Genomic DNA, 175955 nt, shown 5'->3' with positions numbered 1-175955 from the left:
ACTACCTCAAGTTCATCGCTAACCGTCGCCTGTCGCAGATTGGTTTGAAAGAAGAGTATCCAGGCACCACCAACCCGTTCCCGTGGATGAGCGAGATCATGGACTTGAAGAAAGAGAAGAATTTCTTCGAAACCCGTGTGATCGAGTATCAGACTGGCGGCGCGTTGAGCTGGGACTAATCAACGACACAGACCTAACTGTGGGAGCAAGCCCGCTCCCACAGTTAGGTCTGCGGTGTTTTACAGACTTTGCAAATTGCCACTTATGCCCAATCAAACCATCAAGACACCTTGCGTCGGCCTGTGCTCTACCGTTTACGGTGACCTGGTGTGCCGGGGCTGCAAACGCTATCACCACGAAGTGATCCAGTGGAACGGCTACAACGCCGACGAAAAGCAGGCCGTGTGGCTGCGCCTTGAGCAATTGTTGGTGCAGGTGATGACCAGCAAACTGGAAGTGTTTGATGCGCACCTGCTGCGCCAGCAGCTGGAAAGTCGCACGATCCCCTTTATGCCGCACCAATCGCCGTATTGCTGGGCATACCAACTGATAGCCCGGGGTGCGCGGGTGATTTCCAAGTTGGATGCGTATGGCCTGGCCTTGTTGCCGGAGTTTCGTGAGCGCCATTTGGCGGACCTGCGCGACGCGATTGATCGGGAGTTTTTCCTGCTGTCCGAGGCGCATTACGAACGGTATATCGCGCCAGGGTTTATTCGGGACGTGTTTGGTTCACCCTTGATCGCTGCATTCTAACGACGCAATTGTGTTTAAAATGCCGCCCGCTCAATGACCGACGTTTAACGATGAACCCAGAAGCACTCACCACCCTGCACACTCACTTGCTCACCGCCCTGGCCAGCCCACCGGCTGAAACCCGGCGCCTGTTCCACGGCCGTGGCCGCTGCTGGCCGGGCCTTGAGCAATTGACGGTGGACTGGCTACAAGGCGTGCTGCTGGTGTCGTTGTTCAAGGCGCCTGATGCAGAACACCTGCACGCCCTGAAACAGCTGCTGCAGACGCAGTTCAATGCCTACACCGTCGCGCTGCAACACCGCTACTTGCCGCAAAGCACCACCGAATGGCTGGTGGGCAACCCTATCGACGAGCTGACCATTATTGAAGGCGGGCTGCGTTACCTGATCGACCTGGGTAAAAAACAGAACAGCGGGCTGTTCCTCGACATGCGCTACGGCCGCAACTGGGTTCGCGAACACGCCAAGGGCCAGCGGATACTCAACCTGTTTGCCTACACCTGTGGGTTTTCCGTGGCCGCCATCGAAGGCGGCGCCGACCACGTGGTCAACCTGGACATGGCGCGCGGCGCCCTGAGCCGTGGCCGCGACAACCATCGCCTGAATGGTCATGACCTGAGCAGGGTCAGCTTTCTGGGCCACGACCTGTTCAAGTCCTGGGCCAAGGTCACCAACAGCGGCCCCTACGACCTGGTGATCATCGACCCGCCGTCGTTCCAGAAAGGCAGTTTCCTGCTGACCAAGGATTACCAGCGCGTATTGCGGCGCCTGCCGGACTTGCTGACCCCACAGGGCACCGTGTTGGCGTGCATGAACGACCCCGCCCTCGGCGAGGACTTCCTGATCGACGGTGTGACACAAGAGGCACCCGGGTTACGATTCGTCGAACGGCTGCAAAACCCGCCGGAATTTCCTGATATTGATGCGCAAAGCGGCTTAAAGGCCTTGGTGTTCCGCCAGGGCTGATGCCGAAACGGCTTACGCTTGCTACGCTAAGTGATGCACCCGGTTGGTGAACCTTCTGACCCCCTTCCCGGTCGATACCTGCATTCCCCGGCCAGACTCGACAGCGTCACGTTGTCGGCTGCCCCGTTTCACCTTTTGGAGAACCGCCCGTGATATCGACCCTGCATGTAGCCAGACTCAAAGCCTGGGGCGCCCACGGCTTTACCGCCACCGGTGTGGTATTGGCCTTCCTGGCTACCCTGGCGCTGCTGGAAAACTCACCCAAGGCTTGCCTGCTGTGGCTCGGCCTGGCGCTGGTGGTGGACGGCGTCGACGGTTCACTGGCGCGACGGGTCAACGTGAGCACGGTCTTGCCGAGCTTCGACGGATCGGTACTGGACCTGGTGATTGATTACCTGACGTATGTGTTTATTCCGGCGCTGTTTATCTACCGTTATATCGACCTGCCGGAATTTACCCACCTGTTGACGGTGTCGGTGATCCTGGTCTCGTCGCTGTTCTGCTTCTGCAACGTGAACATGAAAAGCAAGGACAACTACTTCGTCGGCTTCCCCGCGGCATGGAACGTGGTTGCACTGTGTGTCTATATCATCCAGCCGCAAGCCTGGGTCACCTTGCTCACAGTGCTTGGCCTGGCGCTGCTGACCGTAACGCCAATGAAGTTCTTGCACCCGTTCCGGGTTAAGCGATTCATGCCGATCAATATCGCGGTGACCACGATTTGGTTGCTGTGCAGCTTTTTGATGGTGGTGGATTATCCAAACACCAACCCGTGGACGTTTGGATTATGGTCGGTGATGTCGGCTTACTTCCTGGGGATTTGTGTCTGGCGCACCGCCCTGGAGTGGATCGAGGCACGCCGCTAGTAAGTCGGCACGGTTAAAAATCTGTGCGGGCTTGCTCGCGAATGCGCTGTGTCAGTCACTGAATGTGCTAGCTGATGCACCGCATTCGCGAGCAAGCCCGCTCCCACATTTGGATCTGCATACCTCAGACGGGTAAGATGGCGGCCTTTCGCTTAGCGCCCTTCCAAGAATAAGTCCTGCCCATGCCCTTCGAACTCAGCGTAGACCTCACCACCCTCGCCATCCTGGCCGTCGTCGCGTTCATCGCCGGCTTCATCGACGCCATTGCCGGAGGCGGCGGCTTACTCACCACGCCGGCCCTGCTCACCGCCGGCATGCCACCCCATCTGGTACTGGGCACCAACAAGCTCAGCTCCACGTTCGGCTCGGCGACCGCCAGCTTTACCTTTTACCGCCGCAAGCTGTTCCACCCGCGCCAGTGGGTGCACGCCATCGTCGGTACGCTGGTGGGTGCGCTCGCTGGCGCAGTAGTCGCGCACTATCTGCCTGCAGAAACCCTCAACAAAATGCTGCCGGTGATCGTATTTGCCTGTGGTGTGTACCTGCTGTTCGGCGGTACCCCCAAGGCGCCGCTGGACGCAGATGCGCCGATCAAGAAGAAATGGCAAGCCACCCAGGGCTTTGGCCTGGGCTTCTACGATGGCGTAGCGGGCCCCGGCACCGGGGCGTTCTGGACGGTGAGCACGATGCTGCTGTACCCCATCGATCTGGTCAAAGCCAGCGGCGTGGCGCGCAGCATGAATTTCGTCAGCAACGCGGCGGCGCTGTCGGTATTTATCTTCAACGGCTCGGTGGATTGGATCGTCGGCCTGGCGATGGGCATTTCGGTAATGGGTGGCGCGTTCTTCGGCGCACGCAGCGCGATCAGCGGCGGCGCCAAATTCATTCGCCCAGTGTTTATCACCGTGGTACTCGGCCTGACCGTGCGCCTAGCCTGGCAGCACTGGTTCAGCGTGGCCTAGACGACGGGCCAGGTAGAGGTCGATCAGGTAACGCGCAATCGAACGTGACGCCGGCAACGGCGGCAGGTCGTGGATATTGAACCACTGCGCGTCCTCAATCTCGTCAGCCTGAGGCACGATATCGCCACCCGCGTATTCAGCGTGGAAACCCAGCATCATCGAATGCGGGAACGGCCAGCACTGGCTGCCCATGTACTGGATGTTCTTGACCTCCACCTGCACCTCTTCGCGAACCTCGCGGACCAGGCAATCTTCGGCGGACTCGCCCGGTTCGGCAAACCCCGCCAACGTGCTGTACACGCCTGTGACAAAACGCGGCGAACGCGCCAGCAGGATCTCGTCGCCACGGGTCACCAGCACGATCATACTCGGCGAGATTCGCGGGTAGCTGCGCAGGTCACAGGCCTGGCAATACATCGCCCGCTCGCGTGGCACCTGGGCCATGGCCTGGCCGCAACTGCCGCAAAACCGATGCTCCCGTGCCCACGTGCCGATCTGCGCCGCATAGCCCAACACTTTGTACAGGGTGTGATCACCTTGCAGCATGAAGCCGCGCAAGCCCTGCCAGCTGCAGCCCGGCACTTCAGCCGCCGCGTTGAGTTCCAGCAGGTACACCGGCTCGCCGTCGAGGTGGCCGATGCCGTGCTCGGCAAACACCGAAAGGTCCTGGCGCTTTAGCCATTCACGCGGAAACATCGGGCCATTGGTGTCATGCAAAAAGCCCTCACGGCTGCGGGCAACGGCCCAGCCACCCGGGGTGTCGTTGTCCAGCAGCGTTGTGGTAATCCAGCCTGGGGTCATGTCAGTCAATCCACGAATTCGGGTTTCTGCTTACTCATGTGGGCCGCGATGGCCACGCGAAGGTCGTTGGATTGCAACATAGCCGAGTTCCAGGTGGCAACGTATTCCAAGCCATCATTGACGGTGTGATCACGCATGTAGCTAATCATGGCCTTGGTGCCAGTGACCGCAATCGGTGACTTGGCGGCGATTTCATGAGCGATTTCAATGACGCCGGCCAACAGGCTGTCCTGATCGGGATACACACGGTTGACCAGTCCGATGCTGCGCGCTTCCTCGGCGCCAAACTGGCGGCCGGTGTAGGCCAGCTCACGCAGCATGCCGTCGCCAATAATGCGTGGCAGGCGTTGCAGGGTGCCAACGTCAGCGGCCATGCCGATATCGATTTCCTTGATCGAGAATTGCGCGTCTTCGGCGGCGTAGCGCATATCACAAGCGCTGATCAGGTCGATGGCGCCGCCGATGCAGTAACCCTGGATTGCCGCCAGCACTGGCTTGCGGCAGTTGTCGACGGCATTGAACGAGGCCTGCAGTTCGAGGATCTTGCGTCGAAGCAGGCGCGCGTTGCGGCCCACGTCCTTGCCGAGGTCGTTGGCGACCGAGGCCAGCATCATCAGGTCTATCCCTGAGGAGAAGTGCTTGCCGGCGCCACTGAGCACCACGGCGCGCACGGCGTCGGTGTCTTCGACCCATTGGAAGATGTCGATGATTTCGGTCCAGAACGCCGCGTTCATCGCGTTGATCTTTTCCGGGCGGTTTATCTGCACATGGGCAACGTTGCCGGTGAGTTCGACGACGAAAGCTTGGTATTCGGGCATGGCAGTGATCCCTGGCTGGCGAGTAATTAGGCCCGAACTATAACAAGGGTGCGCAAGGACGCATCGGCCAAAAGCGGGACTGTACACCGTGAAGAAAAAGACGCTGGATAAAACCCTGCGTACACGCCATCCTTCGGGCTTTAAGCCGCCCCCTCAGCGGCGCTCGACGTTTAAAGGATATGCCCATGCACGCCCACCCCCTCACCTGCGCCGAATTTGAATCGATCGAAGATGCCCTGCTCAAATACGGCGACGACCATAGCGTATTGAACCTGGCCGAACTCGACGGCTACTTCACCGCGCTCGTGTCCAGCCCGGTCCAAGTGGACGTGGCGGAGTGGTTCCCGGCCATCTGGGGCGGCCAGAACCCGGAATGGGACAACATGGACGAAGCGCAAAGCTTCCTCGAACTGTGCGTTCGCCATCTCAACACCCTGGCCGAACAACTGGCGACTGATGCCAAGGGTTTCAAGGCCCGATTCGATGAAACCGAACACCAGGGCCAAACCGTGACCCTCGCCGAAGAATGGTGCTTTGGCTACATCCGCGGCGCCGCCATCGGCAACTGGCCGGAACTGCCAGCCGCCCAGGCCGCAGAGTTGGAGAAAATCTCCTGGTGCGCCGAACAAGACAATTTCGAATTACCCGCCGACCTGAATGTGCAGGCGCACCAGCAGCGCGTCAGCGAAATCGAACCGGCAGCGTGGGCGCTGCATGATTACTGGCTAACGAAGCGATAATTTGGCTTTTGATCTTGATCTCAGGCGCCCCGTCAAACACGCTGGCCGGACTAAAGGCAGAACCAATACCCGCCGTTACCAAAAAAACGGATATGTACCCCGATAGACCGCCATCGCAGGCAAGCCAACTCCCACAGTTAGATCGATGTACACCCAAAAAATACCTGCGGTCATGACCCCATGGCTCGACAAGCACCGCATCTATACCCGATTATTCAACTCCGCCCGCCGCCCGTGCCTTGAATCAGGAGCCCTGTACCTTGAGTTCGCAGAAAACCGTGACCGTTACACCGCCCAACTTCCCCCTCAATGGCAAGGTCGCGCCCCCCGGCTCCAAATCCATTACCAACCGCGCCCTCCTGCTGGCGGCACTGGCCAAGGGCACCAGCCGCCTCAGCGGCGCGCTCAAAAGCGATGACACCCGCCACATGTCGGTAGCCCTGCGCCAAATGGGCGTGACCATCGACGAGCCGGACGGCACCACCTTCGTCGTCACCGGCCAGGGCAGACTGCAACTGCCGGCCCAACCGCTGTTCCTCGGCAACGCTGGCACCGCCATGCGCTTCCTCACCGCAGCCGTTGCCACCGTCGAAGGCACCGTGGTGCTGGACGGCGATGACTACATGCAAAAACGCCCGATCGGCCCGCTGCTGGCGACCCTCAGCCAGAACGGCATCCAGGTCGACAGCCCCACCGGTTGCCCACCCGTCAGCGTACACGGCGTAGGCAAAATCAAAGCCAAACGCTTCGAGATCGACGGCGGCCTGTCCAGCCAATACGTATCGGCCCTGCTGATGCTCGCCGCCTGCGGTGAAGCGCCGATTGAAGTGGCGCTGACCGGCAAGGACATCGGTGCGCGTGGCTATGTGGACCTGACCCTGGACTGCATGCGTGCCTTTGGTGCCCAGGTTGAAGAAGTCAACGACACCACCTGGCGCGTCGCCTCTACCGGCTACAGCGCCCATGATTATCTGATCGAACCCGACGCCTCCGCCGCCACTTACCTGTGGGCCGCTGAAGTGTTGACCGGTGGCCGCATCGACATCGGCGTAGCCGCGCAAGACTTTACTCAGCCGGACGCCAAGGCCCAGGCGGTGATCGCGCAATTCCCAGACATGCAGGCAACCGTGATCGGCTCGCAGATGCAGGACGCCATCCCGACCCTGGCGGTGCTCGCCGCGTTCAATAACACCCCGGTGCGTTTCACTGAGCTGGCCAACCTGCGGGTCAAGGAATGTGACCGCGTACAGGCGCTGCATGACGGCCTGAACGAGATCCGCCCGGGCCTGGCGACCATCGAAGGCGACGACCTGCTGGTGGCTAGCGATCCAGCGCTGGCCGGCACGTCGTGCAGCGCGCTGATCGACACCCACGCCGACCACCGCATTGCCATGTGCTTTGCCCTGGCCGGGCTGAAAGTGTCGGGCATCCGCATTCAGGACCCGGACTGCGTAGCCAAGACCTATCCTGAGTACTGGAAGGCGTTGGGCAGTCTTGGGGTTGCACTGACCTACTGAGCGATCAGCGTCGGAATGGGGAGGCCGTGCACATGACGATTCGCCAACCCTGCCCACCCGGCGCTTGCGTCTGCGACCGCGAACAACTGCTGCACGCGCCAGCTGCCGATCTGCGCATCCTCAACCTGACGCGCCAGGAAGAGAAGAAACTGCTCGACCGCCTTGAAGACCTCAAGAGCCTGCAAGACCTGGAGCGCCTGCAAGAGCTGATGTACCAGCAATTGGGCATTCGCGTGCATATCGCGCCAGGCCATACCGAAGTCAAGAGCATGCGCGGGATCCAGATCGTGATCGATGAACTGCCGGGCATGTGCCGCAAAACCCGACAATCGATCCCTGCCGCGATCCGCCGAGGCCTGGAGAAACGACCAGAGATCGCCTACCGCCTGCTGGATGCCCACGACCTGTTCCGCGAAGGTTGAGTCAACCGGCGACCGTCTCCCGCTCGAACAAACCCTGGCCCACGGTCTTGGCCTTTTGCAGATGCGCCTGCGCCCCGCCGCTTTCCGATTCCAGCATCAGCGCCGACGTCACCACCTGTGCGCCACAGTAGTCGAAGATCCCGTCGTCGATCTGCGTGCGCATTGCCTTGGCATAGCCGTGTCGGTCGAATGCATCGTCATCGGCGGCGCCCAAGGCCAGCAGGTGCACCTGTAAGTGCCGCAGCTTCTTCACCACCGGCGTATCGGGGCGGTAGTCGATCGCCCACCCATTGATGAAGACGCGGTCGATCCAACCTTTGAGCAGACCTGGCAACGACCACCAGTAAATCGGAAACGCCAGCACCAAGGCGTCGGCGCGGTCGATGCGGGCCTGTTCGGCCAGTACGTCGGCCGGTGGCGTGGCGCGAGTGCGGTGCACCAAGTGGTCGACCGCGGTATAGCGCGGGTCAAAACCCTCGGCGGCGATGTCGGCAATTTCAAAGGTGTGGCCTGATGCAGCCAGGCCAGCAGCCACCTGCGCGGCGACGCTATGGGTGAGGGATTGCGGGTCGTGATGAGCAACAACGATGAGTGCGTGCATGACATTGACTCCCTTTGGGGTTACGCTGGGCTTAAGTTACGATTGGTAAGTTACTTTTGGTATATAAGCATGTCAAGCAGCGAATTCCCTACCCCACGTCGTCGCCTGTCCCGTGAAGATCGCCTGCGCCAATTGCTGGATGTGGCCTGGCAACTGGTGCGCGATGAAGGCACCGAAGCCCTGACCCTCGGCCGCCTGGCAGAACTGGCGGGTGTGACCAAGCCGGTGGTCTACGACCATTTCGTCACCCGTGCCGGGTTGCTGACCGCGCTGTATGAGGATTTTGATGCGCGCCAGGATCGGGTATTTGCCAACGCCATAGCAGCCAGCAGCGCCACCCTTGAAGGGCGGGCCTGGGTGATCGCCGAGTCCTATGTGGATTGTGTGTTATTGCAAGGCCGGGAAATTCCGGGGGTGATTGCGGCACTCAGCAGCTCGCCGGAGCTGGAAGCCCTGAAGCGCCAGTACGAGGCGATCTTCCTCGACAAGTGCCGCGCCGCGCTGTCGCCTTTTGGGCGCTTATCCCAGGCCGGTTTGCGCGCCATGCTGGGGGCGGCGGAAGCGTTGTCCCAGGCGGCGGCCAGTGGCGAGATCAGCCGTGAAGAGGCGCAACAGGAGTTGTTGGCGACCATACTGGCGATGGTTAATCGCGGCCGCCTTTAGATCAGTGTCAGTCGGCGTGTTGTGGGGGTGGGCTTACCTGCGATTGCGGTGGTTCAGTCACCGAAAGGCTGACCACCAAGGCCACATCGCACCTCCTCGTGAGCGGGTCAGTGCGCAGCCACAAACAACTGAACCTTACGCGCCAACTGATCAAGATGCCGATCGCGCTGCTTCTCCGCATCCACCATCGCCCGCTTGCCGTGCTTTTGCAGCAGATACGTATGAATCTGCCGCACTTCCAGCGAGCTGTAGATCGCCGCCACATCCAGTCCCCCCATCAAGCCATCGGTGCCGTAGTCCCGCGTGTTCATCAGCACCTGGGTACCGCGCGCGCCGCGCACTCGAAAGCCCATGCCTTCAAACGCCGGCACCTTTTCCACTGAGCACGCCAGCTCCGCATGGGGATAACGACTCAGCACGTCGCGCATCATCGCGCGTGCCACACCCTGGCGCCGGTAACCGACTTGCACCGCCATGAAAGCGACGCCACACGCCTCGGGGTCATCCTTCACTGGCAGACACAGCACAAAGCCAATGACCTTTTCCGGGTCCTGCGCATCGGTCGCCACAACCAACTCGACGGCAATGCCTTTTGAACCGTTCAGTGCTTCGAGGTACAGGTGCACCTCAAAGCCGGTGGCGTACTGGTAGATGTTGTACAGCAGGTTGCTCGGCGGCAGTCCCACGCTGCTGATGTCGGTGAGGTTGTCCACCACCATCTGCAGGATCTGGCCATTCACAAGCTCGGGGCACGGTGTGGTATAGCGGGTAAGGCTGAACATGCAAATTCCTGGGTTTAGCATCAAGGCAGCGGCGATTGTACCCGTTGCAGCCCGCACACCTCACGCAAAGCGCAATCTCGGCTTGATTGTCGGCACGTTGGCCCTCGGCGCCGTGTTCGCCTGGGCCACGCCGGAGGTGACGCACGCTACTGCACAGTCAGTGGCCAGCGGCCTGCACGCCACTTTCGGCGGGGCGCTCGTATTGATCCTGCTCGCAGGAGCGATACGACACAGATATTGACAAGATAAAATCGTAACGACTATTGCCTGATACCCTGATCAACAAGGTTCTCCCATGCTTGTGCTCCAGCCCCCTATTCGCTTTTCGTACGGGTTCTCAGCGCCATTCGCGCAGAAAATGACGACTTCGCGGCCTTCCATGACTTCCTCAGAAGCCAATTAGCCAGTGCGTGTGCCTGCTGACCATCAACGGCAACGAGTTCCTGTTGGACGGCGATTGGCGCATTCCACTGATGGCGTTCTGATTATTCTCGCCATTTCTGCAGCGCTGGTGGTGGTGTTCGCGTTGTGCGATCAGGGCCGTAAACACTCTGCATGCAAAAACTTAAGGAAAAAGTTCGGACTAACGGGTGCATGGATGCACCCGGATCGCGCATCATGGGCACTTTCAAGCTCAAGGGTAACGTCCATGCGCGTTCTGTCATTGATGATGGGTCTTACGACGCTGGCCGCCACTACGGTGTTCTGCGCCACCGCGATGGCGAATGAAGAAAGTCAGTTAGTCCAACAGATCAACCAATACCGCAGCCATGTGCAACGCTGCGGTGACCAGGGTTCCCAGGAACTCCCACCGCTGGCCAGCGACACGCGATTGGTGCTGCCCGCCAACAATGTGGGCGACTTGCAGCAAGCGCTGGCGCGGGCCGCGTACCCGATGGTCAACGTGCAGGCCATCAGCCTGTCGGGGCCCAAGGACGCGCAGTCAGCCATGAAGGCAGTGCGCGAAAGCTTCTGCCGTGTGGTGCTGGACCCGCAATTTGTCGACATCGGCGTGAGCAACAGCGGCCAGGACTGGCGCATCGTGCTCGCCCGCCCACTGCTGACCAGCGGCCTGGGCGATTGGCAGACCGAAGGTAAGCAATTGCTCAACCTGATCAATACCGCCCGCGCCCAACCGCGCCAATGCGGTACCCAGGCGTTTACCGCGACCACGCCATTGTCCTGGAATGAAAACCTGGCCGGCGCCGCCAACAGCCATACGCGCAACATGGCCAACGGTAACTTCTTCGACCACCTCGACCATGACGGCCGTACCCCCGGCGACCGCGCCGAACTGGCCGGGTACACCGCGAAGGCCATCGGCGAAAATATCGCTGCCGGCCTGGACACGCCACGCAAGGTCGTCGACGGCTGGCTTGCCAGCCCCAGCCATTGCGCCAACCTCATGAACCCGCAATTCCGCGAGCTGGGTGCGGCCTATGCGATGGACCCGAAGAGTGACGCAGGCATCTATTGGACGGGGGTTTTCGGCGCACAATAAACGCGGTATTGGCAGATTGAAGTGCAGGAAGCATCAAATTGCCATCTCATGGATAATCCCGCTGAACTGGCAGCGGCCATCCCGGTCTGTAGCTTGGCAGCCTGACATACGGGGCGGATAAACAGACCGAGGTAAACAAGGTGCTCTTGCAATGATGAAATGGCTGCAAAGCAGCAGCGACATGGCTGAGCGGGTTCGCCAGCATGATTGGGCGAAAACGCCCCTGGGGCCGCCGGGGCAGTGGCCGGACGTGCTCAAGACCACCGTCGCGTTATGCCTTGCCTCGAGTTTCCCCCAATCCATCGTGTGGGGGCCTCACCTGACTATGTTGTATAACGACGCCTTCGTTCCGATCCTGGGCGATAAACCCGATGCATTGGGCCGCCCGTTCAGCGAAGTCTGGGGTGAGGTCTGGGCAGACATCAGCCCTATTGCCAACGCGGCATTCGAAGGCCGTGCCACTTATATCGAGAACTTCCCGCTGCAGATCGAGCGCGGCATGGGTGTCGAACAAGCGTACTTTACCTTTTGCTACAGCCCCATCCGCGATCCCAAGGGCAACGTCGTGGGGATGCTCGATACCGTCACCGAAACCACCGCCACCGTACTCCTGACCCGCCGCCTGGCCGTGTTGGACGCAGTGGGCAGCGCCGTGGCGAATGCTGCCGACGCCGAAAGTATCATGTCGATCACTACGCGACTGCTTGCCAAGCACTTGCAAGTCTCCAATTGCGCCTACGCCGATATGGACGACGATGAGGACGGCTTTACCATTCGTGGCAATTGGGCCGCGCCCGGCTCGCCAAGCACCGTGGGGCGCTACCGCCTGGCCTCGTTCGGCGCAAGGGCGGTGCAACAACTGCGCGGCGGTGAACCGTTGGTGGTCGAAGACAGTCGCATTGAGTTCGCCCCCGAGGTTGCCGCCAGCTATCAGGCCCTGGGGGCGCTGGCGACCGCGTGCTTCCCACTGATCAAGAATGGCCGCCTGACCGCGTTGATGGCCGTGCACCACAAAACCGCCCGGGTCTGGTCGCCTGATGACCTGGCATTGGTCGGCCAAGTCACCGAGCGCTCCTGGGCGCATATCGAGCGGGTGCGTGCCGACGCCGCCGTACGCGAAGGCCTGGCCGCCTTCGCCGAGCTGAACGCGACCCTGGAACAACGCGTGCAAGAGCGCACCGCTGCCCTCACCCAGGCCGAAGCCGCGCTGCGCCAGTCGCAGAAGCTGGAAGCCATCGGCCAATTGACCGGTGGCGTGGCCCATGACTTCAACAACTTGTTGACCATCATTCGTTCGTCCGTGGATTTCCTGCGTCAGCCCGGGCTCTCCGAGGCGCGACGCCAACGCTATATGGGCGCGGTTTCCGACACCGTCGAGCGCGCCAGCAAGCTCACCAGCCAACTGCTCGCCTTCGCTCGGCGCCAACCCCTGAACCCGGAAGTCTTCGATGTCGGGCAACGGGTCAAGAACATCGGCGAAATGCTCGAAAGCGTCACCGGCGCGCGTATCCATGTGCAGGTGCAACTGCCCGAGCGGCCTTGCTATGCACGTGTCGACACCAGCCAGTTCGAGACCGCACTGATCAATATCGCCCTGAATGCCCGGGATGCGATGGAGGGCCAAGGCACCCTGACCTTGCGCGTGGCCGATGTAGACGCAATGCCGCACATCCGCGGCGATGAGCAAGTACGCCAACCTTTTGTAACCGTCTCCTTGGCTGACACTGGCAGCGGCATTCCGGCTGACACCTTCGAGCGCATTTTCGAGCCGTTCTTTACCACCAAGCCGGTAGGCAAAGGCACGGGGCTGGGGTTGTCCCAGGTATTCGGGTTTGCCAAGCAGTCCGGCGGTAACGTTGACGTGGCCAGCCACTCAGACCAGGGCACGGTGTTTACCCTGTACCTGCCAGAAGTGGCGCCGCAGATGACGCACCACACACCGACACCGACAGGCCAGCAACTGCCCCAAGATACGACCCAGCGCCATATCCTGATCGTGGAAGACAACCTGGAAGTGGGCCGCTTTGCCAACCAGATCCTGCAGGACCTGGGTTACCAGACCACCTGGGCCACCGATGCCGAACAGGCACTCGCGCTGTCCGGTACGGATGCCCTGGCATTCGATGGGGTATTTTCGGATGTGGTGATGCCTGGCATGACCGGTGTGGCGATGATCAAAAAGCTGCGTCAATGGCGCCCGGACTTGCCGGTGGTGCTCACCTCCGGCTACAGCGAAGAGCTGGCCGAAAGTGGCTATGAAGGCGTCGAGTTCCTGCCCAAGCCCTATTCCGCCGACCAGGTCGCGCGGGCGCTGACCAAGGCAATGTCCAGGACTGAGCCCTACTGCGCCACCGCCACCTGATTGCGACCTTGCGCCTTGGCGCGGTACAGCGCCTTGTCGGCGGTATTCATCAGGCCGTGCAGGTCTTGGTCCTGGGCATGGGTGGACGCCACACCCAGGCTGGCGGTCAACCCTTGCACGGGTTCAGAGTCCAGGCTGGAAATGGCCTTGATCAGTTGCTCGGCAATACCCCGCGCCGTTTCCAGCGAAGTATTGGGCAGCAATACCGCAAACTCCTCGCCGCCCACGCGCCCATACACGTCCGCCTCGCGAAAGGACGCGCTGATCACCCCTCCGATCTGGCGCAACACCTGGTCCCCGGTCTGGTGGCCGTAGGTGTCGTTGATTTCCTTGAAGTGGTCCATGTCCATCATCAGCGCGCACAGCGGCTGCTGGTTGTGAAGGCATTGTTCATGCAGCCGCTGGGCATGTTCGAAAAACGCGCGGCGATTCATCAGACCGGTGAGCTCATCGGTCTGTGCGGCGCGAGTGGAGATATTGTGGGCACGTTCCATTTGCCGGGTCAGGCGAAACGCCTTTTCCAATGCATCGGACAACTTGCGCGTGGCGCTGACGACAAAGGTGGAGAACACCAATACGGCGATGGCCACACCCACTTGCATCGAAGAAGGCTGGAACAGCAGCCACAGCGTACACGGCAGCAGCACCAGGCCCATGGAGGCCAGGGTCATGTAACGATAAGCCGAGTAACAGGATACCGCGCTGACCGACATGCCCACGGTAAACAACATAACCAGCACCTGGGACAGGCGATCATCCGTCGGCATCACCGCCAAGGCGCCGAAGCCCCAGATCCCGGCGGAAAACACCAGCGTCATCCAATAACGGCGCTCCCACAGATCCGGCGTGCGCTCGGCGTTAGGGCAGCGAAACCACTCTACAAACATCTTGACGCGCAACAGGGATGACCCCGCCAACACCACCAGCCAGACCAGGATGACCTGATGGTCAAACCGGTCCCAGCAGAGCCAGCAGAGCATGACCGCTGCCAAGAAACTGCCGAGAATGGCGGCAAATGACTGCCGAAACAGCTGGTGCAAACGGTCAGCTCGCACCAACTCCTCTATAACGCAATCCTGGTCCTGCCCACGCCCAAGGCCATTCATGAAATCCGCCTGATCTACTGCCCCCGAGAATGGCGCTATTGTGGCACCCTGCCACCAGCATGGACAACAGAATCGAGCACGGTAGCGCCTTTAAAGCGTTTCTGGCCGCAGAATCAGCACCCCAAGTGGCGGCACGTTCAACGACAGCGACACCGGTTGACCATGGAGTGGTTCATCCTGGGTAAACACCTCGCCGCCGTTCCCATAATTGGAACCTGCGTACATGTCGGCGTCGCTGTTGATCACCTCACTCCAACGCCCGCCAAACGGCACACCGACTTGATAGCCCTGACGCGGCACCGGGGTGAAGTTGGCCACCACCAGCACCGGCTTGCCGTCCTTGCTCCAGCGCAGCCAGGCATAGACGCTGTTGATCGCATCGTCGCCAATCAGCCACTGGAAGCCCTGCGGTGCGTCGTCCTGCTCATGCAGGGCCGGCTCCTCCCGATACAAGCGATTCAAATCGCCGACCAGCTTCTGCACGCCCTTGTGTTCCGCGTACTGCAGCAGGTACCAGTCCAGTTGCTGATCATGGTTCCACTCGCGCCACTGGCCGAATTCGCAGCCCATGAACAGCAGTTTCTTACCGGGGTGCATCCACATGAATGCCAGGTAGGCGCGCAAGTTGGCAAACTTCTGCCAGCGGTCGCCGGGCATCTTGTCGATCAACGAGTGCTTGCCGTGCACCACTTCATCGTGGGAGATCGGCAGGATAAACCGCTCGGACCAGGCATACACCAGGCCAAAACTCAGTTCGTTGTGGTGATGGGCGCGGTACACCGGGTCCTGCTGGATGTAATGCAGGGAATCGTGCATCCAGCCCATGTTCCATTTGTAGTTAAAGCCCAGACCGCCCTGTTGGGTCGGCTGGCTCACACCCGGCCAGGCGGTGGATTCCTCGGCAATCACCAAGGCGCCCGGCGCTTCCAGGGCCACCACATCGTTGAGGTGACGCAGGAAGTCGATGGCTTCAAGGTTCTCCCGCCCACCATGGCGGTTAGGCACCCATTCGCCGGCCTTGCGCGAATAATCGCGGTAGAGCATCGACGCTACGGCATCAACGCGCAGGCCGTCGATATGGAAGTGCTTGAGCCAATGCAGCGCCGAGGCCAGCATGAAGCCATGCACTTCGGTGCGACCCAGGTTGTAGATCAGCGTGTCCCAATCCTGGTGGAAGCCTTCCAACGGGTTGGCATATTCGTACAGCGCGGTGCCGTCGAATTGCGCAAGGCCGTGGGTATCCGTCGGGAAATGCGCCGGAACCCAGTCGAGAATCACGCCAATATCGGCCTGATGCAGGGCATTGACGAAATAGGCGAAATCTTCCGGCGAACCGAACCGCGCCGTCGGCGCGAATTGTGACAACGCTTGGTAACCCCAGGAGCCACCGAACGGGTGCTCCATGATCGGCATCAGCTCAATGTGGGTGAAGCCCAGTTGCTGCACGTAAGGAATCAACCGCTCAGCCAGCTCGCGCCAGTTGTATTGGCGGGCTACTTCGCCCGCCTCGTCCAACTCGCACTGCCATGAGCCCACGTGCAGCTCGTAGATCGACAGTGGCGCGGTGGATTTTTGCTTGTCGAGGCGTGACTGCATCCATTCGTGGTCCTGCCAGTCGACCTGCAAGGGTTCGGCAACCTTGGATGCGGTGTCGGGTGGCAGTTGAGTGGCCAGCGCCATCGGGTCGGCCTTGAGCGGCAGGATCCCATTGGCGCCAAGTATTTCATATTTGTACGCTGCGCCCGGTTCCAGGCGTGGGATAAAGATCTCCCACACGCCGGAAGGATGGCGCAGGCGCATCGGGTGACGGCGACCGTCCCAGACATTGAAGTCGCCCACCACCGATACGCGCCGCGCATTCGGTGCCCATACGGCAAAGCGCACACCTTGCACGCCGTCGACCGTGGTCACTTGGGCACCCAGGCAACTGCTGAGGTCACGATGATTGCCTTCGGCAAACAGGTAAAGGTCCATTTCACCGAGCAACAGTTGTTGGAAGCTGTAGGGGTCTTCGGTGATCTGTTCACCACCGGCCCACTGGATTTTCAGCAGGTACGCCTGGCGTGTAGTGAAGTGCCCGACAAACAACCCCGGCACCTGGCTCGCGTCCAGGCTGCCGATCTGCTCGCCACTGTCACGCGCCAGTACCTGGACGCTCAAGGCCTCCGGCAGGAATGCGCGGATAAACTGGCCGCCGTGCTCATCATCGTGTGGCCCGAGAACCGAGAACGGGTCATGGTGTTCGGCGCGTACCAGTGCGTCGACGTCCTTGGACGCCGGCAGTGCAGTCAACTTCGGTTGCAGCGGTTCTTTATGTGTAAAGCTCATGACGATTCCCCACCGCGTGCAGTTTTCGATATTGGTGTTAGCCCACTCAATAGGCCGTGTAACCCTTGCAAGGGCACCGGCAACCAGGTCGGACGGTTTTCCGCTTCGTAAGCCACTTCATACGCGGCCTTCTCCAGGCTGAACAAGGTCAGCGCTGCGTCCTGGCCTTTGGCATCCTGCCAGTCATGCGCCAGTGTAGACGTAGCCGACTGATAAGCCTCGATAAAGGCCTGGCGTGCTTCTTTCAGGTAACGATCGGTCACACGCTTGCGCGATATGCCCGCCTCGGGTGAGTGATCGACCCCTTGCACATTCAGCGCCATGGCCGCCGCGTAATCGAAGGAGCGCAACACGCCGCTCACATCTTTATACGGGCTGTGCTTGCCGCGTCGTTCGTGCAGCGGTCGTGCCGGTTCACCTTCGAAGTCGATCAGGTAGGCATCGCCCTTCACCACCAGCACCTGGCCCAGGTGCAAATCACCATGGACGCGGATGCGCAGCCCGCCTGCCGTGGCTTTCGCCAGGGCTTGAACATGGCTGGCGATGGCCTTTTTCTGCGCCAGCAAATCACTGACCAGCGCTTGCTCCACAGGGTTCAAATGGTTTTGGTGCAGCTGTAGCAACTGCAGCGCGCGGTCGAGCTGCGCGCCGACATCCTTGGCCCAGGCCTGAGTGTCCTTGGCCGTGGTCACTTCGGGCTTGAAGTCTTTGTCTGTGGTTTTTGCACCCAGCACCACGTGCATTTCACCCAGGCGCTGGCCGAGCAATCCGGCAAAGTCGGCCAGTTCGCCCAGGGCGTTGTAGTGCTGTTCCTGCTCCGAGATGGCTTGGGCAAGCTCGTCGCGGATCGCCCGTTCCAGGTTGTTCTGCGTCCAGCTCCATGCGTCGCCCTGGTTGCTCAGGTAACCCTGGGCAATCATCAGCAGGTTGTCATGGCCGTCGGCGTCGCGGCGAATCACCGAACCCAGCAGCGGCGAAATATTCGGGTAGTCGGCTGCGGTGAGGTAGGCGCTCATTTCCAGCTCCGGGTGCACACCGGCGCTGACTTTGCGGATCAGCTTGAGCACCAGGCCCTCGCCCACCACCACTGAGCTGTTGGACTGCTCGGCGGACAAATAGCGCACTTGTGCTTCGTCCGTCAGTTGCAGCGCGTCCAGATGTTTTGTGGCTTCAAACCGCAGGTCGCCTTCGCTGGAATTGAGCACCGTGCCGGCCTGCAGGCCCTGGATCACCGCGCGGATGAAGTGCTCAAGGCTGAACGCGTCGGTCACCAAGCCCACCTCGCGTGCCCGACGCACACGGGCCATCGCGAGTTGCTGCGGCAATGCGCTGGTGAACTGGTCCTCGCCAAGGAAGCCAAACGGCAGTTGATAGCGACTTACCTGACCACCTGCGGTCACCTCCAGCTCGCTGAGCAGTACCGGGTGTTGCGGGTCGCCAAAACGTACCCCATAGGCAATGCGCACGCTGTCGATAGCCGTGTCCTTGCCGGCAAACCAGCGGCGTTTGGGCAGCCAGGCCGGGAGCGCAGTCTGCTCCAGCGAGGTGCGGCAGGGTTCTTCCAACAGTTCTTCCATACGCTTTTTCAGTACCAGTGTGGTGAAGTCCGGCATCCCTTGAACAGGCTCCACATGCCAGCTGGGCATTTGATTCTCGGCCGCCAAGACAAACCAATAGAAACCATAAGGCGCCAGGGTCAGCAGGAAATTCAGCTGGCCGATGGGCGGAAAGGCATTGCCGCCGAGCATCTCCACCGGGACCATGCCAGCAAACGCCGACAGATCCAGCTCGGCCGCCTGGGCACTGCGTGACACGTTGGCCACGCACAGGATGATCTCGTGGCGTCCGTCTTCGCCGGTGAATTCGCGGGTATACGCCAGGATGCGGCGGTTGCTCGGCGAGAGCATTTTCAAGCTGCCACGGCCAAACGCCTTGGACTGCTTGCGCACAGCCAGCATGCGCCGGGTCCAGTTCAGCAACGAATGCGGGTCTTGGGCCTGGGTCTCGACGTTGACCGACTGGTAGCCATATTGCGGGTCCATGATCGGCGGCAGCACCAGGCTGGCCGGGTCGGCGCGGGAAAAGCCGCCGTTGCGGTCGATGGACCATTGCATCGGCGTACGCACGCCATCGCGGTCGCCGAGATAGATGTTGTCGCCCATGCCGATTTCATCGCCGTAATACAGGGTCGGCGTGCCAGGCATCGACAACAACAGGCTGTTGAGCAGTTCGACACGGCGACGGTCTCGCTCCATCAACGGCGCCAGGCGGCGGCGAATGCCCAGGTTGATGCGCGCGCGACGGTCGGCGGCGTAGTAGTTCCACAGGTAATCGCGCTCTTTGTCGGTGACCATTTCCAGGGTCAGCTCATCATGGTTGCGCAGGAAGATCGCCCACTGGCAATTGGCGGGAATCTCCGGCGTCTGCCGCAGGATATCGGTGATCGGGAAGCGATCTTCCTGGGCAAGCGCCATGTACATGCGCGGCATCAACGGGAAGTGAAAGGCCATATGGCATTCATCGCCGTCGTCGCCCTTTTTGTCACCGAAATACAACTGCGTATCTTCCGGCCACTGGTTGGCTTCGGCCAGCAGCATGCGGTCCGGGTAATGCGCATCGATCTCCGCACGGATCTGTTTGAGCACATCGTGGGTTTCGGGAAGGTTTTCGTTGTTGGTGCCGTCGCGTTCGATCAGGTACGGGATGGCGTCCAGGCGCAGGCCGTCAATGCCCATGTCCAGCCAGTAGCGCATGACCGACAGCACGGCTTTCATGACTTGCGGGTTGTCGAAGTTGAGGTCCGGCTGGTGGGAATAGAAGCGGTGCCAGAAGTACTGGCCGGCGACCGGGTCCCAGGTCCAGTTGGATTTCTCGGTGTCGAGAAAGATGATGCGCGTACCGTCGTATTTCTGTTCGTCATCCGACCAGACGTAGAAGTCCCGCGCTGCGGAGCCGGGCTTGGCCTTGCGCGCACGCTGGAACCAAGGGTGCTGGTCGGAGGTGTGGTTGATCACAAGCTCAGTGATCACACGCAGCCCGCGCTTATGCGCCTCGGCGATGAAGCGCTTGGCGTCGGCCATGGTCCCGTAATCGCTGTGCACGCCCCGGTATTCGGCGATGTCGTAACCGTCATCGCGCCGTGGCGAAGGGTAGAACGGCAGCAGCCAGATGGTGTTTACACCCAGGTCGGCGATGTAGTCGAGCTTGGCGATCAGCCCGGGGAAGTCACCGATGCCGTCGTTGTTGGAGTCGAAATAGGATTTGACATGAACTTGGTAAATCACCGCGTCTTTGTACCAGAGCGGGTCTTTGATAAAGGTGGCAGCGTTGGGTTTCTTCGCCATTGGAAACTCCTGGAAATTCTGAAAAAACCGGCTGAATGAACGCGGTTTAATGTGGGAGCGGGCTTGCCTGCGATAAGGGTGTGTCAGCACAGCACGTGTTGACTGATGTACCGCTATCGCCGGCAAGCCAGCTCCCACAGTTGATCTTCACTTGGCTCAGGATGTGGTGATACGCCAGATTCCAAACGGCATCTGCGGTTCAAGGCGCATCCACTGGGTCTTGCCATACCAGGTCCAGCGATGGCCGTTCATCAGGTCTTCGCCTTGGGTCTCGGCGTCATCCGGCAAATCCAATTCCCACAATGGCAACTCGAAACTGGCCTCCTGGGCATTGAACGGGTCAAGGTTGACCGCCACCAGAATGAAGTTGCTGCCATCCTCACTGCGCTTGCCGAAATACAGGATGTTGTCGTTCCACGCGTTGTAAAGCTTCAAGCCCAGGTGCGTTTGCAGCGCCGGGTTTTGCCGGCGGATGCGGTTGAGCTGAGCGATCTCGGCGATGATGTTGCCGGGGGCAGTGAAGTCTCGCGGGCGGATCTCGTACTTCTCTGAATCCAGGTATTCCTCTTTGCCCGGCACCGGCGCCGCTTCGCACAACTCAAAGCCCGAATACATGCCCCACAGGCCCGAACCCATGGTGGCCAGCGCGGCGCGGATCAAAAAGCCCGGGCGGCCTGACTCATGCAAAAACGGCGGATTGATATCCGGCGTATTGACGAAGAAATTCGGCCGGTAGCATTCGCGCCATGGCGACGCGTTCAACTGCGTCAGGTATTCGCTCAGCTCGGCCTTGGTGTTGCGCCAGGTGAAATAGGTGTAGCTCTGGGAATAACCGACCTTGCCCAGGCGCGCCATCATCGCCGGCGTGGTGAACGCCTCCGCGAGGAAAATCACGTCCGGGTGCTTGGCACGGACGTCGCTGATCAACCATTGCCAGAATGGCAGCGGCTTGGTGTGCGGGTTGTCGACACGGAAGGTTTTCACGCCCTCTTCCACCCAACCCACCACCACATCGCGCAGTTCGGTCCACAGGCCTGGAATCGCGTCCGCCGCGTAAAAATCGACGTTAACAATGTCCTGGTACTTTTTCGGCGGGTTTTCCGCGTATTTGATCGTGCCGTCGGGGCGCCAGTTGAACCAACCCGGATGTTCCTTGAGCCAAGGATGGTCCTGGGAACACTGGATGGCGAAGTCCAGGGCGATTTCCAGGCCATGGTCGGCAGCGGCCTGCACCAAGCGACGGAAGTCATCGCGGCTGCCCAGTTGCGGGTGAATGGCCTCGTGGCCGCCCTCTTCACTGCCGATCGCATACGGGCTGCCCGGATCATCAGGGCCAGCAGTGAGGGAGTTGTTCTTGCCTTTGCGGTGGCTGCGCCCGATCGGATGGATGGGCGGGAAGTACAGCACATCAAAACCCATGTCATGGATCATCGACAGCCGCGAGTGCACATCATTAAAGGTGCCATGACGCGCAGGATCGTCAGTGATCGAGCGCGGAAAAAGCTCGTACCAACTGGCGAACAGTGCGGCCTCGCGCTCCACATCAATCGGGTACACGGTGCTGATGCTCAAATAAGCGCGGTGATCGGCCTGGGTCATCAGGTGTGCACTGTCTTCGCGCAGAAACTTCGCGACCTGCTCGGTTTCCAACAGGCCGGAGAGTTCGTGGTGTAGCAGCATCAGGCGGTCGCGCAGTTCATTGTCACTGCGTTCGGCGGCCTGCAGCACTAGGCTGCGGCCTTCCTGCAATTCCAGGCTGACCGGTACGCCGGCTTCATGCTTCTTGCGCAGCTCGTAGCAGAAGCTGGCGAAGGTATCGATCCAGGCTTCAATGCAATATTCGTGGAGGCCTTGCTGGGTGACGGTAAACGCGCCCTCCCAGCCATTGTTGCCCACATCAGTCATCACCACGCTGTGCCAGCTCTCTTCCTGCAGCGGGCGCCAGCGGATCAGTACGGCGAGCTTGTCATGGCCGTCGGCGAACACGTTGCTGGTGACATTGACCCTTTGGCCAACCACGGCCTTGACGGCGAATTCGCCGCCGTCAATCACGGGGGTGGTGCTTTCGATAGCAATCCTGGGCAGCAACAGCGCCTTGGACAGCGGCAATATGGCGTTCTCTGGAACCTGTGCTTCAGCAGTCATCGAGCATCTTCCCCTTACGCCCTATGGACGCTCTTTGCTTGATCCGAATTCTGGTGCGGCCATGCTCTCCCTGAGCAGCGCCGCTTATAGGTCCGAGCCTGCGTCGCTGTTAAAAGTTCAGGTGAATGTGTCGCCACTGGGCGGGAATCAATTCAGCCCGGCGGCTGTCCACCGCTAGAGCCAAGCACAAAGGAGGCCACACCGATGAATATCCCAATCCCGGCTGAAACGCCGGACCCCAATATCGACATCCCGACCCTGCCGCCGACCGAGCCGGCGCCAATTCCGGAAAAGGAGCCGCCAGAAAATGAGCCGCCGCCGGTCGAAGAACCGCCGACGACCATGCCCCCGGTGATCGTCAGTCCTTCTCGAAACGCTTGACGATTTTCGGCATCACGCTGAACACCACCAAGGCCAGGAATGTGCTCAGAACCGCTGTCGATTCCCGGCCCAACCCGGCCGAGACCCCAATCGCAGCGGTCATCCACAAGCCGGCTGCGGTGGTCAGGCCTTTGACATGGCCGTCTTCATCATCCTTGCCCTTGATGATCGTGCCAGCGCCGAGAAAGCCGATCCCGGCGATCACGCCCTGTACCACCCGGCTCATGGCATCCGCCTGCTTGCCAGACATTTGCGGCACCATGACAAACAGCGCAGCGCCCAACCCCACCAGCATATGTGTGCGCACCCCGGCGGCCTTGCCCTTGCTCTCTCGCTCAAAACCGAGAATGCCGCCGAGGATCGAGGCGATCAGCAGCCGCACAGTGATCTGGGTGAGCTGCCTGGCGTCGCCGATGTCGGCAAATTCAGCCTGCAGGGTTTGCCACACTTCATGCCACCAAGCGTCCATCTCAGCTGTCCTTTGTCATTGTTGGTAAAGGATGGACAGCGGCGACCGCCAGTCAGTTGCCTGGAACCCCTGCGCAGCGCCGTCCCCTAACCTTCAATAGCTCACAAAACAGGAGATCAGCATGCCCATACGTATCGAAAACCAACTGTGCTACTTCATGCTCGATGACAACGGCCAGGAACAGAGCGTGCCAGCGACCCGGGTCAATATTGTTACCGACATCGACAAATCCATGTCTTACGTGGAATTGGCGGGCGAGCGGATCTATATCACCGAAGCCGAGGCAGACGCGCTGACGGTCGCGGGCGCCCACGATGAGCGTCAACATGTAAAGGCCGACGGCCCTGGTTCGTTGATTTGATTGATCTGCATCAGCACACCCCAGACAATGCTGCGCCGCTTGTTCCACGGGGTGCAGCGGATTGTCGCAGCGACTCTCTCATAGTCCATCTGATCCGCTTTTTATCGCCCTAGCTGAGTCTGTTATGCAAACAGAGCCACGCGCATAGTTCATCCGCCTGATGGAGGCTGATGAGCGAACGACCATGAGCGAACGAATCCCCACCGTGGAAACCTTTGAGCCCATACACCCAAAGAAGGTGAAGGCCAAATCCAGCGACAACCTGGTTCATACCCGCAGCTTTACCGGCGTGTTCCGCACTTTGCGCGTGTGCGGTGCAGGCTTTCTGTTCCTGGCCTTTTTCGGCACCGTGTGGCTGAACTGGGGTGGCAGGCAGGCGGTGCTGTGGGACCTGGCGGACAGTAAATTCCACATTTTTGGCGCCACGTTCTGGCCGCAGGACTTCATCCTGCTGTCGGCCTTGTTGATCATCTGCGCCTTCGGCCTGTTTGCGATCACCGTATTTGCCGGCCGCGTGTGGTGCGGCTATACCTGCCCGCAAAGCTCGTTTACCTGGCTGTTCATGTGGTGCGAGAAGGTCACCGAAGGTGAACGCAACCAGCGCATCAAGCTGCAAGCCGCGCCCTGGAGCCTGAACAAACTGGCGCGACGCTCGGCCAAACACACGATGTGGCTGGGCATCAGCGTGCTGACCGGGCTGACCTTTGTCGGCTACTTCACACCCATCCGCCCGCTGGCCGCAGAATTGCTGACCTGGCAAATGGGCGGCGTCAGCCTGTTCTGGGTGCTGTTTTTCACCGGTGCCACCTATCTCAACGCGGGCTGGCTGCGTGAAGCGGTGTGTATGCACATGTGCCCGTATGCGCGTTTCCAAAGCGTAATGTTTGATAAGGACACCCTGACCATTTCCTACGACGTGGCCCGCGGCGAACACCGTGGCCCGCGCAAACGTGAGGTCAAACCCGCCGACGTCGGTCTGGGCGATTGCATTGACTGCCAACTGTGCGTGCAGGTCTGCCCGACCGGCATCGACATCCGCGATGGCCTGCAAATGGAATGCATAGGCTGCGCGGCGTGCATCGACGCCTGCGATTCGATCATGGACAAGATGGGCTACGCGCGCGGTTTGGTGAGCTACACCAGTGAACATCAACTGCAAGGCGGCAAGACCCACCTGCTACGGCCGCGCCTGATCGGCTACAGTGCCGTGCTGTTAGTGATGATTGCGGCGTTGGTGGTGGCGCTGGTGGAACGGCCGATGGTGTCACTGGATGTCACCAAGGACCGTGGCATGTTCCGTGAGAACGCCCAGGGCCTGATCGAAAACATCTACAGCCTCAAGGTGATCAACAAGACCCAACAGCACCAGGACTACCGCCTGGAACTGGTGGACGCCGATGGCTTCCAGCTGCAAGGCAAGACCGAGATCAGCCTGGCGCCGGGGGAAATCAGTGATGTACCGGTGTCGGTGGCCTTGCTGGCGGATAAACCGGCGAGCAGTTCGCAGGCCCTGCGCTTCAAGGTGACGGATGTGGATGAACCGTGGATCTACAGCGCGGCCGATAGCCGCTTTGTGGCGCCGCTGAACCGCTGAGGCCTGTCAGGCACTGAAGATCCCATTTAGCCCTGCGTACAATTTAAGAAAGTGATTAGGCCCCATGAAACGCTACGAAAAATTCGCCGACGACATTGCAGAACTGATCCGCTCCGGCGTGCTCGGCTCCGGCCAGCGGGTGCCGTCGGTGCGCTATGCCAGCCAGACCTATGGCGTCAGCCCCTCCACGGTGTTCCAGGCCTATTATCTGTTGGAGCGCCGCGGCCTGATTCGCGCGCGACCGCGCTCTGGCTACTTCGTCAACACCCATGCGCCCAGCCCGTTCTCCGAGCCGGTGGTGAGTGAACAGGTGCACGAATCCACCGAAGTGGACGTCAGCGAACTGGTGTTCTCAGTCCTCGACTCGATCAAGGACCCCAACACCGTGGCTTTCGGCTCGGCCTTCCCCAGCCCGATGCTGTTCCCGCTGCCGCGCTTGGCACGCTCCCTGGCCAGCGCCAGCCGCGAGATGGACCCGCGCCTGGTCGTCACCGACATGTCACCGGGCAACCCGCAACTGCGCCGGCAAATCGCGCTGCGGTATATGGTCGGCGGGCTGATGCTGCCTATGGAAGAGCTGCTGATTACCAATGGCGCGCTGGAAGCACTGAACCTGTGCCTGCAAGCCGTCACCGAACCGGGCGACCTGGTGGCAATCGAAGCCCCGGCGTTCTATGCCTGCCTGCAAGTGCTGGAGCGCTTGAAACTCAAGGCGGTGGAAATCCCCGTGCACCCACGCGATGGCATTGATCTCAACGCACTGGCGCAAAGCCTTGAGCGCTACCCGATCAAGGCCTGCTGGACCATGACCAGCTTCCAGAACCCCATGGGCGCGACCTTGCCGGAAGCCAAGAAACAAGCGCTGGTGGAGCTGTTGCGCGGCCATCAGGTGCCGCTGATCGAAGACGATGTGTACGCCGAACTGTATTACGGTCAACAGGCCCCCAAACCGGCCAAGGCTTTCGATACCGAAGGCCTGGTGATGCATTGCGGTTCCTTCGCCAAAAGCCTGGCGCCTGGCTATCGCGTGGGCTGGGTCGCAGCCGGGCGCTTTGCGCAGAAGGTCGAACGCTTGAAGTTAATGACCTCGCTGTGCCCATCGATGCCCGCCCAGGCAGCGATTGCCGATTACCTGCAACACGGCGGCTATGACCGGCACCTGCGCAAATTGCGCTATGCCCTGGAAGAACAGCAAAGCGCCATGCTGGCTGCCATCGCGCGCTACTTCCCGGCGCAGACGCGCGTCAGTCAACCGGCCGGTGGCTATTTCCTGTGGCTGGAATTGCCGGAGCAGACGGATTCGTTGAAGTTGTTCCAGATGGCGTTGGCGCAAGGTATCAGCATCGCGCCCGGGCCGATTTTCTCGGCGACCCAACGGTTCAGGAACTGTATTCGCTTGAACTACGGCAGCCCGTGGACTGAAGCGTCGGAGAAGGCGATGGAGACGTTGGGACGGATTGTGCGGTCATTTTGAACAGGAACCGAACCTAACAGAGGGCCACACAGGAAAGCGCCTGCCTCACTTCGAGACAGGCGCTTTCGCCAAGTCCAACTGAAGGTTTCTCATGAACACGCCTGCCTCTTCAAGCCACATGCAGTTGCCAATTCCACCCCATTACATGCGTGCAGCCGAACAGAAGCAGGTGCGCAAGATGACGGGCCCCATGGGGCGTCCTAGCGGTGACCTTCGTTCGGCAGACAGGATTATCGAGCAGAGCCCTGTACTTAAGCACTTTTTGGACAACCGCGATAATTACCACCTGCTTGATGACCTGAAGATGCAAGTCGGTGACTGGACCACAGCCAATCCGGGCCCGGAAGCAAGGGCCAATGCGGCCTACGACCTGGACAAAGTGTTGCGGTTCATTGATAACTTGGACGATCGCAGCTTGAACGCCAGCCATAGTCGCAACGGGCAGATCGACGGTTTCTCCAGCAACGGCTACAGCACCCTGGATAACTCGGAAGCCAGCCTACTCAAGGAGTTTTCCCACAAAGGCTATTCAGTGCTGCGCCGTCTACCGACCTGAAGGTGCGCTAGCGGCCGCCGCCTAAATCCAGAAAAGTACCGGTGGTATACGAAGCTTTGTCCGACAGCAGCCAGATAATCGCTTCCGCCACTTCATCCGGGCGCCCGCCCCTGGCCATGGGGATGCCGGACTCGAGTTTGCTGACGCGGTCCGGGTCGCCGCTCAGGGCGTGGAAGTCAGTGAAGATGTAACCAGGGCGCACGGCGTTGACACGAATGCCCTCGCCCGCGACTTCCTTCGACAAGCCCAGGGTGAACGTGTCGAGCGCGCCTTTGGAGGCCGCATAATCGACGTATTCACCCGGCGAGCCCAGTCGGGCCGCCACCGATGAGACGTTGACGATGCTGCCGCCCTGCCCGCCATGCTTGGGCGACATACGCAGCACCGCGTGCTTGGCACACAGGATCGGCCCGAGCACGTTGGTTTTCATGATTTTAAGGATGCGGAACTCGGACATCTCATCAACCCGCGCCTTGTGCCCCACGGTGCCAGCATTGTTGACCAGTGCAGTGACGCGACCCAATTCGGCGTCGACACGGTTGAACAAGGCGATCACTTCATCTTCGCTGCTCACATCGGCGCGCACGGCAATCGCCTGGGCGCCCAGCGCACGGACCAGCTCGAGCACGCGGTGAGCAGCCTCTTCGTCGGACTGGTAGTTGATGCAGATGCGATAGCCCTCGCGAGCGGCCAGCGATGCCGTCTCGGCGCCAATCCCACGGCTGCCCCCGGTGATGATGACGACTTTGTCCATACGTGCGTTCTCCTGATTCAACCTGACAGTTAGGGTCGTATCCGAGAATACCCGTCACGCACGGCTTTTGTCAGGCGCAACGCCTGTATCGGCGCGTTGGATATCGGCCATGAACGCCTCCGCCGGCAACGGGCGCCCCAGCAGATAACCCTGCAGGGAATCACACCCCAACTGAGTCAGGAAACGCTGCTGCACATTGGTTTCCACGCCTTCGGCGACAATGCGCAACCCCAACGCCTGGCCGAGTGCGACGATGGCCGAGACGATGGCGGCGTCATCGCTGTCGTGCTCCAGGTCGCGGACAAACCCACGGTCGATCTTCAGCTCATTGGCGGGCAGGCGCTTGAGGTACATGAGGCTGGAGTAACCCGTACCGAAGTCATCGATGGACAAATCGACCCCCATGTCCGACAGCGCCTGCAACACGGTCATGCTCGCATCGGCATCGCTCATGGCGGTGGTTTCGGTGATTTCCAGGGTCAGGTTGTTGGCGGGCAACTGATGGCGTTCAAGGGCCGCGGCCACGCTCTTGACCAGTCCGGCATGGCAGAACTGCATGGCCGAAAGGTTCACCGCTATGCGCCAGTCTTCGTAGCCTTGGGCGTACCAGATACTCATTTGACGACAGGCTTCATTGAGCACCCACTCGCCGATGGGAATGATCAGCCCGGTCTTTTCCGCCCGTTCAATGAACATCCCCGGCAGCAGCAGCCCCTGTTGCGGATGCGCCCAGCGCAACAGCGCTTCGGCACCCACCGGAATACCGCTCACCGCGTCGAACTTGGGCTGGTAGTAGAGCTGGAACTGCTGCTGTTCCAGGGCATTGCGCAGGTCTTGCAATAACTGCAACTGCTTGCGCGCATTGGTGCTCATCGATGCATCAAAAAAGCTGTAGCCGTTTTTGCCCACGCCCTTGGCGTGGTACATCGCGGCGTCAGCGTTCATCAGCAGTTCCCGGGGGGTGCCACCATTGCCTGGGAACATGGCGATACCAACGCTGGCGGAGATCTTCAGTTCATGTTCGGCTACCTGGAACGCGCGATTAATCAGCATCACCTGGCGTTCGGCAAGGCCGAGCGCGTCATCCGGCTGGGTCAGTTGCACCAGCAATACGAACTCATCCCCGCCGATACGCGCCAAGGTGTCCTGGCTACGCAAATCTTCACGCAGGCGTTGGCCAACTTCACGCAGCAACTGGTCGCCCATGTGGTGGCCGAAGGCATCGTTGACCGGTTTGAAGCCGTCCAGATCGATAAACATCAGTGCAAAGCAACCGCCCTGCTCCTTGACGGCCTGCATGGCTTGTTGAATACGGTCGGCGAGCAAGGTGCGATTGGGCAAGCCGGTGAGCATGTCGTGCAGGGCTAGGTGGGTCAGTTCCTCATTGGCTTGGGTCAGGGAGTCAGCGAGCACCGCCGTGCGGGCTTCCAGCCGCGCGTCGAGCAATGAAGTCAGCAAGGCGATGGCGAGCACCGCCAGGGTCGTGACCAGTACCAGATTGTCCAGGCCATTGCCGCTCAAGCCATCCAGTGCGGCACCGCAGAAACTGTCATCGGCGAACTGCGCCGCCGCCATACCGGTGTAATGCATGCCGACGATGGCAAACCCCATGACGACCGCTGCGCCACCCCGTGCCAGGCGCACGTATGGTGTATTACGACGCAGGTTGAAGGCGATCCACAGCGCTGCGCCGCAGGCTCCGACGGCAATCAACAAAGAAGCGCCAAACAAGGCCGGGTCGTAGTCGATACCCGGCGTCATGCGCATCGCGGCCATGCCGGTGTAGTGCATGCAGGCGATGCCCGTGCCCATGATCAGCGCACCAAATGCCAGTTGCCACGCGGGTAAACGCGGCTGGCTGACCAACCACAATGCAAAGCCGCTGGAGAGCACCGCGATCAACAACGACAACCCGGTGATGCCGCTATCGAAGCCGAGCGCAAACGGTAAACGCAGCGCGAGCATGCCGATGAAATGCATCGACCACACCCCGATCCCCATCGCCATCGCGCCGCCGGCTATCCATAGATAAACCGCGCGACCTTTGGCGGTGGCAAGGCGGCCGGATAGGTCCAACGCGGTGTAGGAAGCAAGGATCGCGACAAACAGTGAGATCGCGACCAGGGAGGGTGAATAACTACCGATGAGCATGGGACTTCTCGTGCGCAGCAGGCCTGAGAGGCCCGTGCAAATTGGCAAAGCGGGCGATTGTAGCGAGAATAATTCTTGTACAGTTGATTAATTATCGCATAGCCATTACTGGCATTTTGACGTCAATCGGCCGGCTCGAAAACCCCTTAATTCTTTTGTTTAGGTTGAGTCCAAATGTCGGAGCGGGCTTGCTCGCGAAGGCGGTGAATCAACCCACTAATCCGGTGACTGACACACTGCCTTCGCGAGCAAGCCCGCGCCCACATTGGACTGAGTTCACACTCACTCTTTCTCGGCAATGGGTGTTTGCCCATCCCAACCACCGCCCAGCGCGGCGATCAGTTGCACACTGGCCACCAGGCGCGTCTGCAGCAAGGTCAATACGGTGCGTTCGTTGCTCAGGGCCGTCGCTTGCACGGTGACCACGTCGAGATAGGCAATCAGCCCGGCCTTGTACTGGTTCTGGGTCAGCCGTAGCGATTCACGCGCGGCCTCAAGCGCTTCATTGCTCACCACCGCCTCGTCTTCCAGCACCTTGAGCTGCACCATGTAGTTTTCCACTTCGCGCAAACCATCCAACACGGTCTGGCGGTACTTGGCGACGGTCTCATCGTAGCTGGCCACGCTGCGGTCAACTTCCGCCGAACGCTGGCCGCCGTCGAACAGGGTCATGGCGAGCTTGGGGCCTACCGACCAGAAGCGGTTGGGCAGGCTGATCCAATCGGAATAGGTGCTGCTCGAATACCCCCCGGCGAGGCTCAGGCTCAGGTCCGGGTAGTAGGCGGCCTCGGCCACGCCGATATTGGCGTTGGCGGCGATCACCGAGCGTTCCGCCGAGGCGATATCCGGGCGACGCTCAAGCAGTTGCGACGGCAGGCTCAGCGGAATCTGCGGCAGTGCCGGAATATCTTTGCTCACTGCCAGGTTGAAGTTGGCCGGCGCCTCGCCGATCAGCACGGCAATTGCGTTCTCCAGCTGGGCACGCTGCCAGATGAGGTCGATCAGGCTGGCCTGGGTGGTCTTGAGCTGGGTTTGCGCCTGGGCTACCGCGTCTTTGCCGGAGACCCCGGCACGGTATTGGTTCTGGGTCATTTGCAGGGAGCGTTGATAGGCCTCCAGCGTGGCTTGCAGCAAACGCGTCTGTTCATCCATCACGCGCAGTTGCAGGTAGCTTTGCACCAGTTCCGACTGTTGGCTCAGGCGCATCGCTGCCAGGTCCGCCGAGCTGGCTTCGGCGCTGGCCTCGTTGGCTTCCAGGCCACGGCGCAATTTGCCCCAGATATCCGCCTCCCAGCTCACGCCCAACTGTGCGTTCAGGGTGTCACGGATACCGCTGCTGGAACTGCTCAGGCTGGCGCTGCTGCTGCCGGTGCCTTGGCTGGCGCGGGTTTTACCGACGCTGAGGTCAACAGCGGGGTAAAACGCACCACGGGAACTGCGCACCAGCGCCTGGGCCTGGCGAAAGCGCGCTTCGGCCTGGGCGACGGTTTGGTTTGAGTGGTTGAGGCGCAGCACCAGGTCATTGAGCTGGCGGTCGCCGTACAGTTCCCACCAGGCGCCACGGGCCAGGTCGTCGCTTGGGGTTGCCTGGCGCCAGCCCTGGGCTTCTTTGAACTGGGCGGGCTCGACGACTTCCGGACGCTTGTAGTCGGGACCAACGGCGCAGGCGCTGAGCAACACGCCACACAGCACCAGGCTCGCCACGCGGCAACCGCGGAACATGGCCAAGCGGGCAAAGGTTGAATCGGTCATAGCGCAGTGTCCAGGGCAGCATCGGTACGCACGCCGCGCCATTTGTTGAAGCGATGGCGCGCGCGGTCCAGATAGAGGTAAACCACCGGGGTGGTGTAAAGGGTCAGGACCTGGCTGAACACCAGGCCGCCGATGATGGTCAGGCCCAGGGGGCGACGCATTTCCGCGCCATCACCACTGCCCAACAGCAAAGGCAACGCACCGAGGATGGCCGCCAGGGTCGTCATCAGGATCGGCCGCAAACGCAGCAGGCAGGCGCTGCGAATCGACTCCATCGGGCCCATGCGGTCGTTACGCTCCAGCTGCAGGGCCAGGTCGATCATCAAGATCGCGTTCTTCTTCACCACACCAATCAGCAGGAACAGGCCCAGCAAGGAGATCAGGCTGAACTCGCCCCCCGTCAGGTAAATAGCGAGCATCGCGCCAACACCGGCCGACGGCAGGGTCGAGAGGATCGTCAAGGGGTGGATGTAGCTTTCATACAGAATGCCCAGCACCAGGTACACCGCCACCAACGCGCCGAGGATCATGAACGGCTGGCCCTTCTGTGTGGCCGCGAAGGCATCGGCGGTGCCGGCCATCTTGGCGATGACATCTTCTGGCAAGCCGACCTTGGCAATCGCCCGCTCGATAGCGGCCGTGCCCTGCTCGACTGTCACTCCGGGCGCCATGTCGAAGGCAATGTTTTCCGAAGCGAACTGGCCTTCGTGGCTGACGCGGTCGTCCGCCAGGCTGTTCTCGTAATGGGCAATGGTCGATAACGGTACCCGCGCGCCGTCAGCGGTGATCACCTGCATCTGGTTCAGGGTGATCGGGTCCTGCGCGTATTTGGGATTGACCTCCATCACCACCTGATACTGGTTGAGGCTGTCGTAGATGGTGGAAATCTGCCGCTGGCTGTAGGCGTTGTTGAGCACCGCCGTGACCATATTCATGTCGATACCCAGGCGTTTGGCCTGGTCGCGGTCGACAATCAGCGTGACCTGCGCCGCACCCCGGCCTTCTCGGGCGTCGATGGCGGTGAGTTCCGGCAGCTCACGCAGGGCCGCGACGACCTTCGGATACCACAGGCGCAGTGCCGCCAGGTCGCCACTTTGCAGGATGTAGGAATACTGCGCACTGGTCTGGTCGCGGCTGCCGCCGAATTGCAGGTCCTGGTCGGCCATCAGGAACAGCCGCCCGCCCGGCACCAACGGCAGGTCCTTGCGCAGGCGCTCGATCACCGCCTGGGCGGAAATCTTGCGTTCGCTGATTGGTTTGAGGCGTACCAGCATCACCGCGTTGTTGGTGCCACTGTTGCCGCCGATAAAGCCGGCCACGCTGAGCACTGCAGGGTCCTTGAGCACGGCTTTGCGGAAGGTTTCCATCTTCGGTTGCATCACGCTGAACGACAGGCCGTCATCGCCTCGCACAAAACCGATCAACTGGCCGGTGTCCTGCTGCGGCATGAAGGTTTTCGGTACCACCACGTACAGCACCACGTTCAAACCAATGGTCAGCAACAGGCTGAGCAGGGTCAGGCGACGATGGCGCAGCACCCAGTCCAGGCTGGTGGCATAGCCGGCGACCATGCGGTCGTTGACCTTCTGGCTCCAGCGCTGCAAACCGGTCATTTCGCCTTTGACATGGGGCTTGAGCCAGCGCGCGCAAAGCATCGGCGTGAGGGTCAGCGAGACAATCAGCGACACAATGATCGCCGCCGACAAGGTGATGGAAAACTCGCGGAACAGGCTGGTGACAATCCCCCCCATGAACAGGATGGACAGGAACACCGCCACCAGCGACACGTTCATCGACAGCAAGGTAAACCCGACTTCCTCGGCCCCCAGGTACGCCGCCTTCATCGGCGGCACGCCTTCGTCGATATGCCGGGAAATGTTCTCCAGCACCACAATGGCATCGTCCACCACCAGGCCGGTGGCCAGGATCAACGCCATCAAGGAAAAATTGTTCAACGAAAAACCGTACAGGTACATCACCGCGAAGGTGCCCACCAGCGAAACCGGCACCGCCAGGGTCGGGATCAGCGAGGCGCGGAAGTTACCGAGGAACAGGTACACCACCAGAATCACCAGGCCCACGGCGATCAGCAGGGTCATCTCGGCTTCGTGCAAGGTGGCCGTGATCACCGGCGAGCGGTCCATCGCCAGGCTCAGCTTGACGCTGGACGGCAGCACCGCTTGCAACGCCGGCAACTGCGCCTTGATCTGCCTGACCGTCTCGATGATGTTGGCACCGGACTGGCGGTTGATCACCAGCAGCACCGCCGGTTCGTTGTTGAAGAAGCCGCTGTTGTAGCGGTCTTCCACGCCGTCGCTGATCTTCGCCACATCACTCAAGCGCAAGGCGGCACCGTTCTGGTAACGGATCAACAGCGGCTCGTAGTCCTTGGCCTTTTCCAGCTGGTCGTTGGCCTGGATCTGCCAGTTGCGCTGGCTGTCTTCCAGGGACCCTTTGGGCCGGCGCTGGTTAGCATTGGCGATGGTGTTGCGCACATCGTCGAGGGCCACGCCGTACTGGTCGAGCGCCTTGGGCTCCAGCTCGATGCGCACCGCCGGCAGGGAGCTGCCGCCGATCTGCACTTCGCCTACGCCCGGCACCTGGGACAGGCTTTGCGAAAGAATGGTCGAGGCCAGGTCGTACAGCTCGCCCTTCTGCAGCACGTCCGAGGTCAGCGACAGCACCATGATCGGCGCCTGGGACGGGTTGATCTTTTTGTAGGTGGGCATGCTGCGCATGCCGCTGGGCAGCAGGTTGCGCGAGGCATTGATTGCCGCCTGCACTTCCCGCGCAGCGCCGTTGATATCACGGTCGGAGTCAAACGCAAGGATCACCCGGGTGGAGCCCTGGCTCGACGAGCTGCTCATGGTGGTAATGCCGGCAATCGAGCCAAACGAGCGCTCCAGCGGTGTGGCCACGGTAGACGCCATCACCTCGGGGCTCGCGCCAGGCAAGCTGGCCGACACCACGATCACCGGAAAATCGATCTGCGGCAGCGGGGATACCGGCAGCAGGTTGAAGCTGACCCCGCCCAGCAACATGATCGCCAGGCTCAGCAGCATGGTCGCTACCGGCCGGCGAATGAAAGGTCCGGACAGGTTCATGGCTCAACCGGCTCCAGGCTTTGCGGCTCTTTGCGCCAGCGACGGCCCAGGCGATCGAAGTACAGGTAAATCACCGGCGTGGTGAACAGCGTCAACACCTGGCTCACCAGCAGACCGCCGACCATCACCAGACCCAAAGGTTGACGCAATTCAGCGCCGGAACCCGTGGCGAGCATCAACGGCACCGCGCCAAACAGCGCCGCCAGGGTGGTCATCAGGATCGGCCGGAAGCGCAGCAGCGCCGCCTGGTAGATCGCGGTCTGTGGGTCGAGGCCCTGGTTGCGTTCGGCATCGAGTGCGAAGTCGATCATCATGATCGCGTTCTTCTTGACGATACCGATCAGCAAAATGATGCCGATGATCGCAATCATGCCCAGGTCATTGCCACTGAGCAGCAACGCCAGCAAGGCGCCGACGGCCGCCGACGGCAAGGTCGAGAGGATGGTGATCGGGTGGATATAACTCTCATAGAGCACACCCAGCACGATGTACATGGTGACCACCGCCGCCAGGATCAGCAGCAAGGTGCTCGACAGCGAGGCTTCGAACGCCTGGGCCGCGCCCTGGAATTGGGTCTGCACGCCCACCGGCATGCCGATGTCTTTCTGGGTCTGGTTGATCAGCTCCACGCCTTTGCCCAACGCGACACCAGGCGCCAGGTTGAACGACATCATCACCGCCGGGAACTGGCCGATGTGCGCAATCGCCAGTTGTGCCTGGCGCTGTTCCACATGGGCCAGGCTGGACAAGCGCACCTGGCCGCCATCGGTGGTTTTCACATGGATCTGGTTCAGCGCATCCGGGCCCAGGGTTTCGCCGGACTGGGCCTGCAATACCACGCGGTACTGGCTGGCCTGGGTATAAATGGTAGAAATCTGCCGTTGGCCGAAGGCATCGTAGAGCGCATCGGTGATGCTCGATACGCTGACACCCAGGCGTGACGCCGCATCGCGGTCGATCATCAGGTACACCTGCAGGCCCTTGTCCTGCAGGTCGCTGGCAACGTCGGTGAGTTCGGGCATCTGGCTCAACGCGTGGACTAGTTTTTCGCTCCACAACGCCAGCAGTTCGGCGTCCGGCGATGACATGCTGAATTGGTACTGGGTGCGGCTGACGCGGTCTTCGATGGTCAAGTCTTGCACCGGCTGCATGAACAGGCGGATGCCCACCAGCTTGTCGATTTGCGGCTGCAGGCGGGTGATCACTTGGGCTGCGCTCAAGTCGCGCAGGCCGTGAGCCTTGAGGTTGATCAGCAAGCGCCCACTGTTGAGGGTAGCGTTGTCACCGTCCACACCAATGTAGGACGACAGGCTTTCCACCGCTGGATCGGCCAGGATGATCTTCGCCAGCGCCTGCTGGCGCTGGCTCATGGCGGCGAAGGAAATCGACTGCGGCGCTTCGGAAACACCCTGGATCACGCCCGTATCCTGCACCGGGAAGAAGCCTTTGGGCACCACCAGGTACAGCACCACGGTCAGGCCCAGGGTCGCGATGGCGACCAGCAGGGTCAGCGGTTGGTGCCGGAGCACCCACTGCAACATGCTTCCATAACGCGCGATCAACCAATCGATCCACGCACCACTGGCTTTGTAGAATCGGCTTTGCTCCTCTTCCTTGGGTTCACGCTTGAGCAGCCGCGCGCACATCATCGGCGTGAGGGTCAGGGACACCACCAGGGAAATCAGGATCGCCACTGCCAGGGTGATGGCGAACTCACGGAACAGGCGCCCCACGACGTCGGCCATGAACAGCAGCGGAATCAATACCGCGATCAGCGACAGGGTCAGGGAAATCAGGGTAAAACCGATTTGCTTGGCGCCCTTGAGCGCGGCGGCAAGCGGCGTTTCGCCCTCCTCGATATAGCGCGAGATGTTCTCCAGCATCACGATGGCATCGTCCACCACGAAACCGGTGGCGATGGTCAAGGCCATCAGCGTGAGGTTGTTGATGGAGAAACCCGCCAGGTACATCACACCAAAGGTACCCACCAGCGACAGCGGCACGGCGATGGACGGAATGAGCGTGGCGCTGACCCTGCGCAGGAACAGGAACGTCACCATCACCACCAGGGCGATGGCGATGAGCAGTTCATGTTGCACGTCTTTCACCGACGCCCGGATGGTTTGGGTGCGGTCTGTGAGCACCGTCACGTCGAGGCCGGCCGGCAGGTTGTCGGTGATGCTTGGCAGCAGCGCCTTGATGCGGTCCACCACCTCGATCACGTTGGCCCCCGGCTGGCGCTGGATATTCAGCAGCACGGCCTGGTTTTCATTGGCCCAGGCGGCGAGGCGCTCGTTTTCGGCGCCGTCGACGATCTGTGCCACGTCTTTTAGACGCAAAGGCGCGCCGTTGTTGTAGGCCAGGATCAACTCGGCGTATTGCGCAGGCGAGACCAACTGATCATTGGCATCGAGCATCGACACGCGGGTGGGGCCGTCGAAGTTACCCTTGGGCTGGTTGACGTTGGACGCAGCGATCAAGGTGCGCACGTCCGACAGGTTCAAGCCGTTGGCCGCCAGGGCCTCGGGGTTGACCTTGATGCGCACGGCCTGGCGCTGGCCACCGGCGATGCTGACCATGCCGACGCCGCTGATCTGCGCGATTTTCTGCGCCATGCGCGTGTCGACCAGGTCATTGAGCTTGGGCAGCAACATGGTTTTTGACGTGATGGCCAGGGTCAGCACCGGGGTGTCCGCCGGGTTGACCTTGTTGTACACCGGCGGCGCCGGCAAATCCTTTGGCAACAGGTTGGTCGCGGCGTTGATCGCGGCCTGCACCTGTTGCTCGGCGACATCCATATTGATGTCGAGGTTGAAACGCAGGGTCAGCACCGACGCGCCGCCGGAACTGGTGGACGCCATTTGCGTGAGGCCGGGCATTTGCCCGAACTGGCGCTCCAACGGCGCGGTGACCGCACTGGTCATCACATCCGGGCTGGCGCCGGGGTACAGGGTCATCACCCGAATGGTCGGGTAGTCCACTTGGGGCAAAGCCGATACCGGCAACAAGCGGTACGAAATGATGCCGGCCAAGACAATGGCCAGCATGCTCAGCGTGGTGGCGACCGGGCGAAGGATAAACAGTCGCGACAGGTTCATGAACCGACCTTTTGCGCCTTGCCGGCAGCAGCGCCGGTCTCCCCTTTCGCGGCGGGCTTGCCTTGCAGGTGTTCGGTCGGCGTAGTCGGCACTTCGCTGCTCTCATTCACCACTTCGACTTCGCTGCCGTCCTTGAGACGGTCAGTGCCTTCCAGCACCACGCGGTCGCCGGCCTTGAGACCTTGCTTGATCACCGTGTTATCGCCATCGGTATCGCCGACCACCAGCGGCTGCACCTTGACCTTCTTGTCGCCGTCGAGCACGTAGACGAAGGTGCCGGTGTTGCCGAACTGGATCGCCGCCGACGGCGCCAGCACTACGTTATGCAGGGTGTCAGCCAACAAGTGCACATTGACGAACTGATTGGGGAACAGCGCCTGGTCCTTGTTATCAAAGCGCGCCTTGAATTTCAGGGTGCCGGTGGTGACGTCGATCTGGTTGTCCAGGCTTTGCAGTACGCCGGTGGCTTGTACTTTCACATCGCCGCGGTCCCAGGCTTCCACAGGAAGTTTGTTGCCGGCGTGGTAGCGAGCAAGCACGGTTTCCAGGGTATTTTCCGGCAGGGTGAAGACGACGCTGATCGGTTGGGTCTGAGTGATCACGGCCAGGGCGGTGGTGTCGTTGGCCGCCACCAAGTTGCCAACGTCCACCTGGCGCAGGCCTAAGCGGCCGCCGATCGGCGCGCGGATCTTGGTGAAGTCGAGGTTGAGCTTGGCGTCATCCACCGCGCCCTGGTTGGTCTTGACCGTGCCCTGGTATTGCAGGACCAGCGCTTCGGCGGTGTCCAGGGTCTGCTTGGCGATACTGTCCTGGGCGAACAGGTCGCGATAACGCTGCACGTCGACCTGGGCGTTTTTCAGTTGGGCCTGGTTCTGCATCAGCGTGCCCTGGGCCTGGAGCAAGGCGTTCTGGTAGCTGCGCGGGTCGATCTCGGCCAGCAGGTCGCCGGCCTTGACCCTCTGCCCTTCTTCAAACGCGATCTTCACCAACTCGCCGCCCACCCGGCTGCGTACATTGATCGTGTTCAGCGCGGTAACCGTGCCCAAGGCCTTGTAGTACACCGGGAACTCGCCAAGCACCGCAGGCGCCACGCGTACCGGCACCGGGCCAGTGGAACCACCAAACCCAGGGCGCGCCATGCCGGTCTTGCTCGCATGGCCGCCCGGCGCGTCTTTATGGGCGGCACCGCTGGGCCAGAATTTCCAGCACAGGCCGGCGATAGCCAGCAGCACAAGCAGGCCGAACAACCAGCGGCGGGAGTTGCGGGGGGGGGATTGCATGGAGTGATCAACCATTGGGCGCGAGAGCTTCTTCTTTGGGAGGCTGAAAGATAAGCACTGGAGCGCGTTAAGAAAAGCGCCTTTACCGGCTATTTACCTTGGGCTTAAAACTGTAAACATCTGCGCTTAGTCCGTTCGCCATTTCGCTAAGCACCTGAGCGACAAATAAAAACGGCCTGGACTAGGCCAGGCCGCAAGCATGCATCATACGTGTTACTGCCAAACGACAGTAACGTACCGAAACAGTTACTTCAAAACAGCCAGGGCTGCCTCGTAGTTTGGCTCCTGGCCGATTTCGCTGACCAGCTCGCTGTGCAGCACATTGTCATGTTCGTCCAGCACGACAACGGCGCGCGCGGTCAGGCCTTTGAGCGGGCCATCGGCAATCGAAACACCGTAGTCCACCGCGAAATCCGAATCACGGAAGTCGGACAGGTTCTTCACGTTTTCCAGGCCTTCGGAGCCGCAAAAACGCGCCTGGGCGAAGGGCAGGTCGGTGGAGATGCACAGCACAACAGCGTTGGTCAGCTCGTTGGCCTGGGCGTTGAATTTACGCACCGACGTGGCGCAGGTCGGGGTGTCGACGCTTGGGAAGATATTCAGCACTTTGCGCTTGCCGGCAAAGGTCGCCAGGGTTGCGTCCGACAGATCGCCGGCAGTCAGGGTGAAATCAGGGGCTTGGGTACCGGTTTTCGGCAATTCGCCTTCAACCTGGACAGGGTTACCACGAAGGGTGACTTGAGCCATGAACGGAATCCTTATGCTGTGTTGGGTTTAACGAATTCGAGAGGCCGAAGTTAACCACAAACTGCTCAGAGGACCTATGGCAAACACATTATTTATAGAAATACGGGCGCCGGCATCTGCGATGCCAGACGCCCACTCGACTGTTAAATATTAAAGCGCTGACTGACTGTCCTGCGGTCATCAGGGCCACCCATGTCAAAAATGAACGTCACGAAGATCTCAATCCAGATGGAGCCTCCCACGGCCATCGTATGGGTGGTATCCCAGACATGCCATTGACCGTCCTGCCGCCTGTTATCAGGGGAATCGACCTTCCACTTTGCATCATTCTCGGCTTTTACCTCGAAATTGATGTTTGCACTGTGGCGATTACCATTGGCGGTGAACATGTACCTGAGCGTTTGTACTGTCAGACTGCTGCCCACTCGATTCCAGCGCATTTCGAGATTGCCGGTGTAGCCGCTGGCACTTCCTGAAAATGTATCGCCTACCCAACTTGCGGGGGCCGAAGTTTTTTTGTCCATTTTAGATGTGCTCCTCGGATGATGGTGAATTCCCCCACGCCAGAGGCCCGGGAGACGCCTCATCAGACTGCCTGCCCCGCCTACGCTGCATAACTGTGATAATTGACAGTCAGTTAGTTCATTTCGCGATCATCGAGCAGTCAATCTCTGACGTTCAGGAAACGCGTAGGTGTCGTCACTCCATGTTTTAATGCTGATTTTTGCCGGCCATGCAGCCGGAACACGTGCAAGGATTCGAGTTAATGAACCACCGCGCCACCAAAGTCCTGGTCATTGGTTATGTCTGGCCGGAGCCCCGTTCTTCAGCCGCAGGCGGGCATATGATGCAGCTTCTTGAGAGTTTTCTTACGCAAGGCTGGGACATTACCTTCAGCAGCCCTGCGACCATTGGCGAGCACAAGGCCGATCTGCCTGCCCTGGGCATAGCCGAATGCGCAATCGAATTGAACAACTGCAGTTTCGACGATTTTATACGCGAACTCGCGCCGCATATCGTGCTGTTTGACCGTTTCATGATGGAAGAGCAATTCGGCTGGCGCGTCGAGAAATGCTGCCCCAACGCTCTGCGCGTACTGGAAACGTCCGACCTGCAAAGCCTGCGCGATGCGCGACATCAGCGCCTCAAGGATCACCTCAAGGCCCACCCCGACAGCGACGACTTCAGCGCGCTGTTTTCCCCGGCATTGCACGAAGAATTCCAGCTGATGGCCGACACTGACCTGGCCAAGCGCGAAATCGCGGCGATCTACCGCTGCGATATCGGCCTGATGATTTCCGACGTGGAAATCCGTCTGCTCACGGAGCACTTCAACGTGCCAGCCGCCCTGCTCCACTGGTGCCCGTTGATGCTGGAATCGCCAACCGAGCTTTTTGCGCCGTTTGAAGACCGCGCGCACTTCCTCAGCATCGGCAACTTCCGCCACGCGCCCAACTGGGATGCGGTGCTCTGGATGAAAAACAGCCTGTGGCCGCTGATACGCCAGCAATTGCCGGGGGCGCAGCTGCATATCTATGGTGCCTACACCCCGCCCAAGGCCACGGCGCTGCACAACCCGGCCCAGGGCTTTCATGTGATGGACTGGGCCGAAGATGCGCTACACGTCATGACCGCTGCACGCATCTGCCTGGCGCCCTTGCGTTTCGGCGCCGGCATCAAGGGCAAGCTGGCGGACGCGATGCTCTGTGGCACGCCGAATATCACCACGCCCATCGGCGCCGAGGCGATGGGTGATGAGCAACCGTGGCCCGGGGTGATTGAACAAAGCGCACCTGCACTGGCCGCCGCCGCCGTGGCGCTCTACCAGGACCGCGAACGCTGGACCCAGGCCCAGGAAAACGGTCGCCAGTTGGTGGCGCGCCGCTACGACCAGAACATTCATGGCCCCGCGCTGGTGGCATGCTTGCAACACTGCCGTAGCCATCTCGCTGCGCATCGCAGGGACAACTTCACCGGCAGCATGCTGCGCCATCATGCCCATAAAAGTACCCAATACATGTCCCAGTGGATCGAGGCAAAAAACCGCAGCGTATAAACACCAGCGCTGGCGAGGTCACGTGCGAGGGGGCATTATCCTACGCGGCAACCACAATAAAGCGACGGCAGCATGACCCGAGCAACGCGAATCACCGACCCTTCCTACGAGTTGATGGACGATCACAACGGTCTGTCCATCATCTATCGCCAGCACGGCTTCCCCTGCCCGCTGGTGCGCTGGCACTTTCACAAGGAATTCGAGCTGCACCTGATCGTCGCGAGTTCCGGCAAGGTGTTTATCGGCGACTATATCGGCAACTTCTACCCGGAAAGCCTGTTTCTCACCGGCCCCAACCTGCCCCACAACTGGATCAGCCAGATCGAGGAAGACGAGGTGGTGCCCAAGCGCGACATGCTGGTGAACTTTACCGATGAGTTGCTGGAGAACGGCAGCCACATTTTCACCGAACTCAAGACGCTGGCACCGCTACTGGAACGGGCGCAGTACGGCATCGAATTTCGCTGCAAACGCACGATTGCCCAGGCGATGACCTTGATGCAACGCATCGAGGATGCCCAGGGCATGGCGCGCCTGGGACACTTCTTTATTTTGCTGGAGGTGCTGAGTGCCTGTGAGGACTACCAACTATTGTCCGGTGCAACCACCCCGCAACTGGCGGACGAGCACAGCATCGACCGCACCAACCGTGCAGTGGATTACATATTTGCTCACTACGCACGCGAGTTGCCGCTGGAAGAAGTCGCGGCCTACCTCGGGATGAAGCCCACGTATTTCTCCCGGGTGTTCAAGCAAGCCACCGGACGCACCTTCATCGAGTTCGTCAATCGGCTGCGTATCAGCAAATCCTGTGAACTGCTCGCCGACGGCGACAAACCGGTGACCGATGTGTGCTTTGAATCGGGCTTCAATAATATTTCCAACTTCAATCGGCGCTTCCAGCAGCTCAAGGGCATGACGCCGTCGCACTACCGTCGGTTGGCGGTGCAGCGCTTGACAGAGCAGAACCTGGCTTGACCGCCCGTCGCTACTGTCAACTTTGACAGCTATACGCGCCACACCCAGGGGTGTGTGATTTCCTTACCCAGCTTTACGCTGCATAAGGAGCGCTCGCTATGAAAAAATTCACGTCCTCCAACTTGCCTTGCCCTGTCTGCAAACCCCATCGCCATGGGCCAAAGCCCCCTGTCATTGTCGACCCGCTGGACCCACCCTTCGTCAGCGACGCAGTACGACCGACTCCAGGCGCTGATAGCGGCTTGAATATTCGACTGGTGGAGCCCTGGCTTACGGTGCGTTTCAGCAAGTGGTTCAACTTCAACGAGGGCGACACGTTCAGGTTATTCATGGGCAGTTTCACCTACGCCATTGCTGCCGATGAGGTCAGGCACGAGGACTTGGATCCGGATAAGAATTTTTTAACGCTGGTGATCCCTGAGGGGTTGGTTCCGAGGGGCTTTGTTTATCCGTGTTTTGGCCAAGTGAAGAGAGTGGGCAGCGACACCCCGAGCACCTCCCCTTATGAAACCTGGCTTGTCAAAACCGACCGTCCCGGCGGCGTCAGCACCAATCCCTACTATCACTCGCGCCTGGTCATCCATCTACCGCCTGATCTGGTGGGGGGTGTACTCGACCCCGAGCGGGCTGAGCAAGGCGTTGACTTGACGGTTGATCCTTACCCGAACATGGCGTTGGGAGACACTGTCGAGGTGTGGTGGAACGGTCACCCAGTGTTCCTAGAGATTGATCAAGACCACCTCGACGGTATCAAGCCGATTGTCGTGCATGTACCGGAAGCAATCATCATCGCCGGAGGCAGCGGCGTGGTGGTGATTTACTTCCGGATCTTCGACATCGTGTTCAACTACTCGGGGGAAGTGCCGCAGTGGTCGAAGCCTGAGAAGGTGGAAGCCGATCTGGACCTATATGCGCTCGAACGGCCACACTTGGTGGTCAACGGGGATTCAGTGACTGAGGTCAATGTAGACCTTGTTGGTGATGGCCCCTATGAAGGGGAGGTCTTCGTTCCCAGAAAGCTACCCGATGGCACGACCACGCCTGTCGGCACGTTGATCCACCTGACGCTCGTCGTGTTCGATGATAATGGCGAAAATACCGTCACCCCATTACCCCCATTTCCCGCTCGAATCGGCCTGTCGGCCACCACCGACATTGACCCCAAATATATTCAACTGGCGGTTAACGGCCGCGCCCAATTGTTCTACACACTGACCACCGCCACTGGCACGCTCCTCGGCACCTCGCGACGCTTGAACGTCCCGGTTTCAGGCACGAAAAAGTCGATGCCGGCAATGACCATCGATAAAAGCGAAGGTGGCTTTATTGATCCATCGATCGAACATTTCCAGGCTTTCTTCCCGAAATTCTCCCCCTATAACGCTGACTGGAGCGTCATCTTCCGCATGGAGGCCCTGGACCCGACAGGCCGGCTGGTCGAGTACGAAGAAGAATTGCTGGCTGGCGCAAAAGAGCCACCCCCGCCCCCTCGCACAGTGCTCCAGGAGCAGTTTTCGCGTTTCATCGGGCTGGGACTGGTCCGCGTGTTCTACCTCGTCAACGACGGCCAAATGCGGATCATGGGGCAAGGCATTCACGCGGTGCGCAAATCCGAGGTTCTGGAAGTAACTTTCGGCGCAGCAGTACGCTCAATGCCCGAACCAAAACTGCAATACGCAGACCTGTTCAAGAACTTGGACATTGATAGCATTATCGGCACCACGCTCAACTTGACCTTGACCGAAACGCGTACGTTCCCTGGCGACATTCTCGAGTGGTTTTGGAGAGGTTCTGCCAGCAACGGCTCCGTCAGTGATGACGTGACACTCAACTCATCGACAGCGGGCAGGCAGGTCGTGATCCCAGTAGAGGCGAAATACGCCATTGCCAATAACGATGGAGAAATTCGTCTCAGCTACACACTCCAACCGGCGGATGGCAGCGCGAAACGCTTTTCGGATGTTCTGCTCATCACAGTGGGAAAAGCACTCGAACTGACACGACCGGAAGTCGCAGAAGCAACCCGCTATCCCGACCAACTGGCGGCAGTTGCCGCTACGCAGGGAGCGACGGTCGTGGTCGATATTGCGCAAATGCGACCCACTGACCAGATCGAGACCTGCTGGAGAGGAATCCCAGAAATTGGTACCTATTGCGAAACCCAGGATGGCAATACATCGAAAGTCCTGCATATCGACATCGCCCCAGATGTAGTGGGTGCCAACATCCAGGAGCAAGGGCGCTTTATCACAGTGCAGTACTTCGTAATCCGGGGCCTGCACAGAACGCCTTCGCCCGTGTTGAACCTGGAGTTGTTACCACCGCCATTCCCCAAACCCTATCTGGAGGGCCATGCGTTGGATGCGGTGCTGGACATCAGCACACTGAAGGGCACCGAACGCGCCTTTGTCGATCGCTGGTTCTTCATCCATCACTTTCAGCGGGCGTGGTTCGAAATGCTCGGTACCTATGCAGACGGCAATCAGTTTTACCATGCCTTCTACTATGGGGACCTGGTGGGACTGGACGGCGAGCAGAACGGTCTTCATCCACTTGCACCCATTGCGCAAATACGCAAGCTCTTGGACGGCACGCAATTGACCATGCGCTGCGCAGTCACTTTCGACCAGAGCCCGGACCTGTCCAATGCTGTAAGGTTTTTGCAACGCGACTACACCGTCAGGGCCTTGCCTGCGCAGTACCCGGTGCCCATCTTGGAAGAGGCAAGCGGGTCCGGCACGTTGGTGACATTGGCGCCGCTGAATGCACAATACGGTGCGAATCTGCGGGTGAGCTATGGTCCGATGAGCACCACCGACAAGATCTATGTGGAAGTTCTAGGCAGTGCCGGCGCCGGCTCGGCTACCATCGGGCCGATCTACGGGGAAACCGATGGCACCGTCATTGTTCCCCTGGACGCCCCATTGATTGCCGCCAATATCCGCAGCACCACGAGCCAATTCACAATCAGGTACACGGTTACCAAAGGTACGGATACCCGGCCCTCTGTCTTGCTCACGGTGAATCTTGAACCGTTGCCTCAATCCGAGTTGAAAAAAACCGTGATCAAGATCGATGAAGCCACACCTGCCGGCGTGATCGATTTGGACACATTGATCGGTAATGCCACCGCCAGGGCGACGACCTGGCCATTTATTGCACGGCACCAACCCGTATGGTTCAAATTGTTCGGTACCGACCGCGACGGTAAGGCGCACAACTTGACCCTGCTGGACGGTACGGTCTATGGCGAGGTTGACGCTGCCTGGATCAGCCAGGGTTATCACCTGGAGACGGTGTTGAGCAGTTACCTGCACGACCTAGGAAGCAACAGCCTGCTGACCCTGCAGTTAAAGGTGGCGTTCAACGGCGTCAGGGATGAGGGGCAAGCGATTGAGTTTCCGCCAACGCGTTACACAGTAAAAAACGTGATGGTTCACGACTGCACGACATTCACCAACAATTACGTGAATTACTGGCTCAGTGAGTGGCCTGATGTGGGCATCCGACGCGAACCCAATGGCAACTTCTTTTGGCAGGCAGGCCCCATGACTGCCAACGGGGTCCGACTGTACAAAACCTTGACGCCTGCCACCGCAGGCTATTACCGGATCAGTTTCAGGTATCGGATCAACAAGTTCGCCGCCATTGGCGCGCCAACGTTCATTGAAATCCGGCTGGGCACACTCAACAGCACGCCTCAGGTCCCCGCTATCAATACCTGGCTGAATGTCGACATTCCGCTCGGCTACTTACCCGGCAACCCGTTTGTCGCCTCGATAGCCTTCAGAAACCCAACCACCGGCGGGATCTATGACCTGGATGATATTTGCATCATCCAGACCCCCTATCCGATATGAGGTAGATGCAAAACAGGGATCAGTACATGTACTGATCCCTGTGCACTTTCTTGTTTATCCTGCTAATAAATAGACCCAGGCAAACATGTCAGGGCTTTACACACGCTTGTAACGGTTCGCTGAACTCCAGTCCGGTGGGGCAAGTGTAGGGATATTGAAGCCACCGATTAATGTTGGCGTTCCAAACACATCGGTAGAACCCGCCCACCCTGTCTTGACTTTTAAAATAGCCCGCTACCCTGCAAGGAAGCTCAAGTGTTTCCGCAGGTTCCGTTAGCTGCGTATTACAGGCGCTGATCGAAACAGCAATGACCAAGCCCACTGCGATTTTATAAAGTGCGTTGTTTTTGAGGATTGCGCGAGAACCGTTCATAAACATCTCCTGGTTGGGTTGTGCCGAACCATTAACCCTCCAGTGCTCATAAGCGTCTACTGTCAGAACTAACAGGTCGGCGCCACTGTAGGTGCCGTTGAACCTTTTGCAGGCCGAGTGCAAAAAAGTATCAGTCCCAGTGCTCCCAAGGATTTGTCACAGCGCCATTTGAGGGCTGTAATCAACGCACACTCTTCCTGCTGTCGTGGAAGACACAACAACAATAACTGTCCTTCTGTAGCCCCTGGGCGCAGAAATGGAGTGCGCGATGAAGTTCACAGCAAAAGCTCTAATTGCCTTTTCTTGCATGACCCTCAGCGCCGTCAGCCTTGGCGCGCAAACCCTGACGATTGCGACCGTCAACAACAGCGACATGATCCGCATGCAAAAGCTATCGAAAACCTTCGAGGCCGAGCATCCGGAAATCAAGTTGAACTGGGTGGTGCTCGAAGAAAACGTACTGCGCCAACGCCTGACCACTGACATTGCCACCCAGGGCGGACAGTTCGATGTGTTAACCATCGGCATGTACGAAGCAGCACTTTGGGGTGCCAAGGGTTGGCTGGAGCCGATGAAGGACTTGCCGGCGTCCTACGACCTCGATGACGTATTCCCTTCGGTGCGTGACGGTCTGTCTGTCAAAGGCTCGCTGTATGCCCTGCCGTTCTACGCCGAAAGTTCGATCACTTATTACCGCACCGACCTGTTCAAAGACGCCGGGCTGAGCATGCCCGAGCACCCGACCTGGACCCAGATCGGCGAATTCGCCAGCAAACTCACCGACAAGACCAAAGAGCAATACGGCCTGTGCCTGCGCGGCAAAGCCGGTTGGGGTGAGAACATGGCGCTGATCACCACCCTGGCCAATGGTTACGGGGCGCGCTGGTTCGACGAGAAGTGGCAACCGGAATTCAACGGCCCTGAATGGAAGGAGGCGCTGAACTTCTACGTCGACAACATGAAGAAATCCGGCCCGCCGGGTGCCTCCAGCAACGGTTTCAACGAAAACCTGGCGCTGTTCAACAGCGGCAAGTGCGCAATCTGGGTCGACGCCAGCGTCGCCGGCTCGTTTGTGACCGACGACACCCAAAGCAAAGTGGCTGACCATGTCGGCTTCACCTTTGCCCCGCACGAAAAAACCGACAAAGGTACGTCGTGGCTGTACTCCTGGAGCCTGGCAATCCCTACCAGCTCCAAGGCCAAGGACGCCGCCAAGGTGTTTACTACCTGGGCCACCTCCAAGGAATATGGCGCATTGGTCGCCAAGACCGACGGCGTTGCCAACGTACCCCCTGGCACGCGCAAGTCGACCTACAGCGACGCGTACATGAAGGCCGCGCCGTTTGCCAAGGTAACCCTGGAATCGCTGAAAGTGGCGGACCCGACCAAACCAACGCTCAAGCCGGTGCCGTATATCGGTATCCAGTTGGTCACCATTCCTGAGTTCCAGGCAATTGGCACCCAGGTCGGCAAGTTCTTCTCGGCCGCTCTGACCGGTCAGCAGACGGTGGATGCTGCACTGACCGCCGCGCAGACCAACACCGAGCGTCAAATGAAGCGGGCGGGTTACCCCAAGTAAGGTGAGCCTTCCACTGTAAATGTGGGAGCAAGCCTGCTCCCACATTTGACCGCACTCCGATTCTTGCTCTGTACCGGTCTCGAATACCATGAATACAACACCCAAAAATCGCCTGGCCAACCCCGGCTGGTTCCTCGTCAGCCCCTCCGTGGCTTTGTTGCTGCTGTGGATGATCGTGCCCCTGAGCATGACCCTGTACTTTTCGCTGATCCGCTACAACCTGCTCTACCCTGGCGAAAACCAATTCGTGGGGCTGGAGAACTTCACCTACTTCATCACCGACTCGGGCTTCCTGCCAGGTGCCACCAATACTCTGTTGCTGGTAGGCAGCGTGCTGCTGATCAGCGTGGTGTTCGGCGTGTTGATCAGTGCCCTGCTGGAGGCCAGTGAGTTCTTCGGTCGCGGCCTGGTGCGGGTGTTGTTGATTTCGCCCTTCTTCATTATGCCCACCGTCGGCGCGCTGATCTGGAAGAACCTGATTTTCCACCCCGTGTCGGGGATTCTCGCCGCCGTGTGGAAGTTTTTCGGTGCCGAGCCGGTGGACTGGCTGGCGCACTACCCGTTGCTGTCGATCATCATCATTGTGTCGTGGCAATGGCTGCCCTTCGCGATCCTGCTGTTGATGACTGCCATGCAATCCCTCGACCAGGAGCAAAAGGAAGCCGCACGCCTCGACGGTGCCGGCGCCATCGCGATCTTCTGGCACCTGACGCTGCCCCACCTGGCCCGCCCGATCGCCGTGGTGGTGATGATCGAAACGATCTTTCTGCTCTCGGTATTCGCCGAAATTTTCACCACCACCAACGGTGGCCCCGGTTACGCCTCGACCAACCTCGCCTACCTGATCTACAACCAGGCGCTGGTGCAGTTCGACGTGGGCATGGCCTCGGCCGGCGGCTTGATTGCCGTGGTCATCGCCAATATCGCGGCGATCATCCTGGTGCGGATGATCGGCAAAAACCTGACTGACAAGCCTTGAGGGCCGCGCCATGACGCTTCAACAATCCCGCCGCCTGCAAAGCCTGCTGCTTGGCACATTGGCCTGGGCCATCGCGATCCTGATCTTCTTCCCGATCTTCTGGATGGTGCTGACCAGCTTCAAGACCGAAATCGACGCGTTCGCCACACCGCCGCAGTTCATCTTCACGCCAACGCTGGAGAACTACCTGCACATCAACGAGCGCAGCAACTACTTCAGTTATGCGTGGAACTCGGTGCTGATTTCCTTCAGCGCCACGGCCCTATGCCTACTGATCTCGGTGCCGGCCGCCTACTCCATGGCGTTCTACGAAACCAAACGCACCAAAGGCACGCTGTTGTGGATGCTCTCTACCAAGATGCTGCCGCCGGTAGGCGTGCTGATGCCGATCTACCTGCTGGCCAAGAGCATGGGCCTGCTGGATACGCGCATTGCGCTGATCATCATCTACACCCTGATCAACCTGCCGATCGTGGTGTGGATGGTTTACACCTACTTCAAGGACATTCCCAAGGACATCCTCGAAGCCGCCCGCCTGGATGGCGCCACTCTGTGGCAGGAAATGGTCCGCGTACTGCTGCCGATCGCCAAGGGCGGCCTGGCGTCCACGGTGTTGCTGTCGTTGATCCTGTGCTGGAACGAGGCGTTCTGGTCGCTGAACCTGACTTCGTCCAGCGCCGCGCCGCTGACCGCGTTGATCGCCTCCTACTCCAGCCCTGAAGGCTTGTTCTGGGCCAAATTGTCCGCCGTCTCGACCCTGGCCTGCGCGCCGATCCTGATCTTCGGCTGGATCAGCCAGAAACAGCTGGTGCGCGGTTTGTCCTTCGGCGCCGTGAAGTAACGGCTGCCTAATAAAAAATTCAAAGCGGAGGCCCATCCCATGGCCAACCTGAAAATCAAGAATCTGCAAAAAGGCTTCGAAGGCTTTTCCATCATCAAGGGCATCGACCTGGAAGTGAACGACAAGGAATTCGTAGTATTCGTCGGCCCCTCGGGCTGCGGTAAGTCCACGCTGCTGCGCCTGATCGCGGGCCTTGAAGAAGTCAGCGAAGGCACCATCGAGCTGGATGGCCGCGACATCACCGAAGTCACCCCGGCCAAGCGTGACCTGGCCATGGTGTTCCAGACCTACGCGTTGTACCCGCACATGAGCGTGCGCAAGAACATGTCGTTTGCGCTGGACCTGGCCGGTATCGACAAGAAGCTGGTGGAGAGCAAGGTCAGCGAAGCGGCGCGCATTCTCGAGCTGGGCCCGTTGCTGGAGCGTAAGCCCAAGCAGCTGTCCGGTGGGCAGCGTCAGCGTGTGGCGATCGGCCGCGCGATTGTGCGTAACCCGAAGATATTCCTGTTCGATGAGCCGCTGTCCAACCTCGACGCCGCCCTGCGCGTGCAGATGCGCCTGGAGCTGGCGCGCCTGCATAAAGAGCTGCAGGCGACCATGATCTACGTGACCCACGACCAGGTTGAAGCCATGACCCTGGCCGACAAGGTCGTGGTGTTGAACAGCGGCCGTATCGAGCAAGTCGGTTCGCCACTGGAGCTGTACCACCAGCCCGCCAACCTGTTTGTCGCGGGTTTCCTCGGCACGCCGAAGATGGGCTTCCTCAAGGGCACGGTCACCCGTATCGAAAGCCAAGGCTGCGATGTGCAGTTGGACGCTGGCACCACCATCAGCCTGCCGTTGAGCGGTGCCAGCTTGAGCGTCGGCAGTGCGGTGACCCTGGGCATCCGCCCTGAGCACCTGGAAATCGCCGCACCGGGGCAAACCACACTGACCGTCACCGCCGATGTCGGCGAACGCCTGGGCAGCGACACCTTCTGCCACGTCATTACCGCCAACGGCGAGCCGCTGACCATGCGGATTCGTGGCGATATGGCCAGCCAGTACGGCGAGACGCTGCACCTGCACCTGGACCCGGCGCACTGCCATCTGTTCGACACCGACGGTGTTGCCGTGGCCCGCCCACTGCGCGCTGCCGCCTGATCTCGCGAGTATTCCGTCATGAAGCTGAATAAACAGAACCTCACCCAGTTGGCACCGCAAGTGAAGCTGCCAACCTATGCGATTGCCAGCACGTCCCAGGGCATTGCGCACATCGGTGTCGGCGGCTTTCACCGCGCGCACCAGGCGTATTACACCGATGCGCTGATGAACACGGGCGAAGGCCTGGACTGGAGCATCTGTGGCGTCGGCCTGCGTAGTGAGGACCGCAAGGCGCGTGACGATCTGGCTGGCCAGGACTACCTGTTCACCCTGTATGAGCTGGGCGACACCGACGACACCGAGGTGCGCGTGATCGGTTCGATCAGCGACATGCTGCTGGCTGAAGACGGCGCCCAGGCGCTGATCGACAAGCTGGCCAGCCCGCAGATTCGCATCGTCTCGCTGACCATCACCGAAGGCGGCTACTGCATCGACGACAGCAATGGCGAGTTCATGGCCCACTTGCCGCAGATCCAGCACGACCTGGCGCACCCCACGTCACCGACAACCGTATTTGGCTTTATCTGCGCCGCCCTGACCAAACGCCGCGCCGCCGGCATCCCGGCGTTTACCGTGATGTCCTGCGATAACCTGCCGCACAATGGCGCTGTCACGCGCAAAGCGCTGCTGGCCTTCGCCGCCCTGCACAATGGCGAGTTGCATGACTGGATCAAGGCCAATGTGAGCTTCCCGAATGCCATGGTCGACCGCATCACGCCCATGACCAGCACCGCCCACCGCCTGCAACTGCACGACGAACACGGCATCGACGATGCCTGGCCCGTGGTGTGCGAACCCTTCGTGCAGTGGGTGCTGGAGGACAAATTCGTCAACGGACGCCCGGCCTGGGAAAAGGTCGGCGTGCAGTTCACCGATGACGTCACGCCTTATGAAGAAATGAAGATCGGCCTGCTCAATGGCAGTCATTTGGCACTGACCTACCTGGGCTTTCTCAAGGGCTATCGGTTTGTTCACGAGACCATGAACGATCCGGTGTTTGTCGCTTACATGCGTGCCTATATGGACCTTGATGTCACGCCGAACCTGGCGCCGGTACCGGGTATTGATCTGACGGACTATAAGCAGACCTTGGTGGATCGCTTCTCCAATCAGGCGATTGCCGATCAATTGGAGCGCGTGTGCTCGGACGGCTCGTCGAAGTTTCCCAAGTTCACCGTCCCAACCATTAACCGGTTGATCGCCGATGGCCGCGAGACCGAGCGCGCCGCGTTGGTGGTGGCGGCCTGGGCGCTGTATTTGAAAGGTGTGGATGAGAACGGGGAGAGCTACAAGATCCCGGATCCGCGGGCTGAGTTTTGCCAGGGACTGGTGAGTGATGACGCGCTGATCAGCAAACGCCTGTTGGGGGTGGAAGAGATTTTTGGTACAGCTATTCCCAACTCGCCTGCGTTTGTGGCAGCTTTCGAGCGGTGCTTTGTCAGCTTGCGTGACAACGGTGTCACCGCAACACTGCAACACCTACTCAAGAAACCGGCTCCCACATTTTGATCGGGTTACCACTCAAACAATAATACTGCTGAGCAAAAATCCTCATGACCCAGCAAAACCTGTTTCTCGGCATCGACTGCGGCACCCAGGGCACCAAAGCCATCGTCCTCGACGCCTCCAGCGGCAGGGTGCTGGGACTCGGCGCAGCGGCGCACACGCTGATCAGCGGCGCCAATGGCCGTCGCGAACAGCACACCCAGGAATGGCTGGACGCTTTCACCGAAGCCACCCACTGCGCCCTGCAACAGGCCGGTGTGGATGGCCAGGACATCCTCGGCATCGGTGTTTCCGGCCAGCAACATGGCCTGGTGCTGCTGGACGAGAAAGGTCAGGTGCTGCGCCCGGCCAAGTTGTGGTGCGACACCGAAACGGCGCCGGAGAACGACCGCCTGCTGCACCACCTCGGTGGCGAAAGTGGTTCGCTGGAACGCCTCGGCGTGGCGGTTGCGCCGGGCTACACCGTGTCCAAGCTGCTGTGGACCCGCGAACAGCATCCGGACATTTTCGCGCGCATCGCGCACATCCTGCTGCCCCACGACTACCTCAACTACTGGCTGACCGGTCGCGCGGTCGCGGAATACGGCGATGCGTCCGGTACGGGGTATTTCAACGTGCGCAGCCGTGAGTGGGATGTGGCGCTGCTCAAGCACATCGACCCGAGCGGTCGCCTGGAACACGCCTTGCCGGAACTGATCGCGGCCGATCGACCCGTCGGCACTCTCTTGCCCGCTATCGCCGAACGCCTGGGCATCAACCCCAACGCCATTGTCTCGAGCGGCGGCGGCGACAATATGATGGGCGCCATCGGCACCGGCAACATTGCCCCAGGCGTGATCACCATGAGCCTGGGTTCGTCGGGCACCGTGTATGCGTTCGCCGACCAGCCTAACGTGAGCCCGCAGGCGTCGGTCGCCACGTTCTGCTCGTCCAGCGGCGGCTGGTTGCCACTGATCTGCACCATGAACCTGACCAATGCCACCGGGGTGATCCGCGAGCTCTTCGACCTCGACCTGGCCGCGTTCAATGCGTTGGTCGAACACGCCCCTGTCGGGGCCGAGGGCGTGAGCATGCTGCCCTTCCTCAACGGCGAACGCGTGCCCGCCCTGCCCCACGCTACGGGGAGCCTGCATGGCCTGACCATGACCAACCTGACCCGCGCCAACCTGTGTCGCGCGGTGGTCGAGGGCACCACCTTCGGCCTGCGCTACGGCCTCGACCTGCTGCGCCAGACCGGCCTGCAAAGCCACAGCATCCGCCTGATCGGCGGCGGTTCGAAAAGCCCTGTGTGGCGGCAGATGGTCGCCGATATCATGAACACTGAAGTGATCTGCACTGAACAAAGCGAAGCCGCCGCCCTGGGCGCGGCGATCCAGGCGGCGTGGAGTCAATCCGGCGAACCCCTGGCCAGCCTGTGCGACAAATGCGTGAGCGTCGACCCGGCCAGCCGGACCCTCCCGGTGGCGGCCAATGTCAGCGCCTATCAACAGGCATACGAGCGCTATCAGCAGCTTGTGGCAACCCTTTAAGAGCGAACGACTATGTATCTGGTGTGTGGCGAAGCGCTGTTTGATTTTTTCAGCGAAGAAGATGCCAGCGGGCAGGCTTCCAAGGTCAATTACAAGGCGATTGCCGGCGGTTCGCCGTTCAACGTCGCCGTCGGGTTGCGTCGCCTGGGTATCGAAGCCGGGCTGTTTGGCGGTTTATCCAGCGACTTCCTGGGGCGCCGCTTGTTGCAGGTGCTCAAGGATGAAGGCGTGAGCGAGCAGTTCCTGGTGGAATTTGCCGCGCCGACGACCTTGTCGATGGTCGCCGTCGGCGCCAATGGCTCACCGCAGTACAACTTCCGCGGCGAAGGCTGTGCCGATCGATTGTTGGAAATCGCCCACCTGCCGGAGTTGGGCGATGACATTCGCGGCCTGCATATCGGCTCCTTCTCGCTGGTGGTGCAGCCGATTGGCGACACCCTGCTGAGCCTGGTCAAACGCGAAAGCGGCAAGCGCCTGATCAGCCTCGACCCCAACGTGCGGCTCAACCCGCAACCGGACCTCCAACTGTGGCGCGACCGTGTCGCCGAGCTGACCAAGCATGCCGACCTGATCAAAGTCAGCGATGAAGACCTGCACCTGCTCTACCCCGACCAGTCGCCCGAGAGCGTGCTGCAGGGCTGGCTGCAACATCGTTGTCAGTTAGTGTTCCTGACACGCGGTGGCGATGGCGCCAGCGTATTCAGCCGTCAGCATGGCACCTGGTCTGCACCCGCAGTCAAGGTTGTGATGGCCGACACGGTGGGCGCCGGCGATACCTTCCAGGCTGCCTTGATTGCCTGGCTGACCGAGCAGCAGCTGGATTCAGTGCAAGGCCTGCAACAGCTCACGCGCGCGCAGATTGATGCCATGCTGGGTTTCGCCATTCGCGCCGCTGCCCTGACCTGTGCCAAGACCGGGCCCGACCTGCCGTATCGCGAGCAGCTCTGATGAAGGTTTTGTCAGCCAAGTAACCATTAATCGATGGTTAATCCCGCAAGTCGACAGGCAAGTCGTACCCACTTGCGCAGAACCCCTATGACACTACGCACTTTAATGCTCGGCAGCGCTTTGGCGCTGGCCGCAGCCTCAGGCCTGGCCCAGGCCGACGATCAACCCGCCACTGCCAAACCCGTGCCTTACCAGTACGGCATGCCGATGAATATCGACAAGGTCCTGGCGATGAACGAAACCCCGACCGACGAATGAAAAGTCATCAAGGCCGATATCAAGTTTTTGGATAAGGCGGGCAAAGTCGAAGACGTGAGCTACCGAAAAATGTCCGATGCCTGCGACGTCCAAAACTGAGACGTTAAGACAACTGGGCGATACCGTGGGAAAGCCACCAGTAAACATGTAGGAAATACCCCAGAAACTCCCATTTAATCAATGATTAAGGTGGAGAGACAACAGTGAGACCAACCGCATTTCCAAGGCTATTGGCTAAAGGGGCGGTCACCGCTTCATCGCGTTGATGGACCGGACCACTGACGGAGAATCCTCATGAACATGCACAGCGTATTCCTGCTCGGCTGCACCTTGGCGCTCACCACCCTGTCGGCAATGGCACAGGCTGAAACAAAACCCGTGCCGTATCACTACGGCATGCCCATGGACATTCAGAAAGTGATTGCCATGACCGAGCCCCAGACCAATGACTGCAAGCTCATCGAAGCCCAGATCAAGTTCTTGGACAAAGCCGGTGAACTGCACTATGTGAGCTACAAAAAAATGTCCGAGGCTTGCCTGTTCCAAAACTGAGCAGGCTGCAGATAAGGGGGGCGTAATGCGTCAACAGGGGATATCCTTGCGCGCTCGTCAAACGGCTGAAAGGATTCGCCATGCAACTGCGCTTTCACACGCTCGCCCTCTGTACCGCCTTGCTCTGCTTCGCCCTGGCCTTGATATGGGGCCTGCGCCCCGAATGGATGTTGTGGCTGTGGAGCGTGGAGTACGCCAGCCCCACTGGCCTGGTTGCCCGACGTAACGCGGCGCTGTTCCTGGCCATCGGCGTGATGTTTTATCTCGCTCGCTATGCACCGCCCTCCCATACGCGACGCGCCATGACCACCGGTTTTATCACCGGATGCCTGATGTTGGCGGCGCTGGGGTTCAGTGAATGGATAAACGGCAATGCCGGACCCGGCATTCTGCTGGCGGTGGGAACGGAAACCGTATTGGGCCTGGCGTTTATCCAGGCCCACAGGTCTGCGGTCGTCCAACCTCAGGCGTCCCGTTAGTTGTAGCTTCGCCCTGCCACTTGTTTCAGGACGGGTGCCTGGGTGTGCTTGAGGTCTTCACGCAAACCGGTGATCAGGTTGCAGATGGCTCGGCTGCTGTCGAGTTTGTCAGCGTTTATGCCTTTGACTTCCAAATCCACCCGATCACGGTCGCGGTCGTCATAGACTTTGATCGTCAGCGAAGCATCTTCGGCTTTGGTGCATTCACACCGTTTGGGCAGGAAACTTCCTTCAATAATGCTGCGAAGTTCTAATTCCGAAAGCATGGTCAACCTCTCCTTTCTTGCGACTGCCAACAGATTGTTGTGAATCCGGCGAGCGCCTGCCCGCCGCGCCTTACCGACCTTGGAAGACGCTTACTGCACCCAAGCCTACTCGGCAAACTCCAACCTCGTTGTAACGATTCCTCATAAGCAGGCGTCGATTTCATATAACTAAAACTTGAACTTATAGAGGCTGTTAAATAATCATCGAACGGCTTCGATTAAACGTTTAACCCGCTACGTTGTGGAAGACAGCGCCGTGCGCGATCACCCTTTCAGCAACATATCGCAAACTATCAAAGTTGATATTGGCTCCAGAATTAATCGCCACCAGCGTCTGCCCGCGCACGCCACGTTCAGCAACGTGCTTGCAAATCCCCGCTACCGCCAAAGCGCCTGAAGGCTCGGTGATAGAGCGCGTATCGTCGTAGATCAGCTTAATTGCGCTGCAGAGTTCGTCATTACTCACGGTGATGACCTCATCCACCCAGTCCCGGCAGATTTCAAACCCATAGGCGCCGACCTGCGCCACTGCCGTGCCGTCGGCGAACCCGTCAACGCTGGGCAGCACCACCCGCTCACCGGCCCGCAGCGCCGCCAACAAGCAACTGGAGCCCTCGGGCTCGACGCCGATGATGCGCACTTCGGGGCGCAGGTATTTGACGTAGGCCGCCACGCCAGCGATCAAGCCACCGCCCCCAACCGGCACGAAGATCGCGCTCAACGAGCCTTGCTGCTGGCGCAGGATTTCCATGGCCACGGTGCCCTGGCCGGCGATCACCTCCGGGTCATCGAAAGGCGAAACGAAGGTGCACCCGGATGAATCGGCCAACTGCAGCGCGTGGGCCAGGGCAAAGGGGAAATTCGCCCCGTGCAGCACCACTTCGGCGCCCCGTGAACGTACACCCACTACTTTCAACTCCGGCGTGGTGCTCGGCATGACGATCCGCGCCTGGATCCCCAACGCCTTTGCTGCGAGCGCTACGCCCTGAGCATGATTGCCCGCGGAGGCCGTGATCACGCCACGCGCCTTTTGCTCAGGCGTGAGCTGCACCAACTTGTTGTAGGCGCCACGGATTTTGAAGGAAAAGGTCGGTTGCAGGTCTTCACGCTTGAGTAGCACCTGGTTACCCAACAACGCTGACAACGCCGGGGCGGCCTGCAAGGGCGTGCGCACCGCCAAGTCATACACCGGGGCGGCGAGAATCTTCTTCACATAATGTTCAAGCAGGCCCGGGTCGGCGGTGTGAGGCGCGGTACAGGTGCTCATAGGTATCTCCTGGCTTCTTGTAAAGGGCCCGGGAGACGGAAAAACAAAACCCGCCTCTAGGGCGGGTATGGGTACAGCCGTGCGCTATCCCGCCAAATGAGGAATGGCGGTAATAATAATGTTCTGCTGGCTGCACACGGTTTGAAAGGTCATGTGACGAAACTAACCGGCGGCCCGTGACTTCGTCAATGATGAAGCACCATTTAGCATCCGGGGCTTTACGATGGATATACGAAACGTATACGATTTGTATATTCATACCGCACAGTGAACATCATGGGCATCGTCAAGATCACCGACCAACTGCACGAACAACTGCGCCTGGCCAGCGCCGCGATGGACCGCTCCATCAACGCCCAGGCCGAGTTCTGGATCAAGATCGGCCTGCTTGCCGAACTCAACCCCAACCTGCCCTACAACGCGTTGATCAACAAATTGTTGCTCGACAAGCCCGACCTGATACGGGGGCGCACTTGATGATCAAGACTGCCCCGCAACTGGCCGTGATGCGTGAAGCCGGACGCCTGCTGGCACAGGTCTTCAGCATGCTCGACGGCTTTGTCGCCGCCGGCCGCTCTACCCTGGAGCTGGACAGCGCCGTCGAAGCCTTCATTCGCAATGAGCTCAAGGCCCGCCCTGCCAGCCTTGGCCAGTATGAGTACCCCTTCTCCATCAACACGTCGATCAACGAGGTGGTGTGCCACGGCATGCCCAGCGCCAAGGAGATTCTCAAGGACGGCGACATCATCAACATCGACATCACCCTGGAAAAAGGCGGTTTTATCGCCGACTCCAGCAAGATGTACATGATCGGCACCGTCGCCCCCAAAGCGCGGCGCCTGGTGGAAATGACCTTTGAGGCCATGTGGGCCGGCATCCGCCAGGTCAAGCCCGGCGCCCGCCTGGGCGATATCGGCCATGCCATCCAGAGCCACGCGCAAGCCAACGGCTACAGCGTGGTCCGCGAGTACTGCGGCCACGGCATTGGTCGGCAGATGCATGAAGAACCGCAGATCCTGCACTTCGGCCGCCCCGGCACCGGGTTGGAACTGCGCGAAGGCATGGTGTTTACCATTGAGCCGATGCTCAACCAGGGCAGCAGTAAAGTGCGCAGCCTGAAGGATGGCTGGACCGTGGTGACCAAGGACAACAGCCTGTCGGCGCAGTGGGAACATACCGTGGCGGTGACAGCGGATGGCTTCGAAGTCCTGACCCTGCAACCCCCCTCCTGAACCAAACGGGCGGCGCTTGCCATCGGTCAGCTCAAAGCGCTGGATCATCGCCGGGTCACCAGCCCTGGCTCTGTATGAACGCAAGGGTTACCGGCGATTTGCGCTGACCAACGACTATTACGAAGACCACACTGCGGCCCAGCGCGCGGCAGCCCGCTCATTACAAAAGCCTGCGTACCCTGAAGGATCCGTTAAGCCACCTGTTTGAGTGCAGCCTTGGCCTCCAGCTCGCGCACCAAAGGCAACACGCGTTTGCCGAAGTACTCGACTTCTTGCTGGAAGTGCAGGAACCCCGCGAGCACCAGGTCCACACCGACCGCCTTGAGCGCAACGATGCGTTCGGCGATCTGCTGCGGGGTGCCGATCAGGTCGGTCTTGAAGCCGTCGTTGTACTGCACAAGGTCTTCAAAGCTGGACTTGGCCCAGTTGCCCTCGCCTTCGGGTGAAGCCTTGCCGGCCTGTTTGGCCGCGTCACCAAAGGCATTCACCGCTTCCGGGTCGGCCTTGTCGATGATCTCCGCCAGCACCGCGCGGGCTTCTTCCTCAGTGTCACGGGCGATCACGAAAGCGTTGACGCCGACCTTGACCGAATGGTTATTCGCCGCTGCCTTGGCGCGGATGTCATCGACCTGGGCCTTGATGCCTTCTGGGGTATTGCCATTGGTGAAGTACCAGTCCGAGACCCGCGCGGCCATGTCCCGCGCCGCCCGTGAACTGCCGCCCTGGAACACCTCCGGCTGACCGATGGGCTTGGGCTTGAGGGTGTAATTGTTGAAGCGGTAAAAGTCGCCCTTGAAGGTGAAATCGTCCTGGGTCCAGATGCCTTTGAGGGCGCGAATGAATTCTTCGGAGCGGCGATAGCGCTCATCGTGCTCCAGCCAGTGCTCGCCGATGGCCTGGAACTCGCCCTTGAACCAACCGCTGACGATATTCACCGCGATACGGCCGTTGGTGAGCTGGTCGATGGTCGCCAGTTGCTTGGCCGCCAGCGCCGGCTGCCACGGGCCGGGCAGGATCGCGGCGATCACTTTGAGTGTGGTGGTCGCGGCCAGCAGCGCATGGCTGAACGCCACGGATTCGTGCTGGTTCTCGGCGCCGTAGCCGGCGGTGAAGCGGATCTGGGTCAGGCCATACTCGAAGCCCGCGCCTTCGGCCAGTTGCGCCAGTTTGCGGTTGTAGTCGATCCCCCAATCGGTACGTTGCTCGATCTTGCTGACCACTAACCCACCACTGACGTTGGGCACCCAATAGGCAAATTTCACGGCTTGCTGACTCATCAATCGGTACCTCGCACAAAAGGATGTACCGAACGCTTGAGCACCAAGCGTGCCAGGCCGGGGAAACGCCCAGGCCAAGGGGGTTGCCGCCAATGCTGGGGGCAGAGGCCAATGTTGCGGATTGCGCAGGTTTGTCGATCAGCTGTTGCCAGGGCAACAGTGCATCAGGGCTTTTTTCAGCAAATACGAGCGCCGGCACCCGGCACGGAGTGTGCAATCACCCCGGTACTGATCACTGCCCAGGAACCTTGCCCATGAGCGACCACCACGTCATCAACCCACTGTCCATTGGCGTCGACTACCCCACGTTAGCCGCGCGATTCCGACCGATCTTCCAGCGCATCGCCGATGGCGCGGTAGAGCGCGAACACACGCGCACCCTGCCCCATGAACCCATCCAGTGGCTCAAAGAGGCCGGTTTTGGCGCGGTACGGGTGCCGGTGGAATACGGCGGTGGTGGTGCTTGCCTGCCGCAGTTGTTCGAATTGCTGATCGAGCTGGCAGAAGCCGACTCCAACGTGCCCCAGGCCCTGCGCGGGCATTTCGCCTTTGCCGAAGACCGCCTGAACGCGCCACCCAGTGCTGGCCGTGACCTGTGGTTCAAGCGCTTTGTGGAAGGCGATATCGTCGGCTGCGCCTGGACCGAAATCGGCGTTGATCCAGCGGGCTACCAGTGAATTGTTCAACGCACTGGGGGCTTCGGATGTGCGTCAGGGTAAAGCGCTGGATCGGCATTGGCGTAATGCGCGGACGGTGTCGTCGCATAATCCGGTGATCTATAAGGCGCGGGTTGTGGGGGACTGGGTGATCAATGGGGCTGAGCCGCCGTTTGTTTGGCAGATTGGGAATGGCCCGGGCCGGGGTTGAGTCCGTGGGTAACCCGGCAGGACGCCGGGTTAGCCGTGACCCAAATAACGGATATACCCCCCCCCAATCAGAACGCGAGCTTGTAACCAATTGCCATCAACATAACCGCCAAGCACGGCCGCAATACCCCGTCCGGCAGCTTGCCCGTCATATGGCTACCCACGTAAATCCCCGGCAACGACCCCATCAACAAAAACCCCAACAAATGCCAGTCCATGTTCCCCATGCTGGCATGCCCCAACCCCGCCACCAGGGTCAGAGGCACGGCGTGGGCGATCTCGGTCCCCACCAGCCGCCGCGTGGCCAGGAACGGGTACAGAATAAACAACGCCACAGTCCCCAGAGCACCCGCGCCGATGGACGTCAGCGCAACCATGGTGCCCAGAACAGCGCCGGTCACCACCGTCAGCATGTTCAGGTTGCGCGGGCTCATGTGATAGTCATCACCGGCATGCCGCTGGGCAAAAGCCAACAGGCTTTTCTTGAACAGAATCGCCAGGGCCGTCAGCAGCAACACCACACCGAGGGCTTGCTTGATCACCGCGTTCATCGCGCTGGGGTCGGTGTGCAGGCTGGCCAGGAACCACAGGGTCAGCAACACCGCAGGCACGCTGCCCAGGGTCAGCCAACCGGTGATGGTCCAGTCGATGTTCTTGTTCTTGCTGTGCACCAGCACCCCACCGGACTTTGTGATGGCGGCGTACAACAAGTCGGTGCCCACGGCCGTCGCCGGGTTGATGCCAAACCACAGCAGGATCGGGGTCATCAACGAGCCCCCACCCACCCCCGTCATGCCCACGATAAAACCTACGATCAGGCCGGCAATCACAAAACCAACATTACCCACTTCCATCAACGCTACCTGCGGCCTTGTAAATTTCTGGCCGCAGGATAGCGATTTTTCTTATAACGACTTATATCAATATGATCTGACTTTATGCCTTTTATGGCAGGCGATGACAGGCATAGGCCTGGGTCTGATACGGGAAGGCGATGGTGTCCCGCCCGCGCAAGTCGGGATGGGTGTCGACCAAGGTGCGCAATTGCGCGGTAACGCTGGCCTTTTCTGCGGCTGGGAGCGCCGCGATAAAGCTCACTGACAGAAAGCGATCCATGACCACTTCCTGAGGGCTGCCGACGTGGCTGTACGAAAAACAGGTGACTTCAGGATCGGAAAAATACTTGCCAGTGAAAGCTTCACGCCAACGCCCGCTATGAAAGCGCGGGGTGTCGCCTTCGTACGGTGTGATTATTTCGGTGATTGCCGCCACCCAGCCCACCGATTCGTCGCGCACATTCCACACCAGCCCCAAGCGCCCTCCGGGCTTGAGTACGCGATGGATCTCCGACAATGCGGCCTCGGTGGAGAACCAATGGAAGGCTTGCGCACAGACCAGTGCATCGGCGCTGGCGGACGCCAGGGGGATGGCTTCGGCAGTGCCGCTCACCAGGCGCACGCCCGGTAGCAGCTTAGCCAGTTGCGCGCCCATCGCCGCCAGCGGCTCGACGGCAATCAGCGCTGGCGCCAGGGTGCTGAGCAAGCGCGTGAATTTGCCGGTGCCGGCACCTAGGTCAATCACTGTCGACTGCGCATCAATGCGCAGGCTTTGAGTGAGCCAGCCAGTGAGTTGCCTGGGGTAATTCGGCCGGCCCTGGGCGTAAGTGACGGCCTGGGTGGAGAAACCTTGTTGAGCAGACACGTGGACGCCAGTCATTGCCAATCTCTCCTCAGGGGTAAAGCGGGGGCACAGTGTGCGCCCTCAAACATTTATTTTCTAATCCGTGCATCCAATCCTGCGCAAGCTGGGTAGTCCTTTCAGTCACCCCGCTGTTTTACTGAAATGGAGAAACACCCATGAACGCTAAAGCACTGTTCTGCCTCACCGCCCTGCTGGCTGCCGCACCCGCTGCCTTCGCCCAGACCGGCTTGCCGGACAGCATCAAGGTACCGGACGGCCACAAGGTAGCGCTGGAAACCACCGGTGTCGGCGAAATCACTTACGAGTGCCGCGACAAAGCCAACGCCGCCGGCCAGACCGAGTGGACCTTCGTCGGCCCCAAGGCCGTGTTGAATGACCGCAGCGGCAAGCAAGTCGGCACCTATTTCGGCCCGCCTGCCACCTGGCAAGCCAAGGACGGTTCAAAAATCACCGGCACTCAGTTGGCCGTGGCGCCGTCGGGTGCGGGCAACCTGCCGTACCAATTGGTCAAGGCCAACCCGGCTGAAGGCAAGGGCGCGATGAGCGGTGTGAGTTACATCCAGCGGGTTGCCCTCCAAGGCGGCGTGGCGCCGAGCAGCGCGTGCACGGCGGCCAACAAGGGCAAGCAGGAAGTGGTGAAGTACCAGGCCGACTACATTTTCTGGGCGGCCAACTGAGCAAAGTCGGCTACGCTGCCCCCAATGCCGATCGTTGGGGGGAGCACCACGTGTTTGATTACGAAGCCTGTCTGCAATCCTGTGCCCGTGGCGATCAACGCGCCTTGCGCCAGCTTTATGAGCAGGACAGCAGCCGTTTGCTCGGCGTGGCGTTGCGCATCGCCAGGGACAAGCCCCTTGCTGAAGACATCGTGCATGACGCGTTTATCAAGATCTGGCGCGGTGCCGGCAGTTTCGACCCCAGTCGCGGTTCGGCGCGTGGCTGGGTGTTCAGCGTGACCCGGCACGTGGCGCTCAACGTCGTGCGTAACCAGTACCGCGAAGTACCGTTGGGCGAAGAACACGAGCAAGTCGCTGCAACCGACACCTTTGAATTCAGCGCACGCACCGGGCAGGTTCACCTCTGCCTGGAGCAGCTCGACCCGGCCCGTCGCACCTGCATCCTGCATGCCTACGTCGACGGTTATTCCCACAGCGAAATCGCCCAGAAACTGGACACCCCACTGGGGACCGTCAAAGCCTGGATCAAACGTAGCCTCGCGGCGCTGCGGGAGTGCATGGCATGAGCAAACCACTGGACGAACTGGCCAGCGAATACGTACTGGGCACCCTGCTCGCCGAACAAAGCGCCGAGGTGGAACAACGGCTCATGCACGACGCCGAATTACGCGCCGCAGTGGACGCCTGGGAACAGCGTCTGTTGCCGCTGACCGCCTTGGCGGAGCCCGTGCCACCCTCCTCTGAGTTGTGGCGGCGTATCGAACGCAACATCGCCAGCGCCCGCACGCACTGGTGGGACCTGCTGGCCGTGTGGCGCGGCCTGGCCGGCGCCGGGTTGCTGACTACGCTGGTCCTCGCCGGACTGCTGCTGACCCGCCCGCCCGCCGCCGAGCCGACTTTTGTGGTGGTGCTGGTGGCGCCGCAAAGCCAGGCCCCGGGCTGGGTGATCCAGGCCAGTGACAATCAGCAGATTCAGTTGATCCCGCTGGGCATGATGGAAGTGCCAACGGACAAGGCCCTGCAGTTCTGGACCAAGGGTGACGGTTGGCAGGGGCCGGTATCCCTGGGGCTGGTCAAACCCGGGCAAACGCTGTCGGTGCCGCTGGACAAGCTGCCGCCGCTTACGCAGAACCAGCTGTTCGAACTGACCCTGGAAGACCCGCGCGGCTCGCCGACCGGCAAACCCACCGGGCCGATCCAGGCGATTGGCCGCGCGGTCAAGGTGCTCTGATCAGGCGACGCTGGGCAACCACACGCGAAAGCGTGCACCGCCCAGCGGCGAAGCCAATGCCGTCAAGGTGCCGCCCTGGGCTTCCAGGGCGCGTCGGCTGATGGCCAGGCCCAGGCCAAAACCACCGGTGGCGCGGTCACGGCTGCGGTCCAAGCGGTAGAACGGCTCGAAGATGCGTTCGCGCTGGTCCGGCGGGATGCCGATGCCGTCGTCGTCCACCCAGATTTCACAGCCCTTGGGGCAGACCTTCACGCCGACCTGAATGCGTTTGTCGCAGTAACGCGTGGCATTGCGCAGCAGGTTCTGCAGCGCGCGGGCGGTGAGGCGCGGGTCGAGGCTGAAGCGCTCCACGGCGCAGTCGAGCGCTACATCGATGACGATCTCGGGGTTTTCCAGTTCGTCATCGACACTGCCCAGCACGCTGTCGATAAACTCGTCGAGCACCACCTCCACCCGCTCCGGCAATTGCGCCGGGTTTTGCAGGCGGCTGTAGGACAGCAGTTCCAGCACCAGTTCATCCAGCTCGCGGATATGCGCCACCAGGCTTTGCAAGCGTTCGCGGCTGGCCTCGGGCAAGTCTTCGGAGAGCGCCAGGGCCAGGCCGAAGTCCAGGCGCGTGAGCGGCGTGCGCAGTTCATGGGAGACGGCGTTGAGCAGGTCGCGTTGCTGATTGAGCAGGTGTTCGATGTCGTCGGCCATGGTGTCGAACACCGAAGCCAGGCTGCCGATGCTGGAGCTGGCCGGAATGCGCGTGCGTTCCGCCATATTGCCCTGGCCCAATTGCCCCGCGGTGCTTTTCAGGCGTTCCAGGTCGCGCCAGTGCGGGCGCAGCCACACCAATAGGCAGGCCAGCAGCGCCGCAACAATCAACACGTTGATCGCCCAATACAGCACGTTCATGTCCATCGGGTCAGGCGGTATCGTCAGCTTGACCACAAATTGCTCATTGATCGGAGTGCTGATTTGCTCCATCCAGCCCCATTCGCCCAGGCGCACTACCGACTTGCCCTGTTCCAATAGCTGTTCCTCAGCCGGGGTGTAGCTGGCGTCCTGGCGCAGCAGCAATTGAACGTTGAGTGGCGCGAATTCGCGGCCCAGTTGGTCGGTGACCTGTGACCAGCGCTCCACAGGTGCGCGCAGGTATTGTTTGACAATCAGCTTTTGCTGGCCGCGGGTCTGCTCGATGTTGTAATTCACGTAGCGGTGCTCGAACAGCTGGATCACCAGCGTGGGCACCAAGTAAATCGCCGCACTGTAGGTGACGATGGTGATCAGATAGAGGCGAAACAGTACGCGAACCATCGATCAGCATTCCCACTCGGAACGGCTGAACAGGTAGCCTTTGCCCCACACCGTCTTGATCTTGCGCGCTTCACCGGCGTTGTCGTCAAACTTGCGGCGCAGCTTGGAAATGGCCACGTCCACCGAACGGTCGGTGCCGTTGAACTCGATACCGCGCAGGCGTTGCAAGATCTGGTCGCGGCTGAGCACCTCGCCGGCATGCCGGGCCAGCACCACCAGCAGGTTGTATTCGCCGCTGGACAACTCCACCGCCTGCTCGCGCCAGGTCACGGTGCGCTCCGACAGGTCGATGCACAGGTTGCCCATGACGATCTGGTCGTTGGCCGCCTGGGGTTCGGACAAGCTGCTGCGCCGCAGCAAAGTGCGGACACGGGCCAGTAGCACGCGCGGTTCACAGGGTTTGGTCACGTAGTCGTCGGCGCCCATTTCCAGGCCCAGCACCTGATCGTGGCTGTCATCGCGCGCCGTGAGCATCAGGATCGGCAAGCCCGCCGAGTCGGCGCGCAGCAAGCGGCATACTTGCAGGCCGTCGAGGCCGGGCAGCATCAGATCGAGGATCACCAGGTCCGGCGGATTCAAGCGTGCGCGCTCACGCACATGGTCGCCACGACTGAGCACGCTGACGTGGTAGCCATTGCGCTCCAGGTAGCTGGCAATCAGCTCGGAGAGTGCGGCGTCGTCTTCCACCAGGAGGATGTTGGGCATGAAGGTGTTTCCAGAAAATACATTTATTGGTCGTACATAAATCCAATGTGGGAGCGGGCTTGCTCGCTCCCACATTGGATCTTCGGCGTATGTAGGGCTGTGCAAGGATATACGCCCAACGCTCACAACGCGCCGCACCTTACATTTCTTCACAGACGCGCTACACAGCTTCACAGCACCACGGCGCGGGTGACTTTAGGATGCGCCAGTCAATATTGGGATAAGAGCATGTCGAAGAATCTGTTTGCGCCGTTTTGCCTGCTGGCCCTCACCCTTGCCCTTAGCGCGTGTGACAACTCCGCCACCGAAGCGCCGCAAATGCCCCTGGCCAAAGTGCGCATCGAAACCCTTGAAGCCAAGCCCCTGTCGATCACCAGCGAACTGAGCGGGCGCATTGCCGCGCCGCGTATCGCTGAAGTGCGCGCACGGGTCGCGGGTGTGGTGACGCAGCGGGTGTTCAAGGAAGGTCGTGACGTGAAACAGGGTGATGTGCTGTTTCGCATTGACCCGGCGCCCTTCAAGGCCGACCTCGACAGCGCCCAGGCCAACCTGAGCAAAGCCTTGGCGAATGCCTTCCAGGCGCGCTTGCAAGAGCAGCGCTACAGCCAGTTAGTGGAAGGCAACGCCATCAGCGGCCAGGACTACGACAATGCTCGCGCCGCCGTGCGCCAGACGAACGCCGACGTCGCCGCCAACAAGGCGGCCGTCGAGCGGGCCAAATTGAACCTGGGCTACGCCACCGTGACCGCGCCAATTTCCGGGCGTATCGGCCGTGCGCTGGTCACCGAGGGTGCCCTGGTCGGCCAGAATGAGGCCACACCGCTGGCGATCATCCAGCAATTGGACCCGATCCACGCCGACCTCACCCAGTCAAACCGCGAGCTGAATGACCTGCGCCGCGCCTTCCGTGCCGGCAGCTTGAAGCAGGTCGGCCAGGACCAGGCCAAGGCCACGTTGATCGAGGACGACGGCAGCCTCTACCCGTTGCCGGGCAAATTGCTGTTTGCCGAGATCAGCGTCGACCCTGGCACCGGCCAGATCATCCTGCGCAGTGAATTCCCCAACCCGGACCTCGACCTGCTGCCCGGCAGCTTTGTGCGGGTGCGCCTGGAGCAAGCCATCGACAAGCAAGGCATCAGCGTGCCGCAACGCGCCATTACCCGTGACAGCGCTGGCATCCCGATGGTGCTGCTGTTGGACGCCGAGCAGACCGTCAGCCAGCAGCCCGTAGAGCTGGGCGCGGTGATCAATGATCGCTGGATTGTCAGCAGTGGCCTCAAGCCCGGTGACCGCATCGTCGTCGAAGGCCTGCAACACGCGCGCCCCGGTGAAAAAGTCGAAGTAGATGACAGCCCGACGCCCGTCGCCCAGGCTCCCGGCCAATAAGGATCATTGACAATGCCGCAGTTTTTTATTGACCGCCCGATCTTCGCCTGGGTGGTCGCTCTGTTTATCCTGCTTGCCGGTTTGCTGGCAATCCCGCAACTGCCGGTGGCGCAGTACCCCAACGTCGCGCCGCCGAAAGTCGAAATCTACGCAGTGTACCCCGGCGCTTCGGCCCAGACCCTGGATGAGAGCGTGGTCAGCCTGATCGAGCAAGAGCTCAACGGCGCCGATCACCTGCTGTATTTCGAGTCCCAGAGCAGCTTGGGTTCGGCGACCATCACCGCGACCTTCCAGCCGGGCACCAACCCGGAAATGGCCCAGGTGGATGTGCAGAACCGCCTGAAAGCGGTCGAGCCGCGCCTGCCGCAAGCGGTGACCCAGCAAGGCTTGCAGGTGGAGAAAGTCTCCGCAGGCTTCCTGTTGCTGGTGACCCTCACCTCCAGCGACGGCAAGCTTGATGATGTAGCGCTCAGCGATTACCTGGCGCGCAACGTGATGAACGAACTCAAGCGCCTCGACGGTGTGGGCAAGGCCCAGCTGTATGGCGCCGAACGTGCCATGCGGATCTGGATCGACCCGCAGAAGCTGATCGGTTTCAACCTGACCCCGGCCGATGTGAACGCCGCGATCAGCGCGCAAAACGCCCAGGTATCCGCGGGCAGCATCGGTGACTTGCCGGGCACCAACACCCAGGAAATCACTGCCGCGATCCTGGTCAAGGGCCAGCTGTCCACGCCGGCCGAGTTCGCCGATATTGTGCTCAAGGCCAATCCCGACGGTTCCACCGTGCGCATCGGCGATGTGGCGCGGGTGGAAGTCGGCAGCCAGGAATACCAGTTCTCCACGCGCCTGAATGGCAAACCGTCGACAGCGGTCAGCGTGCAGCTGGCACCTGGCGCCAATGCGCTGAACACCGCAACCCTGGTGCGCGCAAAGATGGACGAACTGTCGCGCTACTTCCCGGCCAATGTGGAGTACAAGATCCCGTACGACACCTCGCCGTTCGTCAAAGTCTCGATCACCAAAGTGGTCTACACCCTGCTCGAAGCGATGGCGCTGGTGTTCGCGGTGATGTTTTTGTTCCTGCAGAACGTGCGCTACACCCTGATCCCGACGCTGGTGGTGCCGATTGCGCTGATGGGCACCTTCGCCACCATGTTGTTGCTGGGGTTTTCGATCAACGTGCTGACCATGTTCGGCATGGTGTTGGCCATCGGTATCCTGGTGGACGACGCGATTGTGGTGGTGGAGAACGTCGAGCGGATCATGGCCACTGAGGGGTTGTCACCCAAGGAAGCGACGCGCAAGGCCATGGGCCAGATCACCGGCGCCATCATCGGCATCACCCTGGTGCTGGTGGCGGTGTTCCTGCCGATGGCCTTTATGGCGGGTTCGGTGGGGGTGATCTACCAGCAGTTCTCGTTGTCGATGGCGGTATCGATCCTGTTCTCGGCGTTCCTCGCCCTGACCTTGACCCCGGCCTTGTGCGCCACCTTGCTCAAGCCGATCGCCAAGGATGAGCACACTGCCAAAGGCGGTTTCTTCGGCTGGTTCAACCAGCGTTTTGAAAGCCTCACCGACCGCTACGAAGGCTGGGTAGCCTATGCCCTCAAGCGCAGCGGCCGTTACCTGCTGATTTACCTGGTGCTGCTAGTGGGCCTGGGGTGGATGTTCACGCGCCTGCCCTCCTCGTTCCTGCCGGTGGAAGACCAGGGTTACACGATCACTGACATCCAACTGCCACCGGGCGCGAGCAAGAACCGCACGGTGCAGGTTGCCGAACAGATCGAAGCGCACAACGCCGAGGAGCCTGGGGTGGGCGACACCACCATGATCATGGGCTTCAGTTTCTCCGGTTCCGGGCAGAACGCCGCGCTGGCGTTTACCACGCTCAAGGATTGGTCGGAGCGCGGCAGCGATGACTCTGCCGCATCTATTGCCGACCGCGCCAATATGGCCTTTACCGAGCTCAAGGACGCGATTGCCTATGCGGTCCTGCCGCCGCCGGTGGATGGCCTCGGCACATCCAGCGGCTTCGAGTTCCGCTTGCAAGACCGGGGCGGTGTCGGCCATGCCGCGTTGATGGCCGCGAGAACGCAATTGCTGGCCGCCGCCGAGAAAAGCCCGATCCTGGCCAACGTGCGCGAAAGCGCCCTGGCCGAAGCACCGCAAGTGCAGCTGGAAGTGGACCGCAAGCAGGCCAACGCACTCGGCGTGTCCTTTGCAGACGTAGGTAATGTGCTGTCCTCGGCCATCGGCTCGGCTTATGTCAATGACTTCCCCAACCAGGGCCGCATGCAGCGGGTGGTGGTGCAGGCCGAAGGCGACCAGCGCAGCCAGGTGGCGGACTTGATGAAGATCCACGTGCGCAACAACGCCGGCAAGATGGTGCCACTGTCAGCCTTTGTCGAAGCCAAGTGGACCCAGGGCCCGGCGCAGTTGACGCGTTACAACGGCTACCCGGCCATCGCGATTTCCGGCGAAGCCGCACCCGGCCACAGTACCGGTGAGGCGATGAATGAAATCCAGCGCCTGGTCAGCCAATTGCCGGCCGGCCTGGGCCAGGAATGGACCGGTTTGTCGTTGCAGGAACGCCTGTCCGGTTCCCAGGCGCCGATACTGTTGGGCCTGTCGCTGCTGATCGTGTTCCTGTGCCTGGCGGCACTGTATGAAAGCTGGTCGATCCCGACCTCGGTATTGCTGGTGGTGCCGTTGGGCGTACTCGGTGCCGTGTTGGCAGTGAGCTTGCGCGGCATGCCCAACGATGTGTTCTTCAAGGTCGGCTTGATCACCATCATTGGCCTGTCGGCGAAGAACGCGATTCTGATCATCGAGTTCGCCAAGGACCTGTATGACCAGGGTGAAGACCTGATCAGCGCCACGTTGAAAGCCGCGCGGTTGCGCTTGCGCCCGATCATCATGACGTCGCTGGCGTTCATCCTCGGCGTGGTGCCGCTGGCGATTGCAACAGGTGCCAGCTCGGCCAGTCAGCAGGCGATTGGTACGGGCGTGATCGGCGGGATGATCACCGCGACACTGGCGGTGGTGTTTGTGCCGGTGTTTTTTGTGGTGGTGATGAAGCTGGTGCATAAACGCAGCGACTAGATTTAAGCTTCAAGCGGCAAGTAAGAGCAGACTTGCTTCTAACTTGCCGCTTACAGCTTGAAGCTTGCAGCGGCGCAACCTATGGTGCTCTCAATTCCCCCGATTCGTGAGCGCCATGCCCTTCCTCGCCCGTACCCACCCTCGCCTCTCCGCCGCCGCCGTGTTCGGGCTTGCCGTGGGCATCCTGGCGCCGGCCGATACGTGGCTCAGCAAAATCCTCATCGGCTGGAACGCCGGGGGCTGGACATACCTGGTGCTGATGCTGTGGCTGACCCGCCGTGCCAAGGCCGAGGACGTCAAGCGCATCGCCGAGATCGAAGATGAAAACGCCGGCTCGGCCCTGTTCACCGTGTGCATCGCCGCCATCGCCAGCCTGGCGACCATCACTTTCGAACGGGTCGGCCGCAAGGGCCTCGCCACCTCTGAGCGCCTGCTGCACTGGGCTTCACCGGGCTGACGGTGATCGGCTTTGTGTTCAACACGGCGATCCTGGGTTTTTCGATCAATATCGCCGCCGGGCTGTTTGGGTGACGCTGTACAAACCGTCTAGACGCCCATTGATCGCTGGGCGGTAATAACCACCTACTCCGCCTCGGTGTTTTATGGCCGCGCGCAATTGGATCGAGCTGATAGTGGGCTCGGGGGTCTCGGCCAGTCGCTGGCGACGTTACCCGAGGTTCACGTTGCCATGCATTGGATAAGCGTGCTGATCTGAACGCAAAAAAAGGGGGAGCCGCAGCTTCCCCCGTTTCATTGAGCGATTGTCTTAAAAGTCGTAGCGTACGCCGAAGTTGACACCCCACGGCTGATCGATCTTCTTGCCCTGGCTGGTTTCGATGTCCGCATGCAACTTGACGTTCTCCGATACCGACATCGCCAAACCGGCCGCCAACTCGATGCGCGAGCCCGACAGGTCGTTGTTGAAACTCTGGTCGTTGATGAACACCTTGTTGCTCTGGTCGAACTCATGGGCCACTGCGGTACGCAAGTAAGGCTGCAACACACCGCCGCTTTCCAGCTGGATGTTCTTGCCTGCGGTCACGCCAAGCTTGCCCACCACCGAGCTGGAACGATCGCCCTTGGCTTGCAGGCCGTTGGTCAACTCGTAACTCTGCGCCTGAGTGATGGTTGCCGACAACTGCCCGTAGGGTTCCAGATAGAAGTCGTTGTCCAGCTTGATATGACGGCCCAACTCCGCCGAGGCACCCACGGCATTTTGCGCGTAGTTGCCCTTGGCTTTCTTGCCGTCGCTCATGGTCACTTCGTTTTCCGTGTGCAGGCGGTTGAGCTTGGCCACACCGTCGAAGTACAGCCCGCTTTCGGCGTCCAACCAAGTGGCGTAACCACCTACGTAGTAACTCTTCACTTCGCCGCTGCTGCCGCGGGTCAGGCTGAGGTCGGAGACACTGTGACCGGCCATCACACCCGCGATCCACTGGCCGTCGCCACCCGATAATGGCGCATCGGCACCAATGGTGAAGCCCTTCTGGTTTTGCGTGTAGCCCGCACCGTTCTTGTTCGCCGCCACGTCGAATTTGTTGCCGTAGCTGCGCATCCACATCCCGTTGCCCGCACCCTCACTGAAGCGCAATTCGCCCATGCGCGTACGCAGGATGCTCATCTCGCCATACAGCACGGTTGGCGCACTGTTGAACAGGGCCAGTACCGAGTGGGCACTGGTACTGGTGCCCTTACGGTTCGGGTCGAGAAACCAGTCGGTGCCGTCCTGCTGCAAGCCATAAGCGTAGGCACCCACGTCAACCGTACCGCTCGCCAGGCTGAACTGCGCATCACCGCCTTCGGTGTGGACTACCTTGATCGGCTGGCCGTCAGCCAGGTTCGAGCCGCTGGCGGCCAACATCAGGCTATGATTGCCATTGGCCTTGCCTTCCACGTTGAGGAAGTCGGTCTGATGGGTCAGAAAATCGGTGTTCATGATGAACGTACCGTTGCCTTCCAGGCTTTTCACGTCCAACCGATAGAACTCATCCGGCCCACCGAAATGCACGGCGCCGCCGCCCATTTTCAAGGCGGTGACATTGCTGTCGCCCACCAGCACCCAATGGGAGGCGTCGTTCACACTCAGCTCGGCGACGTTTTTCAACTGGCCGGTCAGCCAGGCGCCGTTGTTGAGCTGCGCTTTAGCGGTGCTACCCTCTTCGACCACGATGTCGCCGAACAACTCGCTGTGGTCGACGTTCATGTTGGCAACGGAATTGCCGGTGACTTCCAGGATATTGCCGTTGCCGCCGGTCAGGGTCGAGCCATTGCGCACCTGAATATCAACTTGACCACCGCCCAGCTCATCCCCCTTGACCAGCAACGCAGCACCGTTTCGGCCCTCGGCATGTGTACCGTCCAGTACAAGGCTGCTTGGGTTATTGATATAGTATTCCTTCTCCAACACCACGCCATTCTGGCCGCCGACAATACGGCTGCCAATGGCGGTAGCGTCCGCGCCCACCAGGTAGACGCCCACACCATCCTCTCGGGTTGCTGTGACATCTGAGTAGGTGAAATTCAATTGACTGTACGCCGACGCAACTGCGCCCGTCGTCGAACCCGTGACGGTGCTGCCGAAAACATTCACGGTCGAGCCGTCAGTCGTCAAGAAATCGCGCCCTGCGACAATAGCCGCCCCGTCGGCATTGGTGACCGTGCTGGTGGTGATATCCGCGTCACTGCCAATCAGTTGCAGGGCAAACGGCGAAGAACTGCGCGCTTCGACCGTCGCGCCATTCAAGGTGATTTTCGATCCATTGATGGCCTCAATGTCCTGGGCCAGGGTGCCTGCATTCAAGGTCATCCGTGCGCCAACGACCTGCGACTGACGCAAGGTCGAACCATTGGAGATCAGATGAGAGTCATTTTCGATAACCCAACTGTCGAGGTATTGACCCGACCCGATCGTGTATTCATGACCATCAATCAAGTGCGTGGTTGCTTGGGCGAGTGAAGCGCCAAACAGCAGGAAACCCATTGCAGGGGCCTGAACCGCGATGGCCAATGGATGTTTTTGGAAACATGCGTTGATAGTCATTCTGCGTGTATACCCGTGAAGAACCTTCCCATAGGGAACGAATTGACCGGCACCAAGCGAGATAGGAGCAGGCCTTGAGGGGCCGCAGACTAGAGAGAAAGGAAGAATGAATATGTAGGATTTATCTGAGATGTAATGCGCAATGACGGAGGGGTATTAATGGGGCTTGAAGAGGAGCACCTCTGCTCCTCTTCAAGCCAAGCATCACTAAGGCCAAAGAGAGCCGTCGCAATAAGTCGGTGTCGAGCCGGAAAGATAAGTCCTTACCAACGCAAGCGTTTCGGCAGAGTCCACAGGCGTGGTTCCCACAATGGGTACCGAATACTTGATGCGTACCGACCCCATATCCGTCATGTAGTCGTAGATTGGCTTGATATACATCGCTCCCGTTTGGATGCGAACTTTGAAACCGAACGCGATCTCGCTGGTCGTTGTTATCGTATGATTGAAAATTCCCGAAGCCGCAGCGATTGGCATGTTACCGGCATCATTGCTGTGTGCCTGCCACGACACTGGGATAATCATACCTAAAGCGAAACTCGAGCTCGGCGGAACATTAACCTCCACATAACCACCGGTCTGAGTTACATTTTTGACTGCGTTACAGGCAATGATCGTGACACCGCCGGCTACAGCCGCCCCCTCTACAGTCGGTGCATCGAAGGAGATTACGTTTGCCGCGACATCAATGCCTTGAGCGGGTGAAACATTTCTATTGCTGGTGCCTGTAGTAACAAGTTCATAATGCAATGGAAGAGGGTTGCCGGCCAGGGAATTGCCATATTTGGCAATGCTCGGCCACGGCACCCTCGTATCAATGACACCGGAAGGCGGAAGGTTCAAGTTGTCGACCGGGATAACGGCAACCCTTTCACCCGAGTAATACAGATGAATGGTGAACGCCCTGGCGGAAGGCAATGGTGCAACAGTCCACAAAGGAATCTTGACGGGCGCGTCCAGTCCCTTGTCACGGCCATCCAGTTGATTCGTCAAGCCTGACCCCGCCCCCGTCAATATCGGACGTAGGAGATTCCTATTAGGCCGAGTAGGTCTGTCTGGGTTCACGGGACCCGCATCGGACAAGTCCAGTTCAACAGTGACTTCGTCGGCCGTAGCGATCCAATAGAACACCCCTCCGCGTTCTGCCGCATAGCTGACGCTCATTGCAATGGGCCCAAAACTGGCGGTGCCATACAAAAACTCGAGTACCGGATAGTCGACAGGGAACTCCCCGGGCAATACGGTCGACCCCACTGGCAGCGGGCCGACTTGGCGAGTGCCATGGGCGGTGGTGAGCCTGATGTATATATTGTCCCGCACACGATCCGTATCATAATTAGGGATGATGATCAGCGCTCCCGACCCCGCTTCAGTATCATCCAGGTCGAGCAGATGGTCGCCTGAGCCCACTAAGTTGACGGCAAACTTGACACCTGGAGATTTCAAAATCGGGGCGGGACGAATCGCGATGCTCACGGGCAGCCCGAGGGAGACGCCACTGACATTACCCTCAATAGTCCGCAGTTGGTAATAAATGTCTTTCGCGCCCTCCCACAGCGCGGCCTGAGCCTCGGTCAATAGCACTACTTCATCGGGGAAGACATTACCGGTTGCAACCACTGACCCATTGGGACCGTCCAACAGCTCCCACTTGTCTCCTATATGCGCACCCTGAGCGTCGTAATCTTGAATCCGAAGTTTTGCCACGCCACCATTGGCATCAAAATACGCTTTAGTCAGAGGACCGGAATGCCCTGCGGGCAACAACAAGGGGAACGGTCTAATACCTGCTGAATCAAAGGGTGCAATTCGATTGACGATGAAGGTTGTTGTCGCGGAGCCAGACTTGTTTATCCCACCACCCGGTATACTCCTCAACACTGCATACTTGTAGGTGTGGGTTCCCTGGGTCAACCGGTTCTGGGGAATTTCCGCTACATAAGGGCCCGCCGCAATGAGTTCTTCCGACCGAAAACGCCCGCTTTGAAAATCCCCAATGTCATCAATATGATCATCTCGCGTAGAAGGATTAGTAACGGAGGACGGAGGAAACCATGTGGGCACATCAAGCAGTAACTTAGAAGCGTCGACCGCTTCCCGTGTCAATAAGCCCGGGTACAGAGTGTTATCAACATAACCTCGAGGCACCGCTGCTGCAAGTGTAATAGGCACAGCAGTAATCGTATTTTTATTTTTTATTTGCGCGAATGGACCCAGTTTCTTTTTCATGTCAATTACTCACCATAGTTGAACACACGAGTATCGATAACTCGCCCCGGTGACGAGGCGAACCTATTTAAAGCGTACGACACGGTGAATGCCTGACTACTTAAAACACCCGCACCACTGCCCTTCAGACCACACCCGATCGCGAGCAAGCGTCAGCACCACATCACGTCGCTACTACTTAAACTTCTTAACGTCCTGTAAGAGCTTTATCAACTTATCAATCAACTCATTGAGTTTGCCCAGTTGTCCGCTAGGCGAGCGCTCCGGTGCCTCAAGCCATTGCACATCTGCGCCATCACAAAAGCCGTGATCACCGGGTTGGCAGGGCTCTTCGGAGTTAGGGAACACTCGGTCTATGCGCACCCGCCCGATGGATGAATGACCAATCAGCACGCCGTTCCGGTAGAGGTAATATTCTGCTGTGGCCGAAGCGAACCTGCGCATCGGCTCGATCTTGGTGTCCCATGGCAAGACCACAATCGACATTCCATTGATCAAGTGCTCAGGCGTGATGGGCTCGCGCCCTTCAAACTCTGTACCTAAGATCGGTTGCTCCCAATTAATGGTTTTGTAGCCCTGCCAAAACGATCTGACTTCGTCATCAACCCGCATGCGTGAGTCGATAGGTACGGTCCAGCGGACGCCATGACAAATGGCAGGGCGCGACTCACATGTCAGATTTCGGGCCCCACCGTGCAGCGAATGGGCAATCACCGGCGCGTCAAGATCAAACAACGGATCGACATGCACATTCACCGGGGTTTCAGGCGCTTGCTGCTCATTCACGCCATTGGTGGTGGTATAGAACACCGGCAATGCGGAGTGATTGCCCTCTGCAACAATATCCGTGCCCGAGATGTCGGGTACAAAACGAACCAGTTGATCGAGCGCATCGCCTGTTTGCACGGTGTAGTACGCGAGCGGCCCTCTGCTCCCATAATAGAGGGCAAGTACTTCACCCGGTTTGGGATCGACGTACAAACGCACCCAGACACTGGCACCCAACACCCGGTCCCGCTGATCCAGCTCGTTGATCAACCCCGACCCATTGCCGATGACCTGAACTTTTGCAAGCGTAGGGTTAAGCTTGGCCGGCGCACCGGCATGGTCTTGGCCCGCGAGGGTCCAGTCTTGCCAGAAAAAGTCGATAGGCGAGAGGAATGGAGTGGGTCTTCCCGGCCGGTGTATCTCATATTGCACAGGTACCTGCTCACGGACCAAGGGGCCGGGTTGGCGCAAAATGCTCCAGGGAATCGTTACAGAAAACGGAAAACCGGTGATTTCTAGCGGTGGCAGTACGCGCTGCCCGTTCCAGACCATCACTACCTTATCGTCCTCCATGAATCCGAGGTATTGAGGTGCGGGTATCTGAGCGGCAATACCTGCACGTGCATCGTCTCTCTTGAGCAATAAGTCAAGGTAGGCAGGGGGTCGAATGACCGGCGCCAGCAGGCCGCTAGGGGACGGGATCAAGCTGACGGGAAAGCTCGTGGAGGCCGTCAAAGGGCTGAAGTTTCCTGACCGATCATAGGCCCGGCCGGTCATGTAAACCGTGCCATTAGGCAGGGCTCGGAAATAGTCTCGATCGACACAGATGATCAAAGGTTCATCGGTAAAATCGAGGGTCTTGATAACCGTATGGATCAATGGGAACGGCGGTGTCACCTTCGACAGATAAATAGAAATCTGGTCACCTTTGGCTCGGGCCACAAAGGCGGGGAGCTCAATCTCTATGCACGGATTGTCAGCGAGCACTTGTTCGGTTATGCCTGTGGCGGCGATGCTTGGGTCAACAAATCTAGGGCCATCGGAAGGAAGCAGAAAGGTCGGCGGGTTTCGATCTACCCTCAATGTCCTGAAGGGGGAATTCACATCGGGACTGCCGGGCTCTTTCACTCGATACAGCAGCTCAATGACAGCGTCGAAATACAGCATGAAATTGCGGGGTACGGACAACGAAAATGGGTCAGGTTCCGCTAAGTAATCGGCTTTATTGAACACGCGTGAATCCGCAACCGCCTCGACACCGTTAACACGCCAAATCAACTCCACCGTGTTGTCCCTTAGCAGCGAGGGGCCTGGCACCCATTTCTTGATCCAGCAAACCAAAGGCATCTCGCGATAGGGGATAACGATCAGGCCTTCCGGATCAGATACCGGCACACCGACAATCTCGGCAAAGGGATCCAGCGCCAACACACCGTTGCGCCTCGATAGATTGTTGCCAGGGTTTTCCTTTCCAGACATGGTGTGCGCTCCCTGTAAGAAGCTGATTGGTTGAGCACAATTAAGCGCCCGTTGCCCTTTCCTGACTACTGTCAGAATTAACAGGTTCATCGGCCCATTCGTCGTTTCCCTTCCATCGACGTCCCCAACATTTTTTCTCCATCGCTTGACGCCCCCCTTCACTTGGTGTTTTCTGAAACCGGTTTCAGCTCCTGTCACTCATCCAATAAGAAAGGCCTGACACAGTGACCCCTTTTTCCGCCGCCCAGCGCAGCCGCGTTACCATGCTCGACGTCGCCGAGCGCGCCGGAGTGTCCAAGGCCAGCGTGTCACGCTTTATCGGCGACGACCGCGCCCTGCTCTCCGATGCCATTGCCCTGCGCATCGAGCAAGCCATCGAACACCTCGGCTACCGCCCTAACCAGATGGCCCGTGGTCTCAAGCGTGGCCGCACGCGCCTGATCGGCATGCTGGTCGCCGATATCCGCAACCCCTATTCCATTGCCGTGATGCACGGCGTCGAAACCGCTTGCCGCCAGCACGGCTACAGCCTGGTGGTGTGCAATACCGACCGCGATGACGAACAGGAGCGCCAGCACCTGGCGGCGCTGCGTTCGTACAACATCGAAGGGCTGATCGTGAACACCCTCGGTCATCACCTCGACCAACTGTTGGAACTGCAACGGGAAATGCCGCTGGTATTGGTGGACCGCAAGGTCGAGCCGCTGCACAGCGACCTCGTCGGGCTGGACAACCCGTCGGCGGTGCGTATGGCGATGGAACACCTGGAGCAACAGGGTTACCGCAATGTGCTACTGGTGAGCGAAGCCACCGATGGCACCAGTTCGCGGTTGGAGCGCCTGGAGAGTTTCAACGCACACATTGCCAGCCGTCCGGCGTTGACCGGTGCGGTGCTGGAGCTCGATAGCGAGTTGGAAACCCATCTGCAAACCTTTCTTGCCAAACCCGGCGCCAAAGCGTTGTTCTGCGCCAACGGCGTCGCCGCATTGGCCTGTACCCGTGCGCTCAAGCGCCTGGGCTGCAACCTGTTCGAGGATGTTGGCGTGATCGCCCTGGATGATCTGGACTGGTACCCACTGGTGGGCACTGGCATCACCGCCCTCGCCCAGCCGACCGAGGCGATTGGCGCCACGGCGTTCGACTGTTTGCTCAAGCGCCTGCGCGGCGATACCGAGCCGACGCGCACCGTGGATTTTGTTCCCGAGCTGATCATTCGCGGCTCAACCCAGCCTCAACCAGGAACCACCCCGTAGCAACTGTCGAGCCCGAGCGAGGCTGCGTCGGCGGTACATCAGAGACACCGCTGACGCAGCCTCGCCGGGGCTCGACAGCTGCTACGCCACTCTCATTTCAAGATTTGCATACAAAAATGAAACCGGTTTCAGAGGTAAACAACAATGCACAAATACCCCGTCTCTATCAGCCTTTCCAGCTACGGCGCCGGCCTGGTGCGCCAACAGGGCCAATCGAGTTTTGTCGAGGTACTGGCGGCCGCAGGCGCCCAGCGCATCGAGTGGCGTGAAGAGCTTTTAACCCACGAACAGCCCGCCGAACTGGCCCATGCGGCTGCGCAGCATCGGCTGGAGTCAGTATTCTCATCGCCCTTGGAACTCTGGGTCGCCGGCCGCGCGCAACCGAACGCCGAACTCCCCGCCACCCTGGACCGAGCGCAGGCTTTTGGCTCACGCTGGCTAAAAGTCTCCCTCGGCTACTTCACCGACACTAACGACCTGGAAAGCCTGCACGCCCTGCTCACCCGCCACCCGGTCCAGCTGCTGGTAGAGAACGACCAGACCCTGCACGGCGGCCGAATCGAGCCAATGCAGCGTTTCTTCAGCGAGGTGGAACGCCTCGGCCTGCTGGTGAAAATGACCTTCGATATCGGCAACTGGCAATGGCAGGACCAATCCGCCCTTACCGCCGCACGCCTGCTGGGCCGGCATGTGGATTATCTGCACTGCAAGGCTGTGGCCCGTCGCGCCGATGGCAAGTTGGTCGCCCTGCCGCCTGGCGCCACCGACCTGCATCTGTGGGAACAACTGCTCAAGCACATGACTCCAGGTATTACCCGGGCCGTGGAATTTCCGCTGCAAGGTGATGACTTGATCGAAATCACCGCGCAGCAAGTCGCCGCCCTCACCCTGCTGGGCCAACCTCGTGCGGAGAATGCGCATGTCTGAGATCGATATCCTCTCGTTTGGTGAAACCATGGCGATGTTTGTCGCCGAGCAAACCGGCGACCTGGCCCACGTGGCCCAATTCCATAAACGCATCGCGGGCGCCGACAGCAACGTCGCCATTGGCCTGTCGCGCCTGGGCTTCAACGTGGCCTGGCTGAGCCGTGTGGGCAATGATTCCCTCGGGCGTTTTGTGGTCGACACCCTGAAGAAAGAAGGCCTCGATTGCCAGCATGTGGCGGTCGACACGTTGCACCCCACGGGTTTTCAGCTCAAGTCGCGCGAAGAAGCCGGCGATGATCCGCAGGTGGAGTACTTCCGCAAGGGTTCAGCGGCCAGCTATCTGTCCATCGCGGCCATCAGTCCTGCCTTGCTGCAAGCCCGCCATCTGCATGCCACCGGTATTGCGCCGGCGTTGTCTGAGGCGACGCGCGAGCTGTCCATCGAGTTGATGACACAAATGCGCAAGGCCGGACGTAGCGTGTCGTTCGACCCCAACCTGCGCCCGTCGCTGTGGCCCAACCAACACACGATGATCCGCGAAATAAACGCCCTTGCGGGTCTTGCTGACTGGGTACTGCCGGGGTTGAGTGAAGGCCGCTTGCTCACCGGTTTCGATGACCCGGCCGACATCGCCGCGTTCTACCTCGACCAGGGCGCCGAAGCCGTGGCAATCAAGCTCGGCCCGGACGGCGCCTACTACCGTACCCAGATGGACCAAGGCTTTGTCGCCGCCGTGCGGGTGGAAAAGGTCGTGGACACGGTCGGCGCCGGTGACGGTTTTGCCGTGGGCATGATCAGCGCCCTGCTGGAAAACCTCAGCTTCCCCGAGGCGGTTCGGCGCGGTAACTGGATCGGCAGCCGCGCCGTGCAGAGCCGTGGCGACATGGAGGGTTTGCCCACCCGTTCAGAGTTACCCACCCGATCCGTCGCGTAACCCAATACCTGTTGCCACAACTACAACAAGCTCAGGAGCAACTCCATGGAAACCGTGAAACTCGCCACCCGCCGTTGGTGGTACATCATGCCTATCGTGTTTATCACCTACAGCCTGGCGTACCTGGACCGCGCCAATTATGGCTTCGCCGCCGCCTCCGGCATGGCCGAAGACCTGATGATCACCCCGGGCATGTCGTCGTTGCTGGGTGCGCTGTTTTTCCTCGGCTACTTTTTCTTCCAGGTGCCGGGCGCGATCTACGCGCAAAAACGCAGCGTTAAAAAACTGATTTTCGTCAGCCTGATTCTGTGGGGAGGCCTGGCTACACTGACCGGCGTGGTGTCCAACGCCTACATGCTGATCGTGATCCGTTTCATGCTGGGCGTGGTGGAAGCGGCGGTGATGCCGGCCATGCTGGTGTACCTCTGCCACTGGTTCACGCGTGCCGAACGTTCCCGCGCCAACACCTTCCTGATCCTGGGCAACCCGGTGACCATGCTGTGGATGTCGGTGGTATCGGGTTACCTGGTACAGCATTTCAGCTGGCGCTGGATGTTTATCATCGAGGGTCTGCCGGCGGTGCTATGGGCGTTTATCTGGTGGAAGCTGGCCGATGAGCGTCCAAAGAATGCCAAGTGGCTCAGCGATACTGAGAAACAGGACCTGGAAACCGCGCTGGCCGCTGAACAGGTCGGCATCAAGGCGGTGAAGAACTACGCCGAAGCCTTTCGCTCGCCCAAGGTGATCATCCTCGCGCTGCAATTTTTCTGCTGGAGCATCGGCGTGTACGGTTTTGTGCTGTGGCTGCCGTCGATCCTCAAGGCCGGCTTGCAGATGGACATGGTCGAGGCCGGCTGGCTGTCGGCGCTGCCGTATCTGGCGGCGGTGATCGGCATGCTCGTAGTCTCGTGGGGGTCGGACAAACTGCAAAAACGTAAGCGTTTTGTGTGGCCGCCGCTGCTGATTGCTTCCATCGCTTTCTACGCATCCTACGTACTGGGCGCCGAACACTTCTGGTGGTCGTACACCTTGCTGGTGATTGCCGGCGCCTGCATGTATGCGCCCTACGGTCCTTTTTTCGCCATCGTCCCGGAGATCCTGCCGGCCAACGTCGCCGGGGGCGCCATGGCACTGATCAACAGCATGGGCGCCCTCGGTTCGTTCGGTGGTTCGTACCTGGTGGGTTACCTCAATAGCAGCACCGGTTCACCCGGCGCCTCGTACCTGCTGATGAGCGGCGCGCTGATGTTTGCGGTGGTGCTGACGATTTTACTCAAGCCCGGCGCCAGCGACCGCTCGCCGGCGCCCACCCTGGAGTTGAAGGTAAAGACCTCATGAAAATGTCTGTCGTGTTGTACAAGAAACTGTCCGCGCCGCTGATGGCGCGCCTGCATGAAAAGGCCGACGTCACGCTGATCGAAGCGCTGGATGACGCTGGCCTGGCCAAGCTGCGTGACGCCCTGCCCGGTGCCCATGGCCTGCTGGGAGCCAGCCTGCGCCTGGATGCAAAACTGCTCGATCTGGCGCCGCAGTTGAAAGCGATCGCCAGTGTGTCGGTGGGTGTCGACAACTACGATATCGATTACCTGACGAGGCGCGGCATTCTGCTCAGCAACACCCCGGACGTGCTCACCGAAACCACCGCCGACACGGGTTTTGCACTGATCCTCGCGACGGCCCGGCGTGTGGTCGAACTGGCCGATATGGTGCGCGCCGGCCAGTGGAACAAAAACATTGGCCCGGCGCATTTCGGCAGCGACGTGCATGGCAAGACCCTGGGCATCATCGGCATGGGCCGCATCGGCGAAGCGTTGGCCCAGCGTGGGCATTTTGGTTTTGGCATGCCGGTGATCTACCACAGCCACTCGCCCAAGCCGGCGGTGGACGCACGCTTCGGCGCGCAGTACCGCAGCTTGAACGACTTGCTGCAACAGGCCGACTTTGTCTGCCTGACCTTACCGCTCACCGCTGAAACCGAGAAATTGATTGGCGCCGAGGCGTTTGCACTGATGGGCGCGGAGACGATCTTTATCAATATCTCGCGGGGCAAAGTGGTGGATGAGGCGGCGCTGATCGACGCGTTGCAACAGCGCACGATTCGGGCGGCAGGGTTGGATGTGTTCGAGCACGAGCCGCTGAATAACGATTCGCCGTTATTGCGCTTGAACAATGTGGTGGCCACGCCGCATATCGGCTCAGCGACCCATGAGACACGGGAGGCGATGGCCACGTGTGCGGTGGATAATCTGTTGCAGGCGCTGGCAGGGGAAAAGCCCAAGAACCTGGTGAATGCCACTGCCTGGCAGCAGTAACCCCTGGCACACAAAAACCAATGTGGAAGCGGCGGTGCGAGCAAGTCGAATCGTCGCACCGCCGCTCCCACAGTTTTGACCGTATTCCAAATCAGATAACGAATCTGGCCACCATCCCATTCAAATCCACCGCTAGGCGCGACAGCTCATGGCTGGCCGCGCGGGTCTGGTTGGCACCCGCTGCAGACTGAGTCGCCAGGGCTTCGATCATCACGGCGGTATTTTGCAAGTCCTGGGCCATGGTCTGGATCGCACCGACGATATCCATCAACCGGTCGCGGCCTGGTTGGACTGCCCGGACGCTTCGGAAGGCAGCGGCGTGACGATGCTTCGGGTGAGCGGCGAGCCGCACGGTGAGCAATGCGCAAGCGACCGAAACGGCAATAACGCCGGTAATCGCACCTTCGTAACTCTATAAATATTTTTTTACACTTCTGACGACTGTCAGTTTCTGGCATCCTGCGCCTCCATTTTCTGACCCGAGCCCGCATTTTGTCTGACGCTCAAGCCCCCCGCCCGCGCTATAAATCCGACCTGATCTACGGCTTGGATGATCGCCCACACTTCACCGCGGCGATTTTTGCCGCGTTGCAGCATGTGCTGGCCAGCTTTGTCGGCATCATTACGCCCACGTTGATCGTCGGTGGCGTGCTGGGCCTGGAAAGCGAAGTGCCCTACTTGGTGAGCATGGCGCTGTTTGTGTCGGGGCTCGGCACCTTTGTGCAGGCACGCAAATTCGGCCCGATTGGCTCGGGTTTATTGTGCCTGCAGGGCACCAGTTTTTCCTTTATCAGTGTGATTCTCAGCGCGGGTTTTATGGTCAAGGCCCGGGGCGGCGGTACGGATGAGATCCTCTCGACGATCTTCGGCATCTGCTTTTTCGCGGCATTTATCGAAGTGGTGCTGAGCCAGTTCATCGGCAAGCTGCGCAAGCTGATCACCCCGGTGGTCACCGGCACCATCATTACCTTGATGGGGTTGTCACTGATCAAAGTCGCGGTGACCGACATGGCCGGCGGCTTTGGCGCCAGCGACCTCGGCGCCGCCAGCAATATGGGCCTCGCAGCGCTGGTACTGCTGACCATCGTGGTGCTCAACCGTTTTAACAACCCGTTCCTGCGCCTGGGGTCCATCGTGATCGGCCTGACCCTGGGCTTCGTGGTGGCCTGGCTGATGGGCCGTGTGGACCTGGCGGCACTGCCACAGGTGCCGTTGATCAGCGTGCCGGTACCCTTCAAGTACGGGTTCTCGTTCGACTGGGTGGCGTTTATCCCGGTCGCGGTGATCTTCCTGATTTCGCCCCTGGAAGCGGCGGGCGACCTGACCGCCAATTCGATGATTTCCCAACAACCGGTCAAGGGCCCGCTGTACATCAAGCGCATCAAGTCCGGTCTGTTGGCCGATGGCCTCAACTCGGCGATGGCGGCCACCTTCAACAGCCTGCCGATGGTGACCTTCGCCCAGAACAACGGCGTGATCCAGCTCACGGGCGTGGCGAGCCGCTACGTGGCGTACTTTATCGCCGGCCTGCTGGTGCTGCTGGGGCTGTTCCCGATGATCGGCGCGGTGCTGCAATTGATGCCCAAGCCGGTATTGGGCGGCGCGACCCTGATCATGTTCGGCACCGTGGCGGTGGCGGGTATCAAGATCCTTGCCGAAGCCGGGTTGCACCGACGCAATGTGTTGATCGTGGCGATCTCGCTGGGCATGGGCCTGGGCGTTGCCGCCGTGCCGGAAGTGCTGCGCGAGCTGCCCAAGGCGCTGCACAATATCTTCGAATCGCCGATCACCGTGGGCGCATTCTGTGCAATCCTGCTGAACATTTTCCTGCCGGAAGAGTTCATAGAGCTGGAAGAAGATGAATTTGATCCGGAGTCCTCTACCCTCAAGGTGATGCAGGACCCGGACGTCACGAAATAGGAGCACTGTTATATGCGCAAGCTCATGGTTCTATCGCTACTGCTGCTGACCCTGAGCGCCTGCGCGCTGTTCCCGAATCGCGACCCGGTGAACATCAACGTGGTGGGCATCGAACCGCTGCAAAGCCAGGATCTGGAAGTACGCTTTGCCGTGAAGCTGCGGGTGCAAAACCCCAATGAAACGGCGATTGACTACAACGGCGTGGCCCTGGATCTGGAGGTCAATGGCCGGCCGTTGGCATCTGGGGTGAGTGATCAGAGCGGGTCTATCCCTCGTTTTTCCGAGACGGTACTGATGGTGCCGGTGAGTGTTTCAGCGTTTTCCGTGTTGCGCCAGACCTTGGGCCTGAGCCAGACCCAAAGCTTGAACAACCTGCCCTACGTGCTGCGGGGCAAACTGGCGGGTGGCTTGTTCGGTACGATGCGCTTTGTCGACCGTGGCACGCTGGACCTGCCGAATACGGTCACCTGGTAAACGCCATGCAGCCTGTATTGCTGACAGACCGCCCTGGTGCCGTGGCCTTACCCGGCCAATGGTGCACGCGCCTACCTGGAACAGATCGCCCTGCCCGCCATGGCCCGTGGCGAGGAATGGCACTTTAGTCCGTGATAAAGCGCACGCCGGGTTTTTCGCGTTCATCCACCGTCAGCTCGAACACATCCGGCCGGGCATAGTGCCCCACCACGTCATAGTCATACCGCGCCCGCACCAAGTCAGCCGTATCGATTTGCGCCGTCAACAACCCCGCCTTACCCAGCAAAGGCCCCGCTAAAATGTCGCCCATCGGCCCGACAATCACGCTGCCGCCAGCGATCAACGGGCGATCCGACGGCCAATTGGCAACCGCCACCCCCAGCGCTTCGGGCGAAGCCTGCACCTGACACGCACTGACCACAAAGCAGCGCCCTTCATGAGCCACATGACGCATGCTCACCTGCCACATCTCACGCTCGTCCACTGTCGGTGCGCACCACACCTCCACACCCTTGGCGTACATCGCCGTGCGCAGCAGCGGCATCATGTTTTCCCAGCACACTGCGCCGCCGATGCGCCCGACTGCCGTATCGATTACCGGCAAGGTTGAGCCATCGCCCTTGCCCCAGATCAGTCGTTCGGTGCCGGTAGGCATCAATTTACGGTGCTTGGCGACCAAGCCACCCGCCGGTTCGAAGTACAACACCGTGCAATACAACGTGCTGCCACTGCGCTCGATCACGCCAAGCACCAGGCTGGCACCGGTACGCGCCGACAGGCCGGCCAGCGCTTCGGTCTCGGCGCCCGGCACATCGATGGCATTGGCTAAATATCGGGCAAAGGCTTCCCGCCCCTCGGGCAGGCGATACCCCAGCTGCGTGCCGAAGCCCTCGCCTTTGGGATAGCCACCCAGCAATGCCTCGGGCATCACCACCAATTGCGCGCCGCTGCGCGATATTTCGTCTTCATAGGCCAGGATCTGCGCCAGGGTTTCAGCCTTGCCACCCGGCAAGGAGCCAATTTGCAGGGCCGCCACAGTCGATACAGGCATCACGATCACTCCGAAGTCAGGGGTTGCCCATTCTCCCGCCAGCCTCGATCATGAATAAAGCCCCCTTCACTGCTGAATGATATGAGCCAAATGAATATCGCCCAGGTCGACCTGAACCTGCTGAAAACCTTTGAAGCCCTGCATGATGAGTCCAGCGCCAGCCGCGCGGCATTGCGCCTGGGCGTCACACAATCGGCCATCAGCGCAGGGTTGCGGCGCCTGCGCGAGGTATATGACGATCAATTGTTCGTGCGTACCGGACGCGGCCTGGCGCCGACCTTGCGGGCGAACCAATTGAAGCCGCTGATCAGTGAAGCGCTGGACCGCTGCCGACAGAGCCTGGCCATGGTTAATCCGGACAATCAGCAGTATCAGGGCCGGTCCGTGGTGCTGGGCTTGTCCGATGACTTCGAAATAGCCTACGGCCGACGGCTGATGGATGAAATTACCAGGCGCGCGCCGAGACTGCGGGTGATTTTCCGTCAGACCCACAGCCAGATCGTGGCCGGAGCGCTGCTTGATCGCACGTTGGACCTGGCGATTACCGCAGGCGGCTTCGCGCACAGCAGGCTGAGTCGCCAAGTGCTGGGGGAAGGTGATTATCGCTGCCTGGTGGACGCCGACCAGCCAAGCATGAGCCTGGACGAGTTCGTCACCCGCGAGCATGTGCTGGTGTCATCAGGCGGGTTTATCGGGATCACCGACGAGGGCTTGGCGGCGCAGGGGCTCAGTCGTCAGGTGTGTGCGTCTACCAGCCACTTCGCCGCGCTGCCGTTTTTGCTCAAGGGCAGTCAGGCGGTTGCAACCATCCCCGGCCACGCCGCCGAGGTCATCGGCGCCATGACCGGTTTGCGCGTACTGGCGTGCCCGCTGGCCCTGCCGCGCTACCCGATCGAGCTGGGCTGGCGAACCCAGGCGCAGCTCGATCCACTGTTGCTGAAGGTGCGTGAAGCGATTGTGGCGAGCTTTACTTGGTCGCCGCCATCAACTTGTTAACCTCACTGCGCACCATGCTGGAAAACTCTGGCGGCGACATACCGTCAAGTTCCGCACGTACCCATTCTGCCCACTTGCCTTTGCGCTTGGCGCGCTCGCCGAACAACCGCGCGGCCTCGCCCTTGGCCTTGCCCAGGTTGCTTTGCCACAGGTCATAGAGGCGCGACTTTTCATCTTCCAGCTCGGCACGTTCGGCGAGGGTCTTGTTGGCGAGATTGAAGCTCATGTTGAATTTCCTGCTGCGCAAATAGACGACATCTTACACTGTAGGTCGAAACTTCCTGATTCGGATTTTACGCAGGACAACGCTTCGGAAAAAAACTGCAACTTTTGCCGCAGCCCAATACTCCATTGTTCACTGTCATATTCACTCGCAAGGAGTCACACAATGGCCCGCAAAACCGCCGCCCAAGCTGTCGAAGAGCAAATCAAGGACCAAGCCTTCAGCGAGCTGCAATCGCTGATCGAAGAATCGGACAAGCTGCTCAAGAGCAGTGCCTCACTGGTTGGCGAGGAAGGTGAAACCCTGCGCGAGCAGGTTGCAATCAAGCTCAAGCAAGCGCTGGACTCGGTATCCAACGTGCGTGAACGCAGCAAGCCAGTGGTGGATGCCACCGAAACCTACATCGGTGGCCACCCTTGGCAGACCGTTGCGATTTCCGCAGGCTTTGGCCTGGTGGTGGGCCTGCTGTTGGGTCGTCGCAACTGATGCATTAAAGGCTGCGCCCATGGCGCAGCCTGTTCAGCCGGCGGCCAAAGCCCGCAGGCCTTGCAACTCCTCAGCGTCCAAGACGATCCCTTCCTGCTCGGACCTGAGCCGCGTCTGGTGCCGCCGATCTCCCGGCAGACGCCGCAACCCTGCCGCATGCATCTGTCGCACCAGCTCCTGGCTGCGCTCGGCGAAGCTCTGCCCTGCGGTCTTGCTGGGATCGATCAGGATCAACAACTGCCCTGTCCACGGCGTACGCGCTCCCGGATGATCGGACCAGTTGAATTCAAACGAGAAGTTGCCGCCGGTCAACGCCGCGGCCAGCAGTTCGACCATCATCGAAAGCGCCGACCCCTTATGCCCGCCAAACGGCAACAGGGCGCCCCCTTCAAGAATCGCCCTGGGGTCCTGAGTCGGCTGACCCAGCCCATCAACACCCATGCCCGGAGGCAAACGCTCCCCTTTGCGCGCGGCAATCTGTACGTCACCGTGGGCGATAGCGCTGGTGGCCAGGTCAAATACGATAGGTAAACCATCGGCGCGTGGGGCTGCGAAGGCGATAGGGTTGGTGCCGAACAACGGCCGGTCGGCGCCGTGGGGCACCACGCAGGTCATGCTGTTGACCACGCTCAACGCCACCAGCCCCTGCTCGGCGAACGGTTCGACATCCGGCCACAAGGCCGCGAAATGATGGGAGTTATGGATCGCCATTAAGGCGATCCCGGCACTCCTGGCTTTTTCCACCAGTAGTGCACGGGCAGCTTCCAGGGCTGGCTGGGCAAAGCCGTTGGCGGCGTCCACCCGCACAAACCCCGAGGCCACGTCGGTAACCTGCGGCACCGCACGGCCATCCACCCAGCCACTGGCCAGGGTACTGAGATAACCGGGAATACGAAAAATGCCATGGCTGTGGGCGCCGTCGCGTTCAGCGCTGGCGCAATTGTGGGCGAGGATCGCAGCCACCTCAGGCGAGGTGCCATGGCGCTCAAAGACCTGTTGCAACAAAGCCACCAGCGCACTGAAGCTAATGGAAACATTGGAACTCTCAACGACCTTGGACGGCGTAGACATCTGAAGCTCCGAATTATGATTGGAAGGGGCAACAAGACGGGAGACTCGAGCCTGTGATTAAACAACGCGGCGTGCGCCTGCTGTCAATCAGCGTTTGCGAGACCCGTTGTGTTTGCATCAGCTATCTACCGCTGCAACGGCACCATCGCTATCTAATCTGGCGCTCGAGACACCCCTCTGGTCCTGAGAGAGCAACCCATGGCAAGCGTAACTCCCGCGTATTTTTTCGATGAATTCCTGCGCCCGATCACTCGCAAATACCCTTCAGACAGAGAGCGCGCGCTGGGCTTGACCCTGAAGGATCTCGAATGGCTGATGACGATCTACACCCCCACCGACGCCGTGCGCCAGAGCCGTGAGTCGCCTATGGCCGTTGAAAAACTGGTGATTGAGAGGCTTGGGGAATCTGCAATACCGCTGGCCGGCGTGTTTATGATGAGCCCGTCCCCTGACGAAAAAAAGGCGCTGCTATACAGTCCTTACGGAGGAATCGAGGTATTCGACAACCGCGCCTCCGTAATTGCAGAAATTAGGGAACGCCTCACAAACAATATATTGCGCGTTGATTTAGTCAGTTTTTTGTCTATTGATCAGCGTCAGGATTGTGGCTTCGATGGCACGTTTACCCTGACTGCTGCACCCGTTACGGGCATCGTCTTTGTGGACCAGGAACAAACGATTGAGGCAAGCCAGAAACGTAACGTGCAACGCATGCTCGAGGAGTTACGCAAGCTCCCCACCCTGCCCTCAATGCTCGACAAACTGCTGGGCGTCATGGCGCGCCCTTACTTTCCCAAGCTCGATCAGCAACAGACGTTGGTCAATAGTTTCCTGGTTCCAGCGCAGGACAGCGGTGATGCCGTGACCCGATGGGTGGGCTCGGCGACCCTCAATGAGACCTTGCTGCAGTACTACCTGAAACAGGGGTGGCCGGCCAACCACACGCGCGCGTTCACCCACCCCAAGCACGATACAAGCGCCATGACGGCCAACGCGCTCAAACAGGAACTTGCGCAGTGGGAGCACGTGGTAGAACAAACCGCTGCCGTCTTCTCCACGCTGCTCAGCAGCCTGTTGCAGACGTGGTGGAATGAAGATATCGGCGGCAACCAATCGCGCATGGATTTGTTTGCCCTGGTAATGAGTGACAAATTTCGCGCCGACCTGCTGCTCAAGCACCAGAACGCTATTCTGACGTCCGAGGAAGCCCATCGACTGCGTGCCGTGTTCCTCCCCGACAAGGCGTCACGCAGCGCCTGGCATGCGCCCTTGCGGATCGAAAAGGTCAACATTCATGCGCCCTATCAACATTATGTTGAGCTGGCTGCAACCTTGTTGATCAACGACACGCATGCCTACCTCTACACCCAGACGCGCGGGCTGCAAGTGCTCAAGAACCTTGACGACCTGAAGGACGTCCTGCTGAGCATGCTCAAGGCCGCCGGGCATGAGGACGAGTTGCTGAATTTCCTGTCCCTGGACGAGCGCAGCCTGTACCTGGGCATGGATGCGGTGCAAGTCAGCGGGCTGCCTGTGGCCGAAAGTGTGTTCGGTGGGATGGTCAAGGACATTGCCAGCAAGCAATTGAGCAACATGGACCATGCACTCGCGCTCTTTCGCCGCAACGACGGTGCAGCAGACCTGGCAGCGCTGCTCGATTGCGCCCTGGACCTGCGCCACATGCTCGACCACCGGCTGCTGGCCCTGGAAGCCGAAGGACGTTGGAGCCTTCACCCAGCCACCAGCGGCAACGGCCGGCCCTCGACGGTTCAGGCGGAGCGCGCTAAACAACAGCGGGTAGCACTGCGCGCGGCTCAGGAAGCGTTGATGGCGCAACGCCAGAAGCATCCCACTCTGCGCAGCTTGGCTTTACATGCCCTGAAGACGGCGTTGGCCCTACACCTACTGGACCTGGACCCCACGGATGTATTCGCCAACACCTACGCCACTGAAGCGCAGCAACAGGAGGACCGTGTCCCTGAATCTTCACGAAGCATGGTCGATCATCTCGTCGAGCGTCTGGCAAAGGTTGCCGACCCTGTCGGCGACTCGCCACGCATCGGTCTCTACAGCGCTCGCCGCAGCGGGACCGCCACGCGTTGGAACAACCTGAACAGCCGTGTTTTCAATACGGTCATCGAACAGGCCATGCGCCCTTTTATACAGCACGACATACGCACCCTGCCGCGCCTGTTCCTGGAAGGTCATCGCAACGAAATGAACGCTTCCCTGATGCAGGGACTGCGCAGCGAGGCCGAACTGCGGCTGCTCAACAAGACATTGAGCCCCGACCACCAGGCGATTCTCGACGCGGTCCTGCGGCCCGACAGCATGACTCGCGACAAGCGCCATGGGCTCAAGGGTTTTCTGCCGGATGCCTACAGCTTGACGCTGACCCTAGGCGACGACAAAAGAGCCCACCCCCTGGCCAGCTGTTTTGCACTGACGCAGCGCGGCGGCATCGACCCTGAGCTTTCGGGTAACGTCGTGCTCTGGACACCCCAGCAGGGTCTTGAGCCCTTCGCCTCAGTGCACGCCTTGCGCCAATCCCTTGAACTGCGCCTGACCCAACCCGACCGGCGCTTGCCGCTGTTGCTTAACCTGCCCATGAGCCTTCGCGCGCCCCATCAGGTCTATCGCCTCGGGCCCCTGCAACGCATCGACGAACATTTTTTGAACAACCGCCAGCAGAGCTACCTGGATTACCACCTCGACGCCATCGACTACTGGCTCGCCACGCCACTGGGGCCAACGCCATTGCAAGACCGCCTGGATGAGCAAATGCGACAGCTGGCGCCGTCGAACCTGGAGCGCGCCAGTGCCATCGCCCAGGCAATGGTTCAGCAGCAGGCCTTGCCAGTGTGGCTGGGTATGGCTTCGGCCGAGGATCAATTGCTGCACGCCGAACTGTTGGAGCAATACCGCCTCAGCGCGCCTGACAATCAGGACTACCTGCACAGCGTACCTACCTTGCGTGAACACGTTGCCCGCACCTTGACGGGCCTGCTCAAGGCGCGCTTCCCCGACGCCGCCCTGGACCCGGAAAACATCCAGATACCGGCAAGCGTACTGCTCGACGGGCATGCCCAAAGCCTGACCGACTTTGCTCTGCGCCACCTGCCGGAACCGAACGCCGACAACCTCACCCCCACCGCCCGCGACACCACCACCCTGCCGCTAGCACTGGACGGCACGGCAGTGGTGCAGTTGGTCCGCCAGTTGGATATTGCTAAAACCTACCGCGAATGGCTCACCACCCACCTCGCCGCCGATACCGACGATGCCCGACAGCGTCGCGCCCTGTTTTGCCGTCAATTACCCTGGCAGGTGCTGCGCCACGCCCATGAAGAAAAACTCGAAGAGCGCCTGAGTGCTGCGGCCTGGTGCTTTATCCAGCAAATTTTCGACATGCCGGATGCCGAGGCGCGGGATAAGGTCAACGGGGCAGCAGCAAGGATTCACCCCTTGGAACTGATCGCTACCCCGGGCGCGACGCCGGTGACCGTCCCTTGCGTCTACGTGATCGGCCCGCAGGCGCCGGCGACCGGCCCGCGGGTGCTCTACGCGCCATACGCGCCTTTTCGCGTGCTCACGGAATACACCAACGAAGAAAGCTTGCGCACTCAGATCAACCGCCCCGGCCCTTTACAGGGTTGGATCATCCGGCAGTTGGGCGATCCCGACCAGGCGATATACCGCAACCTGTTCCAGCAACCGGCCGCCCCGGACACACAGGAGGTCAGGCTGGCCTCACACCCGATCAGGCGCAATATTCTGCCGCGGCTATTCGATGACAACACGGCGCAGTTGATCAAAATGCTCGCCTGCCAATTCGAACGCGGGAGTAAAGATCAGTGGGACGGGGTCACCGGCCTGTTACGCAGGGGCATCCCCATGGCAGCGCAGTTTATTGCGGGCAAGCTCCAATTCCCGTTGGTCGTGTGGCGCAGTTTCAAGTTGTTCCAGGCTTCGGCCGAGGCCTTGCAGCAACAGCATTTCGGCGCAGGCTTGCTCAGATTCATCCAGGGATTGGGGACACTCGCTTCATTGCGCGAGGAACTCGATGAGCTACTGGAGCCGTTGCTTTCATCGCCAGCCACGGATCTGCCGGACAGTATCCCTGCCCCTGTGACGACCAGTGCAACACTGGACGTGACAAACCCGGTGCGTACCCGCATGCAGTGCTTTGAAGACGTGACAGTGTCGCTGGCGCAGTTGGAGCAAGATCCGTCGCAGCATGTTTATGTCACACCGAGCGGCAATCATTATGTGCCGGTGGCCGGGCGGGTGTACCCGGTCGAAAGAGCCGGCGCACGCTGGCGGGTGCGCCTGGCGCAGGTGCTGGGCCCGTTTGTCGAGCGCAACGCACAGGGTGGCTGGGTGTTGGACTTTTCTGCACAAGAACCGCGGTTCGGTCCCGCAGTGTCGCGTTTCAAAGGACGGGTCGTCACCTATAGAGTCGAGCGCAGTTCGATGAATATTGAAGCGGTGGGAATGCCGGCGATCCGTGCACTCCATCCTGGAAAAGCCTACTGCATCGACCGCGCGCTCAACGTCGCGATTTACTACGCGGTCATGTGTGAACGCAATCTCGCGCACTTTGCCCAGCAACGTGATCCGGATTCGCGCGTAGGCCGCTTCTTGACCGAAATGTTCGGCATGCCCACTTTCAATACGGCGCACGTCACGAAAATTCAGAAACGTGTCGCCGAGATTACCAAGGGTTTGACCCAGCAAAGCCTGATCAGGCCAGATTCAATCCGACTCGTCACGGGCGCGGCCCGTTGGTCGCCGACCAACACCTATGCTTTTGTAATACCCGCAGACCCAGAGCAGAAAATCTACTTGCTCGACTACTTTTTCAATACGCACATGGACGCTTATCGGGGTCATCTCAACGCGCCGTTCGATCTTGACGATCATGCAAGGGCAGCAACCCTGATCCATGAGATAAGCCATCTGGTTTCGAAGACTGAAGATATCGCCTACCTGGACTCCATGCGCCCGTTTGCCGACTTGATCAGCCGGGGTACGGCGGACGGCCTGCGACAGCATACCGCGCTGTCCAACCTGCAACGCACCGCGCTGTCAGTGCTGACTCCTGCCACCATGCTGTTTAAAACATGGGACGACCTTTCACTTCAATGGGAGGACGTAGGAAGTTTGGGCTCGACCAAACCGCGTGACAAGATTCTGAATCTCACCGGCGCCAGGACGCTGGACGATGCCCGGCAGATCTTTATGAGCGATGCGGACCGAAGGATGGACATCATTCTGGCCAATGCGGACTCGGTGACCTATTTGATTACGCACCTGGGGCGCAAGCTGGTTCCGGGGGCCTGAACAGGCCCCCGAGGGGTGTATCAGTCTTTCTGGTCGCGCAGGATGTTGCCCGAGGCGCCATCAATGCGGGCTTCATATACGGTACCGTCAGACTTGCGGCCTTTGACTTCCCAGTAGCCATTGTCGTCTGCCTCAGCGGCGTACACCTCGACGTATCCGCCTTTGGTCTTGGCAACTTCAATCGCCTTCTCGATCGGGATCCAGCCCGCGCCCGGCTTATCGGCAAAGGCAGCACCGGCGCCGAGCAGCGCGGAGGTTGCACACAGAGCGACTAAGGTTTTCTTCAGCATTTTCGTACTCCATTGTGGGAAATGTCCTGAATTTCTTAGGTGCCTTCAAACGAGAATAAGTTCCAATTGATGTGCAATCGCCATGATGGCTGTTCTCGCGGTCCATCCTGGGAGGTTAGAATGTACGAAATCAGGATGAGTTAATGAGCGAAAAGTCCATTTCAGAAGCCGAATATGACGCCATCACCGACGCCGCCGCGCATTGGTGCATGCGCCTGCACGCGGGTGATTGCACCGCGAGTGAACGTCAAGCTTTTGCCCAATGGCACGATTCGCACCCGCTGCACGCCTTCGAATACGCGGCAATGCTGGAGATCTGGGACGTTGCGGACCATCTGCCACGCCAAAACACCACACCGACAGAGGTGCCGTTCAAGCCCCGCAGCCGGTCGCGCATCTACGCGGTGGCTGCGGCGATCTGCCTGGGCGCCCTGCCCCTGGCCGCCTTCACTGGCTGGGAAGCCGGTTGGTTGCCCAGTTCCTATGAGCGCTTTGATGCCGCTAATGGCCTGCGCCAGGTCATCCTCGACGATGGCAGCCAGGTAGAACTCAACCTGGGCACCGAACTGGTCTACAGCAACTACAAGGACCAGCGTCGGGTCACGCTGAAAAAAGGCGAGGCGTTCTTCAAGGTCAGCCATGACAGCGCCCATCCGTTCATTGTGCACGCAGGCAGTGGTCAGGTACGTGTGACGGGCACCCAGTTCAACGTCTGGAAATATGAAGACCAGGTACGGGTGATGTTGCTTGAAGGCTCGGTTCAGATTGCCAGCGACCAGGTCCACGGGAGCGTGCCCCTGACACCCGGCATGCAAGCCAGCTACCAGCAGGGTGATGCCACGCCACGCGTGCGCACGATCAACCCGAATGACACCGCGCTGGCCTGGCGCCAGGGCAAGCTGGTCCTCGACAACCTGGCCCTGGCCGACGCGTTGCCGCTGATCAACCGCTACCTGAGCAAGCCGGTGATGCTGGCCGACGCCACGACCGGAGCGATACGCATCGGTGGTATCTACAACATCGATGAGGTCAACAACCTCATTCCCTCCCTGCCCAAGGTTTTGCCGGTATACCTGACCCAGAACCAGGACGGCAACCCCGTACTTAATTCTATTCCGCGTAAAACACCTAAAGGCTGACACCCTGCCTCCTTGCACGGGCGATGTCGCGCCACAAGTGTCCATTTTTTTAACACTCCCCGGCCTTGAATCGCCCGTGCTCAGCGCATTCACCGTTTTGTCACGCGTGTTGTTACAGCGCTGATACAGCGAGTGAAGCGTTTGTGCAGTGGCTAAGTCTGTGGGTTTGGGCAGGGTACTGTTTCAGGATTGAAACAGCGATGCCATCACTTTGCCCATCAATGCCCGTAACACATTGAATACCAAGGCCAAATAAAAAGCGGCACGGCTTCTGCTCTATCCCTTACAGCGCTGTTTAGGGTCAGCGCGAAGAATAAGGAATGCCGCCGTGAATACATGCACTCAAGGTTCGATGAACGTGTTGCTGATCAGCTGTGCACTCAGTGTCGGCCTCAGTGTTCCGAGCTATGCGGGTGACGGCGTTATCGTGACTGGCCGAGACGTACAGGGGCACATGTACGGTCGATCTGCATTCGGCAAAGACCCCTACCCCACCACCGCCAATGCCAATCCGAGCCGCGAGATCCTAGGGTCCACCGGCGAACTCAGTGACATGGACATCGCTGGCATCAGCAGCGGCTCAAGCATCACCCGCGCCATCATCCCAAACGGCAACATCCCTGGTTTGACTAACACCCAAGGCAGCGTGTCGACACTCGGTTCCGGCGCAGCCGTCAGCCATGGTGCAGGCGCCTCCATGGGCGGGCAGATCAGCGATTCAATCCAACGTGGCATGGCCCCCCTGAACAACCTCGGCAGCATGATGGGGGGCAAATAATGAAACGTTCCCTGCTGCTTCTCGCCCTGCTGAGCAGCACGGCGGCCATGGCCGACAACACCGCCGTGATTAACAACAGCGGCAAAGACTACGACGGCAACGTGATGATCAATCAGGCGGCCGGCAACCAGCAACAAATGGCCAATAACCGCGCCGTCACGCTCGGTGGGCAGGCCACCACCCGCAATACCCAGAACATGAACGGCAACGTCGATCCCTCTCTCAACGCGAAGGCCTCGATCGAAGGCGCCTCTTTTACCAATGGCAACGGCATGGTGGGCATCAACCAGTCCGCCGGGGCCAATAACCAATCAATCAATGCCGTGCGGATCAGCCTCAACCCTGGCCCGCAAAGCATCGACGACAGCGTCCTGTTGCAACAGAACACGACGACGCTGGCAACCGACTCAGGGCTCACCCCCACCACTGGCAGCCGCCAGGTCGTGACAAGCGACCAGGCCTTCACCGGCAGCCGAGGAGTGATTCAGGTGAACCAGAGTGCAGGGGTGGGGAACCGAGTGGCTAACACCCTGGGCATCACTATCAAGTAACAGCTTGGTAGCACACGTTAGACCGTACCAACACTTAACCCACTAATTAGAAGCAAGGAGAAACACCATGAAACCTCAAATGGCTCTGAAACCAATGGTTTTCGCTCTCGCCGCGCTCATGGCTGCTGCCGCTCAAGCAGGGGGTGGCTGGCACCCTGCGCCTCAACCAACCGGCGTGGTCGCCTCCGTGGTTACGGATGTGCAGAACAGCGCGGGCAACAAGTTCGATGACACCAACACCGAAAACAACGCCTCTGCTGATGGCTCGGTAAACGGCAACAGTGGTAGCACCATTGTTAACAATCAGTCAGGCACCGGAAACCAGGCAGACGGTTCAGGCGCCATCTCCAGCGCCAAGGGCGACTTTGCAACCGTGTTTGCCGTGGCCGATGTGAATCAAAACAGCGTGCTGAACAATTATGTCAACAAAGGTACCCAAAACAACGCATCCCTGGATAACGCGGTTAACGGCAACTCCGGTAGCACGATTTATAACGGTCAAGCCGGTCAAGGCAACCAGGCCAAGGGCAACCTGGCAATCACCACTGCTGACGGTAAAAATATCGCAGCGGCGGCCAACACCGAGCAAAACTCGCTCGGTAACAGCTACCTCAACGCGGCCGCCAGCGGGAATGGCCACTACAGCAAACCTCAATACGTGTCGAACAACTCCAGCCTCGACAACGCAGTTAACCGCAACAGCGGCAGCACAATTGTGAACTTGCAGTCCGGCTCCGGCAACCAAGCCAGCGGCAGCCTGTCGATCAGCCAAGGTTGCAGCGTCTGCGCCAGCGGCGTGCGCTTCTGATCCAACGGGGCCTTGGCAACAAGGCCCTTTTTATTACAGTGCCCAGCAGGTCATACGATCATGCGCCTCGCGACCCTCAGCCTCTTGATGCTGCTTACCGGCCCTACCTGGGCAGGCACCATGGCGATCTCCGCCATGCCTGGTGGTGCAGTCATCTACAAGAAGGTCGAGAGTATCCGTGAACGCCGGTTCGCCAACCTGGTGGAACAGAAAACCGATTTCAGCTGCGGTGCTGCGGCACTGGCCACCATCCTGCGCCAGGGCTACTGGCTCGACGTAGACGAAGACCACGTCATCAAAGGCATGCTGCTCAATGCAGACCAGGACCTGGTACGTACCCAGGGCTTTTCCATGCTGGACATGAAGCGCTACCTCGAAAGCATCGGCATGCGTGCCCGGGGCTACAAAATCGGGCCAGATACCCTGGCGACCGTGAAGATCCCCGTGGTGGTGTTGCTGGAAATTCGTGGCTACAAGCACTTCGTGGTGTTGCAGCGCGCGGACAAGGAGTGGGTCTATGTCGGTGACCCGGTGCTGGGCCACAAGCGCTATTCGCACGACGACTTCGTCAAAGGCTGGAATGGCATCGTCTTCGCCGTGCTGGGTGAAGGCTACGACAAGGCCAACGCCTTGCTTGACCCGCCCACGCCACTGACCGCCAAGAACCAGTTGAATGAGTTCACGCCCGTAGGCGATGCCGAGTTGATGGACTTCGGTTTCATCCAGAGCGACTTCTTCTAAGAAGCGCAAAAAGGAGCAGGACGCTCCAGGAGCAAGAGATGAACACTTCCCGTTGGCTGACGGTCTTGTGCCTGGCAGCCTCAATGCCCGCTTATGCTTCATCGGGGTTCAAGCCGATTGAGCTCAAGGATTCGGAAATGGCCGAACTGCGCGGCCGGTATGTGATGCCGGGGCGGATTATCAGTTTCGGTATTGTCATGAGCAGCACCTGGACCAATGCCATAGGCGACACCATCACCGGCAAGGCCAGCATGCAAGTCGACTCGTCCACCATCACCCCGCAGTTTTACGTGCAGACCACCGGCTCGGCTGGCACGGGCACCCACCAGAATACCGGTACCGGTAACGTGGTCGGGGGCGCAGGCCTGGGCACTGGCACGGGCGTGACCCAAAGCGTACGCACCGCCGGCGATGGCAACACTGCCTACAACAATGTCGGTATCAACGTCACAGAGAATGGCTTCGCCCCCTCCAGCATCGTGCAATCAGGGCATGTGCTGGTGGCGGGTGGCACAGTCAGCGGCGACAGCGCGGCCGGCCGTGTGAGCGTGTCGGCCAACAATGGCGGCTTGCAGATGGCGATCCAAGGCAATCATAACCAGGGCAACAGCCGCCAGCAGATCGGTGGCGGGCAAGTGCTCCAAGGCACGGTATTAACCGGCGATAGAAACGTCGTCACTAACATGACGCAGCTCAATGTGGTGATGAACAACGGCCTGACCAACCCGGCATTGAACTGCAATCTGGACCCACTCAAAGGCCTACGCACGCTAGGTTATTGAACTACGCTGACCCTCGACACTTTCGCATTAGAAAAGGACGGCTTATTTCATGCATCGATCGTTATCGCTACGTGCGGTGGTTTGTTTAAGTACGCTCTTGCCTGCATCCATGTTGTATGCCGCGCCAGACGCCGATATCGAAGCCCTCAAGCAGGAACTTCTGGAACTCAAGCAGCGGTACGAAGTACAACAAAAAGCCTTGGCGGTGTTGGAGCAGCGGGTTCGTCAAGTCGAGGATCAACCGGCCACACCGGCGCCCAAACGCCTGGCCAAATCCCCGGCAGACTTCCAGAAAGCCAGCGGCACAACGGTGGCCGGTACCGGCGCGGCAGCAGCATCAGGCGGTGCGGGAGGCGGTGGCAGTTCCTACGGTCAGTCGCTCAAGGACGATTCAGCGCCTGCGCAAAGCGTAAGCAACCTCTACAACGAGGCCAGCGGCTTTTTTGGCAATGGCAAGTTCAGCTTTGAAACCGGTGTGACCTATGCGCGCTACGACGCTCGCCAACTCACGCTCAACGGCTTCCTGGCGCTGGACTCGATCTTCCTGGGCAATATCAACCTGGACCGGATCAAGTCGGATAACTGGACCCTGGACCTGACTGGCCGCTACAACGTCGACAACCGTTGGCAGTTCGACGTGAACGTGCCGGTGGTGTACCGCGAATCGACCTACCAGTCCGGCGGTGCCGGCAACAACGCCAACGCCACCTCGGAAGAGTCGGTGAGCCGCGACCCAACCATCGGCGACGTCAACTTCGGCGTGGCCTACAAGTTCCTCGATGAAACCCCGACCCTGCCGGATGCGGTAGTGTCGGTGCGCGTCAAAGCGCCTACGGGCAAAGAACCGTTTGGCATCAAGCTGGTGCGGTCTACCGCCAACGACAACCTGTATGTGCCGGAAAACCTGCCGACGGGTAACGGTGTATGGTCGATCACGCCGGGTATCTCGCTGGTCAAGACTTTCGACCCAGCCGTGCTGTTTGGCTCGCTGTCCTATACACATAACTTCGAGGAGTCGTTTGACGATATAAGCAGTGACGTCAACCAGAAGGTCGGCGGCAAGGTCAGCCTGGGCGACAGCTTCCAACTTGGCCTCGGCGTGGCCTTCGCGCTGAACGAGAAGATGAGCATGTCGTTCTCGGTGTCCGACCTGATCCAGCGCAAGAGCAAGCTCAAGCCTAACGGTGGGGACTGGCAGTCGGTGACGTCCAGCGACGCCAACGCGGGTTACTTCAACGTGGGCATGACGATTGCGGCGACGCAAAACCTGACAATCGTGCCTAACCTGGCGATCGGCATGACGGACGATGCGCCAGACTTTACGTTTAGCCTGAAATTCCCGTACTACTTCTGACACCAAGCAGCCCAAGTAAATACGCTGCACGCAGCGCACAAGGAAAAGCCCCGCAACGATAAGGGTCGTTGCGGGGCTTTTCGGTTTACCCGCCCTAGCGGATCTGGTGTTTGTGCAGCAACCGGTAGAACGTGGGCCGGGAAACGCCCAGTACACGGGCCGCCACACTCAAGTTGTCGCTGTGCCGATTGAGCACGTCGCGCAGCGCCTGGCGTTCGGCGCGGTGCTTATAGTCTTCCAGTGTAGCCATGGGCGGCGAAATTGCCTGCAGGCCGTGCAAGCCCAGATCAACGGCTTCGATCTGGCGTCCTTCGGCGAGCACCAGCCCGCGGCGCACGCGGTTGGCCAACTCGCGCACGTTTCCAGGCCAAGCGTGCTCGCCCATCGCGACGAGGGCGTCATCACTGAAACTACGCGGGCGACGACCGGTTTCCTGACTGTAGAAACGTGAAAAGTGGTTGGCCAGCATCGCGACGTCGCCATGGCGGTCGCGCAATGGTGCGGTCACCACTTGCAGGACATTAAGGCGGTAATACAAGTCTTCGCGGAAGGTCCCTTTCTCAACGGCGGCTTCCAGGTCGACGTGGGTGGCGGCCAATACCCGCACATCCACCGGGATCGGCTGGCTGCCGCCAACCCGCTCGATCTGCTTTTCCTGGAGAAATCGCAAAAGATTGGCTTGCAGCTCCATCGGCAGATCACCGATTTCATCCAGGAACAACGTGCCGCCGTTGGCCGCCTCGATTCGCCCGACCTTGCGCTGATGGGCGCCGGTGAACGCACCTTTTTCATGGCCGAACAATTCGGATTGAATCAAGTGTTCAGGGATCGCACCGCAGTTGATCGCCACAAACGGCTTGTCATGCCGCTGCGATTGTCGATGCAACGTCTTGGCCACCAGCTCTTTGCCGGTGCCGCTGTCGCCACGAATCAACACGGGAGATTCGGTGGGCGCCAGCTTCGACAATAATCTGCGCAGTTCGCGAATGGGCCGGCTGTCACCGAGCAATTCGTGCTCGGGCTCATCCACCGAGGTATGGCCCTTGCCCCGCAACCGCGCCATGCCAAAAGCACGGCCCAGGGTCACCTGTACGCGAGCGACGTCGAAAGGCAAGGTATGAAAGTCAAAGAACCATTCGCAGACGAAGTCACCGAAGTTCTGCAGCCGCAGCACATCCTGGTCGAGCACGGCGATCCACTCGGTCCCACTGCGGCCGATCAGCTCTTTGACGGCTTCGGGTCGTTCCAGGTGAGCGGGCTGCAAACGCAGCAGGCCGACGTCGCAGGATCGGTCGCCCACCGCGTCCAAGCTGCAACTGTCGACGTCCCACCCCGCCGCGCGCAAACCGGGCAACAGCCCGTGGCACTCATCACAAGGATCAACTACTAGCAATCGACGTTGAACGGGCGGGCCACCCATGACTGTTCCTTGGCGTCAAAATTGGTAAATTTATTTAGAAACAACAGTTTGGAACATCTGTTGCCAACCCTAGCAAGATCTTGACGCAGTCCTTGTACCGTTTCGCTATAAGCCTGGGCAAAAAGCCATCCCCCAACTTCGCGCCGTTAAAAGTTACGCGACGCTGAAACGTTCAATCCGCTTTCAAAACAGCCGCTTACATGACGTTAATCACTAAATTTTGAAAATAGTTGTTTTAATGTGTGACCCGTACCCGGCCATCGTGCATCAGTACAAATAACCCGCCGCACGGTCAGCCCAACCGCCGGCACTCACTTGAATGGGCAATGAGAGAGAACCCACATGAACGCCCCGCTCCGCATCAACGAAGCTCTTTTGATCGCAGACCGTGCCTTCCAACCCTTTCAGTGCGTGGCCTGGCACGATGGCAACGGCGCCCTGAGCCTGAGCGTCATCGACCGCACCAATACCCGCATCGGCAGCAAACAACTGTCGTCAAGTGCCTATACCGACCCGATGCAGTTGGAAAACTTGCTGTTGCAAGCCCGTGCCGAGCTCGATAAAGATGGCCACCAGTTGCAATCCTGGGCCATGCCGAAGTAATCCAGCGCTGTAACTTGCGCTCATCGTTTTAAATGAGCGCACGTTCAGTGTTAGAGCGAAAACCGCTTATCGCTTCGCGAGAATAAACCGCTCAATCGCTTCGGCAGCGCCGTCTTCGAGATTGCTGCCAGTGACCACACTGGCCTGGCGCTTGACGGTTTCTTCAGCCTGCCCCATGGCAATCGATAACCCGGCCACATGAAACATCGCCGGGTCATTGCCACCATCACCGATGGCCGCCGTCTGCTCCAAGGGGACCCCAAGGTGCGCCGCCAAGGTTTTCAAGGCCTCGCCCTTATTGGCCAACATCGCAGTGACATCCAGGTACACCGGTTGCGAGCGTGACACTTGGGCTGCCCCCTGCACCTTGGGCTGCAGCTGCGCTTCCAGCTCCACCAGCAATTGCGTGTTGTGGCTGGCAGCGACAATCTTGTCGATCCGGTCCAGGTACGGCTCAAAACTCTCCACCACTACCGGCCCGTATCCCAGGCCATCGGTTTCGCGCTGCTGCATCGGCCCTGGCGGGTCACGGCGCAGCCAATCGCCATCGGCGAACACCCACACTTCCACCTCCGGCTCCGCTGAAAACAGCGCCAGGGTCACCAGCGCCGCTTCTGCCGGAAGATGGTGGGCGACCAGGATGCTGCCATCCGGGTTGATCAGCGTGCCACCGTTAAAGCCGGCCACCGGCACATCGATGCCGAAGGTTTCGATCAGGTGCAGCATGGCCTTGGGCGGTCGCCCGCTGGCCAGGCTGAAAAACACCCCACTGTCGCGCAAGGCGCGCACAGCGTCGGCAGTGCGCTGGCTGAGGCTGTGATCAGGATGCAACAACGTGCCGTCCACATCACTGAGGATAAAACGGATGGGATGAATCGCTGCATCACTCATCCGAGGCTGTGCCAGGCACGGCCATCACGGGCCAGCAACGCATCGGCGGCTGCAGGCCCATCCTCACCCGACTTATAGGCCTGGATCCCGTCATCTTCCTGCCATGCATCGAGGAAGGGCTGCACGGCGCGCCAGCCGTTTTCGATGTTATCCGCACGCTGGAACAAAGTCTGGTCGCCGGTCATGCAGTCGTAGATCAGGGTTTCGTACCCGGTCGAGGGCTGCATCTCGAAGAAGTCCTTGTAGGCAAAACCCAGCTGAATTTTGGCCATGTCCAGGGTCGGCCCGGGCTTTTTCGCCAGCAGGTCGAACCACATGCCTTCATTCGGCTGGATCTGGATTTTCAGGTAGGTGGGCTTGATCTCATCGACTTCGGTATCGCGAAACTGTGCATAGGGTGCCGGCTTGAAGCAGATCACGATTTCGGTGTCGCGCACGCTCATGCGCTTGCCAGTGCGAAGGTAGAACGGCACGCCGACCCAGCGCCAGTTGTCGATCATCACCTTGAGGGCGACGAAGGTCTCAGTGCTGCTGTCAGGTGCAACGTTGGCTTCTTCGCGGTAACCCGGCAGTGGCTTCCCGCCGATTTCACCGGCGGTGTACTGCCCGCGTACCGAGTTGGTCCGCGCATCTTCCAGGGACCACGGGCGTACGGCGCCAATCACCTTGGCTTTTTCACCGCGCACGGCGTCGGCACCAAAGGCGGCAGGTGGCTCCATCGCCACCATCGCCAGCAGTTGGAACAAGTGATTGGGCACCATGTCGCGCAGGGTGCCGGTCTTCTCGAAGAAATTGCCACGGGTTTCAACGCCGACAGTTTCGGCGGCGGTGATTTGCACGTGGTCGATGTAATGGTTGTTCCAGAACGCTTCGAACAGCACGTTGGAGAAACGGCTGATCAGGATGTTCTGCACCGTCTCCTTGCCCAGGTAATGGTCGATGCGATAGATCTGCTTCTCGCTCATCACCTTGAGCAGGCTGGCATTCAGCGCTTCGGCGGTGGCCAGGTCGGAACCGAAAGGTTTTTCGATCACCACGCGACGGAAGCTGTCATCGGTTTCCGTCAGCAGGCCAGCACTGCCCAGGCGCTGCACCACGTCGCTGAAAAAGCGCGGTGCGGTGGCCAGGTAAAACACCGCGTTGCCAGTGCCGCTTTCGGCGATCTTCTTGCCAATGTCGGCGTAGGTGCTGTCGTCGAGGAAATCACCTTCGACGTAGCTGATGCCCTTGGCCAACTGCGCCCATAATTGTGGGTCCAGGGCGTTATCCGCATTACCCTTGACCTTGCTCGCCGCTTCGGTGCGAATGAAGTCTTCGAGTTTCTTCGCGAAATCGGCGTCGCTGATGGCGTTGTGATCAACGCCGACGATGCGCAAGCCATCGCCCAGCAGCCCATCACGACTGAGGTTGTACAGCGCCGGCATGAGCAGGCGCTTGACCAGGTCGCCATGGGCGCCAAACAGAAACAAGGTGGTCGGTGGTGCGGGTTCGGCCTTGGTTTTTTTGCCGTTGGCGGTCATTTTTTGGAAGTCTCCACGTGACCACCAAAGCCGAAGCGCATGGCAGAGAGCATTTTGTCACCGTACGTGCTCTGCTGACGCGAGCGGAAGCGGGCGAACAGCGAGGTGGACAGTACGGGCACCGGCACGGCTTGTTCCATGGCGGCTTCGATGGTCCAGCGGCCTTCGCCACTGTCGGCAACGGAACCGGAGTAACCGTCGAGTTTCGGGTCGGTGGCCAAGGCGTCGGCGGTCAGGTCCAGCAGCCAGGACGACACCACACTGCCACGGCGCCAGACTTCGGCAATATCGGCAACGTTCAGGTCGAAACGCTGGTCTTCCGGCAGGTTTTCCGAATTCTTGGTCTTGAGGATGTCAAAACCCTCGGCGAACGCCTGCATCATCCCGTATTCGATGCCGTTGTGGATCATCTTGACGAAATGCCCGGAACCCGCAGGGCCCGCGTGGATATAGCCCTGCTCGGCGCGAGGGTCAGCGCTGGCAGAACGGTCCTTGGTGCGCGCAATGTTGCCCTGGCCCGGGGCCAGGCTCTTGAAGATAGGATCAAGGCGCTGCACGGTCCCGGCATCCCCACCGATCATCATGCAGTAGCCACGTTCCAGGCCCCAGACGCCGCCGGAAGTACCGACGTCGACATAGTGCAGGCCTTTCTCCGCCAGTGCCTTGGCCCGGCGAACGTCGTCCTTATAGTTGGTGTTGCCGCCGTCGATGATTGCATCGCCGTCTTCCAGCAGTGTGCTCAATTCGTTGATGGTGTCTTCGGTCGGCGCGCCTGCCGGTAACATCACCCACACGGTGCGTGGCTTTTGCAGCCCGGCAACCAGGGCCTTGAGGCCGGCAACGCCAGTGGCGCCCTCTTCGCTCAAGCCTTTGACAAATGCTTCGTTACGGTCGTAAACAACGGTGGTATGCCCATTGAGCATCAGGCGCCGTGCAATATTCCCGCCCATGCGGCCTAGTCCAATAATCCCCAGTTGCATGTGCTGATGCTCCTAACTACTAAAAAATGTGTGACATAGTTTATAGCGCAATGAGGCTAATGAGGGTTAGTCCAGCGCGGATACCTGTAGTTTCATGAGAAAAATTTGCCACCACTTCGGCATCACTGCACAAAAAGTCACATGACCTTCAAAAATAAAAAAGTTCCATTGCTCGCAAAAAGAATTCAGAATCGTCCTGACTGCTGCCGAGAACCTCGACTCAAGCGTTCTGGCACACCGCGACACACTGGCTATTTGCGAGGTAAGCAATGAGCACTGCACAGATGAACCGTCCGCCACAGACCCTCTACGTCACCATTCGACGCGACGAGCTGCGCCAGTTGAAAGACGAACGCGAACAACTGCAGCAGGAAGTCATACGCCTGCGTTCGCACATCATCCAGGCCCAGTTGGATCAGCCTTCCGGCGCCCAGCCAGCGCTCTGCTGAGCCCCGTTATCACGTTGTAAGATTACGTCTACAAAAATCTTACAACGTTTTCACACCTCCCTCCCGATACTCCCGCCCGAAGGGCCACCCCATGCAAGGGTGGCCTCTGTTGCGCGCAGCCCTGCGCGTCGACTGAAAAATTATCGGGTTGGAGCGCTGGATGGCGATGTTCGAACGCAGCACGAAGTCTGCGAAAAGCTTTGATTGGGCCGGTCTTGGCTGGCTATTCCTGTTTTTCTGGTACTTCTCGGGTATTACCCAACTGCTGATTCAGCTCAGTGGCACCTCTGGTTTCAGTGGTTTTCGCCAAGCGTTCTTCATGAGTGCGATCTGGCTGGCGCCACTGCTGATATTCCCCCGCCGTACGCGCTTGTTCGCCGCCTTGATCGGCGTAGTCCTGTGGGCCTGCTCCATGGCCAGCCTGGGCTATTTCTTCATCTACCAGCAGGAATTTTCTCAAAGCGTCATCTTCATCATGTTCGAGTCGAACATCTCTGAAGCCGGTGAATACGCCACCCAATATTTCGCCTGGTGGATCGTGCTGGCGTTCATCGCCCACACCGCCGCGGCCATTTTCCTATGGACCCGCGTCCGCCCGGTGTATCTGCCACGTGGCCAGGCGCTGCTCGCAGCGACGGCGATCCTGGTGGGCGTCATTGGTTACCCGCTGGTCAAGCAGATCGCCCGCAGCGACACGATGGACGATGCCATCGACCGCTTTGAATCGCGCATCGAACCTGCGGTGCCGTGGCAGATGATCGTCGCCTACCACCGTTACACCGAGCAGTTGGACAACATGCAAGGCATGCTCGACAGCGCCAGCCAGATCCCGCCTCTGACAAACCTCAAGGACAGCATGGCCGGCCAGCCCTCAACCCTGGTACTGGTGATCGGCGAGTCCACCAACCGTCAGCGCATGAGCCTCTACGGCTACCCGCGTAACACCACGCCGGAGCTGGACAAACTGCGCGACCAACTGGCGGTGTTCGACAACGTCATCACCCCGCGCCCCTACACCATCGAAGCGCTGCAACAGGTATTGACCTTCGCTGACGAAGAGAACCCGGACCTGTACCTCAAGACGCCATCCATTGTCAGCGTGATGAAACAGGCCGGCTACAAGACCTACTGGATCACCAACCAACAGACCATGACGAAGCGCAACACCATGCTCACGACCTTTTCCGAACAGGCCGACGAGCAGGTGTACCTGAACAACAACCGCAACCAGAACGCCCGTCAATACGACGGCGACGTACTGGCGCCGTTTTCCAAGGCCCTGGCCGACCCGGCCGAGCGTAAGTTCATCGTGGTGCACCTGTTGGGCACCCACATGAGCTACCAGTATCGCTACCCGCAGACCTTCGATAAATTCACCGGCCGCCAGGGCGTGCCGGCAGGCGTGAGTGACGATCAATTGCCGACTTACAACAGCTACGACAATGCCGTGCTGTACAACGACTTCGTGGTGTCGAGCCTGATCAAAGACTACGCCAAGACCGATCCAAACGGTTTCCTGCTGTACTTATCGGACCACGGCGAAGACGTGTTCGACTCGGCGGGCCACAGCACGCTGGGACGCAACGAAAGCAAGCCGACGGCGCCGATGTACACCGTTCCGTTCATGGCCTACGCCTCGCCAAAATGGCGTGAAAGCCATGACTGGAGCTTTGCAGGCGACTTGCAACGGCCTTACAGCAGCTCACAGCTGATTCATACGTGGGCCGACCTCGCCGGCCTGAGTTTCAGCGAGTTGGACCTTACGAAAAGCCTGGTGAGCGACCGCTTCACGGCGCGCCCACAGATGATAGGTAACCCATACCTACGCCAACAAAAACCCCTGATCGACTTCAGCCTGATCAAGCCGAAAAAGGTGAGCCCGACTGACGTGGTGCTCCAGGAACAACCGGCGCCGTAACACAAAAATAACAATCATTCTCGCTTAAGCCTAAAGTTCGCCCGCTCTTTTCGTCTTTGAACCATGGCCTTTCCCGACCGGAAAGGCCAAAAAGACGACAAGGAGTCTTCTGCGATGTTTGCGCCTCTAACCCGTTCCATGACCTTCACCCTCGGCCTCTTCAGCGTGGTCGCGAGCCCGGATCTGTTGGCTGAAACCGACCCCGAACAGAAAACGTTCGAACTGGGCGCCACGAGCATCACCGCCGAGAGCCTTGGCGCCACCACTGAACACACGGGCGCCTACACGACCGGTTCGATGAGTACCGCCACCCGCCTTGACCTGTCCGTCAAGGAAACCCCGCAGTCGATCTCGGTGATCACTCGCCAGCAGATGGATGATTTCAATCTCAATACGTTGACAGAGGTGCTGCGCCAGACCACGGGGGTCAACGTTCAGCACAACGATTCCGACCGTGTCTCCTACTCCTCGCGTGGTTATGGCATCAGCAACTACCAGATTGATGGGATGCTCAACACCTTTGGCTACATGAAATCCGATGCCGACACCATCATCTACGACCACATTGAGGTGGTTCGTGGCGCTACCGGCTTGACCACCGGCGCCGGCGACCCCTCCGCCACGGTCAATATGGTGCGCAAGCGCCCTACCGCTCAATGGCAGGCGCAAACCGGGGTAAGAGCCGGCAGCTACGACAACTACTACAGCTACATGGATGTGGGCGGGCCGCTGGCGTTCGACGGCAAGCTGCGCGGGCGCACGGTGCTGGCCTACCGCGACAGCCAATCCTTGCGTGATAACTACGGGCTGCAACGGTCGGTTGGCTACGGCATTCTTGAAGCAGATTTATCAGACGAAACCGTGCTGGCCGTAGGTTTTGATTACCAGAACAAGCAAGTGCAAGGCACGTCCTGGGGCACCGTGCCTTACTGGAATAGCCAGGGTGGCAAGGCCGGGTTGTCGCGCTCGACCAATATGGCGGCGCACTGGAGTTCCTGGCCGCTGACCGACAAGACAACCTTCGCCAGCCTCGATCATCGGCTGGGCGGTGACTGGCATTTAAAGGCCGCCTATACCCATCGCCAGAGCGACACGGATGGCAAGGTGTACTACGGTGGCGCGGGTTTCCCCAATGACGACCGCAGCGGCATGACCGCCTGGGCCAGCCACATGCGTGGCACCTCAAGAATGGAAGCTGTGGACCTCAACCTTGCCGGCAGCTACGCGTTGCTGGGCCGCGAGCATGCACTGATGATGGGTTATGGCGAGGCCACGCAGCGCGACGTGTCCCCTGTGATGCGCAGCAGCATACCGGGTGGCTACTACACGATCGAAGACTGGAAATACATGGGCGGGATTGGCACGTTCGGCGACACCGTTACCGACCTCAAGGGTGAACACAGCAGCAAGCAACAGAAAGCCGGCTACTTGGCCACGCGCTTGAGCCTCACCGAGCGCTTGCACGCCGTACTGGGCAGCCGCTATGGCAGTTGGGCGTTGGAGAGCGCGACGCCCGAATACGGTGACGATGACCAGTTGATCGCGGCCAACAAGACTCGCCAGACCCACAACGACCTGTTGACGCCTTACGCCGGCCTGCTCTACGACATCACGCCGGAATACACCGTCTACGCCAGCTACACCGACATCTTCAAACCGCAAAGCCTCAAGGACGTCAACCGCAAGTACCTGGAACCGGTGGTGGGCAGCCACTATGAGGTGGGTCTCAAGGGAAGTTTGCTGAAAGAGCGCTTGAATGTGGCAGCCGCGTACTTCTGGAGCACACAGGACAACGTCGCTGAGCGGGATGAATCGGCCCTGCCTAACCCGACCACGGGTGAGGAGTACTACAAGTCCGGCGGCAAAGGTAACAAGGTCAACGGCTTCGAATTGGAGGTTGCCGGCGAAGTGATGCCGGACTGGAACCTGACGGCGGGCTACACCTACACCCACTCCGTTAATGGCTCGGACAAGCGCAACAACACCGGGCAGCCATTGAATTTGCTGAAGGTGTCCAGCGCCTACCGTTTGCCGGGGACGTGGCGAAACCTGACGGTGGGTGGTGCCGTGAACTGGCAGAGCGATATCTATGAGTTCAGCGACAGGCCTACAGGCCAACGTGTCGGTAATCAGCGGGTCACCGAACGGGCGAAAATCACCCAGCAGGCCTACGCAGTGGTCAACCTGATGTCCCGCTACCAGTTCGACGAACACGTTTCGGCGTCGATCAACGTCAATAATCTATTTGATAAAAAATATTACGAACGCGTCGGCTTCTATAACGGCGTTTATTGGGGCGACCCGCGCGCTATCACGCTTGCGCTGGATTGGACGCTTTAAGCTACAGCTTATATGACCGCCAACCTTAACAAAATCGTTAAGGTTGACGCCTATCCAATTAAGCTTCGCTTAATCCACCCTGCACATAATCTGCCCCACGAGTCTGATCTAAGAGAACAGACACCGATCACACTTTTTGGGAATACTGACAATGAAAATCTCGACGCTGATGCTGGCTGGCTTAATGACCTTGACTTCCGCCGCTGCCTTCGCCGAAGGCGGCTCAGAGCGCTCTAAAGAGTTTTACGCTAACTTTAATTTCATGCAGGACAAGATGAACGGCCCAGCCGAGGAAACTGCCTCCAGCGAGGTTAAAAACTCGAAAACCGATGAAACACAGCAACCAAAAAGTTGATGTACCGTCATACTATTTGTCATTCCGCTCCGTTGACAAAGATTAACTTGGCGCCATGTAATGGCGCCTTTTTTATTGCCCGTCATAACACTATTTTTTACAGCGGCTTATTCCAAAACAACATGGCGCCATAAGCGGGATCAAATTTAGCGCCGTCAAACCCGAACTTGCGGTATGCGGCCTTCGCTACTTCATTGCCCTCAAGCACTTCCAAAGTAATCTTGCAGCAACCGCGTTGGCGGGCGATTTCCTCAACCTTCTGCAGCATTTTCTGACTCAAGCCCAAGCCACGGAACCGATCCATTACCGCCACGTCATGGACGTTGACCAATGGGCGACAGGCGAAGGTCGAGAAACCTTCAAAACAATTCACCAACCCCGCCGGCTCTCCATTCACAAACGCCAACACGCTGAACGCGTGCGCACGCTTGGCTAATTCGCTCGGCAGTTGCGCTAGCAAATCCGGGTCCAGGCTGTGCCCGCCCCCCATCGCGTCTTCGGCGTAATGGTTGAGCACCAGCGCGATGGCTTCGGCATGCACGGCGTTCGTGTAGCTGGCTTGCAGCACCAGGATGTCAGGGGTGTCCATTTCCTTCCTCGATAACGGCAACAAGGGATTCGGTTCCCTTTGAGAGGCCAATTGTAAACGTGGAATCACCACCTGCTGAAGGAGATTAACTACAAATATGCGTTTGAAAACGCGAAGGTTGTGCCGGTAAAAAAGCGCGAATCTTTCATTTCCTGATCTTTTCGCACACGCTTGAGCCATAACGCTGCAACTGCATTTCCTGCAAACGGCTCAGGGTGCGGCGGAAAGGAAACGCCAGGTAACCCTCGGTATAGAGACATTCGAGGGGCACCTGAGCCTCGATGAACAACGGCACCTTGCGGTCGTAGCATTCGTCCACCAATGCAATGAACCGACGCACGCTATCGTCGTGCACCGACAACTGCGGCAATTCGCGATCACCGGCCACCACACGCTGGGCGCCGTCTTCGGTGCCACGGGCTATGCGGCCCGGGCGCTGTTGCGCGCTGAGATTAGGGACTTCGCTCAACAGGATGGCATTGAAACGATCGCACATCAGCATGAAGTCCATCGCGGCCAGCGGCTGCTCACAGAGATCGGCATAACGGCACCAAAGCACTGTTTCACAGGACTGGACAGCCAGAATAGAACGATGCCCGACGGGAATCGGCCCGCTGCTCACTGCCTGGTCTTCGGCCAATTGCTTGAACACAGCTGCCAACGCATCGGGTTGATTCACCCAATAGCGCTGAAGGCCGGCGCCAGGGTGCAAGCGATGATCCTCAGCGCCATCCACCGCCACCACTTGCAAATGCTGCTCTATCGCCGCAATGCCGGGCAAAAACCGCTCACGGTTGAAGCCATCGGCATACAACTGGTCAGGCGGTTGGTTAGAGGTGCAGACCATTACCACGCCGTCCTCGAACATCACCTGAAACAGGCGACCGAGGATGATCGCGTCACCAATGTCATTGACGAACAGTTCATCGAAGCACAACACGCGCACTTCCTGGCTGAGCTCCCGGGCCAGCGCCTGCAAAGGGTCGTGGGTGCCCGTCAGTTGGAACAGACGCTGATGCACCCACCCCATGAAGTGGTGAAAATGCTGGCGCCGCGCGGGCACCCGCAGGCTTTGGTAGAACTGATCCATGAGCCAGGTCTTGCCACGGCCCACAGGCCCCCACAGGTACACGCCGGTGATCGGCGCGCGACCTTGATGCAAGGCTTCATGGCAGGCTTGTAACGCATCCACCGCGCGACGCTGGGCGTCGTCGGCAACGAAGCCCTGTTGAGCAATGGCGTATTGGTAGGCAGCGAGCGGTGAGTCAGAAGTCATGCCCGGCATTATGGCCTACGGAGAAAGCTACAGCCGTAAAAAAACGGCCCGACAGGCCGTTTTTTACTGCAGCGTAGTGACTCAGGCGAGGCTCTTGCTGACCACCTCGAACACATCGCTCGACAGTTCGCCGGACGCTCGAATGCGCTCCAGCTCCGCTTTCATCAGCGCCTGACGCGCGCTGTCGTATTTACGCCAACGGGTCAGTGGCGCCAATTGGCGCGAAGCGATCTGCGGGTTGAAGGCATTGAGCTCGATCACCAGGTCCGCCAGGAAGCGATAACCCGAGCCGTCCGCTGCGTGGAAGTTGATCAGGTTCTGCCCGGCAAAGGCGCCGATCAAGGCGCGCACCTTGTTCGGGTTCTTCAACGTGAACGCTGGGTGTTCCATCAACGCTTTGACCCGCGCCAGCCCGCCCGGCAAGGTGCTGCCGGCCTGAACGCTGAACCACTGGTCCATGACCAGCGGGTTGTCTTTGAAGTTGTCGGCAAACACGGCCAGCGCCTGCGCCTTCTCCACTTGGAACGGCGAATTCACTAACACTGCCAGTGCGGTCAGGCGCTCGGTCATGTTGTCGCTGCTGTCGAACTGTTCAAGCGTCGCGGCCAGGACTTCCGGCTTGCCGCTAAGCATCAGGTACGACAGCGCGATGTTCTGCAACGCACGACGGGCAAAATGCTCAGCGGCAGCAACATACGGCGTTTGCTTGGACAGCTCGCGATTGGCCTGGTAGCGCAGCCACAGTTCTTCATGCAGGTTGTCGGCCAGTTGCTTGCGCGCAAACTCACGGGCGGCGTGGATGGCATCCACATCCGCCACTTCGCTGATTTCGGCCAGGTAGGCTTCACCCGGCAACGATAGCATCTCCGCAACCATTGCCTGGTCCAGGCGTTCGTCGCTCAACACGCTGCGCAGCGCGGTGATCAACCGCTGATCCATCTTCAAGGCCTGGCCTTGTTGATGCTGACCAACCAGCGCCTGCAACACCTGCACCGACAGCTGCTGACCGGCATCCCAACGATTGAAGCCATCGCTGTCATGCTGCATCAGGAACATCAGTTGATCGCGGTTGTACGGGAAGCTCAGCTTCACCGGCGCCGAGAAACCGCGCAGCAGCGAAGGCAAAGGCTGCTCGGCGATATCAATGAAGGTGAAGGTCTGCTCGGCCTCGGTCACCGAGATCACACGCGACGTGCCGCCCGCAACCGCTTCGCCGGCCAGGCGCAAGGCGATACCCGCGCCCTTCGCGTCCAGCAAGCCCAATTCCACCGGGATCACGAACGGCAGTTTCTCTACCTTGTCCGGGGTTTCCGGGCAGCTCTGGCGGAAGGTCAGGCTGTAGGTTTTGGCCGCTGCGTCGTAGGACTCGCTCACCGCCAAACGTGGCGTGCCGGCCTGGCTGTACCAGCGTTTGAACTGAGTCAGGTCGGCGCCGTTGGCATCTTCCATGGCCTTGATGAAGTCGTCGCAGGTCACGGCCTGGCCGTCATGCCGTTCGAAGTACAGGTCGCTGCCTTTACGGAAGCCTTCAGCGCCGAGCAAGGTGTGGATCATACCGACCACTTCCGAGCCCTTTTCGTACACCGTTAGGGTGTAGAAGTTGGAGATTTCGATAAAGCTGTCCGGGCGCACGGCGTGAGCCATGGGGCCGGCGTCTTCGGCGAACTGGTGGGTACGCAGGTACGCCACATCCTGGATGCGCTTGACCGTGGCCGAGTTCATATCAGCCGAGAAGCCCGAATCACGGAACACCGTGAAACCCTCCTTCAGCGACAGCTGGAACCAGTCGCGGCAGGTCACGCGGTTGCCCGACCAGTTGTGGAAATATTCGTGGGCAACGATCGCTTCCACGCGCTGGTGGGCGGCGTCGGTGGCGGTTTCGGCGCGGGCCAGCACGGCGCTGGAGTTGAAGATATTCAGGCCTTTGTTTTCCATGGCGCCCATGTTGAAGTCGTTCACCGCGACAATCATGAAGATGTCGAGGTCGTACTCACGGCCGTAGGTTTCTTCGTCCCAGCGCATGGATTTTTTCAGGCTGGTCATGGCGTGCTGGCACTTGTCGATGTTTTCCGGCTCGACATAGATGCGCAGCGCCACAGTGCGGTCAGTCATGGTGGTGAAGGTGTCTTCAACACACCACAAATCACCCGCTACCAAGGCGAACAGGTAGGCAGGCTTCTTGAACGGGTCTTCCCAGGTCGCCCAGTGGCGGCCGTCTTCGCCGGGGCCGCTGGCGATCGGGTTGCCGTTGGACAGCAGGATCGGATAGCGGTGTTGCTCGGCGATCACCGTGGTGGTGAATGTGCTCATCACGTCCGGGCGGTCAAGGTAGTAAGTGATCTTGCGGAAGCCTTCGGCCTCGCACTGAGTGCAGAACATACTGCCGGACTTGTACAAGCCTTCCAGGGCGGTGTTGGTTTCCGGGTGGATTTTTACCGTGGTATCCAGGGTAAACGTCGCACTCTGCGGATGCACCGTCAGGTGGCTGTCGGTTAGCTGATATTCATCGGCTGTCAACGCCTGATCGGCGAGGTTCACGCTCAACAGCTCCAGCTGCTGGCCATCCAGCACCAGCGGCGGCAAACCTGCGCCGCGCTCCGGGTTGCGGCGCATCACCAGTTGCGCATGGACCAGACTGTGGTCCTCGAACAACTCGAAGGTCAGGTGCGTCTCGTCAATCAGGTAGTCCGGCGCCTGATAGTCCTTCAGGTAAATCATCTTCGGTTGTTCGGTGCGCATGGGTGGCATCCTTTTTACTGATGCACGGCGAGCTGATAGGCCGTGTACTTGCGAATGTTGATTACGCCGGTGTCGAAGATCAGGTATTGGCCCTTGATCCCCAGCAACGTGCCTTCGGCAATCGGGTTCTTGTCCAAGTTGAAGCTGACGATCTTGGTCGGATACTGCTCGACCGGGTAGCGGATTTCGATCGGTTCGATGTCGGCAATCGTTTGGATGGCCTGCAGCCCAAAGCGTTCCTGCAAACTCAGCAGGCCCTCGGCGCAGGAGGCGAACAGTTCATCACGCACGTGCTTGAGGTCGACAGGCTGCGCATCGCCTTTGAGCAGCGCGCGCCAGTTAGTCTTGTCGGCCACTTGGCTACGCAGCACGTCCTCGACGAAACCGGATTGCTGGCGGGTCGCCACGCGCATGATCGGCAGCGCCTGGCTCGCGCCCTGGTCCAGCCAGCGCGTCGGCAGTTGAGTGGCACGGGTGATGCCGACCTTGATCCCCGACGAATTCGCCAGGTAGACCACGTGGTCGGTCATGCAGAATTGCTCGCCCCAGCCTGGGTCGCGGCAGGTGCCGGCGTCGTAATGGCAACGCTCGGGGCTCATGATGCACAGGTCACACTGGGCCAGCTTGGTCATGCACGGGTAGCAATACCCCTGGCTGAAGCTGGTCTTGGTCTTGCGGCCGCAATGGCTGCAATGGATGGCACCGAGGTATTCCAGGCGAATGTGCGTGCCGATCAACGGATTAACCGGCACCTCGGCATCGCCAAGGCGAAACGCGTATTGAACGGTCGGCTCACCGAGTTGCGCCGACATCTTGCTGACTGCACCACGACCAATTTCAATCAATGGATCGCATCCGACTTGAACAGGATGTTCGGCACCGGCGCGGACTTGGACGCGCATTCCTGCGGCCCCATGTAGCCGGTGCGCTGGTCTTCCGGCAAGTTCTGGAGTTCCCAGGCGATCACGGCTTGCAGAGACAGCTCGCGCTGTTCAGGGGACAGTTTGCGCCCATCGGACCACTTGCCGATTTCCACGGCGAGCTTGAGGCTCTCGTAGATGTCCGGGGTGATGTTTTCAATCATTTCAGCAAAAGAGGACATGAGGCTCTTCCTTATCAAATAGACGATTTGCGGCGGCTGTACAACCCGCCCAGCAAGCCGGTCAAGCAACCGATAACCAGGCCGCCGACATGGGCAGCGTTGGCGATTTCGCCGAAGCCGATCATCGAGATCAGCCCCGACATACAGAGCACCAGCCAAATCAGCATCATCGCCAGCACCCCACGGGGCAGGCGATAAGCCGGGTTCGGCGACAGCAGTTGAAAAATCCAGCAATGCCCAAGCAGGCCATATAACACGCCGGACAAACCGCCAAACAGCCCGGGGCCGCCGTAGGCGTATTGAGCGTAGTTGGAGACCAGGCTGAACAAGAGCGTCAGCCCCAGCAGGTTGATACTGCCCTGGCGCGCTTCGATGCGCCGGCCCAGCTCCCAGTACCACATGCCATTCATGGCCAGGTGCAGGATGCCGAAGTGGATCAGCATCGGCGTAACCAACCGCCACCATTGGCCCGAGGCCAGTGTATCGGCCAGCGGCGTGAACTGGATGTACTCACCGAGAATGCGAAACGGCAGGAACGTCAGCCAGCTCATGGCCTGCAGGTTTTCGCCAAGCAAGGTCACCGCGCCAACGATGATGCTCGCCAGCAGCACCAACGCCGTCACAGGGCTATGCCGCAGTTGCTCGACAAAACCCGGGCGCTTGACCGGCGCTTGCTCAGGAATATCCAGTTGCTGGTCCGGATCACCCGCAGGAAAGCGCTGATACAGCACGCGCACATCGTCGCTGATGGTCTCGGGCACCCATAACACTTGCTCGCCCGATTCCTCGCTGATGCGATGGGGCACTTGCATGCGTTGCAGCAGCTTCACGAAGCCACCCAAGTCGACGCCCAGCGGCAGGCGCAATACAGCCACAGTACTCATGTGATGACCTCGGGCCGCTCAACGTCGACCCATACAAATTTACTCGGATCCAGGCGGGGTTCCTGATCCAGGCGGTACGCCACCAACTTGCCGTACAGCACCGCGCTGTAGTCCAGGCAGGCCAGGTTGTCGCGGATCGGCGCCGGTTTGCCGCTGCGCCAGTAATGGCCGACGAACAGCAAAGGCTCGTCGACGCCGTAGCGCAGCAGGGAATTCTTTTCAGTGGACGACAACGGCGTGCGCGCCACCGGCTCCGGCAGTGCGTCGGGCTGGAACACGATGTCGCCGTAGGTCTTGGGGTCGTCTTCCCAGAACTTGGTGCGGAAAAACGAGCGCGTCAGGCCGTCGCCACCGGTCAGCGTCAGGCCATCCGGCAGGCGCATGTCGGTGCCGCGCAGCAGGCGGTCAAACGCATTGCAGGCAAAACTGCCTGGGACGGCGGCGGCCTGCAGGAAGTGCTGGTCGATGCAGCCGTCCGGGAAGGTCGCGCGCAGTGGCTCGATAAACCCGTCATCCCAGCACGCGTGGACCACCCGGAAACGCCCGGCGTCGACAAACAGCGGCATGTCATAGAACCAGCCGAGGAAGTCGTGCCAGTCGGCCGGGTGGTGTTCGAACTGGGTCAGCGTCTCGTGGATCAACCGCGCGTGCCGTGGGTTGCGCTCACGCACGAACTGCTTGCCGCTGCCCGGCGGTGCTGGCGTGCTCCAGCCCAGTGCGTTGAATTCGTGGTTGCCCATGATGCACAGCGCCTGGCCAGCCTCGGCCATGTCGTGGACGATATGTAACGCCTCGCGGATACGAGGGCCACGGTCGATGATATCGCCGAGGAACACCGCCATACGCGAAGGATGACGCCAGGTGCCGCCCTGCTTGTGGTACCCCAGCCGCTCGAGCAAGTGCTCAAGGGTATGAGCGCAACCGTGCACGTCACCAATCAGGTCGTAGCTACGCGCGGGATCGAGCATCAGTCGCCTCCACCCCCCAAGCGGCTGCCCCAGCCCAACTTGGTGCGGCACACTTCGTAGTAGTTGTGGTCCAGCGGGTGGATCAACCGCAACTTCTGTGCCTTCTTGCTCACGGTGATGGTGTCACCGGGCGCGCAGGTGAAATGGTTCTGACCGTCACAGGACACCTGCGGGTAGATCTGCATGTCTTTGGACACCACGATTTTCAGCTCACTGTTGCCGTCGACCACGATGGGCCTGCTGGACAACATATGGGGATACATCGGCACGATCACAATGGCATCCAGCTTGGGATGCATGATCGGGCCACCCGCCGACAGCGCGTAGGCGGTGGAGCCGGTCGGCGTGGCGACGATCAGGCCGTCGGCCTTCTGGCTGCACACGAACTGGCCGTCTATATAGAGTTCGAACTCGATCATTCGCGTGGACTTGCCGGGGTGCAGCACCACGTCATTCAAGGCGTCGCCCTGGCCGATGGCTTCGCCGTGGCGGCGCACTTCGGCCTGCAGCAGGAAGCGGTTTTCCACCAGGTAATGGCCGTCGAGCACCTTGGCCACTTCGACTTCCAGCTCATCGGGGCGGATATCGGTGAGGAACCCCAGGCTACCCCGGTTGATCCCCAGTACCGGCACGTTATGCCGCGCCAGGGCCCGGGCGGCGCCGAGCAGGCTGCCGTCGCCGCCAACCACGATAACCATGTCGCAGACTTCGCCGAGCATCTTGCGCGACGAGGTTTGCAGGCCATGGCCTGGGAGGATTTCGGCGATGGTGTCTTCGAGGATCACGTGCAGGTGGCGTTCCAGCAGGAATTTTTTCAGCCGGCGGACGGTGTCCAACACCTGGGTACTGCCCAGGCGACCGATAATGCCGATATTGCGAAATTGCTCCATGGGGCTCCTGCGGGATTTGGGGTGGGGCAAAAAGAACGATTATGGGCGAAAGGCTGCCCCAGGCAAAATCCTTTGTCGCCATGAACCCTTGATGACAACGGTTCTCAGCCACCTGAGCCCCCGTTAAAAGGCTATGCTCGGACCATGACTGTGTTCCCGGATCTGCAGACCCTGCCCCGCCAGCTGCGCCACCCTGAAGTGCGCGACTTGGCGTGGGTGATGCTCGCCCCGCCAATGCTGGCGCAGACGCCGTGGCCGCAACGCCACCCGTTGGCCGGGAGTGATTGGGTGCAAGCGCCACACCTGCTCGAACAATGGCTACGTGCACTCGATCACGACAGCAGCCCCTTGCAACACTGGCTGAGCCTGGCCCGTACCCGTCGTCTTGGGCTTTATTACGAGCGGTTATGGCAGTTCGCCGTGCAGCATGCGCCGGGCGTGGAGTTGCTGGCCGCCAACCTGCCGATCCGCCGCGCCGGGCATACCCTCGGCGAGCTGGATATGTTGCTGCGCGACCGCGATGGCGTGCATCACTTGGAACTGGCGATCAAACTCTATCTGGGGCCGCAGGACGGCGACGGCCAGGACACGGCGCAGTGGCTGGGGCCGGGTTGTCATGATCGGCTGGACCGCAAGCTGGCGCATCTGGCCCAGCACCAATTGCCAATCTCGGCGCGGGCGGAGAGCCGCGAGGTGTTGGCGGCGCTGGATATCCAGCAGTTCGATGCGCATTTGTGGCTGGGCGGGTATTTGCTGTATCCCTGGCCCGGTGAAGCGCAGGCACCCGTGGGTGCCCACCCGCAGCATTTGCGTGGGCGCTGGTTGCATCAGCGCGACTGGCGGGCATTTGTCAGCGCCAGCGCCCCCGGCCGCTGGCAACCCCTGCCCCGGCATGCATGGCTGGCGCCGGCGCATTACCCAGCGGATGAGGTATGGAGTGAGGAGCAGATGCAGGGTTGGCTGGCGGACCTGGATCCGATGGCTCCAGCGCAGCTATTAGTACGGCTGGTTCAGGCGGGTCAGGATTGGGAAGAGGCTGAGCGGCTGTTTCTGGTGGCGGATCTTTGGCCGAATGTGCCGGGGGCGGGCTGATAACCTTGTGGTGTAGTTGAGGGCTTGCTCGCGAAGGCGGCGGCCCAGGCGCTAAACCTTATCGATATGCTGATAATCCAACTGCAACCCAGCCGCCAATTCCTCAGCCCGGCCCAACCTGATCGGCCCACGCTCGATGTCTATCAATAATCCCGAGCACTCCAGCAACGGCAGTCCTGCGACATCCTTAAGCCGCCCATCGGTGATCACCAACAAGCGCTGCTGCTCAGTCGGAAACCGCTTACGCCGCACCGCCAGCCAATTCCCAGCCTCAGTCAGCGCCGCGAACAACGGCGTGCCCCCGCCCGCCCCCAACAGGTCCAACCATCCGGCCAAACCCTTCGCAGCTTTCAGTCCCTGTACCTGCCATTTGGGCGATTGCCCGCTGACCGTCAACAAGGCCATCCGCGCGCGTTGGCGGTAGGCGTCATCAAACAACTGGGCCAGCAAACCTTTGGCATCGGTGAGCGCACGATGGCGCCGGGTTGACGCCGACGCATCGACAATCACCAGCCACAACTCATGGGCCGAGCGACTGCGCAGGTGAAACCGTAGATCCTCTCGCGATTGCGGCCGGCCATCGAGCAGAGTGCCCGGCCAATTGATCGAACCCTGTTTCGCACTCCGGACCTTACCGTGCCTGCCTCTATCGAGTCGTCCTGCCTTGGGCCGGGCATCCGCCCCCGCGTCAGGTCGAGGGCGAATGCCTAGGGCTTTTTTGGCCAGGTGGGTACATCCCGGCGTGCGCCCGTGGGCAGGGCCGGTGCGGGCATGTCACCCCATTGGCCTTGACCCGGCGACGTGTCGGAGGACGTTGGCGACTGCCCTTTACTCGGCGCATTGGACGGCGGCGATGGTGCCTGGCGGCGATGGCGCAGGGCAAACTCGGCGACGGCTTCGATGTCTTCCTCGGCGATCGCATCCGCCCCGCGCCATGCCGCGTGCGCCCTGGCGCCGCGCAGCCAAACCAGATCCGCACGCAAGCCATCGACACCGGCGGCAAAGCACCGCTCTGTGATCTGCGCCAGTGCCTGGTCATCCAGTGCGATGGTGTCGAGTCGCGCCCGCGCCTGGGTACAGCGCTCGCGCAGAGCGGCTTGGGGCTCTGCCCAATGCGCGCAGAACGCCGCCGGGTCGCTGTCAAAGTCCAGGCGACGACGGATGATTTGCCCACGCTCGACCGGCAGGGTCTGCCCACTCAAGGCCACGTTGAAACCGAAGCGGTCGAGCAGTTGCGGGCGTAACTCGCCCTCCTCCGGATTCATGGTGCCGATCAGTACAAAACGCGCCGAATGGCGATGGGAGATGCCGTCACGCTCGATCAGGTTGGTGCCGCTGGCCGCCACGTCGAGCAGCAGGTCCACCAGGTGATCGGCCAGCAAGTTGACTTCATCGACATACAGCACCCCGCCGTCAGCCTTGGCCAAGACGCCGGGGGAAAACTGCGCGCGGCCTTCGCCCAATGCGGCGTCCAGGTCCAGCGTCCCCACCAGCCGCTCTTCGGTAGCGCCCAAGGGCAAGGTGACGAATTGACCACTGGCCAGCAGGTCTGCCAGCCCCCGCGCCAAGGTGGACTTGGCCATGCCACGCGGGCCTTCGATCAGCACGCCGCCGATCTTCGGGTCGATGGCAGTCAGGCACAGGGCCAATTTCAAGTCGTCGGCGCCGACCACGGCGGACAGCGGAAAATGCGGAGTATCAGTCATCAGCTGTCTTCTTCTATATCCAGCAACAGGTTTTCCAACGCCTCTTTATAAGCCCCCGGCGCCTGCCACTGGCCACGTTGCTGCGCTTCCAGCATGCGTTCGGTCATGTCACGCAGGGCGTCGGGATTGTGCTCTTGCACAAAGGCCCGTGTGTCAGGGTCCAGCAGGTAAGCGTCGGCGAGCAAGGCGTATTGATGATCGTCGATCAGCGCGGTGGTGGCATCGAACGCGAACAGATTGTCCACGGTCGCGGCCATTTCAAACGCACCTTTATAGCCATGGCGCTTCACGCCGTCGATCCACTTGGGGTTGGCGGCGCGGGAACGGATCACCCGGTTCAGCTCTTCCTTCAGCGTTCGGATCTTCGGCAGGTCCGGCTGGCTGTGGTCACCGTGGTAACTGGCGGCCTTTTCGCCACTCAGTTCTTCCACGGCGGCGAGCATGCCGCCCTGGAATTGGTAGTAATCATTGGAGTCGAGCAGGTCGTGCTCGCGGTTGTCCTGGTTCTGCAACACCGCCTGCACCTGGCTCAAGCGCTGGGCGAATTGCTCGCGGGCGGCGGTGCCCTCATCGGAGCCGCCATAGGCGTAGCCGCCCCAGTTCAAATAGACCTCGGCCAAGTCTTCGCGGCTTTGCCACAGGCGACCATCGATCGCGCCTTGCACACCCGCACCATAGGCGCCGGGTTTCGCGCCGAAGATGCGCCAGCCGGCCTGTTTCGCTGCGGCCTCTGCGTCCAGGCCCGACTTGAACAACGCCTCACGTTCACTGCGCACTTTGGCCGCCAGCGGGTTCATGTCGTCTGGTTCGTCCAGCGCGGCCACCGCCTGCACCGCCGCGTCGAACAGGCGGATCAGGTTGGCAAAGGCGTCACGGAAAAAGCCGGACACGCGCAACGTCACGTCAACGCGCGGACGGTCCAACAGGCTGATCGGCAGGATTTCAAAGTCATCCACGCGCTGGCTGCCCGTCGCCCACACCGGCCTCACGCCCATCAGCGCCATGGCCTGGGCGATATCGTCGCCGCCAGTGCGCATGGTGGCGGTGCCCCACACCGACAGGCCGAGCTGGCGCAGGTGGTCGCCATGGTCTTGCAGGTGCCGCTCAAGAATCAGGTTGGCCGACTGGAAGCCAATGCGCCAGGCCGTGGTGGTCGGCAAGTTGCGCACGTCGACGGTGAAAAAATTGCGCCCGGTCGGCAGCACGTCCAAACGCCCGCGACTCGGTGCGCCACTGGGGCCGGCAGGCACGAAGCGGCCGCTCAAGGCGTCCAGCAACCCGCGCATTTCTGCCGGCCCACAGGCGTCCAGGCATGGCGCCACGACTCTGCGCAGGCTCTCGATCACCGCCTTCACCTCCTCCCAACCGGGCGCTTCCAATTGTTCAAGCGGCCCTTCCAACGCCTGTTCGATCAGCCGCGCTGCATACAACTCCAGGCGCTCACGGGTATCGCCGGCGGTGCGCCACAACTGCTCATCGATTTTCAGCAACACGTCGGGCCGGCGCCCGGTCCAGGGTTCGGCCAGGGCGCAGTCGAGTGGGTCGAAGCCCAGCTCGAAAGCCTTGGCCAACACTCGCAGCACACTCGATTGCGGACCTCGGCCGTCACCACGCGGGATGCGCAGTAAGGCGAGCAAGGTGTCGATACGCAAGCGGCCTTCAGGCGACTCGCCAAAGATGTGCAGGCCGTCGCGGATCTGCGATTCCTTTAAGTCGCACAGGTAGGTATCGAGGCGCGGCAGCCAGATGGCGGCGTCGGCGTCCTTGTCCAGCTCAAGCTCCTGGTCGATACGGGTTTCGCGCACCAGCGTGAGGATGTCTTTCTGCAATTCCAGGGCGCGGCGTGGGTCGAGCAGTTGCGCCTCGTAATACTCGTCGGCCAACAACTCCAGGTCACGCAACGGGCCATAGGTTTCGGCGCGGGTCAGCGGCGGCATCAAGTGATCGATGATCACCGCCTGGGTACGCCGTTTGGCTTGGGCGCCCTCACCTGGGTCGTTGACGATAAACGGATAGATATTCGGCAGCGGCCCCAGCAGCGCATCGGGCCAGCAGTTTTCCGAGAGGCCCACGCCCTTGCCCGGCAGCCATTCGAGGTTGCCGTGCTTACCCACGTGAATCACAGCGTGGGCGCCGTAGGTATGGCGCAGCCAAAAATAGAACGCCAGATAGCCATGGGGTGGCACCAGGTCCGGGTCGTGGTACACCGCGCTGGCGTCGACCTGATAACCCCGCGCCGGTTGGATACCGACGAAGGTCAGTCCCAGGCGCAGGCCGGCGATCATCATCCGGCCGTCGCGGCACATCGGATCGTTATGAGGCGTGCCCCAGCGTTCCATCACGGCTCGACGATTAGCCTCGGGCAAGCGACTGAACAGTGTCTCGTAGTCGTCCAGGCCCAGGCTTTGATGGCACGGACGCAGGTCGAGACTGTCCAGGTCGTTGGTGACACCGCCCAGCAGTTGATGAATCAGCGCAGTGCCGCTGTCGGGCAACGTGTCCGGCAGCGGATAGCCTTCGGCCTGCAGGGCACGCAGGATATTCAGCGCCGCTGCGGGCGTATCCAGGCCTACGCCGTTACCGATACGGCCATCGCGAGTTGGGTAGTTGGCGAGGATCAATGCGATACGCTTGTGCGCGTTCGGCACCCGTGCGAGTTCGACCCAGCGCCGCGCCAGCTCAGCCACGAAATCCATACGCTCGGGCGCTGCTCGATAGCACACCACATCCGACTGGCTGCGCTCGCTGCGCCAGGCCAGGTCCTTGAAGCTGATCGGCCGGCTGATGATGCGCCCGTCCAGCTCCGGCAACGCAATGTGCATCGCCAGATCGCGCGGGCCGAGGCCTTGCTCGCTGGCCTCCCAGCCGGGCTGATTGTCCTGGGCGCAGATCGCCTGGATCACCGGGATATTGCGGCGAAACGGCCGCAAATGCGGCGCTTCGGGGCTGGATTGGGCAAAACCGGTGGTGTTGAGGATCACCGCCGCGCCGACCTCATCCAGCAAGTCCTCGACCACCGTCAGGCAGCCGGGCTCTTTAAGACTGGCCACCGCCATCGGCAACGGGTTCAACCCCGCCGCCTGCAAGCGCTCGCAGAACACATCAATAAAGCCGGTATTGGCGGCCTGCAAATGCGAGCGGTAGAACAGCACCGCCGCCACCGGCCAATCAGCGTTCCAATCCGCCTGCCAATCATTCAGGCGGGCAGTGGCGTTGTGCGGGTGATAAATCGCCGTGCGCGGCAGGGTTTGCGGTTCGGCCCAGGCGTAGTCTTGGCCTAGGTAGGCACTGGCCAGGCAGCGGTAAAAATCCAGCGCGTTAGCCAGGCCGCCCTGGCGCAGAAAGTGCCACAGGCGGTCACGTTCCTGTGCGCCAACAGTGCTCAAGCCGCTGAGCTCAGGGTCCGGGCGATCACACCCCGGCACCAGGATCAGTTGCACGCCGCGTTCCGCCAACGCCACCAGACGCTCGATGCCGTAACGCCAATAACCAATGCCGCCATGCAGCGAAATCAGGATGACCTTGGCGTGGCGCAGCACCTCATCGACGTACAGGTCGACCGAGGCATGGTTCTGCACTTGCATCGGGTTGGCCAGGCGAAACGTCGGGTAATCATCCGGCAAGTGCTGGGCGGCTTCGGCCAGCAGTGCGAGGCTCGAATCACCGCTGCACAAGATCACCAGTTCAGCGGGGGTTTGGCCAAGGTCGGCAATATTGTCGTCTGAGACGAAACCACCGGGCTGGGTCCTGAGCAGGTGCATGGGTTAAACGCTGAGGGCGGCGCGCAGTTGCGCTTCAAGGCCCGCTGCGTCCAGCGCCTGGCCGATCAGCACCAGTCGCGTTATGCGGGCTTCGTCGGCGCCCCAGGCGCGGTCAAAGTGTTTGTCGAAACGCGTGCCCACGCCCTGGATCAGCAGGCGCATCGGCTTGTTCGGGATGGCAGCGAAGCCTTTGACGCGCAGGATGCCGTGTTGCACGACCAATTGGTTCAGCGCATCGAGCAGCAGCGCTTCGTCAGCCTGCGGCAGGTCGATGGAAATGGAGTCGAAGGCATCGTGGTCATGATCGTCCTCGCCCTCGTGATGGTGATCGTGATGGCTGTGACGGCCGTCGATGTGCTCTTCAGAGCCAGCGCTCAGGCCAATCAACACGTCCAACGGCACGCGACCGCTGCTGGCTTCGATGATCTTCACCGCTGGCGGCAGCTCTTCGGCGACTTCAAGGCGTACGCGGGCGAGGTCTTCAGGGCTGATCAGGTCGGATTTATTGAGGATAACGAGGTCGGCGCTGGCCAGTTGGTCAGCGAACAGTTCGTGCAGTGGCGATTCGTGGTCCAGGTTCGGATCGAGTTTGCGCTGGGCATCCACTTGATCCGGGAATGCCGCAAACGTGCCAGCGGCCACGGCCGGGCTGTCGACCACGGTAATCACCGCATCAACGGTGCAGGCGCTGCGGATCTCCGGCCACTGGAAGGCTTGTACCAACGGCTTTGGCAGGGCCAGCCCGGAGGTTTCGATAAGGATATGGTCAAGGTCACCGCGACGCGCGACCAGTTCGCGCATCACTGGGAAGAATTCTTCTTGCACGGTGCAGCACAGGCAGCCGTTCGCCAGTTCGTAAACACGGCCGCTGGCTTCTTCTTCGGTGCAACCGATGGAGCACTGCTTGAGGATTTCACCGTCGATGCCCAGCTCGCCGAATTCGTTGACGATCACGGCAATACGACGGCCCTGGGCGTTGTCGAGCATATGGCGCAGCAAGGTGGTTTTGCCCGAGCCGAGAAAGCCGGTAACGATGGTGACGGGGAGTTTGGCCAGTGTTTTCATCGGATGCCCTTTGGGGCGGGCATACGGGACGATAGGCCCTGCGACGGCGCGCAGCAGCGGTTTTCGTCACCGGATCACCCCGCCCGGTTGAATTGAAAATCGGTTGCGAGGCAGGTCTCCTGGCTTGGGGCTTGCGGGTCTTGCGACCGGCGCTGGCTGCGCCTTCCCGCCGTATCGGCAGTGGCGTGGCAGTCAGATAAACCCTTCACAGTTGCGGGGGCAGCCGCGGATTGGACCGCGTTCCCTTCTTAGCTTCGGCCTGGGCCGAAGAACCTCGAGGGTGCAAGGCTACGCAGTGCTTGGGGGATGGTCAATGATGGGGTTGGGTTGGCGTACATATCCGTTTCTGCGGTTACAGCTGCTATTGGTTCCGCCCTCACGCCGGAACCAATAGCAGCCATTACCCAAATAACGGATATGCCCTCCCCAATTGACTCCCCTCCCACCCCCATGCTCTCCTACACACCTTGTTTCGGGTGCCCTTCACAGGGTGAAACGGGAAACCGGTGAGCCATAACATATGGCAAGTCCGGTGCTGCCCCCGCAACGGTAAGCGAGTGAAGCGTCAGATCCACTGTGCCTCTAAGGCATGGGAAGGCGATGCTTAATTAGGCACAATGCCCCTCGCAAGCCCGGAGACCGGCCCGAAAATCAGATAACAAACCCGCGGTGGGCGGGCGCTGTTCAAAACCCTGCGAGCCTGGCTCGCGGGGTTTTCATGCGCTCGTTTCACCCTGATACCTGAAAGGGACGCGCCATGTCGATCATCAGCAGCACTTCGCACTCCGCCAGCAGCACCTCTACCTTGAGCCAACGCCTGACCGCCGCAATCGGCGCGTCGATCCTGGGCGCGTGCCTGGTGTATTTCGCCGGCTTCTCGCACATCGAGGCGGTGCACAACGCTGCCCACGATACCCGCCACAGCGCCGCGTTCCCGTGCCACTGAGACCTGCCGACATGATCAAGCGTATTGCGCAAACTGCCGGTTTCACCGGTCTTCTGGCTGCCCTGCTGCTGACCCTGCTGCAAAGCTTCTGGGTCGCTCCGTTAATTCTGCAGGCGGAAACCTTTGAAAAGGCCCCGGCAGCGACTGAAGTGATGCATGAGCACGCAGCCGGTGCTGCCGCGCATACCCATGACCTCGAAGCCTGGGAGCCGGAAGACGGCTGGCAGCGCGTGCTGTCTACCACCGGCGGTAATCTGGTGGTCGCTGTCGGTTTCGCGCTGATGCTCGCCGGTCTCTATACCTTGCGCGCACCCACCCGCACTGCCCAGGGGCTGCTCTGGGGGTTGGCCGGCTACGCAACCTTCGTGTTGGCGCCGACAATGGGCCTGCCGCCTGAGCTGCCGGGCACTGCTGCCGCTGATCTCGCACAACGGCAGATCTGGTGGGTAGGCACCGCCGCCTCCACCGCTGCGGGCATAGCGCTGATCGTGTTCGGCCGCAATTGGCTGCTCAAAGCGCTGGGCGTAGCGATTCTGGTCGTGCCACACGTGATCGGCGCGCCCCAGCCGCAAGTGCATTCGATGCTAGCCCCCGAAGCCTTGGAAGCGCAGTTCAAGATTGCTTCGCAGTTGACCAATGTCGCCTTCTGGCTAGCGCTGGGCCTGATCAGCACTTGGCTGTTCCGCCGCAATCGTGATGATCAATACCCAGCATGATTTTAGTGGTCGGCCTGGGGTGCCAGCGGGGTTGTGACGTTCACACCCTGCTGGCCCTGCTCGAGAGCGCCCTCGCCGAGGGCGGTATCGAGCCCCAACGGATCACCGCGCTGGCCAGTATCGACCGCAAGCGCGATGAACCTGGCCTTCGAGCCCTGGCCGATCTGTTGAACGTGCCGTTCCAGTGTTTCGACGCTGATCAGTTGGCGGGCTATGCAGAACAGCTGAGCCACAAATCCGCGATCGCGTTTGCCCATACAGGCTGCTACGGCATTGCCGAAAGCGCCGCCCTGGCCCTGGCTGAACACCTCGCCAACGCCCCTGCCCGGCTATTGATTACCCGCAAGCAAACCGCCCAGGCCACCTTCGCATTGGCTTGCGCCGGCTGAAAACCTGATAATCGCCCGCTCCGATCATGAGCGTTCTTCATGCTCGTGCGTTTTTCCATAGGATATTCCCATGACCGTCTACTTCATCGGCGCAGGCCCCGGCGACCCGGAATTGATCACCGTCAAAGGCCAGCGGCTGATCCGCAGTTGCCCGGTGATCATCTATGCCGGCTCGCTGGTGCCGACGGCAGTGCTCGAAGGCCACCAGGCAGAACAACTGGTCAACAGTGCCGAATTGCACCTTGAACAGATCATCGACCTGATCAAGACCGCCCACGCGAAAGGCCAGGACGTGGCACGCGTACATTCTGGCGACCCGAGCCTGTACGGGGCGATTGGCGAGCAGATCCGTCATTTGCGTGAGCTGGGCATCCCATTCCAGATCATTCCCGGCGTCACGGCAGTGGCGGCTTGCGCAGCGTTATTGGAAACCGAGCTGACCCTGCCGGACATCGCCCAGAGTGTGATCCTGACCCGTTATGCAGATAAAACCAGCATGCCGGATGGCGAGGACTTCGACAGCCTGGCGCGACATGGCACCACCATGGCGATCCATCTGGGGGTCAATCACTTGGAGAAAATCGTCGCTCAACTGCTGCCGCACTATGGCGCGGACTGCCCGATTGCCGTGGTGCACCGCGCGACGTGGCCGGATCAGGATTGGGTGGTGGGGGCGCTGAGCGATATTGCCGGGAAAGTGGCGGCGAAGGGATTTCGGCGAACGGCGTTGATTGTGGTGGGTCGGGTGTTGGGCAGTGAGGGTTTCAGTGAGTCTTCGCTGTATCGCGCAGGGCATGCGCACCTTTATCGATCTTAATAAACTGAATCAGCTTACAGATTCAAGGCACTGATTTAATTGAATAAATTATAATAAAACCGCTGGAGCGGGTTTGTTCCCACAGTTGATCTGCTTTCTTAGCTAAGTATCTCAAACCATTGAATTTAAACAATAAAAAACGGCGCTCACGGGGCGCCGTTTTTTTGTCCGCAGTGAACACCTTACTCAGTAGTAGGCGTTTTCTTTCTGCGTGTGGTCGGTCACGTCACGTACACCCTTGAGCTCTGGAATACGCTCCAGCAGGGTCCGCTCGATGCCTTCGCGCAGGGTCACGTCCGCCTGGCCGCAGCCTTGGCAGCCGCCGCCAAACTTGAGCACGGCAATGCCGTCATCCACCACGTCGATCAGGCTGACCTGACCGCCGTGGCTGGCCAGGCCCGGGTTGATCTCGGTTTGCAGGTAGTAGTTGATGCGCTCGTTCACCGGACTGTCGGCGTTGACGTTCGGCACCTTGGCATTCGGCGCCTTGATGGTCAGTTGGCCGCCCATGCGATCGGTGGCGTAGTCGACCACGGCGTCGTCGAGGAAGGCTTCGCTGAAGGCGTCGATGTACGCGGTGAAGCTTTTCAGCCCCAAGGCGGTGTCTTCAGGCTTCTCTTCCCCTGGCTTGCAGTAGGCAATGCAAGTCTCGGCGTATTGGGTGCCGGGTTGGGTGATAAAGACGCGAATACCGATACCTGGGGTGTTCTGCTTGGACAGCAGGTCAGCCAGGTAATCGTGGGCGGCGTCGGTAATGGTTATGGCAGTCATGGAAACTCCTCACAGGCTTGCCGGCAGTTTACGCCAAATCATTACAGAGGTACAAAGTCCTAGTATTTTTGTCGGGAAAGAGCTGCGGGATCATCAATGCCAAACCAACGCTTAAGCGTGCGATAGGTCGATTTTTCCAGCCATTGGTAGCTCGCAAAGGCGCAAAGCGCCGTTAATACGATGCAAACAGGCAGCATCGCATAGGGATCTATTCCCGTACGCTTGACCACCCACAGCCCAGCGCACAGAACCAGCACGTGGATCAGATACACCGAGTAAGAGCAGTCCCCCATCAGCTTCAACACGCGTGAGCCTTGGAAGTAAGGCTCCAGTGCCACGCAACTGATGACCAGGATCGCGCTGGGCACGCCCCATTCAAACGCACGGGGCAGATCCGCCCCGTGATAAAACGCCACTGATGCCGCCACAATCCCCAACAACGGCACCCACGCCCTGGCCCGACACAGGCCGCGGCGATACAGCATGCCGATGACCATGCCCATCAGAAACTCCAGGACAATATCATTGCTGTAAAAACCGTCGGCCAAGTCAAGGGCGGGAGCGATGAGGTAGCACACCAGGTACAACAGCACGGCCACCACCCATAACCGATAGTCCCCACGAACCCACAAGGCGACGGCGAACAGGCCATAGAACAGCATTTCGAAGTTCAGGGTCCAGCCGACATCCAGCAGCGGATAGACGCCGTAGCCTGCCGGGTGCTGGGCAGGGATAAAGAGCATCGACAGGAGCACATGGCCCAGCGCGAGTTGAACATCGGGAAACATCGACGGCACAGCCAGGGTCAGGAGGGCCAGCAGCAAGGTATAGAACCAGTACGCCGGAGCGATCCGTGCCACGCGCATGAGCATGAAGCACCAAGGTGTCAGGGCTTTGTCTGCGGTCGCAAGGAATATCACCAGGCCGCTGATGACAAAGAACACATCCACCCCTGCGCCGCCTTTTTCGACGAACAGATACTCCAGCGCGTTGTGCACCTCAAAGTTGAAAAACAGCTGCATGACATGGTGACCCACCACCAGCCATGCAGCCAAGGCGCGGAGAAATTGCACTGAAATCAACATTATCGGAGTACCTTTTCGAGCCCCGCGCACTGGATATCCGACTGCTTCAACTTCCGCCTGGAGAGATGACTGGATCAATGAGCGTCGTTATAGGTTCTCATAGCGGTTCATGTCCAATACCCCCTCTTCCACGGGCGCGACTTCGTGGAGGTACTGCGACAGATCGTGGAAGTACTGCCAGAACAACGGATGACTGCGCCGCACGCCCCAGCGGTCGACGATCTTTTCGAAACGATCGGCATCTTTGGCCCGCTCCATTTCAGCCACGAACTCGGGCACTTCCTGGGCGGGTATATTGAACATGAAGTTCGGGTAACTGCTTAGTACGCCGGGGTAAAGGGTCAAGGTGTCGAGTCGCGGCTGGTAGCGATAGGCTTCGCCCAGCAAAAACGCGACATTACTGTGGGCGCGGTTGCGCAGCAGGCTGTAGATCTCGCGCTTGCCGCTGGCAGTTTGAATGCGCAACATCGTGGCTTCGGGCAATTGATCGATCACCTTGAGCCCGGCGGCCGGGCGTGAGGTCAAGCGGCTCAACGCCTGCTCCGCATCCTGCAAGACCGGATCAATACCGCTGCGCGAGCAATACGCACTCACACAACGGTTAAATGGGTCCGGGCTGGCGTTCAAGCTGGCATAACGGGTCAACAATTGGTTGGCGAAATCGCGCTTCGGGTCGTTTTGGTTCAGGTGCAAACCCGTGGGTTTTTCATCATCAATGGCCTCATAGTCCAGCCAGAGCTTGATCTTGCCGCTGTTCTGGTACCAGTCGTCGAGGAAGTCTTCACGGGTATCGGCGGGCATCAGGCGCAGGAAGTTCTGCTCGGCGCCGTTACGGATCAGGTCGAAGTACAACCGGGTCTGGGCCTGGTGCGAGACATTGCCGAACACGTCGAAATTCACCGCCAATTGGTAGTACGTACGCTCCAGCAGCGGATAGTCGAACAACCACATCGTCTGCGGCACATCGCCGATCAGGCCTTTGGTCACCGAGGCGCTGTCGAAGTGGCGGAAAATGCTCAGCAAGGCATCGTCATTGCCCGCCCACAGGCTCGACCAGCTTGGCGGCGGCAGGTCAGCATAGCTGTCACGGCGCAGGGCCTCGTATTCATTGCGTTTATCGCGGTAGGCCCGCCACAGGCTGAGCACGCTGCCCACATCGTCATTCTGTCCCGGCATGGCCAGTAATGGCGTGGCCTGGCCGCGATAGCGCGCATCGGTGATGTAGAGGTCGTGGTCCGGGTCTTGGAACAGGGTCCAGAAGTTATCGCGGATCACATCCGTGGCAATCTGCCCGCGGCACACCGGCCCACGAATGAACGTGCGTACGAAGTATTCGGCGTTATCCAGCATGAACTGGTAACGCGCCTTGGCGGGGATGGCCTCGAAGGTTTCGAATGGATTGGCGCGACGGGCTGGGCCGTAGCCAGGCAAGGCGCTGACCTGCCAGTCGCCGGCGTAGAACAGCGCTTTGATGCGCGCCATTTTCGCAGCACTGAAGGGGTAAGTGATGTGGGTTTTATGCACGATCACGCCCTGCACTGGCCACAGGCGGTAATACACATGAGTACCAGGGTCATCGTTAGGGCGACGGGTAGTGATCAGATCAATCGGCTGCCCGCTCGGGGTGCGCGACCGCACCCACTGGAAGAAATGCCCCGGCTCGCCATTCTCGAAGTCAATATGCGCCAGGTACAAATGCTCAAATAACCAGCGTGCCACCAAGCTTTCGCGGGCGCCTGGCTTGTTGAACAGGTTCTCCCACTGCTGCACCTGCAAGGCTTCGCTGGCACTCGGCGCCAGGCTTTGTTCATCTATAGGCGCGCCGGACGCGAGCCAGCGTTGCAGCGCCTGGTACTGCTGCTCGGTCAGGCCGGTGACGGCGAGTGGCATGCCTTCCGTGGGGTGGGCGCCGGCGTAGGCGTTGAATTCGCCGGGTATTGCGCACATGTTCGCGCGGTTCAGGCCCAGGACGATGTCTTCAGGCAACTTGGCATTGGGTGCCAGTGCAGCGTTGTGCCCCAATTCGAGCATGCGCGCCATCAATGCAGCCTGGCTGCCCTGCGCGTCCAACACCGAGTAAAAGCCATTCTGTTGCCAGGCCGCCTTGCCAGAAGCATCTATAAACAGGCGGGTGGTCGGCGCCGCCTGGCTGCGCTCGCCATCATACACCGGCATTTTGCTCGCACCGCGCACCGCGCCTTCGGCACTGCCCAGGTTGAGCTGGCAGGCGGAGTCGTAGCAGGCATGGCAGGCCACGCATTTCTCGGTGAAGATCGGTTGAATGTCGCGGGTATACGAAATCGCCGGGGCGGATCCGTCGGCCTGAGCAGTGCAGGTAACCAGTGCCAGGACGGCGCTGGCGATGAGGCGAAATGACATGGATCCGGTCCCGATTCAATGCGTGCGGCGAAAAGTGCCGGTGATTCTACCGGGCCATGCCCCCAGCCAACATGAACGATATTCATGTAAAACCCGTACATGCTCCAAATCGGCACAGGTTTGCTATGATTCACGCCCTCCGAAATGCCTGACCAGAGTAGTCCCATGTCCGATCGTAGCGCTCGTCTGCAAGCCCTTCACCAAGCCCTCAAGGACCGCATCCTGATCCTCGACGGCGGTATGGGCACGATGATCCAGAGCTACAAGCTTGAAGAACAGGACTACCGTGGCAAACGCTTCGCCGACTGGCCAAGTGACGTCAAGGGAAACAACGACTTGCTGGTGCTCACCCGTCCGGACGTGATCGGCGGTATTGAAAAAGCCTACCTGGATGCCGGTGCCGACATCCTCGAAACCAACACCTTCAATGCCACCCGCGTTTCCATGGCCGATTACGGCATGGAAGAACTGGCCTACGAGCTCAACGTAGAAGGCGCACGCCTGGCGCGCAAGGTCGCTGACGCCAAGACCCTGGAGACACCGGCCAAGCCGCGTTTCGTTGCTGGCGTGCTCGGCCCGACCAGCCGTACCTGCTCGCTGTCGCCCGACGTGAACAACCCCGGCTACCGCAACGTGACCTTTGATGAACTGGTGGAAAACTACACCGAAGCCACCAAAGGCCTGATCGAAGGCGGCGCTGACCTGATCCTGATCGAAACCATCTTCGACACCCTCAACGCCAAGGCGGCGATCTTCGCCGTGCAGGGTGTGTTTGAAGAGCTGAATATCGAACTGCCGATCATGATCTCCGGCACCATCACCGACGCCTCCGGCCGCACGCTGTCGGGCCAGACCACTGAAGCGTTCTGGAACTCCGTCAGCCACGCCAAGCCGATTTCCGTGGGCCTAAACTGCGCCCTGGGCGCCAGCGAACTGCGCCCGTACCTGGAAGAGTTGTCGAACAAAGCCAGCACCCATGTGTCCGCGCACCCCAATGCTGGCCTGCCCAACGAATTCGGCGAGTACGATGAACTGCCATCGGAAACCGCCAAGGTTATCGAGGAGTTTGCCCAGAGCGGCTTCCTGAACATCGTCGGCGGCTGCTGCGGCACCACGCCGGGCCATATCGAAGCCATCGCCAAGGCTGTGGCCGGTTATGCGCCGCGCCAGATCCCGGACATCCCCAAGGCCTGCCGCCTGTCGGGCCTGGAGCCGTTCACGATTGATCGCAGCTCATTGTTCGTCAACGTCGGCGAGCGCACCAACATCACCGGCTCCGCGCGTTTCGCGCGCCTGATCCGTGAAGACAACTACACCGAAGCCCTGGAAGTCGCCTTGCAGCAGGTAGAAGCCGGCGCCCAGGTGATCGATATCAACATGGACGAGGGCATGCTCGATTCGAAGCTGGCCATGGTGACCTTCCTCAATCTGATTGCCGGCGAGCCGGACATCTCCCGCGTGCCGATCATGATCGACTCCTCCAAGTGGGAAGTGATCGAGGCCGGCCTGAAGTGCATCCAGGGCAAGGGCATCGTCAACTCCATCAGCATGAAGGAAGGCGTCGAGCAGTTCATTCACCACGCCAAGCTGTGCAAGCGCTATGGCGCCGCCGTGGTGGTGATGGCGTTTGACGAAGCCGGCCAGGCCGACACCGAAGCGCGCAAGAAAGAGATCTGCAAACGCTCCTACGACATCCTGGTGAATGAAGTCGGCTTCCCGCCGGAAGACATCATCTTCGACCCGAACATTTTCGCGGTCGCCACCGGTATCGAAGAGCACAACAACTACGCCGTCGACTTTATCAACGCCTGTGCCTATATCCGTGACGAGCTGCCGTATGCGCTGACCTCCGGCGGCGTGTCCAACGTGTCGTTCTCGTTTCGTGGCAACAACCCGGTGCGTGAGGCAATCCACTCGGTGTTCCTGCTGTACGCGATCCGCAACGGCCTGACCATGGGTATCGTCAACGCCGGCCAGTTGGAGATCTACGACCAGATCCCGGCCGAGCTGCGTGACGCCGTGGAAGACGTGGTGCTCAACCGCACCCCGGAAGGCACCGACGCCCTCCTCGCCATCGCCGACAAATACAAAGGCGACGGCAGCGTCAAGGAAGCCGAGACCGAAGAATGGCGCGGCTGGCCGGTCAACAAACGTCTGGAACATGCGCTGGTCAAGGGCATCACCACCCACATCGTCGACGACACCGAGGAATCCCGGCAGTCATTCGCACGCCCGATCGAAGTGATCGAAGGCCCGTTGATGTCCGGCATGAACATCGTTGGCGACCTGTTCGGCGCCGGCAAAATGTTCCTGCCCCAGGTGGTGAAGTCCGCCCGTGTGATGAAGCAGGCCGTGGCCCACTTGATTCCGTTCATCGAACTGGAAAAAGGCGACAAGCCGGAAGCCAAGGGCAAGATCCTGATGGCCACTGTGAAAGGCGACGTGCACGACATCGGCAAGAACATCGTCGGCGTGGTGCTGGGATGCAACGGCTATGACATCGTCGACCTCGGCGTGATGGTGCCGGCGGAGAAGATCCTGCAGGTGGCCAAGGAGCAGAAGTGCGACATCATCGGGCTGTCCGGCCTGATCACCCCGTCCCTGGACGAGATGGTGCATGTCGCCCGTGAGATGCAGCGCCAGGACTTCCACCTGCCCTTGATGATCGGTGGCGCCACCACGTCCAAGGCGCACACGGCGGTGAAAATCGAGCCCAAGTACAGCAACGATGCGGTGATCTACGTGACCGACGCCTCGCGCGCCGTGGGCGTGGCCACGCAACTGCTGTCCAAGGAACTCAAGGCCGGTTTCGTCGAGAAAACCCGCCTGGAATACATCGACGTGCGCGAACGCACCTCCAACCGTAGCGCCCGCACCGAACGCCTGAGCTACCCGGCCGCCATCGCGAAGAAGCCGCCGTTCGACTGGAGCAGCTACACGCCGGTGGTGCCGACCTTTACCGGCGCCAAGGTGCTGGACAATATCGACCTCAAGGTGCTGGCCGAGTACATCGACTGGACACCGTTCTTTATCTCCTGGGACCTGGCCGGCAAATTCCCACGCATCCTTACCGATGAAGTCGTGGGTGAAGCGGCCACCGCGCTGTACGCCGACGCCCAGGAAATGCTCGCCAAGCTGATCGACGAAAAACTCATCAGCGCCCGCGCGGTATTCGGTTTCTGGCCGACCAACCAGGTGCAGGACGATGACCTGGAAGTCTACGGCGACGACGGCCAACCGATCGCAAAGCTGCACCACCTGCGCCAGCAGATCATCAAGACTGACGGCAAGCCGAATTTCTCCCTGGCCGACTTCGTGGCACCCAAAGACAGCGGTGTAACCGACTACATCGGTGGTTTCATCACCACCGCCGGCATCGGTGCCGAAGAAGTCGCCAGGGCCTATCAGGACGCTGGCGACGACTACAACTCAATCATGGTCAAGGCCCTGGCCGACCGCCTGGCCGAAGCCTGCGCCGAGTGGCTGCACCAGCAAGTCCGTAAGGACTACTGGGGTTACGCCAGGGACGAGCAACTGGATAACGAAGCGCTGATCAAGGAGCAATACAGCGGCATCCGCCCTGCCCCGGGCTACCCGGCGTGCCCGGATCACACCGAAAAAGCCCAACTGTTCCAACTGCTCGATCCCGAGGCCCGCGAAATGCAGGCCGGGCGTAGTGGCGTGTTCCTCACCGAGCACTACGCAATGTTTCCGGCGGCGGCCGTCAGCGGCTGGTACTTCGCCCATCCGCAGGCGCAATACTTTGCTGTGGGCAAAGTCGACAAAGACCAGGTGGCGAGCTACACCGCCCGCAAAGGCCAGGACCTGGCCGTGACCGAGCGTTGGCTGGCGCCGAACCTGGGTTACGACAACTGATTGACCGCCCCCCAGGTTCTGTAGTGAGCGGGCTTTCCCCGCGCGGGGCAAGCCCGTTCACTACAGATCAAAACATCGTCAGCTATGCTGTCCCTCACACACCTTGTGTCGAGGGATTTATGGACGATCCAGTCAACAACAAGCCCCCTACTTTCTGGCAGATGCTGCACAGCGTCTTGGCGGCCGCCTTTGGCGTGCAGAGTGGCAAGAACCGCGCCCGCGACTTTACCCACGGCAAGCCCAGCCACTTTGTGCTGCTGGGCATTCTGTTCACAGCGGTGTTTGCCTTGGCGTTGTTCGGCATCGTCAAGCTGGTGCTGCTCCTGGCCGGGGTCTAGCGCAGCAGCAGTTGCAAGCTGAAGGGATAACGGTAGGACGCCGGCTTGCCGACGGCAGACAGCGCACGAAAGTCAACGCGCGCAGTAGCGCCCAGTAAGCGCTGCGCCTGGGCGGCGTCAATCAGCTGGAATAACGCTTCCTGGCGATCACGTCCGCCGAAGGTGCCAATGTCCACACCCTTGGCATCATCATGAATCAACACCATCGCCCACCCGCCCAGGGTGAAATGCCCGGCGACCAGCGTACTCAGTCGACCGTCCAACCGCGCCTGCAAGATCTGCGGTGAACTGTTGGCCGCACTGAACAACACGTGCTTGCCCGGCATTTGCCCGCTGCCCTGCAGCGCCTGCATCGCACCCAGTGCCATCTCATCGTTGGCCGACCACACCAGCGCCGTCTTCGGGTAGCGCTTGAACAGTTGCGTGGCTTGCTCGAACGCGCGCTGACGGCTCCATTCGCCATAGACCAACTGGCGCAGCCGCACCTCGGGGTGCTCGGCCAGGGCGCGATGCAGGCCCTGTTCACGCAACTGCGCGGCCGGGGTGTTCTTGACGCCGGAGAAGGCCAACAAATCAATGCGCTCGCCAGGCGCGACAGGGCCGTGCTGGCGCAGTAGATCGCTGAACATCAGGTACCCGGCCTGCTCGTCGTCGGGAACGATGCTGCCGAGCCAATCGACGTCGTGGCCGAGCATTTGCACTTGGTCGGCAGTCAGCGCGTTATTCACGATCAGCAGCTTGACCCCCCTGCCCTGGGCCATGCGCAGAATCTGTGGGGCAACGTATTGTTCATTCACCAGCACCAGGTAATCCGGCCGCTCGCTGCCTTGCAGCGCCTCACGGGCCTGGATCAGGGTGTTTTGGGTATCGCGCTCGGAATAGCGCACGCGTAAATGCAGGCCGAGGTCCTTGGCACCGGCCTGCATGAATTGCGCGTAGCTGACCCAGAAGGTTTCCGTCGACATGCCCGGGTTGAGAAACACCACCGACGTGGCATGGGCCGTTGCCCCATACGCCGACCCCAGCAACCAGACACACGCAATCAACACCTTCAACATGGTTATCAAACCTTGAATATTGACCGCCATGATAGTGGCAATGCGACAGTCACCCGAGGACGTTTACTGGTGGCTCACCCAGAATACGGCAGTTCCCACCACCAGTATGATCAAAAACAGAATGGCCCAGGCATCAACGGTACTGTCGGGTTTACGGGCTTTTGTAGGATTGCTCATCGCATCGCCTCTTATCGGTTTTATAGGTGATTGCTAGGGGGCGTTCTTATCGATTTTCCCCGCTGGCGGGGAAAATCGATGAGAACGCCCCCTAAACACGCTCACAGTAAAGTTGACGATTGCCCGTATGACAAATGTGGGTATCGCAATAATGGCTCTAATTAGGCGATTTGGTTATTTGCATATACTCAAACATCACTTTTGCGCATAAACGCAAACTGGTATCGTGCCCCGGCTCCGTTGGGAGTGCGCGGCCGTGCGCGCAGATTTGCCGAGAACAGGACCTATATGTACGTATACGACGAATACGATCAGCGCATCATCGAGGACCGCGTCAAGCAGTTCCGTGATCAGACCCGACGCTACTTAGCAGGTGAACTGAGCGAAGAAGAGTTCCGCCCTCTGCGCCTGCAAAATGGCCTTTATGTGCAGCGCTTTGCGCCGATGCTGAGGGTGGCCGTGCCCTATGGCCAACTGACGTCACGTCAGACGCGCATGATGGCCAAGATTGCCCGCGACTTCGACAAAGGCTACGCCCACATCAGCACCCGCCAGAACGTCCAGTTCAACTGGCCGGCACTGGAAGATGTGCCGGACATCCTGGCTGAATTGGCGACCGTGCAAATGCACGCGATTCAGACCAGCGGTAACTGCCTGCGTAACGTGACCACCGACCAATTCGCCGGCGTGGCCGCTGACGAACTGATCGATCCACGCCCTTGGTGCGAAATCGTCCGTCAGTGGACCACCTTCCACCCGGAATTCGCCTACTTGCCACGCAAGTTCAAGATCGCCATCAATGGCTCGACCTCGGACCGCGCGGCCATCGAAGTGCACGATATCGGCCTGGAGCCAGTGCACAACGCAGCCGGCGAACTGGGCTTCCGCGTACTGGTGGGTGGTGGCCTTGGCCGGACCCCGGTAGTCGGCGCCTTCATCAACGAGTTCCTGCCGTGGCAGGACCTGTTGAGCTACCTCGACGCGATCCTGCGGGTCTACAACCGCTATGGCCGTCGTGACAACAAATACAAGGCCCGGATCAAGATCCTGGTCAAGGCGCTGACCCCTGAGGTGTTTGCCCAGAAAGTCGACGCTGAAATGGAACACCTGCGCGGCGGCCAGACCACACTGACCGAAGCCGAAGTGCACCGCGTGGCCAAACACTTCGTTGATCCCGAGTACAAGGCCCTGACCAATCAGGACGCCGAGCTCGCGGCACTCGACCAGCAGCACCCAGGTTTCGCCCGTTGGCGTACCCGCAACACCCTGGCGCACAAGAAGCCGGGTTATGTCGCGGTGACCCTGTCGCTGAAACCTACCGGCGTTGCTCCGGGCGATATCACCGACAAGCAGCTGGACGCCGTCGCCGACCTGGCCGAGCGCTACAGCTTTGGCCAACTGCGCACCTCCCACGAGCAGAACATCATTCTCGCGGACGTTGAGCAGAGCCAATTGTTTATCCTGTGGGGCGAGCTGCGCGAAGGCGGTTTCGCCACACCGAACATCGGCCTGCTGACCGACATCATCTGCTGCCCGGGTGGCGATTTCTGCTCCCTGGCCAACGCCAAGTCGATCCCGATTGCCGAATCGATCCAGCGTCGTTTCGAAGACCTGGACTACCTGTTCGACATCGGCGAGCTGGACCTGAACATCTCCGGTTGCATGAACGCCTGTGGTCACCACCACGTCGGCCACATCGGCATCCTGGGCGTGGACAAGAAAGGCGAAGAATTCTACCAAGTGTCCCTGGGTGGCAGCGCCAGCCGCGATGCGAGCCTGGGCAAGATCCTCGGCCCGTCTTTCGCCCAGGAAGCCATGCCCGAGGTGATCGGCAAACTGATCGATGTGTACATCGAACAGCGCACCGAAGATGAGCGTTTTATCGACACCTACCAGCGCATCGGCATTGACCTGTTCAAGGAGCGCGTCTATGCAGCGAATCATTAAGAACAACGAAGTCCTCGACGAAACCTGGCACCTGCTGCCCAAGGACGCGAGCTTCGACGGCATCTCCAATTGCGACGACCTGATCGTGCCGTTGGCGCTGTGGCGCGAACACGGCCACGCCCTAAAGGCCCGCGACGGCGGCCTGGGTGTGTGGCTGGACGCCGATGAAGAAGCCGAAGAGATCGGCGACGACGTGGAACACTTCCAAGTCATCGCCCTGAACTTCCCGGCCTTCACCGACGGTCGCAACTACTCCAACGCGCGCCTGTTGCGTGACCGTTACGGTTACAAGGGCGAGTTGCGCGCCATTGGCGACGTACTGCGCGACCAGTTGTTCTACCTGCGCCGCTGCGGGTTCGATGCCTTCGCCCTGCGCGCCGACAAAGACCCGTACGAAGCGCTGGAAAGCCTCAAGGACTTCTCCGTGACGTACCAGGCTGCAACGGATGAACCGTTGCCGTTGTTTCGTCGTCGCTGAGTCTTAGCGAAAGAAGAAGCCCTGGCATGCCAGGGCTTTTTTATGGTTCATCAGCGAATCCACTCGCCGCCTGCCCCACCGCTATCGCGGCCTCGCTAAAGCTCGACGGCTCACACAGGGGATCGGCGGTGGCGGCTGAATCTCGGCTCCCAGGCATTCCTTACGGACACCATTCCTATCAGCAACGCAGATCAAAGGTGGGAGCTGTCGAGCTTTAGCGAGGCTGCGAAAAGGCCGGCACTGCCAACATAATCATCGCCTGCCCCACCGCTATCGCGCCCTCGCTGAAGCTCGACGGCTCCCACAGGGGGCCGGCGGTGAAGCCCCTCTCTGACGCAATCTTCACATTAAAGGCGGAGCATTCGCCGTGATCGAACTGTCCCCTATTGATCAGCAGTTTTTAACCTCACTGACGATTGGAGTTCTCCATGGCGAAAATCAACCTGGCCCAGCAATTGGCGAGCACCCTTGAACAGGCGGGCGTCAAGCGCATCTGGGGCCTGACCGGCGACAGCCTCAACGGCCTCACCGACGCCCTGCGCAGCATGGACAGCATCGAGTGGATGCACGTGCGCCACGAAGAAGTGGCCGCGTTCGCCGCCGGTGCCGAAGCCGCGGCCACGGGTGAGCTGACGGTCTGCGCCGGCAGCTGCGGGCCGGGCAACCTGCACTTGATCAATGGCCTGTTTGACTGCCATCGCAACCATGTGCCGGTACTGGCGATTGCCGCGCAGATTCCGTCTTCGGAGATCGGCCTTAACTACTTCCAGGAAACCCATCCTCAGGAACTGTTCAAGGAATGCAGCTACTTCATCGAGCTGGTGACCAACCCCGAGCAGATGCCCCATGTGCTGCACCGCGCCATGCGCTCGGCGATCCTCAATCGCGGCGTCGCGGTGGTGGTGATTCCGGGCGACGTCTCGCTGCTGGAAGTGGAAGACAAGCTCAAGCCCTGGCCCGCTCTGCACGCGCCGCGCACCTTGCCAGCTGAACAAGACCTACAACGCCTTACCGAAATTCTTGAAAGCAGCCATAAAACCACCCTACTCTGCGGCAGCGGCTGTGCCGGTGCACATGACCAAGTGGTCGCCCTGGCCGACGCACTCGGCGCTCCGGTGGTGCATGCGCTACGCGGCAAGGAGCACGTGGAGTGGGACAATCCGTTCGACGTGGGCATGACCGGCCTGATCGGCTTCAGCTCCGGTTACCACGCCATGCTCGACTGCGACACCTTGATCATGCTCGGCACCGACTTTCCGTACCGTCAGTTCTACCCGACTGACGCGAAGATCATCCAGGTTGACCGCAACCCGCAGGCGCTGGGCCGTCGTGCCACGCTGGACTTGGGCATCGCCGCCGACGTCAGTGAAACCATTGGCGCGTTGCTACCGCGCCTGACACGCAAGACCGATCGCAGCTTTCTCGAAGCGTCCTTGAAGCACTACGAAAAGGCCCGCCAAGGGCTGGACGACCTTGCTCAACCGTCGAAAGCCGATCGACCAATCCACCCGCAGTACGTGGCGCGCCTGCTCAGCGAGCTGGCTGATGATGATGCGATCTTCACCGCCGACGTCGGCTCGCCCACCGTCTGGGCGGCACGCTATTTGAAGATGAACGGCAAACGCCGCCTGATCGGTTCGTTCAACCACGGTTCGATGGCCAATGCCATGCCCCAGGCCATTGGTGCCCAGGCAGCCTTCCCGAATCGCCAGGTGATCTCGATGTCCGGTGACGGTGGATTCGCCATGTTGATGGGGGATTTCATCTCGCTGGCGCAGTTGAAGCTGCCAGTGAAAGTCATCGTGTTCGATAACTCGTCGCTGGGGTTTGTCGCCATGGAAATGAAAGCATCGGGTTACCTGGATGCTGGCACCGAGCTGAAAAACCCGGACTTCGCCGCCATGTCCAATGCCATGGGCATCCTCGGCATTCGGGTGGAACAATCCGAGGACCTGGAGCCGGCCCTGCGCCGCGCCTTGGCCCATGACGGCCCGGTGCTGGTGGACGTGATCACCGCGACCCAGGAGTTGGTGATGCCGCCGACGATCAAGCTGGAACAGGCCAAGGGGTTCAGCCTGTATATGCTCAAGGCGGTGATGAGTGGGCGTGGCGATGAAGTGATCGAGCTGGCGCGCACCAACTGGCTACGCTGAACCCAATGTGGGAGCGAGCAAGCCCGCTCCCACATTCTGATCTCATTGCCAAATCAAGCGTGCTGTTTTTCCACCCACTTGCCGTAGGCATCAATGAACGCTTGCAGAAACGGCTTGGTCTTTTCCGAGACCTTGCCTGCGTCATCGAACACGCTCCCCGCCCCCCCCAAGTAGGCCTCCGGCTGCTGCATGCACCACACATCCAGGAACACCAGGGATTGGCGCAGATGATGATTGGCGCCAAAGCCACCAATGGCCCCCGGCGACACGCTGATGATCGCACCCGGCTTGCCACTCCAGGCACTCTGCCCGTACGGCCGGGAACCCACGTCGATGGCATTCTTCAACGGAGCGGGCACGGAACGGTTGTATTCCGGGGTCACGAACAGCACCGCGTCGGATGAGCTCACCTGTTGGCGGAAAGTGCTGTAGGCTGCGGGCGGTGCAGCGCCGTCGATGTCTTCGTTGTAGAGCGGCAAATCGCCAATTTCCACAATGTTCAACCTAAGGTTGACAGGGGCCAGTTCGGCCAATGCCAAGGCAACCTTGCGGTTAATCGAGTCTTTTCTCAAGCTGCCAACCAGGACGGCTACCGTGTAGACCTTGCTCATTGGGGTTTCTCGACGTCTGACTAAAGGAACGTGTAGTTATAAAGTCTTCGCGGCGTGTTCACCAGAAGGTTTTGCTCATCCCCCGGACGTTTGCATCGCCCTACAACGTGTAGGAAGCGTCCAAAAAGATCAGCGAATAGTATTTTTATTCCGTAAGTAAACTACCCCGCTCCATAACGGTCTACAGAACCGCAAATCGAGTGTTTATCTCCAGAGGTTCTAAACAGATGGCAGCAGTACTAGTCGGACAGTTTCATGCCAGAGACGCAGAAGGACGCGTGTATTCGGTGCATGAGTTCCAGGAATCCAACCCGGCGCAAGGCGACCTGGCTGGCTCGGCACCTACCACCACCTACAAGCTGGCCATTGGCGACCGTGTAGAGAAACTGGAAGGCGACGAATTCAAGCTGATTCAGTCGGGCACCATTCTCGTGCGCGAATCGCAAACCACCCTCGCTTCATAAGATCTCGCCCTATCCACCTGCTCAGTCCTGGCCATTGATGGCATTGACTGGGCTGGGGTGATCACGGGCGGCGGATCTCCGTGACTTCAATGCCCTGCTCCCCCTCGACCTCTTTCAACGTCACCACTACCCGCCCACGCTCGCCTTCCACCGCAAACATCGAACGCTGGTAACCCGCCGAGTTGTAACCGGGATGCGCGACCACCTGCCTGATCAACTCAATGCCAAGGACTGCCCCCACCTGTTCGGCCACCTGTTCCTGGGAACGGATAAACGTTTCAAGTGCCAGCTTTTCCGGCGTGGTTTCGCTGTGGGTATTGAAGAGATAAGCAGCCACGCACCCTACGGTCACCAGAACCAGCAGTTGCTTGGCCGTTACCCCGAGGAATATCGAGGGTAGAGGCATTTGAGACCAGACCTGTTTTTGTTGTTAATGCCGGTAGCCGGCTGTGGTCGTTGATGATCAGCGTAGCCATTCTATTGAATACGCGGCGCGCTGCACATAGACTCCGGCGATGCGTTTACGTCATATCGAAGTGATTCAGGCCATCTTGCAGACCGGACACCCCGGCTTGGCCGCCGAGTGGCTGCAACTCCCCGTGGGCGACGTGGACGCGGCGCTCAAGGAAGCCGAGGCGCAACTGGGCTTTATGCTGTTCGCCAGCATCCGCGGGCGATTGCAGGCGACGCGGGAAACGCTGGAGCTGCAGGCAGAAATCGCCCATGTGTATGAGGCGCTGGAGCCGGTGCAACGCCTGGCCAGTCGCTTGAAACACCATCACGCCCCGACCCTCCGTGCCCTGTGCACGCCGCCCCTGGCCAACCAACTGTTGCCGCACAGCATTGCGGTGCTGCGCCGACGTTTCCAGGACACACCTTGCAACCTGTCGAGCCAGACGACACGGGAGATCGTCAGGAGCCTGCTGCTGCACGAGGCTGACGTCGGTTTAAGCCTGCATGACCCGGAACACCCACAGATCCACAGCACCGTACTGGCCCAGGGCAAGCTGCAATTGCTCGCGCCCCGTGGCTGGCTAAAGCCCAAGCAAAAGTACATCGCGTTGCAGGACCTGGCCGGGCAATCGATGATTGGCCTGGAGGGCCAGGACCCGCTCAGCCGCCAGCTGGACGCCAAGCTGCAAGCTTTGCGCCCGCTGCCTGTGGTGCAGACGCGCGTACAGACCTATCAGATGATGCGCAGCATGGTGGAAGCGGGAGAAGGCTTGGCGGTGGTTGACCCGTTCACCGCGTTTGGCGCGCGTGAAGCCGGGCTGGATGCGTGCCCGGTGTCGCCGCCGATCATGGTTAACCTGTATGCGCTGACCCTCAAGGATGGCGTGACTTCCCCGGCGCTGAATGCACTGCTGGAGATCGTGACGCAGAAGGCTGAAGGCCTGTTGGTGGGCTAAGCCTATTCGACTTCGCTTTTGAATAACCGATACCAGAAGATCGCCACTTCGCGGGTTTGCGGATCGATGCCGCGATAGCGCAGCTGGTCGATGCCCCCCATCACGTAACCACAACGTTCATACAAACGGCAGGCGCCGAGGTTGTTGTTCTGGGTTTCCAGCATCAAGCCGGGCAGGTTTTTCTTGCGGCTCCAGAACTGCGCCACATCCAGCAATGCCTTGGCCACCCCATGACGCCGCGCGGGCAACACCACCGCCAGTTCATCGACATGGGCATAGCCGTTCCAATTGGTACTGACCACGATATGCCCCACCGGACGGTCGTCCAGGTAGGCCATGAAGATCGCGCTGTCGGGCGCATCGCGAAAACTGGCGAACTCCTCCGGATCGATGCCATAGCACTTGCGGTACGGCACGATGCGCTCCACGGGCCATTGATCGACCCGCGTGCCCATCTGCGGCTGCCCATAGCCGCTGACCTCAAAGCTGAAGTCATTGCCCCACACGTAGGCATCAAAACCTTCATCAGCGACCCGTACACTGAGCCCCGGATACTTCGGGTTCATTACAGCTTGCATAAACATTCTTAACCCTTGATGCAATCGACGGTGTAACAACGACCACTGCCGTCATCTTCGTGTTGTAACCCATGAACATCGGCGACAAAACCGGGGAAACTGCTATCGAACGTCCGGGCAAAGGCCAGGTAGTCGATGATCGAGCGCGTCGAATCAGTAAACCGCTCGCCCGGCATAATCAATGGAATGCCAGGTGGATACGGCACCAGCATTACTGCTGCGATGCGCCCTGGCAAGGCGTCAATCGATACCGCTTCGACTTCACCTCTCACCAATTGGTCGTAGGCGTCGGCCGGTTTCATCGCAATTTCCGGCAACACCGTGTACATGCGTTTGAGGTGTTTGGCGGTGGCATTGTGGCGGTAACAGCTGTGCAATTGATCGCACAGGTCGCGCAAACCCAGACCCTGATAGCGCGCCGGCCCTTGTGCGAAGACCGATGGCAAACAATTGGCGAGGCTGACATTGGCATCGTAACTGCGCTTGAACTCAAGCAATTCGGTGAGCAGCGTACTCCATTTGCCTTTGGTAATACCCATGGAGAACAGCACGAGGAAGGAATACAACCCGGTTTTTTCCACTACCAGGCCACGCTCCCACAGGAATTTGCTGACCACCGCAGCAGGAATGCCGCAGTCGCTCAGAGCGCCCCCGGCGGTTAGGCCGGGCATCACCAGTGTCACTTTTATCGGGTCCAGCAGCACGTAGTCCTCGGCCACATCACCAAAGCCATGCCAATCGTCCTCAGGATGCAACAGCCAATCGTCGGTAACCACCTGATCGATACCCGCCACCGACGGCGGCTGCCAGATGGAGAACCACCAGTCCTCGGCGGCAATGTGTTGGCGCAGGTTGGCCAGGGCACGGCGGAAACTCAAGGCTTCGTCGAACATTTCCTGCAACAGCGAGCGCCCGGCCGGGCCTTCCATCATCGCTGAGGCCACGTCCAACGAAGCGATAATGCTGTATTGCGGCGAGGTTGAGATATGCATCATGAACGCTTCGTTGAAACGATCACGGTCCAGCTGGCGCGCACCGCCGTCCTGCACGTGGATCATCGAGGCCTGGCTGAAGGCTGCAAGCAGTTTGTGGGTGGAGTGAGTGGTGAACACCAACGGGCTGTCCGGCGTGCGCGAAGTGCCCATGCCGTAGCGCCCGGCAAAGAACTCGTGAAACGCCGCATAGGCATACCAGGCCTCGTCAAAGTGCAGCACCTCGACACTGCTGCCCAATTGCTGCTTGATCAGCTCGGCGTTGTAACACAGGCCGTCGTAGGTGGAATTGGTGACCACCGCCATCTTCACTTTCGGCACTCGGCCACGGGCAAGCGGGCTGGCGTCGATCTTGGCGCGGATCGACTCGGGGTTGAATTCGCTCAGGGGAATCGGCCCGATAATCCCCAGTTCGTTGCGCTCCGGGCACAGGTACAGTGGGATCGCGCCGGTCATGATGATCGAGTGCAATACCGACTTGTGGCAATTGCGGTCCACCAGCACCAGGTCATCGCGGCCGACCATGGAATGCCAGACAATCTTGTTGGCGGTGGACGTGCCGTTGATCACGAAGAAGGTGTGATCGGCGCCAAAATTGTGTGCAGCGCGGGCTTCCGCTTCAGCCAAGGGGCCGGTGTGATCCAGCAGCGAGCCCAGTTCCGGCACCGAGACGGACAGGTCAGAACGCAGGGTGTTTTCCCCAAAAAACTGATGAAACGCCTGCCCCACCGGACTTTTTCGATAGGCCACGCCACCGCCATGGCCGGGGGTGTGCCAGGAATAGTTGGAGTCGGCGGTGTGCTGCACCAGCGCCTTGAAGAACGGCGGCAACAAGCCATCCAGGTAAGTGCGGGCCGCGCGGGCGACTTGCCGGGCGAGAAACGGGACGGTGTCTTCGAACAGGTACAGAATGCCGCGCAGTTGGTTGAGTTCGCTCATGGCGTCGGCCGGCGCGTTTTCCAGGGTGACTTGCTCGCCTAGGGCAAAAATCGGCAGGTTCGGCGCCCGTAACCGCGCCAGGCGGATCAGTTCGACCATGTTTTGCAGCAGGTGGGTGTTCTCACCGGCACCTTCGGCGGCAATCAGCATGCAGGCCAAGCCATGATGGGTAGAAGCAACCAGCCGGCCTTCGGCGTAGTCCACGGCGGAAAAGATACTGAAGCCCTCTTGTTCCAACTCCCGGGCGATGCCTCGGACCCGGTCACCGGCGACGCTGTCGGCTTTGATATCGCGGTGCACGATGAGGATCGGAAACTTCAGGTCTTTGTACATAAGGGCATGGCGTCCTGACGGCTATGCACTCAAGGGTAGAAGCTTGGGGGCGATGACGCGAATGAAGATTTTGAAAGCAATGGAGATCCAGTGTGGGCTGCGTTCAGTCTTGGGGGTTATTGCTGGGTCAGCTGGGTCCACAACGCCGGCGCACCCGCCGACTTGGCAATTGCCTCCAACCGCGCCGCATGCTCGGCCAGGTCTTGCTCACTGGCGCGGATAATCGGGGTCGGCTTGCGATCCGCCGGCAGGCGGCGGATTTCCGAAGGGCGGTTACCCGAGCCTTCCGCCGAACCATTTCCATCGGACGCATTGCCGGCCAGGGACAGGCTGGTCTGCCCGCCGGTCATGGTCAGGTAAACGTCGGCGAGGATCTCGGAGTCGAGCAAGGCGCCGTGGAGTTCACGGCCGGAGTTATCGACGCCATAACGTTTGCACAAGGCATCGAGGCTGTTGCGTTGGCCCGGGTGACGCTCCCGGGCCATCATCAGGGTGTCGAGGATCGAGCAGTGCCTGGAGATGTCGGCGCGATCCGTCTGCCCCATCAGGGCAAACTCGTTATTGATGAAGCCGACGTCGAACGCTGCGTTATGGATGATCAGTTGGGCGCCATTGATGAAATCGAAAAACTCATCGGCGACTTCGGCAAAGCGCGGCTTGCCCTTGAGGAATTCGTCAGTGATGCCGTGGACGCCGATCGCGCCTTCGTCACTGTCCCGGTCTGGTTGCAGGTAGACGTGGAAGTGACGCCCGGTGAGGCGGCGGCCCATCAGTTCGACACAGCCGATTTCAATGATCCGGTGGCCATCAGTCACCGGCATGCCGGTGGTTTCGGTATCGAGTACAACAGATCGGATGGCCATCAGGGTTCAGCTCTCAACGGTGTGGTGTGAATCAAAGGGCGCGATGTTAACACGTGAGCCGGCATCAGCTCTGCTTGTAGCCGCGCACTTCGTCCACGCCACGGTTGGCCAGTTGGTCGGCGCGTTCGTTGCCAGGGTGGCCGATGTGACCACGCACCCACTTCCACGTGATGTCGTGGCGATTGCATTGCTCATCGAGCAGTTGCCACAGGTCAGCATTTTTAACCGGCTCCTTGGCCGCGGTCTTCCAACCACGCTTCTTCCAATTGACCATCCACTCGTTGATGCCCTTCATTACGTACTGCGAGTCGGTCACCAGCAGCACGTTGCAGCGGCGCTTGAGTTCTTCCAGGCCGCGAATGGCACCCATCAGCTCCATGCGGTTGTTGGTGGTATTGGGTTCACCGCCCCACAATTCCTTCTCCACGCCCTTGCACACCAGCAATGCGCCCCAGCCGCCAGGGCCCGGGTTGCCCTTGCAGGCGCCATCGGTGAAGAGTTCTACGCTATCGGTCATCGGTTGCTCGGTCTGAATTCAAAAAATAAGTTACGTATCGATTTGCTCACGGTTGACCTTGGCCAGCGGCATCGGCAGCAGCTTGCCGATAGGCTCGCGACGTACCTGACGCACCGGCCGCAGCCCGACCGCGATCTTGCGTGCGACCAATAAATAGAAGCCGCCGCCCGACAGTTGCCAGGCACCTGCGCGCCGCTCCCAGCCAGCCAGGCGGCCTTGCCACTTGGTCGAAGCAAGCGGCGGACGATAGCACCCGAAGCGGCGTTTCTCCAGCGCGAAGCCCAGCAGGTTCAGCCAGTCCCCCACCCGTTGCGGCGAGATGCAGCGCGCCTGGCGCAGGCCGTCATGGGCAAACACATGGCGCAGCCCCCAACTACTCCAGGGGTTGATGCCCACTATCAGCAAATGGCCACCTGGGCGCACACTGCTCGCCGCTTCGCGTAACAAACCGTGGGGTGACAGGCAGAAATCCAGCCCATGTTGCAACACCACCACGTCGGCGGCGTGCTCGCTCAACGGCCAGGCCTGTTCCTCGCACACGATCTCAACCCCCGGCAACGGTGCGCCCAAGCGTACATTGCGTTGCACTTGGGGCGCGGCGGGTGGCGTTTCAGCTGATGGCCCGTAATGCACCAGGTAGCCGCCAAAGAACCGGCCCAACTCGTCTTCGAGCATGCGCCGTTCTTCGTTCAGCAGAAATTGCCCGATGGGTCCGGACAGCCATTCACGGGCTGCGCTGATCAGGGCCAGCCACTCAGGATCGGCCTGGGCGAACGCTTTATCAGTCATTGCATTCTCCAACTCGCCTAGACGTTCTAAGATGCACCAATGTGTTCAGCTTGGCGAATCGAAGAATGATACAGATCACTGCCCTGCCCGCCTTCACCGATAACTACATCTGGTTGTTACAAGACCCCCGCACCCAGCGCTGCGCCGTGGTCGACCCCGGCGACGCCGCGCCCGTACAGGCCTGGCTCAAGCAAAACCCTGGCTGGGCCCTCAGCGACATCCTGATTACCCATCATCACCATGATCATGTCGGCGGTGTCAAACAACTCAAAGGTGCTACCGACGCCAAGGTCTACGGCCCGGCCAACGAGATGATCCCGGCGCGGGACGTAGCGTTAAACGATAATGACCGCATCACGGTGCTCGGCTGGGACTTCGACATTTATACAGTGCCTGGCCATACGCTGGGCCATATCGCCTTTTATCACCAAGGCGTGCTGTTTTGTGGCGACACCCTGTTCGCCGCCGGTTGCGGGCGCCTGTTCGAAGGCACGCCGGAACAGATGTACGCCTCTCTTGAGCGTCTGGCCTCGCTGCCTGCCGATACCTTGGTGTACTGCACCCACGAATACACACAAAGTAACCTCAAGTTTGCCCAGGCGGTGGAACCCCACAACGCCGATATCGCCGAACGCGTGGAAAACGTCCTTCAACTGCGGGCCCGCGGCGAGATCACGCTGCCTTCCAACCTGGCCCTGGAAAAGCGCACCAATCCCTTTCTGCGCACCTCTGAAACATCCGTTAAACAAAAAGCGGACGAACGGAATGGGCGCGACAACCGCTCTGGGGCCGAGGTGTTTGCTAGCTTGAGGGCCTGGAAAGATAAGTTCTAACGGAAAACAATCTGATACGTAATTTCTGAATGGTTGACCGGAACCAATGCGCTTTCTAGAATCGCCCGACATTTTTGCCCGGAACTTACTTCCAGCCAATGTCGTCATCTATTCGTAAATCCAACCATTCAGACGCATTGACCCGCCTGGCTCAAGCTGTGGCGGTGGCTGTGTCCGCCACGCTGGCGGGCTGCCAATCAAACAATTTCACCGCACAACCCACCGTGCAACCCAAGCCAAACCTTACCGCCAAGATCAAACAGAAACCCGTCATCTGGCTTTCAGAGAAGCCGGCTCCCGACGTCCCACAAGACGTCTGGGAACGCATGCGACGTGGCTTTCAATTGCAGGACGACGTAGGCGTCAACCCGCGCATCGAGCAACAGCGCCTGTGGTTCGCCAGCAACCCCTCCTTCCTGGAAAACGCCGGCGAACGCGGCAGCCTCTACATCCATTACATCGTCGAACGCCTTGAAGAACGCAACATGCCCCTGGAGCTGGCGCTGCTGCCAGTGATTGAAAGTGCCTATAACCCAATGGCCTACTCGCGCAGCAATGCGGTCGGCCTGTGGCAGTTCATTCCCTCCACCGGGCGCTACTTCAACCTGCGCCAGACCCGCGCCTACGATGGCCGCCGCGATATCACCGCTTCCACCACCGCCGCCCTGGACTACCTGACCCGCCTTCACGACATGTTCAACGGTGACTGGTTGCTGGCCCTGGCTGCCTATAACGCCGGCGAAGGTACGGTGAGCCGGGCAATCGAGCGCAACGAGAAACTCGGCCTACCGACTGACTACTGGAACTTGCCCCTGCCCCAGGAAACCAAGGACTACGTGCCCAAGTTCCTGGCGCTGTCCCAGGTAGTGCTGGCGCCGGAAGCCTACGGCGTCAACCTTAACCCGATTGCCAACACGCCGTACTTCAAAGTGGTTGAAGTCAAGCAAAGCATGGACCTGTCACGGGTTGCCGCGCTGGCCGAGATCGACGAAGACGAATTGTTCCAGCTCAACCCGGCCCTGAAACAACGCACTACCTTGGACGGCCCGCAGCATTTGCTGGTGCCAAGTTCCAAAGCGCAACTGCTCACCAGCACCCTTTCGACGATGAAGCCGGAAGAATTACTGGCGATGCGCCCCAAAAAACGGGTGTTCGACGAAGTTGAGACCGCACGGGTTACCGGGCGTACCCGCAGCTACAAAGTGCGTAAGGGTGACAACCTGACGCTGATCGCCAAGGCCAACAAAGTCAATGTGCATGACCTGCAACGTTGGAACCAGCTCAACGGCCAGGCCCTCAAGGTCGGCCAGACCCTGGTGATGCAGGACACCCGCCGCGCGGTAGCCAGTCGCAAGAAGCCGGTGCAGTACAAGGTCAAGAAAGGCGACTCGCTGTACATCGTCGCCAAGCGCTTCAACGTGGAGATGCAACATCTCAAGCGTTGGAACCCACGCACTGGCCAGGCGCTCAAGCCGGGGCAGATGCTGGTGGTTTCCGGGCCAAGATAAGCCGCATGAGAGCTGGCTTGTGTGGGAGCTGGCTTGCCTGCGATGCAGACACCGCGGTGTATCAATGACACCCAGGTGATGCTATCGCAGGCAAGCCAGCTCCCACATTTGATCTTCACACCGTTCAATACCGCGCCAGCCCTCAAAGGGCCTTCCCAACGGCCTTTTTCCAACCGGAACAAGCTGTTACTGTACCGATCATAAAGCCCAAGCCGCCTGGATCGGATCTCTGACTTGAAGCGTCCCCTCCTTCTACTAATAAGTCTGGCCTTGAGCTTTGGTGCGAACGCGACAATTACCGAGAGCCACGGGTATACGCAGTTCGGCAGGCTCAAGTACCCGGCCAAATTCACCCACTTCGACTGGGTAAACCCTGCAGCGCCGAAAGGCGGCACATTGCGGGTGATGGCCTTTGGCACCTTCGATACGCTCAACCCCTATACCTTCAAGGGCTCCAGCCCGGTTTCCACCCCCAATTTCCTGCAATACGGCGTCAATGAGCTGAACGAGCCATTGATGGTCGGTACCGGCCAGTACGCGCCCTCCGGCGACGAACCCACCTCCAGCTACGGGCTGATCGCCCAATCGGTGGAGTACAGCGAGGACCGCAGTTGGGTGGTGTTCAACCTGCGCCCGGAAGCACGCTTCCACGATGGCAAGCCGATCACCGCCTATGATGTGGCGTTTTCCTATCGCACCCTGCTCACCGAAGGCCACCCGCAATACCGCACCAACCTGCAGGAAGTGGCGCGGGTGGACATCCTCAATCGTCACCGCATCCGCTTTGTGTTCAAGCGCGCCGGCAACCCGCTGCTGATCCTGCGCCTGGGCGAGTTGCCAATATTGCCCCAGCACTACTGGAAAAATCGCGACTTCAAGGCCACCACCTTCGAACCACCGCTGGGCAGCGGGCCGTACCGCATCAGCAAAGTCACGCCAGGCCGGCAACTGATGTTCGAACGGGTCAAGGATTACTGGGGCAAGGACCTGCCGGTCAACCAGGGCTTCTATAACTACGACAAGGTCGAAGTGGAGTTCTATCGCGACAGCGATGTGGCGTTCGAAGCCTTCAAGGCCGGGGAGTTTGATATCTATATCGAACACCAGGCCAAGAACTGGGCCAATGGCTACAACTTCCCGGCGGTGAACCGTGGCGATGTGATCAAAGCGCAGATAGCCCACCAGATCCCGACGCAAAGCCAGGGCCTGTTCATGAACACCCGTCGGCCAACCTTCAGCCAGACCAAGGTGCGCGAAGCACTGGGGCTGATGTTCGACTTTGAATGGACCAACCGCACCCTGTTCAGCAACGCCTACAAGCGCACATTGAGCTACTACCCCAACAGCGAATTCGCCGCTACCGGTGTTCCAACCGGCCGTGAGTGGCTGATGCTCTCACCGTACCGCGAGCAGTTGCCGGCCAGCCTGCTTACCCAGCCTTTCAGCCTGCCGCAGACCGATGGTCGCGGCATCCCCCGCGAGACGATGCGCCATGCGCTCACCCTGCTCGGTAAAGCCGGCTGGAAGCTATCGGGTCAACGCCTGCTGAACAAGGATGGGCAACCGCTGCGCTTCGAAATCCTGTTGGTCAACCCGAACCTTGAGCGCATCCTGCAGCCCTATGTCGAGAACCTGATCAGCATCGGTATCGACGCGCGCCTGCGCACCGTCGACCGCGCACAGTACAAGCAGCGCCTGGATCAATTCGACTTCGACATGATCCTGATCACCCTCAACCAGACCCTGAGCCCGGGCCTTGAGCAGTGGCAGTACTTCCACTCCAGCCAGGCCGCGATCAAGGGCAGCAAGAATTACGCCGGCATCAATAACCCGATTGTCGATCACCTGCTGGAACAACTGCTGGCGGCGCAGACCCGCGAAGAGCAACTGGCCGCCGGCCGTGCCCTGGACCGTGTGTTGCTGTGGCAGCACTACAGCATTCCCAATTGGTACCTCAACTATCATCGCCTGGCCTACCGCAACCGGTTCGCCTTTGTCACCACGCCGCCCTACAGCCTGGGCCTGAGCGCATGGTGGCTGAAAGCTTCGGAGAAAGCCCAATGATGTATTTGCGCAACGCACTGCTCGGCAGCCTGCTGCTGTGCACCGCAGCCCATGCCGCGCCGCAACACGCACTGACGCTTTACAACGAACCGCCGAAGTACCCCGCCGACTTCAAGCACTTCGACTACGTCAACCCGCAAGCGCCCAAGGGCGGCACGTTCCGCGAGTCGGCCATGGGCGGTTTCGACAGCCTCAACCCCTACATCAGCAAGGGCGTGCCGGCCGACAACCTGGGCCTGATCTACGACACCCTGGCCATGCAAAGCCTGGATGAGCCAATCACCGAATACGGACTGGTCGCCGGCAAGATCGAAAAAGCCCCGGACAACAGCTGGGTGCGCTTCTACCTGCGTCCCGAGGCGCGCTTCCACGACGGCCACCCGATCCGCGCCGAAGACGTGGTGTTTACCTTTCAGGAGTTGATCAAGGACGGCTCGCCGATCTACCGCACCTATTACGCCGACGTCGACGAAGTGATCGCCGAAGCCCCACTGAAGGTGTTGTTCAAGTTCAAGCGCACCAACAACCGCGAACTGCCGCTGATCCTCGGGCAATTGCCGGTATTGCCCAAGCATTGGTGGGCGACCCGCGACTTTGCCAAGGGCAACCTCGAGATACCACTGGGCAGTGGGCCGTACAAAGTGGCCGAGGTCAAGGCCGGGCGTATGATCCGCTACGAGCGGGTCAAGGACTACTGGGCCAAGGACCTGCCGGTCGCCAAAGGTTTCTACAACTTCGATAACCGCATCACCGACTACTACCGCGACAGCACCGTGTCCCTGGAGGCCTTGAAGGCCGGGCAGTTCGACTACTGGCTGGAATTCAGCGCGAAGAACTGGGCCAACGCCTACAACACACCGGCAGTCAAAGAAGGCCGTTTGATCAAGGAAGAGATCCCCAACGGCAACCCTACCGGCATGCAAGGGTTTGTGTTCAACATGCGCAAGCCGATGTTCCAGGACGTGCGCGTGCGCAAGGCCATCAGCCTGCTGCTGGATTTCGAGTGGAGCAACAAGCAGCTGTTCAACGGCGCCTACACGCGCACCCGCAGCTACTTTGAAAACTCGGAGATGGCGGCCACCGGCCTGCCCGGCCCGGGTGAGCTGAAAATCCTCGAGCCCCTGCGCGATAAAATCCCGCCCGAAGTTTTCACCCAGGCGTTTGAGCCGGCCAAAACCGATGGCAGCGGGATGATCCGTAAACAGCAGCGCGAAGCCTATCAACTGTTGCAGGAGGCCGGCTGGCGCATTGTCGATGACAAGATGGTCGACACCACCGGCAAACCGGTGACCATCGAGTTCCTGCTCGCGCAGACCGAGTTCGAACGTATCCTGCTGCCGTTCAAGCGCAACCTGGCCGACCTGGGCATTGAACTGGTGATCCGCCGGGTTGACGTCTCGCAATTCGTCAACCGCATTCGCTCGCGGGACTTCGACATGCTGGTGGGCAGCTTTCCGCAATCCACCTCGCCGGGTAACGAACAACGGGAATTCTGGAAGTCTTCAAGCGCCGACAAACCCGGCAGCCGTAACTACATGGGCCTCAAGGACCCGGCTGTCGACCAATTGGTGGAAGAGCTGATCGACGCCGATTCGCGCAAAAGCCTGGTGGCCCATGCCAAGGCCCTGGACCGCGTACTGCAGTTCGGCTACTACGTGATTCCCAACTGGCACATCAAGACCTTCCGCGTGGCGTACTGGGACCATCTGGGTCACCCCAAAGTCGCGCCGCGCTACGACGTCGGCACCGCCACCTGGTGGGAAAAACCCGATGTCAAACCGGCTGTCACCCTAGACACAAGCACAAACACGAGCGCCGATTCGGCGAGCGGAGGCGATTAAATGCTGGCCTATATTCTTCGTCGCCTGTTGCTGATCATCCCCACGCTGTTCGGAATTCTGCTGATCAACTTCGTCATCATCCAGGCCGCTCCCGGTGGGCCGGTGGAACAGATGATCGCCAAGCTTGAAGGCTTTGAAGGCGCCACCAGCCGCATTGCCGGTGGCGGCGCCGAGGTCTCGGTGGCCGGCTCCAACAGCTACCGCGGCGCGCAGGGCCTGGACCCGGCGCTGATCAAGGAAATCGAAACGATGTACGGCTTCGACAAATCGGCGCCGGAACGCTTGTGGATCATGGTCAAGAACTACGCCACGCTGGATTTTGGCGATAGCTTCTTCCGTGACGCCAAGGTCATCGACCTGATCAAGGAAAAGATGCCAGTGTCGATTTCCCTTGGGTTGTGGAGCACGCTGATCATGTACCTGGTGTCGATCCCCCTGGGGATCGCCAAGGCCACGCGGCATGGCAGCCATTTCGACGTGTGGACCAGTTCGGCAATCATCGTTGGCTACGCAATCCCGGCGTTCCTGTTTGCGATCCTGTTGATCGTGGTGTTTGCCGGGGGCAGTTATTTCAACTGGTTCCCCTTGCGCGGGCTTACGTCGAACGACTTTGACGAACTGAGCTGGGGCGGCAAGATCCTCGATTACTTCTGGCACCTGGCGTTGCCGATCACAGCGTTGGTGATCGGCAACTTCGCCACCATGACCCTGTTGACCAAGAACAGCTTCCTCGACGAGATCAACAAGCAGTACGTGGTCACCGCCAAAGCCAAGGGCCTGACCAACCACCGCGTGCTCTACGGCCATGTATTCCGCAACGCAATGTTGCTGGTGATCGCCGGTTTCCCATCGGCGTTTATCGGTATTTTCTTTACCGGTTCGCTGTTGGTGGAGGTGATCTTCTCCCTCGACGGCCTGGGTCTGATGAGCTTTGAAGCCGCGATCAACCGCGACTACCCGGTGGTGTTCGGCACGCTGTTTATCTTCACCTTGCTGGGTCTGGTCGTAAAACTGATCGGCGACCTCACCTACACCTTGGTCGATCCGCGTATCGACTTTGCCAGCCGGGAGCATTGAGATGAACCTGTCCCCCCTCAATCGCCGCCGGTATGAGCGGTTCAAGGCCAACAAGCGTGGCTGGTGGTCGCTGTGGCTGTTCCTGGTGCTGTTCGTGCTGAGCCTGGGCGCGGAGCTGATTGCCAACGACAAGCCGCTGGCCGTGCACTATGACGGCGGCTGGTACTTCCCGGCGCTCAAGCGTTACCCGGAAACGACGTTCGGCGGTGAATTCCCGCTAGAGGCCAACTATAAGAGCCCGTACATCCAGGAACTGCTCAACGCCAAGGATGCCTGGACCTTGTGGGCACCGATCCCATTCAGCTACCAGAGCATCAACTACGACCTAAAAGTGCCAGCTCCGGCGCCCCCCTCTAGCGTCAACCTGCTCGGCACCGACGACCAGGGCCGCGATGTGTTGGCGCGAGTGATCTACGGCTTTCGTGTGTCGGTGCTGTTTGCCCTGACACTCACCGTGCTCAGCTCAATCATCGGCGTGATCGCCGGCGCGTTGCAGGGCTTCTACGGCGGCTGGGTCGACCTGGCCGGGCAACGTTTCCTGGAGATCTGGTCCGGGTTGCCGGTGCTGTACCTGTTGATCATCCTCGCCAGTTTCGTGCAGCCCAACTTCTGGTGGTTGCTGGGGATCATGCTGCTGTTTTCCTGGATGAGCCTGGTGGACGTGGTGCGCGCGGAGTTCCTGCGCGGACGCAACCTGGAATACGTGCGCGCGGCCAGGGCCTTGGGCATGCAGAACGGCGCGATCATGTTCCGGCATATCCTGCCCAACGCCATGGTGTCGACCATGACCTTCATGCCGTTCATTCTTACCGGCGCCATCGGCACCCTCACCGCGCTGGACTTCCTTGGCTTTGGCTTGCCCGCCGGTTCGCCGTCGTTGGGTGAACTGGTGGCTCAGGGCAAATCCAACCTGCAAGCGCCGTGGCTGGGCATGAGTGCCTTTGCCGTGCTGGCGATCATGTTGAGTTTGCTGGTGTTTATCGGCGAGTCCGCTCGCGATGCCTTCGACCCGAGGAAATGAGATGAATCAGGACAATCTGATCGAAATCCGCGACCTCTCTGTCGAGTTCGTCACGGGCGAACATCACCACCGCGTGGTGAACAACGTCAGCTTTGATATCAAGCGCGGCGAAACCCTGGCCTTGGTCGGCGAAAGCGGCTCGGGCAAATCGGTGACCGCCCACTCGATCCTGCGCCTGCTGCCCTACCCGCTGGCGCGGCACCCATCCGGCACCGTCAACTACGCCGGGCAAGACCTGCTGACGCTCCAGGAAAAAAGCCTGCGGCACATTCGCGGCAACCGCATTGCGATGATCTTCCAGGAGCCAATGACCTCGTTGAACCCCCTGCACAACATCGAAAAGCAGATCAACGAAGTGCTCGGCCTGCACAAGGGACTCACCGGCAAAGCCGCCACCCTGCGCACCCTGGAACTGCTGGAGCTGGTGGGCATTCCCGAACCGCACAAGCGCCTCAAGGCCCTGCCCCACGAACTGTCTGGCGGCCAGCGCCAGCGGGTGATGATTGCCATGGCGCTGGCCAATGAGCCGGAGTTGCTGATCGCGGACGAACCGACCACCGCCCTCGACGTCACGGTGCAGTTGAAGATCCTCGAATTGCTCGAAGCCTTGCAGGCACGCCTGGGCATGGCGCTGTTGCTGATCAGCCATGACTTGAACCTGGTGCGGCGTATCGCCCATCGCGTGTGCGTGATGCAAAAGGGCTGCATCGTTGAGCAGGCCGATTGCGAGACACTGTTCCAATCACCTCAGCATCCGTACACCCAGGAACTGCTCGCGGCTGAACCCAGCGGCGGGCCGGCGACCAATGAAGTCGGCCCCCCGTTGCTGGAGGTGGATGACCTGAAAGTGTGGTTCCCGATCAAGAAGGGCTTTTTGCGCAACACCGTCGACTACGTCAAGGCGGTGGACGGCATTAACTTCAGCCTGCCTCAGGGGCAAACCCTGGGCATCGTCGGCGAAAGCGGCTCGGGCAAATCCACCTTGGGCCTGGCGATTCTGCGGTTGATCGCCAGCAAGGGCGGGATTCGCTTCGAAGGCCAGCAACTGGACACGCTGACCCAGCAACAGGTGCGCCCGTTGCGCCGGGAAATGCAGGTGGTGTTCCAGGACCCGTTCGGCAGCCTGAGCCCGCGCATGTGCGTCAGCGAGATCGTCGGCGAAGGCCTGCGCATCCACAAGATGGGCACAGCCGCCGAGCAGGAAGCGGCAATCATCGCTGCGCTCAAGGAAGTGGGCCTCGACCCGGATTCCCGGCACCGCTACCCCCACGAGTTCTCCGGCGGCCAGCGCCAGCGCATCGCCATCGCCCGCGCGCTGGTGCTCAAGCCTCGCCTGATCCTGCTTGACGAGCCCACCTCCGCGCTGGACCGCACGGTGCAACGCCAAGTAGTGGAACTGCTGCGCAGTTTGCAGGCCAAGTACAACCTGACTTACTTGTTTATCAGCCATGATTTGGCGGTGGTGAAGGCGTTGAGTCACCAACTGATGGTGGTTAAGCACGGGCAGGTGGTAGAGCAAGGCGATGCACGGGCGATTTTTGCTGATCCGCAGCATGCTTACACGCGGCAACTGCTGGAGGCAGCCTTCCTCGTACCCGCCTGACGTACACAGGCTGACGACCCTGGCGGTCTGTGCAATGATCGTCCCCCGGTCTCTAAAGGGATGGAACCACCGCCATGTCGTTGAACAACACCGCGCAACCCGCACACGCACCACGCTTTTGGCGTGATGAGCGCTTGCCGTTCATTGAAGCACGTACCATCGATGATGGGCGCAAGGTCACGTACACCCGTCATGCTCATGAGCACTTTTCCATCGGTGCGATCACGACCGGAAGGAGCTATTACCACTACGGCGCGGACACCTTCCAGGTCAACACCGGCACCGTGGTGTTGATGAACCCAGGTGATGTCCACGCCTGCAACCCCTTCGAAAACGAGCCGTGGTCCTACCAGATGGTGTACCTCGACACGTCGTGGCTGACCGACTTGCAGCACCAGTTGGGTTTCAGCACGGACCAGGGTTACCGGCCCTTCGACACGCCTTACACTCGGGACACGCTGCTGTACAACGGCCTGCTGGCGTTGTATCGAATACTGGTGGACGAACAGGCTGAACACCTGCAAAAACAGAGTGCGCTGGTGAGTTACTTCACTGAGGTGCAACAACGCCTCAACCCCTCCGACACCCCGGTACGCGAGGTCAACCACAAGCTGGAGCGCGCTGCCGAATACATCCGCGCCCACTGCACCCAGGCGTTGAAACTGGAAGATATCTGCGCGGCGGCCGAGTTGTCGCCGTCCTACCTGATCCGCGCCTTCAAGCAGTATTACGGGCTGACGCCCCATGCATTCCTGGTCAACCAGCGCATCCAGTTTGCCCGTACGCAATTGCGTCAGGGCGAGCTGATCGCCGATGTGGCCCTGGCCGCAGGTTTTGCCGACCAGGCGCATTTCCAGCGCACGTTCAAACAGCATTTCGCCGCCACGCCGGGGCAATACCGCGACCGGCTCACGCCATCAGCAAATAACCCACACTGGCCACCAGCAACGCGGCCATTGAGCGGTTGAACAGCCGCACGCCCTGGGGGTTGCTGAGGTAGCGGCGCAGGAACGTGCCGGCGTAGGCCCAGCAAGCGACCGACAGGTAACAGATCACCAGATAAATCGCCGCAAACAGCCAGACCTGTGCGGTATCGCCATCCGCCACAAACAACCCCATCCCCGCCACGCAGGCCAGCCAGGCCTTGGGATTGAGCCACTGCATGATTGCGCCATAGAGCATCGACGGCGCAGTGGCCGTGCCGTCGGCGTCCAGCCGGCCGTTGTCCACCGCCAGTTTCCAGGCCATGTACAGCAAAAACGCCACCCCACCCCACTGGATCAACTGGGTCAGGATCGGCCAGCGCAGCAGCACTTGATGCAAGCCGAGGCCAATCAACACCAACAGCAACGTAAAGCCCACGGCGGCGCCGAGCACGTGTTTCTGGCTGGCGGCAAAACCGAAGCGCGCGCCTGTACTGAGCGCGACGACATTCACCGGCCCCGGTGTGATGGAGGTCGCCAGGGCGAAGGCAGCCATGGAAATGATCAAGCTCATGGGGGTTCCCTTTTAGGGTGATGGGTGCAGATGGCTTCACGGTAAAGGGCAAAACGGCGGCGGTATTGAAGAAAATGCCCCCGCAGGCTTATTTGACAAACAACTCCCGATCCCGGGCTTTCACGTGCCCGGCGCGGTAGTAGGCGTCGAACCAAGGCTGGGGTCCAGGGGCAGCGCGCAATCGGCATGGGGCGCGAAGCACAGTGACACCCTGGAGCCTGGCTCGTCGCGTACCACCCACCACTGTTGCGACAAGGGGTTCTTGCGAAAAGTCGTGGGCTGAGTTGTTCCAAGCGACGCAGGATGTCCGGTTCCTTACTTTCGCCATCAAGCCAGTGCCGTCTGGGCGCCTCAACCGTCGATCAACGAGAAGTGCACGCCCACGCCGGCACACACGCCCTCGGCCACGGCCAGCGCGACGGAACCGGCGGCAAGGGAGACATCACCACCAGCAAACACACCGGGCACGGAAGTCTGGCGCAGTTGGCCGAGGATTTTGACGAGCGCTATCGCGTCGCGATGATGCCCTAGCGCTGGGCGGGAATGCGGATATCGCCGTCGCGGCACTGGGTTTTGACGCTGCGCGGGCAGCCGGCGAAGGCCAGGTCCTTGGTCAGGCACACGCGCACTTCCGATAACACGTTACCTTTGCAGATCACCGCCAGCCCATGGCTGCCCATGCGCGGGTTGCTCTCACGAAACAACGCCTCGATCTCACGGGCTTGTAACGATGGCGGCGTATTGAACGGCTGCAGTTGCTGCGCAATGGTCACCACACCCAGCGCCTCGTCGGTTTTTTCCAGATACGCCAGCGGCTCCAGCCCGCTGCAGGTGCCATGCTTGGCCCATTCGTGCCGAAGCAGTGAACGGGTCGGGAACAATGCAGCACCTTTTTCGATTTCTTCGCGACTCAACTGCGATCGCGCTGAGCACGAAGCCGGCCACCCACCCCGTGCGTACTGCGGCCATAAGCCATGCAGCACAAAGCCGTAGCCCTTGCCCGAACACTGTTCATTGTCCGGGTGCGTGAGGCAGAAGGTTGGCGACCATGACAACGACAGCACATAGAAATCAAACTCTCCCGGCGTGCCTTGACTACGCGGGGCCGCCACTGCACTTGTGGCGAGTACCAGCCACACCATCATCCAGTATTTCATTGGTCTGTTCCTTGGAAAAACAAAACCCTATCGCGACTACCCAGGATGATGGGGGTTACGTTGTAGCACCTTGTCCAGGATCCGATCGGTCTTCAACGCTTCGATGGCCAATGACGGATGCTCGGCTTCGCCACGGATATGCGCATTCATGGCCAATACGTGATGCCACTGGATATGCGCGTGGCAGGGTACTTCCAGCACCTCATGGGTCTCGCCCTCAAGGTGCAGGGGCTGGTCCTCGAACACCGAGAACCGGATGCGCCCACGACTGCCGATCATCTCGACCACATCTTCACGGCGGTCCGCGACGAAGTTCCAGCAGCCCATGCCCAACGCGCCGGAGCTGAAGGTCCAGCACGCCGTCACTGCATCCTCGGCCGCATAGCGCCCGGCCTGGCGCGCGGTGAAGCCCGAGACTTCGATGATGTCCCCGGCCAGGTACTGGAACAGGTCGAAGCCATGGCTGGCCAAGTCGGCGAAATAGCCGCCACCGGCAATCGTCGGGTCGGTACGCCAGTTAGCGGCGCTGGCGTCGTCGACTCCCGCAGGTTTGCACAAGGTCCAGGTCAGGTGACGCAGCTCACCGATGCGCCCGTCCAGCAGCCAGTCACGCACTTGCTGGAAGCGCGGCAGCGAGCGGCGGTAGTAAGAAACAAACAGATGCAGCCCGGCACGCTCGAACGTGCGCTGCATCAACGCGCTCTGCTCGGCATTCAGCGACATGGGCTTCTCGACGCAGCAATGTTTGCCGGCTGCGGCCACCATCAGGCTGTATTCAAGGTGGCTGTCGGGCGGCGTGGCGATGTATACCGCGTCAACGTCGGGGTCGTTGATCAGTGCCTGGGCTTCGGTATAGAAGCGTGCGATACCGTGGCGTGCCGCATAATCACGCACAACAGCTTCACGGCGCCCCATCACGGCCACCAGCGCAGAACCTGGCGCTTTGTAGAAAGCCGGTCCACTCTTCAATTCAGTGACACTGCCACAGCCGATCATGCCCCAGCGTACGGTGCTCATCTGCTCTCCTCGTTCGTTTTGATCAATCGGGCAGTATCCACATCCCCACACGTCAGCGCTATAACCACTTAGCATGACAATTGAATTACAATTTTATGACACTCATTCCGCTGCGGGGCTAAACGATGAAAATACGCGCAACGGTCATCTGCGAACACGAGGGGCATATCCTCTTCGTGCGTAAGGCCAGATCAAAATGGGCCTTGCCGGGCGGCAAGGTAGAACGCAACGAGCGCCCGGTCGGCGCCGCCGAACGCGAGCTGCAAGAAGAAACCGGGTTGAACGTGGACGGCTTGCTCTACTTGCAAGAGCTGAAAGCCCGCGACACCGTTCACCACGTTTTCGAAGCGTCCGTTGTGAACATCGCCGATGCAAAACCTTGCAACGAAATAATCGATTGCCAGTGGCATCCCTATGGCGCGATGGAAGAACTCGACACCACCGACGCTACCCGGCACATCGTTAAATCCTTCCTACGTCGCCTGTAGTTCAGCGCTCTGCCCGCTGGCGACCAATCCTCGCTTCACCAAACCATTCTCTTTCTGCCGTTCGACAGAGGATCTGACGAACGCGGCTGCGGCTGCGTGCGCAATCGGTACTGCCATGGCCTGGCGCAGGCCGTGCTGGCTGACCATCGCTACAGCGGGCTTGGCGTTAACCCTCCAATGGTAGAGGCCTGCGCCCACGCCGCCGATCAAAATACATTGAGCAATACCGAGACAAACAACCACGGTTTCAGGGATTTAGCGGTCATTGCTGGGTGTTCTCGGCGTTGGCGGTAAAGATGACTTGCGCATCGCCCTGATCGAAGACACAGGGCAACACGTCGGATGACAACATCGGCAGTGGCACGCTCATCGACGCTACCAGCGTCCCGGTAACAATGCCGGCAATGCTCACGCCCACCAGGCCCACAGGCGACAACCAGTTGGCGTAGCGCGACCAGAACGACCTGCGGCGCGACGCAGACTGGCGGATCTGCCTCGCCAGTGCCGGGTCGGTAAGCGCCAGTTGATAGCTGTTCAGCTGGGCGTCGAGCCAACGGCCTCCTCCAAGGCCGCACGGGCACTGGGATGAGCACTTTCAAGCAGGGCTTGCGCCGCGCCTCGCTCCGCCAGAGGACACACCATGTATCGTCGACTTTCCATGCTAGTTGCCGCGTTGCTGATCGTCAGCCTCAGCGGCTGCGTAATCCTGCCGGAGCACCGCCATTGCTGCTGGCGCTATTACGGCGCGCTCGATACGCCGACCCACTCCGTCAACGGCTAGCCGACCACCGCAAACCCAAGGCGCCCGGCCGTGATCTCGGTGCGCAACTCGCCAATCAGGTTTGAGATGGAACGGATGCTGTCCAAAACCTCGGGGGACACGCCGGTCAGCAGCAGGTCGACCCGGCCGGAAACCGCTCGAAAATGTCGATTCGCTGACGTCAAAAACCCTGCCTGCGACCTCTCGTCTGCTGTTTCGGAGGGCACTTGACTCCACGCGTCAATCACAAGAGGCTCTTGGCCTTTCGCCATCATTCTGAGCAAAGCCCCTATGAGCATCGACCCTCCCAGCCAGCCCGACAGCGATGTGTACAAGACATTATTGGAGTCGACCAAGGCCATCCCCTGGCGCATTGATTGGCAAAGCATGACCTTCAGTTATATCGGCCCGCAGATCGAGACCTTGCTCGGCTGGAGCCCGCAAAGTTGGGTCAGCGTGGACGATTGGATCGAGCGCATGCACCCGGACGACCGTGAAAATGGGCCAGCGCCCAGCGCAGTCAGTTGCCACTGTCGCTGATCATCCTGGATATCGATTTTTTCAAGCAGTACAACGACCACTATGGCCATATCAAGGGCGACGAATGCCTGCGCCAAGTCGCGCACACCCTGTCACAGGCCGCCAACCGGCCACGGGATTTCATTGCGCGTATCGGCGGCGAAGAATTTGTGTGGTTGCTGCCGGAAACCGATGCGGCGTCGGCCAGGCAAGTGGCGCAACGCTGCCTGCACCTGATTCGCCAACGGCAGATCGAGCATGGTTTTTCGGCGGTATCGAACCTGTTGACCTTGAGCCTGGGCGTCGGCACACACATCGTAAAACCCGATAGCCCGATGCTGGGGTTTGTCGAAGAGGTCGATAAGTTGTTGTACCAAGCCAAACGCAATGGGCGGATGCGTGCAGCGTTCGCCACAGGTGAAGTTTGACGTTGAGGTCAATTTGCAGGCAAAAAAAATCCCAAGTAGCTGATGGAAACTTGGGATTTAAAAATGCATAAACCGTGGGAGGTGAACGCCCGGCTATAGTAGCGACTGTAAAAAGCTGTAACAAGATTATTTTAATCCTTTCGTCGGATTAAAAGCGCTGTAAGTCATTCAATAACCACACATTTTTTAAGGTGGCGGACTCTATGAATGCCACTTTTTGGTGCGAATACCGCCAAAATTCCCCCCTTCTAAAAAAGGGTTATTGAATTAAGGCGGCGTCACACTTTTCGACATGCGCTCGTTCAACGGCTCACATGTCTCGCGTGTATCAAGGCTATTAGGCAGTAGTGAACGCGCGATACTTTCTACCTGCCGACAGAGTGCCAGGCGCTCGTTGGCGGCTTGCCTCGCGCGGTCAACCTGGGCGTTGAGCTGGACAAAATAAATCCCCAGCAATACGGCAGAGCAAAGCACTCCGAGCACGAAGTAGCGCACGCTGTTAGAAGACGACGGCTCGGGCGCGTTCATTAGACTACTGCGTCCTGCTCTTCTCGTATCGCACATCATCGCCGTCAACCTGACCGACCACGACCCAACCGAGCCGCTGATAAAAACCGTTGGCGCGTATTTCGTCGCGGCCATCGGTGATCAGATACAGCCGGTCATGGTGTTCAAACAGCGCGGCTTCGGCGACCGCCATCAGCTGACGGCCCAGGCCCAGGTTTTCGTGAGTGGGCCGTACGAACATCGCAAATACCTCGCCTTCGGCCAGGTCGACCATGGCAAAGGCGACGGCCCGGCCATCCACTTCAGCGACCCACACGCAGGGCGCTGCCTCGATGCTCTCGGCCAACACCTGCGGCGTGATGCCCAGCCCAGCCATCTGTTCGACACTCAAATGGTTCTGCACCACCGACGTGCGGATGCTGAACAGCGTGTCGATATCGTCCTGCGTCGCCGTGCGGATTAGCGTTTGCATACTGGCCCCCGTGATAGAGGACGCAATTGTATGCAAATAGAAACACAGTGAATGTCGTGGATTTGTAAAGCGCTCTGCAGGCACTTGTCATGCTGCTTTCGCGAATAAGGAGAGCAGCACGGGGACGAAATAGTCCAGGCCAGCGTGCGTTTCAACACTGCCCTGGAAAGCAGCTTTGGCCCGCGAGTGATTAACGCTACCCGCAAGGGCATGGGCGTATCGACCCTGCTGCGTTCAGTGCTGTATTTCCAGGAGGATGCCAGCTCAGCGCCGTCGCACTAAGCGGTTATTTGCGGGCAACTTTGTAGCGCACACAGTCCTGATAGAAACTCTGGCGAATCGCCTCGGGTTTCAGCCGTGAGCCGCTGTCGTAGGTCTGTTCAGTGATGCCCATGGCCATCATGCGCATCCAGGATTTATTGAATTTGATGGTTTGGATTTTCTGCCGCGCGGCGTACAGCGACACCCCCGACAACTTGAGTTTCTGGGCCCTGGCGGCGGTGCCTGCGCCCCAACTGCACATGTACTTGTCACCCTCGCGCAACTCCCGTGCCTGCACGGCAGTTGCGCCGCCGGCCAGGGAGCAGGCGATCAGCATGATTCCAACAGTGCGCATTTGCATCCCCACCTAACCACCTGAAAATAAACGCGATTCTGGCGAGGATTTTGTTAGAAAGGGGCCATTAAATTGCCTTATTGCGTGCCATCACCACTGGTAAGTGGCGCTCGCCTGCACGGTGCGCTGCGAGCCATACCAGCACCACGAGTAGGAGTAGCAGGAGGCGACGTACTCTTTATTCGCCAGGTTGGTTGCGTTGAGCGCCAGGCGCAGGTTGTCCTTAAGGCTGGTGAGGTTTGGGATGTCGTAGTGCACCGCCGCATCGAACAAGGTGTAGCCCGGCACTTTCAGGGTGTTGGCGGTATCGCCCCAGGACGAGCCGATGTAGCGTGCGCCCGCACCCGCGCCGAAGCCCTTGAGGTGGCCCTCGTGGAAGGTGTAGTCGGCCCATGCCGACGCAGTGTGGCGCGGTACGGCGTAGGTGGTGGTGCCTTCGGCGGCGAGGTTCGGGCCTACGCCGATATCGCCGATGGGCGAATAGCGCACGGTGTTGTTGGACTGGCTGATGCGGTTGTCCAGATAGGCGTAGGCCGCAGTAATGTCCAGGTTATCGTTGAGGCTAGCCTTGCCTTCCAGCTCAAAGCCACGCGATTGCACTTCGCCGTCCTGGCTCTGGCAGCGCCCGCTGCCGCACAGGTGGGTGGGGTCCGGGTCGGTGGTCAGTACGTTGGTCTGGCGCAGGTCGAAGATCGCCGCCGTAATAAAGCTGTTGCTCCCCGGCGGCTGGTACTTGATGCCGATTTCATACTGTTTGCCTTCAGTCGGCTTGAACACCGAACCGCCATACCCGGTGCCCGATTGCGGGTTGAAGGACTCCGCGTAGCTGGCATACGGAGCCAGGCCATTATCGAACAGGTAGACCAGGCCGATACGGCCAGTAAACGCCTTGCTATCCAACGAAGATTTACTCTTGGCGCCGCTGCGCAGGGCCTGGGTACTGCTATCGGTGCTGGCCCAGTCATAACGACCGCCCAGCAGCAATACCCACTTGTCCCACTTCATCTGCTCTTGCAGGTAGACACCGGTTTGTTCGCTGCGCGAGGTGCCGTCGGTGGTATAGGCCGGCACGGGGACCGCCGCGCCGTAGACCGGATCAAAGATATCCAGTGTGGGCCCGGCCTTGTAAACGCCTGAGCCGGACAGCGTATCGGTGCTGGTGTTCTGGTAATCGAGCCCCATCAACAAGGTGTGCTGCAACGGCCCCGTCTCAAATTTGGCCTGCAACTGGTTGTCGAGGGTGTAGGCATCCATATCGACATCACTGGCAATGGTCGAACGCTGGATGGTGCGGTAATCCGATAACAGGATATTGCTGTAAAGGCTGCGGTATTGGCCTTCGGTGCGCAGGTATCGGGCATTCTGGCGCACGGTCCACACGTCATCGACATGATGCTCGAACGCCCAGCCGATCGAGTAATACTCGCGGTCGCTTTTCTCGAACTTCTTTTCGCCATCGTAGAGATCCACATCGATGCTGCGCCCGATCGGGCTGTGCAGCACCGAGCCCCAGGCCGGCACCGAGCCGTAAGACGCACCTTTGGGGTCCTTCTGGAAATGCCCGAGCAGGGTCAACGACGTGGCGTCATCCGGGCGCCAGGTAAAGGCGCTGGACAATGACTGACGGCGCGTCTCGGTGTGTTCCACCTGGCCATCGGCATCGTCGAAAAGCCCGGCCACGCGGTACGAATACACACCCTGATCATCCAGCGGGCCGCTCAAGTCAAAAGTGGTGCGCTTCTTGTTGAAGGTGCCGTATTCCACACCCACTTCATGAAACGGCGCGTCTAACGGGCGCTTGCTGACCATGTTGATCACCCCGCTCGGCGTGCCCTGCCCATATAACACCGACGCTGGGCCGCGCAGCACTTCGACGCGTTCCAGGTCAAACGCGTCCTTTTGCGGCAAGGCGTCACGGCTCGAAGGCATGCGCAAGCCATCGAGGTAAGTGGCCGGGGCGAAACCGCGAATGGTCAACTGATCGAGACGCGACGCGGTAGCGCCACGGGTTTCCGGGATAACAGCGGCGCTGTAGCGCAGGATCTGGTTAAGGCTCTCGGCGTTTTGCGCACGCATCTGGTCTTTGGTGACGATGGAGATCGACTGCGGGGTTTCGATCAACGCGGTATCCGTCTTGGTGCCCGACAAACTGCGCGTGGCCACATAACCCGACACCGGACCGGTCGGGCTTTCGGCTTGGTACGCACCGCTGATGGTGGTGGCCTGCAGCTCCATGGCCGCGCCGTTATCCGGGATAGCTTCCAGGCGGTAGCGATCGGCGGAGAGTTTCATCGCCTGCAGGCCGCTGCCAGCGAGCAGTTGGTTCAGCGCAACTTCGGTGTCGTATTGCCCGCTCAACCCCTTGCTGCGTTTGCCCCGGGTCAAGCTCGCATCGAAGGCCAACACCAGGCCCGCCTGCTCGGCCAGGCTATTGAGCGCCTGGCTCAGGTCACCGGCAGGAATCGAGAAACCGCGCACGGCGCTGCTGCTTTCTTCGGCGAAGACGGTTTGGGCAGTCAGCAACGGCACGGCGGCAAAAGCCATCGCCACTGACAGGGTCAGTGGATGCAAGGGACGAGCAAGGCGCGACATGGGAAATCCTGCGTAATGGAGGTTCTATTAACCATGACGGCCATGTCGGGGAATCGGGCAAGGATGAGAGCGATTTTTATTTGAGAGTGGTTGCTGCAATCAGTTTTATCGCTTTTTTGTGTAGCTCTTGGGGTTGGTATTGCGCGGTTTTTTCCCCTTTGTAGTGGGCCTTTTCTGAATTTCTCAACCGTTCATCCAGCCGCTTTTTGCTCCGGCATGCTCCGACGCCTTGCCCTTTGTCGAGCCGTCACGGATGACCCACGCTTCCCACATCAGCCTTATCGAATTTGAGCTCGATGGCTTTCATCAGAGCGTGGAGATTTATCGCCAGCAGATGGGCGCCTGGTATTCGCGTGCGCTGGATTCGGTGAGCCACGGGTTGGACATGCCGTCGTTGCTGGGGATGGATCGGGTGTTGCGGGTCGAGGGTTCGCAGCGGTCGCAGTGGGCTGGGTTTAAGCCGCATTGGGAGCGATCTACTGCCAGCGCGATTGGCAGCGGCCTATTGGCGGGCAGTTGGGCGGCGATCCGTGATGTGTGGGACAGCATCAAGCTGGTGCAGGCAATTCTTGAGGACCCGCTGAAGTTCGTCGGGCAACTGGGTGATCAGGCCGACAAGTTGGCACAAATCGCCACCGACGCCCCCAAGGTCATGGAGCAGGCGATGTTGCTGGCCAGTGATGAGGCGGCGCTGTTCCTGTTGGTGCGCACGGCGATGATCTGGCTGGACGCGTTACCGCCCGGTGAAATGGCCGAGGTGGCGGCAGGGTTCGTGGTGTCGTTGCTGGTTGATCTGGTAATTGGCGTGGTGTTGACCATCGCATTGCCAGCTGCGGGCGTGGCGTATTTGAGCTTGCGGTTGGTCAAGTATGGCGCGCAGATCCTCGAGGCGGCGGTGAGCTTTGTCAGGGGACTTCTGGCGACTCTGAAGAAGTTTATGCAGGCCATGGATCGCTACAAGGCGGTGGCCGTTCGCGGGGTGGTTGGCGGGCTGAAGCAAGGCACGATGCAGATGCGCTGGAAGGCCCAGCAAAACGCGGTATTGAAGCAGACAGAGCATGTAGATGACGTGCCTGCTGGTTCGAAAAATCCGGCGGGGGATGCGACGGCTTCTTCGGATAAGACCGCAACCAATGGCTGCCCGGTGTCGATGGTCACTGGCGAGGAACTGCTGACACTGACCGATGGCGCACTGGACGGGATTTTGCCGTTCGAGTGGACTCGGTTGTACCGCACCAGTGCGGTGGAAGTGGATTGCGGGCTGGGGTTTGGCTGGAGTCATTCGCTGGCGCATCGGCTTGCTGTTTCCGGTGACTCGGTGGTGTGGACGGATCATGAGA

General features: G+C 60.1%; 145 protein-coding genes, 10 pseudogenes and 2 riboswitches. Of the genes and pseudogenes, 86 read left to right on the top strand and 69 right to left on the bottom strand.

Annotated features, from left to right (window positions below):
- The 5 genes and pseudogenes from AACY36_RS22455 to AACY36_RS22435 form a co-directional block, all read left to right on the top strand.
- Window positions 1-179, top strand: a pseudogene (locus tag AACY36_RS22455) (ribonucleotide-diphosphate reductase subunit beta); the annotation flags it as partial.
- An 85-nt stretch (window positions 180-264) separates the two neighbouring features.
- Window positions 265-753, top strand: coding sequence for a DUF1289 domain-containing protein (locus AACY36_RS22450; protein WP_339497594.1), 489 nt, complete (start codon window positions 265-267; stop codon window positions 751-753).
- A gap of 50 nt (window positions 754-803) precedes the next feature.
- Entirely contained in the window at window positions 804-1718 is a 915-nt protein-coding gene (locus AACY36_RS22445) for a class I SAM-dependent methyltransferase (protein WP_339418499.1), read from the top strand.
- A 149-nt stretch (window positions 1719-1867) separates the two neighbouring features.
- On the top strand, window positions 1868-2584 hold the full coding sequence (pcsA, locus tag AACY36_RS22440) for a phosphatidylcholine synthase (RefSeq protein WP_339418497.1): 717 nt from the start codon (window positions 1868-1870) through the stop codon (window positions 2582-2584).
- A gap of 182 nt (window positions 2585-2766) precedes the next feature.
- Window positions 2767-3546 (top strand): TSUP family transporter, encoded by a 780-nt coding sequence (locus tag AACY36_RS22435; RefSeq protein ID WP_339418495.1) that lies wholly within the window; start codon window positions 2767-2769, stop codon window positions 3544-3546.
- Here the strand turns inward: AACY36_RS22435 and nudC are convergent.
- A complete protein-coding gene (gene nudC / locus AACY36_RS22430; RefSeq protein WP_339418493.1) occupies window positions 3514-4347 on the bottom strand; it encodes an NAD(+) diphosphatase in 834 nt (277 codons plus the stop codon). The two genes, AACY36_RS22435 and nudC, sit on opposite strands and share 33 nt — an antisense overlap.
- A gap of 5 nt (window positions 4348-4352) precedes the next feature.
- Window positions 4353-5165 (bottom strand): crotonase/enoyl-CoA hydratase family protein, encoded by an 813-nt coding sequence (locus AACY36_RS22425; RefSeq protein ID WP_339418491.1) that lies wholly within the window; start codon window positions 5163-5165, stop codon window positions 4353-4355.
- 185 nt (window positions 5166-5350) lie between these two features.
- Here AACY36_RS22425 and AACY36_RS22420 point away from each other — a divergent pair, with 185 nt between their 5' ends.
- The 3 genes from AACY36_RS22420 (at window position 5351) to AACY36_RS22410 (ending at window position 7844) form a co-directional block, all read left to right on the top strand.
- Window positions 5351-5905, top strand: a complete 555-nt coding sequence (locus AACY36_RS22420) for a UPF0149 family protein (protein WP_339456537.1) — start codon at window positions 5351-5353, stop codon at window positions 5903-5905.
- Between the two features lie 260 nt (window positions 5906-6165).
- On the top strand, window positions 6166-7422 hold the full coding sequence (locus AACY36_RS22415) for a 3-phosphoshikimate 1-carboxyvinyltransferase (RefSeq protein WP_339497593.1): 1257 nt from the start codon (window positions 6166-6168) through the stop codon (window positions 7420-7422).
- A gap of 32 nt (window positions 7423-7454) precedes the next feature.
- A complete protein-coding gene (locus AACY36_RS22410) occupies window positions 7455-7844 on the top strand; it encodes a hypothetical protein (RefSeq protein WP_339418488.1) in 390 nt (129 codons plus the stop codon).
- Window position 7845: 1 nt separating this feature from the next.
- Here AACY36_RS22410 and AACY36_RS22405 read toward each other — a convergent pair whose 3' ends face one another.
- Window positions 7846-8445 carry an NAD(P)H-dependent oxidoreductase gene (locus tag AACY36_RS22405; RefSeq protein WP_339497592.1) on the bottom strand — a complete coding sequence of 200 codons (600 nt, stop codon included), beginning with the start codon at window positions 8443-8445 and terminating at the stop codon, window positions 7846-7848.
- Window positions 8446-8514: 69 nt separating this feature from the next.
- On the opposite strand from AACY36_RS22405, the gene AACY36_RS22400 reads away from it, so the two are divergent.
- Entirely contained in the window at window positions 8515-9108 is a 594-nt protein-coding gene (locus AACY36_RS22400) for a TetR/AcrR family transcriptional regulator (protein WP_339418486.1), read from the top strand.
- Window positions 9109-9215: 107 nt separating this feature from the next.
- On the opposite strand, the gene AACY36_RS22395 is transcribed toward AACY36_RS22400, so the two are convergent.
- Window positions 9216-9890, bottom strand: a complete 675-nt coding sequence (locus AACY36_RS22395) for a GNAT family N-acetyltransferase (protein ID WP_339427995.1) — start codon at window positions 9888-9890, stop codon at window positions 9216-9218.
- Window positions 9891-10539: 649 nt separating this feature from the next.
- Here AACY36_RS22395 and AACY36_RS22385 point away from each other — a divergent pair.
- Together AACY36_RS22385 and AACY36_RS22380 are read left to right on the top strand one after the other, a co-directional pair.
- Window positions 10540-11391 carry a CAP domain-containing protein gene (locus AACY36_RS22385; RefSeq protein ID WP_339418511.1) on the top strand — a complete coding sequence of 284 codons (852 nt, stop codon included), beginning with the start codon at window positions 10540-10542 and terminating at the stop codon, window positions 11389-11391.
- 151 nt (window positions 11392-11542) lie between these two features.
- Window positions 11543-13753 carry an ATP-binding protein gene (locus AACY36_RS22380; RefSeq protein ID WP_339418482.1) on the top strand — a complete coding sequence of 737 codons (2211 nt, stop codon included), beginning with the start codon at window positions 11543-11545 and terminating at the stop codon, window positions 13751-13753.
- Here AACY36_RS22380 and AACY36_RS22375 read toward each other — a convergent pair.
- From AACY36_RS22375 to AACY36_RS22360, 4 genes are all read right to left on the bottom strand, one after another.
- A complete protein-coding gene (locus AACY36_RS22375) occupies window positions 13732-14859 on the bottom strand; it encodes a GGDEF domain-containing protein (RefSeq protein WP_339418480.1) in 1128 nt (375 codons plus the stop codon). The genes AACY36_RS22380 and AACY36_RS22375 overlap by 22 nt on opposite strands.
- A gap of 90 nt (window positions 14860-14949) precedes the next feature.
- A complete protein-coding gene (gene glgB / locus AACY36_RS22370) occupies window positions 14950-17187 on the bottom strand; it encodes a 1,4-alpha-glucan branching protein GlgB (RefSeq protein ID WP_339436700.1) in 2238 nt (745 codons plus the stop codon).
- The gene (gene treS / locus AACY36_RS22365) at window positions 17184-20531 is read right to left on the bottom strand and encodes a maltose alpha-D-glucosyltransferase (protein ID WP_339418476.1); all 3348 of its coding nucleotides are present in this window, start codon (window positions 20529-20531) and stop codon (window positions 17184-17186) included. Before treS ends, glgB begins: the two co-directional genes overlap by 4 nt.
- 156 nt (window positions 20532-20687) lie before the next feature.
- Window positions 20688-22676: an alpha-1,4-glucan--maltose-1-phosphate maltosyltransferase gene (locus AACY36_RS22360; protein ID WP_339497591.1), complete on the bottom strand. Its 1989-nt coding sequence runs from the start codon at window positions 22674-22676 to the stop codon at window positions 20688-20690.
- A 204-nt stretch (window positions 22677-22880) separates the two neighbouring features.
- Between AACY36_RS22360 and AACY36_RS22355 the strand changes: the two genes are divergently transcribed.
- Window positions 22881-23057, top strand: a complete 177-nt coding sequence (locus tag AACY36_RS22355) for a hypothetical protein (protein ID WP_339418472.1) — start codon at window positions 22881-22883, stop codon at window positions 23055-23057.
- Here the strand turns inward: AACY36_RS22355 and AACY36_RS22350 are convergent.
- A complete protein-coding gene (locus AACY36_RS22350) occupies window positions 23035-23526 on the bottom strand; it encodes an MgtC/SapB family protein (protein WP_339497590.1) in 492 nt (163 codons plus the stop codon). The two genes, AACY36_RS22355 and AACY36_RS22350, sit on opposite strands and share 23 nt — an antisense overlap.
- 121 nt (window positions 23527-23647) lie before the next feature.
- On the opposite strand from AACY36_RS22350, the gene AACY36_RS22345 reads away from it, so the two are divergent.
- From AACY36_RS22345 to AACY36_RS22330, 4 genes are all read left to right on the top strand, one after another.
- Window positions 23648-23887 carry a DUF3203 family protein gene (locus tag AACY36_RS22345; protein WP_339418470.1) on the top strand — a complete coding sequence of 80 codons (240 nt, stop codon included), beginning with the start codon at window positions 23648-23650 and terminating at the stop codon, window positions 23885-23887.
- 184 nt (window positions 23888-24071) lie between these two features.
- The gene (ccoG, locus tag AACY36_RS22340) at window positions 24072-25481 is read left to right on the top strand and encodes a cytochrome c oxidase accessory protein CcoG (protein ID WP_339427999.1); all 1410 of its coding nucleotides are present in this window, start codon (window positions 24072-24074) and stop codon (window positions 25479-25481) included.
- Window positions 25482-25545: 64 nt separating this feature from the next.
- The gene (mapR, locus tag AACY36_RS22335; RefSeq protein ID WP_339418467.1) at window positions 25546-26955 is read left to right on the top strand and encodes a GntR family transcriptional regulator MpaR; all 1410 of its coding nucleotides are present in this window, start codon (window positions 25546-25548) and stop codon (window positions 26953-26955) included.
- Window positions 26956-27046: 91 nt separating this feature from the next.
- On the top strand, window positions 27047-27511 hold the full coding sequence (locus AACY36_RS22330) for a hypothetical protein (RefSeq protein ID WP_339497588.1): 465 nt from the start codon (window positions 27047-27049) through the stop codon (window positions 27509-27511).
- 7 nt (window positions 27512-27518) lie between these two features.
- Here AACY36_RS22330 and AACY36_RS22325 read toward each other — a convergent pair whose 3' ends face one another.
- From AACY36_RS22325 to AACY36_RS22290, 8 genes are all read right to left on the bottom strand, one after another.
- Window positions 27519-28265 (bottom strand): SDR family oxidoreductase, encoded by a 747-nt coding sequence (locus tag AACY36_RS22325; RefSeq protein ID WP_339418464.1) that lies wholly within the window; start codon window positions 28263-28265, stop codon window positions 27519-27521.
- A 54-nt stretch (window positions 28266-28319) separates the two neighbouring features.
- Window positions 28320-30416 carry a putative bifunctional diguanylate cyclase/phosphodiesterase gene (locus AACY36_RS22320; RefSeq protein ID WP_339497586.1) on the bottom strand — a complete coding sequence of 699 codons (2097 nt, stop codon included), beginning with the start codon at window positions 30414-30416 and terminating at the stop codon, window positions 28320-28322.
- Between the two features lie 282 nt (window positions 30417-30698).
- Window positions 30699-32168 carry an efflux transporter outer membrane subunit gene (locus tag AACY36_RS22315; RefSeq protein ID WP_339418460.1) on the bottom strand — a complete coding sequence of 490 codons (1470 nt, stop codon included), beginning with the start codon at window positions 32166-32168 and terminating at the stop codon, window positions 30699-30701.
- The gene (locus AACY36_RS22310; protein WP_339418458.1) at window positions 32165-35272 is read right to left on the bottom strand and encodes an efflux RND transporter permease subunit; all 3108 of its coding nucleotides are present in this window, start codon (window positions 35270-35272) and stop codon (window positions 32165-32167) included. The genes AACY36_RS22315 and AACY36_RS22310 overlap by 4 nt, the downstream gene beginning before the upstream one ends.
- Window positions 35269-38370 carry an MdtB/MuxB family multidrug efflux RND transporter permease subunit gene (locus AACY36_RS22305; protein WP_339497584.1) on the bottom strand — a complete coding sequence of 1034 codons (3102 nt, stop codon included), beginning with the start codon at window positions 38368-38370 and terminating at the stop codon, window positions 35269-35271. Before AACY36_RS22305 ends, AACY36_RS22310 begins: the two co-directional genes overlap by 4 nt.
- Complete coding sequence (locus AACY36_RS22300; protein ID WP_339497582.1) at window positions 38367-39665, bottom strand: MdtA/MuxA family multidrug efflux RND transporter periplasmic adaptor subunit; 1299 nt, start codon at window positions 39663-39665, stop codon at window positions 38367-38369. The genes AACY36_RS22305 and AACY36_RS22300 overlap by 4 nt, the downstream gene beginning before the upstream one ends.
- 231 nt (window positions 39666-39896) lie before the next feature.
- Complete coding sequence (gene tpx / locus AACY36_RS22295) at window positions 39897-40397, bottom strand: thiol peroxidase (protein WP_339418454.1); 501 nt, start codon at window positions 40395-40397, stop codon at window positions 39897-39899.
- 143 nt (window positions 40398-40540) lie between these two features.
- The gene (locus AACY36_RS22290) at window positions 40541-40921 is read right to left on the bottom strand and encodes a hypothetical protein (RefSeq protein ID WP_339428002.1); all 381 of its coding nucleotides are present in this window, start codon (window positions 40919-40921) and stop codon (window positions 40541-40543) included.
- Window positions 40922-41163: 242 nt separating this feature from the next.
- On the opposite strand from AACY36_RS22290, the gene AACY36_RS22285 reads away from it, so the two are divergent.
- The 13 genes and pseudogenes from AACY36_RS22285 to AACY36_RS22225 all read left to right on the top strand — a co-directional run bounded on the left by AACY36_RS22285 (window position 41164) and on the right by AACY36_RS22225 (window position 57478).
- A complete protein-coding gene (locus tag AACY36_RS22285; protein ID WP_339497580.1) occupies window positions 41164-42453 on the top strand; it encodes a glycosyltransferase in 1290 nt (429 codons plus the stop codon).
- Window positions 42454-42525: 72 nt separating this feature from the next.
- Entirely contained in the window at window positions 42526-43431 is a 906-nt protein-coding gene (locus AACY36_RS22280; RefSeq protein WP_339418448.1) for an AraC family transcriptional regulator, read from the top strand.
- 98 nt (window positions 43432-43529) lie between these two features.
- Entirely contained in the window at window positions 43530-47291 is a 3762-nt protein-coding gene (locus AACY36_RS22275; protein ID WP_339497578.1) for a hypothetical protein, read from the top strand.
- A 680-nt stretch (window positions 47292-47971) separates the two neighbouring features.
- Window positions 47972-49243, top strand: a complete 1272-nt coding sequence (locus AACY36_RS22270; RefSeq protein ID WP_370467894.1) for an ABC transporter substrate-binding protein — start codon at window positions 47972-47974, stop codon at window positions 49241-49243.
- An 88-nt stretch (window positions 49244-49331) separates the two neighbouring features.
- Complete coding sequence (locus AACY36_RS22265; RefSeq protein ID WP_339418443.1) at window positions 49332-50222, top strand: carbohydrate ABC transporter permease; 891 nt, start codon at window positions 49332-49334, stop codon at window positions 50220-50222.
- A 10-nt stretch (window positions 50223-50232) separates the two neighbouring features.
- Window positions 50233-51063: a carbohydrate ABC transporter permease gene (locus tag AACY36_RS22260; RefSeq protein ID WP_339418442.1), complete on the top strand. Its 831-nt coding sequence runs from the start codon at window positions 50233-50235 to the stop codon at window positions 51061-51063.
- A gap of 39 nt (window positions 51064-51102) precedes the next feature.
- Window positions 51103-52206 carry an ABC transporter ATP-binding protein gene (locus AACY36_RS22255; RefSeq protein ID WP_339418441.1) on the top strand — a complete coding sequence of 368 codons (1104 nt, stop codon included), beginning with the start codon at window positions 51103-51105 and terminating at the stop codon, window positions 52204-52206.
- A gap of 18 nt (window positions 52207-52224) precedes the next feature.
- Window positions 52225-53715, top strand: a complete 1491-nt coding sequence (locus AACY36_RS22250; RefSeq protein ID WP_339418440.1) for a mannitol dehydrogenase family protein — start codon at window positions 52225-52227, stop codon at window positions 53713-53715.
- Between the two features lie 44 nt (window positions 53716-53759).
- On the top strand, window positions 53760-55241 hold the full coding sequence (gene xylB, locus AACY36_RS22245; RefSeq protein ID WP_339436708.1) for a xylulokinase: 1482 nt from the start codon (window positions 53760-53762) through the stop codon (window positions 55239-55241).
- A gap of 12 nt (window positions 55242-55253) precedes the next feature.
- The gene (locus AACY36_RS22240; protein ID WP_339418438.1) at window positions 55254-56189 is read left to right on the top strand and encodes a carbohydrate kinase family protein; all 936 of its coding nucleotides are present in this window, start codon (window positions 55254-55256) and stop codon (window positions 56187-56189) included.
- A gap of 87 nt (window positions 56190-56276) precedes the next feature.
- Window positions 56277-56546 (top strand): annotated as a pseudogene (locus AACY36_RS22235) (DUF2790 domain-containing protein).
- Between the two features lie 195 nt (window positions 56547-56741).
- Window positions 56742-56999, top strand: a complete 258-nt coding sequence (locus AACY36_RS22230; RefSeq protein ID WP_339418437.1) for a DUF2790 domain-containing protein — start codon at window positions 56742-56744, stop codon at window positions 56997-56999.
- Between the two features lie 80 nt (window positions 57000-57079).
- Window positions 57080-57478 carry a hypothetical protein gene (locus AACY36_RS22225; protein WP_339418436.1) on the top strand — a complete coding sequence of 133 codons (399 nt, stop codon included), beginning with the start codon at window positions 57080-57082 and terminating at the stop codon, window positions 57476-57478.
- On the opposite strand, the gene AACY36_RS22220 is transcribed toward AACY36_RS22225, so the two are convergent.
- Together AACY36_RS22220 and ilvA are read right to left on the bottom strand one after the other, a co-directional pair.
- Window positions 57475-57744: a DUF1652 domain-containing protein gene (locus AACY36_RS22220; RefSeq protein ID WP_339418435.1), complete on the bottom strand. Its 270-nt coding sequence runs from the start codon at window positions 57742-57744 to the stop codon at window positions 57475-57477. The two genes, AACY36_RS22225 and AACY36_RS22220, sit on opposite strands and share 4 nt — an antisense overlap.
- Before the next feature lie 226 nt (window positions 57745-57970).
- Window positions 57971-59011 carry a threonine ammonia-lyase, biosynthetic gene (gene ilvA / locus AACY36_RS22215; RefSeq protein WP_339428007.1) on the bottom strand — a complete coding sequence of 347 codons (1041 nt, stop codon included), beginning with the start codon at window positions 59009-59011 and terminating at the stop codon, window positions 57971-57973.
- A gap of 276 nt (window positions 59012-59287) precedes the next feature.
- Between ilvA and AACY36_RS22210 the strand changes: the two genes are divergently transcribed.
- Both AACY36_RS22210 and map read left to right on the top strand, forming a co-directional pair.
- Window positions 59288-59488, top strand: coding sequence for a ParD-like family protein (locus tag AACY36_RS22210; protein WP_314570019.1), 201 nt, complete (start codon window positions 59288-59290; stop codon window positions 59486-59488).
- Complete coding sequence (gene map, locus AACY36_RS22205; RefSeq protein WP_339497577.1) at window positions 59488-60243, top strand: type I methionyl aminopeptidase; 756 nt, start codon at window positions 59488-59490, stop codon at window positions 60241-60243. The genes AACY36_RS22210 and map overlap by 1 nt, the downstream gene beginning before the upstream one ends.
- Window positions 60244-60434: 191 nt before the next feature.
- On the opposite strand, the gene sfnG is transcribed toward map, so the two are convergent.
- A complete protein-coding gene (gene sfnG, locus AACY36_RS22195; RefSeq protein WP_339428008.1) occupies window positions 60435-61520 on the bottom strand; it encodes a dimethylsulfone monooxygenase SfnG in 1086 nt (361 codons plus the stop codon).
- A 254-nt stretch (window positions 61521-61774) separates the two neighbouring features.
- On the opposite strand from sfnG, the pseudogene AACY36_RS22190 reads away from it, so the two are divergent.
- A pseudogene (locus AACY36_RS22190) lies at window positions 61775-62387 on the top strand (acyl-CoA dehydrogenase family protein).
- A gap of 67 nt (window positions 62388-62454) precedes the next feature.
- Here the strand turns inward: AACY36_RS22190 and AACY36_RS22180 are convergent.
- Together AACY36_RS22180 and AACY36_RS22175 are read right to left on the bottom strand one after the other, a co-directional pair.
- Entirely contained in the window at window positions 62455-63240 is a 786-nt protein-coding gene (locus AACY36_RS22180; RefSeq protein WP_339418424.1) for a sulfite exporter TauE/SafE family protein, read from the bottom strand.
- A gap of 91 nt (window positions 63241-63331) precedes the next feature.
- Window positions 63332-64102, bottom strand: coding sequence for a class I SAM-dependent methyltransferase (locus tag AACY36_RS22175; protein ID WP_339418422.1), 771 nt, complete (start codon window positions 64100-64102; stop codon window positions 63332-63334).
- Window positions 64103-64242: 140 nt separating this feature from the next.
- Between AACY36_RS22175 and AACY36_RS22170 the strand changes: the two genes are divergently transcribed.
- From AACY36_RS22170 to AACY36_RS22160, 3 genes are read left to right on the top strand one after another with little or no spacing between them, the layout of a single operon-like run.
- The gene (locus AACY36_RS22170; protein ID WP_339418420.1) at window positions 64243-64764 is read left to right on the top strand and encodes a DUF3455 domain-containing protein; all 522 of its coding nucleotides are present in this window, start codon (window positions 64243-64245) and stop codon (window positions 64762-64764) included.
- Window positions 64765-64814: 50 nt separating this feature from the next.
- Window positions 64815-65330 carry a sigma-70 family RNA polymerase sigma factor gene (locus AACY36_RS22165; RefSeq protein WP_339418418.1) on the top strand — a complete coding sequence of 172 codons (516 nt, stop codon included), beginning with the start codon at window positions 64815-64817 and terminating at the stop codon, window positions 65328-65330.
- Window positions 65327-65995: an anti-sigma factor gene (locus AACY36_RS22160; RefSeq protein WP_339497575.1), complete on the top strand. Its 669-nt coding sequence runs from the start codon at window positions 65327-65329 to the stop codon at window positions 65993-65995. The genes AACY36_RS22165 and AACY36_RS22160 overlap by 4 nt, the downstream gene beginning before the upstream one ends.
- Here the strand turns inward: AACY36_RS22160 and AACY36_RS22155 are convergent, their stop codons facing one another.
- Complete coding sequence (locus tag AACY36_RS22155; protein WP_339418416.1) at window positions 65996-67297, bottom strand: ATP-binding protein; 1302 nt, start codon at window positions 67295-67297, stop codon at window positions 65996-65998.
- Window positions 67298-67300: 3 nt separating this feature from the next.
- On the bottom strand, window positions 67301-68002 hold the full coding sequence (locus tag AACY36_RS22150; protein ID WP_049708618.1) for a response regulator transcription factor: 702 nt from the start codon (window positions 68000-68002) through the stop codon (window positions 67301-67303).
- A gap of 228 nt (window positions 68003-68230) precedes the next feature.
- On the opposite strand from AACY36_RS22150, the gene AACY36_RS22145 reads away from it, so the two are divergent.
- The 3 genes and pseudogenes from AACY36_RS22145 (at window position 68231) to AACY36_RS22135 (ending at window position 73024) form a co-directional block, all read left to right on the top strand.
- Entirely contained in the window at window positions 68231-69388 is a 1158-nt protein-coding gene (locus AACY36_RS22145; protein ID WP_339418414.1) for an efflux RND transporter periplasmic adaptor subunit, read from the top strand.
- 12 nt (window positions 69389-69400) lie between these two features.
- Complete coding sequence (locus AACY36_RS22140) at window positions 69401-72493, top strand: efflux RND transporter permease subunit (RefSeq protein WP_339497573.1); 3093 nt, start codon at window positions 69401-69403, stop codon at window positions 72491-72493.
- Window positions 72494-72608: 115 nt separating this feature from the next.
- Window positions 72609-73024, top strand: a pseudogene (locus tag AACY36_RS22135) (DUF1345 domain-containing protein).
- A gap of 235 nt (window positions 73025-73259) precedes the next feature.
- Here the strand turns inward: AACY36_RS22135 and AACY36_RS22130 are convergent.
- The 3 genes from AACY36_RS22130 to AACY36_RS22120 form a co-directional block, all read right to left on the bottom strand.
- Window positions 73260-75533: an autotransporter outer membrane beta-barrel domain-containing protein gene (locus AACY36_RS22130; RefSeq protein ID WP_339428015.1), complete on the bottom strand. Its 2274-nt coding sequence runs from the start codon at window positions 75531-75533 to the stop codon at window positions 73260-73262.
- 207 nt (window positions 75534-75740) lie between these two features.
- Entirely contained in the window at window positions 75741-77762 is a 2022-nt protein-coding gene (locus tag AACY36_RS22125) for a hypothetical protein (RefSeq protein WP_339428016.1), read from the bottom strand.
- A gap of 174 nt (window positions 77763-77936) precedes the next feature.
- Window positions 77937-80009, bottom strand: a complete 2073-nt coding sequence (locus AACY36_RS22120; protein WP_339497572.1) for a hypothetical protein — start codon at window positions 80007-80009, stop codon at window positions 77937-77939.
- Between the two features lie 224 nt (window positions 80010-80233).
- Here AACY36_RS22120 and AACY36_RS22115 point away from each other — a divergent pair, with 224 nt between their 5' ends.
- The 5 genes from AACY36_RS22115 (at window position 80234) to AACY36_RS22095 (ending at window position 85435) form a co-directional block, all read left to right on the top strand.
- Complete coding sequence (locus AACY36_RS22115) at window positions 80234-81262, top strand: LacI family DNA-binding transcriptional regulator (protein WP_339418407.1); 1029 nt, start codon at window positions 80234-80236, stop codon at window positions 81260-81262.
- A 144-nt stretch (window positions 81263-81406) separates the two neighbouring features.
- A complete protein-coding gene (locus AACY36_RS22110; RefSeq protein ID WP_339497570.1) occupies window positions 81407-82189 on the top strand; it encodes a sugar phosphate isomerase/epimerase family protein in 783 nt (260 codons plus the stop codon).
- Window positions 82182-83123, top strand: coding sequence for a sugar kinase (locus AACY36_RS22105; RefSeq protein WP_339497569.1), 942 nt, complete (start codon window positions 82182-82184; stop codon window positions 83121-83123). The genes AACY36_RS22110 and AACY36_RS22105 overlap by 8 nt, the downstream gene beginning before the upstream one ends.
- A 45-nt stretch (window positions 83124-83168) precedes the next feature.
- Window positions 83169-84461, top strand: a complete 1293-nt coding sequence (locus AACY36_RS22100; protein ID WP_339497568.1) for an MFS transporter — start codon at window positions 83169-83171, stop codon at window positions 84459-84461.
- Entirely contained in the window at window positions 84458-85435 is a 978-nt protein-coding gene (locus tag AACY36_RS22095; RefSeq protein ID WP_339436722.1) for a 2-hydroxyacid dehydrogenase, read from the top strand. Before AACY36_RS22100 ends, AACY36_RS22095 begins: the two co-directional genes overlap by 4 nt.
- A gap of 91 nt (window positions 85436-85526) precedes the next feature.
- On the opposite strand, the gene AACY36_RS22090 is transcribed toward AACY36_RS22095, so the two are convergent.
- A complete protein-coding gene (locus tag AACY36_RS22090; protein WP_339497596.1) occupies window positions 85527-85703 on the bottom strand; it encodes a hypothetical protein in 177 nt (58 codons plus the stop codon).
- Window positions 85704-85927: 224 nt separating this feature from the next.
- Between AACY36_RS22090 and AACY36_RS22085 the strand changes: the two genes are divergently transcribed.
- The 3 genes and pseudogenes from AACY36_RS22085 to AACY36_RS22075 all read left to right on the top strand — a co-directional run.
- Complete coding sequence (locus AACY36_RS22085) at window positions 85928-87355, top strand: nucleobase:cation symporter-2 family protein (RefSeq protein ID WP_339418401.1); 1428 nt, start codon at window positions 85928-85930, stop codon at window positions 87353-87355.
- Between the two features lie 12 nt (window positions 87356-87367).
- Entirely contained in the window at window positions 87368-87829 is a 462-nt protein-coding gene (locus AACY36_RS22080; protein WP_025857294.1) for an LEA type 2 family protein, read from the top strand.
- 30 nt (window positions 87830-87859) lie between these two features.
- Window positions 87860-87958 (top strand): annotated as a pseudogene (locus AACY36_RS22075) (GNAT family N-acetyltransferase); the annotation flags it as partial.
- Here AACY36_RS22075 and AACY36_RS22070 read toward each other — a convergent pair.
- Window positions 87954-88880 (bottom strand): carbon-nitrogen hydrolase family protein, encoded by a 927-nt coding sequence (locus tag AACY36_RS22070; RefSeq protein ID WP_339497567.1) that lies wholly within the window; start codon window positions 88878-88880, stop codon window positions 87954-87956. The pseudogene AACY36_RS22075 and the gene AACY36_RS22070 sit on opposite strands and share 5 nt — an antisense overlap.
- Window positions 88881-88961: 81 nt before the next feature.
- On the opposite strand from AACY36_RS22070, the gene AACY36_RS22065 reads away from it, so the two are divergent.
- On the top strand, window positions 88962-89876 hold the full coding sequence (locus AACY36_RS22065) for a LysR family transcriptional regulator (RefSeq protein WP_339428019.1): 915 nt from the start codon (window positions 88962-88964) through the stop codon (window positions 89874-89876).
- Here AACY36_RS22065 and AACY36_RS22060 read toward each other — a convergent pair.
- Entirely contained in the window at window positions 89848-90102 is a 255-nt protein-coding gene (locus AACY36_RS22060) for a hypothetical protein (protein ID WP_339418397.1), read from the bottom strand. The two genes, AACY36_RS22065 and AACY36_RS22060, sit on opposite strands and share 29 nt — an antisense overlap.
- 162 nt (window positions 90103-90264) lie before the next feature.
- On the opposite strand from AACY36_RS22060, the gene AACY36_RS22055 reads away from it, so the two are divergent.
- Window positions 90265-90585 (top strand): DUF883 family protein, encoded by a 321-nt coding sequence (locus AACY36_RS22055; protein ID WP_339418395.1) that lies wholly within the window; start codon window positions 90265-90267, stop codon window positions 90583-90585.
- A gap of 33 nt (window positions 90586-90618) precedes the next feature.
- On the opposite strand, the gene AACY36_RS22050 is transcribed toward AACY36_RS22055, so the two are convergent.
- Window positions 90619-91656 (bottom strand): Ldh family oxidoreductase, encoded by a 1038-nt coding sequence (locus tag AACY36_RS22050; protein ID WP_339436723.1) that lies wholly within the window; start codon window positions 91654-91656, stop codon window positions 90619-90621.
- 198 nt (window positions 91657-91854) lie between these two features.
- On the opposite strand from AACY36_RS22050, the gene AACY36_RS22045 reads away from it, so the two are divergent.
- On the top strand, window positions 91855-96999 hold the full coding sequence (locus tag AACY36_RS22045; protein WP_339497566.1) for a dermonecrotic toxin domain-containing protein: 5145 nt from the start codon (window positions 91855-91857) through the stop codon (window positions 96997-96999).
- Window positions 97000-97019: 20 nt separating this feature from the next.
- On the opposite strand, the gene AACY36_RS22040 is transcribed toward AACY36_RS22045, so the two are convergent.
- Window positions 97020-97289, bottom strand: coding sequence for a PepSY domain-containing protein (locus tag AACY36_RS22040; RefSeq protein ID WP_339418391.1), 270 nt, complete (start codon window positions 97287-97289; stop codon window positions 97020-97022).
- A 143-nt stretch (window positions 97290-97432) separates the two neighbouring features.
- Here AACY36_RS22040 and AACY36_RS22035 point away from each other — a divergent pair, with 143 nt between their 5' ends.
- The 7 genes from AACY36_RS22035 to AACY36_RS22005 all read left to right on the top strand — a co-directional run bounded on the left by AACY36_RS22035 (window position 97433) and on the right by AACY36_RS22005 (window position 103442).
- A complete protein-coding gene (locus AACY36_RS22035; RefSeq protein ID WP_339456569.1) occupies window positions 97433-98428 on the top strand; it encodes a FecR family protein in 996 nt (331 codons plus the stop codon).
- 328 nt (window positions 98429-98756) lie between these two features.
- Window positions 98757-99206 (top strand): hypothetical protein, encoded by a 450-nt coding sequence (locus tag AACY36_RS22030; RefSeq protein ID WP_339418388.1) that lies wholly within the window; start codon window positions 98757-98759, stop codon window positions 99204-99206.
- The gene (locus AACY36_RS22025; protein WP_339497565.1) at window positions 99206-99757 is read left to right on the top strand and encodes an adhesin; all 552 of its coding nucleotides are present in this window, start codon (window positions 99206-99208) and stop codon (window positions 99755-99757) included. Before AACY36_RS22030 ends, AACY36_RS22025 begins: the two co-directional genes overlap by 1 nt.
- Window positions 99758-99824: 67 nt before the next feature.
- The gene (locus tag AACY36_RS22020; protein ID WP_339418385.1) at window positions 99825-100565 is read left to right on the top strand and encodes a hypothetical protein; all 741 of its coding nucleotides are present in this window, start codon (window positions 99825-99827) and stop codon (window positions 100563-100565) included.
- Between the two features lie 60 nt (window positions 100566-100625).
- Window positions 100626-101306 carry a C39 family peptidase gene (locus AACY36_RS22015; protein ID WP_339418383.1) on the top strand — a complete coding sequence of 227 codons (681 nt, stop codon included), beginning with the start codon at window positions 100626-100628 and terminating at the stop codon, window positions 101304-101306.
- Between the two features lie 38 nt (window positions 101307-101344).
- On the top strand, window positions 101345-102088 hold the full coding sequence (locus tag AACY36_RS22010) for a hypothetical protein (RefSeq protein WP_339418381.1): 744 nt from the start codon (window positions 101345-101347) through the stop codon (window positions 102086-102088).
- A gap of 49 nt (window positions 102089-102137) precedes the next feature.
- The gene (locus AACY36_RS22005; RefSeq protein WP_339418380.1) at window positions 102138-103442 is read left to right on the top strand and encodes a hypothetical protein; all 1305 of its coding nucleotides are present in this window, start codon (window positions 102138-102140) and stop codon (window positions 103440-103442) included.
- Between the two features lie 94 nt (window positions 103443-103536).
- On the opposite strand, the gene AACY36_RS22000 is transcribed toward AACY36_RS22005, so the two are convergent.
- Window positions 103537-104862, bottom strand: a complete 1326-nt coding sequence (locus AACY36_RS22000) for a sigma-54 dependent transcriptional regulator (RefSeq protein WP_339497563.1) — start codon at window positions 104860-104862, stop codon at window positions 103537-103539.
- 342 nt (window positions 104863-105204) lie between these two features.
- On the opposite strand from AACY36_RS22000, the gene AACY36_RS21995 reads away from it, so the two are divergent.
- Window positions 105205-105465 (top strand): hypothetical protein, encoded by a 261-nt coding sequence (locus AACY36_RS21995; protein ID WP_339418378.1) that lies wholly within the window; start codon window positions 105205-105207, stop codon window positions 105463-105465.
- Between the two features lie 66 nt (window positions 105466-105531).
- Here AACY36_RS21995 and AACY36_RS21990 read toward each other — a convergent pair whose 3' ends face one another.
- From AACY36_RS21990 to gnd, 3 genes are read right to left on the bottom strand one after another with little or no spacing between them, the layout of a single operon-like run.
- Entirely contained in the window at window positions 105532-106356 is an 825-nt protein-coding gene (locus tag AACY36_RS21990) for an HAD family hydrolase (RefSeq protein ID WP_339428026.1), read from the bottom strand.
- Window positions 106353-107876, bottom strand: coding sequence for a glucose-6-phosphate dehydrogenase (zwf, locus tag AACY36_RS21985; protein WP_339497561.1), 1524 nt, complete (start codon window positions 107874-107876; stop codon window positions 106353-106355). The genes AACY36_RS21990 and zwf overlap by 4 nt, the downstream gene beginning before the upstream one ends.
- Window positions 107873-108856, bottom strand: a complete 984-nt coding sequence (gene gnd, locus AACY36_RS21980; protein ID WP_339418373.1) for a phosphogluconate dehydrogenase (NAD(+)-dependent, decarboxylating) — start codon at window positions 108854-108856, stop codon at window positions 107873-107875. The genes zwf and gnd overlap by 4 nt, the downstream gene beginning before the upstream one ends.
- A 269-nt stretch (window positions 108857-109125) precedes the next feature.
- Here gnd and AACY36_RS21975 point away from each other — a divergent pair, with 269 nt between their 5' ends.
- The 4 genes from AACY36_RS21975 (at window position 109126) to AACY36_RS21960 (ending at window position 113918) form a co-directional block, all read left to right on the top strand.
- Window positions 109126-109305, top strand: coding sequence for a DUF6026 family protein (locus tag AACY36_RS21975; RefSeq protein ID WP_139113268.1), 180 nt, complete (start codon window positions 109126-109128; stop codon window positions 109303-109305).
- Window positions 109306-109465: 160 nt separating this feature from the next.
- A complete protein-coding gene (locus tag AACY36_RS21970) occupies window positions 109466-111223 on the top strand; it encodes a phosphoethanolamine transferase CptA (protein ID WP_339418370.1) in 1758 nt (585 codons plus the stop codon).
- Between the two features lie 114 nt (window positions 111224-111337).
- A complete protein-coding gene (locus tag AACY36_RS21965) occupies window positions 111338-113563 on the top strand; it encodes a TonB-dependent siderophore receptor (protein WP_339436728.1) in 2226 nt (741 codons plus the stop codon).
- A gap of 151 nt (window positions 113564-113714) precedes the next feature.
- Complete coding sequence (locus tag AACY36_RS21960) at window positions 113715-113918, top strand: hypothetical protein (protein WP_339418366.1); 204 nt, start codon at window positions 113715-113717, stop codon at window positions 113916-113918.
- Between the two features lie 97 nt (window positions 113919-114015).
- On the opposite strand, the gene AACY36_RS21955 is transcribed toward AACY36_RS21960, so the two are convergent.
- The 8 genes from AACY36_RS21955 to AACY36_RS21920 form a co-directional block, all read right to left on the bottom strand.
- Window positions 114016-114507 (bottom strand): GNAT family N-acetyltransferase, encoded by a 492-nt coding sequence (locus tag AACY36_RS21955; RefSeq protein WP_339436730.1) that lies wholly within the window; start codon window positions 114505-114507, stop codon window positions 114016-114018.
- Between the two features lie 145 nt (window positions 114508-114652).
- Window positions 114653-115783 carry a cell division protein ZapE gene (gene zapE / locus AACY36_RS21950; protein WP_339418363.1) on the bottom strand — a complete coding sequence of 377 codons (1131 nt, stop codon included), beginning with the start codon at window positions 115781-115783 and terminating at the stop codon, window positions 114653-114655.
- Between the two features lie 81 nt (window positions 115784-115864).
- The gene (gene pepN / locus AACY36_RS21945) at window positions 115865-118522 is read right to left on the bottom strand and encodes an aminopeptidase N (protein ID WP_339418362.1); all 2658 of its coding nucleotides are present in this window, start codon (window positions 118520-118522) and stop codon (window positions 115865-115867) included.
- A gap of 14 nt (window positions 118523-118536) precedes the next feature.
- Window positions 118537-119367 carry a DUF2797 domain-containing protein gene (locus AACY36_RS21940; protein ID WP_339418509.1) on the bottom strand — a complete coding sequence of 277 codons (831 nt, stop codon included), beginning with the start codon at window positions 119365-119367 and terminating at the stop codon, window positions 118537-118539.
- Window positions 119364-119624: a YeaC family protein gene (locus AACY36_RS21935; protein ID WP_339418360.1), complete on the bottom strand. Its 261-nt coding sequence runs from the start codon at window positions 119622-119624 to the stop codon at window positions 119364-119366. Before AACY36_RS21935 ends, AACY36_RS21940 begins: the two co-directional genes overlap by 4 nt.
- Before the next feature lie 14 nt (window positions 119625-119638).
- Entirely contained in the window at window positions 119639-120508 is an 870-nt protein-coding gene (locus AACY36_RS21930; RefSeq protein WP_339438877.1) for a rhomboid family intramembrane serine protease, read from the bottom strand.
- Window positions 120505-121476: a metallophosphoesterase gene (locus AACY36_RS21925; protein WP_339497560.1), complete on the bottom strand. Its 972-nt coding sequence runs from the start codon at window positions 121474-121476 to the stop codon at window positions 120505-120507. Before AACY36_RS21925 ends, AACY36_RS21930 begins: the two co-directional genes overlap by 4 nt.
- The gene (locus AACY36_RS21920) at window positions 121476-122366 is read right to left on the bottom strand and encodes an NAD(+) kinase (protein ID WP_003217892.1); all 891 of its coding nucleotides are present in this window, start codon (window positions 122364-122366) and stop codon (window positions 121476-121478) included. The genes AACY36_RS21925 and AACY36_RS21920 overlap by 1 nt, the downstream gene beginning before the upstream one ends.
- A 144-nt stretch (window positions 122367-122510) precedes the next feature.
- On the opposite strand from AACY36_RS21920, the gene AACY36_RS21915 reads away from it, so the two are divergent.
- The gene (locus tag AACY36_RS21915; protein WP_339497559.1) at window positions 122511-123458 is read left to right on the top strand and encodes a DUF1853 family protein; all 948 of its coding nucleotides are present in this window, start codon (window positions 122511-122513) and stop codon (window positions 123456-123458) included.
- Window positions 123459-123509: 51 nt separating this feature from the next.
- Here AACY36_RS21915 and AACY36_RS21910 read toward each other — a convergent pair whose 3' ends face one another.
- The 4 genes from AACY36_RS21910 to cobW are packed head-to-tail and all read right to left on the bottom strand — an operon-like array spanning window position 123510 to window position 129990.
- The gene (locus tag AACY36_RS21910) at window positions 123510-124163 is read right to left on the bottom strand and encodes a vWA domain-containing protein (RefSeq protein WP_339428046.1); all 654 of its coding nucleotides are present in this window, start codon (window positions 124161-124163) and stop codon (window positions 123510-123512) included.
- A 2-nt stretch (window positions 124164-124165) separates the two neighbouring features.
- Window positions 124166-125164, bottom strand: a complete 999-nt coding sequence (locus AACY36_RS21905) for an ATP-binding protein (protein WP_339418353.1) — start codon at window positions 125162-125164, stop codon at window positions 124166-124168.
- Window positions 125164-128925, bottom strand: a complete 3762-nt coding sequence (gene cobN, locus AACY36_RS21900; RefSeq protein WP_339418351.1) for a cobaltochelatase subunit CobN — start codon at window positions 128923-128925, stop codon at window positions 125164-125166. The genes AACY36_RS21905 and cobN overlap by 1 nt, the downstream gene beginning before the upstream one ends.
- Before the next feature lie 3 nt (window positions 128926-128928).
- Entirely contained in the window at window positions 128929-129990 is a 1062-nt protein-coding gene (cobW, locus tag AACY36_RS21895) for a cobalamin biosynthesis protein CobW (RefSeq protein WP_339418350.1), read from the bottom strand.
- 92 nt (window positions 129991-130082) lie between these two features.
- Window positions 130083-130282, bottom strand: a riboswitch (cobalamin riboswitch).
- 165 nt (window positions 130283-130447) lie between these two features.
- A riboswitch (cobalamin riboswitch) is annotated at window positions 130448-130652 on the top strand.
- 95 nt (window positions 130653-130747) lie between these two features.
- Between cobW and AACY36_RS21890 the strand changes: the two genes are divergently transcribed.
- The 4 genes from AACY36_RS21890 to cobM all read left to right on the top strand — a co-directional run bounded on the left by AACY36_RS21890 (window position 130748) and on the right by cobM (window position 132858).
- Window positions 130748-130936, top strand: a complete 189-nt coding sequence (locus tag AACY36_RS21890) for a CbtB domain-containing protein (RefSeq protein ID WP_012723860.1) — start codon at window positions 130748-130750, stop codon at window positions 130934-130936.
- An 11-nt stretch (window positions 130937-130947) separates the two neighbouring features.
- The gene (locus AACY36_RS21885; protein ID WP_339418507.1) at window positions 130948-131652 is read left to right on the top strand and encodes a CbtA family protein; all 705 of its coding nucleotides are present in this window, start codon (window positions 130948-130950) and stop codon (window positions 131650-131652) included.
- The gene (locus AACY36_RS21880; RefSeq protein ID WP_339418348.1) at window positions 131649-132041 is read left to right on the top strand and encodes a cobalamin biosynthesis protein; all 393 of its coding nucleotides are present in this window, start codon (window positions 131649-131651) and stop codon (window positions 132039-132041) included. The genes AACY36_RS21885 and AACY36_RS21880 overlap by 4 nt, the downstream gene beginning before the upstream one ends.
- A 70-nt stretch (window positions 132042-132111) precedes the next feature.
- A complete protein-coding gene (cobM, locus tag AACY36_RS21875; protein WP_339418346.1) occupies window positions 132112-132858 on the top strand; it encodes a precorrin-4 C(11)-methyltransferase in 747 nt (248 codons plus the stop codon).
- 186 nt (window positions 132859-133044) lie between these two features.
- Here the strand turns inward: cobM and nfuA are convergent, their stop codons facing one another.
- The 3 genes from nfuA to AACY36_RS21860 all read right to left on the bottom strand — a co-directional run bounded on the left by nfuA (window position 133045) and on the right by AACY36_RS21860 (window position 137093).
- On the bottom strand, window positions 133045-133629 hold the full coding sequence (nfuA, locus tag AACY36_RS21870) for a Fe-S biogenesis protein NfuA (RefSeq protein ID WP_003190728.1): 585 nt from the start codon (window positions 133627-133629) through the stop codon (window positions 133045-133047).
- A 59-nt stretch (window positions 133630-133688) separates the two neighbouring features.
- A complete protein-coding gene (locus tag AACY36_RS21865; RefSeq protein ID WP_339418344.1) occupies window positions 133689-134714 on the bottom strand; it encodes an acyltransferase family protein in 1026 nt (341 codons plus the stop codon).
- Window positions 134715-134801: 87 nt separating this feature from the next.
- Window positions 134802-137093, bottom strand: coding sequence for a fatty acid cis/trans isomerase (locus AACY36_RS21860; protein ID WP_339418342.1), 2292 nt, complete (start codon window positions 137091-137093; stop codon window positions 134802-134804).
- 165 nt (window positions 137094-137258) lie between these two features.
- Between AACY36_RS21860 and metH the strand changes: the two genes are divergently transcribed.
- Together metH and AACY36_RS21850 are read left to right on the top strand one after the other, a co-directional pair.
- On the top strand, window positions 137259-140969 hold the full coding sequence (gene metH, locus AACY36_RS21855; RefSeq protein WP_339418340.1) for a methionine synthase: 3711 nt from the start codon (window positions 137259-137261) through the stop codon (window positions 140967-140969).
- A 119-nt stretch (window positions 140970-141088) separates the two neighbouring features.
- The gene (locus AACY36_RS21850; RefSeq protein ID WP_339418339.1) at window positions 141089-141307 is read left to right on the top strand and encodes a DUF2970 domain-containing protein; all 219 of its coding nucleotides are present in this window, start codon (window positions 141089-141091) and stop codon (window positions 141305-141307) included.
- On the opposite strand, the gene AACY36_RS21845 is transcribed toward AACY36_RS21850, so the two are convergent.
- Window positions 141304-142365, bottom strand: coding sequence for an ABC transporter substrate-binding protein (locus tag AACY36_RS21845; protein ID WP_339418338.1), 1062 nt, complete (start codon window positions 142363-142365; stop codon window positions 141304-141306). The two genes, AACY36_RS21850 and AACY36_RS21845, sit on opposite strands and share 4 nt — an antisense overlap.
- A 465-nt stretch (window positions 142366-142830) precedes the next feature.
- Between AACY36_RS21845 and AACY36_RS21840 the strand changes: the two genes are divergently transcribed.
- The 3 genes from AACY36_RS21840 (at window position 142831) to poxB (ending at window position 147120) form a co-directional block, all read left to right on the top strand.
- Complete coding sequence (locus AACY36_RS21840; RefSeq protein WP_339418337.1) at window positions 142831-144489, top strand: nitrite/sulfite reductase; 1659 nt, start codon at window positions 142831-142833, stop codon at window positions 144487-144489.
- The gene (locus AACY36_RS21835) at window positions 144473-144967 is read left to right on the top strand and encodes a DUF934 domain-containing protein (RefSeq protein ID WP_048727764.1); all 495 of its coding nucleotides are present in this window, start codon (window positions 144473-144475) and stop codon (window positions 144965-144967) included. The genes AACY36_RS21840 and AACY36_RS21835 overlap by 17 nt, the downstream gene beginning before the upstream one ends.
- Before the next feature lie 428 nt (window positions 144968-145395).
- The gene (gene poxB, locus AACY36_RS21830) at window positions 145396-147120 is read left to right on the top strand and encodes a ubiquinone-dependent pyruvate dehydrogenase (protein WP_339418335.1); all 1725 of its coding nucleotides are present in this window, start codon (window positions 145396-145398) and stop codon (window positions 147118-147120) included.
- 53 nt (window positions 147121-147173) lie between these two features.
- On the opposite strand, the gene AACY36_RS21825 is transcribed toward poxB, so the two are convergent.
- Complete coding sequence (locus AACY36_RS21825) at window positions 147174-147731, bottom strand: NADPH-dependent FMN reductase (protein ID WP_339418334.1); 558 nt, start codon at window positions 147729-147731, stop codon at window positions 147174-147176.
- A 227-nt stretch (window positions 147732-147958) separates the two neighbouring features.
- Here AACY36_RS21825 and AACY36_RS21820 point away from each other — a divergent pair, with 227 nt between their 5' ends.
- Window positions 147959-148195, top strand: coding sequence for a hypothetical protein (locus tag AACY36_RS21820; RefSeq protein ID WP_016979714.1), 237 nt, complete (start codon window positions 147959-147961; stop codon window positions 148193-148195).
- Window positions 148196-148256: 61 nt separating this feature from the next.
- Here the strand turns inward: AACY36_RS21820 and AACY36_RS21815 are convergent, their stop codons facing one another.
- Window positions 148257-148601, bottom strand: a complete 345-nt coding sequence (locus tag AACY36_RS21815; RefSeq protein ID WP_339418333.1) for a hypothetical protein — start codon at window positions 148599-148601, stop codon at window positions 148257-148259.
- Between the two features lie 109 nt (window positions 148602-148710).
- Here AACY36_RS21815 and AACY36_RS21810 point away from each other — a divergent pair, with 109 nt between their 5' ends.
- Complete coding sequence (locus AACY36_RS21810; protein ID WP_339428039.1) at window positions 148711-149604, top strand: LysR substrate-binding domain-containing protein; 894 nt, start codon at window positions 148711-148713, stop codon at window positions 149602-149604.
- 2 nt (window positions 149605-149606) lie between these two features.
- Here AACY36_RS21810 and AACY36_RS21805 read toward each other — a convergent pair whose 3' ends face one another.
- The 5 genes from AACY36_RS21805 to AACY36_RS21785 all read right to left on the bottom strand — a co-directional run bounded on the left by AACY36_RS21805 (window position 149607) and on the right by AACY36_RS21785 (window position 154615).
- Entirely contained in the window at window positions 149607-150182 is a 576-nt protein-coding gene (locus AACY36_RS21805; RefSeq protein WP_339428040.1) for a GNAT family N-acetyltransferase, read from the bottom strand.
- 8 nt (window positions 150183-150190) lie between these two features.
- Window positions 150191-152446 (bottom strand): Orn/Lys/Arg decarboxylase N-terminal domain-containing protein, encoded by a 2256-nt coding sequence (locus tag AACY36_RS21800; protein ID WP_339428041.1) that lies wholly within the window; start codon window positions 152444-152446, stop codon window positions 150191-150193.
- Between the two features lie 116 nt (window positions 152447-152562).
- Window positions 152563-153303, bottom strand: coding sequence for a DNA polymerase III subunit epsilon (gene dnaQ / locus AACY36_RS21795; RefSeq protein WP_339418505.1), 741 nt, complete (start codon window positions 153301-153303; stop codon window positions 152563-152565).
- 70 nt (window positions 153304-153373) lie between these two features.
- Window positions 153374-153826: a ribonuclease HI gene (gene rnhA, locus AACY36_RS21790; RefSeq protein ID WP_010210917.1), complete on the bottom strand. Its 453-nt coding sequence runs from the start codon at window positions 153824-153826 to the stop codon at window positions 153374-153376.
- 30 nt (window positions 153827-153856) lie between these two features.
- A complete protein-coding gene (locus AACY36_RS21785) occupies window positions 153857-154615 on the bottom strand; it encodes a class I SAM-dependent methyltransferase (protein ID WP_339418328.1) in 759 nt (252 codons plus the stop codon).
- 65 nt (window positions 154616-154680) lie between these two features.
- Between AACY36_RS21785 and gloB the strand changes: the two genes are divergently transcribed.
- The 8 genes from gloB to AACY36_RS21745 all read left to right on the top strand — a co-directional run bounded on the left by gloB (window position 154681) and on the right by AACY36_RS21745 (window position 165530).
- Window positions 154681-155448, top strand: a complete 768-nt coding sequence (gene gloB, locus AACY36_RS21780) for a hydroxyacylglutathione hydrolase (protein WP_339497558.1) — start codon at window positions 154681-154683, stop codon at window positions 155446-155448.
- Window positions 155449-155546: 98 nt separating this feature from the next.
- Entirely contained in the window at window positions 155547-156956 is a 1410-nt protein-coding gene (locus tag AACY36_RS21775; protein ID WP_339418326.1) for a transglycosylase SLT domain-containing protein, read from the top strand.
- 234 nt (window positions 156957-157190) lie between these two features.
- Window positions 157191-159020 (top strand): extracellular solute-binding protein, encoded by a 1830-nt coding sequence (locus tag AACY36_RS21770; RefSeq protein WP_339418325.1) that lies wholly within the window; start codon window positions 157191-157193, stop codon window positions 159018-159020.
- On the top strand, window positions 159017-160861 hold the full coding sequence (locus AACY36_RS21765) for an extracellular solute-binding protein (protein ID WP_339418324.1): 1845 nt from the start codon (window positions 159017-159019) through the stop codon (window positions 160859-160861). Before AACY36_RS21770 ends, AACY36_RS21765 begins: the two co-directional genes overlap by 4 nt.
- The gene (locus tag AACY36_RS21760) at window positions 160862-161938 is read left to right on the top strand and encodes a microcin C ABC transporter permease YejB (RefSeq protein WP_339418323.1); all 1077 of its coding nucleotides are present in this window, start codon (window positions 160862-160864) and stop codon (window positions 161936-161938) included.
- A 1-nt stretch (window position 161939) separates the two neighbouring features.
- Entirely contained in the window at window positions 161940-162959 is a 1020-nt protein-coding gene (locus AACY36_RS21755) for an ABC transporter permease (protein ID WP_339418322.1), read from the top strand.
- 1 nt (window position 162960) lies between these two features.
- On the top strand, window positions 162961-164562 hold the full coding sequence (locus AACY36_RS21750; protein ID WP_339428044.1) for an ABC transporter ATP-binding protein: 1602 nt from the start codon (window positions 162961-162963) through the stop codon (window positions 164560-164562).
- Window positions 164563-164636: 74 nt separating this feature from the next.
- Window positions 164637-165530 carry an AraC family transcriptional regulator gene (locus tag AACY36_RS21745; protein WP_339428045.1) on the top strand — a complete coding sequence of 298 codons (894 nt, stop codon included), beginning with the start codon at window positions 164637-164639 and terminating at the stop codon, window positions 165528-165530.
- On the opposite strand, the gene AACY36_RS21740 is transcribed toward AACY36_RS21745, so the two are convergent.
- The 4 genes and pseudogenes from AACY36_RS21740 to AACY36_RS21725 all read right to left on the bottom strand — a co-directional run bounded on the left by AACY36_RS21740 (window position 165472) and on the right by AACY36_RS21725 (window position 168233).
- Entirely contained in the window at window positions 165472-166059 is a 588-nt protein-coding gene (locus AACY36_RS21740; protein WP_339418319.1) for a LysE family translocator, read from the bottom strand. The genes AACY36_RS21745 and AACY36_RS21740 overlap by 59 nt on opposite strands.
- A gap of 351 nt (window positions 166060-166410) precedes the next feature.
- Window positions 166411-166542 (bottom strand): annotated as a pseudogene (locus AACY36_RS21735) (thioredoxin reductase); the annotation flags it as partial.
- A gap of 44 nt (window positions 166543-166586) precedes the next feature.
- Complete coding sequence (locus AACY36_RS21730) at window positions 166587-167216, bottom strand: ribonuclease T2 (RefSeq protein ID WP_339418317.1); 630 nt, start codon at window positions 167214-167216, stop codon at window positions 166587-166589.
- A gap of 36 nt (window positions 167217-167252) precedes the next feature.
- Window positions 167253-168233, bottom strand: a complete 981-nt coding sequence (locus AACY36_RS21725) for a Gfo/Idh/MocA family protein (RefSeq protein ID WP_339418316.1) — start codon at window positions 168231-168233, stop codon at window positions 167253-167255.
- Window positions 168234-168358: 125 nt separating this feature from the next.
- On the opposite strand from AACY36_RS21725, the gene AACY36_RS21720 reads away from it, so the two are divergent.
- Window positions 168359-168721 (top strand): NUDIX hydrolase, encoded by a 363-nt coding sequence (locus tag AACY36_RS21720; protein ID WP_065876121.1) that lies wholly within the window; start codon window positions 168359-168361, stop codon window positions 168719-168721.
- Window positions 168722-168835: 114 nt separating this feature from the next.
- On the opposite strand, the pseudogene AACY36_RS28385 reads toward AACY36_RS21720, so the two are convergent.
- Both AACY36_RS28385 and AACY36_RS21715 read right to left on the bottom strand, forming a co-directional pair.
- Window positions 168836-168987, bottom strand: a pseudogene (locus AACY36_RS28385) (periplasmic heavy metal sensor); the annotation flags it as partial.
- A pseudogene (locus AACY36_RS21715) lies at window positions 168984-169381 on the bottom strand (hypothetical protein). The pseudogenes AACY36_RS28385 and AACY36_RS21715, both read right to left, overlap by 4 nt.
- Here AACY36_RS21715 and AACY36_RS21710 point away from each other — a divergent pair.
- Window positions 169362-169502: a hypothetical protein gene (locus AACY36_RS21710; protein WP_339418315.1), complete on the top strand. Its 141-nt coding sequence runs from the start codon at window positions 169362-169364 to the stop codon at window positions 169500-169502. The pseudogene AACY36_RS21715 and the gene AACY36_RS21710 overlap by 20 nt on opposite strands.
- Here the strand turns inward: AACY36_RS21710 and AACY36_RS21705 are convergent.
- Window positions 169499-169645, bottom strand: a pseudogene (locus tag AACY36_RS21705) (DUF1652 domain-containing protein); the annotation flags it as partial. The gene AACY36_RS21710 and the pseudogene AACY36_RS21705 sit on opposite strands and share 4 nt — an antisense overlap.
- Before the next feature lie 127 nt (window positions 169646-169772).
- Between AACY36_RS21705 and AACY36_RS21700 the strand changes: the two are divergent.
- A pseudogene (locus AACY36_RS21700) lies at window positions 169773-170428 on the top strand (sensor domain-containing diguanylate cyclase).
- Between the two features lie 532 nt (window positions 170429-170960).
- Here the strand turns inward: AACY36_RS21700 and AACY36_RS21695 are convergent.
- On the bottom strand, window positions 170961-171407 hold the full coding sequence (locus tag AACY36_RS21695) for a GNAT family N-acetyltransferase (RefSeq protein ID WP_339418314.1): 447 nt from the start codon (window positions 171405-171407) through the stop codon (window positions 170961-170963).
- 144 nt (window positions 171408-171551) lie between these two features.
- Here AACY36_RS21695 and AACY36_RS21690 point away from each other — a divergent pair, with 144 nt between their 5' ends.
- Entirely contained in the window at window positions 171552-171689 is a 138-nt protein-coding gene (locus AACY36_RS21690; protein WP_370467892.1) for a hypothetical protein, read from the top strand.
- A 4-nt stretch (window positions 171690-171693) separates the two neighbouring features.
- On the opposite strand, the gene AACY36_RS21685 is transcribed toward AACY36_RS21690, so the two are convergent.
- Together AACY36_RS21685 and AACY36_RS21680 are read right to left on the bottom strand one after the other, a co-directional pair.
- Complete coding sequence (locus AACY36_RS21685) at window positions 171694-172023, bottom strand: hypothetical protein (protein WP_339418312.1); 330 nt, start codon at window positions 172021-172023, stop codon at window positions 171694-171696.
- 90 nt (window positions 172024-172113) lie between these two features.
- Window positions 172114-174615: a TonB-dependent siderophore receptor gene (locus AACY36_RS21680; RefSeq protein ID WP_339497557.1), complete on the bottom strand. Its 2502-nt coding sequence runs from the start codon at window positions 174613-174615 to the stop codon at window positions 172114-172116.
- 253 nt (window positions 174616-174868) lie between these two features.
- Here AACY36_RS21680 and AACY36_RS21675 point away from each other — a divergent pair.
- Window positions 174869-175955 (top strand): DUF6531 domain-containing protein (locus AACY36_RS21675; protein ID WP_339497556.1); only part of this gene is annotated, 1087 nt, incomplete at its 3' end.

It is taken from the genome of Pseudomonas sp. EA_15y_Pfl1_P101 (genome assembly GCF_963970835.1).
Lineage (GTDB): Bacteria > Pseudomonadota > Gammaproteobacteria > Pseudomonadales > Pseudomonadaceae > Aquipseudomonas > Aquipseudomonas tritici.
This window is presented reverse-complemented; position numbering and strand designations above follow the sequence as displayed.

Excerpts from the sequence above, each read along its gene's own strand:
- AACY36_RS22450 (WP_339497594.1), top strand. The coding sequence starts at position 265 with ATGCCCAATCAAACCATCAAGACACCTTGCGTCGGCCTGTGCTCTACC.
- AACY36_RS22445 (WP_339418499.1), top strand. The coding sequence starts at position 804 with ATGAACCCAGAAGCACTCACCACCCTGCACACTCACTTGCTCACCGCC.
- AACY36_RS22435 (WP_339418495.1), top strand. The coding sequence starts at position 2,767 with ATGCCCTTCGAACTCAGCGTAGACCTCACCACCCTCGCCATCCTGGCC.
- nudC (WP_339418493.1), bottom strand. The coding sequence starts at position 4,347 with ATGACCCCAGGCTGGATTACCACAACGCTGCTGGACAACGACACCCCG.
- AACY36_RS22425 (WP_339418491.1), bottom strand. The coding sequence starts at position 5,165 with ATGCCCGAATACCAAGCTTTCGTCGTCGAACTCACCGGCAACGTTGCC.
- AACY36_RS22420 (WP_339456537.1), top strand. The coding sequence starts at position 5,351 with ATGCACGCCCACCCCCTCACCTGCGCCGAATTTGAATCGATCGAAGAT.
- AACY36_RS22410 (WP_339418488.1), top strand. The coding sequence starts at position 7,455 with ATGACGATTCGCCAACCCTGCCCACCCGGCGCTTGCGTCTGCGACCGC.
- AACY36_RS22405 (WP_339497592.1), bottom strand. The coding sequence starts at position 8,445 with ATGCACGCACTCATCGTTGTTGCTCATCACGACCCGCAATCCCTCACC.
- AACY36_RS22400 (WP_339418486.1), top strand. The coding sequence starts at position 8,515 with ATGTCAAGCAGCGAATTCCCTACCCCACGTCGTCGCCTGTCCCGTGAA.
- AACY36_RS22395 (WP_339427995.1), bottom strand. The coding sequence starts at position 9,890 with ATGTTCAGCCTTACCCGCTATACCACACCGTGCCCCGAGCTTGTGAAT.
- AACY36_RS22385 (WP_339418511.1), top strand. The coding sequence starts at position 10,540 with ATGCGCGTTCTGTCATTGATGATGGGTCTTACGACGCTGGCCGCCACT.
- AACY36_RS22380 (WP_339418482.1), top strand. The coding sequence starts at position 11,543 with ATGATGAAATGGCTGCAAAGCAGCAGCGACATGGCTGAGCGGGTTCGC.
- AACY36_RS22375 (WP_339418480.1), bottom strand. The coding sequence starts at position 14,859 with ATGAATGGCCTTGGGCGTGGGCAGGACCAGGATTGCGTTATAGAGGAG.
- glgB (WP_339436700.1), bottom strand. The coding sequence starts at position 17,187 with ATGAGCTTTACACATAAAGAACCGCTGCAACCGAAGTTGACTGCACTG.
- treS (WP_339418476.1), bottom strand. The coding sequence starts at position 20,531 with ATGGCGAAGAAACCCAACGCTGCCACCTTTATCAAAGACCCGCTCTGG.
- AACY36_RS22360 (WP_339497591.1), bottom strand. The coding sequence starts at position 22,676 with ATGACTGCTGAAGCACAGGTTCCAGAGAACGCCATATTGCCGCTGTCC.
- AACY36_RS22355 (WP_339418472.1), top strand. The coding sequence starts at position 22,881 with ATGAATATCCCAATCCCGGCTGAAACGCCGGACCCCAATATCGACATC.
- AACY36_RS22350 (WP_339497590.1), bottom strand. The coding sequence starts at position 23,526 with ATGGACGCTTGGTGGCATGAAGTGTGGCAAACCCTGCAGGCTGAATTT.
- AACY36_RS22345 (WP_339418470.1), top strand. The coding sequence starts at position 23,648 with ATGCCCATACGTATCGAAAACCAACTGTGCTACTTCATGCTCGATGAC.
- ccoG (WP_339427999.1), top strand. The coding sequence starts at position 24,072 with ATGAGCGAACGAATCCCCACCGTGGAAACCTTTGAGCCCATACACCCA.
- mapR (WP_339418467.1), top strand. The coding sequence starts at position 25,546 with ATGAAACGCTACGAAAAATTCGCCGACGACATTGCAGAACTGATCCGC.
- AACY36_RS22330 (WP_339497588.1), top strand. The coding sequence starts at position 27,047 with ATGAACACGCCTGCCTCTTCAAGCCACATGCAGTTGCCAATTCCACCC.
- AACY36_RS22325 (WP_339418464.1), bottom strand. The coding sequence starts at position 28,265 with ATGGACAAAGTCGTCATCATCACCGGGGGCAGCCGTGGGATTGGCGCC.
- AACY36_RS22320 (WP_339497586.1), bottom strand. The coding sequence starts at position 30,416 with ATGCTCATCGGTAGTTATTCACCCTCCCTGGTCGCGATCTCACTGTTT.
- AACY36_RS22315 (WP_339418460.1), bottom strand. The coding sequence starts at position 32,168 with ATGACCGATTCAACCTTTGCCCGCTTGGCCATGTTCCGCGGTTGCCGC.
- AACY36_RS22310 (WP_339418458.1), bottom strand. The coding sequence starts at position 35,272 with ATGAACCTGTCCGGACCTTTCATTCGCCGGCCGGTAGCGACCATGCTG.
- AACY36_RS22305 (WP_339497584.1), bottom strand. The coding sequence starts at position 38,370 with ATGAACCTGTCGCGACTGTTTATCCTTCGCCCGGTCGCCACCACGCTG.
- AACY36_RS22300 (WP_339497582.1), bottom strand. The coding sequence starts at position 39,665 with ATGGTTGATCACTCCATGCAATCCCCCCCCCGCAACTCCCGCCGCTGG.
- tpx (WP_339418454.1), bottom strand. The coding sequence starts at position 40,397 with ATGGCTCAAGTCACCCTTCGTGGTAACCCTGTCCAGGTTGAAGGCGAA.
- AACY36_RS22290 (WP_339428002.1), bottom strand. The coding sequence starts at position 40,921 with ATGGACAAAAAAACTTCGGCCCCCGCAAGTTGGGTAGGCGATACATTT.
- AACY36_RS22285 (WP_339497580.1), top strand. The coding sequence starts at position 41,164 with ATGAACCACCGCGCCACCAAAGTCCTGGTCATTGGTTATGTCTGGCCG.
- AACY36_RS22280 (WP_339418448.1), top strand. The coding sequence starts at position 42,526 with ATGACCCGAGCAACGCGAATCACCGACCCTTCCTACGAGTTGATGGAC.
- AACY36_RS22275 (WP_339497578.1), top strand. The coding sequence starts at position 43,530 with ATGAAAAAATTCACGTCCTCCAACTTGCCTTGCCCTGTCTGCAAACCC.
- AACY36_RS22270 (WP_370467894.1), top strand. The coding sequence starts at position 47,972 with ATGACCCTCAGCGCCGTCAGCCTTGGCGCGCAAACCCTGACGATTGCG.
- AACY36_RS22265 (WP_339418443.1), top strand. The coding sequence starts at position 49,332 with ATGAATACAACACCCAAAAATCGCCTGGCCAACCCCGGCTGGTTCCTC.
- AACY36_RS22260 (WP_339418442.1), top strand. The coding sequence starts at position 50,233 with ATGACGCTTCAACAATCCCGCCGCCTGCAAAGCCTGCTGCTTGGCACA.
- AACY36_RS22255 (WP_339418441.1), top strand. The coding sequence starts at position 51,103 with ATGGCCAACCTGAAAATCAAGAATCTGCAAAAAGGCTTCGAAGGCTTT.
- AACY36_RS22250 (WP_339418440.1), top strand. The coding sequence starts at position 52,225 with ATGAAGCTGAATAAACAGAACCTCACCCAGTTGGCACCGCAAGTGAAG.
- xylB (WP_339436708.1), top strand. The coding sequence starts at position 53,760 with ATGACCCAGCAAAACCTGTTTCTCGGCATCGACTGCGGCACCCAGGGC.
- AACY36_RS22240 (WP_339418438.1), top strand. The coding sequence starts at position 55,254 with ATGTATCTGGTGTGTGGCGAAGCGCTGTTTGATTTTTTCAGCGAAGAA.
- AACY36_RS22230 (WP_339418437.1), top strand. The coding sequence starts at position 56,742 with ATGAACATGCACAGCGTATTCCTGCTCGGCTGCACCTTGGCGCTCACC.
- AACY36_RS22225 (WP_339418436.1), top strand. The coding sequence starts at position 57,080 with ATGCAACTGCGCTTTCACACGCTCGCCCTCTGTACCGCCTTGCTCTGC.
- AACY36_RS22220 (WP_339418435.1), bottom strand. The coding sequence starts at position 57,744 with ATGCTTTCGGAATTAGAACTTCGCAGCATTATTGAAGGAAGTTTCCTG.
- ilvA (WP_339428007.1), bottom strand. The coding sequence starts at position 59,011 with ATGAGCACCTGTACCGCGCCTCACACCGCCGACCCGGGCCTGCTTGAA.
- AACY36_RS22210 (WP_314570019.1), top strand. The coding sequence starts at position 59,288 with ATGGGCATCGTCAAGATCACCGACCAACTGCACGAACAACTGCGCCTG.
- map (WP_339497577.1), top strand. The coding sequence starts at position 59,488 with ATGATCAAGACTGCCCCGCAACTGGCCGTGATGCGTGAAGCCGGACGC.
- sfnG (WP_339428008.1), bottom strand. The coding sequence starts at position 61,520 with ATGAGTCAGCAAGCCGTGAAATTTGCCTATTGGGTGCCCAACGTCAGT.
- AACY36_RS22180 (WP_339418424.1), bottom strand. The coding sequence starts at position 63,240 with ATGGAAGTGGGTAATGTTGGTTTTGTGATTGCCGGCCTGATCGTAGGT.
- AACY36_RS22175 (WP_339418422.1), bottom strand. The coding sequence starts at position 64,102 with ATGACTGGCGTCCACGTGTCTGCTCAACAAGGTTTCTCCACCCAGGCC.
- AACY36_RS22170 (WP_339418420.1), top strand. The coding sequence starts at position 64,243 with ATGAACGCTAAAGCACTGTTCTGCCTCACCGCCCTGCTGGCTGCCGCA.
- AACY36_RS22160 (WP_339497575.1), top strand. The coding sequence starts at position 65,327 with ATGAGCAAACCACTGGACGAACTGGCCAGCGAATACGTACTGGGCACC.
- AACY36_RS22155 (WP_339418416.1), bottom strand. The coding sequence starts at position 67,297 with ATGGTTCGCGTACTGTTTCGCCTCTATCTGATCACCATCGTCACCTAC.
- AACY36_RS22150 (WP_049708618.1), bottom strand. The coding sequence starts at position 68,002 with ATGCCCAACATCCTCCTGGTGGAAGACGACGCCGCACTCTCCGAGCTG.
- AACY36_RS22145 (WP_339418414.1), top strand. The coding sequence starts at position 68,231 with ATGTCGAAGAATCTGTTTGCGCCGTTTTGCCTGCTGGCCCTCACCCTT.
- AACY36_RS22140 (WP_339497573.1), top strand. The coding sequence starts at position 69,401 with ATGCCGCAGTTTTTTATTGACCGCCCGATCTTCGCCTGGGTGGTCGCT.
- AACY36_RS22130 (WP_339428015.1), bottom strand. The coding sequence starts at position 75,533 with ATGACTATCAACGCATGTTTCCAAAAACATCCATTGGCCATCGCGGTT.
- AACY36_RS22125 (WP_339428016.1), bottom strand. The coding sequence starts at position 77,762 with ATGAAAAAGAAACTGGGTCCATTCGCGCAAATAAAAAATAAAAATACG.
- AACY36_RS22120 (WP_339497572.1), bottom strand. The coding sequence starts at position 80,009 with ATGTCTGGAAAGGAAAACCCTGGCAACAATCTATCGAGGCGCAACGGT.
- AACY36_RS22110 (WP_339497570.1), top strand. The coding sequence starts at position 81,407 with ATGCACAAATACCCCGTCTCTATCAGCCTTTCCAGCTACGGCGCCGGC.
- AACY36_RS22105 (WP_339497569.1), top strand. The coding sequence starts at position 82,182 with ATGTCTGAGATCGATATCCTCTCGTTTGGTGAAACCATGGCGATGTTT.
- AACY36_RS22100 (WP_339497568.1), top strand. The coding sequence starts at position 83,169 with ATGGAAACCGTGAAACTCGCCACCCGCCGTTGGTGGTACATCATGCCT.
- AACY36_RS22095 (WP_339436722.1), top strand. The coding sequence starts at position 84,458 with ATGAAAATGTCTGTCGTGTTGTACAAGAAACTGTCCGCGCCGCTGATG.
- AACY36_RS22090 (WP_339497596.1), bottom strand. The coding sequence starts at position 85,703 with ATGGATATCGTCGGTGCGATCCAGACCATGGCCCAGGACTTGCAAAAT.
- AACY36_RS22080 (WP_025857294.1), top strand. The coding sequence starts at position 87,368 with ATGCGCAAGCTCATGGTTCTATCGCTACTGCTGCTGACCCTGAGCGCC.
- AACY36_RS22070 (WP_339497567.1), bottom strand. The coding sequence starts at position 88,880 with ATGCCTGTATCGACTGTGGCGGCCCTGCAAATTGGCTCCTTGCCGGGT.
- AACY36_RS22065 (WP_339428019.1), top strand. The coding sequence starts at position 88,962 with ATGAGCCAAATGAATATCGCCCAGGTCGACCTGAACCTGCTGAAAACC.
- AACY36_RS22060 (WP_339418397.1), bottom strand. The coding sequence starts at position 90,102 with ATGAGCTTCAATCTCGCCAACAAGACCCTCGCCGAACGTGCCGAGCTG.
- AACY36_RS22055 (WP_339418395.1), top strand. The coding sequence starts at position 90,265 with ATGGCCCGCAAAACCGCCGCCCAAGCTGTCGAAGAGCAAATCAAGGAC.
- AACY36_RS22050 (WP_339436723.1), bottom strand. The coding sequence starts at position 91,656 with ATGTCTACGCCGTCCAAGGTCGTTGAGAGTTCCAATGTTTCCATTAGC.
- AACY36_RS22045 (WP_339497566.1), top strand. The coding sequence starts at position 91,855 with ATGGCAAGCGTAACTCCCGCGTATTTTTTCGATGAATTCCTGCGCCCG.
- AACY36_RS22040 (WP_339418391.1), bottom strand. The coding sequence starts at position 97,289 with ATGCTGAAGAAAACCTTAGTCGCTCTGTGTGCAACCTCCGCGCTGCTC.
- AACY36_RS22035 (WP_339456569.1), top strand. The coding sequence starts at position 97,433 with ATGAGCGAAAAGTCCATTTCAGAAGCCGAATATGACGCCATCACCGAC.
- AACY36_RS22025 (WP_339497565.1), top strand. The coding sequence starts at position 99,206 with ATGAAACGTTCCCTGCTGCTTCTCGCCCTGCTGAGCAGCACGGCGGCC.
- AACY36_RS22020 (WP_339418385.1), top strand. The coding sequence starts at position 99,825 with ATGAAACCTCAAATGGCTCTGAAACCAATGGTTTTCGCTCTCGCCGCG.
- AACY36_RS22015 (WP_339418383.1), top strand. The coding sequence starts at position 100,626 with ATGCGCCTCGCGACCCTCAGCCTCTTGATGCTGCTTACCGGCCCTACC.
- AACY36_RS22010 (WP_339418381.1), top strand. The coding sequence starts at position 101,345 with ATGAACACTTCCCGTTGGCTGACGGTCTTGTGCCTGGCAGCCTCAATG.
- AACY36_RS22005 (WP_339418380.1), top strand. The coding sequence starts at position 102,138 with ATGCATCGATCGTTATCGCTACGTGCGGTGGTTTGTTTAAGTACGCTC.
- AACY36_RS22000 (WP_339497563.1), bottom strand. The coding sequence starts at position 104,862 with ATGGGTGGCCCGCCCGTTCAACGTCGATTGCTAGTAGTTGATCCTTGT.
- AACY36_RS21995 (WP_339418378.1), top strand. The coding sequence starts at position 105,205 with ATGAACGCCCCGCTCCGCATCAACGAAGCTCTTTTGATCGCAGACCGT.
- AACY36_RS21990 (WP_339428026.1), bottom strand. The coding sequence starts at position 106,356 with ATGAGTGATGCAGCGATTCATCCCATCCGTTTTATCCTCAGTGATGTG.
- zwf (WP_339497561.1), bottom strand. The coding sequence starts at position 107,876 with ATGACCGCCAACGGCAAAAAAACCAAGGCCGAACCCGCACCACCGACC.
- gnd (WP_339418373.1), bottom strand. The coding sequence starts at position 108,856 with ATGCAACTGGGGATTATTGGACTAGGCCGCATGGGCGGGAATATTGCA.
- AACY36_RS21975 (WP_139113268.1), top strand. The coding sequence starts at position 109,126 with ATGAGCACTGCACAGATGAACCGTCCGCCACAGACCCTCTACGTCACC.
- AACY36_RS21970 (WP_339418370.1), top strand. The coding sequence starts at position 109,466 with ATGGCGATGTTCGAACGCAGCACGAAGTCTGCGAAAAGCTTTGATTGG.
- AACY36_RS21965 (WP_339436728.1), top strand. The coding sequence starts at position 111,338 with ATGTTTGCGCCTCTAACCCGTTCCATGACCTTCACCCTCGGCCTCTTC.
- AACY36_RS21960 (WP_339418366.1), top strand. The coding sequence starts at position 113,715 with ATGAAAATCTCGACGCTGATGCTGGCTGGCTTAATGACCTTGACTTCC.
- AACY36_RS21955 (WP_339436730.1), bottom strand. The coding sequence starts at position 114,507 with ATGGACACCCCTGACATCCTGGTGCTGCAAGCCAGCTACACGAACGCC.
- zapE (WP_339418363.1), bottom strand. The coding sequence starts at position 115,783 with ATGACTTCTGACTCACCGCTCGCTGCCTACCAATACGCCATTGCTCAA.
- pepN (WP_339418362.1), bottom strand. The coding sequence starts at position 118,522 with ATGCGCACCGAACAACCGAAGATGATTTACCTGAAGGACTATCAGGCG.
- AACY36_RS21935 (WP_339418360.1), bottom strand. The coding sequence starts at position 119,624 with ATGTCCTCTTTTGCTGAAATGATTGAAAACATCACCCCGGACATCTAC.
- AACY36_RS21930 (WP_339438877.1), bottom strand. The coding sequence starts at position 120,508 with ATGAGTACTGTGGCTGTATTGCGCCTGCCGCTGGGCGTCGACTTGGGT.
- AACY36_RS21925 (WP_339497560.1), bottom strand. The coding sequence starts at position 121,476 with ATGCTCGATCCCGCGCGTAGCTACGACCTGATTGGTGACGTGCACGGT.
- AACY36_RS21920 (WP_003217892.1), bottom strand. The coding sequence starts at position 122,366 with ATGGAGCAATTTCGCAATATCGGCATTATCGGTCGCCTGGGCAGTACC.
- AACY36_RS21915 (WP_339497559.1), top strand. The coding sequence starts at position 122,511 with ATGACTGTGTTCCCGGATCTGCAGACCCTGCCCCGCCAGCTGCGCCAC.
- AACY36_RS21905 (WP_339418353.1), bottom strand. The coding sequence starts at position 125,164 with ATGACTGATACTCCGCATTTTCCGCTGTCCGCCGTGGTCGGCGCCGAC.
- cobN (WP_339418351.1), bottom strand. The coding sequence starts at position 128,925 with ATGCACCTGCTCAGGACCCAGCCCGGTGGTTTCGTCTCAGACGACAAT.
- cobW (WP_339418350.1), bottom strand. The coding sequence starts at position 129,990 with ATGAAAACACTGGCCAAACTCCCCGTCACCATCGTTACCGGCTTTCTC.
- AACY36_RS21890 (WP_012723860.1), top strand. The coding sequence starts at position 130,748 with ATGTCGATCATCAGCAGCACTTCGCACTCCGCCAGCAGCACCTCTACC.
- AACY36_RS21885 (WP_339418507.1), top strand. The coding sequence starts at position 130,948 with ATGATCAAGCGTATTGCGCAAACTGCCGGTTTCACCGGTCTTCTGGCT.
- AACY36_RS21880 (WP_339418348.1), top strand. The coding sequence starts at position 131,649 with ATGATTTTAGTGGTCGGCCTGGGGTGCCAGCGGGGTTGTGACGTTCAC.
- cobM (WP_339418346.1), top strand. The coding sequence starts at position 132,112 with ATGACCGTCTACTTCATCGGCGCAGGCCCCGGCGACCCGGAATTGATC.
- nfuA (WP_003190728.1), bottom strand. The coding sequence starts at position 133,629 with ATGACTGCCATAACCATTACCGACGCCGCCCACGATTACCTGGCTGAC.
- AACY36_RS21865 (WP_339418344.1), bottom strand. The coding sequence starts at position 134,714 with ATGTTGATTTCAGTGCAATTTCTCCGCGCCTTGGCTGCATGGCTGGTG.
- AACY36_RS21860 (WP_339418342.1), bottom strand. The coding sequence starts at position 137,093 with ATGTCATTTCGCCTCATCGCCAGCGCCGTCCTGGCACTGGTTACCTGC.
- metH (WP_339418340.1), top strand. The coding sequence starts at position 137,259 with ATGTCCGATCGTAGCGCTCGTCTGCAAGCCCTTCACCAAGCCCTCAAG.
- AACY36_RS21850 (WP_339418339.1), top strand. The coding sequence starts at position 141,089 with ATGGACGATCCAGTCAACAACAAGCCCCCTACTTTCTGGCAGATGCTG.
- AACY36_RS21845 (WP_339418338.1), bottom strand. The coding sequence starts at position 142,365 with ATGTTGAAGGTGTTGATTGCGTGTGTCTGGTTGCTGGGGTCGGCGTAT.
- AACY36_RS21840 (WP_339418337.1), top strand. The coding sequence starts at position 142,831 with ATGTACGTATACGACGAATACGATCAGCGCATCATCGAGGACCGCGTC.
- AACY36_RS21835 (WP_048727764.1), top strand. The coding sequence starts at position 144,473 with ATGCAGCGAATCATTAAGAACAACGAAGTCCTCGACGAAACCTGGCAC.
- poxB (WP_339418335.1), top strand. The coding sequence starts at position 145,396 with ATGGCGAAAATCAACCTGGCCCAGCAATTGGCGAGCACCCTTGAACAG.
- AACY36_RS21825 (WP_339418334.1), bottom strand. The coding sequence starts at position 147,731 with ATGAGCAAGGTCTACACGGTAGCCGTCCTGGTTGGCAGCTTGAGAAAA.
- AACY36_RS21820 (WP_016979714.1), top strand. The coding sequence starts at position 147,959 with ATGGCAGCAGTACTAGTCGGACAGTTTCATGCCAGAGACGCAGAAGGA.
- AACY36_RS21815 (WP_339418333.1), bottom strand. The coding sequence starts at position 148,601 with ATGCCTCTACCCTCGATATTCCTCGGGGTAACGGCCAAGCAACTGCTG.
- AACY36_RS21810 (WP_339428039.1), top strand. The coding sequence starts at position 148,711 with ATGCGTTTACGTCATATCGAAGTGATTCAGGCCATCTTGCAGACCGGA.
- AACY36_RS21805 (WP_339428040.1), bottom strand. The coding sequence starts at position 150,182 with ATGCAAGCTGTAATGAACCCGAAGTATCCGGGGCTCAGTGTACGGGTC.
- AACY36_RS21800 (WP_339428041.1), bottom strand. The coding sequence starts at position 152,446 with ATGTACAAAGACCTGAAGTTTCCGATCCTCATCGTGCACCGCGATATC.
- rnhA (WP_010210917.1), bottom strand. The coding sequence starts at position 153,826 with ATGACCGATAGCGTAGAACTCTTCACCGATGGCGCCTGCAAGGGCAAC.
- AACY36_RS21785 (WP_339418328.1), bottom strand. The coding sequence starts at position 154,615 with ATGACTGATAAAGCGTTCGCCCAGGCCGATCCTGAGTGGCTGGCCCTG.
- gloB (WP_339497558.1), top strand. The coding sequence starts at position 154,681 with ATGATACAGATCACTGCCCTGCCCGCCTTCACCGATAACTACATCTGG.
- AACY36_RS21775 (WP_339418326.1), top strand. The coding sequence starts at position 155,547 with ATGTCGTCATCTATTCGTAAATCCAACCATTCAGACGCATTGACCCGC.
- AACY36_RS21765 (WP_339418324.1), top strand. The coding sequence starts at position 159,017 with ATGATGTATTTGCGCAACGCACTGCTCGGCAGCCTGCTGCTGTGCACC.
- AACY36_RS21760 (WP_339418323.1), top strand. The coding sequence starts at position 160,862 with ATGCTGGCCTATATTCTTCGTCGCCTGTTGCTGATCATCCCCACGCTG.
- AACY36_RS21755 (WP_339418322.1), top strand. The coding sequence starts at position 161,940 with ATGAACCTGTCCCCCCTCAATCGCCGCCGGTATGAGCGGTTCAAGGCC.
- AACY36_RS21750 (WP_339428044.1), top strand. The coding sequence starts at position 162,961 with ATGAATCAGGACAATCTGATCGAAATCCGCGACCTCTCTGTCGAGTTC.
- AACY36_RS21745 (WP_339428045.1), top strand. The coding sequence starts at position 164,637 with ATGTCGTTGAACAACACCGCGCAACCCGCACACGCACCACGCTTTTGG.
- AACY36_RS21740 (WP_339418319.1), bottom strand. The coding sequence starts at position 166,059 with ATGAGCTTGATCATTTCCATGGCTGCCTTCGCCCTGGCGACCTCCATC.
- AACY36_RS21730 (WP_339418317.1), bottom strand. The coding sequence starts at position 167,216 with ATGAAATACTGGATGATGGTGTGGCTGGTACTCGCCACAAGTGCAGTG.
- AACY36_RS21725 (WP_339418316.1), bottom strand. The coding sequence starts at position 168,233 with ATGAGCACCGTACGCTGGGGCATGATCGGCTGTGGCAGTGTCACTGAA.
- AACY36_RS21720 (WP_065876121.1), top strand. The coding sequence starts at position 168,359 with ATGAAAATACGCGCAACGGTCATCTGCGAACACGAGGGGCATATCCTC.
- AACY36_RS21710 (WP_339418315.1), top strand. The coding sequence starts at position 169,362 with ATGTATCGTCGACTTTCCATGCTAGTTGCCGCGTTGCTGATCGTCAGC.
- AACY36_RS21695 (WP_339418314.1), bottom strand. The coding sequence starts at position 171,407 with ATGCAAACGCTAATCCGCACGGCGACGCAGGACGATATCGACACGCTG.
- AACY36_RS21685 (WP_339418312.1), bottom strand. The coding sequence starts at position 172,023 with ATGCGCACTGTTGGAATCATGCTGATCGCCTGCTCCCTGGCCGGCGGC.
- AACY36_RS21680 (WP_339497557.1), bottom strand. The coding sequence starts at position 174,615 with ATGTCGCGCCTTGCTCGTCCCTTGCATCCACTGACCCTGTCAGTGGCG.